Here is a 223,843-nt window from a genome sequence, read left to right on the forward strand (position 1 = left end):
GTTCGATCGCCGCCATGGTGGCTGGCGCGGGGACCGCGAGATCCACGAGGCGGTGTCGGTGGACGGCTCGGTCGCGCTGCTCAAAGGCGACCTGCTGCATCATCCCTACCGCAGCTTCCTGCAGTTGCTGGACAAGAAGCAGAAATACGCGCGGATGATGGCCGAACACGAATTCAGCCGCGGCAAGCGCGCCTCGCTGGGCAAGCTGGTGGTGGCGCCGGCCTGGCGCTTCTTCCGCAGCTATGTGCTCAAGCGCGGCTTCCTGGACGGCTGGCCGGGACTGATCGAGGCCTTCGTCAGCGCCAATTACGTCCGCCAGAAGACCATCATGCTGTGGCTGCTGTGCCACCGGCAGCCGGTATGAACCCGTTCCCGGGCATGACCGGAACGCCCCTCCGTGCACGCTGAACGCGGCGCAACACGCCAGAAAACATCAAGCGATTCCGCCGGTGGCGCCGGCCCGGGCCGTTAAAATGGCGCACCCGCTGCTGTGGAAACACGCGGGCTGTCAGGGCACCGGCTTCCGTACACCGGCACGCTCCCTTGTCTGTTGCATCGCAGGCATCGCATCCAGTGGCCGCCCGTTCCATCGCGCCATTGCCTTGCCGAAGTCGTTCCATGAAGTCCACCCCCGCCCTCGCCGAGGTGACCGTTGTCTGCGTCACCTACAACTCCTCGCCGCTCGTTGAAACCATGGCCGGCACGCTGGAGCGGTTTCCGAATGTGGTCATCATCGACAACGCCAGCCGCGATGACACCGCCACGCGCGTCAGTGAGCAAATTCCGCATGCGCGGCTGATCCGTCGCCGCTCCAATGCCGGCTTCGGCGCGGCCAACAACCAGGCCATGGCGGTGGTCCAGACTCCGTTCGCGCTGCTGCTCAATCCCGACTGCAGCATCGCCCCTGCCGATGTGCAGTGCCTGCTCGATTGCCTGGCGCAGTTCCCGCAGGCCGGACTGGTCGGCCCGCAGAGCTGGCGCGACAACGGCGTACCGCAGATGTGCCACCGCGACGCCTTCTTCCGGCCCGATCCGAAGGAGCGTTTCCGCGTGCCGGAGCAGGTGGTCAGCGCCGAGTGGATCCATGGCTGCTGCCAGCTGGTGCGGACCAGCGCGTTCCGCCAAATCGGCGGCTTCGACGAGATCTTCTTCCTGTACTACGGAAGACGATGATCTGTGCCTGCGCATGGGCCAGGCCGGCTACCAGTGCCTGCTGCAACCGGCGGCACGCGCCTTCCATCAAGGTGGTGCCTCTTCCACGCCCGGCCTGCGCACCGACTTCATCAAGCGCTTCCATTACGCCCGGTCACGGCAGATCGCGATCCGCCGCTATGTCGGTGTCCCGGCAGCACGGCGGCATCTGGCGAAACTGCTGCAGGTCGCATTGCCGGCGATGCTGTTCTACGGCCTGCTGTCACGCCGCCGGCACGCCATCAAATGGGCGGGATGGGGCGCGGCCGCGGTTTCCTCAAGCCTGGCGCTGGATCTGGTTCCCGGCCGGGGCAAGTCCCTGCCGGACAATGCCTGATCAGCAGAAGACCGCTGCCGAGCCTGCCTGCAGTGCGCCAACACAACCCGCCAGCAACGCGTGGACGGCCCTGGTCGAGCCGCGACTTGCACACCCCGATGTCACATCGCTTGCACGTCAGCGCCTGACAGCAAGCGCACAACAGGATCAGCTGCTGCTGGCCGCTTCGGGTGCAACTACCCTTTGCGCACGATCGACCAGGGACAGTCCGGCCAGCACGCCCACCAGTGCGGTGTAGGTGCTGGCGGTGATCTGGTGGGCGAACATCGACTGGGTCATGCCGCAAAAGATGTAGCTGATCACCAGCATCACCCCGGCAGCCGCCGGGCCGCGGAAACCGTTCTCGCCACTGCGCCGGTGCAGGTGGATGAACAGCCACAGCGGCAGCCCGTACACGCACAGCAGCAGCAGCACGCCGGGCACCCCCTGGGTGGCCGCCCATTCGGCAAGATCATTGTGCGCATGCCCCAGATGGCAGCGCGGCTCCGGTGACTCCGCCGCCATCGGCAACCGGCACTCCGGCAGGCGCTGCATCGCCGCGTCGAAATTGCCGATGCCCACGCCGCTCAGCGGGCGCTCCAGAAAAGCATCCCAGGCAATCTGCAGGCGTTCAAGACGGGCCCCCGCCGATGAATCCACATCACCGCGCTCGATACGCTCGACATCACTGCGCAGCTCGTCCAGACGCGTGTGTTCACGCAATTGCGGCACGCTCAACACCAGCGTGGCCGCCACCAGCAGCAGGCCAAACAGTGCCCCTGCCCGGAAGCGGCCGGTCTTCCAGGGCACCGACAGCGCCATCGCCACCAGCAGCACCAGCAGCGCCGGCCATACCCCGCGACTGCCACTGAGCAGGATCACGCCACCGCCCGCCGCCAGCCCCAACCCGATCAGGCCCCAGCGTCCCGGCTGCCGGCAGAACACCAGCAGCGCCATCAGCACCAGCGCGGTGTCGGCCAGCACGATGGCATTGGTGAACCCTTCGGCGCGCCCCAGCCCCCCCAGCACCTGGTAAGCCGCAATGGCGAGCGTGAACAGCAGCCCGGCAAGTGCGCCCCACCACAATGCCTGCATGGATGGCCGCAACGCGCAGACCCACAGCAGCGCCCAGGGCATGACCAGAAAACGGCTGCGGTTGTCCACATCTTCCAGCACCAGCCCGGCCTGCCATATCGACAGCACGCTCAGGCCGATGGCCACCAGTGCCAGCGCCCACAGCAGGGGCAGCGCGGGACCGGCGAGCGCACGGGCGCGCCACAGGTAACCGGCCCCAAGCACCGTGCTGAGCAACAACAGCAGCCCGAATGGCAGCAGGTTGGCCGGGGTACTGATCACCGCTGCCGGCAGCACGAACAGCGCCAGCGTCGCGATCAGCTGCAACAGCTGCCAACGCGGCTGCGTGGACGGGAAAGGCGCAGCGGGGTTGGCGGAAGAAGGCGGAGTCATTTGCGGAATACTGGGGTCTGTACGCTGAACCACCAGCTGCCCGGGAGCCGCTCCGTGGTGTGGACCGCGCATGATAGCCAGCCGCCACCGTGATGGCAGCACCTGCATCACAGTCGGGCGCGGCCTGGTGCCAGCGGCGCGACAGCGGTTGCCCCATGTTCACCCCGGGGCAAACAGCCGCACGGCGGCTGGCTCACGACGATCCGATGCTGTTGCCCCGTGAAGGCGGCACCGGACAGGATCCCGGTCGCCGCTTCAGGCCACAGCGGCCTTCACCAGTCGCGCATAGAAGAAGCCATCGCCCCCCTGCTCGCCGGGCAGCCGCTGGCGGGTGCCGTCCACGTCATGGCCGAAGCTGTCCGGCAACGCCTCGATCCGGGCATCGGAGGTGCGCGCCAGGAACTGCGCCACCTGCTGCTGGTTCTCCTGCCGCAGGATCGAGCAGGTCGAATACAGCAGCACCCCGCCCGGGCGCAGCACCTGCCACAGCGCATCGAGCAGCCGTGCCTGCAATGCCGCCAGCGCGGTGATGTCCTCGGGCCGGCGGTGCAGCAGCACGTCCGGTTGGCGGCGGATGATGCCGGTGGCCGAACACGGCGCGTCCAGCAGCACCGCATCGAACGGCTGCCCGTCCCACCAGCGGGCGGTATCGGCCGCGTCGGCGGCCTGGATCTTCGCGCGGGCGCCGACCCCGGTGCGGGCGAAAGTCTCGCCGATGCGCTGCAGGCGCCGCGCGTCCACATCCAGCGCCAGCAGCTGCAGGCTTGGATCACGTTCGAGCAGATGCGCGGACTTGCCACCGGGCGCGGCGCAGGCATCCAGCAGCCGCGCGCCGGGCGTCGGCTGCAACGCATCGGCCACCTGCTGCGCGGACAGGTCCTGCACCGACACCGCACCCTGCGCGAAGCCGGGCAGGCTGCTCACCGGTACCGCGACCGGCAGCCGCACCGCATCGGCCGACAGCGGCCCGGCCAGCGCCTCGATACCGGCCGTTTCCAGCAATGCCAGGTAGACGTCACGGCTGTGCTGCTGGCGGTTCACACGCAGCCACAGCGGCGCCGGCTGCAGGCTTTCGCTGACGATCGCTTCGGCCTGCTGCGGCCAGTCCTGGCGGACCTTGGCCAGCAGCCACTGCGGCCACGCCTCCTCGGCCCGCGCCTCGGCAAACCCTTCGCGCTGGGCACGGCGCAGCAATGCGTTGACCATCCCGGCCTGGCGCTCGCGGCCCAGCACGCGCGCCGCGTCCACCGTCGCCGACAGCGCCGCATGCGCCGGCAGCTGCAGCACATCCAGTTGCGCGAAACCGGCCATCAGCAACGCGCGCAGATCGGCATCGCGCGGCCCCAGCGGCTTCTGCAGCCACTGCCGCAGCGCCTGGTCGTAGACCGTGCGCCGGCGCAGCGCGGCAAAACAGATCGCCTCCAGCAGCGCGCGGTCGCGGCTGTCATCAAGCTTCGGCAGCGCCGCGCCCAGTTCGGCCTTGAGCGAACGGCCCTTGCCGATCACCGCCGCCAGCACCCGGGCGGCCAGCGCGCGGGTCTGCACCCCGGGCTGCTGCGCCGCGATGGTCTTGCCCCACGGCGAGGAAGTCGCACCCGCCATCGGCTCAGCCCCCGATCCGCAGGTCGCGACGGGCGTTGAGGTAGTCCGCCGCGGTGATCGCCTTGCCGCCTTCGCGCTGCACCACCCGCAGGCGCAGCGCGCCCTGGCCGCAGGCGATGTCGATACCCTCGCGGGCCGCGGCGATCACCGTGCCCGGCGCCTTGCCCTGGTTGTCGGCAAGAGCGACCGCACCGTGGATGCGCACCCGCTCGCCGGCCAGCGTGGCTTCGGTGATCGGCCACGGATTGAATGCGCGCACCGTGCGCGCCAGCGCAACCGCGTCCTGGCTCCAGTCCAGTTTGGCTTCAGCCTTGTCCAGCTTGTGCGCGTAGGTGACGCCTTCGGCCGGTTGCACCTGCGCGATCGGCTTGAGCCCGGCACGCAGCAGGCCCAGGCCATCGGCCAGCACCTGTGCGCCCAGCTGCGCCAGCCGGTCATGCAGCTGGCCGCCGGTATCGGTGTCGCTGATCGGGGTGTGCTGGCGCAGCAGTACCGGGCCGGTATCCAGTCCGGCTTCCATCTGCATCAGGCACACGCCGGTTTCGGTATCGCCCGCCTGGATCGCCCGCTGGATCGGCGCCGCGCCGCGCCAGCGCGGCAGCAGCGAGGCATGCACGTTCCAGCAGCCGTGGGTGGGAATGGCCAGCACCGCCTTGGGCAGGATCAGCCCGTAAGCGACCACGATCATCAGGTCCGGCTGCAGGTCACGCAGCTGCTGCTGGGCCTCGGGCGTTTTCAGGCTTTCCGGCTGGAACACCGGAATGCCGCGGGCGATGGCGTCGAGCTTGACCGGCGAGGGCATCAGCCCGCGGCCGCGGCCGGCCGGGCGATCGGGCTGGGTGTAGACCGCCACCACTTCGTGCTGGCGCGCGGCCGCTCCCAGCGAGGCGACGGCAAACTCCGGCGTACCGGCAAAAACGATTCTCATGGCAATCCAACTCCCGGAAAGAACAACGGCGCCGGATCGCGGCGCCGTGCAGCGCGGGACCCGGCAAGGGCTCCCGCTACCGGCAACCCGGACGCAACCGGGTCACCATTTGACTCAGGCCACGTGCTTGCGCTGCTTGGCCAGCTTCTTGCGCACCATCTCGCGCTTGAGCGGCGAGAGGTAGTCGATGAACAGCTTGCCGTCCAGGTGGTCCATCTCGTGCTGGATGCAGGTGGCCAGCAGGTCATCGACGGCCAGTTCCTGCTGCTTGCCGTCGCGGTCGAGGAAGCGCACCACGATGCTGTCGGCGCGGGTCACATCGGCATAGATGCCGGGCACCGACAGGCAGCCTTCCTGGTAGACGCGGCCGCCTTCGCTGGCGCTGACGATCTGCGGGTTGATGAACACCATCGGCGTGTTCCGCTCCTCGCTGGTGTCGATGACCATGAAGCGCTTGTGCACGTCCACCTGGCTGGCGGCCAGGCCGATGCCCGGCGCCTCGTACATGGTCTGGAACATGTCATCGAGCAGCTGCTGGAACGCCGGGGTGGTCACCTCGGCCGCGTCGACGAGGGCGGCCTTGGTCCGCAGTCGCGGATCGGGGAATTCGAGAATGGGCAGAAGGGCCATGGCGATACCGGTAATCAAATATGCCGCATCAATTCGGCAGGACGTCCCAATTCTACCGCTTGTGCTTGCCTGATGCCCCCGTTTCTGCACTATAGTGCGCCAACCTGTTGGGGAATCAGGCAGATCGCAACCATGTTGAAACAATTCCGTACGGTCGCCGCCATGGCGCTGCTGACCGTCACGACCTACGCCGTCGCGGTGGAAATGAACAACGCGCACCCGGACACCTACGTGGTGAAAAAGGGTGACACGCTGTGGGACATCTCGGCCCGTTTCCTGAAAAAACCGTGGCTGTGGCCGGAAATCTGGCAGGCCAACCCACAGGTCAAGAATCCGCACCTGATCTACCCGGGTGACGTGCTGAGCCTGGCCTACCTGGACCGCGTCACCGCGCAGCCGGGCCCGCGCGAGGAAGCGCCGATCGGGGCGATTCCACTGGCGGACGTCGAGCCGTTCCTGAAGAATCTGTCCGTCGTGGACAGCTTCAAGGAGCTGCCCTACATCGTCGGCCTGGAAGACAACCGCCTGCGTGCCAGCGCCGGCCAGAACGCCTATGTACTGGGCCTGCAGAACGCACAGCCGGGCCAGCGCTACGCGGTGATCCGCCCGACCGTGCGCTTCACCCAGCCCAGGCCTACCGACGATCTGGACGCCCGCGGCGACACCATTCCGGGCAACGGCAACCTGTGGAAGAACTATGTGGTCACCAGTGACCGCAACGAGTTCCTCGGCTACGAAATGGCGCAGGTCAACGTCGGCACGCTCACCCACGTCGCCTCCGGCGATGTTCAGGCCTCAACCCTGAAGCTGGAAGACAGCGGCCGTGAAGTCCGTGCGGGCGACCGCATCGTCCCGGTCCAGGCCAACCCGTACGACCTGCAGTTCATCCCGCATGCTCCGGCCAGTGCCGCGGCACCGGGCCACCTGCGCGTGCTGGCGGTGGCCGACACCCTCACCGCCGGTGGTCCGCGCGATGTCATCGCCATCTCCGGCGGCGCACGCGACGGTATAGACAACGGCACCGTGTTCTCGATCTGGCGCAACGGCAGCCACATCAACGACCGCGTGACCGGCAGCAAGAACACCTCGCGCGCGGACGATGCACTGAAGGCCGGCGGCAGCCGCGTCTCCCTGCCGGACGAATATGCGGCCCATGCGATGGTGTTCCGCACCTTCGACAAGGTCAGCTATGCGCTGGTGATGGAAGGCACCAAGCCGGCCCGCGTCGGTTACGAACTCAAGCACCCGGACGCGCAGTAAGCGGGAAAGTCCTACGCAACAACACGACGGCGCCCGAGGGCGCCGTCGCTGTTTGCGGGCCAGCCTTCCGGGATGAAGCCAGGCCTCTCCCCGCGCACATCACTCCCCGATACCGGCCCCGACCAGGCCCTGCTGGTGCTGGTGATGGCCGGCGGTCCGCGCAAACCCCTGCGTACCCTGCTGCAGCAGTACGGTACGGCCGACGCGGTGCTTGCCGCCGGCCCCGTCGCCTGGCGGGCTGCCGGCTGCACCCCGGCCCAGAGCCAGGCACTTGTCCACCCTGAGCCCGCGCTCCGGGAGCGGGCACTGGCATGGCTGCAGCAGCCCCATCACCACCTGCTGGGGTGGAGCGATCCGGACTACCCGCCGCTGCTGCGCAACAGTCCACGCCCGCCACTGGCCCTGTTCGTCGATGGCGAGCCCACCCTGCTGTGGCAGCCGGCGATCGCCATCGTCGGCAGTCGCGCGCCCAGTGCCGGTGGCCGCGACCACGCCGGTGACTTCTCCCGCGCACTGGCCAGCAGCGGCCTGACCATCGCCAGCGGACTGGCTGCGGGGATCGATGCCGCCGCCCATCGCGCCGCACTGGCGTGTGGTGGCAGCACCTTCGCGGTGATCGGCACCGGCGCCGACATCAGCTATCCGCGCCATCACCGCGACCTGCAACAGCAGGTGGCCGCACACGGCGCCGTGGTCAGCGAATACCTCCCCGGCACCCCGCCGCGGACCGGCCACTTCCCGGCCCGCAACCGGCTGCTGGCGGCCCTGACCCTGGGCACGGTCGTCATCGAGGCGGCCGAGCGCTCCGGAGCGCTGATCACCGCCCGGCTGGCCAGCGAGGCCGGGCGCGAGGTCTTCGCCCTGCCCGGCTCGCTGCACAATCCGATGGCACGCGGCTGCCACCGGCTGATCCGCGACGGCGCCACCCTGGTGACCCGGCCGGCCGACATCCTCGAGGGCGTGAGCAATATGGCCGGAGAACTGGCCGCCGCCTTGCAAAGCCGCCTGCACGCCCCCATTACCGGGGCGCCGGCCGATTCTGCGCCGGCACCCGACCTGCCGGACGGCGACTACCACAGATTGTGGGACGCCCTGGGCTACGACCCCACCGGTATGGATTCATTGATCGAGCGCACTGGATTGACGGCTGCCAGCCTGTCCTCCATGCTGCTGGTCATGGAACTGGAAGGAAAAGTGTCGTCCGCACACGGCCGCTACACTCGCACCTGAAGTTTCTTCACCTCCACAGCGCCATTGGCGCAGGCCGAGGGGCAATGAAAGAGAGCATCCTGGACGTCCTGCTGTACCTGTTTGAACACTATTTCAGTGAGGATGCCGACCTCATCCGGGACCGCGATTCGCTGCAGAACGGCCTGATCCAGGCCGGCTTCAGTCCCACCGAGATCAACAAGGCGTTCGACTGGCTCGACGCGCTGGCTGAACAGCGCCCGGCCGTCGCCCGCCCGCACATCGACGGTCCTGTCCGCGTCTTCCACGGCCCCGAGCTGGACAAGCTCGACATGGACTGCCGTGGCTTCCTGCTGTTCCTGGAACAGCAGCGGATCCTGGATGCCGACCAGCGCGAACTGGTCCTGGACCGTGCCATGGCGCTGGACCAGGACGAACTGGACCTGGAAGACCTGAAGTGGGTGGTACTGATGGTGCTGTTCAACCAGCCGGGGGCCGAGGCGGCCTACGCCTGGATGGAAACGCAGATGTTCATCGACGAGCCCGAACCCCTGCACTGACGCTTCCGGCATGCAGGGACGCACAAGGAAATCCACGTGACCCCATGGTTTTACGCCGCCGGCGACGGCCAGCGGCAGGGCCCGCTGGCAACGGCCGACATCCTCGCGCTTTACCGCGCCGGCCGCATCGATGGCGGCACCCTGATCTGGCGCGAAGGCGCCCCGGGCTGGCAACCACTGCGCGATTACGCCGGCGAGCTGGGCCTGCCGGCGGAGGCCGGCTCCAGCACCCCGCCCCCCACGCCGCCGCTGCCACCCCCGGTACAGCATGTGCATCACTGCAGCACGCCAGCGGACAAGCCCCGCCTGTCCGGTTGCGTCATCGCGATCATCGTCGCGGCGATTGCCGGCGTGATCCTGATCGGCATCCTGGCGATACTTGCCGCCATCGCCCTGCCGGCCTATCAGGAGTACACCCTGCGCTCCAGAACCGGCATGACCTATAGCCAGCTGCAGCCGCTGAAGACCCAGGTCGTCGAATTCGTGCAGCAGCACCAGCGCTGCCCGGTCAATGGTGATGAAGGCTTCAATGCACCGGAAGACTATGCCGGCACGGGCATCGCCAGCCTCCATGTCGGCCGCGTTGACAACGGCCACTGCGGGCTGGAGGCACGCCTTGCGGCTCCGGGCACTCCCCGGCTGGACGGCAAGCACCTCCGGCTCGACTACGATGCCGACACCGGCCACTGGGAATGCAGTTCAGAGGTGGATGACCGCTTCCTGCCGGTAAACTGCCGCGGTTGAAACACTTCATTCATATACACGGGGAACATGATGAGTCAGTGGTACTATGCCGATGCCCAGCGCGAACGGCACGGGCCGGTTGATGCCGACACCTTGCGCGGCAAATTCCGCCAGAACGAACTGGACCTGTCCACGCTGGTCTGGCGTGAAGGCATGCAGCAGTGGCAGGCACTGTCGACGGTGACCGAGGAGCTGCAGCTGGTCGAAAAGGCCAATCCCGGTATCGACCTGCGCGCAGACTACGTCGCCATCGAGAACGGCACCGCCGTTGCCGGTACCGTCACGGCCGAGCCGCATTCACCGTACACCGCACCGGCCAGCACCACGCTGGGCGGTGATGGCGTGATCCATGGCGGTGAAGTGGTCTATGCCGGCTTCTGGAAGCGCGTGGCCGCCTACTGCATCGACAGCCTGATCGTGGGCCTGGTCGGTGGCGTGATCGCCATGGTCATCGGCATGGCGCTGGGGCTGGGCATGGCCGGCATCGGTGGCGATAGCGACGCGATGGGCGCCGGTTTCATCATGATCCAGCTGCTGACCAACCTGCTGTCCATCGCCCTGTCGGCCGCCTACTACGCCGGCTTCCACGCCTCGGCGGGCAAGGCCACGCTGGGCAAGATGGCGGTGGGCATCAAGGTGGTGCGCACCGATGGCGCGCGGATCAGCATCGCCCGTGGCATCGGCCGCTACTTCGCCGCCATGCTCAGCGGCCTGATCCTGTGCATCGGCTTTGTGATGGCCGCCTTCACCGAGCGCAAGCAGGGCCTGCACGACATGCTCTGCGACACCCTGGTGGTCGACAAATGGGCCTTCACCGAGCATCCGGAGTGGCAGCAGCGCGGCCTGGGCACCGTCACCATCGTGATCCTGTCGATTTTCGGCCTGCTGCTGGCGGTCGGTATCTTCGCCATGCTGGCCGTGATCGGCATCGCCGCCAGCCAGTTCAATTGACCCCCGTGCCGCGGCCATGCTTGACAGCGACCGGCCCGGCATGATTCCTCTAATAAGGAAGAAAGCTGAACGCCCGGGCACCTGCCCGGGCGTCAGTCCATCTAGAACGGCCATATCGCTTCACTAACTCCGGCGATTACGCCACCCTAGCGGCCCCACAGGCTCCGCCCTCTCCCGCAAGAACCCAACTGACATGCCCAAGCACCTGCTCATCGTCGAATCGCCGGCCAAGGCCAAGACGATCAATAAATACCTCGGCAAGGATTTCACGGTCCTGGCCTCGTATGGGCATGTGCGCGATCTGGTCCCCAAGGAGGGCGCGGTCGACCCGGACAACGCCTTCGCGATGCGCTACGACCTGATCGAGAAGAACCAGAAGCACGTCGAAGCCATCGCCAAGGCCGCCAAGAGCGCCGACGACATCTTCCTGGCGACCGACCCGGACCGCGAGGGTGAGGCGATCAGCTGGCATATCGCCGAGATCCTGAAAGAACGCGGGCTGGCCGAGGGCAAGCCGATGCAGCGGGTGGTGTTCACCGAGATCACCCCGCGTGCGATCAAGGAGGCGATGACCCAGCCGCGTGCCATCGCCAGCGATCTGGTCGACGCGCAGCAGGCGCGCCGCGCACTGGATTACCTGGTCGGCTTCAACCTGTCGCCGGTGCTGTGGCGCAAGGTCCAGCGCGGCCTGTCCGCCGGCCGCGTGCAGAGCCCGGCGCTGCGCATGATCGTCGAGCGCGAGGAGGAGATCGAAGCCTTCATCGCCCGCGAGTACTGGTCCATCGAGGCCGCCTGCGCGCACCCGTCGCAGCACTTCAACGCCCGCCTGATCAAGCTGGACGGGCAGAAATTCGAGCAGTTCACCGTCACCGACGGCGACACCGCCGAGGCCGCACGGCTGCGCATCCAGCAGGCCGCACAGGGCACGCTGCACGTCACCGACGTGGCCAGCAAGGAGCGCAAGCGCCGCCCGGCCGCACCGTTTACCACCTCCACGCTGCAGCAGGAAGCCTCGCGCAAGCTCGGCTTCACCACCCGCAAGACCATGCAGGTGGCGCAGAAGCTGTATGAAGGCGTGGCCATCGGCGATGAGGGCACGGTCGGCCTGATCTCGTACATGCGTACCGACTCGGTGAGCCTGTCGCAGGACGCGCTGGTCGAAATCCGCGACGTGATCGCCCGCGACTACGGCACCGGCGCGCTGCCGGACAAGCCCAACGTCTACACCACCAAATCCAAGAACGCCCAGGAAGCGCACGAAGCGGTGCGTCCGACCTCGGCGCTGCGCACCCCGGCGCAGGTCGGCAAGTACCTGACCGACGACGAGCGCAAGCTCTACGAGCTGATCTGGAAGCGCGCCATCGCCAGCCAGATGATCCCGGCCACCCTGAACACCGTCAGCGTCGACCTGGCTGCCGGCAGCGAGCACGTGTTCCGCGCCAGCGGCACCACCGTGGTCGTGCCCGGCTTCCTGGCCGTGTACGAGGAAGGCAAGGACAGCAAGAACGCCGAGGACGAGGACGAAGGCCGCAAGCTGCCGGCGATGAAGACCGGCGACCGCATCCCGCTGGACCGCATCAGCGCCGACCAGCACTTCACCCAGCCACCGCCGCGCTTCACCGAAGCGGCGCTGGTCAAGGCGCTGGAGGAATACGGCATCGGCCGTCCGTCGACCTACGCCTCGATCATCCAGACCCTGCTGTTCCGCAAGTACACCGAGATGGAAGGCCGCAGCTTCAAGCCGACCGACGTCGGCCGTGCGGTCAGCAAGTTCCTGTCCAGCCACTTCACCCGCTACGTCGACTACGACTTCACCGCCAAGCTCGAGGATGAGCTGGATGCGGTGTCGCGCGGCGAGGAGGAGTGGGTGCCGCTGATGGAACGCTTCTGGGGCCCGTTCAAGGAACTGGTCAGCGACAAGAGCGAATCGCTGGACCGCACCGACGCCGGCAGCGCGCGCGTGCTGGGTACCGACCCGGCCAGCGGCAAGGAAGTCAGCGCGCGTATCGGCCGCTTCGGGCCGATGGTGCAGATCGGCACCGTCGATGACGAGGACAAGCCCAAGTTCGCCTCGCTGCAGCCGGGCCAGAGCATCTATTCGATCTCTCTGGAAGATGCGCTGAAGCTGTTCGACATGCCGCGCAAGCTCGGCGCCGACGCCAACGGCGAAGAGGTCAGCGTGGGCATCGGCCGCTTCGGCCCGTTCGCCAAGCGCGGCAGCACCTACGCCTCGCTGAAGAAGGAGGACGACCCGTACAAGATCGACCTGGCCCGCGCCATCTTCCTGATCGAGGAAAAGGAAGAGATCGCGCGCAACCGCATCATCAAGGAGTTCGAAGGCTCGGACATCCAGGTGCTCAACGGCCGCTTCGGCCCGTACATCAGCGACGGCAAGCTCAACGGCAAGATCCCCAAGGACCGCGAGCCGGCCTCGCTGACCCTGGCCGAGGTGCAGCAGCTGATGGAAGAAACCGGCAAGCCGGTACGCAAGGGCTTTGGCGCCAAGAAGGCCGCCACCAAGAAGACCGCGGTGAAGAAGGAAGCCGCGCCGAAGAAGGCGGCTGCCAAGAAGGCGCCGGCAAAGAAGGCCGCGACCAAGAAGACCGCGGCGAAAAAGGCCACGGCCAAGAAGGCCGCCACCAAGAAAACCGTCGCCAAGAAGGCGGTGACCAAGGCAGGTACCGACGACGCCCCGCCGTTCTGAGGACGATTACCCCCTGTCATGGCGACAGGCGGATAATCACGACTCCCGCATCAGGCCGCCTCCGGGCGGCCTGTCGCATTGCACTCTCCCAAACGCCCCGCGCACCCGCTGCGGGCAGCAATGGTGCCGTCCATGAAGGAACTTGATCTGCACAACGTCGTCCCGGTCCTGCAGGCCGGTGGCGTGATCGCCTACCCGACCGAAGCGGTCTGGGGCCTGGGTTGCGATCCGGGCAACGAGGCGGCGGTGCTGAAACTGCTGGCGCTGAAACAGCGTCCGGTCGAGAAAGGCATGATCCTGGTCGCCGCCGAACCGGCGCAGCTGGCCGGCTGGGTGGAACTGCAGGCCCTGGCCGAGGAGCGCCGCCAGACGGTGCTGGACAGCTGGCCCGGCGCCAACACCTGGATCGTCCCGGCCGGCGCGCGTGCGCCGCGCTGGATCACCGGGCAGCACAGCGGCATCGCGGTGCGGGTCAGCGCCCATCCGCTGGTGCAGGCGCTGTGCAGGGCCTGGGGCGGCCCGCTGGTGTCGACCAGCGCCAACCTCGCCGGGCAGCCGCCGGCACGCAGTCGCGACCAGTTGGACCCGGCCCTGCTGGCGCAACTCGATGGCCTGCTCGACGGCGCCACTGGCGGTCTGGCTCAGCCCACCCGCATCCGCGTCGCCGCCACCGGGCAGGTGCTGCGCGACTGAGCGGCCATCGGCACAGCCTTGCCGCAATCCGGGTGAGGCCATCTGCGCCCGCGCGCAACGTCAATCCGGCCCCGGTTCCGGCCAGGTAGTCCGCGTGGCACCATGGCGCCATGAGCGTCCGCCCCTTCCTGATCACCTGCCTGAGCCTGCTGCCCGTCGCGCTGTCGGCGACCGAGCCGCCGGCAACGGACAGCGTGCGCATCTACCGCTGCGTCGGGACCAACGGCGCGGTGGCGCTGCAGGATGCGCCCTGCGATGGCGCACGCCAGCAGCAGGTGCTGGACATGCAGCGCCCACAGGATCCACCGCCGCGACCGGCGGCGCCCGTCCAACAGCCACCGGCGGCGGTCATCGAGCGTGAAGTGCGGGTGGTCACCGTGCAGCCGCCACAGCCGATGTACGAATGCGTCACCGCCGAGGGCGAGCGCTATACCAGTGACAGCAACGAGGGCAATCCACGCTGGGTGCCGATCTGGGGCTTCGGCCGCAGGCCGCACGGCGGCCACGGCCCACGACCGCCAGCTCCGGGTCAGCACCCGCATCCTCCGGGAAGTGCGATCGTGCCGATCGGCTCCACGCTGGTGCGTGACAGCTGCCATGCGCTGCCGCAGCAGGAAGTCTGCGCACGCCTGAACGACCGCCGCTGGGAGCTGATCCGCCGCTACAACAGCGCACTGCAGAGCGAGCGCCAGCAGCTGGTACGCGAGCAACGCGGCATCGAAGCGCGGCTGGATCAGGATTGCGGCGGCGCATGAGGCGCTGGCTGCTGACGCTGTTGCTGCTGGCGCCCGGTCCCGAGATCGTGTTCTACCGCTGCACCGATGCCAGCGGCGCGCTCACCGTGCAGAACCTGCCCTGTCCCAAGGGCACGCAGCAGACCCGCAAGGTGATGCAGGCGCCCGCGACACCTCCACCGCCGCCCACTGCACCCCCAGCCGCGCTGCCGCACCTGTTGCCGGCACCCATGCCAGCGGCCGCCACGGATACGCCGCCGATACCGGTACTGCCGGCGAAGGAACCCGTCCCGCTGCCGCCGCTGTTCCAGTGCCGCACCCGTGAGGGCGAGAGCTATCTGGGCGAGACCGGCGAGCCGCCGTCACGCTGCATCGCCATGCGCGTCACCGGGCTGGACGGCAATCCCGGCACCGGGGCCGGTGAGGCCTGCGAGGTGGTACGCGATACCTGCAGCGAGGTGCCACCGGCCCTGCTGTGTGCGAGCTGGCGCCAGCGCGTGCAGGACGCCGAGTCGCAATGGCGCTTCGCTTCCCCGGCCCGTGCCGAAACCTTGCAGCTGGAATTCCAGCGCCTGCGGTCACAGCTGGATGCCAGCGACTGCGACGCTCAGAACCCGTAGCGCAGGAAGCCGCCGTCCACGGCGATGCATTCGCCGGTGATGTAGCTCGCCGCCGGCAGGCACAGGAAGCCGACCGCGGCGGCCACTTCCTCCGGCTCGCCGATACGGCGCATCGGCGTCCGCGCGATCACCTCATCGTAATAGTCCGGATCGGACAGCGGCCCGGAGGTACGCCGGGTGCGGATGTACCACGGCGCCACCGAATTCACGCGGATGCCGTCCTCGGCCCATTCGCAGGCCAGGTTGCGGGTCATCTGCTGCATCGCCGCCTTGGTCATGCCATAGACCACGCCGCTGCGCACATGGGTGATGCCCGAGACACTGCCGACATTGACGATCGCCGAGGAGGCATGCCGCGTGAGCAGCGGATAGGCATAGCGCGACAGCTCGAAGGCCGAGAACAGGTTGCTCTCGAAGATGCCGCGCCATTCGTCCTCGGAATAGTCGTTGGCCGGGCGGGTGATGTTGCCGCCGGCGTTGTTGATGAGCAGGTTCAGGCCGTCGCAATGGTCCTCGACCCAGTCGAGGATGGCGTGGCGGTCCTCGTCGTCGGACACATCGGCCGACAGGCCATGGATCTCGCGCTCGGGGAAGGCATCGGCCAGCTCGTCGCGCACGGTTTCCAGCGCATCGGCATCACGGCCGACGATCAGCAGATCGGCACCGAAGCCCAGCAGCTCCCGCGCAATCGCCAGCCCGATGCCGGCACTGGCGCCGGTGATCAGTGCGGTTTGCCCATCCAGTCGCCAGCGCTGCGGATTCACCCTGCTCTCCTTCGTGTGTTGCCCGGCAGGGCGTCATTGGGATGGCGTTAGGATAACCGCTGTTTCCGACGGAGCCCGCCCATGCGCCTGCATCTGCCGCTGTTGCTGCTGTCACTGGCCACGCTGCCGGGATGTGGCAAACCCGAATTGCCCGATAGCGAACGTCCCCCCGAGCCGCAGGCCACCGCACTGCGTGACGCCATTGCCCAGCCGCTGGAGCAGGCCAAAGCCGCGCAAACCGCAGTGGATGAGGCGGCCAGGGCACAACGGGCGGCAATCGATGCGGCCGCGGAAACCTCCGCCACACCGGCACCGGAATAACGGCGGCGCGCCCCCCGCCGGCCTGCCCCGCAGAGACGACAACGCCGCCCGGAGGCGGCGCTGTCGGTCAGCGGATTGTCCGGCTCAGAAACCGCAGAAGCAGTAGGCCAGCGATTTCACCGGCGCACCGTTGCGATCCTTCATCGCATCCTCGACAAAGCGCAGCTGGGTATCCAGCTCCGGCATCTGACGCGCCAGCAGCATCCGCGCGATGCCCGAATCGGCCAGCATCCACGCCCCGGCACGGCTGCCGGCAAAGCCGCTCATGAACTGTGCGAACGGGGTGGCGGCCTTCTCGATATAGCGCACGCGGAACTTGCCGGCCTCGCCCAGCTTGGCGCGCCCGGCGGCATCGGCCACCGCGGCCTTGAGCCCGCCGAATTCATCGACCAGCCCGCGCTCCTTGGCCTGTGCCCCGCTCCACACGCGGCCCTGCGCGACCGCGTCGACCGCCTCCACGCTCTGGTTGCGCGCCTGCGCGACCTTGCCGGTGAAGTCGGCGTAACCCTTGTTGATCACCGACTGGATCACCTGGCCCACCGCCGGGTCCATCGGCCGGGTGACATCGAACGCGCCGGCGAAACGGGTGGTACCGACGCCATCGGTATGCACGCCGATCTTGTCCAGGCTGCGGGTGAAGTTGGGAATCATGCCGAAGATGCCGATCGAGCCGGTGATGGTGGATTCATCGGCGTAGATACGGTCGGCGTTCATGCTGATCCAGTAACCGCCGGAGGCGGCCAGATCGCCCATCGACACCACCACCGGCTTGCCGGCGGCCTTCAGCGCGTCCACTTCGCGGCGGATCTGCTCGGAGGCGAACACTTCGCCGCCGGGCGAATCCACGCGCAGCACTACCGCCTTCACATCGTCATCGTCGCGCGCGGCACGCAGCAGCGCCGAGGTCGACTCGCCACCGATGCGGCCGGCCGGCAGGTCGCCCCCGGCGATCTCGCCTTCGGCCACCACCACCGCCACCTGCGGGCGCTTGTCGATCGGCGAGCGCTGCGCATCCAGCTGCAGCAGGTAATCGCCCAGTGCGATCTGGCGGTAGCCGCCATCGGCATCGCCGTCGGCGACGCCACGCTCGGCCAGCAGCGCGTCCATTTCCTCACGCGTCTTCAGGCCATCGACCAGCTTCTGCTGCAGCGCGAAGCGGGCCAGGTCGCCCTCGGCGGCGGCAATGCCCTCGGGCAGGGTGTCGATGCCCGCGGCCAGCTGCGCGGCATCGAGCTTGCGCGCAGCGGCGATGTCGGCCAGATAGCGCTGCCACACATCGTTCATCCAGAACAGGTCCGCTTCCTTGGCCTCGGCCGAGGCGGCGTCGAGCACATACGGCTCGGCGGCGGACTTGTACTGGCCGACCTTGAACAGGTGCACGTCCACGCCCAGCTTTTCCTGCAGGCCGGTACGGAAGTACTGGCGATAGCGGCCCAGCCCTTCCAGCAGCAGCCCGCCCATCGGGTCCAGGTAGACCTCGTCGGCCTGCGCCGCCAGCAGATACTGCGACTGGCCCATGCTCTGGCTGAAGGCCAGCACCTGCTTGCCCCCCGCACGCAGCTCCTGCAGCGCACCGGCCACCTCACGCAGCGAGGCGAAACCGGACGGCTGCAGCCGGTCCAGGTCCAGCAGCACGCGCTCGATCTTCTTGTCGTCGCGGGCCGCCTCGATCGCACGGATCAGGTCGCGCAGCTGGATTTCCCCGGCATTGCGCTCACCCAGTGCCTTGGCCAGCGCGCGGCTGACCGGGTCGGTGCTGTACTGCTCCACCAGCCGGCCTTCGGGCGCGATCACCAGCGTGGTGCGCTCATGCAGCACCCTGGTGGAGGAGGCGCCCATGCCCAGCGCCGCCACGAACGCCATCAACAGCAGCAGCAACAGGCCGAAGAACAGCAGGTTGAGGATCAGCCGGCGGGTGAAATTCATCACGTCCCACAAGCCGATGAAGAAGCTGGCGATGGGATTGCGACGCGGGAGAGGCGGGGGATTCATGGACGCTCCGACAGGGGCTTGTTGCGGTGCAGGATACACAGGACCGGCAGCGCCGGCATGGGCTGCAAGTCAGGGGGCCAGCTGGTGCAGCAGGCGCCGGTTGTTGACCCGCAGGCGCCAGCCCAGCAGCACCGCGGCCACGCTCAGGCCCATGATCAGGCCGACCCACATGCCCTGTGGTCCCCAGCCCAGCCCCAGGCCGAGACCGGCGCCCATCGGCATGCCGACGCCCCAGTAGGCGAACATCGCGATGAACATCGGCACGCGGGTGTCCTTCATGCCGCGCAGCGCACCGGCCGAGAGCACTTGGACGCCGTCGGGCAGCTGGAACATCGCCGCATACAGCAGCAGCGTCGAGGCCAGCGCCGCCACCGCCAGATCGTTGGTGTACAGGCCCACCACCGCGTTGTGGCCGAGCAGCAGCACGCTGATCGACAGCAGCTGCGTGACCAGCACGATGGCATAGCCGGCCCAGGTGGCGCGGCGCACGCCCGGCGCATCGTTGCTGCCGACCGCGTGGCCGACCCGCACGGTGGTGGCCTCGGCCACGCCCATCGGGATCATGAAACACAGCTGCGCGACGTTGATCGCGATCTGGTGCGCACTGGCCTCGATCGCACCGAGACGGCCGATCAGCAGTGCGGTGATGATGAACAGCCCGCCCTCCATCAGCACAGTGATGCCGATCGGCAGGCCGGTACGCAGCAGATCCCGGATCGCGCTCCAGCGCGGCAGCTCGAAGCGCTCGAACAACTGCAGATGGGCGAAGCGCCGGGTGGTCCACAGATAGGTGGCAAACGCCAGCGCCTGCACCCACATGGTCACCGACGAAGCGATACCCAGACCTTGCGCCCCCAGTTCCGGGAAGCCGGCCTTGCCGTTGCACATCGCATAACCCAGCGGCCCCAGTACCAGCAGACCACCGAAGCCGATCAGCATCGTCGGCAGGGTCCAGTGCATGCCCTCGGTCAGGTAGCGCATGCAGAAATACAGGGTCAGCGCCGGTACGCCCCAGCGGATGCCATGCAGGAAGCCGGTGGCGCCGGGCACGATCTCCGCGGCGATGCCGAAGGTGGGCAAAAACGCCGGCACCACGCTCAGGAACAGGAACATCAACAGGCTCAGGCCCGCCCCCAGCCACAGCGCCTGGCGGAACAGCGGGCCGATCTCGCGATCACGCCCGGCGCCGTGCAATTGCGATACCGAGGCGGTCAACGAGATCAGCGTGCCGATCGGCACCAGCATCGGCAGCCACAGCAGCGCGGTGCCGATGCTGACCGCGGCGAAGGTGTCGGTGCCGTGGTGACCGGCGATGGTGTTGTCGACGAAGGCGATCAGGCCGGTGGAGATGTGGCCCAGTACAAGCGGCAGCGCGAGCAGGCCGGTGGCGCGCACTTCCTGGCGGAAACGCGGCGTGGCGGTAACGGTGGACATACGGATGGGGGCAGGTGGACTGCGGACGGCGCGGAAAGCGCGCAGATGCCGGGTCACGCAAGCCGCACAGTGTAAAGGCAGCGGCCGGCGAAAAGGAGCGGCGGCGCCCGTTCAGCCACCTGCCGGGGAACCGCCGCGCGGGGCCGTCAGCGGCCTTCGACCTTCTGCCGCAGCCATTGCGCCCGCGCCGGCGCGTCCAGTGCCAGTAATTGCGTGCGCAATTCAGCCTGCTCCTGCGGCGGCGTGCGCTGGACGATCAGGCCCAGCTGCGCCAGCTGGTCGGCATCGAGCTGGTGCAGCAGTGCCAGCAATGGCGTCCGCTGTTCGGCCGGCACGTAACCCAGCAGGGGGTGCAGCTTCGGATACAGCGCGCCGAGCTGCGGACCCAGCCGCCAGCCATCCCGGAACAGGCGGTCCTGCTGCTGGAAACGGCGATACAGCGCGTCGCGCTCGCCTGGTGGCAGGGTGGCCACCCGCGCCGCAGCCTGGCGGACACTCTGGCGCTCGGTCTCCGGCAATGCCTGCCACGCGGCATAGCGGGCGCGCAGATCGTGCTGCCGGGCCAGACCCATCGCCGCCCAGTCGGCCGCCGGATCGCCTGCGTCCGGCAAAGCGGGCAGCAACGGTGCGGGCACGGCCGCCGCCGGCAGCGCCTGCACGATCAGCGCCAACACCAGCAGCAACCGCCACGGCCGCGAACGCTCACTCCTCGGCATCGACGGTTTCCAGACCGCGGGTGGCCGGTTCCGGCCGGCTTGGCTGCAACTGGGATTCGTCCACCGGCAGCGGTCCACCGGCGGCGATCCACGCATGGAAATCGGCATCCCGCGCCACCGCCAGCTCCGGATCTGCCAGCATCGCCGCGTCGGCCGCCGTATCGGCCGCGGCTGTGGCGGTGGCCGGGGTGCTGTCATCGCTCAACGGCTCGACCTGCACCGGCCCGCTGTCGACCAGCACCCCCTCGCGCGGGGCAATACCGGCGACACCGGCGTGCTCGCCACGCCACCACCACAGCGCCACCACGACCAGCAGCAACAACGGCAGCATCAGCAACAGCCAGGTGTGCCAGCGCCAGCGCCTGGCCGCCTTGCGCGCGGCGGCCGAGCGCGGCCTTGCCGCCGGCAGATCGGTGGCGCTGGCGGGCTTGCCCGCAGAAGGCCCCCGGCTGACCGATTCACGCAGCGCTTCCAGTTGCTGGACCCGCGCCGGGCTCAGGTCGCGCACCTGCGCCTGCACCGCCTCGGCCAGCGCGCGCCAAGCGACGGCATCGGGTTGGCCCTGCGCATCGAGCGGACAGGCCCCCGCCAGCGCACCGCGGTAGGCATCGGCCTCGACCCCGAGCACGGCGGCCGCCACCGCCTCATCCAGACCGGCACCGATCCGCAACAGCAGCGCCAGGCGCTCGCCGGCAGCCCGTTGTCCAAGGTGCCCGAGTGCCGGTGGCCACTGTCCAGCCACTGCCGGCGCCAGCAACTGCGGGGTACTGCACAGCAGGCCCCAGAAGCGGGCCGGCCAGTCGACCATCGGCAGATCGGCAGCATGGCTGGCGAAGGCGCGCATCGCCACGGCCACCGCACGCGCGGCCACGTCATCGTCACCGGACTGCAGTTGCGCGACCACCAGCGCACGGCGCTCGACCCCGCGCAGGAATGCGGACAGCGCATTGGCCGCAGCCGGAAAAGGGGGGGCGGGGGCAGCCATCATGTGAACTCCATCATCGGCGACATGATACCCAGCGCCCTTCACCCGCGCGGCTCTTCACGCCGTTTTTACGCGCTCCCGGAGGCCCTTTGCGCAACTTGTGCACAGCGTCAATACGCTTTGAAAGTCAACGCTCATGGTCGGTGCCACGGCGATGCTTCATTTTTGTTTCACGACCAAGACATTGATTTTAAAAGAATATTTGGCGTGGCTATTTTTTGACCAAGTAAAGGGGAAGGCTTGCGCCACTGTCCTGAGCGCGTGGAGCACCCACGTCACCCACAGACTTATCCACAAAATTTGTGGATAAGCCGAAATCCCCAAGTACGGCGTGTGTTTACACGCCATTTATGAAAATCACGACAGCCATTTCACGTAAGTGAAGCCGCGCATGCAGCAGCTAGACTGGTGCCATGTCCGCCTGCCCTACCCTGCGCGTCGCCCTGCCGGTGCCGCTGCCGCAACTGTTCGACTACCTGCCGCCGGACGGCGCTGCGCCACCGGTTCCGGGCGACGTGGGGCGGCGGCTGCGGGTGCCGTTCGGCTCGCGCGAGCTGGTCGGGGTGGTTGAAGGCATCGGCCAGAGTGACGACCCGGCCACGCTGCGGCCGGCACTGGAATGGCTGGACCCGGCGCCGCTGCTGGCCGGCGAGCTGGCCGCCTCGCTGCGCTGGCTGGCGCGCTACACCCACGCCCCGCTCGGCGAGGTAGTCGCCACCGCGCTGCCGGCCCCGCTGCGCCGCGGCGAGCCGCTGGCCGATACCCACGGCTGGGCCTGGCAGCTGACCGCCGCCGGCCATGCCGGCCTGGAAAAACTGCGCCGCAACACCCGGCCGCAACGGCTGGCCGCCTTGCTGCAAGCCGGAGCGATCGACGAAGACCGGCTCGACGGGCAGCTGGAGGACTGGCGCAGCGCGGCGCGGGCGCTGGCCAAGCGCGGCTTCGCCGAGCGGATCGAAGTGCCGGCACTGATCCCGCAGGCCGACACCCGGCCCGGCCCGGTGCCCAATGCCCAGCAGCACGAGGCGATCGAGGCGATCACCGCCGCCGACGGCTTCCAGCCGTTCCTGCTCGATGGCGTCACCGGCAGCGGCAAGACCGAGGTCTACCTGCAGGCGATCGCCGCCTGCCTGGCCCGCGGCAAGCAGGCGCTGGTGCTGGTGCCGGAAATCGGCCTGACCCCGCAGACCCTGCAACGCTTCCGCAGCCGGCTGGGGATCGCCGTGCACGCGTTGCATTCGGGGCTGAACGACAACGAGCGCGCGCGGGTCTGGGCGGCGGCCAGCCGCGGCGAAGCGCGGGTGATCGTCGGCACCCGCTCGGCGGTGTTCACCCCGCTGCCGCAGGCCGGGCTGATCGTAATCGACGAGGAGCACGACGGCAGCTACAAGCAGCAGGACGGCATCCGCTACCACGCCCGCGATTTCGCGCTGGTGCGCGGCAAGGCGCTGGACGTTCCCGTCGTGCTGGGCAGCGCCACGCCGTCGCTGGAGTCGCTGCACAACGCGCGCAGCGGCCGCTACACCCACCTGCGCCTGCAGCAGCGCGCCGGTGATGCCAGGCCGCCGGGCGTGCGCGTGTTCGACGTGCGCAAGCGCCCGCTGCAGGACGGACTTGCGCCGGAGGTGATCGCCGGCATCGGCCAGCACCTGCAGGCCGACAACCAGGTGCTGGTATTCAAGAACCGCCGCGGCTACGCGCCGGTACTGCTGTGCCACGACTGCGGCTGGACCGCGCCGTGCAAGCGCTGCAGCACGCCACTGCACAGCACGCCGATGACCGTGCATGGGGCCGGGCGTCGCCTGCAATGCCACCACTGCGGCGCCCGCGCGCCGGTACCGCTGGCCTGTCCGGACTGCGCCAGCCTGGCGCTGCAACCGCAAGGCATCGGCACCGAGCGGCTGGAGGAACGGCTGCTGCAGCTGTTTCCCGAGCACCCGGTGCTGCGCATCGACCGCAGCACCACCGCGCGCCGCGATGCGCTGGAACAGACCCTGGCTACGCTCGGCGATGCACCCGGGATCCTGGTCGGCACGCAGATCCTGGCCAAGGGCCACGACCTGCCCAAGCTGACCCTGGTGGTGGTGGTGGGCATCGACGAAGGCCTGTTCTCGTCCGACTTCCGCGCCAGCGAGAAGCTGGCCCAGCAGCTGATCCAGGTGGCCGGCCGCGCCGGCCGTGCCGAACGGCCCGGCGAGGTCTGGCTGCAGACCCACCATCCGGACAATGCGCTGCTGCATACGCTGATCAACGGCGGTTACCACGCCTTCGCCGACGCCGAACTGGGCCAGCGCGAGGCCGCCGGCTTTCCGCCGTTCGCGCATCTGGCACTGCTGCGCGCCGAGGCCAAGCAGGTGGAACAGGCCAATGAATTCCTCACCACGGTGAGAGACCTGATTGCAGCCGACAGCGCGGTCGAGCGCTACGGGCCGATGCCGGCGCCGATGCCGCGCCGCGCCGGGTTCCAGCGCACCCAGCTGCTGCTGTCAGCCGGGCAACGGCGACCGTTGCACGGCCTGCTCGATGCGTTGATGGCACAGGTGTACGCGCTGCCGCAGGCGCGCCGGGTGCGCTGGTCGCTGGATGTGGACCCGCTGGACCTGTACTGAGTTCGGCCCGCCGGTGCTCCGGGCAGCGACGGCCGGTCGCCTGCTGTAGCCGGGCCTGCTGCCTCCGGCCACCGCGCAGGAACCCGTGCGGCTGCTTTTCCTGCGCCATCAACTGGCGCACCGGACAACACTCAGGTCAGCGGCGTCATCACCCCCTTGCGGTAGGCAGGGCGCTGCTGCAGCCGCGCATACCAGTCGGCCAGATGGGGCAGCTCCGGGCGCTGGATCGGCATCTCGAACCAGGCATAGGCGAAGGCGCCGAGCGGGATATCACCCATGGCGAATTGCTCCCCTGACAACCACGGCTGCTGCGCCAGCGCCGTATCGGCCACCGCCAGCAGGTCACTACAGCGCACCAGCGCGGCAGCGATACGCGCCTCGTCACGATCGGCCGGCGCGGTACGCACCACGCCCCAGAACAGGTCGCGGAACGCGACCGCGAAGCTCGCGCTGGTCCAGTCCATCCACTGCTCGCTGCGCGCGCGTTCGGCCACGTCTACCGGGTACAGCGTGCCCAGCGCATAGCGCGCGGCCAGATACCGCACGATGGCATTGGATTCCCACAGCGGCAGGCCGTGGTCCTCGATCACCGGCACCAGCCCATTGGGATTGAGCGCGCGGTATTCGGCACTCTGCGTACCGCCAAACGTACCCCCCACCTCGATCGATTCGTATGGCAGGCCGATCTCCTCGGCGCACCACAGCACCTTGCGCACGTTGCTGGAATTGCGCCGGCCCCAGATCTTCAACATCCGCGTGCTCCACTGGCCATCTTCGACAGCAAGGGAGCCTACCTGCCGGCCACTGGCGGCAGTGCGAAGAACCTTTTTGGCCGGCCGGAAAGCGCGGGTACCGCCCTCACCCCACCCAGCCGGTGATGATCAGCAGCGCCAGCACCACCAGCCACAGCAGCAGCATGCGCCAGATCAGGCTCATCGCATCGCGCAGTTCGGGAAAACGCTCGTCCGGCGGCAGCAGTCCCTCCAGACTCACCCGCTCGGCCTCCTCCACCAGCTCGGCGCCCACGCTTGCACGTGCCGCCTCGGCGAGAAAACCACTGGACAGCGACGCGCGGTTGCCACCGGCCCGGCGCCAGGCCGAGAGCACCGTATCGAAATTTCCCGCCAGCGCCATTGCCAAGGTCATCAGCTGCGCGACCGGCCATTCCAGCAGTTTCAACGCGATATCACCGCCGTCACGCGCCGCGCCCGCCAGCACCTCGCGCGTGGCACCCTGCGTGGCCTGCGCCAGCAGCCGGTACAGCACCGCGCCGAGCGGCCCCAGCAGCAGGAACCAGAACAGTGGCGCGAACCAGCGCCGCAGGGCGTTGATGGCGACGGCATCCACCAGCGAGGGCACCTCTTCCGCCAGGCTGCCGCCAGCACGCTGCAGGTGGGCTGCTGCCGCCGTGGCGGCCATCGGGTCATCGGCATCGATCACCGCTTCCACGTCACGATCCAGATCCCGCGGCCCCCAGCACACCACCAGGATGGCGATACCGAAACACAGCGCCGGCAGGCCGAACAGGCGGCCGGACAACATCCATTGCAGCAGCGCCACCAGCAGCACGCACGGCAGCAAGGCCAGCCACAGCCCATGACGGCTGTCCTCGCCACCGCTTCTTGCCTGCACCCATGCCAGCCAGCGCTCGAACCAGCGCCAGTCACGCACGCCGGCCACCAGTGATGGAGCCAGATGCCCCAGCACCAGTGCCGCGATCACCGCCAACAATGTCGTGAACATGTGCGTCCTCCCGTCACACCCGCGGGCATCATCCCACCCCCTGTAAAGCTGCTGGAACTCAACCGCGCTGGCGCCGCAGCCAGTCGATGATCAGACTGCGCGCGATCGATATCCGCGGCGGCATCAGGATGCCCTCGCCATCATCCTCGTGTTCACGCCGCAACGCCGCCTCCACGTCCCCGGCGCTGAACCAGCGCGCGTCTTCCAGCTCGCCATCCACCACCGGCACGTCATCCTCGGCGGTGGCGCAAAAGCCCACCATCAGCGCACCGGGGAACGGCCACGGCTGGGTGCCCAGGTAATGCGCCTGCCGCACCCGTACCCGGCTTTCTTCAAACACCTCGCGTGCCACGGTCTGCTCGAAGGTCTCGCCCGGCTCGACGAAGCCGGCCAGCACCGAATAACGCCGCGGCGCCCAGTTGGGTTGGCGGCCCAGCAGCAGCCGTCCGCGGTTCTCGACGGCGACGATGACCGCCGGATCGACCCGCGGGTAATGTTCGGTGGCGCATTGCCCGCACTGCCCGAGGAAGCCGCCCCGGCGGAACGCCACCGCACCACCGCAGACACCGCAGTAGCGGTTGCGCGAATGCCAGTACGACATGCCGCGCGCATAGCAGAACAGCGCCGCATCGGCCGCCGGCCAGCTCAGCGCCGCCTGGCGCAGATCCACCCGTTGCGGCGCCCGCACCGTCAGTGCGCTGGCCTCGATGACGAACACCGCCTGTCCCGCATCCAGGCCAAGGAAGATCGCCGTGCCCGGGCCACCACCCAGTTCACCACCGGTCAGCGTGAACGGCTGTCCCGCCCCGTCGGCGAACGCGGTTCCATCGGCATCCAGCACCAGCACGCGCGCCTGCGGCCAGTGCGCGGCCAGCGCAGCGGGGTCATCGCGCAGCGCATCGGCACGGTCCAGCGGCGCCGTGGCGAAGGCATAACCGGAAAAATCAGCAGTCGGGTGGATGGACATCGGCCAGAGCCTGCCGGCAAAGCGCCACTATCGCAAGCGGCACCTGCAACCCTGGAAAATCAGACGGTGAAGCTGCTGCCGCAACCGCAGGTGGTGCGCGCGTTGGGATTGCGGATCACGAACTGCGCGCCGGTCAGGCTTTCGCTGTAATCCACTTCCGCGCCCATCAGGTACTGCAGGCTCAGCGGGTCGACCAGCAGGGTGACATCTTCGGTCACCACCGCCAGATCATCCTCGGCCCGGTTCTCGTCGAATTCGAAGCCGTACTGGAAGCCGGAGCAGCCCCCGCCCTGGATGTAGACCCGCAGCGCGAGTGCGGCGTTGCCCTCGTCCTGGATCAGCTCGCGCACCTTCGCCGCCGCTGCGACGGTGAAGTTCAGCGGACGGTCCAGGGACTGGTAATCAGGTGCCGGCTGCGCACCGGGCAGGGAAACAAGCGTGCTCATGCCCACAGCATGGGGACGGGGGGCGGTCGATTCAAGCCTCGGCGGCTTCAGCTTTGCGGGTTTTCGCGGCCTTGCCGGCTTCCGGTGCCGGCAGCGCGGCCACGGCCGGCGGGGTGTGCAGGAGCCGGCCGTTCAACTGCGCACCGGCGCTCATCTCCACCACCTGGTAGTGGACATCGCCGGTCACGCGCGCGCTGGCGGTCAGCTCGATGCGTTCACTGGCGTGCGCGTCGCCATCCAGCCGGCCACTGAGCACCACCACCGAGGCGCGGATCTCGCCTTCGATATGGCCCTGTTCGGCCAGCGTCAGCACCGCGTTGCTGCCTTCCTCGGCAACCACCTTGCCCACGATGCGACCTTCCACATACAGCCCGCCACTGAACACCACATCACCACGGATCACCACCTGCGGCCCGATCAGGGCGTCCACCACCAGGTGGCTGTCACGGTTGGATTTGTTGCCGAACATGCTTACTCCCCTCTGCCGCTACCGGCGAGTTTCCAATCAAAAGTCTGCGTCGCGCCGCCCCCCGGCCCGGACAGGGAGACTCGCACACGTTGCGGGGTGAAATCCCGGGGCAGCATCACGCTCCCGTCCAGTTGCTGGAAATAGCGGAACGAATACTCCTGCCCCGGCACGCCCTTGCGCTGGTGCAGCTCGTCCCAGCCGAGCGTGGTCAGCTTGCCGTCCTTCACCCCTTCCACGGTAAAGCGCATCTGCCCCTGGCTGATCGCGCCGCGATTCAGGTTCTGGGTCAGCACCACGCTGTAATGCCAGCTGCCGGCGGCCTCGGGCGAGAACTCCGCCGAGTGCGCATTCAGGCCCTTGCGCTGGCTGGTGGCTCCCACCAGCCGTTCGTAGAAGGCCACATCCGCGCGCAGCCCCGCGATCTCCTCGTCGCGCTCGGACAGCGAGGCCTGCACTTCGGCATTGGCCGCGCGGCTGATCCTGTCGGAGGCCTCCAGCGTGGCCTGGCGCTGGCGCAACTCTTCGACCTGCGCGCGCTGCTGCTCCAGCTGCTGGTTGCTCTGGCGCAGGCGTTCACGCAGGCCACCGGCCTCGGGCGAGGCGTAGCGGGCCGCCAGCCAGCCGACCAGCAGCAATGACAGCCCCCAGGCCACGGCGAGCACCGCCAGCTGCACCCGGCGCTGGCGCGGATGCTGTGGCGTGCGCGGTGTGATCTGGAAGCGCGAGGTGGGTCGGTTGTTCATGGCAGTACCCGGCACCTGTCCCACGGGAAGATGCGCGTGCTCCGTTTGAAACGACGCGGCAGTGTAAACGACCGTCGCCCGCGCCGTTCTGGCAATCACCGCGGGCATGCCCGATAGTTGCGATCCTGCTCACAGTTCCCCCGGAACCGACGACCGTGACCGACGCCCATATATTCGTCATCGGCATCCTGCTGGCATGGTTGGCCGGCATCCGTGTCTACCTGACCGTGTTCGGTGTCGGCCTGGCCGGGCTGCTGGGCTGGGTGGACCTGCCCCCGGCCCTGCAGGCCACCGAGTCCTGGTGGGTGCTGGGAACGTCCGGCGCGCTGGCCATCGTCGAGTTTTTCGCCGACAAGATCCCCGGCGTGGACTCCATCTGGGATCTGTTGCAGACCCTGGCGCGGGTTCCGGCCGGTGCCTTCCTGGCCGCCGCCACATTGTCACCCGACGGCGAGCTGAGCACCGGTCTGCTCGCCGCCGGCGCCGGTGTCGCATTGGCCAGCCACGGCCTGAAAAGCGGCACCCGCGCCCTGCTCAACACCTCGCCGGAGCCGGCCAGCAACTGGGTCGCCTCCACCGCCGAGGACGGCGTGGTCATTGGCGGACTGGCATTGGCGATGGCCAATCCGTTGCTGGCGCTGGTTTTCGTGATCGGCGCCAGCCTGATCGGCGCGCTGCTGGTATGGCTGGTGTGGCGCATGCTCTGGCGCGGATTGCGCCGCCTGTTCGCCGCCCCATCCCCCTCATCCGGCCCTGTGCCGCCACCGGCAGCCGGCGACCATTCGCTGCTGCCGCCACCTTGACCGCATAATTCACGGTCGAGAGGGAGTATCAATGGCAACCAACGACACCGTGACCTCGTCCACGCGGCCGCTTCGCGCCGAGACCCCGCCGGCCAATTACTGGCAGCGCTGGAGTGTGGGCAATGCCGCCCCGGCTGGCCTTGCGGCCCTCGCAAGCACCTCCGCGCCTGCGCAGACGCCGACCCCGGCTCCGGCCGCAGCGGCAAGTGCCGCGCCGGGAGCTGCGCCGGAGGCTCCGTACCGGGTACTGATCGTCGAGGACGACCGCCCGCAGGCGCTGTTCGCGCAGAGCGTGCTGCACGGTGCCGGCATGCAGGCGATCGTGCAGATGGACGTGGAAGGCGTGCAGCAGGCGATCAGTGAGCACCGGCCCGACCTGGTGCTGATGGACCTGCACATGCCCGGCCTGGATGGCATGCGCCTGACCACGCTGATCCGCCAGAATCCGCAGCAGCAGCTGCTGCCGATCGTGTTCCTGACCGGCGACATGGACCCCGAGCGCCAGTTCGAGGTGCTCGACAGCGGCGCCGATGACTTTTTGACCAAGCCCATCCGCCCGCGCCACCTGGTGGCGGCGGTCTCCAACCGTATCCGCCGTGCACGCCAGCAGGCACAGGGCGCCGGCGGCGATGCACCGGCACTGGTCAATCCGGAAACCGGACTTCCCACCCGCCACAACCTGATGCTGCAGCTGACCGCGGCACTGGAGGGAAACCACGCGGGCGGGGTGATGTTCATCGAGGTCGCCAGCGCGCTGGGATTGCGCGAGCGCTATGGCTACGCCGCCTTCGAGCGGCTGATGGTGCAGGCCGGCCGCCGCCTGGCCGAAGCCGCCCGGCCACATCTGCTGGCACGCCTGAATGACAACAGCTTCCTGCTGCTGGCCCGTGACCTGGACGCAGCCGCGCTGGATGCGCTGGCGCACTCGGTGCGTGGGTCACTGTCGGCACATACGCTGCTGGCCCGCGAGGACGAGCCGATCCACCTGCGCTGCGCCATCGGCCATGCCAGCCTGTCACACGGTTTCAGAGACGCCGGCAGCGCGCTGGAAGCGGTGGAACGCGCCGCCCTGCAGGCGCGCCTGTTGACCGACGGGGTGGCCGCCTACCAGCCCACGGAAGATGCCACCGCGCATGAGCACCTGGCCCTGCTTGATGGCCAGATCGAGCTGGCCTACCAGCCCATCGTCGCCGTGGCCGGCGGTGACACCGCCCAGTACCAGGTGCTGCTGCGCCTGCGCAAGAGCGACGGTACCCTGCTGTCGGCCGGGCAGGTGATTCCCGCCGCCGAAGCCGCCGGACGCATTGCCGACCTCGACCAGCAGGTGCTCGACCACGCCCTCGGCATGCTGCACCTGTACCAGCACGCAACCCCGCCGATGCGGCTGTTCGTATCGCAATCCTTGCGCACACTGGCACGTGACAGCTTTGCCGAGTGGCTGCTGAAGGCCCTGCGCGAACGGCAGATCCCCGGCAACGGCCTGATCGTGGATGTGCGTCTGGACGATGCGCTGGTACATGCGGCCACCCTGCAGCAGTTCTGCCGCAAGCTGATGCCTGCCGGTGTGCAGTTCTGCCTGAGCCGGTTCGAGCCCGGTGATGAAGCCAATGCCCTGCTCACCCAGCTGCCGCTCAGCTATGTGCGCATGGCCGGCCGCTTTGCCCGCAGCGCCGGCGACCAGAAGCTGCGCGACGAGCTGCGCCTGGCCATCGACAGCGCCCGCCAGGCGGGGCTGCAGATCATCGGCCAGCAGATCGAGGATCCACAGGCGGCCGCGGCGATGTGGATGAGTGGCGTGGACTTCATCCAGGGCAACGTTGTGCAGTCGGTGGGAACCGAGCTGGATTTCGACTTCCAGAACGCGGTGCTTTGAGCATGCAGCCGGAAGCACGTACCGGTACAGGCACATACACGGCGCTGGCCGCCGCCGTCCTCGCAGTCGTCGCCGGCGCCTGCATCTGGCTGCTTCCGGCAAGCAGCGCGGCATTGGCCGCCACTGCCGCGGCGGTCGCCGCGGCCTGCTGCGCACTGTTTGCCGCAGGCGCGGCGCGTAACGCGGTGGACACCCTGGCAATTCGCCAGCGCCAATTACGGGAAGGCGAACGCGAGCTCGCGCAGCTGCGGCAGGAGGCGCTGCGCCACACCCGGCTGGAGCAACAGCTGCTGCTGGCCAAGCAGGAAGCAGAGGCCTCGACGCTGGCCAAAAGCGAGTTCCTGGCCACCATGAGTCATGAGATCCGCACCCCGCTCAACGGCATCATCCCGATGCTGGAGCTGGTTGCCCAAGGTCCGCTGGAACCCGAACAGCGGGAGATGCTCGACACCGCCCACGACAGCTCGCGCCAGCTGTTCCGCATCGTCGATGACATCCTTGATTACTCCAAGCTCGAAGCCCAGCGGCTGGAACTGGAGATCACCACCTTCAACCTGCGTGAACTGCTCGATTCGATGCTGCAGCTGATGCAGCGCTCGGCCGAGCACAAGGGGCTGCGCATCAGCCTGGACCTGGACCCGGCCGTGCGTCTTTCCGTGCGTGGCGACCCGGTGCGCCTGCGCCAGGTGTTGAGCAACCTGCTGGTCAACGCCATCAAGTTCACCGAGCACGGCAGCATCCAGATCCACGTCAAACGGCTGGGCGAAACCAATGCCCAGCACCAGCTGCGTTTCGAGGTCCGCGACAGTGGCATCGGCATCGATGCGCAGCAGCAGGAACGGCTGTTCAAGTCCTTCACCCAGGCCGATGCCTCCACCACCCGGCTGTACGGCGGCACCGGGCTGGGGCTTGCGATCTGCAAGCGCATCATCGACCTGATGCACGGGCAGATCGGCGTGATTTCCACGCCCGGCAACGGCGCCACCTTCTGGTTCGAGATCCCGCTGCTGAAGATCATCGGCGACCTGCACCAGAACGCACCGGCACACGATGCGCGGCGTGTCCTGCTGGTCACCCCCGAACCCCGCCTGCGCCAGCGGCTGGAACTGCTGCTGCAAAGCTGGGGCTTTGCAGTGCGCAGCGTGGATACCGTGCAGGAGGCGCTGGAGCGCCTGCGCAATGGCAGCCCGCAACGGGGCGCCTGCGATATCGTCATCGGCGACCTGGAGCCGTTGCGCCACAGCGCACTGGCCCTGCACCGCGCCATCGCCCGCAAGGGACACGGGGACCTGCATCTGGTCTGGCTGTATGGCGAAGCCAGCTTCGCCGAGGAACTGCGCTCGCACGGCACCCTGCTTCCGCGACAAAGCCCCGACGCCGACCTGCGCTCGGCCCTGACTCCCGCAGCACCGGCCGCTCCGGCGTTCGCCGCCGCCGTCGACACGATCACCCACGACGCCCCCGTCAGTGGCTCGATTGCGGGCAGCCGCCTGCTGCTGGTCGAGGACAATCCTGTGAACCTGCTGGTCGCACAGAAGCTGATGTCCGTGCTCGGCTGCCAGGCCGACACCGCGATCAATGGCGAAATCGCCCTGCAGAAGATGCGCGACCACCCTTACGACGCCGTGCTGATGGATTGCCAGATGCCGGTGCTCGACGGCTATAGCGCCACCCGGCACTGGCGCACGCATGAAGCGGCCAACGGCTTGCCGCGCCTGCCCATCATCGCCATGACCGCCAACGCCATGGCCGGTGACCGCCAGCGCTGCCTGGATGCCGGCATGGACGATTACCTGTCAAAGCCCATCTCCCGCCAGGAACTGGCCGCCTGCCTGCAGCGCTGGTGCAGCCCCGCACCGGCGCCAGCAACCCGCACACAGACTCCCGAACCCGCCATTGCGGCAACCGCGATCGTGGTGCCGGAAGAATCCGCCTCGCCCACCCCACCGTCCGCTTCGCTGCCGGTGCTGCAGCGCGATGTACTGGATGAGCTTCGCGAGATCGCCGGCGCGGAAACCGCCACCATCATCGACGTATTCCTTGACGACACTTCGCCGGTGGTGCGCAAGCTGCAAGAGGCGGCACTGGTTCCGGATCTGGACCAGCTGCGCGAACTAGCCCACAGCCTCAAATCCTCCAGTGCGAATGTCGGCGCGATGGCCCTGTCAGCGGCCGCCCGCCGCATCGAACTGGACGCCCGCGCCGGCACCCTGGATCGGCCGGCCGTCATGGTGGCGCTGGTCATCGCCGAGTTCGCCCGCGCACGGCTGGCATTGATCGGCTACCAGTCGGAAATGCGCGAGGCGGCCACCGTGCTGGAACGCTGAGCCGCGCTCAGTCGTCCAGCTTGGTCAGCAGGTAGTTCGGTTCGCCGATACGCTGGATCAGGTCCAGCTGGGTCTCCAGCCAGTCGATGTGCTCCTCTTCGGAATCGAGGATCTTCACGAACAGCTCGCGACTGACGTAATCAGCAATGCTCTCGGCATAGGCCACGGCCTCGCGCAGTACGACCACCGCCTCGTTTTCCAGCGCCAGATCGCACTTGAGGATCTCGACCGGGTTCTCGCCGATACGCAGCTTCCCCAGCGCCTGGAAATTGGGCAGGCCTTCAAGGAACAGGATGCGGTCGGACAAGGCGTCCGCATGCTTCATTTCCTCGATCGACTCTTTGTATTCGTGCTCGGCAAGCTCCTTCAACCCCCAGTTCTTCAGCATCTTGGCGTGCAGAAAGTACTGGTTGATGGCGGTCAACTCGTTGTAGAGGACCTTGTTGAGGAATCCGATGACTTTGGCGTCGCTCTTCATTGCGCTAGCTCCAGCAGATGTTCTGCGAACACTCTAGCGCTTAGTGGGAAATCGCGAAGAAACGCGAATCGTGATCATTGACCACGCCCTAAGCCGGGGGTCGGACGATCAGGCCGCCTGCGCGAGCCCCAGGACCGGCAACGGCAACGACCGCGTGTTTCGTGCCTGTTCCAGCAAGTCGGCCGCCATTCCCAGGCACGACCCGCAATTGGAGCCGCAGCCGGTACGCATGGTCAATTCCGCAACGGTTTCACAGCCGGCGAGTGCGGCTTCGCGGATCTGGTGATCGGTCACCCCGATACAGATGCAGACGTACATGCTGCGTTGACCTCGAGCAGCCGGATTGGCTGATCGAGATTCAACCGCAAACGCGAATGGTTGTCAATTGAGAAAGTGAACCTTCCCTAATCTTCCTGCGCGCGCCGCCGCGGCCACGCGGAATTGCGTCCGTTCCGCTTGCGCGGACGGTCATGGCCGGCATTGCTTCCCGGCAACCAGGCTTCCTGCGCCGCACGCGGCATCGCCTGTATGCCACCCCCGGCCACTCCTTGCGCCAGTGGCGCCAGATGCCGCAAGGCGCGCGCATACACGCCCCGCTTGAACATCACCACATGCTCCACCGGATACCAGAAATCCACCCAGCGCCAGTGGTCGAACTCGGGACTGTCGGTCATGTCCAGCCGCACATGCGCCTCGTCACCCGTCAGCCGCAACAGGAACCAGACCTGCTTCTGGCCGACGCAGATCTGCCGTTCGTTGTGGCGGATCGCCCGGGAGGGCAGCCGGTAACGCAACCAGCCGGGCGTCGCTCCCAGCACTTCGACGTGCTCGGGCAACAGACCGGTTTCTTCCTGCAACTCGCGATACATGGCCTCGATCGGCGTTTCGTCGGTATTCATTCCACCCTGCGGGAACTGCCAGCCATCCCGACGCACACGGCGCGCCCAGAACACCTGTCCATCCTCACGCATCAGCACAATGCCGACGTTCGGTCGATAGCCGTCCGGATCGATCACGATGCGGACTCCTGAAAAATCTACTGCAGTGACTCTGCCATGGTGACCGCCGGGCCACAAGCGCGGAAAAAATCTATTGACATGAACCGGCTACCCGAGAATAATTGCGGGCTCCCTGAGGCTATGTAGCTCAGCCGGTTAGAGCACAGCACTCATAATGCTGGGGTCGGTGGTTCGAGTCCACCCATAGCCACCAAGGGAACGAGAGCTGGAAAGCCCTCAACCTGCAGCCCCGTCGCCAAGCGGTAAGGCACCTGACTCTGACTCAGGCATTCGGAGGTTCGAATCCTTCCGGGGCTGCCAAATTCCAGAAAGCCAGATCTCTGATCTGGCTTTTTTTCATCGCACCGCAGCACGCACGATTGCCCGCACCTTGGCCTTCGATCTGCCGCATGCGATAATCACGCATTCCACAGCCCCGTCGCCAAGCGGTAAGGCACCTGACTCTGACTCAGGCATTCGGAGGTTCGAATCCTTCCGGGGCTGCCAGATACCAAAAGGCCAGATCGAATGATCTGGCCTTTTTCTTTGCCCGGAATCCGCCGAGACTGCGCGGACCGGCAAAACACCTGCCACCAGAACAGCAAAAGCCCGGCCAGGCCGGGCTTTTGCTCCGCAACCAGCCGGGCAACCGGAGTTGCCCGATCCAGCACGCTGGAAATCAGCGCTTGGAGAACTGGGTGGCGCGACGGGCCTTGTGCAGACCGACCTTCTTACGCTCGACTTCACGGGCGTCACGGGTCATGAAGCCGGCCTTGCGCAGCTCGGTCTTCAGGGTTTCGTCGTATTCGACCAGCGCACGGGCGATGCCCAGACGGATCGCACCGGCCTGACCGGTGGTGCCGCCACCGGAGGCGGTGACCAGGATGTCGAAGCTCTCGGTGTTGTTGGTCAGTTCCAGCGGCTGACGCACGATCATGCGCGCGGTTTCACGACCAAAGAACTCGTCCAGCGGACGGCCGTTGACGGTGATGTTGCCGGCACCCTTGCGCAGGAACACACGGGCGGTGGAGGACTTGCGGCGGCCAGTGCCGTAGTTTTGCGTGATAGCCATGATTAGATATCCAGAACTTGCGGCTGCTGGGCGGCGTGCGGGTGCTCGGCGCCGGCGTAGACCTTGAGCTTGCGGTACATCTGGCGACCCAGCGGACCCTTCGGCAGCATGCCCTTGACCGCGGTCTCGAGCACACGCTCCGGGTGACGCTCAAGCGCCTGGCCCAGCGATTCGCTCTTCAGGTTGCCGATATAGCCGGTGAAACGGTGATACATCTTGTCCTGCAGCTTGTTGCCGGTGACGGCAATCTTTTCTGCATTGATGACGACCAGGTAGTCGCCCGTATCAACGTGGGGGGTGTAAACCGGCTTGTGCTTGCCGCGCAGACGGCGGGCCAGTTCGGTAGCCAGACGGCCAAGGGTCTTGCCTTCGGCGTCAACGAGGTACCAGTCGCGCTGGACGGTCTCGTTCTTTGCAGTGAAAGTGCTCATAAAGAACTCTGTTAGGTCGGGCTCATTGCGACGGAAGGCCCGCCGGAACTCTGCCACGCGTTGTGAAGATGAAACACAAGCGCCGAATCATACCCCCCGAGTGGGGCGGGCGCAAGCTCCCGCACCTTGTGGCAACAGGTGGCCTTGGCAGGCCCGGGAGCAGCGGCGAGAATCCCGACACCCCGCCCGCTCCAGACCGCCATGACCACCACCGCCCGCGTACAGACCCCGCTGGACCACCTGCTCACCGAAGCACAACGCGCACTGGACACGGTGTTCGGCAACCCGGCGGCGGCCCGCGCCAACCCTGCCGGGAATACCCCCGAGGTGGTCCTGGAGCCGGCGGAGACGCGCCATGCCGCCGGCCTGATGCGCATCAACCATGTCGGCGAAGTCTGCGCCCAGGGGCTGTACTTCGGCCAAGCTGCGGTTGCCCGCGACCCCGCCACCCGTGAGCACCTGCTTGCCGCGGCGCAGGAGGAAACCGACCACCTGAGCTGGTGCGCCGACCGCCTGCGCGAACTGGGCAGCCGCCCCAGCCTGTTCAACCCGCTGTGGTATGCCGGCAGCTACACCATCGGCACTCTGGCGGGCCTGCGTGGCGACGGCTGGAACCTGGGCTTCGTGGTGGAGACCGAGCGCCAGGTCGAAGCCCACCTCGACGAGCATCTGGAAACCCTGCCGGCAGCCGACCAGCGCAGCCGCGAGATCCTCAAGGTAATGAAGGACGATGAGGCCCGCCACGCCGAGCATGCCGAACATGCCGGCGCCCGCAAACTGCCCTTCCCGATCCCCTCGGCGATGGCACTGGCCTCCAAAGTCATGAAGACCGTGGCCTACCGGATCTGAACCGAAACCGGCAGGACAGGGGCGGTGCCGGACATTGCCGGCGACGCCCCCTTCACGGCATTGCCCGACACCTCGAGCCGCTGTCAGCCGAACAGCTTCAGGCCGATCACACCCGAAACGATCAGGCCGATGCACAGCAGGCGCGGCCAGGAAGCACTGTCGCCAAACAGCACGATGCCCAGCGCCGCGGCGCCCACCGCCCCGATCCCGGTCCATATCGCATAGCCGGTGCCGATCGGAATCGACCGCAACGACTGCGACAGGCACCAGAAGCTCACCCCCATCGCCACCAGCGTGCCCACGCTGGGCCACAGGCGCGTCCAGCCTTCGGTGTACTTCAGGCCGATGGCCCAGACCACTTCGAACAGACCGGCCACCAGCAGATAGATCCAGGCCATCGTGTTTTCTCCCTGATTTCATGCCAAAAAAAACGGCCCGGTGCGTGAGCTCCGGGCCGCCGTCGGCTGTGGTCCCCGGATCATCCCGGGGGGCGGGCCGTCCCGCCTGTCGCGCGCACCGGCAATGCCGGCCCACGCAGTGAGCGCTTACTCGGCCAGGTTGCGGCCGTGGAACAGTTCCTCGATCTCGCGCTTGAGCAGCGTTTCGATCTTCATGCGTTCCTTGAAGGACAGGTTCCTGGCCTTCTCCTCGAACAGGTACTGGTCCAGGTCGAAGTCCTTCAGGTGCATCTTCGTGTGGAAGATGTTTTCCTGGTAGACGTTGACATCGAAGGTCTGGTAACGCGACTTGATGTTCTTGGCCAGGAAGTTCTGGATCGAATTGATCTTGTGATCGATGTAGTGCTTCTTGCCCTTCACGTCACGGGTGAAGCCACGCACGCGGTAATCCATGATCACGATGTCCGATTCCAGACTCTCGATCAGGTAGTTCAACGCCTTCAGCGGCGAGATCACGCCGCAGGTGGCCACATCGATGTCGGCACGGAACGTGGCGATACCTTCCTGCGGATGCGTCTCCGGGTAGGTGTGCACGGTGATGTGCGACTTGTCCATGTGCGCGACCACCGCATCGGAGATCAGTTCCTTGCCGGCCGCCTGCTTGTCGATCACCGGCTCCTCGGAGATGAGGATGGTCACCGACGCGCCCTGCGGGTCGTAGTCCTGGCGTGCGATATTGAGAATGTTCGCACCAATGATTTCGGCAACGTCCGTGAGGATCTGCGTGAGACGATCGGCGTTGTATTCCTCGTCGATGTACTCGATGTAGCGCTGGCGTTCCTCTTCGCTGCGCGCGTAGCAGACGTCATAAATGTTGAAGCTCAAGGCCTTGGTGAGGTTGTTGAACCCTTGCAACCTCAGGCGAGGCAACGGCTTGACCACGGCGGTCGATCCTGTGAATGGTGGGAAAGGGGTCGATTATGGGGCAAAGTTCCCCCCTGTGATACGTGCATCCGGTCATATAGGTTTGCCCGCCATCATGCGCGTCGCTAAGCTTGCCCGGATCGGCGGGTTCACCGCCCCACGAATGTCATCATGAGCCAAGGGAACGTCAAAACCGTGTCTACTGCGCGTCTCGCCTCCAGCCCACTGGCTCTGGACATAGCCACCATCGATCGTTTCCTGGCCCACAGCCACCGCCGCCGCTATCCCACCCGGACCGATGTTTTCCGCCCCGGCGACGCCGCCGGCACCATGTATTACGTCATCAGCGGCTCGGTCAGCATCATTGCCGAGGAAGAGGACGACCGCGAACTGGTGCTGGGCTATTTCGGCGCCGGCGAGTTCGTCGGCGAGATGGGCCTGTTCATCGAGTCGGACAAGCGCGAGGTCATCCTGCGTACCCGCACCCCGTGTGAACTGGCCGAAATCAGCTACGAGCGTCTGCATCAGCTGTTCCTCGGGCCGCTGTCCGCGGATGCGCCCAAGCTGCTGTATGCGATCGGCTCACAGATCTCGCGACGTCTGCTGCACACCAGCCGCAAGGCCAGCCGGCTGGCGTTCCTAGACGTGACCGACCGCATCATCCGCACCCTGCACGACCTGGCCAAGGAGCCGGAGTCGATGAGCCATCCGCAAGGCACGCAGCTGCGGATTTCGCGCCAGGAAATCGCCCGGCTGGTCGGCTGTTCGCGTGAAATGGCCGGCCGGGTACTGAAGAAGCTGCAGGTCGACGGCCTGCTGCATGCGCGCGGCAAGACCGTGGTGCTGTACGGAACCCGCTGAACCGGCTTCAGGCAGACGCTCCGCCCGGCATTGTCGGAAGAGCATCAACGCATAAGCGGGAGCCTGCCACATCCGTGTATGACAGGCTCTTTTCCGGTCACGGCCAAGAGGGGCGGCTTCTGATGGCCGCCCGCATCACCTTGTGACTGTCCGGATTGCGTCCCGGTCAGGGCAGTGGATCACCACCACGGCCCGGGCAACCCCAGTTCAGGATCGGTGTACCGGCCGGCAATACCTTGCCGAAATACGCCACGCGCGAATGCTTCGGATTGACCACCACCGGCGCCCTGGCCGCCTTGAGCAGCGGCAGGTCGGCGGTGCTGTCCGAATAGGCGATGGCGATGTCGCCGTAGCCGCGTTCGCGCAGCATGCGCATTTTTTCCTCGTTGTGGCAGTGCCGGGTGGCGCCCATCGCCCCCAGTCGCGGGCCTACCTCGCTGCCGATCACCGGCACGCCCTGATGGGCGACGAACGTGAGGATGGCGCGGGCCAGCTCCGGCGGTGCGCCGGTGGCGACCACCACCCGGTCACCGGCCCTGCGGTGCGCGGCGAACACGTCCAGCGCATGCGGCAGCAGCTTCTGGCGGATTTCCGCCTCATGCCGGAGCACGTACTGGTCGATGATGCGGTTGAACTCACGCGCCCGGTGCAGGCCGAACGTGGCGATCCACACATAACCGGAAATCCCGAAGCGCCGGGTCGGCAACATCGCCACCAACGGTCCGAAAACCGGGGTGATGAGCAATGCGGCCAGCAGCCGCAACGGATTGCGCTTGATCAGCCAGGCGAACAGGTGGCTGCCCGAATCGCCGTCGTACAGGGTGTGATCGAAGTCGAAGACGACCAGCTGCGCGTCGTCATGGGGAACAGGATAGGAGTCGCTCATGCCGGAAAGAATAGCTGACGCAGGCCCTCACCCGGCTCGTCCACGCGCATGAAAGCCTCACCGACGAGGAACGCATTGATGCCGGCGTCGCGCATGGTCGTCACGTCGGCCGGACCGAGGATGCCGCTTTCGGTGACCAGCAGGCGGTCGCGCGGCACCGCGTCCTTCATCGACAAGGTGGTGTCCAGCGAAACCTCGAACGTGCGCAGGTTGCGGTTGTTGATGCCCACCAGCGGCACCGGCACCTGCAGCGCGCGCTCGAGCTCGTCGATGTCGTGCACTTCCACCAGCACGTCCATGCCCAGCTGCATCGCCAGATCGGACAGCTCGGCCAGCTGGCGATCATCCAGCGCGGCGACGATCAGCAGGACGCAATCGGCACCCAGCACGCGGGCCTCGACCACCTGGTATGGATCGATCACGAAGTCCTTGCGCAGCACCGGCAACGTGCAGGCCTCGCGTGCCTGCTGCAGGTAGGCGTCGGCACCCTGGAAGAAATCCACGTCGGTCAGCACCGACAGGCAGCTGGCACCGCCAAACTCGTAACTCACGGCGATGTCGGCCGGATGGAACTCGGCGCGGATCACGCCCTTGGACGGACTGGCCTTCTTGATCTCGGCGATCACCGCAGGGTCGCCATTGGCGATGGCCGCCTGCAGCGCATTGGCAAAGCCGCGCACCGGCGGCGCATCGGCCACGCGCGCTTTCAACTCGGCCAACGGCATGCGGGCACTGCGCTCGGCCACCTCCTGCGATTTGCGGGCGAGGATGGTGTTGAGGATGTCACTCATGGATCGGCTTCCTGGAAGACGGGTGTTGCGGATACGGAAAATCGGAAAACTCAGGACTTGCCGGCCAGCATACGGCTGGCGGCGACGTACTGCTGCATGCGCGCACGGGCACTGCCATCGGCGATCACCGCGCGTGCGCGCGCCAGGCCATCGGCGATGCTGTCGGCCACGCCGGCCACATACAGCGCGGCGCCGGCATTGAGCGCGACGATGTCGTTGGCCGGGCCGGGCACGTTGTCCAGCACGCCACGCAGCATGGCGATGGACTCTTCCGGATTGGCGACCTTGAGATTGCGGCTGGCGGACATGGCGATGCCGAAGTCTTCCGGATGGATTTCATACTCGCGCACCTTGCCGTCACGCAGCTCGCCAACCAGCGTGCCGGCGCCCAGCGAGATCTCGTCCATGTTGTCGCGACCCCACACCACCAGCGCCCGTTCTGCGCCCAGCTCGCCGAGCACACGCGCCTGGATGCCGACCAGATCCGGATGGAACACGCCCATCAGGATATTGGTGGCACCGACCGGGTTGGTCAGCGGACCGAGGATGTTGAAAATGGTGCGCACGCCCATCTCCCGGCGTACCGGCGCCACGACCTTCATCGCCGGGTGGTGCATCGGCGCGAACATGAAGCCGATGCCGGTCTGCTCGATCGCAACAGCCACCTGCTCCGGGGTGAGCTCGATCACCGCCCCCAGCGCCTCCACCGCATCGGCGCTGCCGGATTTGGACGACACGCTGCGGTTGCCATGCTTGGCCACCTTGGCGCCGGCCGCGGCCACCACGAACATCGAGCAGGTAGAGATGTTGAAGGTATGCGAGCCATCGCCACCGGTCCCGACGATATCGACCAGATGGGTCTTGTCGGACACCTGTACCGGCAACGCGAACTCGCGCATCACCGTGGCCGCGCCGGCGATCTCGCCCACGGTTTCCTTCTTGACGCGCAGGCCGGTGAGGATCGCCGCGGTCATGGTCGGCGAGATTTCCCCGCGCATGATCTGCCGCATCAGCTCGACCATTTCGTCGAAGAAGATTTCCCGATGCTCGATGGTGCGTTGCAGGGCTTCCTGCGCGGTGATGGTCATGAAAACTCCAGTGTCAGGAAATAACGATGTAGTCGCTGTGGCAGCGGATGCCGGTGTGGGGGCCGGGGATCAGCTGCACATGCAGGCCACCGATCGGGCCGACAGGCAGGCAGCTGTCCACGTCCAGCAAGGCGTCACGGTGCGGCTTGACCCACTGCGCTTCGGCCTGCGCCAGTGCCTTGTGTTTGGCTTCCACCGCGTCGGCGGCGATCACCAGCAGATAGCGGTGCGCTTCACCGAACTCGCCGTCCACGTAACCACCGAGGTTGACGAAGAACAGCGTCGGCGCATCGGCAGCGGGCGCATCCTGCGACAGGCGTACCTGCCAGTCCTCGACGCCGTCGACCGTCATCCACGAATCCAGGTGCAACCCGCCCGGCTCGCCGAACCATTGCTGGCGCAGCTGCGCGTAGGTCTGCCCGATCTCCGGCGCGACCGCGAACACCACGTCATGCACTTCGGTATTGGCACGCGCATGACGGCCACCGAGCATCACCACGAACAGCCGCAGGTCCGCATCACTCACGATGCCGGCCCCACGGCTACCGTCAGGCAACAGCGACTGGACTGCTGGAGATGACGCAAGGCGATCAGCACGTACGATCCAGGAAGTTCTTCAACAATGCGTGACCGTGCTGGGTGAGGATCGACTCGGGATGGAACTGCACGCCTTCCACCGGATATTCACGGTGCCGCAGGCCCATGATCTCCTCCATCGAACCATCCGGATTCTCGGTCCAGGCGGTGATCTCCAGTTCGGCCGGCAAGCTGTCCTTGTCCACCACCAGCGAGTGGTAACGGGTGGCCTCATAGCCGTCCGGCAGACCGGCGAACACGCCCTTGCCTTCATGCCGGATGGCCGAAGTCTTGCCGTGCATGATGTTGCCGGCGCGGATCACGTTCCCGCCATACACCTGGCCGATGCTCTGGTGGCCCAGACACACGCCGAACAGGGGAATGCTCGGCCCCAACTGGCGGATCACCTCCAGCGATACACCGGCTTCGTTGGGCGTCTTCGGTCCGGGAGAAACCACGATGTGCGAGGGTTGCAACGCGGCGATCTGCTCGACGCTGATCGCGTCATTGCGCACCACCTTCACCTCGGCACCCAGCATCTGCAGGTATTGCACAAGGTTGAAGGTGAAGCTGTCGTAGTTGTCGATCATCAACAGCATGGGAATTCCTGCCTGTAGGTCGGTAACGGACGCGGGATCAAAGCCCCTTCGCCGCCTGCGCCACCGCGCGGAACAGCGCGCGGCCCTTGTTCATGGTTTCCTGCCACTCGGCGTCCGGATCGGAGTCATGGACCACGCCGCCGCCGGCCTGCACGTACAGGTGGCCGTCCTGGATCACCGCGGTGCGGATGGCGATGGCGGTATCGGCATCGCCGTGCCAGCCGATGTAGCCGACCGCACCGGAGTACACGTTGCGCTTGACCGGCTCCAGCTCGCGGATGATTTCCAATGCACGGATCTTCGGTGAACCGCTGACCGTGCCGGCCGGAAAGGTCGCCCGCAGCACGTCGCTGTAGCTCAGGCCCGCCTTCAGCGTGCCGGTCACTTCGCTGACGATATGCATGACGTGGCTGTAGCGTTCGATCACGAACTGCTCGCCCACCTGCACGGTGCCCGGCTCGGCAATGCGGCCGACGTCGTTGCGGCCCAGATCGATCAGCATCACGTGCTCGGCACGTTCCTTCGGATCGGCCAGCAGCTCGGCTTCCAACGCCTTGTCCAGCTCCGGCGTGGCGCCGCGTGGGCGGGTACCGGCGATCGGCCGCACAGTGACCACGCCATCGCGCAGCCGCGCGAGGATCTCCGGCGACGAACCCACCACCTGAGTGCCACCCACGTCGATGAAATACATGTATGGCGACGGATTCAACGCACGCAGCGCGCGGTAGACGTCGATCGGCCGCGCGCGGAACGGCACGCGCAAGCGCTGGCTCGGCACCACCTGGAAGATGTCGCCGGCAAGCACGTATTCCTGGGCCTTGCGCACCACCGCGTGATATTCCTCGCGGGTGAAGGAGGACTGGAAATCCTGCTCGTCGATGGCATCGGACACCTGCGGCTGCGGGTAACCGGCACCGCCCTGGCGCAGGCGATGGGCCAGCTCATCAAGACGACGGTTTGCCCGCGCCCAGGCCTGCGGCTGTGACGGGTCGGCGTGCACGATCAGGTACAGGCGACCCTTGAGGTTGTCGAACACCGCCAGCTCTTCGGACAGCATCAGCAGGATGTCCGGCGTACCGAGTTCATCAGGCTTGTCGCCCGCACCCAGATGCGGTTCGATGTACTGGATGCACTCGAAGCCGAACCAGCCGACCAGGCCGCCGGTGAAACCCGGCAGGCCGTCCAGCTGCGGCACCGAATACTGCTTGCGCAGCACTTCCACTTCGGCCAGCGGATCGGCAACCTCGCGGCGCTCCACCACTTCGCCCAGTTCGCTCACTTCCAGCGTATGGCCGCGGAAGCTGTAGATGCGGCGTGCGGGCATGCCGATGATCGAATAACGACCGAAGCGCTCACCGCCCTCGACCGATTCGAACAGATAGGTATACGGACCGTCGGCGAGCTTCAGGTAGACCGAAAGCGGCGTGTCCAGGTCGGACAGCACTTCACGGACGACGGGGACGAAATTGTGCGGGGGTGCGCTATGGCCTTCAGTGGCCAGCTGCTGGAACTGCTCTTGCGTGATCAAGACGGCTTTCCTTCCGGGAATCGACGGTGGCGGTACGGACGACGGCAACGGGCCACCATCGCCACCAGCGGCGAGCGGAAGAAAGGTAACGCTTGGTCGTCAGAATGGGCACCGCGCAACTCTACCGCAAGATCGTGCCGCGGTGTGCATCTGCAACAGGCGCAAATGCTTGCAGTGGCAACGATCCAGCCATCAAACAACGGGGTTCCGGCAGGCACCTGCGCATACAACCGGCCTGCCCTTGAGAGTGAGGAACCGGAGTACCGGCCTCATGTCCTTCTCAAGCAGATAACGCGGCCCGTTGCGTCAGCGCATACCGGTGATTGTCACGCCGCTGTCATTGTCGATCCGGAGAATGGAAGTCCATAGCAGGGACGATGGATGGAGGCAGGATCAGCCTCCGATGGATTCCCCGGCCGCAGTGGCGACACTGCGGCTTTTTTGTCTTCTTGCGCATGTGCCGCAGCCTCATTGATATGAGCTTCGCGGCTTACACCGCTCCTGCGAAATCGTGGCACCACAAACGCCTCTGCCGGGCATGGCTCGGCACTACGCTAGCGGCCTTCAGCAAACTTGCGCAGAGCATCGCCCTGCAGCCGGTACACCGTCCACTCGTCCTGCGCCACGGCGCCGGCCGCCTTGTAGAACTCGATGGCCGGCGTATTCCAGTCCAGCACCGACCACTCGAATCGCCCGCAGCCCTGCGCCACCGCCAGCCTGGCGATGTGCTGCAGCAGCGCCTTGCCGGCACCGCTGCCGCGCTGCTCGGGGCTGATGTACAGGTCTTCCAGATAGATGCCGTTGCGGCCCAGCCACGTGGAGTAGTTGTAGAAGTACACCGCGTAGCCGATCGCCTGCCCGTCGCGTTCGCACACCAGCGCCTGCGCCTTGGCATCGGCACCGAACAGGCTGGCACGGATGCCGGCCTCATCGGTCTGCACCGAGGATTCGGCCTTCTCGTAGATCGCCAGTTCGCGGATGAAATGCAGGATCAGCCCCGCATCCTCGGCCGTTGCGGGACGGATGTGGACGTCGGCCATAGCTCAGCTTCGCGCCGTGGCGACGTTCGTACGCATTTTGGCAATCACGTCGGCATAGTCCGGCGCATTGAAGATGGCCGAGCCGGCGACAAACGCGTCGGCGCCAGCAGCGGCGATCGCACCGATGTTGTCGGCCTTGACGCCACCATCCACTTCCAGGGTGATCGGCTTGCCGAGCTTGTCGATCATCGCCCGCACCGCGCGCAGCTTGTCCAGCGTGGACGGGATGAACGCCTGGCCGCCGAAGCCGGGGTTGACCGACATCAGCAGCACCAGGTCCAGGTCCTCCAGCACCCAGTCCAGCACTTCCACCGACGTACCCGGATTCAGTACCAGTCCGGCCTTGCAGCCGTGCGACTTGATCAGCTGGATGGTGCGATGCACGTGGCGGCTGGCTTCCGGGTGGAAGCTGATGATGCTGGCGCCGGCCTCGGCGAAGTCCGGGACGATACGGTCTACCGGCTCGACCATCAGGTGCACGTCGATCGGCGCGGTCACGCCGTGCTTGCGCAGCGCCTGGCAGACCATCGGGCCAATGGTGAGGTTGGGCACGTAATGGTTGTCCATCACGTCGAAATGGACCCAGTCGGCGCCAGCGGCCAGCACGTTGTCGACCTCCTCGCCGAGCTTGGCGAAATTGGCCGACAGGATGGAGGGGGCGATGATGCAGTTGGACATGGTGGAAGAGCCTTGTAGAACGGGTTCACGTTCCGTCGCGAGCGACGGTCTGCGCGCCGTGGCGTAGCGGAGCAAGCGCAGCGTATGTGGAATACGTGAGCATTGCGAGCAACGCACGCGGGGCGTGGGGCGAGCGCAGCAGGAAGGTGGGCACGCTCTCAGCGCTTGCGCAGGGCTTTGATGCGGTCGTAGGCGGCATTGATCTGCCGGGCCTTTTTTTCGGCCTGTTCGCGCAGCTCGGGCGCGGCGCCGGCCACCTTGTCGGGGTGGTACTGGGACATCAGCCGGCGGTAGGCCAGGTCGATCTCGGCGTCGGTGGCCTCGCGGGTGACGCCCAGCTCGCGGTACGGCAGGTCCCTGCCCAGCCGGAACCAGTCGCTGTCGAAGGCGTGCCCCAGCAGCAGGCCGATGACCGCGCCAAACAGGGGGTTGGGCCTGAACAGCAGGGCCCCGGCGATGAAACCGAGCAGTTTTCCGTACCAGCGCATGGACGAGGGTATGGCCTGTGGATGGATTGGAGCCGCATTTTATGCCACAGCGGGCCAATCCGGCTTTACACTAGGCCGCCCGCCGTCCAGCCGCGGGCCCAGCGGGTCCTCCAGATCCGGGTCCTCCACGCCGGCGGCATCATTGCCAAGCCCCAGGAGTGCCCGTGCCGACCACGCTGCTGCAATCCGATCTTCCCGGCCTGCCCTTGCGCCATCGCGGCAAGGTGCGTGATGTATTCGATATCCCGCGCGAACGCCTGCCTGCCGATACGCCTGCGGGCGAGTACCTGCTGATCGTGGCCACCGATCGCCTGTCGGCATTCGACGTGGTGCTGCCCGACCCGATCCCGGGCAAGGGCGAGATGCTGTGCCAGGTGTCCAATTTCTGGTTCAAGCAGACCGAACACCTGATGCCCAACCACCTGACCGGCATCGATGTGGCCAGCGTGCTGCCCGAGGGCGTCGATCCGGCGCTGTACGCCAAGCGTGCGGTGGTGACCAAAAAGCTCAAGCCGGTGCCGGTGGAAGCGATCGCCCGCGGCTATGTGATCGGCAGCGGCTGGAAGGACTACCAGCGCACCGGCAAGGTCAGCGGCATCGCCCTGCCCGACGGCCTGCAGCAGGCCGAGAAGCTGCCCGAGCCGATCTTCACCCCGTCCACCAAGGCGGCTGTCGGCGACCATGACGAGAACATCGATTTCGACGCAATGGTCAAGGCAGTGGGCGCGGACCTGGCCGAGAAGGTGCGCGATGCCACCTTGCGTATCTACAAGTTCGCCGCCGGTTATGCGGCCGAGCGCGGCATCCTGCTGGCGGACACCAAGTTCGAGTTCGGCACCGACGCCGACGGCCGCCTGTACATCATGGACGAGATGCTCACGCCCGATTCCTCGCGCTACTGGCCGGCCGACGAGTACCAGGTCGGCATCAGCCCGCCGAGCTACGACAAGCAGTTCGTGCGCGACTATCTGGAGACGCTGGACTGGGACAAGACCGCCCCGGGCCCGGCGCTGCCAGCCTCGGTGATCGAACACACCCGCGCCAAGTACGCCGAAGCGCTGCAGCGGCTGGCCGGCATCCACATCGACTGACCCCGCCCCTACGGCTGCGCACCGTGCGCAGCCGTAGGGAAGCCGCGCTATGCTCGGCCCACCACAGGTGGGAGAGACCATGGACACGCGCATCGCACGCCCGGTAGACCGGTACTTCGCCAGCTATTCCGGCGATCACGTCAACCACACCAACCAGGCCATCCACGTGGTCGCGGTTCCCGCCATCTTGTGGTCGGTGATCGCCCTGCTGTGGTGCATCCCGCCGCTGTTGACCTGGTTCCAGCACGGCATCTGGGCCGCCCTGGCGATGTTCGCCACCTGGGTCTGGTACAACCGCCTGTCACGCCCGCTGGGCATCGGCATGCTGATCATCTTCTTCGTGTTCGGCTGCATCTGCCGGCTGCTGGAAGACCGTCTGGGAATCACGATGCTGCTGTACATCGCCATCGGCGTGTTCGTGGTGGCGTGGATTGCGCAGTTCATCGGCCACAAGATCGAAGGCCGCCGTCCCAGCTTCCTCACCGACCTGACCTACCTGCTGATCGGCCCGATCTGGGTGCTGGCCAAGCTGTTCCGGCAATTCGGCTGGCGCTACTAACGCCCGTACGCGGCATACCGGACGGTAGCGACGCCGGCAAGGAGCCGCCGCAATCGCCGCGCACGGCAGCCGGCTACAGCCCGACCATTTCCCGGGTCGGCAGGAACGGCCGCGGCGCATAGCCGAAGTCGCGCTGCGCCGGGCCGGTGTCGAACACCAGCGGTTCGCGCATGCGTGCCAGTGCGGCCCGGTTGATGTTCTGCAGCCGTCCGCTGGTATGCGCCACGCGCAATGCCAGCGTGAACAGCGGCGTCGGTACCCGCCACAACCGGGGGCGCGTCGCCAGCGAGGCCAGCACCCGTCGCACCATTTCGCTGTAGCCGAGGATTTCCCCGCCACCCAGCGCATAGGCGCGCCCGGCGGTTTCCGGAAATTCGACCACGCGCAGTGCCGCATCGCCCAGATCCTGCACATGCACCGGCTGGCGCAGGCCGGTGGCGCAGGTGGGCAGGAGGAAGAAACCGGTACGGGTGGCCAGTGCCGCGATCGCGCTCAGGGTCTTGTCGCGCCCTGCCCCATACACCAGGGTAGGCCGCAGCACGGTGACGGCGACGCCACGTCCGGCGGCAGTGGCGAACAGCAGCTGCTCGGCCTCGCGCAGGCGCCGGGCGACATCGCGCTCGGCCGGGTCGCTGGAATCGCGCTTGACCTCCACACTGGTGGAACCGAAAGCGACCACGCGCGGCGCGTGCATGGTCGAAGCCGCATACCAGCGCGCGAAGTGATCGAGCGGGCCGCAGCAGAACACCGCGTCGAAATCATCGGCCCCCTGCCAGGCACCGGAAAGATCCCCCTGCACCCAGCACAGTCCCGGCCCGGGAAGTTGCGGCTGGCGTGACACCGCCGTCACCGTCCAGCCAGCGGCGCGCAGGTTCGCCAGCAGGCACACGCCGATCTGGCCGCTGGCGCCGAATACCAGCGCCTTGCGGGAAACGGCGGACATGTCCAGATCATTTTCCATGTGCCAAGGATAGGCGAACGCGGCGGATTTCCCGCACCGGCCCCTCCCGTCGCAGATGCAGAACCAGCGTTTCCCGCGACTGTCCACACAGGCACAACGCGGTGTACCGGCATGCCGCCCCACTGAAATAGAACGGCTTGTTCATAAAACGCGACGAGCGGTAAAAACGCGCCTGCTAGACTTGAAAGCCATCCGCTTCACCCACCTCCCCTGCATGCCGCCAGTCCTGTTGCTGCTCCTTGCGTTGCCCTTCCTGCTGGCCGCCGTCATCGCCCTGTCCGGTCGTCTGTCGCGCGTTGCCGCCGCCGGGCTTGCAGGTGCCGCGCCGCTGCTGGGACTGGCCCTGCTCGGCAGCCTGACGCCGGCGGTGCTGGACGGCGAAGTGGTCCGCAGCAGCTGGCAATGGCTGCCGCAGATCGGGCTGGACATCACCCTGCGCCTGGACGGCCTGGCGTGGATGTTCACCGGGCTGGTGCTGGGCATCGGTGCACTGGTGGTGCTGTATGCGCATTACTACCTGTCACCGCAGGACAGCACGCGGCGTTTCTACAGCTACCTGCTGCTGTTCATGGGCGCGATGCTGGGCATGGTGCTGTCCGGCAACCTGTTGCTGCTGATGGTGTTCTGGGAACTGACCAGCATCAGCTCGTTCCTGCTGATCGGCTTCTGGTCGCACCGCAGGGAGGCGCGCGAAGGCGCGCGCATGGCGCTGATCATCACCGGTGCCGGCGGCCTGACGCTGCTCGGCGGCGTGCTGCTGATCGGCCGCATCGTCGGCAGTTTCGACCTGGACGTGGTGCTGGCTTCGGGCGAGCTGATCCGCAGCAGTGCGCTGTATCCGTGGGCGCTGCTGCTGGTGCTGGCCGGCATCTTCACCAAGAGCGCGCAGTTCCCGTTCCAGTTCTGGCTGCCGCATGCGATGGCGGCACCGACGCCGGTGTCGGCCTATCTGCACTCGGCGACGATGGTGAAGGCCGGCGTGTTCCTGCTGGCGCGGCTGCACCCGGCACTGGCCGGCACCGAGCTGTTCTTCTACGTGGTCAGCGGCATCGGCGCGATCACCCTGCTTATCGGCGCCTGGAATGCGATCTTCCAGCACGACCTCAAGGGCCTACTGGCCTATTCGACGATCTCGCACCTGGGCCTGATCACCCTGCTGTTCGGCCTGTCCACACCGATGGCGGTGGTGGCCGGCGTGTTCCACATCCTCAACCACGCCACCTTCAAGGCCTCGCTGTTCATGGCCGCCGGCATCATCGACCACGAGACCGGCACCCGCGACATGCGCCGCCTCGGCGGCCTGCGCAAGCTGATGCCGGTCACCAGCGCGCTGGCGATCGTCGCCTCGCTGGCGATGGCCGGCATTCCGCTGCTCAACGGCTTCCTGTCCAAGGAAATGCTGTTCGCCGAGGCGCTGGCCACCGAAGGCCCGGACTGGATGCGCAACGCGGTCAGCCTGGCCGCGCTGCTGGCCGGCGTGCTGGGCGTGGCCTACAGCCTGCGCTTCGTCCATGACACCTTCTTCGGCAAGGGACCGCTGGACATCGACGTGGTGCCGCATGAGCCGCCGCGTTGGATGAAGGTGCCGGTGGCGGTGCTGGTGGTCATCTGTCTGGCGGTGGGCATCGTACCGGCGCTGACCGTGGCCACGACCTTGCGGGCCGGCGCGCAGGCGATCCTCGGCCCGGCGTTGCCGGACTACAGCCTGGCGGTGTGGCACGGCTTCAATCTGCCACTGGCGATGAGCGCGATCGGCGTCGCCGGCGGCATCGCCCTGTATGTCGGCCTGCGCCGCTTCACCGATCTGTATGCCGCACGCAACCGGCCGGTGGGCAAGCAGCTGTTCCAGCGCAATCTGGAAGTGCTGTCCGGGCTGGCCCACCGCTTCACTGCCGCGCTGGCCAACGGCAGCCTGCAGCGCATGCTGCTGGCGCTGGTGCTGGTGGCGATGCTCGTGGTGGCCGCGCCCTATGTCGCCGATCCGGCCATGCCCGTGTGGCCGGCCCCGCAACCGCTGCCACTGCTGGGCTGGACCCTGTGGCTGGTGATGCTGGCCTGCGCGTTCGCGGCGCTGTTCCTGTTCCAGCAGCGCCTGCTGGCGGTGATCGTGATGGGCGGCACCGGGTTGATGGTGGCGCTGACCTTCGTGTTCCTGTCGGCACCGGATCTGGCACTGACCCAGCTGATGGTGGAGATGGTGACGCTGGCACTGATGCTGCTGGCGATGAATTACCTGCCGGCGCGCTCGCTTCCCGAACCCTCGCGCTGGCGCAAGCGCCGCGATGCGCTGATCGCCATCATCGCCGGTACCGGCATCACCGCACTGGCCTATTCGCTGATGACGCTGCCGCCCAACACCATGGCCGGCGAACTGCTGCTGCGCTCGCTGCCGGAAGCCTACGGCCACAACGTGGTCAACGTGATCCTGGTCGACTTCCGTGGTTTCGACACCTTCGGCGAGATCACCGTGTTCGGCATCGCCGCACTGGTGGTGCATGCGCTGCTGCGGCGCTCACGGATGGCGCCGGAGCAGATCATGCCCGGCCCGCCGATCAAGTTGCCGGTGCCGGCCGACCTGGCGCAGATCATGTTCCCGCTGACCATGACGGTGTCGATCTTCCTGTTCCTGCGTGGCCACAACGCGCCGGGCGGCGGCTTCATCGCCGGGCTGGTGCTGGCGGTGCCGCTGCTGATCCAGTACGTGATCCAGGGCACGGTGTCGGTGGAGTCGCGCTTCGGCTTCGACTACATCCGCTGCATCGGCCTGGGCCTGCTGATCGCCGTGCTCAGCGGCATGGCCTCGATGCTGTTCGGCGTACCGTTCCTGACCAGTGGCCACGTGGAATGGCAGCTGCCGCTGATCGGCGAAGTGCCGCTGGCCAGTGCGATCGGTTTTGATACCGGCGTTTATCTGGTGGTGTTCGGCGGGGTGATGCTGATCCTGTCGATGATGGGCACCATCAAGCCCTCGCGCACCCGCAACGCCCGCAACGGCGAGATCGATATCCACCGCCGTTCGGCCCGCACCGGGGAGATGCACTGATGGAACTGGCCCTTGCAAGCGCGATCGGTGTACTCACCGGCATCGGCATCTACCTGCTGCTGCGCGCGCGCAGTTTCGACGTGATCCTCGGCATGACCTTCCTGTCCTACGCCACCAACCTGCTGATCTTCAGCGCCGGACGGCCGGTGACCGGCAAGGCGCCGGTGCTCAAGGACGGCGTGGCCACAAGCCTGGCGCACTACACCGACCCGTTGCCGCAGGCACTGGTGCTGACCGCGATCGTCATCGCCTTCGCGATGACCGCGGTGAGCATCGTGCTGGCCATGCGCAGCCGCAGCGACAACCACAGCGACCACGTCGATGCGCATGAGACCGGGCCTGGCGCCGGCCAGCTGGACCAGCCGGGAGGCGGCGCATGAACCATCTGGTGGTCCTGCCGGTCCTGATACCGCTGCTCGGCGCGGCGTTGTCATTGTTCATCGAGCACCGCCGTTACGGGCCGAAGGTGCAGCGCAGCGTGGCGTGGCTGAGCATGGCCGCACTGGCGGTGGTGGTGGCGCTGCTGTTCGCGCAGACCAGTCAGGGCCGGATCTCGGCCTACCTGCTGGGCGACTGGCCGGCGCGGCTGGGCATCGCGCTGGTCGCCGACGGGCTGGCCGGCTGGATGCTGCTCACCACCTTGCTGTTGGCCATCGCCTGCCTGCTGTACGCCTGCACCGGATGGGACCGGCGCGCACCGCACTTCCATGCGCTGTTCCAGTTCCAGCTGATGGGCCTGAACGGTGCGTTCCTGACCGGCGACATCTTCAACCTGTTCGTGTTCTTCGAGGTGCTGCTGATCGCCTCCTACGGCCTGCTGCTGTCTGGCGGACGCGGGCTGCGCATGCGCATCGGCCTGCATTACGTGGTGTTCAACGTCACCGCCTCGACCCTGTTCCTGATCGCGCTGGGCATGCTCTACGCGGTGCTGGGATCGTTGAACATGGCCGAGATAAGCCAGCGCATCGTCGAACTGCCGCCTTCGCACCTGAAGCTGGCCAAGGCCGCGCTGGGCCTGCTGCTGGTGGTGTTCTGCTCCAAGGCGGCGCTGCTGCCGCTGTACCTGTGGCTGCCCGAAGCCTATGCACGCGCGCCGGCGGCAGTGGCGGCGTTGTTCGTCATCATGACCAAGGTCGGCCTGTATGCGGTGCTGCGGGTCAGCAGCCTGTGGTTCGACGCCGATGCCGGGGCGATGAGCGGCTATGGCAGTGACTGGCTGCTGTGGGCGGGCATCGCCACCTTGCTGGTGGCCGCGCTGGGTGCGCTGGCGGCGACCCGCCTGAGCGTGCTGGTCGCCTACCTGGTGGTGGTGTCGGCGGCGACGCTGTTCATCGCCTTCGCGCTGGGCAACGCCGGCACGATCTCCGCCGGCCTGTACTACCTGCCGCACAGCACCTTCACCGCCGCCGCACTGTTCCTGGTGGCCGACCTGATCCGCCGCCGCCGGCGCCGCGGCGGCCAGCACCACGATGGCGAACAGACCGTGCTGCCGGGCAAGACCGGCACCAGCCTGCTGTTCCTGGTCGCCGCAGTCGCCATTGCCGGCCTGCCGCCGCTGGCCGGTTTCCTGGCCAAGGCCGCACTGCTGTCGGCGGTTCCCGATGCACATACCGGCGTGGTGTGGGCGGCGGTGCTGGGCAGCAGCCTGCTGGTGATCATCGGATTGACCCGCACCGGCATCCGCCTGTTCTGGCACGTGCCCGGTGACGATGATGCGGTGCCGGAACCGGAGTCATCCGAGGCGCCGCCGCGTCCGTTCGAAACCGCCGCCGCCTCGCTGCTGCTGGCCTATGTGGTGGCGATGGCCATCTTCGCCGCGCCGCTGATGCGGCAGACCGATGCCATCGCCGCGCAGCTGCTGGCACCGGCGCAATACCTGGATGATGTACGCGGCACCACGCCGCAGGTGAGGCAGCCATGAGTCCACGCCGCCCGTTGTTGCGCCGGCTGTTCCCGGCGCCGGTCCTGTCGATCACCGTCCTCGCCTTCTGGATGGTGATGTCCTTCACTTTCGATCTCGGCCAGTTGCTGCTGGGCATGCTGCTGGGGCTGGTGATTCCACTGTTCGCGGCACGGCTGGACCGCGAGTTCGCCCGTATCGGCAGCCTGCGCCCGGTGCCGCGACTGGCCTGCGTGATCCTGTGGGACATCCTGGTCTGCAACCTGCGCGTGGCCGCCCAGGTGCTGGGGCCGGAACACAAGGTGAAGCCCGGCTTCATCTGGCTGCCGCTGGATATCGGCAACATCCACGGCATCGCCGCGCTGACCAGCTTCATCACCCTGACCCCGGGCACGGTCTCGGCGGCACTGTCCGCCGACCGCCGCCACCTGCTGGTGCACGTGCTGCACCTTGAGGATGCGCAGGCCCTGATCCACGAGATCAAGAGCCGCTACGAGGCCCCATTGATGGAGATCTTCCCGTGAACGGTTACCAGATTTTCGAGCTCACCCTGGTGACGTGCATGCACGTGGTCGGGCTGGCGATGCTGCTGGCGCTGTGGCGGCTGCTGCGTGGCCCGACCGTGCCCGACCGCATCCTCGCGCTGGACACGCTCTCGGTCACCGCCATCGCCGAGCTGATGCTGTTCGGCATCTATCTGGATTCGGCCATCTACTTCGAGGCCGCGCTGGTGATCGCCATGCTCGGTTTCTGCAGCACCGTGGTGCTGAGCAAGTTCGTGCTGCGCCGGGATATCGTCGAATGATCACCTTCCTGCAGATCGCACTGTCGGCGCTGCTGCTGTTCGGCAGTTTCTTCATCCTCATAGGGGCACTGGGGCTGGTGCGTTTCTCCGACTTTTTCAAGCGCCTGCACGCGCCGACCAAGGCCAGCACGCTGGGCGTGGGCTGCGTGCTGGCATGCTCGGTCACCTATCACATCTTCCTCGGCGAGGACCCGCAGCCGCGCGAGCTGCTGATCACCGTGTTCCTGTTCATCACCGCGCCGATCAGCGCCCACCTGATGGCCAAGGCGGCGCTGTCGCTGATGATGGAAAGCCGCCCGGAACCGCCGGCCGGCGGGAACGCCGAGGCCGACGCCAACACGCCGCCGCGCTGAGGCGGCGGCGCTTATGCGGTACGGACCCGGCCGGTGTCAGCGCAGCTGGATCTGCGCCGCGTCGCTGACCCGGACATGGGTCTGGTAGTAGTACTTGCCACTGGGCTGGCCCTGGGCGTCGGTGAAGTCGATGCGCACCATGCGCGCGGTACCCCGCACCAGGATCGGCTTGTCCTTCAGCACCGTTTCCGGATCGGCCTGCAGCTGCCCGGCCAGCGCCAGCCTCGCCTGCGGATCCAGCGCGACGCTGAGATTGCGCGGATCACGGTAGTCCGGCTGCGACCCCAGGAACAGCCGGCCGTTGTCCTCACCGGTCCTGCGCACGTTCAGTGCGAACACGCCATCCACACCGCGGCCGGGGCCGGCGGCGGCCGCCAGCTGCACCGCCATCGCCGCGTCGATCCAGGACGACGGCTGCCTGGGCAGCATCCCGCATCCGGCCAGTGCCACGCCCAGCACCGCACCGCCCACCCACTTGCGCATCCCCATTCCCTTCCCCTGTCAGTCAGTACAGCAGCGCCAGTTCCAGCCCCACCCAGGCCAGGAACGCCATAAACAGCACCGCGCCCTCGCCACGGCTGATCCTCAGGTCACCGCGCAGCATCGGGTACAGCATCAGCACGAACACGATCGCCGCCGGCAGTTCCAGCCTCACGAACGAGGCCGGCAGCGGCATCGGCCGCAGCGCCGCCATGCCACCCACCACCACCAGCAGGTTGAACAGGCTCGAGCCGATGACGTGGCCGACCACCATGTCGCCCTGCCCGCGCCGCGCGGCGGCGATGGCCGCGGCCACTTCCGGCAGCGCGGTGCCGATGGCGACCGGCAACAGGCCGGCCAGCAGCGGCGACATGCTCCAGCCGGCACCGATCAGCGGCGCGGCCTGCACCACCCAGCGCGCGCCGTAGTAAAGCACCACCGCGGCGATCAGCAGGCGGACCACGTTCAACCACAACATCGTGCGGGTGGTCGCGTAGTCGGCGATATTCTGCTGCAGCTCGACCGGTTCGCGGCGCGCGCGTGACAACAGCAACCCCAGCACGGCGACAAAGCCCAGCAGCAGCACAACGCCCTCGAAGCGGCTGATCACGCCATCCAGACCGAACACGATCAGCGCCAGCGTGGCCACCGCCAGCAGCACCAACAACGGCGACAGCAGCCGGGTGCGCACCAGCAGCGGGAACGCCAGTGCCGCCAGGCCCAGGGTCAGGCCGACGTTGACGATGTTGCTGCCCACCGCGTTGCCCAGTGCGAGGTCCTGCGCGCCGACCACGAACGCGCGGGCATTGACCACCAGCTCCGGCAGCGAGGTGCCGAACGCCACCAGCAGCAGGCCGGCGACAAACGGCGAAGCGCCGAAACGCTGCGCCAGCCCGGAGGCCGCCTTGACGATGGAGTCGCCGCCCAGTGCCAACAGCACCAGTCCCAGTACGAACCACACGATGGCTTCAAACATTGCGCGTCTCTCCCGGTAGTGATGACGGTGGTTCCGGGCCGCGCCAGCTCCCGCACCGCAAACGGCAGCAGGGTATCAGCCGCAGCCTTCCACGTAATCCACCTGCGGCGGCAGACCCACCCGCCACGCGCTGGCCTTTCCATCGGCGTCCAGCTCGATCACCAGCACGCCGGCGCCGCCTTCGGCAGCGGGGACGCGCAGGACCTTGCCACCGGCCACGTACTTGTGTGGCTGCGGAGCGTCGGCATGCGGGTACAACGCCTGCAGCTGCGCCAGCTCCATACCGACCGTGCCGCCGCCCGGTGCCGGGGCAGCACTGCTGCGCAGGTCATAGCGCACGAAACGGTTGCCCTCGATCATGAAGAACGGCCGCGCATCGCCCTCTCCCGCGGGACTGAGGTAATAGCAGCCGCCATCGGCCACCACATCGCCCTGCAACTCGCCCGGCCACAGCGTGCGCAACTGTTCCGCGCCGATGCCCAGTTGCAGCGGACCGTAGCCCTTCAAGCTGGCGTCGCCGCTCGCCACCTTCGCGGGAGTTGCCGCGGAGGAAGGAGTGGGTTCGGCCGCACGCGGTGGAGTGTCGGGCGCCGGCGGGCGCTCACAGCCACCCAGCAGGCCGGCAAGGATCAGCAACAACAGGGCGATATGGTTCATGCGGCGACTCCGGGCAGGTCGAGGCCGAGTCTAGCCAGCACGGTGCAGCCTGCAGGTGAGTACGCCGCTGTAATGCGTCTTTCACGGGCCGCTGGCAGGCTCATCCCCTTCCGCGTCGAGCCCCACCCCCGATGCAACCGTGCAAGACCGAGCTCGCCCGGGCCGCGCTGCAAGCCCATCGTGCGCCGCTGGATCTGCGCCAGCGGCGCGCACTGATCCTGTGCGACGGCAAGCGCTCGCTGGCCGAGCTGGCGGTGCTGCTGGCAGCGATACACCGATGCTGATCGCCCAGCTGCAGCGCGACGGCTACCTGCACGGCGGCGTCGAAGTACCGGCAACGCCGCCCTCCACCGCGACCCTGCCTGTCAGCGGACGCCGCCGCTCGCTGGTCGCCGCACGCCTGTATGTGCTGGACATCCTCGCCCTGCAACGCCATCCCACTGCCCTGCAGTTGCACCAGGGGTTGCTGGCGACACGCAGCGAGGACGACACCGTGGAAGCGCTGCAGCGGGTGCTCAACCACCTGCCGGCACTGACCTCCGCCGGTTATGCACGGCGGGTACGCGAACGCTTGCAGGAAATACTGCCCGGCCCCCACCTGGCGGCGGTGCTGGAAACCCGGACGCCGCCGGACCGGGAGCGGATTACCCCTGCGGTGGGATGAAATTGCCGCGCAGGCCGCTCCAGCAGGCCTGGTAGCCACGCTGGCGATGCGCTGCCGCCACCGCCTGCTCGCTCGGGCAGATCACCCCGCGCGTCTCGAACATGAAGGCCATGGTGTCGCCGATCACATCCGGCTTGGACAGGTCGGCATGGCTGGCCTTGTCGAAGGTGGCCGCATCCGGGCCGTGGCCGGTCATGCAGTTGTGCAACGAGGCGCCACCGGGCACGAAGCCCTCTGCCTTGGCGTCATACGCGCCGTGGATCAGGCCCATGAACTCGCTGGCGATGTTGCGGTGGAACCACGGCGGACGGAAGGTGTCCTGCGCCACCAGCCAGCGCGGCGGGAAGATCACGAAGTCCAGGTTGCTGGTGCCCGGGGTATCGCTGGCCGAGTGCAGCACCAGGAAGATCGACGGGTCCGGATGGTCGTAGCTGATCGAACCGATGGTGTTGAAATGGCGCAGGTCATAGCGGTACGGCGCGTAGTTGCCGTGCCAGCCGACCACATCCAGCGGCGAATGGCCGATGTCCGCGCGCCACAGCCGGCCCTGGAACTTGGCCACCAGTTCGAAATCGCCTTCGACGTTCTCGTAGGCGGCGACCGGGGTCTCGAAATCGCGCGGGTTGGCCAGGCCGTTGCTGCCGATCGGTCCCAGGTCGGGCAGCTTGAGCAGGGCACCGTAGTTCTCGCAGACATAGCCGCGCGCCTGCCCGTCCGGCAGCTCGACGGCAAAACGCACGCCGCGCGGGATCACCGCGATCTGCTGCGGTTCGATCTCGATCAGGCCCAGCTCGGTGCGCAGCCGCAGCCGGCCGAGCTGCGGCACGATCAGCATCTCGGCATCGGCGTTGTAGAAGTAACGCCCGCGCATGTCGGTGTTGGCCGCATACATATGGATGCCGGCACCGCTGTGCGCCGCAGGGCCGCCATTGCCACCCATCGTGTAGAGGCCTTCGATGAAATCGGTGGGTGTGGTGGGCAGCGGCTGTGGGTCCCAGCGCAGCTGGTTGGGCGACACCGCGGCATGGCTGAACTCGCCATGCAGGCGCGGCTGCGTGAACGGGGTGAACTCGCCGTGCATCGCCGCCGGGCGGATCCGGTACAGCCAGCTGCGGCGATTGGCCCCGCGCGGCGCGGTAAAGGCAGTGCCGGTCAGCTGCTCGGCATACAGCCCGTGCGCCACCTGCTGCGGCGAATTGCGCCCCACCGGCAAGGTGCCGGGCACGGCCTCGGTGGCGAATTCGTTGCCGAAACCGGATTGATAACCACTGCTGACCATCACTGACCTGCCTGTATCCGTTGTGCCGGGCCCCTCCGCGCGGGAGGGGCTCAATGGTAGTGCGCTTACAGCACGCCGCGCTTGATCTGGTCGCGCTCGATGCTCTCGAACAGCGCCTGGAAATTGCCTTCGCCGAAGCCCTCGTTGCCCTTGCGCTGGATGATCTCGAAGAAGATCGGACCGATCGCGTTCTGGGTGAAGATCTGCAGCAGCTTGCGCTGCTTGGTCTCCGGGTCGGCGTCGATCAGGATCTTGTTCCTGCGCAGGCGTTCCACGTCCTCGCCGTTGTCGGGAATGCGCAGGTCGACCACGTCGAAATAAGTGTCCGGCGTATCCAGGAACTCGACGCCATGCGCGCGCATCGCCTCCACCGTCTCATAGATGTTGTCGGTGAAGCAGGCGATGTGCTGGATGCCTTCGCCTTTGTACGCGTCCAGGTATTCGTTGATCTGGCTCTTCGGGTCGGAGGACTCGTTGAGCGGGATGCGCACGATGCCGTCCGGCGCGGTCATCGCCTTGGACACCAGCCCGGTCTTGGCACCCTTGATGTCGAAGTAGCGGATCTCGCGGAAGTTGAACAGCCGCTCGTAGTAGTCCGACCACTGCTGCATGTTGCCCAGGTACAGGTTGTGGGTCAGGTGGTCGATGAAGGTCAGGCCGAAGCCGGCCGGGTTCTGCTCGGCACCGGCAATCGGCTCGTAGTCGGCGTCGTAGATGCTGCCGGCCGCGCCATAGCGGTCGACCAGATACAGCATGCAGTCGCCAATGCCCTTGATCACCGGCGCCGGCACCGCGCGGGTTTCCGGCAGCAGGCCCACCTCTTCGGCACCGTTGCTGCGTGCGGCCGAGAGCACCTCGGCGGCCGGCTTGCCGAAGCGGATCGCGAAGCCGCAGGCGCAGGGGCCGTGCTTGGCGGCGAAGTCGGCGGCAAAGGAGTCCGGCTCCTCGTTCACAAGGAAGTTGACGCCGCCTTGACGGTAGACGGTAATAGCACGCTGCCGATGGCGGAGTACGGCAGTGAATCCCATGTTCTTGAAGTAGTCGTGCAGCCGGTCGGCCTGTCCGGCCGGGGCGGCGAATTCGACGAACTCGAAACCATCGATGCCCATCGGGTTTTCGAAGGTGGTGACCTGCATGCCCGGATTGGGCGCGTGGGTGGCGGGGGTATTCATGGTCAGCTCCGGAAGGCAGAACGGTCGTCGACCAGCGGCGGCGCAACTGGATCCTGCGCCCGACGCGGGTTGTAATCCCACGTTATAGTTTCATATGTAACCACCAGCAAGGTGCACTGCAACATGAGCTCTTCCGATTACAGCAAGTCCACCAGCATCCGGGCCTCGCACGTCCTGCTGGACCTTGAGCAGTTCCTGCCCTATCGCATCAGCGTGTTGTCCAACCGCGTCAGCGCCAACATCGCCCGGCTGTACGGCGACCGCTACGGCCTGGCCATTCCCGAATGGCGGGTGATCACCATCCTGGCGCTGTATCCGGGCAGCTCGGCCTCCGAGGTGTCCGACCGTACGGCGATGGACAAGGTGGCCGTCAGCCGCGCCGTCGGGCGACTGCTGGAGCGCGGCTTCATCAAGCGCGAAACGCATGGCGATGACCGCCGGCGCTCGGTGCTGGCGCTTTCCGCTGCCGGCTTCGAGGTCTACGAGAGCATCGCGCCGCTGGTGATCGAGATGGACCGGCGCCTGATGTCGGTGCTCACCGAAGAAGAAGAACTGGTGCTGGAACGCCTGATCACGCGCCTGGCCGACGCCGGCCTGCCGCGCATGAACGAGGGTTGATCGCCCGCCGCGATCAGCTCAGGTGCTTGCGCCTGGCGTAGATCCACGGCGCTGCCAGTGCGGCAATGGCCCCGCCGGCGAATCCGAGTGCTGCGGCCACCGCGGCCACCTCGATCTGTCCCGGCAACGCCAGCGCCGCAATCAGCAGCAGTGCCGCCGGCAGGCCGATGAAGGACGCCAGGAAAAAGCGCCAACGCGGCACCCAGGTGTGCAGCTGCATCAGACTGGCGCTGGCCCAGGCCTCGCCGGCCTTGCCACGCCTGATCTTGTCCACCAGCTTGACCAGATCGACCTCGACCACGTCACGCCCGCCACGCAACTGCGCCAGCTCAGCGCCAACTTCGAGCGGATCAGGCCATTGCGCAGGCCATGACTGTGGCGCGGCGACGCCATAAGCGGTCAACAGCGGCAATGTCAGCGAAGCGGCGGTCAACACCCGCAGCCGCTGGTTGTCTCGTACGCACCAGACCTGGCTGACCCCGTCCACCGTGACCTGGTACAGCGCCAGCTGGCTGGCCTCCGGATAGGGCAGCGTCGTCACCCGTGCCGCCATCGTGGCCACACCCATCGCCCGCAGGAAACCCACCCGGCTGCGTCCCTGGTGCGCCCAGGCCAGCCCCAGCGGCGCCAGCAGCATCACCTCGGCCGGGTCGCTGCCGCCGGCACTGGCCCGCTCATCGGCGGCCAGGTACACCGCCAGCGATTTCGGCTCGTTCACCTCGTTCCTGCCCCAGCGGTGTGACTGGCCGAGCAGGAACTTCAGCGGCACCTGCGCCGGCACCGTGTCGCCGCGCACCGCATCAGAGGCAAACGGCACCACCGAGGCGACGAACGCCCGCAACTCGTTGCCCGGCACCGCATTCCAGGCCGCCGGCAGCAGTCCGGCCAGCAGCCCGTCACGCACCAGCGCGTCGATGCCGTCCTTCTGTTCGACCAGCCGCGCCACCGCCGACTGCAGCATGATGTTGGACGGCGGAGCGAGCAGCGGCAGCCGCGAGGCCGGGGCCACCACCTCTTCCCTCGGCGGACTTTCGTCCAGCAGCGCCTCCACCGTGGGCAGCACGGTGCCGGCCGGGTCCGGCAGCGGCTCCCCGGCGGCGGAAGAGGACGTGTTGGCAAGGGGCTGCATGACGGGCACGGCAGATACCGGAAGCAGACGGGATTGAACCGTTAACGGCCGGGTGCCGGAAAAATGAAACCGGCCGGCACCGGCCCGCCGTGGACGCACCGGCCAGAGCGCGCCCGGCACACCCCGGAACTGGCCGGACGGATTGCCCGGGCTGCCGCACAAAAAACAACGGCGCCCCCGGGCGCCGTCGCGGTTGCTTCATCCGGCCGGCACAGCGGGCGGCGCCCAGTGCTTGAGAAAACCGTCAAACCTGCCGTGGTCGTAGCCCAGCCCCTTCTCCAGCCCGGCTGCGGGCTGGGAATGCAGCAGCCGGCCTTCGGCGTCCAGCACGAACAAGTGCGGATGCTGCTGGACCGGCGGCAATTGCGCCAGCAGGGCGGCACTGCCGGCCTCGCTGCCGGCATCGACTTTCACCCACACATAATGGGCGTCACGGAAGCGGCGGAGTTGCGAATCCCCTTCCATGAAGCGGTCCAGCAGCGGGCAGCGCGCGCAGTCCTCGCCACCCACCTCCAGCACGATCCGCTTGCCGCCGCGCTGGGCCTCGACCTTGGCCATTTCCAGATCGGCGGCCGCATCGCGCGCCGGATCGAAGCGTGCATTGAGTGCCGCCAGCGCGGCGACATCGGCCGCGGCGGCGGTGTTGCCGGAGGTCACCGGCTGGCTGATGTCAGCCACCGGTGCCTTCTGCTCAGAGGTGTCCAGCGGCTGCACCGCGACCGGCGCGGTGGCCGGCGGCGGATTGCAGCCGGCCAGGGTCGCGGCCAGCAGCAGGGGAGCCCATGCGGGCAGCCGCATCATCACAGGAGCCTTACTTCACGCCGTGCATCAGCTTCTGGATCAGCGGTGCGATCAGGAACAGCAGCACGCCGGCGCCGATCAGCACCCAGAAACCGAAGGTGTAGCCGGCCTGCGCCGAGGCCACGGTCATGCCGCCTTCGCCGCTGACGCTGCTGGCGAAGATGCCCGACAGGTTGTTGCCGATCGCGGTGGACAGGAACCAGCCGCCCATGCCGAAGCCGATCAGGCGCACCGGTGCCAGCTTGGTCACCATCGACAGGCCGATCGGCGACAGGCACAGCTCGCCCACCGACTGGATCACGTAGACCATGAACAGCGTCCAGAACGGGATCTTCAGGCTCTGCGGGTCCACCAGGCTGGACAGCGAGAACATCAGCAGCAGGAACGCCAGGCCGTTGAAGATGATGCCCAGGCCGAACTTGCGCGGGATCGACGGATTGGCCTTGCCCATCTTGACCCACAGCCAGGCGATGACCGGGGCCAGGGTGATGATGGCCAGCGAGTTGACCGACTGGAACCAGCCCACCGGGAACGTCCAGCCGCCGAAATCGCGCTGGACGATGTTCTGCGCCAGGAAATTGAAGGAGCTGCCGGCCTGTTCGAAGAACACCCAGAACAGCACGTTGAAGGCGAAGATGATCAGCATCGCGATCGCCTTGTCGCGTGCCACCGCACCGTTGGCGAAGCCTTCGCGCAGGATCAGCACGCACAGGCCCACGAACAGGATGGTCAGCAGCACCTGCAGGGTGTTGGCATCGATGGTCAGCAGGAAGTAGATCGCCGGGATCGCCACCAGCACGCCCAGCAGCACCAGCAGCAAGCGCCCGAAGCCTTCGCCGCCTTCGATGGGACGGCCGATGCCCTTGAGCTGCGCGCGGCCAAACCAGAACCACACCAGGCTGATCAGCATGCCCACGCCCGAGGCGATGAACACCGCCTTGTAGGCCGGCATCTGCGAGGAGCCGCCGAACATGTTCTCGGCCAGCCAGCCGGTCAGGATCGGCGCGATCAGCGCACCGGCGTTGATGCCCATGTAGAACAGGGTGAAGCCGGAATCGCGGCGTTCGTCACCGGTGGCATACAGCTGGCCGACCATGGTCGAGATGTTCGGCTTGAACAGGCCATTGCCGGCCACGATCGTGGCCAGGCCGATCTTGAACACCGTCTCGTTGGGGACGATGACCATGAACAGGCCGGCCGCCATCACCACCGCGCCGAGCAGGATCGAACGCTGGTAGCCGATCACCCGGTCGGCGACATAACCGCCGAACAGCGCCGCCGCATAGACCAGCGCCAGGTAGGCGCCGTACAGCTTGCTGGCCGCACCTTCACCAGAGGCATCACCGTCGAAGAACTGGGCGACGATGTACAGCGCCAGCGCCCAGCGCATGCCATAGAACGCGAAGCGTTCCCAGAACTCGGTCATGAACAGCATCCACAGCGGACGCGGATGGCCGAGGGTGGTCTTGAACTCCGGCACGGGCGCCGGGGTTGATGCGGAATTCGGCGCGGCAGCGCTCATGCGGTGTCCCCTGAACAGGTCGTTGGGTAAGAGATCGGCCGGAACCGGCACGACGGGCGAGGATCACAGAAGCGTCGCCACCACGTCAAATCCGCGGGGGCGAAGGCACACAGTGGTCATTGGCTGACGCCTGCGCGGAAAAACCTGCCGGCCGGGCCAAAGGAGACGGGATCACTGGGGCCGGCAGGTAACGCCCACGGACTATCCGGGCCCCGGCAAGCCGGCCCCGGCCGCAGCTCAGGCATCGGCGCGGATGCTGGTGCGTACTTCGAACAGTTCCGGGAAGAAGGTCAGCTCCAGCGCCTGCTTGAGGAAACCCACGCCACTGGAGCCGCCGGTGCCGCGCTTGAAGCCGATCACCCGCATCACCGTACGCATGTGGCGGAAGCGCCACAGCTGGAACTGGCTTTCCAGGTCCACCAGGTCCTCGCACAGCGCATATTCGCGCCAGTAGCGGTCGGTGTCCTGGTAGATGCGCTCGAACACACCGCGCAGCGACGGGTCGCTGACATGCGGCAGGGTCCAGTCACGCGCGCGGTAAGTGTCGGGGATGGCATGGCCGAAGCGTGCCAGATAGCGCAGGAATTCTTCATACAGGCTCGGCGCATCCAGCACCTGCTGCAGCTGTGCCTGCCCGGCCGGATCATGCGCAAACACCGCCAGCATGTCGGCGTTCTTGTTGCCGAGCAGGAATTCGATGGAGCGGTACTGCAGCGACTGGAAGCCGGAGGACGGCCCCAGCACATCGCGGAAACCCATGTACTCGGACGGGGTCAGCGTCTCCAGCACCGACCACTGCTCGGTCAGCTGGCGCAGCACCTGCTTGGCCCGCGCCAGCACCTTGCGGCACTGCCAGACCTCGTCGCGCTGCATGTGCACCATCGCCGCACGCAGTTCGTGCGCCAGCAGCTTCAGCCACAGCTCCGAGGTCTGGTGCTGGATGATGAACAGCATCTCGTCATGGTGCGGCGGGTTGGACAGCGGCTGCTGGGCCGACAGCAGCTGGTCCAGACGCAGGTAGCCGCCGTAGGTGAGCCGGCCCTGCAGGTCGGTGTGGATGCCAGCTTCCAGTTCACGCTGGTTCTTTTCTACGGTCATCGGCCTTGCCCTGTACGCGGGGGCGCAAGCGTAACGCAGCGCGACAACCTTGCGCAGTTGCCAGGCAACGGAAAAGAAACACCCGCACCCGCCTGCGGCGCGACAATACCGGCGGCAGGGAATATGACTGAATACGTTGGCTTTGCTGATGGCAGTCGTGGCACGGGGCGGTTTGTACGGTCTTTCGTGTTGCGCCGCAGGACGGCTTTTCCGCCCCGAGTCCTTACCATGTGAATTCCTATCATTTGAAACCATCTGTTCAAGGTGTTGATGCGATGACGGTTTCCGCCCAGTTCCAAATCGAATACCTGCAGTACCTGGATGCCGACGGCAACCTGGTCCGCGACGACCTGCCCGCCTCGCTGCGCGATCCGCGCACGCTGCTGCCGCTGTTCAAGCAGATGCTGGCCACGCGGGTGTTCGACACCAAGGCCGTGGCGCTGCAGCGCACCGGCAAGCTCGGCACCTTCGCCTCCTGCCTCGGCCATGAAGCCGCGCACGTCGGCATCGGCGCGGCGATGAAGCCCGGCGACGTGTTCGCGCCCAGCTACCGCGAGTACGGCGCGATGTTCATGCGCGGCGTGCGCCCGCGCGACGTGCTGATGTACTGGGGCGGTGACGAACGCGGCAGCGACTATGACCGCAGCAGCGACGCCGCCCGCGACTTCCCGATCTGCGTGCCGATCTCCACCCAGTGCCTGCATGCGGCCGGCAGCGCGCTGTCGTTCAAGCTGCAGGGCAAGCCGCAGGTGGCGGTGACCGTGTGCGGTGACGGCGGCAGCTCCAAGACCGACTTCTACGCCGCGGTGAACTCGGCCGGCGCCTACCAGCTGCCGCTGATCCTGTGCGTGGTCAACAACGGCTGGGCGATCTCGGTGCCGCGTTCGGCCCAGACCGGTGCCGAAACGCTGGCCCAGAAGGGCCTGGCCGGCGGCCTGTTCTGCCTGCAGGTGGATGGCAACGACCTGCTTGCGGTGCTGGCGGCGATGGAACAGGCACGCGCACGCGCGCTGTCCGGCAAGGGCGGCACGGTGCTGGAACTGCTGACCTACCGCCTGTCCGACCACACCACCGCCGACGACGCGCGCCGCTACCGCGACGATGCCGAAGTGAAGGCGGCATGGCTGAAGGAACCGCTGATCCGCCTGCGCAAGTACCTCACCGCGCAGGGCCTGTGGAGCGAGGAGGAGGAAAAGAGCTGGATCGCCGAATGCGGCACGCGCGTGGACGTGGAGGTCAACGCCTACCTCAACTGCCCGGTGCAGCCGGTGGAAGCGATGTTCGACTACCTGTATGCCGACCCGCCGCCGGACCTGCTGGCCCAGCGTGCGGCCGCCATCGCCCTGGAGCAGCGCAATGGATGACATCAAGCACAACATGACTGTCACCCCGGCCAGCCACGATCACGGTGTCGCCTACAACGCGGCCAGCAACAGCGGAGAAGTCCCGATGACCGCCACCCCGATCACCCTCATCGAAGCCGTCACCCAGGCACTGGCCTGGGAAATGCAGCACGACCCCTCGGTGCTGGTGCTGGGCGAGGACGTGGGCGTCAACGGCGGCGTGTTCCGCGCCACCGCCGGCCTGCAGCAGCGCTTCGGCGCGCAGCGCGTGCTCGACACCCCGCTGGATGAAACCACCATCGCCGGCCTCACCGTCGGCCTGGCCGCACAGGGCATGAAACCGGTGGCCGAAGCGCAGTTCGACGGCTTCGTCTACCCGATGGTGGACCACATCGTCTGCCACGCCGCGCGCCTGCGTAACCGCACCCGTGGCCGCCTGCACTGCCCGATGGTGCTGCGCGTGCCGTGGGGCGGCGGCATCCGCGCGCCGGAACACCACAGCGAAGCCAACGAGGCGATCTTCACCAACGTGCCGGGCCTGCGTGTGGTGCTGCCGTCCAGCCCGCAGCGTGCCTACGGGCTGCTGCTGGCGGCGATCCGCGAGCCGGATCCGGTGATCTACATGGAGCCCAAGCGCATCTACCGCCAGTACAAGGAAGTGGTCGTCGATGACGGCGAGGCGCTGCCGCTGGACGTGTGCTTCGTGCTGCGCGACGGCACCGACGTGACCCTGGTGGCGTGGGGCGCACAGGTCAAGGAAGCGCTGGAAGCGGCCGACACGCTGGCCGGCGAAGGCATCAGCGCCGAAGTGATCGACGTGGCCACGCTGCGTCCGCTGGATTTCGCCACCATCGCCGAATCGGTGGCCCGCACCGGCCGCTGCGTGATCGTGCAGGAAGCGCCGAAGACCGCCGGTTTCGGCGCCGAGATCGCCGCGCGGCTGGCCGAGGAGTCGATGTACGACCTGCTGGCACCGGTGGAGCGCGTCACCGGCTATGACACCCACATCCCGCTGTTCCGGCTGGAAATGAAGTACCTGCCGAGCGTGGAGCGGATCGTGGCCGCGGCCCGGCGCGCGGTGGCGGCGGGCTGAGATGAAGGCGCGCCTGCTCAACGCCTATCGCAGCCAGTACCCGGTGCCATTGCGCTTCCACGCCGGTGAGATCGTCCAGCTGGGCGTACTCGACGAGGAATGGCCGGACTTCGCCTGGGTGAAAACCGGCGAGGGCCGTGCCGGCTGGGCACCGGTGGCATGGCTGCGACCGCTGGGCGACGGCCGCGCCGAGGCGCTGCGCGATTACAGCGCGCAGGAGCTGGACGTGGACAGCGGCGAGAGGGTGCAACTGCATCACGAACACGGGGGCTGGTGGTGGGCCGAACGCGCCAATGGCGCGCGGGGCTGGCTACCGGCACGCGACCTGGAACTACTGGAAGAAAATCCCTGAAATGAGCCAGACCAAGAACTTCAACCTGCCCGACCTGGGCGAAGGCCTGCCGGACGCGACCATCGTGGAGTGGTTCGTCAAGGAAGGCGACGTGATCACGCTGGACGAGCCGCTGGTGTCGATGGAGACCGCCAAGGCCGTGGTCGAGGTGCCCTCGCCCTTCTCCGGCAAGGTGCTGCAGCTGGCCGGTGCGCCGGGGGACATCGTCATCACCGGGCACATGCTGGCGCAGTTCGAGATCGACCCGGACCTGCCGCAGCGCGCCGAAGGCCAGGACACCGGCCATCACCATGGCGCACCTGCGCCGGCCGCTCCGGCACCGGCTCCCGTCCCGGCAGCCAGCGCTGCAGCCGAACGTGCCGATGAAGGCACGGTGGTCGGCGCGATGGTCAGCTCCAATGCCGTACATGCCGAACAGGCCGTGGCCGTGGGCGGCGTCAAGGCGATGCCGGCGGTGCGCGCGGTCGCCCGCAAGCTGGGCGTGGACCTGACCCGCGTGCGCGCCACCGGTGCCGATGGCGCGGTGACGATGAATGACGTGAAGCAGGCTGCCGAAGCCGGCACCGCGAAGATCGGCAGCGCGCCGGCAGCCGCACCGCAAGCGGTCCAGGCCGCTGCCGCACCCGCACCCGCCGCACGCGTCGACGCCAGCCGCACCCCGCTGTCGGCCGCCGGCAAGCCGATGCGTACCGCGCCGCCGGGCGTGGTCGCCAAGGGCCAGCCGGAGCCGCTCAAGGGCGTGCGCCGCAACATGGCCCGGGTGATGGCCGATGCACACAGCAAGGTCGTGCCGACCACGCTCAGCGACGACGCCGACATCCATGCCTGGGCCCCGGGCAACGACATGACCTCGCGGCTGGTGCGCGCGATCGTGGTCGCCTGCCAGACGGTGCCGGCGATGAACGCCTGGTTCGACGGCGACAACCTCACCCGCACCCTGCATGCGCAGGTCGACATCGGCATCGCCGTGGACACCGACGACGGTCTGTTCGTGCCGGCCCTGCGCAATGCCGACATGCTCGACGCCCGTGGCGTGCGCGAGGGCATCAACCGCCTGCGCCAGCAGGTGGAAGACCGCTCGATCGCCCCCTCGGAACTGAGCGGCTACACCATCTCGCTGAGCAACTTCGGCATGTTCGCCGGCCGCTATGCGACGCCGGTGGTGGTGCCGCCATGCGTGGCGATCGTTGCCGCCGGCCGCGCCCGCTTCCAGCTCACCCCGGTGATGGGTGGCGTGGAAACCCACAAGGTCATCCCGCTGTCGGTCACCTTCGACCACCGCGCCTGCACCGGCGGCGAAGCCGCACGCTTCCTGCGCGCGCTGATCGACGACCTAGCGCTGGCCCACTGATCCGTTTTCCGCAGCAACCTTTCAGCCCGCAGCAATGCGGGCTGTTTTTTTTTGCGCGGCGGCAATAACAGCAGCGCTGCCGTTCCGCGTCTGCCGCTCATCGCGCATGCCGCACAATGGCCCTCCCCGCCGAGGAACCCGCCATGTCCGAGCTGCCGCCCCTGCCCGAGTTGCCACGCGGTCGCTACCGCCACTACAAGGGCCAGCCCTACCAGCTGGTGGACCTGTGCCGGCACAGCGAGACCCTGGAAGTGCTGGTGCTTTACCGCCAGCTCTATGGCGATGGCGCGCTATGGGTGCGGCCGTATGCGATGTTCGTGGAAGCCGTCATCGTCGACGGTGAGCCGGTGCCGCGCTTTGCACCGGAGCCGGACCCGCGCTGATACCAGCCCTGTCGATACCTTTGCATGGAGCCGTCGATGCGGCGTCCCCGGATATGGATTGGCCTGACGGCCGCCTGCTGGCTGTTCACCGTCTGGGTGATGCTGGCCTGGCTGCGCCCGGATTACCGCCCGCGCAGCGATAATCACCTGTCCTTCCATAGGCGAGCACCGTCATGACCCTTCCCCTGCACGGCCAACGGGTGCTGATTGCCGGCGGCAGCCGTGGCATCGGTCTGGCCATCGCCACCACGTTCGCCCGTGCCGGCGCGCAGCTGTCGCTGTGTGCCCGTGGTGCCGATGGACTGCAGCATGCGCGACAGATGCTGGAGCACGCGGGTGCAGCGGTGCATGTGCAAGCCTGCGACCTCGCCGATCCGGCACAGATCGAAGCGTGGGTGGACGCGGCGGCGGCAGCGCTGGGCGGCATCGACATCGTCGTCAACAACGCCTCCGGGTATGGCAACGGCAATGACGACGCCAGCTGGCAGGCCGGTTTCGATGTCGACCTGATGGCCGCCGTGCGCACCAACCGCCTGGTGCTGCCGTACCTGCGCCAGAGCGCGCAGCCGGCGATCCTCAACATCAGCTCGATCAATGCCTCGGTACCGACCCCGCGTGCGGCCGCGTACTCCACCGCCAAGGCCGCGCTGAACTACTACACGGTGTCACTGGCCACGGAGCTGGCGCGCGAGCGCATCCGCGTCAACGCGCTCGCACCGGGGTCGATCGAGTTCCCCGGCGGCCTGTGGGACCGCCGGCGCAGCGGGGAGCCGGCGCTGTACGAACAGATCCGCGCGAAGATTCCGTTCGGCGGATTCGGCGATGCCGAGGACGTGGCCAGCGCCGCGCTGTTCCTGTGCTCACCGGCCGCGCGCTGGATCACCGGGCAGGTGCTGGCGGTGGACGGCGGACAGTCACTGCCGGCCTGAGCGGCGGGTGCAGCGAGGCGACTCAGGCCAGTTGCGCCGGACCGATCACCCGCTCACCCGGCTGCGGCGCCAAGGCCGCCTCGACCAGCGCCCGGGCAATACGATCGGCCGGGTTGATCCGCCATGCCCGGGGCAGGACCGGCCCCAGCACGCCGAGCACGCGGCCGGCGATGTGTTCCCCCGGTCGCCGCTCGGCCCGCTCGCCGCCGATCAGACCCGGCCGCACCAGCGTCAACGCGTCGAAGCCCAGCGCGCGCAGGTTGTACTCCAGCTCGCCCTTGATGCGGTTGTAGAAAACCGGCGAGCGCGGATTGGCGCCCACCGCCGAGTTCAGCGCAAACACCTTGCAGCCGTGCCGCTTCACCGTCTGCGCGATCAACAGCGGATAGCCGTGGTCGATCTGCCGGAACACCTCGCGCGAACCGGCCTGCTTCATCGTCGAACCCAGCGCGCAGATCGCCGCATCCACCTGCCACCAGTCGGCCTCCAGCGGCAGTTCGGAAAAATCCCGCACGGGATTGAGAAGGCGCGGGTCGACCTGCGCCAGTGGCCGCCGGGTAGGCGCGACCACGCTGCTGCAGCGCGGATCATCCAGCAGCTGCCGCAACACCTGCGCCCCGACCAGACCGCTTGCACCGGCCAGCAATACCCGCATTTCCTGTCTCCCGTGAACGGCTGCCGTTCAAGCCGGCCACCACCATGCCGATAATGGGGACTGGATACCACTCCCGCAGCACCTGCGCACCTGTTCCCGTCCGGACTCCAGCAATGGCTGACAGCACCGATCCCTCACCCTCCCGCAGCGCCGGGTTGGGACGCATCCTGTCACGCCGGCAGGGCAACGCCGATGCCGCCGCAACCGGCAGCAGCACCCGGCAACCACCGGCGTCCAACGGCATGGCACTGCTGCAGCGCCTGTTCGCCGGCGCGCACGAACCCGAAGCGCTGCTGCACGCCTTCGCCCAGGGCATGTGTACGTTGCCCGGCGAGCTGGGCGACATGGGCCAGCGCCTGCACAGCGCCCAGGCCGAGCGCGACTGGGAACGCTACGGACGCCTGCTGCGGCAGCTGATCGACAAGTACATCCGCACCGTCGAACTGGACACACCGGCCGCAGGCGATGGCGATGCCGCGCGCCTGCGCGACCTGTTGCGCGACACCCTCGAGGTGGTGCTGGCCAACCTGCTGCTGCAGGCACCGGAACTGCGGCAGCAGGCCGACCGCGTCGGTCTGGAACTACGCAACTGGCAGCCGGGACAGTCGCTGGCACCCGTGGAGCAGCCGTTGCGCGAACTGTGCCACCAGGCCGGTGTGCGCAACGACGGCCTGCAGGAGCAGCACGACCTGCTGCTGAACCTGTTCGACCTGCTGCTGGAGAACATTACCGAGCTGCTCGATGGCGACAGCTGGCTGCAGGGCCAGATCAAAACGGTACGCCAGCTGCTGTCCGGCCCGCTGGACCACACCTCGCTGGAACAGACCCGCAGCGAGCTGCGCGAAGTGATCTATCGGCAAAGCCTGCTGAAGGAAGGCATCGACGCCTCCAAGAGCGCGATGAAGGAGCTGATGGTCGATTTCATCCAGCAGATGGACGACATCGCCAGTGATGCCGGCGACTACCACGACCGCCTGGCCGGCTATGCGGTGTCGGTGCGCCAGATCCGCAACATCGCCGATCTCAACCAGCTGCTGCAGGACGTGCTGCAGGACACCGCACGCGTGCAGGGCCAGGCGCTGCGTGCGCGCGACCATCTCGCCAACGCCCGCGCCGAAGCCCGCGCCGCCGAACAGCGCGTGCTGCAACTGGAACGCGAGCTGGAGGATGCCGGCAGCCAGCTGCGCAGCGATCCGTTGACCGGCGCGCTCAACCGCCGCGGGCTGGACGAGGTGCTGGGCGCTGCACTGCAGGCAGACACCGGGCCGCTCAGCGTGGCCCTGCTGGACCTGGACCACTTCGGCACGCTCAACGCGGCCCACGGCCATGCCGGTGGCGACCAGGCGCTGCGCCACATGGTCGCGGTGCTCCAGCAGCGGCTCCGCGGCGGCGATCACCTCGCCCGTTTCGGCGGTGACGAATTCGTGCTGGTACTGCCCGGCTGCGGACGCGGCGAGGCCTTGGAAAACGTGCGCCAGCTGCAGGCCAGCCTCGCGCAGCGACCGTTCCTGTACGAAGGCGAGCGCGTGCAGGTCCGTTTCAGCGCCGGCGTGGCCACCGCGTTGCCGGGAGAAACCGCCGAAGCCCTGCTGCAACGCGCCGATCGTGCGCTGTATGCGGCCAAGCAGGCGGGCCGCAACCAGGTGATGCCGGCCGACTGATCGCCAACGGCATGTCTTGGGCATCTGGGCCGTCTTGTGATATTTCCCGCGCTGGTGCGAATCACCTGTGCATGGACATTCCCTTGACCAACCGTGATGCCACTGCCGGACTGCAGCAACGCTTCGCGCATTTGCTCGCCCGGCATCGCGTTAGCACGATGGGCATTGAAACGCTTGCACGGCACGCATTGGCTGCGGCGCCTGCTGGGCAGCTTGTCCGGCCACAATCCTTGGTACGCGCACAGCAGCAGTTGCGGGAGCTGGAACAGGCCTCGCCCCGGCAACAGGTCCTTCCACGGAGAGATTCACGCCTAACCCGGGCAACCGCTTGCGTGCCCGGGCCAGCTCCACACTCAGTGCGCCGGCTTGCTGCCGCGCAATTTCTGGAACCCCATCACCCCGACCAGCACGGTGATGCCGATGGCGATGCCCACCACCACGCTGCCCAGTGCGTTGGCCAGCCACTCAAGATTGGCCGGGGCCAGGCCCACGATGAAGTGGTGCAGTGCCGGGATCGCGTGGATGAGGATGCCGCCGCCGACCAGGAACATCGCCGCGGTGCCGGCGATGGACAGGCCACGCATCAGCCACGGCGTCGCATGCAGCAGGCCGCGACCGAAGGCGGCCAGCGCGCGGCCCTTGTCCAGCAGCCAGACCCCGAGGTCGTCGAGCTTGACGATGCCGGCCACCAGCCCGTAGACGAACACCGTCATCGCCACGGCGATCACGATCAACGTGGCCACCTGCTGTCCGAACGGTGCGCTGGACACCACGCCCAGCGACAGCACGATGATCTCGGCCGAGAGGATGAAATCGGTGCGCACCGCGCCCTTGATCTTGGTCTTTTCCCACGCCACCACGTCGGTGCTGTCATCGGCCAACGCGCGGCTCAGTTCGGCCTTGTGCGTGGCCTCTTCGTCCTTGCCCTGCAGGAACTTGTGCGCCAGTTTCTCCACGCCCTCAAAGCACAGGAAAGCCCCGCCGAGCATCATCAGCGGCGTCACCAGCCAAGGCAGCCAGGCGCTGATCGCCAGTGCCGCCGGCACCAGGATCGCCTTGTTGACCATCGAGCCCTTGGCGACCGCCCACACCACCGGCAGTTCACGGCTGGCGCTGACGCCGGTCACCTGCTGCGCGTTGAGCGCCAGATCATCTCCAAGCACGCCGGCGGTCTTTTTGGCCGCAACCTTGGTCAGGATGGAAACATCGTCGAGCAGGGTGGCGATGTCGTCGAGCAGGGTAAACAGGCTGGCTCCAGCCATGGGCACACCGGGTTCGAGGAAGGGGGGCCAATTTTCCACCATCGGCCGCGCTTGATGTGAGCCGGCATTCACTTGCCGCCCACCGGCTGCTGGTAACACTGGCGCTGCATGATTGCGGAGGCATCTTCTTGCACGAGCCAGCCACTGACCCACCGGCAACCCCCATCGGCGGCATGAACCGGCGCCAGCAGATCGTGCGCCTGCTGCTGCGCTACCGGAACTCGGGCGTGTTCTCGGGGATCCAGTTCGACGGCGAGCTGCCGCGCCTGGAACGCGTCGCCACCAATGACAACCCCACCCAGTTCGTCGCCGACCTGGAAGCGCTGGGCATCACCTTCGTCAAGCTTGGCCAGGTGCTGTCCACGCGGCCGGACATGATTCCGCCCGAGTATGTGGCGGCGCTGGAACGCATGCAGGAGAACGTCGCACCGATCGCGGTGGCGCAGATTCGCGCCGTCATCGAAGAGGATCTCGGGGTTCCGGTGAACAAGCTGTTCGCGTGGTTCGACCCCGAACCGCTGGGCTGCGGCTCGATCGCCCAAGTGCACCGTGCCGGCCTGCACGATGGCCGCGAGGTGGCGGTGAAGGTGCAGAAACCCGATGTCGCCGCGCAGCTGCGCTCGGACCTGGCGGTGCTGCGCAGCTTCGCCAGTGCCGCCGACCACCTCACCCGGGTCGGCCGCAAGGTGCGCTTTTCCGACTGGCTCGGCGAGTTCGCCAAAAGCCTGCGCATGGAACTGGATTTCGAGACCGAAGCCAGCAACCTCGCCCGCTTCGGCCAGCATCTGGCGCCCTATCCCGAGCTGACCGTGCCGCAGCCGCTGTGGGATCTGTGCGGCCGCCGGGTGCTGACCATGGAGCTGGTGGACGGCGTACGGGTGGACGCCATTCCGCCGGTGCGCCGCACCGAGCAGTCGATGCAGCCGCTGGCCGAGGCGCTGGTGCGCGGCTATCTGGACCAGATCTTCGTGCATGGCGAAATCCATGCCGACCCGCACCCCGGCAACCTCCGCGTCACGCCACAGGGGCAACTGGCGATCTTCGACCTGGGCATGATCGCGCACGTGCCGCCGCGGCTGCGGGAACGACTGCTGAAGCTGCTGTTCGCCGCGGTCGATGGCCGGGGCGAGGAAGTCGCTGACGAGATCATCAGCATCAGCACCCGGCTGGAGGACTACGACGAGGAGCGCTACCTGCGCGAGACCGGGCAGATGATCGCCCGCTACGCCGCCAGCGGCACCATGTCCGAAGGCCACGTGGTGCTGGAAGTGGTGCGCATCGCCACCGCCAGCAACCTGCGCACGCCGCCGGAGCTGAGCCTGCTGGGCAAGGCGCTGCTGAACCTGGAAGGTGTGTGCCAGGCACTGGCGCCGACGCTGGACACCCGCCGCGTGCTGGAGAAACAGCTGCAGCACGTGATGCGTGCACGCCTGAAAAAATCGCTGTCGGCCGCCAACCTCGCCAGCGAGACGATGGAGCTGCAACGGCTGCTGCGCAACGGGCCACGGCGCCTGTCCGACTTCCTCAGCGTGGTCGCGGAAAACCGCCTGCAGATGAAAGTCACCGGCCTGGAAGAGTCGCGGCTGATGGAGAACATCCAGAAGGTCGCCAACCGCATCGCCGCGGCGCTGATCACCGCCGCACTGCTGTTGTCCTCGGCCCTGCTGATGCGCGTTCCCAGTCGCTGGACACTGCTGGGCTACCCCACCTTCGCAATCCTGCTGTTCGTGGTGGGCGTGGTGATCGGCCTTGGACTGATCCTCAGCTCGCTGCTGTTCGACCGGCGCACCCGCGCCCGCGCACACGAGGAAAGAGGCCACCGCTGAGTACTGCGGCTGCCGGCCAGATAAACATTCCAGTCAGGTTGGTGCAGGCACCATCCGCCCATCCTGCCGTCACACGCCTGACATAGTGTGGTGGCAAGGAGCCTGCGGCCGCGGCCGTTGTCCTCTTCCCCAACCAAGTGACCGCATGCATTGGATCATCTGGCTGTATCTGGCGGCGTTGGCCGTGTTGCTGCTGCTTTCCCCGACGTTGCTGCGGCTCAAGGCCGCCCTGCTGTCCCTGCTGCTGCTCTCCCTGAGCAGCTGGTGGCTGATCGACCGGCTCAGCGGCGATGGCATCAACTCGGCCACGCTCTATCACCTGCGCAGCGATATGGAAGGTGCGGGTATCGCCGATTTCGGCAGCTATATCGCCGGCTTCCTCGCGCTGGTATTGCTGTCACTGTCACCGCTGCTGCTGATGCGGATCCGGCGGTTCCATCTGGGCAAGGGCGGCCACGCCGTCTTCGCCGGTTTCTGTGCGCTGCTGGTCACGGCGTTGGCCGGCAGCCCGCTGTATGCGGATGCACGACGCATCTACCAGCAGCTGCAGCCGGTGGACTACAGCGCAATCGCACCCGAATACGTGGTGCCGACCCGTCCTCTGGCACGCAAACCCAACATCGTCTGGATCTACGGTGAAAGCCTGGAGCGCACCTATCTGGACGAAAGCGTGTTCCCCGGGCTGATGCCCAATCTGCAGCAGCTTGCCGGACAGGCCCTGGACGTGCGCAATCTGGCCTCGGCCGACGGCAGCGGCTGGACTATCGCCGGACTGGTGTCCTCGATGTGCGGCGTGCCGCTGACCACCGCCCAAGGCGATGAGAACAGCATGGGCCGCATGGCCAGCTTCCTGCCCGAAGCGTTCTGCCTGGGCGATTACCTGAAGCAGCAGGGCTACCGCAACCACTATCTGGGCGGTGCCAATGGCCAGTTCGCGGCCAAGGCCGATTTCCTCGCCTCGCACGGCTTCGACACGGTGCATGATCTGGCCTGGTTCCAGCAGCAGGACATCGCCAGAAAGCATTTCTCCAACTGGGGCGTGCACGACGATGTGTTGCTGGACCACGCGTTTGACCGTTTCATCGAGCTGTCGCGCGCCGGCCAGCCGTTCATGCTGACCACGCTGACGATGGACACCCACCACCCGGCCGGCCACCTGCCGGTGGCCTGCAAACGCACCCGCTATCCCAGCCCCTACGGCGATATTGGCCTGCTGAAGGCGCTCAAGTGCAGCGACCGTCTGATCGCGCAGCTGGTGCAGCGGATCCGCGACAGCGAGTTCGGCGACAACACGCTGGTGGTGGTGGCCTCCGATCATCTGGCCATGCCCAACCACCTGAGCCATGTGCTGGAAAAGCAGCAGCGCGAGAACCTGCTGCTGTTCCTCGGCAACGGCATCACGCCGCGACAGTTGCAGGCCGAGGCCGGCACCACGCTGGACTCCGGCGCGACGCTGCTGCAGCTGATCGATCCGACCATCGATGCGATCGGTTTCGGTCGTTCGCTGGTCGCGCCGCAGCGCCCGCCCAGCGCCAGTGTCGCCGCGCTGCACGGGGATGGCGGCAGCTATGCCCGCTACCGTGCCTTCGCCCGGTCGTTGTGGCTGGGCGAGCAGACGCGGATGCTGCGGCTGGAGGACGGACATGTGCGGGTCGGCGTGCAACAGGTGCAGCCGCCGGTGCTGCTGGAGTACGACCAGAAGTGGGAACTGAAGTCGGTCTCCCTGGAAAACACCTCGCGCAAGTTCGAGGAAGCCGATCCCAGCCACCGGCTGGCCTACATCGACCGCTGCACCGCGTTCGAAGACGGCTCCGCCGCCGGCGACTGGTGCGCGCTGCTGGTCGACAGCGACCAGGGCATGCGCCTGTACCGCGACGGTCAGCTGCGCCGCGGCATCGCCGTCGATGCGCCGCTGCAGACGTTCCACGGACCGCGGCCGAGCGTGCGCCAGTCCCGCATGATCAGCCGCCAGCCGCGCGCCACCCGTCCCGGCCAGTACACGCTGGAGCTGTACGCCGCGCAGCATCCACCGCGTGGCTTCTGGATCGAGGCGGTGTCATCGCAGCGCCAGGTGGTGGTGGCCCAGCAGTGGGTGCAGGCCGACCATGACGGCCGCATCCGCATGCCGCTGGGCGTGGAGCACGCCATCGACGACCTCGAAATCCGCGCCTGGCTCAGTCATGCAGAGACGCTGGCGGTCGACGACTACGCCCTGCTGTGACCGCCGCCGGATTCCCGCGCACCTGATACCGGCAATGGGCGCAGGACGATCCTGCGCCCGCTGCCCCACGCCGGGAACACTGGTTCAGGCGTCCTGCGGATCATGCAGCACGCGGATTTCGGTCGGCGTGACCAGCCGGATATCGTGCGCGGCCACCTGCTGCAACAGCTCGAACAGCAGCTCGCTGCGCGTCCCATACACGTTCCGCGAGGTCGGCACGTAGGCGAAGCTGTTGATCGCCACCAGACCGCCACTGATCGAGTCGATGAAGACCGACGGCGCCGGCTGCTCCAGCACGGTCGGGTTGGCCGCATAGATGTCCAGCAGCAAACCGCGCAGCATTGCCACATCCGTGCCCAGCGGCACCGAGAACTGCAACTGGATGCGGCCCAGCGCATCGGCCGTGGTCATGTTGCGGATGGTCTTGGTGATCAGTTCGGAGTTGGGCACGATCAGGGTGGAGCGGTCGCCCACCTGGATCTCGGTCGAACGCACCGAGATGCGGCGGATATCGCCCTCAAGGTCACCGATCTTCACCCAGTCGCCGATCTTCACCGGGCGCTCGGCCAGCAGGATCAGGCCGGAGACGAAGTTCTGGGTGATCGCCTGCAGGCCGAAGCCGATACCCACCGACAACGCGCTGGCCAGCAGCGCCAGTTTCTCGAAGCCGATGCCCAGCGTGGCCAGCGACCACAGCACCGCCAGCACGATGCCCAGGTAATAGGCGACCGTGCTGATCGAATTGCGCGCGCCGGCGTCCAGGCCGGTTTTGGGCAGCCAGGTGTCCACCAGCCAGCGCTGCACCACGCGCATCACCGCCAGACCGAGCAGCAGCACCACCAGCGCCCAGAACACCGTCGAGGGTCGCAGCAGATGGCCACCGACCGTCACTCCCGACAGCAGCGTTTCCATGCCGCCATACAACGCGCTGGCATTGCCGAAGGGCGCCACCAGCGCGGAGATCCCGGCCAGTACCAGCAGCACCCGCAGCGCCGCCGACAGCAGCACGCCGCCCTGTTCCAGCCGCGCCGCCGGCATGCCGGTGGACAGCCGTAGCAGGCGGCCGAAGGTGCTGTGCGGCGCCAGCAGCCACAGCGCCAGATCATCGGCGAACTTCAGCAACAGCGTGGTCGCCAGCACCACGGCGGTCACCCACAGCATCTGCTGCGCGATGAACAGCGCGAGGTTGAGGTAGCCCAGCAGACTGGCGACCAGCGCCGCCAGTACCGTCAGGTAGCCGCCCAGCCGGGCCAGCACCAGCCAGCCGCTGCGCGGTGCGCGCCCGGGCGGCTTGCCGGACGCACCCTCCTGCCGCTCGATCCGCGCGGCCGCCACCGCCCGCCGCCGGTGCAGTCCGGCCAGTGTGGTCAGCACGCCCATGATCAGTGCAACCCAGGTCAGCGCGATCAGCCCGTCGAGCATCACCGTGACCACATCCGAGGTCCGTGCGGCGCGGTTGATGTCCCGCAGCAGCAGACTGGCCCAGGTCAGCAGCGCGGCCCCCCAGGCGAACTGCTGCAGGCGTGCCGCGGCCGGGTCGTCGATGTCCAGCAGGCGCCACGAAGGGCGCCGGGGCAACAGCTGGCTGGAGGCCACCGCGGCGATGAAGGCGGCCACGAAACTGGCGAGGATGAACACTCCGGCCACCGCTTCCAGCCGCGGCGGAATCGCATCGACCGCATGCAGCCCGCCCACCAGCACCATCGCCGCGACACCCGGCAACAGGGTGCCGACCAGCAACAGCCACACCGCCAGTCCGGTGCGTCGCAGGCGTCCGGCCGGCGCGTGCGGGGAGGCGGCGTAGCGCCGTCCCAGACGCCGCAGCCACAGCCGCAGCGGCAACACCAGCAGCAGCGCTACCGCCAGGCCGGCCAGCGGGATGCCCCACCCATGTCGCTCGACCGCCCCCAGCAGGCCGGTACGGGCCTGCCGGTACAGCGAGCGCAGCCGCGCCAGATCATCGGGCAGATGTGTGGCGAACTGCTGCCACAGCGCCGGCGACAGCGGCGAGGCGACCTTTCGCCCCAGTTGCTGGCCGAACTGCCGCGCCCGCCGCTTCTCGATGCTCTCGCCCAGCTGGCGGGCATCCTCGGCCAGCAGCTTGCCGCGCTTGATCTCCGCATCGATGCGGCCACGCTCGCGCTCCAGCCGCTGCCGCAACTGGATGATGGCCGCATCCTCACCGGCTTCCTCCGCCGGCCCCAGCTGGGCGAGACGCGCATCGAACTGGTCCAGCTCGGGCTGCAGCGCCAGCACGGCGGCGTCGGCCAGCTGCTGCGCACGTTGCGCGCGTTCGGACAGCGTCTTCAGCGTTTCCTGTGCATCGGCGTCGTCCAGCGCCTGCTGCACCGATGCGAACAGCTGCGCGGCCTGTTCGATCCGCTCCGGTGCGGCGACCCCGTCCCCATTACTGCCGGGCGTGGCCATCGCGGTGCCGGCAGACAGCACCGTTGCGACCAGAAGGACACGGAAAAAAACTGCACGCAGGGACGGGAGAAAAGAGTTGACGGGCAAGAGCGAATACCGGAATCGCGCGGATCACCGCACCAGCGCCGACTATAGAACAGCGCCCCGCCGGATCACGCGACGCCGCGTCGACTTTCAGTACTTCAGGTCCAGCTCGGTGATCTTGTGGCGGTTGAGTGCGTAGATTTCCTGGAACTCCTCCTCGGTCAGCTCATCGGGCGCATAGACCGCGACCGGGTCCCAGACATGGTCGGTGGGCAGCGGCTGCCGCGGACCGGCCCGCAGCGACAGACTCTGTCCCTGGTAGTCGACCAGTGCCGGCAGCTGCTCCCAACGCTCGCGCGCATAGCGGCTCTGTCCCTGGAGGAGAATCACGGCGTACATGGCAGTCATCCCGTCGGGTGTCGCACCCAGCTTACGCCTGCCTGCACCCGCCCGCATCGGGAGCCGCCCGCGCACAATCCGTTCACCGCCGCCGGTCTATAGCGTTGCTGGCCATCCATGACATGAAGGATCTCCCGACCATGAGCGATCATTCCCCGCTGCCCACGGTGGCGTCGCTGGACCTGCAGCGCTACCTGGGTACCTGGTATGAAATCGACCGCCTGCCGATGCGCCACGAACCGGAGGACGCGACCGACATCAGCGCGCACTATTCGCTCGATGACGACGGCAGTGTGCGCGTGCGCAACCGCTGCATCCACAAGGGCGAACTGCAGGAGGCCATCGGCCGGGCCACACCGGCGGACACATCCAACAGCCGGCTGGAAGTCAGCTTCCTGCCCGAGGGGCTGCGCTGGATTCCCTTCACCAAGGGCGACTACTGGGTAATCGCGCTGGACCCGGACTACAGCGCCGCGATGGTCGGCAGCCCGGATCGCAAGTACCTGTGGCTGCTGTCGCGGCAGCCGGAGATGGATGCCACCATCCGCGACCACTACATCGCCCGCGCGCGGCAGCTGGGTTTCGATGTCGACCAGCTGATCCATACCCCGCATACCGGCCATCCCACGGCCTGATGCCGGCAGCGCGGCCCTATCGGAACGGATACGACGATGGATCTTAAAAGCGGCTACCCGTTCTGGGCCATCCGCAATGGCTTGATGCACGCCTACCCGCAGGTGCGGCAGGCAGTGCGTTGCGATGTGCTGGTGGTCGGCGGCGGCATCAGCGGCGCACTCATCGCCGACGAGCTGAGCCGGCATGGCCATGACGTGGCGGTGGTGGAGCAACGTGATATCGGCTGGGGCTCCACCGCCGCCAGTACCGCGTTGCTGCAGTACGAGATCGATACACCGCTGCAGCACCTGGCCAGGCGCTACGGCGAGGAACAGGCGGTACTGGCCTACCAGGCCTGCGCCGATGCCATTCCCGCACTGCAGAAAGTGGCCGCGCGGCTGCGTGGCACCGATTTCGAAAAACACCGCAGCCTTTACTACGCCAGCCGGCGACGCGATATGGCAGCGCTGATGGACGAGTTCGAACTGCGCCGCCGACATGGCCTGGCGGTGCACTGGCTGGATGCGGGACGGATCCAGGAGCAGTACGGTTTTTCCGCACCGGGCGCGATCCTCAGTGACCTGGCCGCGAGTGTGGACCCGTACCGCATGACTTACCGGTTGCTGGCCGCACTCCAGCGCCGCGGCGGACAGGTGTTCGACCGTACCTGCATCGCCTCGCTGGAGCCCTCCGCACGGCAGGTGCGGGCGCGTACCGGGCACGGCATCACCATCACCTGCAAGCATCTGGTGATGGCGACCGGCTACGCCAGCCAGGCGTGGCTGCGGCAGCGCGTGGCACGCAACCGCAGCAGCTATGCCTTCGTCACCGACCCGCTGCCGGCGGCGACGCTGGGAGAGTTGCAGGCGACCATGCTGTGGGAAACCGCGCGGCCCTACCTGTACCTGCGCAGCACCGCCGATCATCGCCTGCTGGCCGGTGGCGAAGACGATGCGGTGGATATCCCGGCCCGGCGTGACGCGCGCGTCGATCGCAAGGCCCGCAAGCTGGCGGACAAGGTCGGCGCCCTGTTCCCGCACCTGCCGCTGGTCCCGGCCTTCGCCTGGGCCGGCACGTTCGCCGAAACCAGCGACGGGCTGCCGTTCTTCGGCGCGCACCCGCAGTGGGGGCCACGGGTGCAGTTCGCGATGGCGTATGGCGGCAATGGCATCACCTATTCGATGATCGGCGCGGGCCTGATCCGTGCGGCCATCGAGCGGCGCAGGCACCGGCTGGCGAAGCTGTTTTCCTTCCAGCGCCTGGCGTGAGCGGCTCCGGGTCAGGGCGACGACAGGCATGGTTCAAGTCGTATCTGCTAGTTTCCAGACAGCCGTACCACCTCGGTACGGCGCCCGGAGCGTTACCGCCATGATCCGACCTTCCCTCATCGTTGCCCTGTTGCTGGTACCTGCTGCCGCCCTCGCGCAGAACGGCGCGGTGACGCCCGGTGCGCTGGATCTGAGCATTCCGCAGGCGCCGATGCGCTATCTGGACGATCCAGCCTACCAGTCCGATGCGCCGGGCACCTTCTATGGCGACCACAGCGGCCGCGGCCTGCGCAAGGACATCGGCAAAAGTCCGGTCGTCGACGAGAAGCTGCAGGTACATGGCGCGGTCAGCGCCGGCATCGGCTATTCCAAGGCCTACGGCAACAGCAACTGGCAGACCGTGGACCTGAACCTGGGCAAGAACATCACCAACGACGAGGGCAAGACCCGCCGCGTGGATCTGAATATCCACATGAGCAAGGGCGAAGGCGTCGGTCCCTACGGCTACGGCCCGGGGCCGTGGTACGGCTGGTAAGCCTCACACACGCAGCTCAGCTGCTGCAGCGCATCCACACGCAGTCGATCGCATCCAGCGCGATGTGCAGCAGCAGGCCGATGCCGAACAGGCGCGTGCGCCGCGGCACTACCATGCCCGCATATACGGCGATGGCCGGCGCGGTGTGCAGCGGATGGAAGCCGACACTGCAGCGATCCGGCGCATAGATGGGATCGGCCAGCAGGTGGTCGATATCGATCACCCAGCCCAGCAGCAGCAACAGCCATGCCTTGCCGAACTGTGGCCGCCAGAACAGCCAGGCCAGCAGCGCCGGCACCGCCGCGTGCAGGCACAGGTGCACGATCGCGCGCAGGCTCACCGCTTTCTCCGTATCCGGGAGGTGCCCGGGGCAGCGATCACGGCAGGTAGAAACATGCGGAAAATCCAGCGGGACCGGCGACAATTGTAGGCCGGCGCCGGTACGGTGCGGCGTTACACTAGGCGCCGCTGGCAGTTCCGCCACGCAGCTTAGGGAGTGGCAATGATCAACAACGACATACTGCGCAGCATCCGCTACATGCTCGACCTGAGCGACAGCAAGGTGGTGGATACCGTCCACCTGGCCGATCCCGGTTTCAATATCGATCCGGCACAGGTGCATGATTTCCTGCGCAAGGACGACGAGCCGCTGTTTGAAACCTGCCCCGATGCGGTACTGGCGCGCTTCCTCGACGGCCTGATCGTGCAGCGCCGCGGGCGCGACGACTCGCAGCCGGCACGCCCGCCGGAAAAGCGCATCACCAACAACATCGTGCTGAAAAAACTGCGCGTGGCCTTCGAACTGAAGGACGTGGACATGCACGCGATCTTCGCCGGCACCGGTTTCCCGGTGTCCAAGCCAGAGCTGTCGGCGCTGTTCCGCCAACCCGAGCACAAGAACTACCGCGAGTGCGGCGACCAGCTGCTGCGCAACTTCCTCAAGGGCCTGACCCAGCGCGTGCGTGGCGCCAGCTGAGCCCACGGCACACCACCGGCAGTCGGCGCAGCACTCCATGAAAAAGCCCGGCATTGCCGGGCTTTTCCTGTCTGGAGGCGGTTCAGCCGGTTACCAGCTGAAGCGCGGACCCACCGACCATTCCTTGTTGCCGTCGCGGTCCATCTTCAGGTCGCCGTTGATGCCCCAGTTCTGGTTCAACTTCACCTGGCCGCCAAGACGGCCGTAGAGCTGGCCTTCCGGGTTGATGCCGTGCTTCTTGCTGTAGTCCTCGTAGCCGGCCATCGCATAGACCTCGGCATGCGCACCGAACGCGGTACGGATACCGGCCTCGGCGCTGTAACCGTTGAAGTCCAGACCGTGCTTCGGGTCGTACTTGTTGTAGGCCACGCGGCCGACGAAGTCGGTGCTGTTGCCGATTTCGCGGTTGTAGCCGAGGCCGACGCGCCACTGGTCGGTCTTGGCATCGGTGATGTCGGCCTTCTGCTGGTTGTATTCACCGAAGGCGTGGAAGTGTGGAATGAATTCATAGGAGCCCTTCACGCCCCAGCCATCGGCCTTGCCGGCATCTGCATCGGTCTTGACGTAGTCGGCCTGCGCATAGTTGTAGGACAGGCCTTCGGCAGCGGAAGCGGCAAACGGAGCGGCGGCAAGCAGCGCCAAAGCAATCAGCGAATTCTTCATGGGTACAACCTCTGGATTACAGACTGGATGGCGCTGCAGCCAGGCGGCTGCCTGCGTCCGGTTGTAATTTTTCCGTTAGCCGCCCCAACCCATCCTGAAATCAGCACATTCACAGAACGGGGTTTTTAGGCCTTTATTCAGGCGTTTTCTGGCACGCGCGGCGCGTGTAACGCAATCTTCGATCGGTGCGCCTGACTCCGTGTGGCGCGCTAGCTGCGTTTGCGCTTGCCGGAGCTGGCGCTACCGAAGGTCGCCGGTGCCGCCACACCCTGCAGCGGTATTCCCGTTTCAAGGTCACGCAGGATCGGGCAATCCGGCCGGGCATCCCCCGCACAGCAATCCACCAGCGCCTGTACCGTGCGCAGCATCTCCTGCATCTGCGCGATACGCTCGCGCAGCACCTGGATGTGCTCGCTGGCCATGCGTTTGACGTCGGCACTGTGCCGCGAGCGATCCTGCCATAGCGCCAGCAGTTCGCCGATGCGCTCCACACTGAAGCCCATGTCGCGCGAGCGCTTGATGAAGCCCAGCGTGTGGATGTCACGCGGGCTGTAGAGACGGTAGCCAGCAGCGGTGCGTGCCACCGGCCCGATCAGGCCGCTGTCCTCGTAGTAGCGGATCATCTTGGCCGAGATGCCGGTGGCCTTCGCCGCCTGGCCGATGTTCATGCCCTCTTCCATCATCGTCTCCGATCAGCCCTGCGGCGGCTGGAAGCGTTTCAGACGCAGCGCGTTGCCCAGCACGAACACCGAGGACAGCGCCATCGCGCCGGCGGCGAACACCGGCGACAGCAGCACGCCCCACAGCGGATACAGCACGCCGGCGGCCACCGGAATCAGCGCGGTGTTGTAGGCGAATGCCCAGAACAGGTTCTGGCCGATATTGCCCATCGTCGCCTTGCTCAGCGCGATCGCGTTGGGCACGCCCTGCAGGCTGCCGGACATCAGCACCACGTCGGCCGCCTCGATCGCCACGTCGGTGCCGGTACCGATCGCCATGCCGACATCGGCCGCGGCCAGCGCCGGCGCATCGTTGATGCCGTCACCGACATAGGCCAGACGGCCATGCGTGGCCTTGAGCCGCTGCACCGCCTCGACCTTACCCTCGGGCAGCACTTCGGCCACCACCTCATCGATGCCGAGCTGGCGGGCGATGGCCTCGCCGGTGCGACGGTTGTCGCCGGTGATCATCACCACCTTCAGCCCCAGCGCGTGCAACGCGGCGATGGCCGAACGGGTGTCGTGCTTGATCGGGTCGGACACGGCGATGATCGCCGCCAGCGCGCCATCGACGGCCGCATACAGCGGGGTCTTGCCCTCCTCGCCCAGCTGCCGCGCAGCCTCGGCGAACAGCGCCACGTCCAGGCCGAGCCTGTGCATGAAGCGGTCCGCACCGACTTCCACGCGCACGCCATCAACTTGCGCGCGCACGCCGAAACCGGTGACCGATTCGAACGCGCTGATCGGCGGCAGCGCCAGTCCGTCCTGCTGCGCGGCGCTGACGATGGCACGGGCGATAGGATGCTCGGAGCGGTCTTCCACCGCCGCCACCTTGGCCAGCACATCGGCGCGCTTGAAGCCTTCGGCCAGCTGCAGGTCGGTCAGCAGCGGGCGGCCTTCCGTCAGCGTGCCGGTCTTGTCCACCGCCACCACCTGCGCCTGCTTGAGCAGCTGCAGCGCCTCGCCCTTGCGGAACAGCACGCCCAGCTCGGCGCCACGCCCGGTGCCGACCATGATCGAGGTCGGCGTGGCCAGACCCATCGCACACGGACAGGCGATGATCAGCACCGCCACCGCGTTGACCAAGCCGAAGCTCAGCGCCGGCTCCGGGCCGAACAGCAGCCACACCGCGAAGGTCAGCGCCGCCAGCGCCATCACCGCCGGCACGAACCACAGCGTGACCCGGTCCACCAGCGTCTGGATCGGCAGCTTGGCGCTCTGCGCCTGTTCGACCAGGCGGATGATCTGCGCCAGCACCGTGGCCCCACCCACCGCGGTGGCGCGCACGCCCAGCGTGCCGGTCTGGTTCACCGTGCCGCCGATCACGCGGCTGCCCGGCGCCTTCTGCACCGGCACCGGCTCGCCGCTGATCATCGATTCATCGACATAGCTGCCGCCGTCGATCACTTCGCCATCCACCGCGATGCGCTCGCCCGGACGCACGTCGATCACATCGCCATTGCCGATCTGTTCGAGCGGCAGCTCGACCACGCCGCCGTCGCGGCGCACGCGTGCAGTCCTGGCCTGCAGCTTGAGCAGGCGCTTGATCGCCTCGGAGGTGCGGCCCTTGGCCTTTGCCTCGAGCATGCGGCCGAGCAGGATCAGCGTCACGATCACCGCGGCGGCCTCGTAGTACACGTTGACCGTGCCGGCCGGCAGCAGACCCGGCGCGAACGTGGCCACCAGCGAGAAGCCGTAGGCGGCCAGCGTGCCCACCGCGACCAGCGAATTCATGTCCGGCGCGGCACGCAGCAGTGCCGGGATGCCCTTGAGGTAGAAGCGACGGCCGGGGAACACCAGCACCAGCGTGGTCAGCGCGCACTGCAGCAGCCAGCTGTTGTGCGTACCCAGCGTGGCGGCGATGAAATGATGGAAGGCCGGCAGCAGGTGCCCGCCCATTTCCAGTGCGAACACCGGCAGGGTCAGCGCCGCGGCCAGCCACAGGTCGCGCCTGAGCACGCGCAGCTCCTCGGCGTGACGCTGCGCCTGCGCATCCTCGCTGCTGCCGGCCGGATCCAGCACGCGGGCGCTGTAGCCGGCCTTGGTGACCGCTGCCAGCAATGCCTCGGCCGCCACCTCGCCCTGCACCTGCGCGCGCTCGGTGGCCAGATTGACGCTGGCCGAGCGCACACCCGGAACCGCATTCAACACGCGCTCCACCCGGCCCACACACGAAGCGCAGGTCATGCCCTCGATCACCAGTTCCAGCGGAGCCGACTCCGTCACCTCGAAGCCCGCCTTGCGTACCGCCTGCACCAGTGACCCGCGCGGCACGCTGCCGTCGGTCTGCACGCGGGCGCGTTCGGTGGCCAGATTGACGCTGGCCAAGCGCACGCCGGGCACCGCGTTCAACACGCGCTCCACCCGGCCCACGCACGAGGCGCAGGTCATGCCTTCGATCAACAGTTCTTCGGACTGCTGTGCCGGGTGCGCAGTACCCGGACTGGCCATACTCATCATCGGCTCATCTCCACCTGCCTGCTGTCGAGCGCATCTTGAAGCTTCCCACGATGGCAGGGTCAAGCACTTCGCAGCGCTTGACCTTGCCACCATGGCAAGCTCCATTCTCGCCCCTTTCCACGGAGATCCCCGATGAAACTGCATATCGACAGCATGACCTGCGGCGGCTGCGCGCGCAGTGTGACCGCCACCATCAAGGACGTGGACCCGGCCGCCACGGTCGAGATCGATGTTCCGGCCAAACGCGTGCAGATCCAGTCCAGCCAGCCGGTGGAACGCTTCCTCACGGCGCTGGAAGAAGCCGGCTTCCCGCCACAGCTGCAGGCGTGACCGGCCCGGCGAAGGGCGGCGACAGCCGCCCTCGCTATAGATCAGCGTGGCACGCGTTGCCACACCTCGCGCTCGCCCCGGCGCTCGCCCTCCCGGCGCTCCAGCGTCCACACATCGCCGTGCAGCGTGTAGCGCAATTCATAGCGGCCGCCGGCAGGAACCGGAGCTGCATTCTGCGCAGCCGATCTTCCTGCATCCGTGCCGGGAACACCGGCAACTGTCGCCACCCGGTCACGCCGCGGCGGGGCGCTATCATGGCGACCAATCCTGAAACGGCAGCGGCAACGTGCAGACCATCCTGACCCCGGTATCGATCGGCGAACTGATCGACAAGATCACCATTCTCGAAATCAAGGCCGAGCGCATCGCCGATGCCGCCAAGCTGGCCAATGTGCGCACCGAGCTGGAGGGGCTGTGGCCGTTGTGGCTGCAGCAGCAGGAGGCGCGCCCGGCATTGGCGCCGCTCAAGGACCAGCTCAAGGCGATCAACGAGCGCATGTGGGACATCCAGGACCAGCTTCGCGAGAAGGAAGCGGCACAGGATTTCGGTGCGGAATTCATCACCCTGGCGCGCGGCGTCTACGCCACCAACGGCGAGCGCATCACGGTGAAGAACGAGATCAACCGCGTCGCCGGTTCGGCGCTGGTGGAAGAGAAGCAGTACCAGGGCGAATGATCCGGCAACGCCGGAAGAAGAAAAGGCCAGCGTCGGACGCTGGCCTTTTGCGTTGCATCACTGGCGAAGGCACTCAGAACGCGAGCTGCGCCCACACGCCCACTTCATTGCTTTCCATCGCCTTCTTCGCCGAGCGCTGCTCCACCCGCTTGCCGACCGCGGCCAGGCGCAGGTGCCTGTTCGGCTTCCACTCCACGCCCAGCTGGTGATAGCGCTCGCGCGTGGTCGGATCGATATCCAGGCTCATGCGGGTTTCGTCATAGCGGGCGAACACGCCGTACTGCGGGGTGAACTGGTAGCTGCTCCATGCCGACCAGCCGCGCTGGTCGGCACTGCCGGGCTTGGTGATGCGGGTCCAGTCCTCGGCGCGGAAATACTGCGCGCCGGCGCGGCCACGTTCGCCCACCCAGCTGGCCATCGCGTTCCAGCGCTGCGCGGTATGCACGTGCGGCTTGCTGCCGGCATCCTGCGCGCGCGTGCCGCGATAACCGCCTGCGGGCAGCTCCACGCCCTTGACCGGCGTCCAGCCCACCCGCGCCTCCACATCGGCACGGTTGCCCAGCCGCGGCTTCTGGAAGCCGCCACCGGTGACCACCGAGGCGTTGTAGACGAAATCACCATTGCGGTACTGGCCGTGCACACCGTAGTCGACCGGCGCGCCCATCTTGGTGCGGGCGATCAGGCCCGGATCGACATAGCGGTAGCCTTCACGTGCCGACTCCTGTGCGATCCACGGCGTCGGCGCGTTGCCCAGCCGCAGCCAGCTGCCCTTGCCGAAGCTGCGCTGCAGGTAGGCATGGCGCACCCACACATCGGTCGGATCGCTGTTGCGGTTCCACTGCACGTCGGTGGTGATCTGCGCCGACCAGCGCTCGTTGAAGCGGTGATCGAGCGTCACGAAGGTGCGCTTGAGATCGATCGCCAGCCCCTCGTCGGCCGTGTCCACGCCGGAACGGTCCAGCTGGCTGGCATTGAGGAAGATCTGGGTGGACAACCGGGTATCCGGGCCCGCGTCCTGCGCCAGCGCGGCCAGCGGCGCGCAACCGGCCGCCACGGCCAGGGCGAGGATGCCGCGGGAAACAATCTGCATTACCTGTACTCCTATGTGCCTACGGCTCTATCAGTAACGTGCGTCTTTGGGTTTCTTGTCGTGCAGCCAGTCGTTGGCCTTGCCGGCGAAATCGGGGCGCGGCTGCTTGATGAAGTACTCGGCCACGTCGACCGCGTCTTGGTCCGGCAGCAGCGTCTGCCCGTAGGGCGGCTCGTAGGTGACCGCCAGCGGCATGTTGTGCTTGACGAAGGCCGCGGCCTTGTACAGCCGGGCCATGCCGGCGCCGATGTTGAAGGAGTCATCGCCCCACAGCGGCGGGAAGATGTAGTCGCCGAACTGGTCCTTCATGCCTTCGCCGTTGTTGCCGTGGCAGGACGCGCACTGCGCGCGTAGATCTGCTCGCCGCGCACCGGATCGGGTACCAGCGACGTATCGATCGGCCCTTCGGTGCGGCCGGCAACCTTGGAGCCCTTGGGCATGCCGTCGCCGAGCCAGTGCATGTAGGCGAGCATGCCTTGCATTTCCGGCGAATCCACCGGCAGCTTCTTGCCGTTCATCGAACGCATGAAGCAGCCGTTGATGCGCTCGGTCAGGTCGATCTCCTTGCCCGGACGCGGCATGTAGCGCGGGTAGTTGCCACCGGTGTTGAGGTAATGGTTGCGCAGCGGCTCGCGGCCGTTGGCCATGTGGCAGGAGTTGCAGTTCAGGCCGTTGCCGACGTTGTCCGGCAGCAGCCGCGCGGTTTCATTGAGCAGCCGCCGCCCCAGCATCACCTGTTCGGCGTTGGGCAGCCCGGCGATCTCGTCGGCGCTGGGCGGCAGGTGATGGCCCAGCAGCTTGCCCTCCTTGTCCAGCACGTCCATCGGCACCGGTGCGGGTGCATCCAGATCCGGGTGCGTATAGGCATGCCAGCCCCAGGCACCGCCCACGCCGGCCAGCAGCAGCGCGGCACCGGCAATCATCCACGACTTGTTCATTGCGCAGCCTCCGCGGGAACGTAGTGCACGGGTTTGTGTTCGACCACCCGCCGCATGCGGGCGATGTCGTTGGCCGTCACCTCGCTGGCGTGGTTGCCCCAGCTGTTGCGGATGAAGGTCAGGATGTCGGCCAGTTCGCGATTGGGAATGTGGGCGAAGCCGGGCATGGTGAAGGCCATGCGGTCATGCACCGTATCCGGTGTGCGGCCACCGGCCAGGGTCACCTGGATCAGCGAGCTGGGATCATCGGAGAACACGATCGAGTTGCCGGCCAGCGCCGGGTAGACGCGCGGTGCGCCCTTGCCGTCGGCACGGTGACAGGCCTGGCAGTGCTCCGAGTAGCCCAGTGCGCCGGGCTGGCTGTAATCGCCGGCACGCAGCTGCGCGGTGGTGGTATCGGCACGCGGCGTCCACTGCGCCGCGCGGCCGTCGCGGGCCGGCAGCTGCTTGAGGTAATGCGCCATCGCCTGCAGATCCTCGGCGCTCATGTATTGCGTGCTGTGCTGGACCACATCGGCCATGCCGCCGAAGGCCGCGGTGCGGTCGTTGCGGCCGGTGCGCAGGAACTGGACGATCTCGTCCTCGCTCCACGTCGACAGGCCGATGTCCTCATTGCGCAGGCTCTTGGCATACCAGCCTTCCAGCACCGAGCCGGACAGGAACTGGCGGCCGCCATCATCGGCCAGCGCCTTCTCCTGGAACGCCAGCCCACGCGGGGTATGGCAGGCGCCGCAATGGGCGAAGCCTTCCACCAGATAGGCGCCGCGCTGCGCGCTGGCATCCAGCGCCGGATCAACCTGGTGCTGGCGCGGACGGGCGAACATCAGCTGCCAGTACGACAACGGCCAACGCATGCTCGCCGGCCACGGAATCGTGGTGGCCGGGTTGCCCTGCTCCACCGGTGCCACCGCCGACATGAAGTAGGCGTACAGCGCCTTGATCTCCTCATCGGAGCTGATCATGTAGGACACATACGGCATCGCCGGGTACAGCGGCTGGCCATCGGCACGGATGCCGCGGCGCACCGCCCGTTCGAAATCGGCGTAGTCGTAGCCGCCGATACCGGTCTTCCCGTCCGGGGTGATATTGGTCGAATAGATCGTGCCCATCGGCGTCTGCATGCCCAGACCACCGGCAAACGCCTTGCCGCCGGGGGCGGTATGACAAGCCGCACAGTCGGCCACGCGCGAGAGATATTCGCCACGCTTGATCAGCGCCGGATCGTGGATATCGACCTAGGCGTCCTGCCGCGAGGCGAACCACAAAGGCGTGGAGCGGGCGATGCCATAGGCGGCAGCCGTACCGGCAACCACCACCAACACCAGTTTTGTGAGCTTTTTCATGCGACCTGCCTTGCCGGGAGCGTGCGCATTGTCCCAAGGCCGTCGATGAACAGGGTTGATCCGGATCAATTGCGGTTACCGGCGAAACGCCCATGCAACGCGCAAACGCTGGCGTACAGGGGCTTTGCGCGATATCGGGCGGTTCGTGATGAACGCCAAGCCGCCAATTCCGGCAAAGCCCCCGTTCATGTCCCTGACCGGCATCCGCAGCGTCACCGGCAACAAAAAAGCCAGGCGATGCCTGGCCTTGCGAGGTGACGGGTGTCGGCGCTCAGCCGCTGCGGGCCGGGGTAACCACGTCCATCGGCATGGTCTTGATCGACAGGCACTGCGGGCAGACCCGCTCAAGCACCCTGATCACCGGCTCGTACACCGCGTTGCATTTCATGCACTGGACCCATCCAGTCGTATCGGCTTCCATAAGCCTCCCTGTTACGTAATTGCTCCAGCAGCAAGAGATGGGGGCAGCATGCGGAATTTCAAGCCCAGCACGGGCGGCAGCGTTTGCCGTGGCGGGCTACAGGTTGCCGAACAGATACAGCAGCACCAGAAGGGCCATCACACCGGCCATCACCGCGAAGAAGATTTTCCATGCGCTGTACGGCCGTTCACCGGCGATCTCGCCGGTATAGCCGTTGCCCAGTATCTGGTAGCTGCGCGAACCGAAGGTGTAGCTGACCAGCCACACCGGCACCAGGATGTGTTTGAACGTGCGAGCACTGTAATCGGCACGCACCTGCAGATTGCGCTGGATGTCGCCGGGCACCTGTTCGGCGCACAGTGCGCGCGTCTGCGCCTGCATCTGCGCCTCGCCCTGCTGCGCAGCCTGGCGCAGGTCGACCTGGTAGCGCTCCACTGTCCAGCCGCGCACGAACTCCGGCGAATACGGCGTCAGGTCGCTGCGGGTGGGGAAGCTGCCGATCTTCTGCAGCAGTTCCGGATGCACGCCGACCGTGCCGGGCACCAGCTCATCGTCGAAGAAGTGCTGCAGCGAACCGGCGGCCGGCTCCCAGCGGATGCGTCGCTCCTGCCGGCTCTGCGTGTTGCCCTGCGCATCGCGGTACTGCACGGTCACGTAGTAGTAATAGCCGGCCTCGGCGGTCCAGCGTGCGGCCACCTGGGCATCGAAGGTCCAGTACGGCAGGTACATGCCCTTGAGCGTGTCGGTCAGCGCCGCGGTTTTCAGCCGGTTCGGCGCGAACCAGCGGTTGCCGTACCACTTTCGGATCGCATCGCGCACCTGGCCATCGCTGATGCGGAACGGCAACAGGCTTTGCGGAGTGATGGCATCGCCCAGCGCCTCGTGGGCGATGATCGACGGCGAACCGCAGAACTCGCAGCGGTCGGCGACCTTGCCGTCGACAAACACCGAGATCGCATGGCAACTCTGGCACTGCACCTCGCGCGGCTGCGCGCCGTAACCACGCTGCGTCGCCGGGGTGCCGGCCATGCTCTGCAGCAGGCCGAGTACACCGCCCGGCGATGCATCGGCACCCGGCAATGGTGGTGGCGAGGCAGCTTGCTGTTCCTGCATCTTCGCCAGGGCTTCCAGCAGGTCCAGTTCGACCACGCCGGCACTGCCGTCACCGGCGCCCGGCACCGCGCCGGACAACGGCACAATGGTGCCACAGTACGGACAGGCCAGCGCCTGCTTGGCCGCACTCCATTGCAGATCCCCGCCACATTCCGGGCAGGGATGCTTGCCGACGGTGACCTTGCCCATCAGCCGTGCAGGAACGCTTCAAGTGCGGAACGGGCGATGCGGGTGGCGTTGCCGATCTTGCGCGCCTTCAGGTCACCGGCGGCGATGGCGGCCATCACGTCCTCCACCGAGACCGACAGCGCCTGCGCCGCCTGCTCCGGGGTGAGCACGTCCAGTGCCGGGGCGGCATCGGCCACCGGCAACGGCGGCGGCGCAGCGGCCGGCGCCGCCGGAGCGTTGCTCTGCATGCCGCGCATCATTTCCTGGGCGATGCCGAAGCCGACCGCCATCTGCGCCGGCACCGCGGCGGCGGCCGCGCCTTCGCCGCCCTCGCCCATGCCATGGCCCATCTGGTATTTGACGTAGTCGTTGAGGTTGCCGATCACGCCAATGCTGGAGCGCTTGTCGATGGCCTGCTCCACCTCCGGCGGCACCGACACGTTCTCCAGCACGAAGCTGGTGATCTCGATGCCGTACTTGCCACTCATCGCCGGGTTGATGATCGGCAGCAGCGCCTGGCCCAGTTCGGAGTAGCGCATGGCCACATCCAGTGCCGGCACGCCCGCCTTGGCCAGCGCCTCGGTGAACACGCTGACGATGCGCGAACGCATGGTGTCGGCGAACTCGTCCAGGCGGAAATTCTGGTCAGTGCCGGCCACTTCCTTGAGGAACTTCGGCGGATCGACGATGCGGAAATCGTAGGTGCCGAACGCGCGCAGGCGCACCACGCCGAAATCGGGGTCGCGCATCATCACCGGATTGGACGTGCCCCACTTGTTGCCGGTGAACAGGCGCGTGTTGAGGTAGTAGACATCGCACTTGAACGGCGATTCGAAGCCGTACTTCCAGCCCAGGATGGTCGACAGCACCGGGATGTTCCGGGTGCTGAGGGTGTGCTTGCCGGGCCCGAACAGGTCGGCGTACTGGCCGGCGGCGACGAACTGCACCATCTGCGATTCGCGCACGATCAGCTGCGCGCCGTTCTTGATCTGGCGGTCGTCATCCGGCCAGCGGTAGGACAAGGTGTCACGCGAGTCATCGGTCCACTTGATGATCTCGATCAGTTCCTTCTTGATGAACCCCAGAATGCTCATGTCGCCTCCCGAATCGTCAGGAAGCCGATTCTACGGCGTAATCACACTCCCCAGCGTGCGTCGCCGGCGCGCATTCAACCGCGCAGTATCGCTACCAGCTTTTCGATATTGCGGCGGTTCTTGCCCCAGTCCAGGCATTGGGTCGGCAATATGCAGGCACTGCGCAGGACCGCGTAGCCCGGCGCCAGCGCGATATCCAGGGTTTCGCCGAACGAATACAGGTTCATGCCGATCCGGCAGATCACGGTATCGCCCTGGCGCTGGATGTTCTGCCAGCCGACCTTGCGCAGCGCCGCCTCGACGGCTTCGACGCTATGCGCCCCCGGCAGGATCTGCTCATGGAACGCGGGAAACGAGAACGTCATCGGGGACTCCTTCCACTTGGATGACTATTCCATATACCCAGCAAAGCCCCCGCTGGCAAATCTGCTTGCCGCTGCAAGCATCGCCCTCAGGCCAGATCCAGACGCGGCACCTCGTACCACGCCGCCTGCGGAAACTGCCGCGCCACATGCGCGCGGATGAACTCGCGGCTGTCGGCGGTGATCAGCTCGTCGCTGCCGTCATCGCGGCTGTTCCAGGCCACGCCCTGCAGGGTGATGCCGCGTGCGGCCAGCGCCTCCAGCGACAGCAGGGTGTGGTTGATGCTGCCCAGCCGCCCGGAGGTGACCAGCAGTACCGGCCAGCCCCGTTGCGCGACGTAGTCGATGGTCAGCAGCGTATCGGTCAACGGCACCATCAGCCCGCCGGCCCCTTCCACCAGCACCGTGTCATAGCCTTGCCGCAGGCGTGCGGTGGCCGCCTCGATCGCAGCGAAATCCAGCGTCCGCTGTTCCAGTCGCGCCGACAGGTGCGGCGAGGCCGGGTAGGCATACAGCACCGGCATCGTGCTGCCGTCCCGATCCTCCTCGAACAGGCCGGTGCCCATGATCCGCCGGTGCATGAGGATGTCATCGGACGCACCGATGCAGCCGGTCTGCACCAGCTTCTGGGTGATCACCCGCTCGCCGCGCTCCAGCCATTGCCGCGCCAGCCAGCCGGTGACCACGGTCTTGCCGATATCGGTATCGATGCCGCTGACGAAAACCACCTGGCCGCTCATGCGCGCATATCCTCTTCCTGCAGGCTGGCCACCAGCGCCACCATGCCATCGCACAGCTGTTGCAGCTGCGCCGGTTCAATCACATACGGCGGCATCACATACACCAGCCGGCCGAACGGGCGGATCCAGATGCCCGCCTCCAGCATGCGCTGCTGGATCCGCTCCAGTCGCAGCGGCGCCTTCAACTCGATCACGCCGATCGCGCCGAGCACCCGCACCTCGGCCACCTGCGGCAGCGCGCGCGCCGGGGCCAGTCCTTCGTGCAGGCCGCGTTCGATCATCGCAACCGTGCCCTGCCAGTCCTGCGCCAGCAGCAGCCGGATCGAAGCCGCCGCCACCGCGCAGGCCAGCGGATTGGCCATGAAGGTCGGTCCGTGCATGAACACCCCCGGCTCACCGCTGGCGATGCCGTCGGCCACCGCGCGCGTGCACAGCGTCGCGGCCAGGGTCATGTAGCCGCCGGTCAGCGCCTTGCCGATGCACAGGATGTCCGGACTGATACCGGCGTGCTCGCAGGCGAACAGCCGTCCGCTGCGGCCGAAGCCGGTGGCGATCTCGTCGCAGATCAGCAGCACCTCATGCACGTCGCACAGGCGCCGCAGTTCGCGCAGATACTGCGGGTGATAGAAACGCATGCCACCGGCACCCTGCACCACCGGTTCGATGATGAAGGCGGCCAGCTCGTCGCCACGTTCTGCGAACAGCTGCTCCAGCGCCGCGGTATCGGCCGGGTCCCACGGGCCATCAAACGCGGTGCGTGGCGCCGGCACGAAACAGCGCACCGGCAGCGCGCTGCCGAACAGGCCATGCATGCCGGTCACCGGATCGCACACCGACATCGCGTTCCAGGTATCGCCGTGATAACCGGAACGGGTGGTGGCGATATTGTTCTTGCCGGGCCTGCCGCGCGCGGCCTGGTACTGCACCGCCATCTTCAGTGCCACTTCCACCGACACCGAACCGGAGTCGGCGTAGAAGATCGCCTCCAGCCCGGCCGGCACGATCTCCAGCAGCGCCTTGCCCAGCGCGATGGCCGGCTCATGGGTGAGCCCGCCGAACATCACGTGCGACATGCGCCCGAGCTGGTCGATCACCGCCTGGTTCAACACCGGGTGGTTGTAGCCGTGCACCGCGCACCACCACGAGGCCATGCCGTCGATCAGCTGCGTGCCATCGTCCAGCTGCAGCAGCACGCCGTCGGCGCGCGCCACCTTGAGCACCGGCACCGGCCCACCCAGCGCACTGTACGGATGCCACAGGTGCTCACGGTCGAATTGATCCATTCCCATCATCACAACCACGCCGCACGGGAGGCGGCTTGCAGGGTGCGTACCTTAGCGCCTGCCTGTGGCCATGCGCATCCATCCCCTCAGGCCGGGCCCGGCGGCCGCATCCGGAGGGACCTCCAGCCTACGGCCGATCACCACCGGCTCGGCCACGTTTGCAGCGGCCGGCCGCCATGACAAACGCCACTGTCGAACGCGTCCGGGCACGGTGCACACTACGCGCCGACGTTGATTGCACCGGAGAACACACAATGCGCCTGTCGGCATCCCGCACCGTACTCGCCCTGGCCCTGGGACTCGCCCTGGCCGGCTGCAGCCCCACCCCGCAGACGCCGGCAGCCGCTACCGCCGAACAGGTGCAGGCCGAATCGCAGCGCCTGAATGCCTGGTTCGATGCGCAATATGCCGAGTGGATGCGGTTCTCGCCGCTGATGCTCAGCTTCCAGGGCAGCAAGGAACTCAACGACACGCTCGATGACGTTTCCGATGCCGGTGCCGACGCGCGCATTGCCTGGCTGGAGAAGTCGGTCAAGGCGATGGAAAGCCAGTTCGACTTCGACCGCCTCGACGCTGAGACCCGGACCTCGTGGGAACTGTGGAAGCGCCAGTACGAGAACGAGCGCGACGGCAAGGCGTTCCGCCTGAACCAGTACGCGTTCGACCAGATGAACGGCATGCAGTCGACCCTGCCGATGCTGCTGATGAACTTCCACACCGTGGACAGCGAGGCCGATTACCTGGCCTACATCGCCCGTTTGAATGAAGTGCCGCGCTTCTTCGGCCAGCTGCTCGAGCATGCCCGCAAGGCCGAAGCCGCCGGCATCCTGCCACCGCGTTTCGCGCTGGAAGCGGTGGCCCAGCAATCGCGCGCGCTGGTGACCGGCGCCCCGTACAGCGCCGGTGCCGACAGCGCGCTGTGGGGCGACCTGCAGCGCAAGGCCGATGCACTGGTCGCCGCCGGCACCGTGACCCAGGCCCGTGCCGACGAGCTCAAGGTCCAGGCCCGCACCGCGCTGGTGGACAGCGTGCAGCCGGCCTACGCTCAGATCATTGCCTGGGCCGATGCCGCCGCCCCCAAGGCGCTGGTCAACCCGGCCGGCGTCGGCACCACCCAGGCCGACCACAACGGCGCGGAGTACTACCGCCACCAGCTGCGCCAGAACACCACCACCGACCTGAGCGCCGAACAGATCCACGAGATCGGCCTGGCCGACGTGGCCCGGATCCGCGGCGAGATGGAAGCGATCCAGCAGCAGCTGGGCGTGGAAGGTGACCTGCCGGCGTTCTTCAAGCACGTCAGCAACAACCCGGCGCTGAAGTACGCCAACACCGACGCGGGCCGCGCCAGGTACATGGCCGACACCAATGCGGCCATCGACAACATCCGCAAGGTGCTGCCGGAGTACTTCGGCCTGCTGCCCAAGGCACCGCTGGAAGTGCGTCGCGTTGAAGCCTTCCGCGAGCAGCCCGGTGCGGCCCAGCATTACTACCCGGGCACCGCCGACGGTTCGCGTCCGGGCATCTACTACATGCACATGTCCGACATGGGCGCGATGCCGAAGACCGAGCTGGAAGTGATTGCCTACCATGAAGCATTGCCGGGCCATCACATGCAGCTGTCCATTGCCCAGGAGCTGAGTGGCCTGCCCAAGTTCCGCACCCAGCTGGTGCTCAGTGCCTATGCCGAAGGCTGGGGCTTGTACACCGAGCGTCTGGCCAAGGAAATGCCGGGCACCTACCAGGATCCGTATTCGGATTACGGCCGCCTGACCTCGGAAATGTGGCGGGCGATCCGCCTGGTGGCGGATACCGGCCTGCATGCCAAGGGCTGGACCGAGTCGCAGGCGGTGGACTATTTCGCCGCCAACAGCTCGATCCCGCGCTCGGCGATGGAGTCGGAAGTGCGCCGTTACCTGATCATGCCGGGCCAGGCCACCTCCTACAAAATCGGCATGAACAAGCTGCTGGAGCTGCGCGCCAAGGCCGAAGGCGAGCTGGGTGACAAATTCGACATCCGCGGCTTCCACGACACCGTGCTCGGTGGCGGCGCCCTGCCGCTGGATCTGCTGGAACAGCGCGTTGACCGCTGGATCGATGCGCGCAAGGCGGCCTGAACCGGCACTGCCGGTGTGAGGCATGACAGACGGCGCCGGGCAACCGGCGCCGTTTTTTGTTGGCCCGCGCCGGGCTCGAAGCTCGGTGTCCCGAGCAGAAGCAAAAAGCTTTCGTGCCCCTTCGGTGCCCGAGCTACTTTTCTTTGCTTGTGCAAAGAAAAGCTAGCCAAAAGAAACACACCCGGACGCATGCCCGCGCTACGCGCGGGTCCGCCACTGACAGGCGCATTTTTCGACGGCACATCCATGTACCGGCGAAAAACGACGTGCTCCTGCGCGTCGCCCTTCGGGTATCCGCGCCCGTCATTAGCCATGCTCTACGGGAGGGAACGTCAAAGGCAGCCGAAAAGCAAAAGGCGGAAGGCGGAAGGCGGAAGGCGGAAGGCGGAAGGCGGAAGGCGGAAGGCGGAAGGCGGAAGGCGGATCAGGCTCGCACCCTTAAGGATGCTCTGAACAATTCCTCGGCGACAATAGCGCAAGGTTCGACGGATGACGACGATGCAGCTGAGCTTCGGGGACGCGGAACACACGGGCAAGCGGAAGAAGACGCGGCGCGAGATCTTCCTGGCGGAGATGGAGCAGGTTGTGCCGTGGAACGTATTGCTGGCGCTGATCGCACCGCACTACCCGAAGATGGGCCAGCGCGGCCGGCAGCCGTATCCCTTGGCGACGATGCTGCGCATCCACTTTCTGCAGCAGTGGTACGCGCTGAGCGACCCGGGCATGGAAGAGGCGCTGTACGAGATGCCGGTGATGCGCCGCTTTGCCCGCCTGAGCGGGCTGGACAACGTCCCGGACGAGACGACGATCCTAAACTTCCGCCGGCTGCTGGAGACGCATGATCTGGCGCCGCAGATCCTGGAGCGCGTGAACGCGCACCTGGCGCGCAAGGGCCAGAGCTTGAAGGCCGGCACGATCGTCGATGCGACGATCATTGCGGCACCGAGCTCTACCAAAAACAGGGACGGCAAGCGCGACCCGGAGATGCACCAGACGAAGAAGGGCAACCAGTGGCACTTCGGGATGAAGGCGCACATTGGCGTGGACGAGGAATCGGGCCTGGTGCACCACGTGGAGTGCACGGCGGCGAACGTCAATGACGTGACACAGGTGCACAAGCTGCTACACGGCAAGGAAGATACGATCTGCGGCGACAGCGGCTACACCGGCGCGGACAAACGCGAGGAGCTGCAAGGCGTGGAGGCTGCGTTCTGGATCGCGGAGAAGCCCTCGAAGTTGCGAGCGCTGAAGAACAAGCGCGAGCGCAAGTACGCCGAGCGCTGGGAGCACTTCAAGGCCAGCCTGCGGGCGAAGGTTGAGCACCCGTTCCGGGTGGTGAAGCGGCAGTTCGGCTACACCAAGGTGCGCTATCGCGGCTTGGCGAAGAACACGGCGCAGGTGCTGACGCTGTTTGCGCTGTCGAACCTGTGGATGGCACGGCGACGTCTGTTGCTGCCGACGGGGTAAATCCGTCTGTTGGACGGGGAAACCCGTCGAAAAGCCTCAGAAACGGCGCAAAATCGATCATATCGAGGTCGACTTGGCGCCTTGACGCTGAAATCCAAGTATCAGAGCGCTTTGATCAGACCTTCCCTAAGGTATCCATAGGACGCCGACCAACCCGCGAATCACCAACGAGTTCCGCTGTTGCTGTTGCTGTTGCTGTTGCTGTTGCTGCTTAGACTCAACTTCCAAGTGCAACGCCCCCATATCGGGCCGTTGCCATGTCCAGAACCTATCAACACCTGAGCCCTGAAGAACGGGCCGGATCCTCCACTCTGAGTCGAATGACCTCCGCCTCAGCGGCGACCAGCTTTTTCTTAACCGCATCGAGCTCGGCTTTCGTCGCGACTAGTGTCACCTATGGCGCGTGGGCCGTCGTGTGGTGTTCGGCTCATGCGCCCTCCCTGATGAAGTTTTCGGCTTCGTCGGCCGTGTCGAAAGGGACACCATCTGGATAGCTCCGACCGTAGGGCCGTGCCATCCATCGGCCATCTGACAGGGGCGACACTTCGCCAAGAAAGTTGCCGTCCGTCTCAACGAGGAACACCTGAGGCCGGTCGGCCCGCTGTGCGCGCAGCTCGCGCAAGGCATTCATGGCGCATTCAAATGCTGTTTCTCGGTCGCCATTTTTGCTAAGATTGGTCATGGTCATTTGCCTGTTTTGGTGATGGTCAGCGGCCCTTTCGAGTTCGCCACTCCGGGGCCGCACCCCGGCCCGACACTGTTAGCGCGGTGTCGGGCCTTTCTTTTTCACATCGGCCCCGTCGCCTCGCGCCAGTTGGACGAATCCACGATGATTTCCGGCGCAAGGTGCGCCACGTCGGCCAGCGTCGAAAGCGCCTTCTCGAACGTGCGGAAACGCACCGGGCGGCCCTCGTAGGTGACGGCATGCAGCGCCCTACCCTGGCGCGCGTACAGCGTGAAACCGGCCTCGTCGTCGGGATAGAGCACGGCTTGCACCAGCTCCCGGCCGGGCGTGTCGCACGCCGCGCTGAAACGGTCGAACGTCCAAGGCCGCCCCTTCCTGGGCTTCGGCTCCAACTGGTCAAAGAAGGCATCCACGAAAGCGCCGAGCTGGTCTTGCGGGATACCTGCGTTTTCAAAGTCCTGGTGTTGCTGGTTCATCTTCGCCACTCCTAAAAATCCGGCGTTAGCGCGCCGGGGTTGGTATTGGTGACAAGTAGATCTCGCCGGCGAGATCCGCTTGTCACCACGTCACGGCATTTGCTGCGCCGCGTGTTTCACTCGCAAAATTTCCACGGTGCCGGCGTCGTCCAGCACGCGATAGAACACGATGTAATTCGGATGGGCGACCAGCTCGCGCACGAAGGCGGGCAAGCCCGGCCGGCCAGTGCGGCCCATCTTCGGATGCTGCGCAAGCGGCAAGGTCTTGTCGCGCAGTTCCTGGCCGAACGTCTCCGCTCTGGTCGGGTTGTCCTGGGCGATGTAGTCGATGATGTTGTCTAGATCGGCCTCGGCCATCGGACGCCATACGATGCGGTAAGGGGTTTTTGCCTTCGCCATAGATCAATCGCCGTCCGTCTCGGCCTGCTTATCGACAAGCGCCTGAACGGCCGCGAACAGGTCATCAGCCTTGCCGCCGTAGCTCTCGAAATCGTCCAGCAAGGCGGCGAAGTCGTCCCGCTGGAACTGCTTTTCTTCGGCCTCGGCCTCGCGTGCGTCCTGCTCGTCCAGGTCGATAGCGTTCATGGCGTGCGCTCGATGCAGCCACGCATCGGCGTATTCGCGTTCATCGCTGCCGTTGCTGCCGTAGCCGTCTGCACGCGGGCACGCGACGAAGTTCTGAATGCCGGCCAGATCGCCCGCGAAGCTGCGTAGCAGCTCCTGGGGCGTCATCTGCACGCGCCGGCACTCGCGCACGAACTCCGGCGGCACGCGCAGCGTGACGGCCACGGTTTCATCGGGCACGAAGCGGCCGGCCTCGCCGGGGATGATGCCGACAGGGGCGCGGAAGCCATGCGGCCGGGCATCGCAACGCCAGCCGACAACCTCCAGGGCGCGGCCGTCGTCACTGGTGGCCCGGTCGCTGCTGTCCAGCTCGGGCACTCGGCGCAAGCTCTGGTCGATGTAGTCGCGGAAGTAGCACGCGCCGGTCGGCAGCTCCCGGCCGAAGGGCTGCGCCGGCACGATGTAGCCGAACTTCCCGACGTTGCGGCGGCTGTATTCCTGACTCCACGGCCCGCCGCCGATCAGTTCGCGGGTGGTGCCGGCGTGCTCGATGGTCAGCAGCTCATGGCCGCCTTCGGCCTGCTGCACGTCGATCAGCCGGACGTTATGCACGGTGACAGAAGCGCCGGGCTGTGCGAGCGCGGCGAAGGCATCGAAGCTCATGCGCGCTTCGCTCCTGCCGCCTTGTGGCGTGCAATGCGGGCATCCATCCGCGCCATGACTTCATCGTGCGGGATGCTCGGCCGGGGATCGTCGATAGCTTCCTGAATCTCGGCGGCCAGCCATTCCGTATAGGCGGCGGCTTGGTGCGCCTTGCGCATCGCGTCGGCCCGGCCACGGTTGCCGGCGGTTTCCTCTTTCTCGGCCGGGTTCCACTCGCTGGCGTCGAACTGGCCGATGGTGATGCCTACGTCGCGCAGGACGTTCAAGGCTGCAATGGGATTGCCGAAACGGCGCGGCTCGTTGCTGCGGGCCTTCGCCAGCAAGGCGGCGGCTCCGCTGCGCGTGGCGATCTGCACAAGGAACGCCCCGCCCTGCCCTTTCAGGGTCACGCCCTCGACGCCGCCGGCATCGCTCGCGGCGCGAAGCTGTTCAATGGTCATGCTTTGCATGATTCACTCCTTATAGGGTGATAAAGATAACAGGGTTGATTGTGCATGTTTTCTAGGAAACGTGCAAGCCCTTGTTAGTCGGAAAACGGTCGTTTTGTGGATTTCGTGGCGGTGCCCTGCCCTGCCGCGCTTTTGGCCCTGTTCGCTGTCCATAATGGCGTCTATAAAACAAAATCTATAAACTGGCGCTTTCATCGGATAAATGGACGAAAACATGAAGATCGGCTATGCGCGGGTATCGACCGACGATCAGCGAATGGACTTGCAGCGGGACGCCCTGACGGCCGCCGGCTGCGAGAAGGTATTCACGGACACGGCCAGCGGCGCGAAAGCGGCCCGGCCAGGACTGGCCGAAGCCCTCGCCTTCGCCCGCAAGGGTGATGTGCTGGTCGTGTGGCGGCTCGACCGCCTGGGGCGCTCGCTGCCCGAGCTGGTCAAGGTCGTGGGCGAGCTGGAAGCCGCCGGGGTCGGCTTTGAGAGCGTCACGGAACGGATTGAAACCAGCTCGGCCGCCGGCCGTCTGGTGTTCCATGTGTTCGCGGCCCTGGCTGAATTTGAGCGGCGCTTGATCGTGGAACGCACGCACGCCGGGCTTGAAGCGGCCAGGGCGCGAGGGCGCAAGGGTGGCCGCCCTGCCCTGCCGCCGGAAAAGGTCGCGGCGATACAGGCAATGGCGACCGGCAATCGGTCGGTGTCGGAGATATGCAAGGCGCTCAAGATCGGGCGCAGCACGCTTTACAAGTACGCGCCAGGGATGAAGGCCGCGCCGACCGTTGGTGACAAAACGAGCTGACCAGGTGCGCGGGCCTGTCGCCAGTGAGCCAGGTAGGCCATGCCTCATTTTTGGATACACAAACGTGTATCCATGCGATACTGTCATCCTATGTCAAGCAAAGACGCTGGCCTCCGTATCCGTGTTGAGGCGATCCACAATCAGGTGAGAAAGATATACTCAGGCGCATGCAAACAGTGGTGGCACGCAATATTTGCGTCACCCCAACCCAACCAAAGGAGAAGTCTACATGGGTAAGCTAAACGATAAAGTTGTCGTGGTGACGGGCTCGGTCTCTGCGATCCCGGGTTATGATTCCATTGGATCGGCAACCGTTCGCGAAGCTCTGGCAGAAGGGGCTGCGGGAGTCGTCATCTCCGATATCAACGACGAACTGGGCGAAGCCTTCGCGAAAAGCCTGAACGAACAATACGGCACCGGACGGGCTCTCTATGTCCATACAGATGTAAGAGATCCGAAGGATGTCGAAAAGCTGTTCGCTATCACCGAAAAGACCTATGGCCGCGTCGATGCTGTTATGGCCAATGCCGGGGTGGCAACGGCCGAGGACTTCGACAAGGATCCGGAAGCCGTCCTGAAATCCCGTAAGTTCATTCAAAGCATTAATGAGGACGGAGTTTTCCACACCGCCCTCTACGGTTCGCGTCTGATGATCAAGCACGGGACGAAAGGCTCCATCGTGCTGGTATCCAGTATTCACGGTGTCGTTGGTCGCCCAAAGGTCGTGAACCCGGACACGGGCGATGTGCTAATCGATCGCTTCAACTTGATTCAATACACAATGGGCAAGCATGGCGTCGTCGGCCTGTCGAAGGCCTTGGCTCTTCAACTGGCGGAATATGGCATTCGCGTTAATACGGTGAACCCGGGCTATATCATGACCCCCTTGTTTCAGGCTGCGGTCAATGCCGATAAGGGCGAGTTGGCAAAAGAGAAGACGCTGGCAACGGATGCTTTCGACTTCACCCAACTGGCGGCACTGCACCCGCTCTGCAACGACCCGGTAGAACAGGCCGATATCGTTCCACGGGGCAAGTTTGGTGGTCGCATGGGCGTTCCTGTCGAAATTGCCAAGCCCGCAGTCTTCCTGATGTCGGACGAATCTTCCTTTGTTACAGGCCAGAAGCTTGTAATTGACGGGGGGTATACGGCAGGCTGAGATCGCCTTGTGGGAGGCTCCCACACTGGCTCGCTGCATCGCCGGGGTCGAAGTCGCCTTCGCCCGGGTGCGCGCGATCGCTTGTGGCAAGCTCGGCCCCGACAGCCAGCAGCGTGGAGAGGCCAGCCGCCCGCATCAGATCCCACCAATGGTAATCGACGCCATCCTCAAGACCCGCATAACCGCTGGCATCCGCGCCCGGCAGGCGCTCAAGAACGATCGACCGACCACCGGGGAGGATCAGCCGGTTCCAGACCAGCAGAACCCGGCGCTGGCCGAAGGTCACATCGTCATCATATTGCCCGATGATGCGGGTGCCTTGCGGGATCAGAAGCAGCGACCCGGTCGGGCTGTCATAGACGTTTTCCGTGACCTGCGCGGTGATCTGGCCGGGAAGGTCAGAGCGGATGCCGGTGATCAGGGCGGCCGGGATGACGGCCCCGGCCTGAAGGATATAGGGCAAGAGGCGTTCAACAACGTCACCTTGCCGGATGAAAACGTCTATAAAACCGCCATTGAGGCCGCCCTCGGCTGACAACTCGGCCAGTTTCAGGACGCGGACGGCTCCGACGTCTCCCCGTCCTCCGGCCACGCGATAACAACGCGCTCGGGCTTGTCAGGGAGCGGCGGCAATAGGTGCTCGTCGCGCGGCATCAGTAGATACATGCCGCCATCGTCGGCAGGCCGCGCCCGGTACGGGTCGGGGCGTTCATCCGGCGGGCTGTTATGAGTAGGTGATTTTTCGCTCATTTACTCAATTCCTCAACGGCCGTAACCGTAGCCGGTTTCAGCTTCATAGTTGCCCTGATGGTCGCGGCTCACTTCCACGTCGTCGCCCACGTCCATTTCCGCGCCCTCGATCTGCGGAACCATCACGCGGTCGCCGTCGGCCTCGATGACGAAGGCCCGGCCCTCGTCGTCGCGCTCGATCTGCTGCACCACTTCACCCGCAAACGATTCATCGCGGGCCAAGATTCGCGCCTCGTACTCGGCGGCCAGCTCCGGGCTAACGCCGGCATGGCTCAATTCCTCGGCGTGCTGCTGCTCCTGGGCGTGCTCGACGGCGGAATGCAGGCGCTCGCGCTCCCTGCTGATGCCCTGCCCTTCCGTCGCGGCCAGCTCGGCGCGCAGCTCGGCATTCTCGGCCCGCTCGGCCGCGTACAGCCCGGCATAGTCCGGGCGTTGAATTCGCAGCGCACGAAGCGCCGGTCATCGGCACTTTCCCAGAGTCCGGTCTCGAAGTTCTCGATCAGGTCAGTGCCGTCCACTGGTTACCTCCCTGCTGCCAGACCATCAATGCCTGACGCGCTCTCTGCGCCCTCGCCCTCTTCGTGTAGATCTCAAGGCTTCTGGGGCTCTCCCAGCCGCCCCAGTGCACGAGGTCCTCGATCTTGGCCTCTCGCGTCTCCTTGCTGGCCTCGCCGGTCACACCCTCATAAGCGCGGTTGAAAAAGGCATGTCGTGCCAGATGCCAATTGAAGTCGACGCCGGCGCCCTCTTTGATCGCCCTGGCCACGTCGTCGGCCGCGCGTAGCGACAGCGGCGCACCGCTCTCAGCTGTGATCAAAAAGTCATGCGACAGCAGGAATTTTTTCTTCCGACGACCGTTGACCTGAACCATCGTGTATCGGTAAGTCGACACGTAGTCGGTGACCAATCTGGGGAAGACGGTGTGATCGAACAGCAAGCCCAGATCACGAGAGAGGGTCTTGGGGCGAGGCGGATTGGATCGAGGATCGACATAGCTGTCGCCCCGCTCTTCGATCCGCACAATCTTGAAGTAGGGCGCTGCGCGCGCGGGGCAATCGGAGAGGCGCATCGACAGAATTTCGCTCTTGCGCATACCGAACTCGATGGCCATTCGCCACATCAGGTAGTCCCGCCAAGCGATCGATTCGCCGACGGCTTTTGATCGAGTCTCTGGCCTCAGAAACCGCTCAATCGCGGCAACCTCCTGGTCCGTCAGGTCGGGGGCAACCGAGCGCGTCCGCACCTTGATCAATACTTCTTTCCACGCACTTTTCTGAGCTGCCAGCAGCATTTCGATTTCGATGGCACGCCGCGCCTGGTTGCCGCTTGGCAGACTGGCGAATTGTTTGATGAACCAACGGCAGATGACTGAGGCGGAGCGAAATATGCCGTTGATCGATGGTCGCTTGCCGAGCGGAACCACACCGCTGGCTTGGGCGAGCGGTTTACGCAGCCATGCCGCGAAGGCCCGGACCTGAGGCGCTGTTAGGCCTTGCCCCGTCAATAGCTCTCGATCGAGATCGATCTTCGCGGCCTCAGCCCATGCATACAGGGAAGCGAAGGTAGCCAACTCCTTGACCCTGGTGTTGTGTGAATCTGTCTTCAGCGCCAGGTGCGCTTCGTAGAGCGACGCAGCCGGCTTTGGCAAATGCGTCCCGCGTTCGGACAGCACGTGCCTGACGCCAGCGCCAGGAACTACGACCACGCTTACCTGAAACAGCGATGCGGGGGCCTTCGACTCGCTTATTTGATTACTTTTTGCTGCTAATCGAGCGGCGTTTGACAAGGCATTAACCTTATAAAATTAACCACTTACGAATTAATCCACAATGTAACCAGCAAGCTACCACACCTTACATAAATTTGCCCACACAACCTGATTGGCTGATCGAAAGCGCAAGAACAAAAAAACCCCAAGGAACAAAGCCTTGGGGTTCTGGTCAGATAACTTCGGCAGCTATCTATGTATACACTTCAGACCACTAGTTGCACTTGCTATACCCACAATTCAAGCAAGTCTGGCAGCCATCCATCACCACCAGCGCCTTGGTGCTGCACTTGTGGCACATGGTGGCCGCGGCCGGGAAACTGCCGTTGTCGGCACTGGCTTCCTCGCCCGCTTCAACCTCGGTAACCGCAACGGTTACGGCTTCAGCGTTTTTTTTTGCGTGCTCCTCGAACTGCTTGCGCTTCTCGGCGATCAGCGCGCGCTGGTGCGTGCTCATTTCCGGATCGTGCAGCAGGCCGATCGACTTCATGTGCTCTTCGACGATGTAGCCCAGCTCGGCCACCAGCGACGGCATGTACACGCCACCGGCCTTGAAGTAGCCGCCCTTCGGGTCGAACACGGCCTTCATCTCATCGACGATGAAGGTGACATCGCCGCCCTTGCGGAACACCGCCGACATGATGCGGGTGAGCGCCACGATCCACTGGAAATGCTCCATCGACTTGGAGTTGATGAAGATCTCGAACGGCCGGCGCAGTTCATGCGCGGTGTCCTGGTTGAGTACGATGTCGTTGATGGTCACGTAGAAGGCGTGCTCCACCAGCGGTGACTTGATCTTGTAGGTGCTGCCGATCAGCACGTCCGGGCGCTCGATGCGCTCGTGCATGTGCACGATGTTGTCGGCCGGGGCTGCATTCGCGGTCGCTGCGACAGTGGCGCTGGCCGCCGCCTCCCGGGCCTTGTCATCCGGAGTGATGACGGAATAACCCTTGATTTTCTTGTCGATCTTGACGGCCATGGTGCGTGTCCTGGATATGCGTTGTGGTGCGGGTGTACGGGGCAACCCCGTCCCGGTCGGGACGGGGCGCGTTGCGACTTACTTGCGAGCGGCCTTCTTGGCCGCCTTCGTTACGGTGGCGGTCTTGCGGGCGACGGTCTTGCGGGCGGCAGCCGCCTGCTTGACGACCTTGCCCTCGGCTTTCTTCACTGCCTTCCTGGCGACAGCCACCTTTTTCACCGCTTTCTTTTCAACGGCTTTGACCGTTTTCTTGACCGCGGCAGCTTTCTTGACGGCCTTCTTCTCGACCTTTTTCACCGCTTTCTTGGCGGCAGTGGCCTTCTTGACGACGGCCCTGGCGACCTTCTTCCCGGTAGCCTTCACCGACTTCTTGGCCGCGACGACTTTCCTGGCCGCCTTTTTCTCGACCTTCTTCACCGCCGTTTTGACCGCGGCGGTCTTCTTGGCAACCGCCTTGGCGACCTTCTTCTCGGTAGCCTTCACCGCTTTTTTGGCCGAGGCGGTTTTGGTGGCGGCCTGCTTCTCGACCTTGGCGATGGCCTTGCGGGTGGCGGCGCGCTTGCCGGCGCCCTTCTTCTTCAGGTCCTCGGCTTCGGCGGCGGCGTTGGCCTTGGCGGTCTGCAGCTTCTGGCGCATCGAAGAAACGGTTTTCTTCACTTCCTTCTTGGCGGCGGCGGCCTTTTTGGCGACGGCCTTCTCGGCCTTGGCCACCACCTTCTTCACCTTGGCGACCTGCTTGCGTGCACCGGCCTCGGCCTTGCGCGCGCGCGTCTTGACCGCGACGACGGCGTCGCTGGCGGTAACGGCCAGGGTATCGCCCAGGTGGGCGGCGGTTTCTTGCACATTCTCGACAACCTGGGAAACGGTCGCCGTCACACCATTGCCATTGCTCATAAAGCCCTCCTCAGGGCGTCGGGTCTGTCACGTTGGCGATGCTATATCGAAGCCGATGGAGCGTGGAACAAACGCACAACAACCCGGTGGCGGCGACCACCGTCACCGCCGCCCCGCCGGGTGGGCGGGAGCGGCAGGCAGGGCAATCAGAACTTGCCGTAATACCCTTCCTTCAAGGCGTCGAACAGGTTGGCGGCGGTGTGCATCTCGCCGTCGTATTCGATCTGCTCGTTGCCCTTGACCTCCACCGTGGAGCCGTCTTCCAGCTCGAAACGGTAGGTGGTGTTTTCCAGGTCCGCTTCCTTGACCAGCACGCCCTGGAAGGCTGCGGGGTTGAAGCGGAAGGTGGTGCAGCCCTTCAGGCCCTGCTCGTGGGCGTAGCGGTAGATGTCCTTGAAGTCCTCGTACGGATAGTCGGTCGGGACGTTGGCGGTCTTGGAGATCGAGCTGTCCACCCACTTCTGCGCGGCGGCCTGCACGTCCACGTGCTCCTTGGGCGAGATGTCGTCGGCGCTGATGAAGTAGTCCGGCAGCTGCGCGGCGGCGTCTTCGGCAAACGGCATGGCCTTGGCGTTGACCAGCGCGCGGTAGGCCAGCAGCTCGAAGGAGAACACGTCCACCTTTTCCTTGGACTTCTTGCCTTCGCGGATCACGTTGCGGCTGTAGTGGTGCGCGAACGACGGCTCGATGCCGTTGGAGGCGTTGTTGGCCAGGCTCAGCGAGATGGTGCCGGTCGGCGCGATCGAGCTGTGGTGGGTGAAGCGCGCACCGGTTTGCGCCAGTTCATCGACCAGTTCCGGAGCGACCGTGGCGATGCGCTGCATGTAGCGGCTGTAGCGGGCGTGCAGCACCTTGCCGGCGATCTTCTGGCCGACCTTCCAGCCGTCCTTCTTCATTTCCGGACGCTGGCGCAGCATCGCCGCGGTGACGTCGAACTGCTCGTCCATGATCGGTGCGGCGCCCTTCTCGCGGGCCAGCTCCAGACCGGTTTCCCAGCCGGCCACGGCCATGTCGCGGGCGATGGCTTCGGTGAACTCGCACGACTCGGTGCTGCCGTACTTCATCTTGAGCATGGTCATGGTGCTGCCCAGGCCGAGGAAGCCCATGCCGTGGCGGCGCTTGCGCATGATCTCGTTGCGCTGCTGTTCCAGCGGCAGGCCGTTGACCTCGACCACGTTGTCGAGCATGCGGGTGAACACGCGCACCACTTCCTTGTATTCCTCCCAGTCGAAGGCGGCCTTGTCGGTGAACGGGTCGTGCACGAACTTGGTCAGGTTGACCGAGCCCAGCAGGCAGGCGCCGTACGGCGGCAGCGGCTGCTCACCACACGGGTTGGTGGCGCGGATGTTCTCGCACCACCAGTTGTTGTTCATCTCGTTGACGCGGTCGATCAGGATGAAACCCGGCTCGGCGTAGTCGTAGGTGGAGACCATGATCATGTCCCACAGGTGACGGGCACGAATGTGGCCGTAGACCTTGCAGGCGACCAGGCCGTCGTCGCGGACGATGTAGTTCTCGTGGGTCGGCCAGTCGCGCCAGACCACGTCACCGGCCTTGGCCAGGTCGATATCACCGTGTTCCTTGGTGTTGAACGGGAACACCAGCGGCCAGTCGGCGTCGGTCTTGACCGCGTCCATGAAGCCGTCGGTGATCAGCAGCGACAGGTTGAACTGGCGCAGGCGGCCGTCCTCGCGCTTGGCGCGGATGAAATCCTTCACGTCCGGATGCGACACATCGAAGGTGCCCATCTGCGCGCCACGACGGCCACCGGCGCTGGACACGGTGAAGCACATCTTGTCGTAGATATCCATGAAGGACATCGGCCCGGAGGTGTAGGCGCCGGCGCCGGCGACGAACGCGCCGCGCGGACGCAGCGTGGAGAACTCGTAGCCGATGCCGCAGCCGGCCTTCAGCGTCAGGCCCGCTTCGTGGACCTTCTCCAGGATGCCGTCCATCGAGTCGGTGATGGTGCCCGACACCGTGCAGTTGATGGTGCTGGTGGCCGGCTTGTGTTCCTGCGCGCCGGCATTGGAGGTGATGCGCCCGGCTGGAATGGCGCCGCGGCGCAGCGCCCAGACGAAACGCTCGTACCAGTAGGCACGCTTCTCGTCGGTCGCTTCGGCATCGGCCAGGGCACGGGCCACGCGCTGGTAGGTGCCGTCGATATCGGCATCCAGCGCCTCACCGGCCTTGGTGGTGAGGCGGTACTTCTTTTCCCAGATGTCCTGCGAGGCAGGCTGCAGGGGGATCAGGTCCGATTTGGTTTGATTGCTGACCACTTCAAGACGCACCGTGCTCATGATGATGGAAATTCTCCTGGAGCGCCCTGGGGCGCGGTTGAACTGTTCCCCGGCGGGCCGGGCGGCAACGACGACGATGCGCAGGCGCGTGTTTACGCGTCTGCGGACGGGATGAGGGGGATCCGGAAAACACCGGCTTTCTGCATCACTTTCGCGGTCATTGCACGCCTTCCATTGGGGTGCCGACACCCCGAGCACTAACCCTACTGCTTGGGGACGATTTTCACACCAACCCAATATCTTGTGGCTGATGGCGGGCTCAAGCTTACCCACCGGCCGGGTGATGTCAAACGAAAAATCTGCCCTTTCCCTCTTGCAATCGGCGAAGCGCTTGCCGGCCTTGGGATTGCGGCAGTGCAGAAGATTTCATTGTTGATTTAGCTGCTGCCGGCCACACTCCTGTTCAGCGAATTCCGCCCCACCCGATGCGCCGACCCGGCGCCTGTGCACGGAGCTACCGGCTTATGCGACCGATCCCCACGCTGTTGACCCTGGCCCTGGCCGCCGCGTTTGGCGGCTTCACCGCCATGGCCCTGGATGCCCACCTGGACAACCGCGCCAGCGCCGCGCCGGTGGTGGCCAGCGCCGTTCCTGCCGTGGCCGCATTGCCGGCCACCGTGGCCGGACAGCCACTGCCGTCGCTGGCACCGATGCTGGAAAAAGCGATGCCGGCGGTGGTCAGCGTCAACACCAAACAGGTGGTGCGGGTGCGCAACCCGTTCTTCGATGATCCGTTCTTCCGTCGCCTGTTCCCGCAGGTGCCGCAGGAGCGCATCAACGAGTCGCTGGGTTCGGGCGTGATCATCGATGCGGCCAAGGGCTATGTACTGACCAACCACCACGTCATCGAGAACGCCGACGACGTGCAGGTGACGCTGGCCGACGGGCGCACGGTGAAGGCCGAGTTCCTCGGCTCGGACCGCGACACCGACATCGCGCTGATCCGCATCCCGGCGGAAAACCTGACCGCCCTGCCGCTGGGCAACAGCGACCAGCTGCGGGTGGGTGATTTCGTGGTGGCGATCGGCAACCCGTTCGGCTTCAGCCAGACGGTGACCAGCGGCATCGTCTCGGCGGTGGGGCGCAGCGGCATCCGCGGACTGGGCTACCAGAACTTCATCCAGACCGATGCCTCGATCAACCCGGGCAACTCCGGCGGCGCGCTGGTCAACCTGGCCGGGCAGCTGGTCGGCATCAACACCGCCAGCTTCAACCCGCAGGGCAGCATGGCCGGCAACATCGGCCTGGGCCTGGCGATTCCCTCCAACCTCACCCGCGATGTGGTCGAGCAGCTGATCACCAAGGGCGTGGTGGTCCGCGGCACACTGGGCGTGGAAACCCAGAACCTGACCGCGCAGATCGCGCAGGGGCTGGGCCTGGAGGAGGCGCGCGGCGCGCTGGTCACCCGCGTGCTGGCCGGCTCCGGCGCCGCCGCGGCCGGATTGAAGGCAGGCGATGTGGTCACCGCGATCAACGGCCAGCGCGTGGACACCGCACAGGCGCTGCACAACTACGAGGGCCTGCAGGCGGTGGGACGCACGGTCGAGCTGGACGTGCGCCGCGAGGGCAAGCCGCTGCAGCTCAAGGTCACGCTGAAGGAGCAGCCGCGCGCGGTGAGCGGTGACACGCTGGATCCGCGCCTGTCCGGTGCCACCTTTGTCGACCTTCCCGAATCCCTGCGCCAGTCCGGCCTCAAGGGCGTGCTGGTCAGCGAGGTGGAACGCGGCAGCCGTGCGGCGCAATCGCAACTGGCCAGTGGCGATGTGATCCTGGCCTCGAGCAGTGGCGAGTTCAGCGATCTGGCCAGCTGGCGTGCCAGCTTCCAGCCGCGGCCACAGCAGCTGGTGCTGAGCATCCTGCGCGGCAACGGCCGTGGGCAGCTGTTGATGCGATGATGGAGCCCGGCCGTAACGCGCTTTACACCCCACGGCTGGTATTTCTGGAAGCCCGTTTGCAACCGCGCGCCGCGTGACGGCGCTCCCGCTGAAACATGGAGATCACGATGAGCCCCACCAATACCGAGAACATGAAAGAACACCTGGGCGAGGCCGGATCGCACCTGAAGTCCGCCGCCTCCGCCGCCGGTTCGGCGGTCAAGGGCGCCGCCGGTGCCGCCACCGACGAGCTGCGTCTGGGCAAGGCCAACCTGAAGGCCGAGCTGTCCGACAGCGCGTTGTCCGGGCTGGCCGCCGCCGAACTCGGCGGTGCCGCCGCCAAGGAGCAGATGGACGCGCTGATGGACAAAGGCAAGGATCTGGTCGACAGCGCCGCCGAGCTGATCCGCGAGCGTCCGCTGGCTTCGTTCGGCGTCGCCTTCGCCGCCGGCTGGATCATCGCCAAGCTCGCCCGCAGCAACGACTGACCGGCGTGAGCGAAAGCGAAACCGCGACAGCCCCCGGGCCGGAGCCTGACAACAGCGACGGTCAGGCCGCCCCGGCTCCCGGCCTGGAGGAAAGCATCCGCCAGATCGGCAGTGCCGGCCGCGACACGCTGGATGCCGCCGGCCACACCGTGCGCTCGTTGCGGCGGCTGGTATCGGCCGACTTCGCGCTGGCGCGCAGCGCGTTCGGCCGGGCGCTGGCGTGGGGCGGCGTCGCCATCGTGTTCGGCGCTTCGGCGTGGCTGCTGCTGGCCGCCACGCTGGTGGCCCTATTGCAATACATCGGCCTGTCACTGTTCACCTCGCTGCTGGTTCCCACCCTCGCCAGCCTGGCGATGGCTGGTTATGCGGTCTGGCGGGTGTCGTACTTCTTCCACCACACCGGCATGCACGCCACCCGCCGGCAGCTGTCGCGGCTGGGACTGTTCGACGAGCCGGCCACGGACGATGCCGATGCCGAGGTGGAGCTTCCGGGGGACGGCACACCATGAATTTCGATGATCTGCAGCGCCGCGTGCGCCGCGCCGAAGCACTGGCCCGGATCCGCAGCGAGCAGACCCTGCAGCACTGGAGCACGCTGGAGCGTGTCTGGCGCAGTGCGTGGACGCCCGGGCGCATCCTCCTGGCCGGCCTGGCCGGTGGCTTCGTGGCCGGGAAGCTGGAGCCGAACGGCGCCTTCAGTGGTGCCCGCTGGCTGCAGATGATCGGCTCGGTATCCGGACTGGTGGCCTCGGCACAGGCCTCGGTGGCCTCCTTTGCCGCCGCCGCGGCGGGCATGGCGGCGCAGCAGGCCAGTGAAGCGGCCGACGAAGCCGGACAGGCCAGCGACACCCCGCCATCGCCCGGCACCGCCAGTGCCGCAGCACCCCATCCGATGCCACCGCGCGCAGCCGAAGCCGCCACCGAAGTATCGGAAGACTGAACCCGCCGCCCTGCCGTCCCATCTCCGGGAGCATCGTCCGCATGTCCGAGTCGTTGCCCGAAGCCGACACCCCTGCCGACACCGCCCTCCCCGCGCCACGCCCGCGCGCGCCCACCGCGCTGGTGGTGCTGGCCACGCTGGCCGTCGGCTACACCCTGTGGGCCGCGCAGAGCGTGATCCTGCCTGTGCTGCTGGCGATGTTCTTCGCGCTGGTCGGCAATCCGATCATCCGCGGGCTGCAGAAGCTGCGCGTCCCGCGCTTCCTGGCCGCCATGCTGGTGCTGCTGGGCGGGCTGGCCGGCAGTGGCGCGCTGGCGGTGCAACTGGCCGGGCCGGCCAGCGACTGGGTGCAACAGGCGCCCCAGCAGCTGCGGCAGATCTCGCGCCAGGTGCAGGCGCTGGTCAAGCCGGTGCAGCAGGCCAACCAGGCGGCCGAAAGTTTCGCCCGTGCCGCCGGGGGCGAAGGCAACCGCAGGGTGGAGGTGGTCCGCACCCAGCTCGATGACCCGTACAAGGTGCTGGTGCGCACGCCCAAGCTGGCCGCCTCGGCACTGGCGGTGGTGCTGCTGACGCTGTTCTTCATGATCTACGGGCAGAACCTGCAACGGCATGTGCTGGCGCTGCTGCCCAACCGCCAGCAGAAGCGGTTCACCGCCGAGATCCTGCGTTCGATCGAACACGAGATCTCGCGCTATGTGCTGACCATCAGCGTGATCAACGTGCTGGTGGGGCTGGCACTGGCCGGTGCGCTGGTGCTGCTGGGCATCGACCTGCCCGACGCCTTGCTGTGGGGCACGGTGGCGGCGCTGCTGAACTTCGCACCGTACGTGGGTGCGCTGATCGGCATCGCGCTGATGCTGCTGGTGGGCTTTGTCGAATTCCGCGATCCGCTCACCGCAACGCTGCCGGCGTTGTGCTACCTGGCCCTGCACACGCTGGAGGGCCAACTGGTGACGCCGGTGGTACTCGGCCGCAGCATGGCGATCTCGCCGTTGATGCTGATCCTGGCGCTGATGCTGTTCGGCTGGCTGTGGGGCATGGTCGGCCTGCTGCTGGCGGTGCCGCTGCTGGTCTGCGTGAAGCTGGTGCTGACCCGGCTGGACGGCATGCAGGGCTGGGCAAGGCTGCTGGAATAGTGCGTCGCAGGCCCGCGGCGGTGGCTTGGCGTAAAATGGCGCGGTGAATTTCCCTGTCCTTGCCATCACCCTCGACCTGGACGACACACTGTGGCCGTTCGCGCCCATCGGCGCGCGCATCGACCAGGTGCTGCACGACTGGATGTGCGTCCACAGCCCCGCCACCGCGGCGATGTACCCGGTGGAGGCGATGCGCGAACTGCGCGTGCGCACCTTCGATGACAACCCGCACCTGCACTATGACCTGAGTGCGCTGCGGCGCCTGACCCTGACCGAAGCCCTGCACAACAGCGGCGCCAGCATGGCGTTGCTGGAGCCCGCCTACGAAGCGTTCTACGCCGCGCGCAACCAGGTCGAGTTCTATCCCGACGCACTGGCCGCGCTGCGCCGCATCGCCGCGCGGGTGCCGGTGGCCGCGGTCAGCAACGGCAACGCCGACCTGCAGCGCATCGGCATCGGCGAGCTGTTCGCCTTCCAGCTGGGCTCGCGCGAGTACGGTGCCGCCAAGCCGGACCCGGGTATCTTCCACGCCGCCTGCGACCGCCTCGGCGTTGCGCCGGCACAGGTGCTGCACGTCGGCGATCACGTTGAAATGGACGTGGCCGGGGCGATGCGCGCGGGCCTGCGTGGCTGCTGGATCAACCGCGAATCACACACATGGACCCATGAAGAGCTGCAGCCGGACCTGCAGTTCGACACCCTGACCGGGCTGGCCGACTGGCTGGATGGCAACGCATCCGCACCCCGCTGAACCGGCCGCCCCACCACTTGCAGTAGAGGTATCGCATGTCCCTTCCGAACGGCTTCACCACCGATTCCACCTACGCCCTGCCGCTGCATGTGCTGGACCGTGACGGCTTTGCCACGTGGAACGCGCAGCAGCCGGCCGCCGTGCAGGCTTGGCTGAAGAGCCAGCAGTTCAGCGCCGCCCCCGGCAGCGTGGCGCTGCTGCCCGGTGACAGCGGCCTGGCCGGGGCGGTGCTGGGCGTCGGCGACCGCGCCGATGCCTACGCCTATGCGCACGCCCCGTTCGCACTGCCGGCCGGCAGCGTCTGGAAGGTGGCCGGCGAACTGGATGAAACCAGCGCCACCAACCTGCAGTTGGGCTGGGGTCTGGGCAGCTACCGCTTCGCCCGCTATCGCAAGCCGGCGCGCGTGCCGGCGCAATTGCTGGCCTCGCCGTCCAGCGAAGTGGCCGATGTCATCGCCGCCTGCCTGCGCGTGCGCGACTGGGTCAACACGCCCACCGAGGACATGGGCCCGCAGCAGCTGGAAGATGCCGCACGCGCGCTGGTGAACGCCCACGGCGGCGAACTGGAAGTGATCGCCGGCGATGAACTGCTGGAACAGAACTTCCCGACCATCCACGCGGTGGGCCGCGCCTCGCACCGTGCACCGCGACTGATCGCACTGCGCTGGGGCAAGGCCGATGCCCTGCATCTGGCGCTGGTCGGCAAGGGCGTGTGCTTCGACACCGGCGGGCTGGACCTGAAGCCGGCCGATGGCATGCGCAACATGAAGAAGGACATGGGCGGCGCCGCCCACGCGTTGGCGCTGGCCGGGCTGGTGATGGCGCAGCAGCTGCCGGTGCGTCTGACCCTACTGATCGCCGCGGTCGAGAACGCGGTCGGCCCGGATGCGTTCCGTCCCGGCGAAGTCATCACCACCCGCAAGGGCATCACCGTGGAGATCGACAACACCGACGCCGAGGGCCGGCTGGTGCTGTGCGATGCGCTGGCCTACGCCAGTGAACAGCAGCCCGAGACGATCATCGATTTCGCCACGCTCACCGGCGCCGCCCGCGTCGCCCTCGGCCCGGACCTGCCGGCGCTGTTCGCCAACAACGACACCCTGGCCCAGCAGTGGCTGGACGCCGGTGACGCCACCCGCGACCCGGTCTGGCGCATGCCGCTGTGGCGCCCGTACCTGCGCTACCTCAACAGCGGCATCGCCGACATGGCCAACGCCGGCTCGCGCATGGCCGGCAGCGTCACTGCCGCGCTGTACCTGGAGCGCTTCATCGGCGAAGGCCAGACGTGGGCGCACCTGGACGTGTATGCGTGGAACGACAGCGACCGCCCGGGCCGTCCGGCCGGTGGCGAAGCACTGGCGCTGCGATCGGCCTGGGCGATGCTCAAGGCCCGCTACGGCGGCTGAGCCGGGACTTCCGGGCCGCGCGCAAGTCGCTCGGGCGGCGCAGCCGGTCGATGGGGGCATAGCGCTGCACGCGGCGCCCTCTAGGACCGGGGCATCTGCCCCACTGGCCGTGACGCCCAAGTTCTGCCACGGTGGTCATACCTGCCGTTCTACAACCTCGACGGGAGTGGCCATGCCCCTGTTCCATTACACCCGCGCCGGCGGGCATCCGCGCGGCATCCGTGGACATTCCCCGCTGCCTTGGCTGGCGCTGATCGCGCTGATCCTGGCGCTGGTCGCGTTCGCCTTCGCCTGGCTGGCCGGCTGGATCGGCCGCGACCGGCTCACCGCGCAGACCTTCACCGACACCATCGAAGCCACCGGCGGCAAGCATCCGGGCTTCCGCCGTGCGCATAGCAAAGGCGTATGCGTGTCCGGCTGGTTCGAGCCCTCCACACAGGCGGCAACACTGTCGCGGGCGCGTGTATTCGAGCAGGCCCGCGTGCCGGTGCTGGGGCGGCTGTCGATCGGCGGCGGCAATCCGCATGGCGCCGACAACAGCGCGCGGGTGCGCAGCATCGGCCTGCAGTTGCGCAGCGATGACGGCCAGCAGTGGCGCATGGCGATGAACAGCTTTCCGTTCCTGGCGGTGCCTACACCAGAGGCGTTCCACGAACAGACCCGCGCGCAGGTTCCCGATCCGGCCACCGGCAAACCGGACCCGGCCAGGCTGGCGGCGATCCAGGACAAGTACCCCAGCGCCCGCGCCTTCGCGCAATGGGCCAAGAGCGCGCCGTGGACCGACAGCTGGACCAGCACCGAATTCAACAGCGTCAACAGCTTCTGGTTCACCAACGCGCAGGGGCAACGCCGGGCGGTACGCTGGCGCTGGCAGCCGCAGGCCACGCCGCGCGAACTGGACGCCGCCGCGCGTGAGAAGGCTGGCGTGGATTTCCTTACCACCGATCTGCAGCAACGCCTGACCGCCGGCCCGGTGCGCTGGAACCTGCTGGTGACGCTGGCCGGGCCGCAGGACGTCATCACCGATCCGTCCATTCCGTGGCCGGCCGAACGCGAGCAGGTCCTGGCCGGCGTGCTCAGCCTCGAGCAGATGCAATCGGAGGCGCAGGGCCGCTGCAATGACCTGAACTTCGATCCGCTGATCCTGCCCGAGGGCATCGACGGCAGTGACGATCCGATCCTGGCCGCACGTTCGGCGGTGTATTCGCAATCGTTCAACCGCCGCGAACGCGAACGCGCAGCTGGTGCCAGCACTGACGACACGGGAGATCGCCCATGAGTGCTTCCAGCGGACACTTCAACCTGCTCGCGCGCGTGCTGCACTGGAGCATGGCGGCAATGATCGTGGCGATGCTGTTCATCGGCGTGACCATGGTCGCCTCGATCCATCTGCGACCGCTGCTGATCGACCTGCACCGGCCGCTGGGCATCGCCATCGGGCTACTGGCCCTGCTGCGCCTGTACAACCGTCTGACCCACCGGCCGCCGCCGCTGCCCGCCGACCTGCCGGCGCTGCAGAAAGCCGCCGCCCTCGCCTCGCACTGGCTGCTGTATGCATTGATGCTGGCGATGCCACTGGTCGGCTGGGCGATGCTCTCGGCCGGCGGTTATCCCATCGTGCTGTGGGCCGGCGTGCAGCTGCCGGCGATCGTGCCGCACACGCCGGCGCTGTATGCGACGCTGCGCAGCGCGCACAGCCTGCTGGCCTACCTGCTGCTGGCCACCGTGCTGCTGCACGTGGGCGCGGCGCTGTACCACGCCTGGGTACGCCGCGACGGGGTGTTCCAGGCGATGGCACGCGGCGGCAGGCGCTGACTCACAGCCACCCTTTCTGTCGTGCCAGCCGGTAGGCCTCGATGCGGTTGGCCACGCCCAGCTTGCCGATGCATTCGGACAGGTAGTTGCGCACGGTGCCGTGCGACAGGCCGAGCTGTTGGGCGATCTCGTTGGCCGAGCGGCCGTCGCCGGCCAGACGCAACACCTGGCGTTCGCGGTCGTTGAGCGGATCGGCTTCGGACCATGCCTCCGTCGCCAGTTGCGGATCGATCGCGCGGCCACCGCGCTGCACCTGGCGCAAGGCCTCGGCCAGTTTTTCCGCCGGTGCATCCTTCAGCAGATAGCCCTGCACCCCGGCATCGAGTGCGCGGCGCAGGAAGCCGCTGCGGGCGAACGTGGTGACGATCACCACCTTCACCGGCAACCGGTGACGCTGCACGCGCTGGGCCAGCTCCAGCCCGGTCAGACCCGGCATCTCGATGTCGGTGACCAGCACGTCGGGCTTCAAGCGCTGCAACTCGCGCCATGCCGCCTCGCCATCGGGTGCAGTACCGACCACGTCAAGGTCGGACTCCAAGTTGAGCAGCGCCGACAGCGCGCCACGCACCATTGCCTGGTCCTCGGCTAGCAGGATGCGGATCATGCGCGGACCTCGTGTGAACCGGTCACGTCGTGCGATTCCGGTGTCGGTAACGGCTCAGGCAACGGCGTTGTCGCGGCGGTGATGGGCACGCGCACCTTCAGACGCGTGCCCTGCCCGCGCGGCGAATGGATCTCCAGCGTGCCACCCAGTGCCGCCACGCGTTCGCGCATGCCGGCCAGGCCATTGCCGTTGGCCGCCACGCCACCGCGGCCATCGTCGACGATCTCCATCACCACAGCCTCGGCATCGCCCTGAAGGGTGATCAGCGCTTCATTGGCCTGGGCATGGCGGGCGATATTGGTGGCCGCCTCGCGCAGCACCATCGACAGCCCGGCCTCGATCCACGTCGGCATCGGCGGTGGTGGCGCGTAGCGCAGGTGCACGCAGGAGGATTCGAGCAGCAGATGCGCCGAGGCCAGTTCGGCAGCCAGGTCGGCGGCGCGGAAACCGGTGACCGCACTGCGCACCTGCGCCAGCGCGTCCCGGGCGATCTGCTCGGCTTCGGACAGTTCGCGTCTGGAGCGCTCCGGATCGCGTTCGAACAGCTTGCGCGACAGCTCCATCTTCAGCGTGATCAGCGACAACGTATGCCCGAGCAGGTCATGCAGATCGCGACCGATACGCTCGCGCTCGGCGGTGGCGGCCAGCCGCCGCACTTCCTCATGCGACAGCCGCAGCGCGGCATCCTTCTCGCTGCTGGCACGCTCCACGTTGACGATGATGCCGATGATGACCGCCAGCACCGGCACCCAGGCGATGGTCTGCCACGGGTAGCCGATCCACGAGGCCAGCGCCACGAACACCACGTTCAACAACAGCACTTCGATCAGGTACTGGCCGGTACCGATGGGGCGGTTCGCCCGCAACATCACGCAGCCGAAAATGAAATAGCTCAGGCCGGACGGATACACCCGCAGCAGCACCAGGGACAGCACGACCATCGCCAGCGCGCACAAGGGCGCACTGCGCCGCGGCGCCAGCAGGGCCATCGCATACAGCAGCAGGAACAGCGGGTACGACCACAAGGTGATCAGGATCCAGCGCAGGTCGTAGCCGCCACTGAAGACCGGGGTAATGAACACCCACACCGTCCAGAACAGATGCACGGCATCGATCCACGGCCATTTGCCGAGCTTGATGTTGTCGGCGACCACCGAATCCGGGGCCGGCTTCAACCATTCAGGGCGCTGCAGTGCCATCGGCCAAGGTCCTGTTGTCGTGGGGCAATGATGCCATCAGCCATGCCGGCGCAGACGCCAGCCGGCCAGCGTGGTGACCGCCACGGTGAACACCGCCAGCCACACCACGTGCGGCCATGCACTGCCCGTATCGAAGCCGACCGCCGACTGGGCGAGCATGTTCAGGTGATGGCTGGGCCATACCGGGGCCAACGTGCGCAGCACCGGTGGCAGCATCGACAGCGGGAACCACAGCCCCGACAGCAGGGCCATCGGCAGGTACAGCAGGTTGACCAGCGCCGGGGCGGCATCGCCCTTGACCAGCGTGCCGATCAGCAGGCCCAGCGCGCAGAACGGCAACGCGCCCAGCACACCGCTCACGCCCAGGCGCAGCATCTGTACGGGCGACAACTGCACACCGGCGGCCAGCACCGCCAGCGCCTGCAACAGCCCCACGATCACCAGCGCCATCAGCATCGCCATGGCCATCTTGCCGAGCAGGTAGGCCGCCGGCGGCATCGGCAGTGCGCGTTTGAGCGTGAGCAGACCGTTGCCGCGCTCCATCGCCAGCGACACGCCGAAACCGAACAGGCCCGGCGCCATCACCCCGAACGTGGAGTACGTACCGAGCAGGAAGCGTGGCCCGTCAGCGGAGTTGCCCAGGCCCAGCACCACGGCGAACATCAGGTAGAACACGGCCGGAAACAGCAGCGACGGCAGCACGAAGCCGGGGTTGCGCAGGTAACGCAGGCATTCGGCGCGTGCCTCCTGCAGATACGCACCCAGCACGCGCCGGGCGGACATTGCGGTGTCGGCAGCTGCGCTGGCCGGAATCGGGGAAGACAGGGTATCCATCAGGCAGCCTCTGCGCGGGTGTCGGTGAGATCGCGGAAAGCCTCTTCCAGACCGGCCGGTTTGACCTCCAGTGCGGACAGGTCCGGGTCGGCGGCGAGCAGACGGCGCACCACCGCCTCGACCTGGTCGCAGGCCAACTGCAGATGGTCGCCGTCACGCCGTGCCTGGCGCACGCCCGGCCAGCGGCCGACCTGCACCGCATCCAATCGCGACCGGCAGCGCACCGCGCGGATCAGCACGCGGGCACGCAGTGCGTCCACGCTGCCATCGCTGACCACCCGGCCGCGCAGCATCACGCAGATGCGATCGGCCAGCTGCTCGGCCTCTTCCAGATAGTGCGTGGTCAGCACCACCGCCGTCCCCTCACCCACCAGCGCGCGCACCGTGACCCACAGCCGCTGGCGCGCGGGCAGGTCGAGACCGACGCTGGGTTCATCCAGAAACAGCAGCCGCGGGCGACCGCACAGGGCGATGGCGAATTGCACCCGCCGCTGCTGGCCGCCGGAGAGCTTGCCGTAGCGGCGGCCCAGCAGGTCCTCGATACCGGCCAGCGCGGCGCTCTCGGCCAGCGGACGCGGTGCCGGGTAGTAGCTGGCCGCAAGCCGCAGCAATTCCTGCACGGTGAGCGTTTCCGGCAGCTGCGCATCCTGCAGCATCACCCCGATGCCATGGCGTGCCGCCAGCTGTTGCGGGTCCTGGCCGAACAGCCGTACCTGGCCGGCATCGGCACGCAGCAGGCCCAGCAACAGGCCGATCGCGGTGGTCTTGCCGGCCCCGTTGGGACCCAGCAGTGCCAGCACCTGGCCAGCCTGCAGTTCCAGATCCATGCCATCGAGCGCCCGCACGTTGCCGTAGCGTTTGTATACGCCATGCAGGCTGGCCAATACCTCCTTGCCCTGCGCCATCACACTCATCTCCGGGTGGAATGGCGTCATCCTCGGCGTGGTGCCGGCGTAATGGCAGTCATGGCGGTCAGGCAAAGCAGGTGACAGCCGTCACCTGTGTCGCCGCTGCCGGCCGCCTATGCTCTGCCCCAGTCCTGACCTGGTCATCGCACCGGTTTGGGTTACCTTCCGTCACATTCCACTGACCGCGCCGTCCTTTCCCACATGAATGCATCCGCTGAACTGCTGAAGGAACTCCGCATCGACCGTTCGGCTACGCCGCCACCGCGCGGGCCGGCGTCCTCGCGGCGCTGGTTGTGGGTGGTCATCGGCCTGCTGCTGGTGCTGCTGGCGGCCCTTGCCATCGGCATGTTCACCAGCGGCAAACCGGCCGCGACGGTCGAGACCGCGACGGTCGTGCCCATGGCGCAGGCCGGCGCCGGCAGCACCGCGGTGCTGGATGCCAGTGGCTACGTGGTCGCCCGGCGCATGGCCACGGTGTCGGCCAAGATCACCGGCAAGGTGCGCGAGGTGATGATCGAGGAAGGCATGCGCGTGGAGGAAGGCCAGGTGATGGCCACGCTCGATCCGATCGACGCCAACGCCCAGCGCCGCCTCAACGCCGCGCAGCTGGAGGCGGCACGCAGCCAGATCGGCGGTCTGCAGGCGCAGCTGCGCCAGGCCGACGCCGAAGCCTCGCGCCTGCAATCACTGGTCGGCCAGCAGCTGGTCTCGCGCTCGCAGTACGACCAGGCCGTGGCCGCACGCGACAGCCTGCGCGCGCAGCTGCAGACCGCCCGCTACAACGCCAAGGTGGCGCAGGATGCGCTGGCCATCGCCGATCTGGGCGTGGACAACAACATCGTGCGTGCACCGTTCTCCGGCGTGGTCACCGCCAAGGCGGCGCAGCCGGGCGAGATCGTCTCGCCGTTGTCGGCCGGCGGCGGCTTCACCCGTACCGGCATCGGCACCATCGTCGACATGGATTCGCTGGAAGTGGAAGTGGAAGTCGGCGAGGCCTTCATCGGCCGCGTGCAACCGAAAATGCCGGTGGAGACGGTGCTCAACGCCTATCCGGACTGGAAGATTCCCGGCGAGGTGATCGCCATCGTGCCCACCGCCGATCGCGGCAAGGCGACGGTGAAGGTGCGGGTCGGGCTGGGTGTCAAAGATGACCGCATCGTGCCGGAGATGGGCGTGCGGGTGAGCTTCCTGGAGAAGGCCGCTCCGGCCGGCACCGACGTCCCGAAGGGCGTGCGCATTCCGGCAGCCGCCATCGTGCAGCGCGACGGCAAACCGGTGGCGTTCGTGCTGCAGTCCGATGACACCGTGCAGCTGCAGGTGCTGCAGCCCGGCCAGACGTTCAACAAGGACAGGCAGGTGCTGTCGGGCCTGAGTGCCGGGCAGACGGTGGTGGTGAATCCCCCGGATAGCTTGAAGGATGGCGACAAGGTGGCACTGACCGGCGCCGCGGACAAGTAAGCCGCTTGGTGCCGGCTGTGTGATGCCTGCTGGCGTTGGGCGAATCGTGCAGCAGGCAGTCGCTCCGAATTTTGATTCTGCTGTTGTTGCTGTTGCTGTTGCTGTTGCTGTTGCTGTTGCTGTTGCTGTTGCTGTTGCTGTTGCTGTTGCTGTTGCTGTTGCTGTTGCTGTTGCTGTTGCTGTTGCTGTTGCTGTTGCTGTTGCTGTTGCCCGTGATTTTGCTTTTGACTCCTCCTGCCGTAGAGCGGGCCGAGCACCGGAGTGTGCCGAGGGGAAAGAGGCGCACGTGTCTGAGCGAAGCGAGTTGTGCGCCGTCCCCTCGGCACGCGAGGAGCGCAGGGGACCGGCGGGCGCAGCCCGACGGATCGCGTCCGGCCGTGTTTCTCTTGGTTACCTTCTCTTTGCACGAGCAAAGAGAAGTAACTCGCTCCCGAAGGGAAGCGAAAGCCCTGCTGCTGCTTCTGCCGCTGCTTGGCTTTCAGCTTTGGAAAACGCTTTTCAGCTTTGGAAAAAAGCAACAGCCAAGGCATGAAGCAAAGCTTTCACTCCTGCTGCGCAGGAGCGAGCGCACCTTTCTTTACTCGTGCAAAGAAAGGTGGCCCAAAGAAGCGTTTTTCCAACAGCCGAATGGCTGGTCAAGCACGGCCGGACGCGAGCCGATGCGATGAAACCGCATCGGTCCCCTGTGCTCCTCGCGGATCGGGGCGGCGCGGAACTCGCTTCGCTCAGACACCCGCGCCTTCATCCCCCGATCCGCTGCGGTGCTCGGCCCGCTCTACGGCGAGACAGTTCAACGGCATCAAGCAGAAGCAAAAGCAAAAGCAAAAAGTAAGAACACGAACAACGGCAACGGCAACGGCAACGGCAACGGCAACGGCAACGGCAACGGCAACGGCAGGTTCCGCCCTTTTCCCATGCCAGGCACAGGCAAGAGAAGAAACAAAACGCAGTCCAACTCCGTATCCACCGCAGAGGACCATCCATGAGCACCCTCGTTTCCTTGCGCAACATCACCAAGACCTACCAGCGTGGCCCGGAGAAAGTGCAGGTGCTGCATGGCATCGACCTGGACATCGAGCGTGGCGATTTCGTCGCGCTGATGGGCCCGTCCGGTTCCGGCAAGACCACCCTGCTCAACCTGATCGGCGGGCTGGATGTGCCCAGTGGCGGTGAGATCAACATCGAAGACCAGCGCATCGACCAGCTCAGCGCCGGCCAGCTGTCCACCTGGCGCAGCCACCACGTCGGCTTCGTGTTCCAGTTCTACAACCTGATGCCGATGCTGACCGCGCAGAAGAATGTGGAGCTGCCGCTGCTGCTGACCAGCCTCACCGCCGCCGATCGCAAACGCCGCGCGCAGATCGCACTGACCCTGGTCGGCCTGGCCGACCGTCGCGACCATCGCCCCAACGAGCTGTCCGGCGGCCAGCAGCAGCGCGTGGCGATTGCCCGAGCCATCGTCTCCGATCCCACCTTCCTGATCTGCGACGAGCCCACCGGTGACCTCGACCGCCAGAGCGCCGAAGAAGTGCTGGGCCTGCTGCAACTGCTCAACCGCGAACACGGCAAGACCATCATCATGGTCACCCACGATCCCAAGGCGGCCGAATACGCCACCCACACCGTGCATCTGGACAAGGGCGAGCTGGTCGACGCCCCGCTGCACGAAGGAGCGCGGCAATGAAGAAACAACACGACCGGTGTTTTTCACGGCGAAGCCGCCCGCACGGTGGTGCGCAGGGCGGTGCGCCATGAAATATTTCTCATTGATATGGGCACAGCTGTTCCGCAGCCGCACGCGGACCCTGTTCACCCTGCTGTCCATCGTCACCGCGTTCCTGCTGTTCGGCATGCTCGATTCGGTGCGCGTGGCCTTCGCCAGCGGCGGCAGCAGCGTGGCCGGGGCCAACCGGCTGATCGTCGGCTCGCGGCTGTCCATCACCCAGACCATTCCGATCCGGCTGGAATCGCAGATCCGCCAGGTGGAGGGTGTCAGCGATGTCACCTACGCGATGTGGTTCGGTGGCATCTACCAGGACCCGAAGAACTTCTTTCCCAACTTCTCGGTGGCGCCGAACTATTTCGACCTGATGACCGAGTTCGAGATTCCCCAAGAGCAGGTCGAGGCGTTCCGCAATACCCGCACCGGCGCCATCGTCGGTGAATCGCTGGCCACCCAGTTCGGCTGGAAGATCGGCGACACCATCCCGCTGCAGGCCACGATCTTTCCACGCGGCGGCAGCAACGACTGGCCGTTGCAACTGGTTGGCATATTCAAGTCAAAAAACACCGCCACCGCCGACAACGAGGAACGCCAGCTGATGATGAACTGGAAGTACTTCGACGAATCCAACGACTACATCAAGAACCAGGTCAGCTGGTACACGGTGCGACTGGACAATCCCGACCACGCCTCGCGCGTGGCGCAGGCGATCGATGCGCTCTCGGCCAACTCCGACCACGAGACCAGGACCCAGACCGAATCGGCGTTCCAGCAGGCCTTCATCAAGCAGTTCGCCGACATCGGCCTGATCGTCACCTCGATCATGGGCGCGGTGTTCTTCACCCTGCTGCTGCTCACCGGCAACACCATGGCGCAGGCGGTGCGCGAGCGCGTGCCGGAGCTGGCCACACTGAAGACGCTGGGCTTCACCGACGGCACCATGCTGATGCTGGTGATGGTCGAATCGGTGCTGCTGGTCGGGCTGGGCGGAGCCATCGGCCTGGGCCTGGCGGCAGCGGCATTGCCGGTGATGGCACCGAAGACCATGGGCCTGCTGCCACCGAGCGTGCCGCTGCAGACCTGGGGGATGGGACTGGGGTTGATCGTGGCGATCGGGCTGGTGGTCGGCGTGTTGCCGGCACTGCGCGCCAAGCGCCTGAAGATCGTCGACGCACTGGCCGGGCGCTGAGGAGAACGACATGAAGAAGTTTCTTGCAAACGCGCTGGTGATCGTGCTGCTGGCCGTTGTGCTGGGCGCATGGATCGCATTGCCGTGGATCGGCGTGGCCGTCGTGGTGGTGATCATCGCGCTGTGGCTGCTGCTCACCCGCAGCGGCCGGCTGGCGCTGGCGGCCACCCGCATCGGTCTGGCCAGCTTGCCGCAACGCTGGGGCGCCTCCTCGGTGATCGTGATCGGCATCGCCGGCGTGGTCGGCGTGCTGGTGGCGATGCTGGCGATGGGCCAGGGCTTCCAGGCCACGCTGGAAAGCACCGGCGATGACCACACCGCCATCGTGCTGCGCGGCGGCTCGCAGGCCGAGACCAATTCGGTCATCACCCGCGACCAGGTGCCACTGCTGGAAACCCTGCCCGGGGTGGCGCGTGGCGACAATGGCCGGCCGCTGCTGTCGGCCGAAGTCTCGCAGGTGGTCAACCTCACCTCGCGCAGCGATGGCACCGACGTGAACGCGCAGTTCCGTGGCGTCGGCGAGCAGGCCTGGGCGGTGCATGACAAGGTGCGGGTTGTCGAAGGCCGCAGGTTCGGCACCGGCGTGCGCGAGATCGTCGCCGGCCGCGGCGCGCAGAAGCAGTTCCAGAACCTGGATGTGGGCAGCACCCTCATGCTCGGCAACCAGGCCTGGACGGTGGTGGGCATCTTCGAATCCGGCGATGCGCACGAGTCCGAGCTGTGGACCGATGCACAGACCCTGGCCAGCACCTACAACCGCAGCGCGTGGCAGTCGATCAGTGTGCGCACCGAGGGCAAGGCAGGCTTCGCGGCCTTCAAGGCCGCCGTCGAGGCCGATCCACGCCTGAAACTGGATGTGGAAACCACCGCCGAGTACTACCGCAAGCAGGGCGGCAGCTTGAACGGCCTGCTCAAGGTGCTGGGCACGGTGATCGGCGCGATCATGGCGGTGGGCGCGGTGTTCGGTGCACTCAACACCATGTACGCGGCGGTGGCCACACGCGCGCGCGAAATCGCCACGCTGCGCGCGATTGGTTTCCGCGGGATGCCCGTGGTCACGGCGGTGATGCTGGAGACCATGCTGCTGGCCTTGCTCGGTGGACTGCTCGGCGGGCTGGTCACCTGGCTGGCGTTCAACAACTTCACCGTGTCCACGCTGGGCCAGAACTTCAGCCAGGTGGTGTTCGAGTTCAAGGTGTCACCGCCGCTGTTGTGGAGCGGGTTGAAGTGGGCGCTGGGCATCGGCCTGGTCGGTGGCCTCTTCCCCGCCCTGCGTGCGGCGCGGCTGCCGATCACCACCGCACTGCGCGAGACCTGATGCAGGCGGTGGTGATGACAGCGTCACCACCGCTTCCTTACCCGTTGCAGTTCAACGCGCTGTCGGCACCGCCACAAGGCATGCCTGCAGCCACATCCGCCCATGCCTGTCTGCGCCTCAACGCGCAGATGGGACGAAGCATGGCAGCACTTTGCTGCGATCTGAACACCGCCAGTCCTAGCCGGATGGAAATTTCTTGAAAGGTTAGAATCCGCGTCCCCCACGTGTTGACGCAGTACCTACAGCGCCTTCCGAAGCCGCTTTTTTGTTTGATTGTCCAGGAGTTCCTATGTACCTCAGCACTACCCCGCTGCGCAATGCGATCCTCCTCGCATTGGTCGCCAGCTGCAGCACCCCCGCTTTCGCACAGTCCACCGATGACGGCACCACCACGCTGGACCGCATCGAGATCACCGGTTCGCGCATCCGCCAGGCCAGCGTTGAGACCGCCCAGCCGGTCATCGCGCTGACCCGCGCCGAGATCGAGAAGAAGGGCTACGTCAACGTCGCCGACATCCTGCAGGATGTCACCGCTGCCGGCGCGCCGTCGCTGAGCCGCGCCTCGGCGCTGTCCTCCGGCCGCGATTACGGCGGCATGTTCGTCAGCCTGCGCAACCTCGGCCCCGAGCGCACCCTGGTGCTGATCGACGGCCGCCGCATGGGCGTCAGCGCCGGCGGCTATTCCGATGTCGGCTCGATTCCTTCGGCCATTGTCGAGCGCGTGGAAGTGCTGACCGACGGTGCCTCGGCGCTGTATGGCTCCGACGCCATCGCCGGCGTGGTCAACGTCATCACCCGCAAGAACTTCGATGGCGGCGACGCCAGCGCCTATGTCGGCCAGTACGGTGAAGGCGACGGCCAGAAACGGGCCTACAGTGCCACCTTCGGCAAGACCTTCGAGCGCGGCTGGTTCAGCATCGGCGCCGAAAGCACCCAGGAAGATCCGGTGCTGGGCGGCGCGCGCGAATTCACCGCCTATCCGAACGGTCCGTACCATCCCAACGATGGCCTCAGCGGCACCACCGAATGGGGCTCGGTCACTGTCGATGGCAAGGTGCTCAGTGTAGGCCCCGGCGGCGACCCGTCGAAACTTGAAAACTTCAAGCCGCGTGATCCGGCCACCTACTCCAACACCAAGAGCAGCATGACGTTGCTGTCGGCACTGGAGCGCAAGTCGGCCTTCGCCAATGGCGGCTTCGACATCACCGACAACCTGCGCATCGTTGCCGACGTGCTGTACAGCGAGCGCGAGTCGCTCAAGCAGCTGGCCGGCTATCCGTACTCGGTGTCCCAGGCGCAGGCCAACAGCGGTGCGCGCGCGGCTCTGTCCAAGGACAGCGCGTTCAACCTGTGGGGCAAGGACGTGCTGTTCTCGCACCGCACCGAGGAATTCCCGCGCGCGACCAACAACAGCCTGACCACCAAGCGCGCCAGCCTTGGTCTGGAAGGCAGCTTCGAGACCGGCTCGCGCTACTGGGACTGGAACGTCGGCTACATGTTCAACCGCAACGAGGGCGAACGCCGCACGCTGCAGAGCATGTACCAGCCGCACGTCAACAATGCGGTCGGCGCCTCCTTCATCGACGCCAATGGCGTGGCCCGCTGCGGCACCGTCGACAACGTGATCGAAGGCTGCGTGCCGTGGAATCCACTGGCGCCGATGGGCAGCAACAGCCCCGGCTCGCTCAGCGGCGACCCTGCGGTGCGCGACTACCTGTTCAAGAGCTTCGTCGACGATATCCGCAGCACCACCAAGGTGTTCAGCGCCAACATCTCCGGCTCGCTGTTCTCGCTGCCGGCCGGTGACGTGCTGGCGGCAATGGGCGTGGAGCACCGCAGCGAAGAAGCCAGCTACACCCCGGACCTGATGGTGCAGAACGGCCAGATCGCCGGCACCAGCGGCCAGCCGACCGCCGGCGACTACAAGCTGGACGAGGTCTACCTGGAACTGCAGGTGCCGCTGCTGGCCGACCTGCCGCTGGTACGCGAGCTGTCGCTGGATGTGGCCGGCCGCTATTCGGACTACGACAACTTCGGCGGCACCACCAACGGCAAGTTCGGCCTGAAGTGGAAGCCGGTCGACGAGCTGCTGGTGCGCGCCACCTACGGCACCGGTTTCCGTGCGCCGACCGTGGACGATCTGTACGGCGGCACCGTCACCACCCGTGACCGCATCACCGATCCATGCGACCGCTCCTTCGGCGCGGCATCACGCAACGCGGAGGTGGCCGCACGCTGCACCGCCGCCGGCATGGGTGACGGCTTCCGCCAGAAGACCGCCGACGGCGAAGTGGCCAGCACCTCCGGCGCACAGGCGGTGACCGACTTCACCTCCGGCTCCAACCCGGAGCTGAAGCCGGAAACCGCCAAGACCTGGACCGTGGGCCTGGTCTACAGCCCGGACTTCGTCAGCGGCCTGGACCTGAGCCTGGACTGGTGGAAGATCCGCATCGACGACGTGATCGTCGGCGAGTCGGCCACCGACATCCTCAACCAGTGCTACGTGCAGGGCATCGATTCGGCCTGCGAACGCTTCAAGCGTTACACCTCCGGCGCCAACAAGGGCCAGGTCAGCAGCATGAACCGGTCGTTGAACAACGCCGGCTACCAGGAAACCGCCGGCTACGACGTGGGCATCCGCTACCGTCTGCCGGAACTGGCGCTGGGCCAGCTCGCGCTGCGCTGGAACACCACCTACGTGGACTACCTGTCGCGCAAGAGCGACAACGTCGACACCACCCCGGTGGAGCAGTACACCGGCTGGGGCGGCAATTTCCGCGTGCGTTCCAACCTGACGCTGGACTGGCAGAAGGGCAACCTCGGCGCCAGCTGGACCACCCGCTACTACTCGGGCATGAAGGAGAAGTGCTCCTACGACCTGGACGGTGGCCCGGAGTGCAACCTGGCCGGTTTCCAGTCGCCCTACACCGATCTGCAGCCGAGCCGGCAGGTGGGCTCCAGCACCTTCCACGACCTGCAGGTGCGTTACGCGGCACCGTGGAACGGCACCGTCTCGCTGGGCGTCAACAACGTCTTCAAGCACGAAGGTCCGGTCATGTACAGCCAGCCGAACAGCAGCTTCACCTACTACGGCGGCTTCGACATCGGCCGTTTCATCTACATGAAGTACCAGCAGCGCTTCTGATCCATCACGCTGTGCGTTGAGCAGGCGGCGTCCTTCGGGGCGCCGTCTTTTTTGCCCGGGATCTCAGTTGACCGCTGCATTCCTGGCGCGGGCGGTCGCACGCCAGCCGGCCAGCGCGAACACCACCAGCCCGGCCCAGATGAAGGCGAAGCCGACCAGCCTGGCCATGCCGAACGGCTCACGGAACACCAGCACGCCGCACAGGAACTGCAGGGTCGGGCCGATGTACTGCAGCAGCCCGACCACGCTCAGCGGGATGCGCCGCACGCCGTAGGTGAAGGCGATCAACGGCACCGCGCTGACCGCGCCGGAGGCAACCAGCAGCGCCAGCGTGCCCCAGCCCCAGCCGCCGGTGAAACCACCGCCATGCCCGGCTTCGGCCCACAGCACCCAGGCCAGTGCCGGCACGAACAGGAACAGGCTTTCCATGCCGATGCCGGCCACCGGCTCGACCGGGGTCAGCTTGCGCAGCAGGCCATACAGCGCGAACGAGATCGACAGGCCGATGGCGATCCACGGCACCCGTCCCCCCTGCCAGGTCAGCCAGGCCACGCCCACTGCCGCCAGCCCCACCGCCAGCCACTGCAGCTTGCCCAGCCGCTCCCCCAGCACCAGCACACCCAGCAGCACGCTCAGCAGCGGATTGATGAAGTAGCCCAGGCTGGTTTCCACCACATGCCCGGCGTTCACCGCCCAGATGTACAGGCTCCAGTTGAAACCGATCACCGCGCTGGCCAGGCCGAGCAGCCAGAAGGTGCGCGGCACCGCGCGGATCCGCCGCACCCAGTCCAGCCGCTCGCGTACGAACAGCAGCACGAACAGCAGTACCGCGCTCCACACGATGCGGTGGGCGATGATCTGGTCCGACGGCACCTGCTTGAGCAGATGCCAGTACAGCGGGAACAGGCCCCAGATGACGAAGGCCAGCGTGGTGGCCCACAGGCCGTTGCGATAGTCGTTGCCGCTCATGTGCGGCGCACCCGGGCCAGGGTGATGACCACGACGCCGGCCAGGATCACCGCCATCGCGCCGATATCGGCGGCACTGAAACGTTCATGCGCGATCCACGCGCCCAGCGCCACCGCGATCACCGGGTTGACGTAGGCATAGCTGCTGGCCAGCACCGGACGCACGTTCTGCAGCAGCCACACATAGGCGGTGAAACCGATGATCGAGCCGAACACGGTCAGATAGCCCACCGACAGCACGCCCTGCAGATTCGGCAGCGTGTCCATGCGCTCGCCACGCAACAGCCCGCCAGCGACCAGGATCACGCCACCGCACAGCATCTGCGCGGCGGCGGTCATGAACGGCGAAGGCAGATCACGGCCGCGCGACCAGATCGAGCCGGCGGCCCAGCCCAGGGGCGCGATCAGCAGGAACACCAGTCCGGCCGGTGTCGCCGTCAGGCTGCTGCCGGCGTTGAGCCACAGCACGCCGGCAAAGCCGATGCCGATGCCCAGCCACTCCCCGCGCGTCGGCCGTTCGCCACGGAAGGCCGAGAACAGCGCCATCCACAGCGGCACCGAGGCCACCGCGACGGCCGCCAGCCCGGAGGAAACATCGCGCTCGGCCATCACCACCATGCCGTTGCCGAGGAACAGCAGGCAGAAGCCCATCACCCCCAGCGTCGGCCATTGCGCGCGGGTCGGGGCGGCCACTCCGCGCCAGCGCAACAGCGCATAGAGCAGCCCACCGGCGATGACGAAACGCGTGCCGGAGATCACCGACAGCGGCGGCAGGCCGCTTTCCAGCGCCAGATGGATGCCGAGATAGGTCGAGCCCCAGACCACATAGACCAGCAACAGGGCGACGACGACAAGACCGCCACGCGGGACGGTCTGTGCGGAAACGGGAACGGACATGGCAGGTGCCGACAGAGGGTCGGGCTATTTTAGGGTACGCACGGCATGGCCACTGCCACCGCCATCGCAACACCCGGTTGCAGCAGCCGCGCTGTCCCGGTCAGCGCCGGGCCGCGTCACTGGCCTTGCGAGTGGCCTCGAACTCGGCGCCCTGCTCCCAGCCCGGCCAGTGACGGCTGTTGGCCAGTTCCAGGCCGAGGTCGTAGACCAGCAACGTGTCGGCGGCCAATCCACGCGCATCCCATTGCGGGCTCCATGCATCACAGGCCTGGTGGTAGCAGTTGGCGAAATAGGCGTCGCGCAGCGCACGCCCGGCGGCGATACCACCGTCCAGCTTGTCCAGTCCGGCGCCAAAGGTGATCGCCGGCACGCCCTTGCGGGCGAAGGCGAAGTGGTCGGCCCGGTAGAAGAAGCCCGCTTCCAGATCCGCATCCGGCGACCAGCGGCGGCCACGCGCGCGCGCGACACGGTCCACATCACCTTCCAGCGACACCCGGCCCTTGCCCCAGGTGGCGATGTCGGCCGTTTCACCCTCCGGGCTGAACATCTCGATATTCAATACCGCTGCCGTGGTTTCTAGCGGTGCCAGCGGATGCGCGGCGTAGTAGCTGGCACCGAGCAGGCCTTTTTCCTCGGCTGTCAACGCGATGAAGTACAGCGTGCGCTGCGGCTGCGGACCGGCGGCGAACACCCGCCCCAGCTCCAGCACCGCCGCCACGCCGGTGGCGTTGTCGATCGCACCGTGGCGCACCGTGGCACCGTTGGCGTCGGGCTGGCCGATGCCGAATGCATCCCAGTGCGCGGAGAAGATCACCGACTCCTGCGGATGGGTGGCGCCCTCCAGCCTGGCCACCACATTGCGGCTCACCACCGCCTCGCGCTTGAGCTTGAACTGCGCCGACAGCCGCGCATCCTCCAGCGCCACCGGAACGAAATCGGCCCGCATCGCCTTGCGTTTCTCGGCCTCGAAATCCAGCCCGGCGGCGGCGAACAGCTGCTCGGCCAGCGTCCGCTGCATCCAGCCACGCAGCGGCGTGTGCTGGGCCAGCGCGTCGGCCGGGCTGCGCTCGATGTCGAACAGTGGCGAGGTGCCCGATGCCTTCACCGTCGCCCACGGATACGCCGCCGGCGCGGTCTCGTGCACGATGAGCACCCCTTCCGCGCCACGGCGCGCGGCTTCCTCGAACTTGTAGGTCCAGCGCCCGTAATAGGTCACCGCGCGGCCATCGAACGCGCCCGGTGCATCGGCCTCGAAGTCGGCATCGTTGACCAGCACCACCGCGATCTTGCCGCGCAGGTCCACGCCCTTGTAGTCGTCCCAGTGCCGTTCCGGCGCGGTGATGCCATAGCCGACAAACACCAGCGGCGCATCGCGCACGTCCACCGCCGCCTGCGGGCGCAGGCTCTGCAGGGTCATGTCCTGGCCATTGACCAGCGCGCGCCGGGTTGCACCCAGCTGCAGGCTGGCACTCACCGCGCCCTCCACCTGCACCCGCACCAGCGGCACGTTCTGCACCCAGCCGCCATTCTCGCCACCGGGTTGCAGACCGGCACTGCGGAACTGTTCGACCAGGTAATCGACCGTACGCTGCTCGCCGGTGCTGGCCGGTGCGCGGCCTTCGAACTCGTCCGAGGCGAGGATGCGCACATGCCGCGACAGCGCCTCCGCATCGATGCCGCCGCCGGGCAGATCGTTGGCCGCCTGCGCGATGCCACCGACAAACAGGCAGGATGAAAGCAACAGGATGCGCATCGGGTTCACGGCGGTTACCAGCAAGCGGACAGACCTGCGGATTTTAAGGCGAAAGCGTGTGCGGAAGTGCGAAAAACGCGGTCATCACGGCTGTCCCGGACAGTGCCGCAAACACCGCGACCGCTTCAGCGCCTGTCGCGGTCCAGCCAGCACGCCAGCCCCTGCGCGTTGAGTTCGATATCCATCGCCAGCACGCGCAGCACCTGCGCTTCGTCCAGTGCATTGCCCTGCAGGCGCAGACGCGCCACATACAGCGCGCCCAGTGCAGCGACCAGCACGTCATGGCGGTCCGGCAGGCCATCGCAGCGGCGGGCGATCGCCACCATCGCATCGATCTGCGCATGCAGTTCGGCGGCCAGCCGCGCGGGATTTTCGACGCGGCCGTAATGGGTCAGGTACATCGCCACCGGTGCGCGCGCCATCAGCCGCTCGATCGAGGCATGCAGTGCCTCCGGCTCGAACTGCACCGGCGATGAAGTCGGAATGATGAACGGACCGGCATCGCTGTCCAGCTCGCGGTAGGACAGGCCGAAGGTGTCGCCGGTGAACCAGCTGCGGCTGGCCGCATCCCAGATGCAATGGTGATGCCGCGCATGGCCGGGCGTGTCCACGCACAGCAGCTCCCGCCCGGCCAACGACACGCGATGACCATCCTCGGCCACCACCACGCGCGCGGCCGCCACCGGCAGGATCTGCCCATAGCTGCGCGCGATCTCGGCTTCGCCATAGACGGCGGTGGCACCGGCGACCAGCCGTGCCGGATCGATCATGTGCGCCGCTCCGCGCGGGTGCACCACCAGCCTGGCATTGGGCAATTCCCGCATCAATGCGCCAGCGCCGCCGGCATGGTCCAGATGCACATGGGTGAGGATCAGCCAGTCGATATCGGCAGGCTGCAGGCCGGCCTGCGCCACCGCCGCCAATAGTCGGGGCACGGAATGGGAAGTGCCGCAGTCGACGAACGCCCCGCGTCCGTTGTGCACGATCAGATAGGCCGCATCGAAGTGGTCGCGCTGGAACGCGGTGTCGATGGTGTGGATACCAAGGTCGACGAACATCGTGCCGCTCCGGGAGGGTGGGCCTTCGATGCTGCCAGCGGCAGCCGGCCGCTTCCACTGCACCTTGGTCGCAACCGCGGTGTCAGCGCGAGAGCACCCGCGGGCGCAGCAGCAATGCCAGCACCATCACCGCCAGGAAGCCGCCATAGGCGTAGAGCACCGCCATGATCTGCTTCCACAGGCCATGCGCCATTTCGGCCGCGCCCACCCGGTAGCCCCACAGCATGAAACCGGTGCTGACCAGCAGCGCCAACACCAGCATGGACGCATCGAACAGCGTGCGGGCGCGATGCCGCGGCTGCCGCGGGAACCACCAGTACAGCGCACCCATCACGCAGAACCACGGCAGGAACAGCAACAACGACAACCAGGCCATCGACGTGTCCCTCCCCGTGGGATGCAGGTGGATCAATCCTTGGCGGCGGCCTCGCGCAGTGCCTGCAACGCGGCCAGCACCGGCTCCACTTCGCCTTCGATCCTGAACAGCTCGCTCTGCAGCGCATCGCCCTGCTCGGCCTGCTTGAGCACCGCGATCAGCTGCCCGGCATCACGTGGCGAGTCGAAGCCCACGCTCTGGATCAGCAGCTGGCCTTCGCCATCGAGCAGCTTGAAATAGAAGCGGCCATCCTTCTCGCGATACTGCTTGAACAGCGGCAGCGCGGCCTTGGCGGCGACCACCGGCTTGGCCGTATCACCGGCGGCGGACAAATCGCGCAGACCCACCGCCTCGCGCACCGCCTTGAGCAGCGGAATGGCGAACTGCTGGCGCAGCTGTTCAGCACGGCGTCGCAGCAGCGCTTCGATCTTCTGCGGCTCGGCCATCAGGGCGTTGTAGCGCTCGCGCATTTCCGACAGTTCGCTGTCGACCCGCTCGAACACCTGCTGCTTGGCATCGCCCCAGCCGATGCCGTCGGCAAACGCCTGGGCGAAAGCGGCAGTCTGCGCCGGCGTGGCGAACGCCTGGTAGATCTGGAACAGCGCCGAGCCTTCGGTGTCCTTGGGCTCGCCGGGCGCACGCGAGTCGGTGACGATGGAGAAGATCAGCTTCTTCAGCTCCGGCGGCGGCGCGAACAGCGGGATCACGTTGTCGTAGCTCTTGCTCATCTTGCGGCCGTCCAGGCCCGGCAAGGTCGCCACGTTCTCGTCGATCACCGCCTCGGGCAGCACAAAGTAGTCGTGGCCATAGAGATGGTTGAAACGCTGGCCGAAATCGCGCGCCATCTCGATGTGCTGGATCTGGTCGCGACCGACCGGTACCGTGTTGGCGTTGAAGATCAGGATATCGGCGGCCATCAGCACCGGATACATGAACAGTCCGGCACTGATGCCGGCATCGTCGTCCTGGGCGTCTTCGCGGTTCTTGTCCACCGCCGCCTTGTAGGCATGCGCGCGGTTGAGGATGCCCTTGCCGGCCACGCAGGTCAGGTACCAGGTGAGCTCGGTGATTTCCGGGATATCGCTCTGCCGGTAGAACCACACCTTGTCCGGATCCAAGCCTGCCGCCAGCCAGGTGGCGGCGATCTCCAGCGTGGAACGCTGCACGCGCAACGGATCCTGGGTGTTGATCAGGCTGTGCAGGTCGGCGAGGAAGAAGAAGCTTTCGGTATCACCGGCGCGACTGGCCGCGATGGCCGGGCGGATCGCGCCCAGATAGTTGCCGATGTGCGGGGTGCCGGAGGGCTTGATGCCGGTGAGGACGCGGGTAGTCATGTACGCAAGGGTGACGGACGGATTAACCGCGCCAGTGTAACCGGCATGCGCCGGCCCCGCCCGCCATGCCCGGCATCGCGATGGCCGGCATCCGCACGGCACCGGTCACCGGCGATGCCGCAGGTGCCGTAGCTGTATGTGCCGTAGCTGCTGGCGTCCGCTCCAAAGCACTGGGCCGCATCGCTGCGGCCCAGTGCTGTTCACGCGCCGGCAGCTGCTGGCTCAGTGGTAATCGGGATAGTCCCTGTGCAGCGTCTTCTGGAAATCACGCACCTCGCTTTCCGCGCGATCCTTGGCCCAGCCATAACGCTCCTGCAGACGTCCGGACAGATATTCGGCATTGCCCTCGGCCACCTTGAAGTCGTCATCGGTCAGATCACCCCACTTGGCCTGTGCCTTGCCCTTCAGCTGGCTCCACTTGCCGGAAATGATGTCTTTGTTCATCGGTGTTCTCCATTCGGGGGAAACGCGGTGTGTCCGCGTGGGTCCAGCATCGGTCTGCACGTGTTGCCACCCTGTCCAGAATCCGTTGAGCGATGTTGACGTTCTTGAATGCCGCTTCATGTTCGGCAACAGCGCATGAAAAAGGCCGGCAATGCCGGCCTTGTTGCGACCCGTTGTAAAGGCCCTACCGGGTGGCGGCATCCTCCACCTTCTCACCGGCCTTCTGCACGTCCTTGCCGGCGCCGGCAACGGTGTTGCAACCGGCAAGCACGGCCATCGAGAGCAATGACACCAGCATCAAGCAGGACAGACGCTTCATGTTTTTCTCCTGTGGTGGAACGCGAAAGGAATGGCCCCTCGGGCCGGGGGATCATCAGCAGCGGCCGTCCTTGCAGTCCTGGGCCTTGTCTTCAACTTTCTCACCGGCCTTCTGCATGTCCTTGCCGGCACCGGCGACCGTGTTGCAGCCGCTGAGCATTCCAATCGAGAACATACCCACCAGGGCGACCATCAACATACGTTTCATCAGACTTCTCCTTTCCGAGCTTCCCTCGGCATCCGCAGGCCCCGGAGGCGCCGCGACCTGCGTGCCGCGCGTGAAGAGGAATCTGGCGGCTGTTCCGTGCAGCCGGTGTGAAGCCCGGGACCGTGTGTTCAGTGACGTGGCGAGACCGTCAATTCCGCATCAGTGTGGATTTTCCAAACAGGCTTTCCACCAGATCCACCGCCAGCTCGGCGGTGCGGTTCTGGTGATCGAGCAGTGGATTGAGTTCGACAATGTCCAGTGACCCCAGCCGCCCGGTGTCGGCGATCATCTCCATCACCAGCTGCGCCTCGCGGTAATTCACTCCGCCCGGCACCGTGGTGCCCACACCGGGGGCGATGCTCGGATCAAGAAAGTCCACATCGAAGCTGACATGCAGGTGGGTATCGACATCCACGCCTTCCAGTGCCGCCTGCATGGTGTGCTTCATGCCGGCCTCGTCGATATAGCGCATGTCGTAGACATCGACGTTGTGGCTGCGGATCAGCCGCTTCTCTTCCGGATCCACCGAGCGGATGCCGATCTGGTGCACCTGCTGCGGCGAGATGGCCGGCATGTCGCCTCCCAGCCGGGTCAGCGCGTCCGGGCCCAGCCCGCACAGGCACGCCACCGGCATGCCGTGGATGTTGCCGGAAGGCGTGACCTGGGACGTGTTGAAATCCGAATGCGCATCCAGCCACAGGATCCGCAGTCTCCTGCCCTGCTGACGGCACCAGCGTGCCACCGCGGTGATCGAGCCGATGCCCAGGCAATGGTCGCCACCGAGCATGATCGGCAGACGCCCATCCTCCAGCTCGGTCAAGGTCGCGTCCATCAACGTGCGGTTCCACGCCACCACTTCGTCCAGATGCCGGTAACCGTGCACCGGCCCGGTCCATGGATTGACCGGCCCCTGCAGGTTGCCGACATCGCGCACCTCGACCCCGCGCGCCACCAGCGCCTCGGGCAGACCCGCGATACGCAGCGCCTCCGGCCCCAGTCGCGCACCACGATGCCCCGCGCCCACATCCGTTGGCACCCCGATCAATGAAACGGGACGAAAACCGGCCATGACCCACCTCCGTTGCAAATGAAATCAGTCTAGCCAGCGCGCGGGCGAACAACTCGCGGCAGCGCAGCAGGTGACAGGCAAGAAGGGGGAAGTGGTGCCGCTTGTCCGAATCGAACGGACGACCTACTGTTTACAAGACAGTTGCTCTACCAACTGAGCTAAAGCGGCATGTTGTTTCCGCGGCCGTTGCGGCAGCGCGGGCAGTGTACGCGAACTGTGGCGCGGAACCACCGGCGCGACGTGGCCGGCGGGGTGCCATTCTAGCGCAGCCGTGCGCAATCCAGCGACTGCTGTTGCGTGGCTCCAGCCTGCCTCATTGCCGCCGCACCGGTGCCAGCCGCCAGGGTGGCGTCGATCCACCAGCGCGCCGGTGTTTCATTGCCGCTGGGCACCAGCGTGGCGGCAAAGCCGGCAGCGGCCAGTGATGCCAGACGGCGCTCGGCGCCTTCCCGGTTGCGGTACTGGCCCAGGGCAATCGCGTTGGCGTCGTCTCCCTGGGCAATGATGAAGTAGTCGCTGAAGCCCGCCTCGACGATGCGCTTGACCGTAGCCTGCGCGTCCTCGCGGCTGACCGCGGCCGGGATCAGCACGCGATATCCCGATGCCGCCTTGCCCGGCACTTCATGCAGACGCGGTCGTTCGGCCATCCCCGCCAGCCGTGCCAGTGCCGCCTTCGCCTCGGCTTCGGCAGCAAACGGCCCCAGGCGCAGGCACTCCTGCACCACCGCCGGTGGGGGTGCGGGTGCCGGAACCGGTGTCGCGCTGGGGACGATAACGGCTGCCGGCGAAGCTGCCGGCACATCAACCGCAACCGCCGGATCGGTTTCAGGCGCTTTTGCAGGCATTGCCATCGCCGTATCGGCCGGCCGCGCCACGGTGCCGCTCGCCTGCGGGTGCGGCAGCAGTTCCAGCGTGGCCACGCCGGGCTCGGCGCGTGCCGGTACGGGTGCGGCAGCCGGCTTCGGCGCCAGCCACCACAGTGCGACCCCCACGTTGAGGATGGCCAGGACAACGATCAGGAAGCGGATCACCATGGGCTGATCCTAGCGTTCCTGACGGGGCTGGTGCACGGCCCAGTACGCCAGCCCTTCCAGCACCAGCGCCGGCCGATGTCCGGCGGCAGGCAACAGCGGCAGCAGTGGCGCGGCACCGCCCCCATGCAGCAGCAGGCGTGGCACGGTGCCCAGCAACGCGCCGGCCAGTCGCTGGCTGCGCTCCACCAGCGCCACCGCGGCGCCATCACATCCGGAAGCCAGCGCATCGGCGGTGTCACAGGCGAACTCGGCGTAGTCGCCGCCACTGGCGGGCAACTGCACCGCGCGGGCGTGCAGGGCTTCGCGCATCACCGTGGGCGAAGCGCCGATACGGCCGCCGCGATGCAGGCCGTCGGCATCCAGCAAGTCGATGGTCAGCGCCGTTCCCACGCCGACCACCAGCACCGGCGGCTGCAGGCGCACGGCGGCCAGCAACGCCAGGAAACGGTCCACGCCCAGTTTTTCCGGCTGCGCATAGGCAATGCGCAGGCCGCCACACTCGGCCTGCGTGCGCGCGATCCGCACCTGCGTGAAGCGCTCGTGCAGCAGCGCCATCACCTCGGCGGTCAGACCGGCGGCGGCCACGCTGGCCACCCAGGCGGTATCGCCGTGTGGCAGGGCCGCGCGGGCACTGGCGGTCATCGCCTCGGCACCATGGGGCCATGCCTGCACGTCGCCGGGCGAGCCTTCCCGCAGCGGCGCAAATTTGAATCGCGAATTCCCCAGATCGAACAACCATTCGCTCATGCCGCTCTCACACTGACTTCGCCGGCATGGAAACAGACCTCGCTTCCATCGATATCCACCCGCAATGCCCCATCCTCGGCCAGACCACAGGCCACGCCCTCATGCAGCACGCCGGCCTCCTCCACCCGTACCATGCGCCCTGCGAGCATATCCATGCCGGCATAGCGCGCGAGGAACGGTGCCAGCCCCTGCTGCTCGAACAGCTCCAGCGCCGGCAGCAGCGCCGACAGCAGCGCCGCCACCACTGCGTTGCGTGAAACCGGGGCACCGGCCAAGCGGTCCAGGTCGGTCCAGGGCTGGCCGATATCGGCGGCGACCGCTGCGGGCATGTGCACATTCAGCCCCAGCCCGATCACCGCCCGCGCCGGCCCGGCAAACTCGCCGCCGCCTTCCACCAGCAACCCGCCCAGCTTGCGGCCGTCCACCATCACGTCATTGGGCCACTTCAGGCTGGCCCCTCCGAAACCGCAGGCATGCAGCGCCTCCACCACCGCCACGCCCATTGCCAGGCTCAGGCCGCCCATCCGCGACAAGCCGCCGGGGAACGCGCGCGACAGGGACAGGTAGACATGCGCGGCCAATGGCGATGCCCAGTGCCGCCCGCGCCGGCCACGGCCACCGGTCTGGCGCTCGGCCAGCAGCACGTCCACGCCGCGCAGCGGCGCATTGCGCTGCAGCAACTCACTGTTGGTCGAGGCCACGCTCCAGCTCACGTCCAGATGGCCCAGCAGCGCCGCCGCCTCCGCCGTCATCGCCGCGCGGATCGCGCTGGTCGACAGCAGTTCCAGCGGCCCTTCCAGCCGGTAACCCTCGCCGGCCCGGCCGGCGATCGCCACACCCGCCGCGCGCAGGCCCTGGATCCGCTTCCATACCGCCGCCCGGGTCTGCCCCAGCTCCCTGGCCAGGGCATCGCCGGACAGGGGGCCGGTGCCCAGCTTGGCCAGCAGTTCGCGGTCGTCCACGGCACACATTCCTCCAAACAATTGGCGAAATTATGCGGGATGGCCGTCAGGGCGCCCAGCACAGCCGCAATTCAGGGAAAAAAGCAGGCTAGAATCGGGAGTCTGCCCGCTCCGGATGTTGACGATGCGCCACCTCGCACATTGCCTGATCCTGTTGTTGGTGCCGCTTTCAGCGCAGGCTGCCGAGGCGCTCAACGGCATCGATGACAATGGCTGCACCTATGCCCCCAGCGAGGTGGAACGGGTAGCGGCGCCAGCGGCATCGGTGAACCTGGGCAACAGCGCGCCGGTTTCGGCCAGCAAGCGTGCCCTGCCCGCCACCGGCGGAGGCAGTGACGAGGAAATCCTTCCGCGCCCGCGCGCCCCGCGATGGCACCGGTTGCTGCCCGGGATGTTCCGCTGATCCCTGTTTCCTGGCGCTGGTGGCAGCGCTCCCCCGCACCGGTTGATGAAGCCCTGTGGCGCTCGGTCTGCGCGCAGTGCCCGTGGCTGCAGCCGCTTGCCCCGGAGCGTGACCGGCGTCTGCGCGGACTGGTCGCGCTGTTCCTGCAACACAAGACGATCATCCCGGTCGCGGGTCTGGAACTGGATGCGTCCCAGCGCCTGCTGCTGGCGGCACTGTGCTGCCTGCCGCTGATCGAGTTCGGCGCCGAGGGCCTGCATGGCTGGTCCGAGCTGGTGGTCTACCCGGACGCCTTCCGCGTGCGCCGCAGCCATGTGGATGCGGCCGGCATCCTGCACGAATGGGACGACGAGCTGATCGGCGAAGCCTGGGACAGCGGCCCGCTGATCCTGTCGTGGGCCGATGTGCAGGCTGATCTTGCCGATCCGCAGGCCGGCTTCTGCGTGGCCGTGCACGAGATGGCACACAAAATCGACGTGCTCGATGGCGCGATGGACGGCACCCCGCCCCTGCCGCGGACCTGGCAGAAACAGTGGGCACGGGATTTCCAGCAGTGCTATGAGCGCTTCTGCGAGCAGGTGGATGCCGGTGCGGACACCGCCCTGGACCCGTATGCCGCCGAGGCGCCGGAAGAATTCTTCGCCGTGGTCAGCGAATACCACTTCTCCGCACCGCAGCTGCTGCAGCAGGAGATGCCGGCAGTGGCCGCGCATCTGCACCGCTTCTACGGGCCGTCACCGTTCGCCACATAAGCTGTGCGCGAGGCATCGGCCGGATGTCACGCGGCTAGCCGATATGGCCGAGCAGCTCACGCAGGTCGTCCACCACCGCCTCCGCAGCGGCGGCATCCAGATCCAGATCGCGCGGATAGCCGTAGCGCACCAGCACGATGGGCATGCCGGCGTTGTTGGCCGCCTGCAGGTCGGTCGCCGAGTCGCCGACCATCAGGCACTGGTCCACCGCCTGTCCCAGCAAAGCGGCGCTATGCCGCAGCGGCTCGGCGGCAGGCTTGCGCTGCGGCAGCGAATCACCGCCGACGATATGCGCGAAAAATCCGGCGATACCCAGGTGTTGCAGCAGCGGTGGCACCAGCGCCGACGGCTTGTTGGTGCAGATCGCCATCGGCATACCGCGTGATTGCAGCGCCTGCAGCGTATCCATCACGCCGTCATACAGCCGGGGGCTGCGCAGCAGGCAGGCGTGATAGTGCTGCATGAAGGCCGGCATCACCGCGGCGGCGACCTGTCCGCTGCCACTGTGCCGCAATGCGGTGGCGACCAGGTTGCCCACGCCGTCCCCGATCCAGCCGCGCACCGTGGCCTCGGCCACGCGCGGCAGTGCCAGTCCATCCAGGGTGCGGTTCACCGCTTCGGCGATATCGCCCGCGCTGTCCACCAGCGTGCCATCCAGATCGAAAACCACCGCCGTCGTTGCCACCCGTCCTGCCTCCATCCATGTAAACGCCCGATTGTAGCGAGGCGCTGGGGCGCGGGGCCCTCACTCCCGGTGCTGCGGGCGGAACAGATCGCCCTGCCGCACCACCTCCTCGCGGTCGCGGAACCCGGACAGGCCCACGCCCACCAGCCGGTACAGTGTGTCGGCCGGCAACTGCACGCGCCGGCACAAGGCCAGCGCGATATCGCGCAGTTCTTCCACCGAGGCCGGCGGCGTATCCGGGGTAAAGCTGCGGGTGAGGATGCGGAACTGCGCGGTCTTGAGCTTGAGCACCACGGTATGGCCGATGCGCTCGGTGCGTCCGGTCGCACGCCAGGTGCGTTCGGCCAGCTGGGTGATCAGCTCATCGAAACCGCCCAGCGGCAGATCCTCGGCGAAGGTGTCCTCGGAGGAAATCGACTGCACCGGCTGGTTCGGCTCCACCGGGCGCTCGTCGATGCCGCGCGCGCGCCGGTACAGGCTGGCCCCGAAGCTGCCGAACAGGGCCTGCAGCTGTTCCAGCGGCAAGCCGCGCAGGTCGCCGACGGTGGCAATCCCCAACGCCGCCAGCCGGCCCTGCATCACCTTGCCCACGCCCGGCACACGCTGCACCGGCAGCGGTGTCAGGAACTGCTCCACCTTCGCCGGCGGCACCACAAACTGGCCATCGGGCTTGCGCCAGTCCGAGGCGACCTTGGCCAGGAACTTGTTCGGCGCGATGCCGGCCGAGGCGGTCAGCCCGGTGGTTTCGCGGATCTGTGTGCGGATGCGGCGGGCGATCTCGGTGGCGATGCCGCCACAGCTCGGCGAGGCGGTCACATCCAGATAGGCCTCGTCCAGCGACAGCGGCTCCACCAGTGGTGTGTGCTGCAGGAAGATCGCGCGGATCTGCCGCGACACCGCCTTGTAGCGGGAAAAATCCGGCGGCACGAAGATCGCGTCCGGGCACAGCCGCTCGGCGCGCAGTGCGGGCATCGCCGAACGGATACCGAATTTCCGTGCCTCATAGGACGCTGCGCAGACCACCGAACGGGCGCCCTTCCATGCCACCACCACCGGCTTTCCGCGCAAACCGGGGTCATCGCGCTGCTCCACCGACGCGTAGAAGGCGTCCATGTCGACATGGATGATCTTGCGGGGCTGGCTCAAGGAAACAGTCCGGAACGGTCGTCAACATGATAGCTCCTGTCGCCAAATGCACACTTGTCCTCACAATTGTGCAATCTTGAACGCCACGCAAAAGCGTTCGAACGGCCGCCAATTGCGTCGAACATACGCAACCGTCAAGTTAAAACATTTGATTGAATGCCGATTGCTGACGCATGCTCGGCGGCTCGCTCCTGGCTTTGGACTACCACCGGATGACCCGTCTGCATTCGTTCTCCCGCGACCAGCTGCTGGCCAGCGCGCGCGGTGAACTCTTCGGCCCCAACAAGGGCCGCCTGCCCAACGATCCGATGCTGATGTTCGACCGCATCACCGACATCCGCGAGGACGGCGGCGCCCACGGCAAGGGCCTGATCCGCGCCGAGCTGGATATCACCCCGGACCTGTGGTTCTTCGGCTGCCACTTCATTGGCGACCCGGTGATGCCCGGCTGCCTGGGCTTGGATGCGATGTGGCAGCTGACCGGCTTCTACCTGACCTGGCTGGGCGCCGAAGGCCGCGGCCGTGCGCTGGGCTGCGGCGAGGTCAAATTCACCGGCCAGGTGCTGCCCAGCGCCAAGCTGGTGCAGTACGAGATCGATGTCTCGCGGGTGATCAACCGCAAGCTGGTGATGGCCCAGACCGACGCCCGCATGCTGGTCGACGGCCGCGAGATCTACACCGCCAAGGACCTGCGCGTGGGTCTGTTCACCTCGACGGAGAGCTTCTGATGCGGCGTGTCGTCATCACCGGCATGGGCATCACGTCCTGCCTCGGCAACGATCTGGACACCGTTTCCAGTGCCCTGCGCGAAGGCCGCCCGGGCATCGTCGCCCTGCCCGACCACGCTGAAGCCGGCCTGCGCAGCCAGGTCGGTGGCCGCGTCGACATCGACCTGGACACGCAGGTGGACCGCAAACTCAAGCGTTTCATGAGCGATGCCGCCGCCTACAGCTACGTCGCCATGCGCGATGCCATCGCCGATGCCGGCCTGGAGCAGAACCAGGTCAGCAATGTGCGCACCGGGCTGATCGCCGGCTCCGGTGGCGGCTCCAGCGAATGGCAGGTGGAAGCGGCCGATCTGCTGCGCAACCGTGGCGTGCGCAAGGTCGGCCCGTACATGGTGCCGCGGACGATGTGCTCGACGGTGTCGGCCAACCTCGCCACCGCGTTCAGCATCAAGGGCCTGAGCTACTCGCTGTCGGCCGCCTGCGCCACCTCGGCGCACTGCATCGGCGCGGCCGCGGACCTGATCCGCCACGGCGCACAGGATGTGGTGTTCGCCGGCGGCGGCGAGGACCTGCACTGGTCGATGAGCGTGATGTTCGATGCGATGGGCGCGCTGTCCACCAGCTTCAACGACAGCCCGGCCAGCGCCTCGCGTCCGTATGACGCCGGCCGCGACGGCTTCGTCATCGCCGGCGGCGCCGGCATGCTGGTGCTGGAGGACTACGATCACGCGGTGGCCCGCGGCGCACGCATCTACGCCGAGCTGGTCGGTTACGGCGTGACCTCCGATGGCGCCGACATGGTCGCCCCGTCCGGCGAAGGCGCGGTGCGCTGCATGAAGATGGCGATGGAAGGCATCGACCGTCCGATCGACTACCTCAACACCCACGGCACCTCCACGCCGCTGGGCGATGTGACCGAGCTGGGCGCGGTGCGCGAGGTGTTCGGCGATGCAGTACCGCCGCTGTCCTCGACCAAGGCGCTGTCGGGCCACTCGCTGGGCGCGGCCAGCGTGCACGAGGCGATCTACTGCCTGCTGATGATGCGCGACGGCTTCATGGCCGGCTCGGCCAATATCGAAACGCTGGACGAGCGCGCCGCAGGCTTCCCGATCCTGCGCCAGACGCAGGACGCCCGGCTGGATACGGTGATGTCCAACAGCTTCGGCTTCGGCGGCACCAACGCCACGCTGGTGTTCGGCCGGGTGTGATGCCACGCCGGCACTGAGGCAATGGAAAACAGCCGCGAAAGCGGCTGTTTTCTTTGGCAGACCCGGCGGCTGCACGGCGCCTCAGCCGCCCGGCTGCGCGGTCTCGATCACCACGCCCATCTCCTTGCCGGCCTCGGCCAGGCGCACGCGCTTGCCATCACGGGTGGCGACCAGATAGTTGGCCGCGACCCAGCCACTGTGGCCACCGGCGCGCACATTGCACCACTGCAGGTCGTCCAGGCAGCGCTGCACTTCCACAGTGGTGCCCACCGGCAGCAGCGCCAGCCGCTCGGCACGCGGATCAGGCGCGCTGCGCAGGTTCAGGCCATTGCTGACCTGCGCGGCCGGCTCGTTGATGCGCGGCTGGAACCACATCACCACGCCAACGATCGCGGCGGCGACCGCGATGCGCAGCAAGGTGGCGGGAATGCCTGCCAGCGGGCCGGACCGGTTGTTCATGGTGGGCATGGACGGAGACGGGAAGCGGCAGTGTGCCAGCCGGCAGGTGGACGCAGCCAGAACAGCTTCCACCCAGTCCGGCAGCGGCGACAGCACCGGCATGCTCCCGTCATGACGCCGCACCGGTATTGGCGGCGCCATGTCCGTGGCGGCTGAAGCACGGCGTCCGTGCCGTGGGATGCAGGCTCAGGCCACCATGCCGCTGTGGCGCAGCAACGCGTCGATCTGCGGATCACGGCCACGGAACGCACGGAAATTCTCCGCCGCACTGCGGCTGCCACCGCGCGACAGCACCTCGGCACGGAAGCGAGCGCCGGTTTCGGCCAGCTGGTCCGGGGCCTCCTCGAACGCGGCATAGGCGTCGGCGCTGAGCACTTCGGCCCACTTGTAGCTGTAGTAACCGGCCGCATAGCCCCCGGCGAAGATGTGGCTGAACTGGTGCGGGAAGCGGTTCCATGCCGGCGGCAGGTTCACCGCCACCTCGTCACGCACGCGCTCCAGCAACTGCAGCACGTTTTCCTGCTGCGGCTGGTACTGGCTGTGCAGCAGCATGTCGAACAGGCCGAACTCCAGCTGGCGCACGGTGAACATGCCGCTCTGGTAGTTCTTCGCCGCCAGCATCCGCTCGAACAGCGGCCGCGGCAGCGCGGCACCGGTGACCGCATGCGCGCTCATTCCCTCCACCTGCGGCCACTCCCAGCAGAAGTTCTCCATGAACTGGCTGGGCAGCTCCACCGCATCCCACTCCACGCCATTGATGCCCGCCACCGCCAGCTCACCGACACGGGTGAGCAGCTGGTGCAGGCCGTGACCCATCTCGTGGAACAGGGTGATGACCTCATCGTGGCTGAAGGTGGCGGGCTGGCCGTCACCGCCGCGGCCGAAGTTGCACACCAGGTACACCAGTGGCGTCTGCACGCCAGCGGCGGTGACGCGGCGGTTGCGGCAATCGTCCATCCACGCGCCACCGCGCTTGCCCTCACGCGCGTACAGGTCCATGTAGAACTGGCCGACCAGCGCCCCATCGGCATCCACCAGCCGGTAGAAACGCACGTCCTCATGCCACACCGGCGCGGTGTCCTGCTGCACGGTCAGGCCGTACAGGCGTTCGATCACGCCGAACAGGCCGGCCAGCACCTTCGGCTCGGTGAAGTACTGCTTCACTTCCTGCTCGGAGTAGCGGTAACGAGCCTGTTTTAGCTTCTCGCTGGCGTATGCGAGATCCCATGCCTGCAAATCCTCCAGCCCCAGTTCGTCGCGGGCGAAGGTTTCCAGTTCGGCACGGTCGCGCTGCGCATACGGTTTGGCGCGGCCGGCCAGGTCACGCAGGAAGCCAAGCACCTGCGGCGCATCGGCGGCCATCTTGGTGGCGATGGAGTATTCGCCGTAGTTGGCGAAACCGAGCAGCGATGCCATCTGGCTGCGTACGGCAAGAATGCGGTCGATGTTGCCGCTGTTGTCCAGCGCCGCTTCGCCGAATTCGGATGCGCGTACGGCGTGGGCGCGATACAGCTGCTCGCGCAGCGCGCGGTTGTCGGCATAGGTCTGCACCGGCAGGTAGCACGGCATCTGCAGGGTCAGTTTCCAGCCATCACGGCCGTCTTTCTGTGCGGCGGCGCGGGCACTGGCGATGACATCGGCCGGCAGTCCGGCCAGTTCGCCTTCATCGTCCACGTACAGTGCGAACGCGTCGGTGGCATCGAGCACGTTCTGCGAGAACTTGGCCTGTAGTCCGGACAGCTCTTCCTGCAACTGCGCGAAACGGGCCTTGCCGGCTTCATCCAGTTCGGCACCACCCAGGCGGAAATCACGCAGCGCGTTTTCCAGCACCTTGCGGCGCGCGTCGTCATAGCCGGCCGCCTCCGGCGCGACAGCCAGCGCCTTGTACTGCGCATACAGCGCCGGGTTCTGCGCCACCGCGCTGCCGAAACGGCTGATCTTCGGCAGGTTGGCGTTGTAGGCCTCGCGCAGCTCCGGCGTGTTGACCACCGCCTGCAGATGGGACACCTGGCCCCAGGCGCGGTACAGGCGCTCGCTGGCGTCATCCAGCGGCGTCACGAACGTATCCCAGCGCACCGGCGCAACGGTTTCGGCGGCTTTTACCGCGGCTTCGGCCTGAGCCAGCAGCGTGTCGATGGCCGGCGTCACATGCTCCGGGCGGATCGCGTCAAAACGCGGCAGGCCGGAAAAGTCGAGCAGGGGATTGGTGTTCATGCGTGTCCTGGAAAAAACGGTGCCGGCACGGCCGGCTTCATGAGCGATATGGCGACGCTTCCAGCCACGCACAAGGCAACGCCAGCACGTCCTGCCCGGCAACCGCGGCGGCGATGGCGGCATCGGCGTTGACCACATCGATGCCCTGCTGCACGTACCAGTCCGGATTGTAGTAACTGTGTGCGTAGCGCTCGCCGGCATCGCACAGGATGGTGACGATGGAGCCGCCGCGGCCGGCATCACGCATCAGCCGGGCGACATGCAGCACGCCGACGAAGTTGGTGCCGGTGGAGCCACCGACGCGGCGCCCCAGCGTGGCGCTGACATGGCGCATCGCCGCCAGGCTCAGCGCATCGGGCACCTTCACCATCGCATCGACGCTGGTCGGAATGAAGCTGCGCTCCACCCGCGGGCGGCCGATGCCTTCCACGCGCGAGCCGCCTTCGCAGGTCATGTCGCGCCAGTCGGCGCCTTGCAGGGCCGCGCAGTAGCCGTCGTAGAAGATCGACACTTCCGGATCGGCGCACAGGATCAGCGTGTCGTGGCGGCGATAGCTGGCATAGCGCCCCAGGGTGGCGGCGGTGCCGCCGGTGCCGGGGCTGCAGACGATCCACTCGGGCACAGGATGCGGCTCTTCGGCCATCTGCTTGAAGATCGACTCGGCGATGTTGTTGTTGGCGCGCCAGTCGGTGGCGCGCTCGGCATAGGTGAACTGGTCCATGAAGTGGCCGCCGGTTTCACGGGCCAGCGCCTGCGAGGCGTGGTTCAGCTCGCAGGCGCGTTCGACCAGGTGGCAGCGGCCGCCGTGGAACTCGATCGCGGCGATCTTCTCCGGCGAGGTGCTGGCCGGGATCACCGCGATGAACGGCAGCCCGAGCAGGCGCGCGAAATAGGCCTCCGACACCGCGGTGGAGCCACTGGAGGCCTCGATCACCGGGCAGCCTTCACGCAGCCAGCCGTTGGCCAACGCGTACAGGAACAGCGAGCGCGCCAGCCGGTGCTTGAGGCTGCCGGTGGGATGGCTGGACTCGTCCTTCAGATACACATCGATGCCGGGGAAGCCCGGCAGGTCGATCGGGATGAGGTGGGTATCGGCCGAACGGTTGTAATCGGCCTCGATCTTGCGGATGGCCGACGCCACCCATGCGCGCTGGGACATGGATCGCCACTTGGTCAGAGGAATGTCCTGATTCTACCGGCTGCACCAAACAGCGGGCGGAGGTGGCAGCCGTCAACCCTGCGGGCGTCTGCAACGTCGCGCCGTTCAGTCCGTTGCGGGTCGGGGGGTGGTAAGGTTCAGGCCTGTCTCCGGACCCGACCCGTGCTGCGCATCCTGCTGCCCCTGCTGCTGTGCCTGTCCCTGATCGCCACCGCGGTCGGTTCGGTCTGGTCTGCAACAGCGATGGCCGTGCCGATGCAGACCATGGCCCAGGAAATCGGTGACGACACGCATGACTGCTGCCATCAGGACCTCAGCATGCAATGCGATGCGGACGGTAGCGGGCAGGATCCTGCCTCCTGTGGCGACGGCAACCACTGCGATTGCAAGCAACACTGCAACATGTTGCCGGCCATGACGATGACCCGCCTGGGTACGCTGCGCCACAGCCTGCAGCCGGTTCCATCGGTGCCCTACCGCCATGGCGTGGCACCGGGCCAGCTCAACCGGCCTCCCATCGCCTGATCTCCCGTGGCGCCATGTGCGCTGCATGCAGACCCGTGCCATGGCCGCGCCATGGTGCTTCCCCGATCTGTTCAAGCCATGCCGTGGCGCAGCGTATCGCCCGTGCATGGCCGGGAGTTTCCAATGTCATCCGATTTCCTTTCCGACCCGCGCTCGACGCTGTCGCGGCGCCGCTTCGTCCAGGGCCTGGCGCTGGGCGGGGTTGTCGCCGGTGCCGGCCTGGGACGCATTCCCACCGCGCTGGCGTCAACTGCGGCCATGGCCGTGCCGGGTACCGAGCTGCGCGGCACCGATCTGAGCCTTGCCATCGGCCGTTCGGCCGTCAATTTCACTGGCCGCACGCGCGGTGCGATCACCGTCAACGGCTCGTTGCCGGCGCCGATCCTGCGCCTGCGCGAGGGCGACACGGTCAATCTGCGCGTGGCCAACACGCTCACCGATGAGATCACCTCCATCCACTGGCACGGCATCCTGCTGCCGGCCAACATGGACGGCGTGCCGGGCCTGAGCTTCAACGGCATCGCGCCGGGCGAGGCTTACCAGTACCGCTTCCAGCTCAACCAGTCCGGCACCTACTGGTACCACAGCCATTCGCTGTTCCAGGAGCAGGCCGGCCTGTACGGCCCGTTGATCATCGATCCGCTGGCACCGCCGCCGTACCACTTCGACCGCGAGCACGTGGTCATGCTCTCGGACTGGACCGACATGGACGTCACTGCGCTGCACCGGCGCATGAAGAAGATGGCCATGCACGACAACACCTACCAGCGCACGGTCGGTGACTTCCTGCGCGATGCGCGCAGGGACGGCCTGCGCGAGACGCTGAGCGACCGTGGCATGTGGGGCCGGATGCGGATGACGCCCTCGGACATCTCCGACATCAACGCCCACACCTACACCTACCTGATGAACGGCACCGCGCCGGCCGGCAACTGGACCGGGCTGTTCCGCAGTGGCGAGAAGGTGCTGCTGCGCTTCATCAACGGCGCCTCGATGACCTACTTCGATGTGCGCATTCCCGGCCTGAAGATGACGGTGGTGGCCGCTGACGGCCAGTACATCCACCCGGTCAGCATCGACGAGTTCCGCATCGCGCCGGCCGAGACGTTCGACGTGATCGTCGAGCCCACCGGCCAGGACGCGTTCACCGTGTTCGCGCAGGACATGGGCCGCACCGGCTACGCCTGCGGCACGCTGGCCGTGCGCCGCGGCCTGCAGGCGCCGATCCCGCAGCTGGATCCGCGTCCGCTGCTGACCATGGGCGACATGGGCCATGACATGGGCGGTCACGCCGGCATGGAAGGGGGCTGCGGCGCCAATATGGGCATGAAGGGTATGGAAGGCGGCTGCGGTGCGCACATGGGCCACGGCGGGGGTGGCAAGGCACCGAAGCATCCGGCCAGCGAGGCCGGCAATCCGCTGGTGGACATGCAGACCGCGGCCAGCGAACCGAAGCTGGACGATCCGGGCATCGGCCTGCGCGACAACGGCCGCACCGTGCTGACCTACGGCGCGATGCACTCGCTGTTCGAGGACCCCGATGGCCGCGAACCCGGCCGCGAGATCGAGCTGCACCTGACCGGGCACATGGAAAAATTCGCCTGGAACTTCGACGGCATCCCGTTCGGCGGCGCCGAGCCGATCAGGCTGAACTACGGCGAGCGCATGCGCATCGTGCTGGTCAACGACACGATGATGCAGCACCCGATCCACCTGCACGGCGTGTGGAGCGACCTGGAGAACGCCGACGGCCAGTTCCAGCTGCGCAAGCACACCATCGACATGCCGCCGGGCACCCGCCGCAGCTACCGTGTGCGTGCCGACGCGCTCGGCCGCTGGGCCTTCCACTGCCACCTGCTGTACCACATGGAAACGGGGATGATGCGCGAAGTGAGGATCGAGGCATGAAGACGCTTTCCCGTTCCCTGCTATTCCTCGCCTTGGTCGCCACCGGCACCGCCTTCGCCCAGGATCCACATGCCGGCCACGGTACTGCGGCCAAGCCATCGGCGGACCCGCATGTCGGCCATGCCAAGCCCAAGGCCGACGCGCACGATGCCCATGCCGGTCACCCCGTACCGGCGGCGAAGAACGACCCGCATGCCGGCCATGACATGGCGGCCATGGATCACAGCACCCACGGTGCCGATCCGCATGCCGGACACCCCGCGCCGGCGGCGAAGGACGATCCGCATGCCGGGCACACGATGCCAGCGGCGAAAACCGATCCCCATGCCGGTCACGACATGGGCGCGATGGACCACAGTGCGCATGGCCCGGACTCGCATGCCGGCCACCGCACACCCGACCTCCCCGCCAGCGCCACACCACGCGAACCGATCCCGGTGCCGACCGCCGAGGACTTCGCTGCCGCGTTCCCGACCCTGGCGCCGCACGCGATGGAGCACGCGCCGGCCTTCAACAGCCTGGTGGTGTTCGACCATCTGGAAGCCTGGGACAACGCGCATGGCAGCGGCCAGACCTGGGGCATCGACTCGTGGTTTGGCGGTGACATCCACCGGCTGTGGCTGCGCAGTGAAGGTGAGCGCAGCGAGAGCCGCGTGCAGGACTGGTCGGCCGATGCGCTGTACGGCCGTGCGATCTCGCCGTGGTGGGACTTCGTGGCCGGCGTGCGTCACGACAACGGTCGCGACAGTCCGGACCTGACCCGCGCGGCGGTCGGCTTCCAGGGCATGGCGCCCTACAAGTTCGAGGTATCGGCGATGGCCTACCTCGGCGGCACGCGCAAGGCCGAGCTGGCCGTCGAGATCGAGTACGACGTGCTGCTGACCAACCGGCTGATCCTGCAGCCGGTGGTCGAGGCCAACCTGGTCGCCGATGACGATCCGCAGCGCGGCGTGGGCAAGGGCCTGAGCAGCGTGGAGGCGGGCCTGCGCCTGCGCTACGAGATCACCCGACGCTTCGCGCCGTATGTGGGCTTTGTCCACGAACGCGTGTACGGCAACACCGCCGACCTGCACCGCGATGCCGGAGCAGCCGTCAGCGAGTCGCGCTGGGTTGCCGGCGTGCGCCTCTGGTTCTGATCTGCCGGGACGGGCGCTGCACGGCGTCCGTCCCACCGGCCGAACCGGCCACTACGCCATGACCGCACTGCAGTGGCGGTGCGACGACACCAAGGAATCAAATTGCATGAACTTCAACGCAAACACCTCACGACTCCTGCTGCTGGCCGGCAGCGTGCTGCTGACCAGTGCCTGCAGTGCGGCCTCCCCGGCTCCGGCCGCACAGACGGCGGCCAGCGCCGCTCCGGCCCCCGCACAGGACGCGGCTCCGGCCAGCAAACGCCTGCCGCTGGTGAAGGTGCACAAGGACCCCGACTGCGGTTGCTGCACCGGCTGGGCCCAACACATGCAGGCGGCCGGATTTCCGGTGGAGATCCACGATACCGGCGACATGCTCACGGTGAAGCAGCGCTTGGGCATCGGCGAAGGCATGTACTCCTGCCACACCTCCGAGATCGACGGCTATGTGGTGGAAGGCCACGTGCCGGTTGCCGACATCCACAAGCTGTTGGCCGAGCGGCCCAAGGCGCGCGGACTGGTGCTGCCGGGCATGCCGGTCGGCTCGCCGGGCATGGAATCGCCGGATGGTTACCGCCAGCCGTTCACCGTGGGCCTGCTGGCTGAAGACGGCAGCATCACGCCGTTCTCGCAGCATCCCTGAAACGGGCGATGACGGCGGCGGTTACGGCCGCCGTCATCCGGCGGCCTGGCGGCGCACGTAAAATGACGCTCTGTGCCGCGTGCATTCCCCCATCAAGGAGCCCCCATGAGCCTTCAATCCCTGCGTGATCAGCCCGGCGTCGCCGCCACCGCCCCCGCGCAAACCCATGGCTTCGTCTTCAACCACACCATGCTGCGCGTGAAGGACATCCGCGCCTCGCTGGACTTCTACACCCGCGTGCTGGGCTTCTCGCTGATCGACCGGCGTGATTTCCCGGATGCCCAGTTCAGCCTGTACTTCCTGGCCTATGTGCCGGCCGGCACCGCCATTCCCGAAGACGATGCGCAGCGTCGGCTGTGGATGGCCGGTATTCCCGGCGTGCTGGAGCTGACCCACAACCACGGCACCGAGAACCAGGACGGCCCGGTCTACCACGACGGCAACAGCGAGCCGCGCGGCTTCGGCCATATCTGCGTGTCGGTGCCCGAACTGGAAGCGGCATGTGCGCGGTTTGAAGAACTGGGCGTGCCATTCCAGAAGCGCCTGAGCGATGGCCGCATGAAGAGCCTGGCCTTCATCAAGGACCCGGACGGCTACTGGGTGGAGATCATCTCCAACACCGTGCGCGCCTGAGCCGGACCGGAGCCGTACAGGCAAACGCCGGCAATGCCGGCGTTTTTGCTGCCACAGACCACCCGCGACTTTGCCTGCCGGACGTGCCGGATCACGGCAGCCGCGGCGTCAGGCGCTCCTGTTCCAGCTTCAGCGGCCTCCGTTGCAGCCCTGCAGCGAGTTCCGTCCAGCCCGCACGACAGGCCCAGTCACACATCGATGCCAGCAGCGCCGGTGGCGGCACCTCGCCTGCGGCGATGACTTCAGCGGGCAATTCATCCGGGGCCATCATCCACGGGTGCAACACGCGGGACCGCATCCCGGCCTGCTCGGCCAGCTTGGCGGCGATACGGAAACCGCCAAGGTCGATATCGCCCCAGTGGTACAGCGCGGCTGTGGCCGGCAGTCCATCCAGCAGGCGCGCATAGGCGTTGCGCCACGCCGGTGACGGCATGCCGCCGGTATAGAGCAGCAGCACCGGTGCATCACCGCGCAGCGCCGCCGCTTCATGGAAGCTGGCCAGATTCTCGATGCTCAGCAAGGCACGCACCGCGGTGGAAATGCCGGACACCGCATCCACCGGAAAACCCAGCCAGCGCGCGGGCAGGATGTGGAAGCTGCCGTCATCAAGCGCCACCTTTCCCTGTCCGGCCAGCAACAGCGGCTGTGGTTCCCGGCGCAGTCCCAGCGCCGACCACACCTGTTCGTCCTCAAGGCCGCTGACGGCAAGTTCGCCGCTCACCAGCAAGTCCAGCCATGGCGTCAGCGCTTCCAGCCGCTTGCTGTCGGCAAACAGGCTGGCGCTGGCCTTGCGCAGGATGCGCTCGCCACGGGCATCGGCCAGCAGCGCCTGCACTGCCCGTGCGGCATCGGCGAGATCGGCGGCCGCTGCCGGACCACAGCCCCGCACCTTGCGGCCCGCACGCCAGGCAGCCAGTACCTGCGCAATGACCGGGAAACGCGGCGCAGTGGCCGCTTCGTCGGAATTGCTGCGGGAACGGAGTGGATCGCTGCCGGGGATTGCCACAGAAGCGTCGTCGCGACTCACGTCGCTCCTGCAACACCAGGGCGCCAGCAGGGCTTCGGCGCGGGCCACACCCTGTGCGTGCAGTTCCAGGCCCAGCTCGCGCGCCAACGCGGCGATGTCGTGCACGGCAAGCCGCACCAGGCGCTCACCGTCATCACGGTGACGATCACGCTCGACACGGATTGCGCCGGCGCGCTCGGCCACGGCGATATGACCGTGGAAGACATCGAAATCTTCCGCCCCGCGCAGAGCCAGATACTCGGCACCATCGCGCTTGCCGGTCATCGACAGGCTCGCCGCCCGTGGATCGCCAGACAGCAGCGCCGCCTCGGCGCGCCGCAGCAGCCGTAGCAACACCCGCCGGGCCGGCGTGTCATCCGCGCGGCCCGGTAAGGCGGTCATGTCGTGGCCTGCTCGCGTTCGATGCGTGCGGTCTCGGCTGCCAGCAGCTCCGGGTGCAGGTCGAACTGGTCCGACAGCAGCAGGCTGCGCGCGGCCTCGGTGACCTCGATGCGCTCGGCCTGCAACAGGTCGCCGTCGCGGAACAGCTCGATGTAGCTGTCCAGCACACCGGAGAGCGTACCCTGCGCGGTGTCGGGCGCGGCCAGCATCAGCTGCAGGCCCAGCGAGCGCAGGTAGCCGGTGATCGCGCGCGCGTTCTGCGCGTCGATCTTGTCGCCGAATTCGTCCAGCAGGATCAGTCCCAGCCCGCCCGGGTGCGCCTCGCTCTTGCCGTAGGCCGCGGCCAGCGCGGCACCGGCGATCACGTACAGCGGCGCACGGTGCTCGCCACCGGAGCCGGAACGCATGCGCTCGCTCAGGTTGCCGATGACGCGATCCTCCTGGCGGATCTGCACTTCGAAACGGAAGAAGCGGCGGTAGTCGTCCAGCGGCGAGTTGGCCACATGGGCGGCGGCCTTGTCCTCGACCAGCGCGCGGAACGCCTCCGGCACCTGCCCGGCGCTTTCAAACAGCGTGTCCTCGCCGCCGATGTCGGCCGCCCGCTGGATGAAACGGTGCAGCTCGCGGAACTCCGGCAGCACCTCATAATAGAACTGGTAACGCTCGTTGTTGGAGAACGCCGGGCTGCCGCGCAAGGTGCGGTTGAGCGTGGCGATCTGGGTCTTGAGCCGGGTGAAGTTGTCGTACAGCGTCGATGCCACGCCGGTGCGGAAGGTATCCACGGCGGTGGTATAGGCCTGCTGCGCCTCGGCCTCGTACTGCACCAGCTCGGTGTCGCGCAGCTGGGTCAGTTCGCGTTGCAGCAAGGTGCGCGCCGGCCGCCACGCATCGGCGGCGAAATCCAGCTCGATGCCATGGTCGCGCGCGTATTGCGCCAGCTCGCCCCAGGCCATCGGCACCAGCTTTCCAAGCTGGGCGTCACTGTCCCGGGCGCGTTCCTCGCAACGCTGTGCGCGTTCTTCCAGCGACGGATATTTTTCGTCCAGTTCCTCGCGCTGGCGTTCGACCCGGTTCGGATCGACATCCGGGTCGGCGAAGGCTTCCACCGCGCGGCGCGCGACCAGCTCCTCCTGCTGGCGCAGGCCGTCGAGCAAGCCGCGAGTGCGTTCCAGATTGGACGCGGCAACCGCTTCCTGGCCGACCAGCGCGTCGGCACGCTGTTCACAGGCGGCCAGCTGCGCCTTCAGTGCGTGCAACTGTTCGGACAACCGCAGCAGGTCCGGATCCAGCGCGCTGCGACGGCTCTCCTGCGCGCTGCGATAGCGCTCGGCCACCTGGCGGTGCTCCAGCACGCGTTCGTGCAGCGCCTGCGCCACCGCATCGGCATCGGCCAGCCGCGCCAGACCACGCTGGCAGTCATCGGCTCGCCGCAGCTGCGGTTCGATCTGTCGCAGCAGTTGCTCGGCACGCTCGATTTCCTCGTGCAGTACCCGTACCCGGGCCCGGTTGTCCGACGCGCCGATGCGCAGGTCTCCGGCGGCCGGCAGCCGCAGGCGCTCGATGCTGCCGCCACGCGAGAGCAGGCCGTCACGGGTCAGGCCCTGGCGGCTGCGCACCAGTTCGGCTTCGGTCTCCACGCAGCGCAGCTCACCCAGCTGCCGGCGCAGGAACGCCAGTGCATCGGCGTTGACGCCTTCCAGCAGCGCCGCGACGCTACCGGCAGCCGGCGTATCGGCACCGCGCGACTGCCGCGCCTGGCTGGACAGCGCCAGCTTGACGCCATACACCGCACGCCCGCCGGTCAGCCCGCGGTACAGCTTGACCGCACGCTCCTCGTCCTGATCGGGGATCAACAGCGCCTCGACATTGCTGCGCAGGTAGCCCTCGATGGCGTGCTGCCAGCTGCCATCGGTGACCCGTACCAGATCACAGACCGGGCGTGCATCGATGCCGGCATCGCGCAGGTAGCTCATCAGCCGCACGGTGTCCGGATTCAGCTCGGCCTGGCCGGCCGCCAGCCGCTTCTGGTTCTGCCGCGCGGTTTCCAGCGCGTCGCGGGCCTTGTCGTGGGTGGCGTGCAGCTGCCGTGCATGCTGGTCGAGGCGTTCGCGCAAGGGCGCGGTCGTGCGCAGCGCCTGCCGCGAGCGCGCGAACAGGTCTTCCGGTGTCCACGGCAGCACCGCTTCGGCATCCAGTGCGGTCAGCTCGGCATGCCAGCCCTCCCATTCGGCGCGCGCCGCTGCCAGCACCCCGGCATCGATGCCCTCCAGCTCCAGCGTGCCGAGCTGGCGCAGCTGCTCACCGATGAAGGCGAGCTCGCGCGCGAGGTCCTTCTTCAGCTGCACGAGGCGGTCGCGGTCGCGGCCGGCCAGTTCGTCCAGTTGCGCCTGCTCGCCATAGCCGGCGCTGCCCTGCAGGCGCGTATTGGCACGCGCCTGTTCCTCGCGCAGGGTGTCGCGCTCGACGCGGGTATCGGCCAGCTGGCGGCGGGTGTCGGTCAACGTGTTTTCCGCATCCGCCAGTGCGCCTTCGGCCTGGTCGAGCTGCTCGCTGTACAGGTCGCGCGCGTACTCGGCAGCCAGCGCACGCGCGGACGCGGCACGGGTGGCCTGCGCGGCGATCTTCTCGTACTGGCGCTCCACGCCTTCGGCGGCGTCGATGCGCTGCTTGACCTGCTCGATCTTCTCCTTGATCAGCCGGAAGCTGTCCAGCAGCGCGCGGAAGCGGGCGATATCGGTGGGCCGGTCCTCGGCCACCAGCGTGCGCACGAACAGGTCCACGTCCTCCACCCGCTGCAGGTTCAGCGCATTGAGGAAGGCCTTGCGGTAGGCGTTGAGGTCCGGCGTCACCGACGGACCGGCGCGCAGCCGCAACAGCAGGTCGCGCACGAAGCGCTCGGCGTTGGGATGCAGCTGCGGGGTTTCGCCCACGTCCTTGCAGCGGCGGGTGATGTGCTCGCGGAAGGTGGTCCACGCCAGCGGCAGTTCCTTGCCGTTGATCCGTTCGATATGTTCGTCCAGTTCCAGCGCCACGCCCGGCAGCAGGTACAGGCCGTGGGTGCGGTGCTCGGGCTCATCGACCGAGGCGCCAAGCGCGATGCCGGCGGTCAAGGGTTCACCGGTCAGCGTGTTGCGGAATACCAGCGAGATATAGGTCGTCGCGGTACGGCGCTTGCGGCCTTCCTCGCCACTGCGGAACACGCCCAGGCAGTAGTCGCGGATGGTGCGCGCGCGATGGCTGCCGCCGGCCTGCGCGTTGAAGCGGATGCGGCTGCGGTCGCCGCCCAGCAGCACGATCTGCAGCGCATCGAGCAGCGCACTCTTGCCGGCGCCATTGGGCGCGATGATGGCGCTGGTGCGGTCCAGTTGCAGGCTCTGCGCCTCGAACAGGAAGAACTGGACCAGATGGACACGTTCAAGCTGCTGCATCGTCGTCCTCCGCGTCGATATCGTCCGCGTCATCGCGGTTGTGCTGGTCCAGGCGCTGCAGCCACTGCTCGCCGACGATCTCGACGATGGCCGGGCGCACGCGCAGGTGGAACGGCTGCGGATCGTCGCTTTCCGAGTCCACCAGCCGGCACACGCCCCAGCGCTTGAGCGTGCGCGCCAAAGCACGCAGCGCACCGACGTCGGGCATCGAGCGGCCGGTCAACGCCTGCCAGCTTTCCTGCAGTTCGGGCAGTTCCACCACCACTTCGCCATGGTCCTCGATCAGTCCCTGGCGCATGGCTTCGTCGTAACGCTGGCGCAGCACCAGCAGCGCGAGGGTTTCCTCCAGTGTCACCGGCGCGCCTTCTCCGTGGGCCGGCAGCGCCACCAGGTAGCGGTAATGCGCGTTGCGCTCCAGGCGGATGCCCAGCGGCTCCAGCGCGGCAACGAAATCGGCGTAGTGGTCTTCGACCAGGTGGTAGGCCACGCGCGAGCGCGCGTCGGCGGCATATAGCACCTGTTCGGTCGCCAGCCGGTAGGCGGCACGTTCGAAATCCTGCACGGCGTAGGTGCCGTTGGACATCTGGCTGAGGGTGTTCCAGCTGCGTTTCATGCGGTTTCCGGGTGTGGTGCGCCGACCCGCACGATGCGGAAGCGCGGGCCGCGCAGGTAATCGTTGGGGGTGCCATCGCCCACCTCGAGCAGCTCCACACGGAAGCCGCGCAGCAACCGTCCAAGCGGGTCCTCGCGACGCAGGCCGCCGATGCGGTTGCCGCGCAGGGCGAGCGTGAGCAGGGTCTGGTAGGCGCGCAGGTCCTCGATGCTGGCGATGGCCAGCTGCGCCGATTCGATCGTCGCACCGTGCTGCAGGTGGCGCCCGACATAGCGCGCCATGTCCTCGACATTGACCAGCCGTGCGCGTTTCATCCGCCGCAGCAGCGACAGTCTCGCCAGCTGCTCGGGCGTGGGCGGCGTGGTGGCGTTGGCGCTGCGCGGGATCGGCGCCGGCTTGCGGTGCGGTGGGCGCAGCCGCGTTTCGTCCATCAACGGGCCGGGCGCCACCGGCAGCCGCAGCGCATCTTCCGGCGCCGACAGCGCGCCGCGACAGGCGCGGCGCAGCAGCACGTCGAGTTTGTCGGGGGCGCGCAGGCGGTAATCGAGGAAGGCCAGCGCACGGCGGTTGGCCTGGCGGATGTCCTCGTCCAGACGGGTCAGGTATTCGTCGATGCGCTCCAGTTCGCGCAGGCGGTTGAGGCTGCGCGACAGACGCTGTTGCGCGCGCGCCTCATCACCACCGGTGACATGCTCGCGGTACCAGCCCAGCAGCGCCTCGCGCGGAGCACCGGCATCGAGCTGCTGCACCATCGCCAGGATCGAGCTGCGGCGCGCCATCGGGTGGTCGGCGCGGTGCAGCTCGGCGTAGTCGCCTATGAACAGCTGGCCGACATAGCGCTCGAACCACTGCCGCGCGAACTGCGCGGTGGTCTCGGCCTTGCTCAGCTCCGGCATCAGGTCGCGTACCTGCAGGCTCATTGACGCCAGCGACACCAGCAGCCGGCGCGCCTGGTCGGCAGCCTCGTCGAGGATGCCGCCGTCGATCCGGCCATCGGCCACCTTCTGCAGCTGCGACTCGATCGAGCCCATCTTGGCGCGGACGAAAGTCGGCCCCTGCTCGCTGAATTCGACCAGCGCCGACAGCAGCTCGGCCACCATGCGCGGCATGGTCACCATCTCGCGCGCACCGATGCGCTCCTGGCGCAGCCAGCCGGCGGCGCGGAAGCGGTCGTGGATGGCACTGGCGCGCACGTTCAACGGCGCATCCGGCGCCTGCCCGTCCTCGTCCTCCCACGGATCATCGGCAAGCAGGTAGCGCTCCAGCGCGGCGGTGATCTCGCGCCGCTGGAAGCCATGGCTGGGCGGCACCGGTGCATCCGGGCCGAAGAATTCATCGAACAGCCGGCACAGCAGCGACCAGTAGTTCTGCCGGTTGGGCGAGGCCAGCGGACCGAAGATGCCGGCAGGCACGACCGCGAATAGAGGGGGGATGGTCGCGTGGGTTGTCGAGGTCAAAACGTCGGGGTCCTGCAGCTTCCTGCCATGCGCCGCCGATTGTGGCATATCACCGCCGGCGTGGAACTTCCCCGCCAGCGGCCAGCTGCGCATACTCCATGCCCGGTGCCCGAAGGCCCGGTCGATGAACACTCCCTTCAATTCCTACACGCTGTTTTTGCAACAGCAGGCCAAGGCGTTGCGGCGTATTGCCCGTGCCACCTGCGGCGAGCATTCCCCCGACGATGTGGCACAGGAGGCCTGGCTGCTGGCTGGCCCACTGTCTGAACGCCATGGCTTTCCGCTCGACTTTCTTGACTCCGGCTTCCAGGACCTGCTGCTGCGCCACCTGTATCAGGCGCTGGTGCGCTACACCGAAGTACATGTCCGTCATGGCGTGCGGCTGGATCACGCCGTTGGCGACAACATGGAAGACAACGCGACACATCCACTGATGAACCGTCTGGCCAGCGACGATGGCCGCGCCCCCTTGGCCCATCTGCTCATCGGCGAGGAACAAAGCAACCTGCCCGATGTCGATGCACCGCATCCCTCACTGGCCGGCGCCTGGCGGGTGCTCCTTCAGGACTGCGGCCAACACATGCCAAGCGTCGCCAGGCGGCTGCTGATTTCCGATTCATGGGCCTACCGTTGTTGCGCCAGGGCACGTGATCTCGCCCGCTCGCAGCATCCCATCGCCCTTGCACCCGCGGAGGCGGGGCAACTGGGCCCATGGCGGAAACAGCGTGCATGGCGTACGCCAAGGCAACTGGAATTCGACTTCGACAGCCCGCTGCTGATATTGCACTGAAGGCACGGATGCTCCCACCACACCGGAAAACCGTACACTTCCGGCACCGGCTCTGCCTCACCGGGAAAGCCCGGGATATTCCCCGCCCACAAAAAAAGGCGCAGCGTTGCGGCTGCGCCCATGGCTTGCACCTGTCGGGAGAGAGGGCGACAGGGGAAGCCCTGCTACTTCACCTCGAATTCCTGCGGCATGCCGGCCGGCTGGCCGTCCAGCGTCACCTCCGCGCGGTACTTGCCGGCGGGCCAGGGGCTGGCCTTGCTGAACTCGATGTTGGTGGTTTCCGCACCACTGGTGTTGAGCATGGCCGTCTGCTCACCGGCCACCTGCCCGTCCTGGTAGACAAGCTTGGCGGCGAGATTGGCATTGCTGGCCGTGCCATCGGTCTTCACCGACACGAGGATCTTGTCGTTGCCGGCCAGGGTCGCCACCGGCGCGACGGACTTGTCCGCCGCCGCCGTGTTGCCGACCGTCACCGAGGTGACGCTGAGTGCCGGCATCGCCGGTGCCGGTTCGTTCATCGGTGCCGGTGCGGGCGCCGGGGTGCTGGTCGCGGCCGGTGCCGCGGGTTCTTCCGGCTTCTTGCAGCCGGCCAAAGCGAGCGTGCCGGCCAAGGCGATCATCAGGACACTGCTGGTGGAAATCTTCTTCATGGAATGCTCCGGAGTGGAAAGGAAGAGTGGCATTGGCCCGGCTCTATTCCTGGCGGGGTGGAATCTTCAGCGTCTGTCCCGGGAATATCTTGTCCGGGTCCTCCAGCACATCCCGGTTGGCCTGGAATATCCGCGTCCATGCATTGGCATCGCCCAACAGGTTCTTTGCGATCCGGGAAAGGCTGTCGCCCTTCTGCACGGTATAGGTCTGTCCCCCCACCACCTGCGCGGTGGAGTCGATCGTTGCGCTGACATCGGAAAAATCCGCCTTCGGCACCACCTCGGCGGTACTGTCCACGCGGGAAGCCACGTCGGAAAAATCAGCCTTCTTGTCGTTGCTCATTCGAGTCGTTCCTCCTCGGGTGAGACAACCATTGCATCCTGCGCGTTAAGGATTCATCGCGCCGGTGTAAAACCGGTGTATGGCGGTACCGCGGTCATGCCATTACTGCCGGGAATCGCGGATGACGCGAGTGTCGGCAACCAGGTCAGCGGTGGCGCGACGCGGATTGATATCCAGGCCCCCACGGCGGGTGTAACGGGCTTCCACCTCCAGCGAGGAGGGCGCGCAGCGCTGCATCAACTCCAGGAAAATGCGCTCGACGCACTGCTCGTGGAATTCGGCATGGTCGCGGTAGCTCACCAGGTAGCGCAGCAATCCCTCGCGGTCGATGCGCGGGCCGTGGTAGCGGATGCTGACGCTGGCCCAGTCCGGCTGGCCGGTGACCGGGCAATTGGATTTGAGCAGGGCCGAGGTCAACGACTCGCTGGTGATGTCATCGGCGGCAGACAGGAACGCCGCCTGCGGCGGACCGTAGCAGTCGATGTCCACATCCAGGTGGTCGATGCTCTGGCCGGGTGCCTCGGCGACCGGCGGCAGACCGAAGTCCACCCGCACATCGGCACCGGCACAGACCGACAGATCGGTGGTGATGCGTTCACGCACGGCCTCGGCGCGGTTGAAGCGGGTGCCGTTGAGTGAATTCAGGTACAGCTTGAGCGACTTGGATTCGATCAGGTTCGGCGAGGTGGCCGGCACCCACAGCGTGGCGGTCGCCACGCAGGGTTTGCCGCGTGCATCCAGCCAGCCCAGCTCGTACACGTGCCAGCGGTCTTCGCCAGCGAACGGCAGGGTCGCAGCGTGCAGGCCGATCTGGCCCCGCGCGGTCGCACGCGGGATCGGAAACAGCAGGCCGGCGTCGTAGCGGGTGGGGTAATCGACCTCGCGGCCCAGACTGGATTTTTCAGGGGTATTCATGCGCCGATTGTAGTGCGCAGCGCTTGACCGGCCGCTTTATGGCCATCACCGCGCTGCGCCCCACCCGCATGGAACGCGGCAGCGGAAACCTGAAGCCGCCGCCCCACCGGCAATGACGTTACGTCGCCGGTCAGCGCGCGCCGTGGAGGTAGTCCAGCGACACCTGAAGCAGCGCCCGCAGACCGACATCCAGCGCCTTTTCATCCAGCAGGAACTTCGGCGAATGGTTGCTCGGCGCGGTGGCCGGGTCGATGCCGGCGCCGGTGGAGCCGACGAAGAAGAACATCGACGGCACCTGCTGGGCATACAGCGAGAAGTCCTCCGAGCCCATCTGCAGCGGCGGCTCGTAGACGTTGTCCTTGCCCACCACCGCCTGCAGGCTGGGCAGCATGCGCGCGGTCAGCGCCGGATCGTTGACCGTGGCCGGGTTGCCGTCCTTCTCGTAGATGTCGGTCACGGCGGTGGCGCCGTGGGCAGCAGCGGTGTGTTCGGCGACAGTGCGCAGGTCGGCGAAGATCTGCTGGCGCATGTCCGCATCGAAAGTGCGGATGGTGCCGACCATCTCCACCGAGTCGGGAATGATGTTGTAGCGGATGCCGCCCTTGATCGCGCCGAAGGTCAGTACCGCCGGTTGTTTGGACAGGTTGGCGCGGCGGCTGACGACGGTCTGCGCGGTGCCGACCAGATCCGAGGCGGCAACGATCGGGTCGATCCCGTTCCAGGGGGCCGAGCCGTGGGTCTGGCGACCGTTGACGGTGATCGAGAAGCGGTCGGAGGCGGCCATCAGCGGGCCGCCGCGCACGGCGATTTTGCCGGCCTGGACGGTGGAGAACACATGCAGGCCGAATACCGCCTCCGGCTTGAAGTCCTTGAACAACCCTTCCTTGAGCATCAGGTCGGCCCCACCCTGCTCCGGCGGCGGCGCGCCTTCCTCGGCCGGCTGGAAGATCAGCATCACCTCGCCGGGCAGCGTGTCGCGCATCGCCACCAGCGCATCGGCCACACCGAGCAGGGTGGCGGTATGGGCATCATGGCCGCAGGCATGCATCACCCCGACCTGCTCGCCGCGGTATTCGGCGGTAGCAGTGGAGGCGAACGGCAGGCCGGTCTGTTCGGTCACCGGCAGCGCGTCCATGTCCGCACGCAGGGCGATTTTCGGCCCGGGCAGGCCACCCTTGATGATCGCCACCACGCCGTGCACCGCCACACCGGTCCGGGGCTGCAGGCCCATCGCACGCAGGCGTTCGGCGACCTTGGCGGCGGTACGCACTTCGCGGTTGGACAGCTCCGGATGCTGGTGGAAATCACGACGCCAGTCGACCACCTGCTGTTGCAGGCGCGTGGCGGCGGCGGCCACTTCCGGACGCTGGGCGTCCTGGGCCTGCGCCAGCAGCGGCGACAGGGCGCACAGCAGTGCGGACACCAGTACGGTCTTGCGGCCCATCGACACTTCCCCTTGCACACGCCTCGAAGACCGGAATGTAGGGCAAAACTTTCTTCCGCACGAGGTCAACCATCCCCGCACTGGAACGTTCACCGGCATACGCAGGTCTGTATGCGTGGCCCATCGGTCATGGCTGCAGTCGCCAGTGCGGGCGTTATCCTCTCCGGCTACGCCGCTGTTCCCCCCAATCCGGTTCCCTCAGGAGTTTTCGCATGTCGCGTTTCTGGAAGATCGTGCTGCTGGTCATTGCAGTGCTGCTGGTGGCCGGTATCGGCTACCGGATGATGGGGGGAGGCAAGCAGTCCGGCACTGGGCAGGCAACCGGCATGCGCGGCGGTGGTCGCGACAGCGCGCCGGTGCCGGTCACCGCGGTGACCGCCGAGCGCAAGGACGTGCCGGTCTATGTGACCGCGCAGGGCACGGTGAGCGCCTACAACACCGTCACCGTCAGCCCGCAGGTCGGCGGCCAGCTGCTCAGCGTCAACTTCCGCGAGGGCCAGCCGGTGAAGAAGGGCGAGCTGCTGGCGCAGATCGACCCGCGTACCTTCCAGGCCCAGTACGACCAGGCCCTGGCCAGCAAACGCCAGAACCAGGCGCTGCTGGCGACCGCACAGTCCAACTACGAACGCTCCAATTCGCCTGAATACCGCGCATTTGTCGCCCAGACCGACCTGACCACGCTGCGCAACCAGGTGGCGCAATACCAGGCCGCGGTAGCCGCTTCGCAGGCCAGCGCCGAGCAGGCCAAGGTGCAGTTGGACTACGCCCGCATCACCTCGCCGATCGATGGTGTCACCGGTATCCGTGCGGTCGATCCGGGCAATGTGGTCAGCGCCGGCAGCAGCATCGTCACCGTGACCCAGTTGCAGCCGGCCTACGTGCTGTTCAACCTGCCCGAACGGCAGCTGGACGCGGTACGCAGCGCGCAGGCCACCAGCCCGCTGTCCACCGCCACGCTCGACCGCGAAGGCGGCAACGTGACCAACGCCGACGGCAGGCTGCAGGTGGTGGACAACCAGATCAGCAGCAACAGTGGCACTTTCCGTCTGCGCGCCGAATTCCCCAACGCGGACAAGAGCCTGTGGCCCGGCCAGTTCGTCAACGTGCGCCTGCAGCTGGGCGAGCTGCCCGGCGCGGTGGTGGTGCCGGCCGAAGCGGTGCAGCGCAGCAGCAGCGGCGACTTCGTCTACCTGATCCAGTCCGACACCACCGTCACCCTGCGCGAGGTCGAGCAGGGCGGGCAGGTCGACGACAGCCATGTGGTGATCAGCAAGGGCCTGCAGCCGGGTGACAAGGTGGTGACCGAAGGCCAGTTCCGCTTGAAGGAAGGCAGCAAGGTCAACGCGCTGGCACCGGGCCAGGCGCCGCCGGCGCCGAGCGAGGAGCAACTCAAGGCCGCCAGCCAGAAGGGCAACCGCGGCGGACGCGGTGGTCCACCACGCTGATGCGCTGACACGCCCCGCTGCTCCGCCTTCCCTCTTCGCACCAGGAATCACCCGTGGGCTTCTCGACTATCTTCATCCGCCGCCCGATCGCCACCTCGTTGCTGATGGTCGGGTTGATGCTGCTGGGCATCCTCGGCTACCAGCGCCTGCCGGTCGCCGCCCTGCCCGAGATCGAGGCCCCCAGCCTGGTGGTCACCACGCAGTACCCCGGCGCCAGCGCACAGACCATGGCCTCGCTGGTGACCACGCCGCTGGAGCGGCAGCTGGGGCAGATCTCCGGGCTGGACATGATGACCTCCGACTCCTCGGCCGGTCTGTCCAGCATCGTGCTGCAGTTCTCGATGGAGCGCGACATCGACACCGCCGCGCAGGACGTGCAGGCGGCGATCCGCCAGGCCACCCTGCCCGGCTCGCTGCCGTACCAGCCGGTCTACAACCGGGTGAACCCGGCCGACGCGCCGATCCTGACCCTGAAACTGGCTTCGGACACGCGGCCGCTGCGCGAGGTCAACGACCTGGCCGACTCGATCCTGGCCCAGCGCCTGTCACAGATCGACGGCGTCGGACTGGTGTCGATCGCCGGCAACGTGCGCCCGGCGGTGCGCATCCAGGCCAACCCGGCGCAGCTGAGCAACATGGGCATGACCCTGGAAGACCTGCGCAGCGCGCTGACCCAGGCCAACGTCAACGCGCCCAAGGGCTCGCTCAACGGCAAGACGCAGAGCTACACGCTGTCCACCAACGACCAGCTCAGCGACGCGGCCGACTACAACGACATCATCATCCGCTACCAGAACGGCGCGCCGGTGCGGCTGCGCGACGTCGCCAGCGTGATCGACGGGGTGGAGAACGACCAGATCGCCGCCTGGGCCGACGGCCAGCCGGCAGTGCTGCTGGAAGTGCGCCGCCAGCCCGGCGCCAACATCGTCAAGACGGTGGAGAACATCCGCACCATCCTGCCCAGCCTGCAGGGCATGCTGCCGGCGGACGTGAACCTGGACGTGTTCTCCGACCGCACCGTGACCATCCGCGCCTCGGTGCACGACGTGCAGTTCACCCTGATCCTGACCATCTGTCTGGTGGTGGTGGTGATCTTCGTGTTCCTGCGGCGGTTGTGGGCCACGGTGATCCCGTCGGTGGCGGTGCCACTGTCGCTGCTGGGCACGTTCGGGGTGATGGCCTTCACCGGCATGTCGCTGGACAACCTGTCACTGATGGCGCTGACCGTGGCCACCGGCTTCGTGGTCGACGATGCGATCGTGATGATCGAGAACATCGTGCGCTACATCGAGCAGGGCAAGGACGGCCCGGAAGCGGCCGAGGTCGGCGCGAAGGAGATCGGCTTCACCGTGCTGTCGCTGACGGTGTCGCTGGTGGCAGTGTTCCTGCCGCTGATCCTGATGCCGGGCGTCACCGGCCGCCTGTTCCACGAGTTCGCGTGGGTACTGACGATTGCGGTGTCGATCTCGATGCTGATCTCGCTGACGCTCACCCCGATGATGTGCGCCTACCTGCTCAAGCCCGACCAGTTGCCCGAAGGCGATGACGCGCACGAGCGCGCGGCGGCACAGGGCAAGGTCACCGCATGGTCGCGCCTGGTGCACCTGTACGAGCGCACCCTGGACTGGGTGCTGCGCCACCAGCCGCTGACCCTGGGCATCGCACTGGCCTCGGTGGCACTGACAGTGCTGCTGTACATCGCCATCCCCAAGGGTCTGCTGCCCGACCAGGACACCGGCATGATCACCGGTGTGGTGATCGCCGACCAGAACGTGGCCTTCGAGCAGATGCAGCAGCGCACCCAGGCGGTGGCCGCCGCCCTGCACCAGGACGAAGCGGTGACCGGCGTGGCCGCCTACATCGGCGCCGGCACCATGAATCCCACGCTCAACCAGGGCCAGCTGAGCATCGTGCTCAAGGACCGCGGCGACCGTGCCGGGCTGGACGTGATCCTGCCGCGGTTGCAGGCCGCCGCCGCGCACATCCCCGGCGTGGCGCTGTACCTGAAGCCGGTGCAGGACGTCACGCTGGACACACGCGTGGCCGCCACCGCCTACCAGTTCTCGCTGTCGGACATGGACAGCACCGAGCTGGCCGAACAGACCGCACGTGTCACCGACGCGCTGCGCCGCCTGCCGGAACTGGCCGATGTGGACAACAACCTGGCCAACCACGGCCGCGCCCTGCATGTGCAAGTGGACCGCGACAAGGCCGCGCGCTACGGCGTACCGATGCAGACCATCGACGACACCCTGTACGACGCCTACGGCCAGCGCCAGATCTCCACCATCTTCACCCAGCTCAACCAGTACCGCGTGGTGCTGGAAGTGGCGCCGGAGTTCCGCACCAGCGACGCGCTGATGAACCAGCTGGCGATCGGCAGCAACGGCAGCGGCGCGCTGACCGGCAGCAACGCCACCACACTGGGCCAGGTCAGCTCCAGCAACTCCTCCACCGCCACCGGCATCGGCAACAGCAACACCGGCATCGCACTGGGGGGCGGCGGCAGCATTCCGCTGTCGGCCATCGCCACCGCCACGCCGGGCACCGCGCCGCTGATCGTCAGCCACCAGCAGCAGCTGCCTTCGGCCACCGTGTCGTTCAACCTGGCGCCGGGCTACTCGCTGTCCGAAGGCGTGACGGCGATCAACAAGGCCGTGGCCGCGCTGGAACTGCCACCACAGATGCAGGCGCAGTTCATCGGCACCGCCGCCGAGTTCTCCAGCAGCCAGACCGATGTGGTGCTGTTGCTGCTGGCCGCCATCGCGGTGATCTACATCGTGCTGGGCGTGCTGTATGAAAGCTGGATCCACCCGCTGACCATCATCTCCACACTGCCGCCGGCCGGGGTCGGTGCGCTGCTGGCGCTGTACCTGTGCGGGATGAGCCTGTCGGTGGACGGCATCGTCGGCATCGTGCTGCTGATCGGCATCGTCAAGAAGAACGCGATCATGATGATCGACTTCGCGCTGGACGCGCAGCGTGCCGGCGCCAATGCCTATGACGCGATCCGCCGCGCCTGCCTGCTGCGTTTCCGCCCGATCATGATGACCACCGCCGCGGCCATGCTCGGCGCGCTGCCGCTGGCGCTGGGCACCGGCATCGGTTCGGAACTGCGGCGCCCGCTGGGCGTGGCCATCGTCGGCGGCCTGCTGCTGTCGCAGCTGGTCACGCTGTACACCACGCCGGTGATCTACCTGTATTTCGAACGCCTGTCCGAATGGGCGGCGCGACGCCGCGAGCAACGCGCCGCCGCCCGCCTGCAGACGGCCCGGTAAGCGCCGATGAACATCTCCGCGCCCTTCATCAAACGCCCGATCGGCATCAGCCTGCTGGCGATCGGTCTGTTCTTCGCCGGGCTGGTCTGCTATCTGCGGCTGGGCGTGGCGGCGCTGCCGAACCTGACCATTCCGGTGATCTTCGTGCAGGCCTCCAACACCGGCGCCGATGCCGACACCATGGCCGCCACGGTGACCGCACCGCTGGAGCGGCACCTGGGCCAGGTGCCGGGCATCGACACCATGCGCTCGTCCAGCAGTGACGGCCGCAGCATGGTGTTCCTGATGTTCAACACCAGCCGCGACATCGACGCCGCCGCGCAGGACGTGCAGGCGGCGATCAACGCGGCGATGGCAGACCTGCCGGCCGGCATCAACACGCCGACCTACCAGAAGGCCAACCCGAACGACGATCCGGTGATCGCGCTGGCGCTGACCTCCGAGACGCAGTCGGTGGCCCAGCTGTACAACCTGGCCGACTCGCTGCTGGCGCAGCGGCTGCGGCAGCTGCCCGGCGTGTCGCAGGTGGACATCGCCGGCGCCTCCACACCGGCCGTGCGCGTGGACCTCAACCTGCGCGCGATGAACGCGCTGGGGCTGAGCCCGGACGACCTGCGCAATGCGATGCGCGCGGCCAACGTCGCCTCGCCGCTGGGCTTCCTCAGCGATGGCAGCAGCCAGACCGCGATCGTGCTCAACGACCAAGTGCGCAAGGCCGCCGATTTCGCCAACGTCGCCCTCGCCACCCATGACGGCGCGGTGGTGCGGCTGAAGGATGTGGCCACCGTCTACGATGGCCAGCAGGACGCCTACCAGGCCGCCTGGGTCAACGGCAAACGCGGTGTGTTGATGTATGTGTACCTGCGCAGCGGCGACAACCTGGTCGCCACCGTGGACCGGGTCAAGGCGGCGATCCCATCACTGTCCGGCTATCTGGATGCCGGCACCACCCTGACCCCGTACTTCGACCGCACCCCGACCATCCGCGCCTCGCTGGACGAAGTGCAGATCACCCTGATGATCAGCCTGGCGATGGTGGTGCTGACCATGGCGCTGTTCCTGCGCCGGCTGGCGCCGACGCTGATCGCCGCCATCACCGTGCCGCTGTCGCTGGCCGGCGCGGCGCTGCTGATGAGCACGCTGGGCTTCACCCTCAACAACCTGACCCTGCTGGCGCTGGTGATCGCGATTGGTTTTGTCGTCGACGATGCGATCGTGGTGATCGAGAACATCATGCGCCACCTCGATGACGGCGTGCCGCGCATGCAGGCGGCGATGGCCGGCGCGCGCGAGATCGGCTTCACCATCGTCTCGATCACCGCTTCGCTGATCGCGGTATTCCTGCCGATCATCTTCGCCCAGGGCATGCTCGGCGCGTTCTTCCGCGAGTTCACCCTGACCCTGGTGGCGGCGATCCTGGTATCGGCGCTGGTGTCGCTGACGCTGACCCCGGCACTGTGTGCGCGTTTCCTGCAGCCGCATTCGGTGCCGGTCACACCGTCGCGCATCGGTCCGCTGCTCGATCGCGTGCACGCCGGCATGTTGCGCTTCTACACCGTGGCGCTGGATTTCGCACTGCGCCATGCGCTGCTGCTGGCGCTGACACCGCTGCTGCTGATCGCAGCCACCTTCTTTCTCGCCGGCAAGGTCGGCAAGGGCTCCTTCCCCGAGCAGGACACCGGCCTGATCTGGGGCCGCGCCAGTTCCGCGGCCACCGTCTCGTTCAACGAAATGAGCGAGCGCCAGCGCCGCCTGAGCGACATGCTGCTGGCCGATCCGGCGGTGAAGATCGTCGGCGCACGACTGGGCTCCAGCCGCCAGGGCAGCAGCGCGCAGTTCAATATCGAGCTGTATACGGAGAAGGAAGGCCGGCGCGAGCCGACCAATGCGGTGGTCGCCCGGCTCAGCGCCAAGGCCGCGCAGTTCCCGGATCTGGACGTGCGCCTGCGCGCGATCCAGGACCTGCCCTCTGGCGGCGGGGGTGGCGGCTCGCAGGGCGCGCAGAACCGGGTGACGCTGCAGGGCAACGATGCCGCGCAGCTGGCCGAATGGCTGCCGAAGCTGGTGGAGGTGCTCAGGCAGAATCCCAAGCTGCGCGATGTCGGCTCGGATGTGGACAAGGGCGGGCTGATGCAGAAGATCGTCATCGACCGCGACAAGGCCTCGCGGCTCGGGGTCAGCATCGGCGCCATCGACGGTGCGCTGTACGGCGCGTTCGGCCAGCGCCAGATCTCCACAATCTACGCCGACCTGAACCAGTACGGGGTGGTGGTCAACGCACTGCCCGGCCAGACCGCCAGCCCGGCGGCGATCGAGGACCTGTACGTGGCCTCAAAGAGCGGGCAGATGATCCCGCTGACCGCGCTGGCCCACCAGGAACCGGGGCTGGCCCCGTCGCAGGTCACCCACCAGAACCAGTACACGGTGATGGACCTGAGCTACAACCTGGCTCCCGGGGTGAGCAGCGGCGAAGGCGATGCCATCGTCAAGGCGGCGATCGACGGCCTGCGCATGCCCGGCGACATCCGCCAGGCCGCACGCGGCGGTTTCGGCCAGGCCACCGATCCGGGCGCGATGCTGATGCTGATCATCGCCGCCATCATCACGGTCTACATCGTGCTGGGCATGCTCTACGAGAACCTGGTGCACCCGGTGACAATCCTGTCGACGCTGCCGGCGGCGGGCATGGGCGCACTGCTGGCACTGTGGCTCACCAACACCGATCTTTCGGTGATCTCGATGATCGCGCTGGTGCTGCTGATCGGCATCGTCAAGAAGAACGCGATCATGATGATCGACTTCGCGCTGGTGGCGCAGCGCGAGCACGGCATGTCACCGGCCGAGGCGGTGCGCGAGGCCAGCATCGTGCGCTTCCGCCCGATCATGATGACCACGATGGTGGCGATCCTGGCGGCACTGCCGCTGGCAATCGGCATCGGCGAGGGCTCGGAGCTGCGCCGGCCGCTGGGCATCGCGATGATCGGCGGCCTGCTGATCTCGCAGAGTCTGACGCTGCTGAGCACGCCGGCGCTGTACGTGATCTTCTCGTGCCTGCAGCAGCACTGGCGCAGCTGGCGGGCACGGCGCAGGGAACGCAAGCAGCTGCGGCGGGCGGCACAGGCCTGATCGCAGGTCTTGTGTACGGGGATGCCCGGCTGGGGCATCCCCGCTCGCAAGCGGCAGTGCTGTTATCCCGACGGTTCGTTACCCTGAGTAGCGAGACCCAGGTTGCTGCCTTCTTCGGCGGCATTGGTTGCGGTTGCGGTTGCGGTTGCGGTTGCGGTTGCGGTTGCGGTTGCTTCCAGTTTTTGACTTCTCGCGCCGTAAAGCGAGCCGAGCACCGCAGCGGATCGGGGGAAATGGCGCGGGTGTCTGAGCGCAGCGAGTTCCGCGCCGCCCCGATTCGCGAGGAGCACAGGGGACCGATGCGGTTTCATCGCATCGGCTCGCGTCCGGCCGTGCTTTCTTTGGGCCACCTTTCTTTGCACAAGCAAAGAAAGGTGTGCTCGCTCCTGCGCAGCAGGAGTGAAAGCTCTGCCTCATGTATTGACTGTTGTTTCTTCCCGGGACTGAAAACCAAGCCGTGATATAGGCGGAAGCAAAGGCTTTTGCCTGCTTCCAGGCGCAAGAGCTAGTGCTTTCGCCCTTTCAGGGCGAGCTACTTTTCTTTGCCCGTGCAAAGAAAAGCTAGCCAAAAGAAACACGGCCGGACGCGCGCCGTCGGGCTATGCCCGCCGGTCCCCTGCGCTCCTCGCGTGCCGGAGGGGCGGCGCACAACTCGCTGCGCTCAGACACGTGCGCCTCTTCGCCCCCGTCTCGCTGCGGTGCTCGGCACGCTCTACGGCAGGAGAAGTCAAAAGCGAGAAGCAGCCGCAACAGCAACATGGAGTTCCCAGGATTTAGTGGACACCTGACCGAGGGTGGCGATGCGCTGCCTCGAACTCGTCAGGACTGACCCCGCCTAGATGGCTGTGGCGGCGTGTTGGATTGTAAAACCCATCGATGTAGTCGGATATGTCCGAGGTCGCCACGTCACGATTCACATAGATGCGCTTCTTGATCCGTTCCTTTTTCAAACTGCTGAAGAAGGACTCAGCGACCGCGTTATCCCAGCAGTTGGCACGTCTGCTCATGCTTGGCTCAAGGTGATTGTCTTTGCAGAAACGCCGCCATGCATCACTTCCGTACTGCGAGCCTTGATCCGAGTGGATAAGGGTTTTGCGAGGACGTCGGCTGCGCACGGCTTTCATCACGGCATCCAGAACAAGTTCTCGATGAATCGTTGGTCTGACAGCCCAACCAACAACCCTGCGTGAGAAAAGATCCAAAACAACCGCCAGGTACAGCCAACCCTGCCACGTGCGGATGTAGGTGATATCCGTCACCCATGCCTCGTTCGGGCGCGATACGCTGAACTGACGCTGGAGCAAATTAGGGATCAAGACATGAGGTTTTGGAGCGGGGATGTGCCGTATGCGATAGCCATGCAGCGCGTGCAACCCGTTCACCCGCATCAAGCGAGCAACCCGATGTTTGCTGCATGCCTCCCCGTGCTCCCTCAGGTCGAGAAACACCCTGGGAGCGCCATAAATTCCGTGGCTGGCGGTAAACGACGCACGTATCAAGCGAAGCAACCGCGCGTCTTCTTGCGCTCGATCGGAAATCGGATGTTCACGCCATGCGTAGTAGCCGGCTCGAGCAACCCCAAGCAGACGACACATCATCTGGATACTGAACTCGTCCCGATGCGCATCGATGAATTTGTAGGCTTGCCGGGTCTTGCTGGTGATCTTGCCTGCAGACATGACTGTCTCCCAATGCTACCCCCAACAGAGGCTAGCTCTGTCTAGGAAATCCTGGGAACTCCAACAATAAAACCAGAGCCGGGATGACAGCCAGCACTATTACCGGCTCTATGCCGGCCTGCCCAGTGCTCGAAACGCCTCGACTGATTACACCGTCAGCTGTGCCAGCGACTCCGCCTGCAGCCGCTCGTAGATCGCGAACTCGTCGCTGACCGCCACACCCAAGGCACGCTCGAAGGCCTCCCGGTTGGCGTGCGCGGCATAGGCCCGCTGCTCCTCGCCACCGAGGTTGGACTGGAAGATGCCCGCGGCGCTGACCGGCAGGAAATCCTCGTAGATGATCGGCTCGGCGGTTGCCAGCCCGCGTTCGATCAGCACCTCGGCCGGCAACGCACGCTCGCCCGCCGGCGCGGCGCGACCGGCATCGGTGAGCGTATAGCGGTAGTATCCCAGCCCCTCGCGGCGCAGGGTGTCGTGGTCATCCGGGAAAGCCGCAAACGCCGCCTGCAGGCGCTGCATGTAGTCACCCCCGGTACTGCCACCGGCACCGCTTTCGCGCGCCTGGGCCAGCAGCGTGTCATACAGCGCGCGACCCTTCGGCGTTAGTGCCAGCCCACGCTGCTCGATCTCGCCGAAGCGCGCGGTATGGGTGCCGGCTTCGTTGTCGGCACCGGACGGGAAATGCACCATTTCCTCCAGCGCCTTGAAGCTGGTCTGCCGCAACAGGATCGGGCACTGCCGGCGCGGCGGGCCTTCGATCACCGCCTTGGCGGCGATGCCCTGTGCCTGCATCGCCCGCTGCGCGGCGTCGATATCCAGCGTGCGCGGCGTCAGGTGGTTGATATGCGGACCGCGGAAGCTGACCACGTCGGCCACCAGCCGGTGGGCGTCGTGCAATGCGTGGTAGGTCTGCAGCGATACGGTGGCGTCGTTGTGCCAGCGGAACGTCTCCAGCGCCTCGACCACGAAGCGCCAGGCATCGCCTTCACCCAGCCCGCCTTCGCGTTCGCACTGCTCGACCAGCTGCAGCACGCCCGGGGTGAAGATGTTGCGACGGGAAAGAATCCCGCCGGCCTGCACGCGCAGGTTCTCGTCCTCGATCAGTTCCAGCCGCAGCAGCGAGGTGAACACCCGGAACGGATTGCGCGTGAGCGAGGCATCCTCGATCGGACGGAACGCGGTCGAATGCACCGGCACGCCGGCCACCGACAAATCGTAATAACCGACCGGCTGCATGCCCATCACCGCGAACAGGCGCCGCAGCGTGGCCAGCTCCTGCGCGGTGCCGACGCGGATCGCGCCATGCCGCTCCACCTCCAGGCGCTCGCGCTCGCCGCTGCGCCGCATCTGCTCGGCCAGCCCGGGCTGTGCGGCCAGCACTTCGGCATTCACCTGCCCCACCAGTTCCACCAGCGTGCCGTACAGCGGCACTTCGGTGCGGTACATGTGCGACATCGCCTGCGAGAACAGACTGCGGATATGGTCGGGGGAAACGAAAGCGTGGGCGGTCATGGGCAGGCGCGAAAACGTGGAGTCCGGAAGCGGCCATTTTCGCCCGGAAGCGGGTCAAAGCCCACCTCGCCACCGGCAAGGCGGCTGCGCTCAGTCGCTCTCGGCCGCGGTGATGGCCGCCGCATCGCGCCGCGCCCGATCGCCCAGCTGCCGCTTCAGCAGGGGATCCAGTGTGATGGGGCGGTCCCAGTGGTCGAAGCTGGCGACGATGGCATGCCGCAACGCGCGCCACTGCAGGTTCTCCGGCGGCTGGTGGCTTTCCAGCACTTCTTCCCAGCTGGCGCCAGGCAGCCCGGTGCGTGCCCGTACCCACGGACGGCATCCCTCGCCGCTGATGTGCCCCCAGACACAGGCGAAATAGATATCGCCGGCAGGCCAGCCGTGATCGTTCAACAGGGCTTTGACATACAGTGGATGGGCACCGGCATAGCGCACCAGCTCATCGGTGAACGCATCCGGATAGCGCGCTGCGTAGGTATTGATATCGGCCAGCTGCCGGTCCACCCAGGCATCACCGGTACCGGCGGCGTACACCGCCTGCGCCGCGGCTGTTTCCGCCTCTGACGGTACCTGCGCCACCAGCGTCACCGGCAGCAACGCCACGCACAACAGCAATGCGCGCACCGCATGAGGATGCCGCCGCTTCCGCTGTGGATGCCCGATGATGGCGCGCATGCTCAGGCGCCCCGTTCCGCGCCGGCCTGCGCGGCGATCGCACGCACCGCATCGGGCCACTGGTGCGCGGTATCGGCGTGATGCAGGCGCGGCGCATCGGCCGACACCCCGTGTTCGGCCTCGTGCGCCCAGGTCACCGCATACGGCGTGTGCACGCCCCAGCCGCCCAGGCCCAGCACCGGCTCGATATCCGAGCGCAGCGAGTTGCCGATCATCACAAAGCGCCCGGCCGGCAACTTGAACTCGGCCAGCACCCGCGCATAGGTGGCCGGGTCCTTTTCCGAGACGATCTCGATGCGCGGGAACAGATCCAGCAGCCCGGAACGTTCGATCTTCTGCTCCTGGTGGAACAGGTCGCCCTTGGTGATCAGCACCACCGGGTAGTCGGCGGCAATCGCGGCCACCGCCTCGCGCACGCCGTCGATGACCTCGACCGGATGCTGCAGTGTCTGCCGGCCGATCTCGATGATCTGGCGCAGATGCGCCGCCGCTATCCGCTCGCCGGTCAGCTCGATGGCCGCCTCCAGCATCGACAGGGTCATGCCCTTGGCGCCGTAACCGAACACGGCCAGATTGCGGCGCTCGACCTTCAGCAGGTGCCGGGCGGTGCCGGCATCGTGCAGGTCGATGTAATGGCCGAGGATGGCCTCGAAGTCCTGTTCGGCGGCACGGTAGTAGTCCTCGCTCTTCCAGAGCGTGTCGTCGCCATCGAAACCGACCAGGCCGATGCCGGAAGTGTCTGCGTTATTCATGCGCAAAGCATAGCAATCCGCTCGCGGGCACAGAAAAGGGCGGCCTTCCAGCCGCCCTTTCCCCGGCAATGCCGCAGGGTCTTACTTCTGCTGTGTGGCCGCGTAGCTGCGGTATTCCTCCGCGGTCAGCTTGCCATCCTTGTCGGCGTCCGCCTGGTCGAACACCTGCGCCAGTCCGGCATGGGCCTGGGCCTCGCTGCTGCTGATACTGCCGTCACCATCGGTGTCGACGCTGGCCCAGGTCTGGCCGCCACCGGCCGCAGCCGCCGCCTGGTTGGCATGGGCCGATGCGTCCGCCGCCGCATCCTGTGCCTGCGCGGCCTGCTGCTGTGCCTGTTGCGCCTGTACCTGCGCCGCGGCGGCCTGCTCTTCGGCCACGCTCTGCGCCATCGCCGGCAGCGCCAGCGCGGAACCCACAACAGCGATCAGGGCAAACAACGGGGTGCGATTACGAAGGGTCATCAGGTATTTCCTCGTCTGGAAAGCGCGGCAACTCCGCGGGACCTATCCTGACAAGGCCTGTCTGAATCGTCTTTCCACCCCGGATCGCATCGGGACGTGGTTTTAACCTTTGCATCGACCGCAACGGCTACCGCCCCGGTTAGCCAGCGGTGAAGCGGACGTAATGCAACGATTCAAGCGTTCCATCCATCGCTCTTATTCCGCTGCTTCCAGACTTCAGGCGGCATCACTGTCGTCGGCGGGCTGCTTCCGGGAGATGAACCACCACCAACCCAGCCCCACGCCACTCACCGCCCCCAGCATCTCGAGCACCACGCGCGTGCCCAGCTGGTCGGGGTCGTGGATGCTGGCCAATGCCAGCCGGGCGTACAGCGGCGACTCCAGCCGCACCATGCCCAGGTAGAACAGCTTCCAGCTGTCGATGCCGGCGGCGATGACGACTGCCACCAGACAGGCCCAGCCGATGGCATGGCCATGCGACAGACCGGTGCGCCGGCATACCTGCCACCACACGCTGAACACCACGAAGCCGACCGCCAGCGCGATCAGCGCCGCTTCCAGCGAGCCCAGCAGACCGTAATGCAGCACCAGATTCATCGCGACTCGATCACCAAAGGGGGCCGCGCAGTGTAGCCGCGTGCGGGTGGAGCGGTGCCCGCTGCCGCCGTGCCACGCGCCCCAACCGCTGCCGGCCGGTCAGCGCAGCGGGAAATCGTAGGCGGTGTCCGGCGTCGGCTCGGGCTTGAAGGTGAAATGCCACCACTCCATCGCATAGTTGGCAAAGCCTTCGGCCTGCATCGCATCCAGCAGCAGTTGCCGGTTGCGCCGCTGTTCGGCACTGATCGCCGGGTTGGCGGTATGCGCCAGTGGATCGAAATAATCAAAAGGAGTGCCCATGTCCAGCGCGCGGCAGCGGCCGTCGCGGCAGTCGAGCACGCCCAGGTCGACCGTGGCGCCGCGGCTGTGACCGGAGGTTTCGGCGATATAGCCGTCCAGCAGCCGGCGCTTGTCCACATTCGGGTAGTAGCGCGCTTTCTCCTGCTGGTCGTCCAGGTCATGTGCCCAGGCCACGAACGCGGTCACCGAGCTGGCCGGCCGGAAACAGTCGAACACCTGCAGGCGGTAGCCCCGCGCGCGCAGGCTGCGTTGCACCCGGGCCAGCGCGTGCGCCACCGGTTGCAGCAGATAGCAGCGTGGCGCGTCATAGCCGGGCACCACCCGCCCGGTGAAGTTGTCGCTGCCGGCATAGCGGATGTCCAGCGCGATATCCGGCACCAGCGTGGTGATGTCACGCATGCCGGCCTGTTCCGGAGTACGGGCGGGCGACAGCGCCGGCGCCGCCTGCACGGTGGCGCCGAGCAGCAGCAGCGACAGAGCGCTCCAACGGAACCGGTTCATCACTCTGTCTCCCGATTCAGTGGCGGTCATCGGTATCGCCCGCCTTGATATCCGTGGCACCGCTGCGCTGACGCAGGTAACCGTTCAACCCGGTGTCACGCAGTTGCTGTACGGCGCCGGCCCAGTCCAGTGGCCGGCCGCTGTCCAGGCGCTCCAGCACGGCGACAATCGCCAGCTCGACCTCCGGCAACTGTGCCGCCTGCGGCAGCCGCGTGCGCTGTTCGATCGCCTCGTACAGAACCCGGTTGGCCTCGGCATAGTCCAGCGGCGCGGTGTTGCCGTGCTGTGCGCGCCAGTGTTCGCCAGCGAGCACGGCATTGACGTGCGACTGGACCAGATAGGTTGCGCGGCCGATCAGCTTGAGGTTGCCCGGCTGCACCGCGGTCATGGTGTTGCCGACGGTGCGACCAAGCCGCGCCATCACTGCGGTCGAATGCGCGTTGAGCAGCATCTTCAGTGCGAGGGTGCGGTCCAGGCCGAGCGGGTCGGGACGATCGGGCAGGTCCACTGCGATGCGGGGTGCGCTGTCGCCCAGGTCCTCCAGAACCTGGGTGCTTGCGCCGTGGCCTACGGTGACGCTGAGCCGGCCCGTACCGGCGTTGGCCAGGCTCTGCCACCACTGCCGTGCCAGGTCATCCACCGGCTCGCCGGCATAGCGCAGCAGCACGCCCAGATCGCCCGCCTGCGGCGGTAGACGCTCGCGGTTGGCCGGTGACCAGGAGAGGTCGTACAGCGCCTGCTGTTCGGCGCCGGCGCGCTCCAGGCTGCGCAGCGCGGTGGTACGCAAGCCGGGATCGTCGACCTTCTGCTCGAACTGCACCCGGTACTGCGCCGCATCCAGCCCGTGGAACGGGCGCTGCAGCAGCGCATCCCACGCGGCCTGCGGCGTCGCCACCGGCGCCCACACGCGGATCCACGACGCCGGCGGCGCGGTGTCGGTGCGATCCAGCGGCGCCAGCCGGAAGGTCGGCGCGCGCTCGGTCACGTCCACGAACACCGGCATCAGCGTCTCGCCGGCCAGATAGGTGGCATGGCGGCCATCGGCATAGGTCTGCGCCTCGCGCACGGTCCACTGCGCCAGCTGCGGTGCGCTGGCGGCGACGCTGCGCTGCAGCTGTGCGAAGTCACGCAAGCGGCGCTCGATGCTGTCGTTCGCATCCAGTCCCAGCCGCCGTGCATCGGCCGCCGGCAGATGCGGTAGCAGCAGCGCGCGCAGCACGTCCTCCAGCACCAGTCCCAGCGCGTACAGGCTGGTGGTGGTGGCCTGCATGCGGGTGGAACCGGTGATCGCCTGCGGACCGGTCGGCAGCGCGATCTTGTGGATACGCGCATCGTCGAGCACGCGCCGGCTGCGCTCGAACGGACGCAGCACCGCGTCGGGGTTGTTGTAGACGAACCAGACGCGGTCGCCGCCGTCACCGCGCGGGTCGGCGGCAGCGAGTGCGGTGCCGATCACCGCCGAGGTCTCGCCACCTTCGGTCACCGCGAACACCACGTCGTCGGCGCCGATGCCGTCATCGCGCATCTGCAGCGCGCCGATCAGCGGCAGGTCCTCGAAGCCTTCCAGCGAACTGATCAGCGCGCGGTCACCACCGGTGATCTGGCCACGCACGCGCTCGCCCAGCTGCGCGGGCAGCTTGGCGGCGATGTCTGGCCACACCGGGTCGGCCTGCAGGCGTTTCCAGAACGGGCGCCACAGGCCGCTTTCCAGCGTCTCGGCCAGCCGGCCGGTCGAGCCGGTGCCGTAGAAATAGATGCGATGGCCGCCCTGCAGCGCGCGTTGCACCGCAGCCGAGGCCGCCTGCAGCGATGCCATACGTTGCGGGTCGTCGGCCAGCGCGGTGAAAGCGCGGGCCACGTCCTCATCGACCGCGAACAGCTGCGCCAGCGCCTGCGCCGGATCGGCCGCTGCCACGTCGCTCAGGTTCCAGGTCTTCGGATGGCGCTGCTCGGTCAGCAACGTGTGCAGCTGGAACTGGGTGCGCTGCTGCACGAACTCGGTCGACGCCGGCGACGGCGGCAGGCCCAGCCGCTCGGCGGCGGCCAGCGGCGAGATCGCCAGCAGGCTCAGGGCGAACGTCATGACGATGCGTCCGGTACGGGGGAACGGTGCGGGGCGGCGGCAGAGCATGTGGCCGCCTTATTCCGGGACGGCCGGCGCGACCGGATCACGCGGCGCCAACGCATGCAGGATGCGCAGATCCTCGGCATCCAGTTCGGTGCCGCCCTGGCCACGGTAGTGGTTGCGGAACGCGCGCACGGTGGCGACGCGATCCTCCAGTGGGTAGCCGATCAGGCGCAGCGCGGTCCATGGATCGAAGCCGGCCGGCGCCGGGCCGCTGCTGGCGTCGGGCCACAGGCCGAAGCCGGCGTCGGCCAGCCGCTGCCACGGAAACAGCGGGCCCGGATCGGGTTTGCGCGTGGGCGCCATGTCCTGGTGGCCGATGATCTGGTGGCGCGGTATACCCAGCCGCGTGCACAGGTCCTCCAGCAGCACCAGCAGGCTCTGGATCTGCGCCTCGGCGAACGGCGTCTGGCCATCGTTGTCCAGCTCGATGCCGATCGAGGCGGAATTGACTTCGCTGATCGTGCCCCAGCTGCCGGCACCGGCATGCCAGGCGCGGCGTTCGTCGCTCACCAGCTGGTAGCGCTGGCCGTCGGCACCGATCAGGTAGTGCGCGCTGACCCGGCCACCGCTGTTGCTGCCGCGCAGCGTGTCCAGGCTCTGCTGCACCGAATCCTGCTGGGTGAAGTGGATGACGATCAGGCCGGGGCGGCGCAGGTCCTGGTTGGGCGACGGCACCCACGTTGCCAGCGGATTGCGCGGCGGCGTATGCCCGCAGGCGGTGAGCAGGGCGGCAGCGAGCAGCAACGGCGGCAGGCGGGAAATCGAAATATTCATGGGCGATGAGATTGGCTTGAATCCGATCCAAGCGTGGATCAGGCCCCTCTCCCACCGGGAGAGGGGTTGGGGGTGAGGGTACGGACGAAACCCCCACCTTGCCCGGCTGCGCGGCGCGGCGCCCCGCCCGTGCCCTCATCCGCCTTGTCCATCCCCCGTAGGGAGCCGGGCAAGGCGGAACTGCCGCTGCCACATCACTGGAAGCGGTACTCCAGCAGCATGTTGAACGAGCGCCCGCGCGGGTCGGCCACGCGCGCTTCCCAGCCGGCGCCATCGCCGTCGTCCAGGTAGCGCACGGTGAACGGCGGATCGGTGTTGAGCAGGTTGCGGATGCCGAAGGTCGCCTTCAGGTTCTCCATGCCGGTCCAGCTGACGCTGTAGTTGTAGGTGATGTAGGCATCGACCTTCGAGTCCCAGTCCGGCGGGGTGTAACCGTTGACGATGCCACCCGGCTTCCAGTCCTTGTAGCCGCCACGGTAGACCTGGGTCAGCGTGTGCGCCCAATCGCCTCGGGCCCAGCCAAGGCCGAGGGTGTGCTTCCACTTGATCGGCAGGTTGTAGTAACGCTCGTACTCGCCGACCAGGTTGTCGCTGTAGGGCAGGCTGTCGAAGGTCTTGGTCTTGAAGGTGTCCAGGTAGTTGCCGTTGAGGTGGACGTTCCAGGCGCCGCCGGCCAGCTCGCCACGCAGGTTGGCATCCAGCTCGATGCCGCTGGTCAGGGTACCGCCGGTGTTGATGTAGCGCTGGTCGATGGCGACGATGGTGCCGCTGCTGTCACGTATGAAATTGGAGGCGTACAGCGGATAGTTGGCGGTCATCGTCGACAGGTTGAAGCCGCTGCGGATGGTGTTGAGCCGCTCGATCTCCCACCAGTCGACGCTGACGTTGAAGTTGCCGGTCGGCGCCAGCACGAAGCCGATGCTGCGCTGCTTGGCCTCCTCAGGTTTCAGGTTGGGATTGCCGCCAGTGATGATGTCCGGGCGGATCTGCACGTTGCAGGCGGCCACGTCCGGGTTGTACTGGCCCTTCGGACAGCTCGCCGGGTCCGCCAGATCCAGCCCGGTGTACTGGGTTTCGGTGATGCCGCGGAACAGCTTGGCGAAATCGGGCACCTTGAAGCCGGTGCTGTAGGAGCCGCGGAACACCAGCCAGTCGATCGGCTGCCACTTGAACGAGTACTTCGGGTTGGTGGTGCCGCCGAAGCCGTCGTAACGGTCATGGCGCACCGCCAGGTTGAGCTCCAGGCTGTCGACCACCGGCAGGTTGAACTCGGCGAACGCGGCTTTGACGTTGCGCTGCTTGGGCGTCATGTAGTTGGCCGCATCGCTGGGCGCGCCGAACACGAAGGCGTTGCCCGCGCTCCATTCCGATGGACCGCTGAACTCGTATTCCTCGCGACGCACGTCCACGCCCACCGCCGCCTGCACTTCGTCCTCGCCCCACAGCCTGAAACCGAGGCCGCCACTGAAGCTGGCGTCGAAGGTGGTGGTGCTGGAGCTGCCCTTGTACAGCAGCAGGCCACTGGCATCGGCCGCGGCCATGGCGTCATGCGCGGCCTTGGACTGCTCCTGGCCGGGCATCAGGAACGGATTGAGCAGGCCGCTCTTCAGCGCCGCCTTCAACTGCGGCGTGTAGTAGTAGCCACCGGCCAGCACCGACTGCGCGCGGCTCTCGGCGCGCGACAGGCCGACGTTGTAATCCCAGCTGCCGAGGGTGCCGGTCAGGCCGAACAGCACGCGATAGGCCTTGGTCTCGGTTTCCAGCTGGCGTGGACCGCAGATCTCGCAGCGCCAGCGGTAGGTGATCGGGCTGCCGTAGGCCAGGTTGGCCTGGGGCCCGAAGAAATCCTGCACCTGCCCATAGATCGCATCGTAGGTCGCCTGGGTATCGGCATTCAGCTCATAGGCGTCGAGCTGGGTGGCGCTGGCGTTGATGCTGGTGGTGATCTGCTGGGCTTCAAACTGGCGCTTGGAGGTGACCTTGGAGCCCATGAATTCGGTGTAGAACTCGTGGCGGTCACCCAGCTTGAAGGTGGCGCGGCCGATGCCCTGCACCGTCTCCACCGGCTGCTGGATGGTGCGCGCGCGGCCGTAGTCCCACGCGCAGCCGTAGCTGGCACCGGGGCTGGCCCAGATCTTGTCGCCGTAGTCGCCCATCATGTCGCCGCCGTTCTCGCAGCCGGCACCGCCGGGCAGCCGCAGCGGGTTGATGGTGGTCTTGGTCAGGCCGCTCAGCGGGTCCTTCAGGCCGCCACCGATCATGCTGCCGGTACCGCTGACGATGTTGGCGAACGGCGTGCCGCGGGTATCCGGCGACAGCCCGCGATCGGGCTGGAAGCTGTTGGCGAAGTCGCGCTGGTTGCCGCGCAGGATCCTGTTTTCCTTGACGTTGAGTGCGGCCCAGACGTTCCAGCGGTCGGTGTCCAGGTCGCCCCAGCCACCCAGCAGGCTGGCGTGGTAGATATTGCCACCGCCTTCCTCGGTCACGTCGGCACCGGCGGTGAGGGTGATGCCCTGGTAGTTGCTGCGGGTGATGAAGTTGATCACCCCACCGATGGCGTCGGTGCCGTACACCGCCGAGGCACCGTCACGCAGCACTTCCACGCGTTCGATCGCCGCGAACGGAATCGAGTTCAGGTCCACCACCTGGCCGGCCAGGCCATGCGCGGCGACGCGGCGGCCATTGAGCAGCACCAGCGTTGCATCGGCACCCTGGCCACGCAGGTTGGCGCCCGAGACACCGTTGTTGCCGCGCGTTCCGGGCGGTGCGATACCGCTGTTGGCGGCCAGGCTGTCCGGCCCGCTGCTGGCGATGTTCAGCTGCTGCAGCAACTGCTCGGCCGAGGTGATGCCCATCGCCTCGATTTCGGCCTTCTGGATGATGGTGACCGGCAGCGCGGCTTCGACATCGGTGCGCTGGATGCGCGAACCGGTGACCGAGACCCGGTCCAGGGTGCGCGCCTCAGGGGATTTATCGGTGTTGGATGATTGGCCGAAGGCGACCAGTGGACTGCTGCCCAGCGCCAGCAACAGGGCGGCGCTGAGATGGTGAAGGCGTGGCGGGTAGGACCTGACAGACATGCGCTCTCTCTCCGAAGGGGCATAACAGGAATGCTGCCGGAGCGATGACGGCACAGTTCCGCCGTCGCGCGGGCGCCGTACGCAAGCCATCCATCGCTCCACCATCAAACGGCGGAAACCACCCGCCAAGGCAATCCGGATGCGCGCCACCTGCGCGGGGCCGCACCTCTCCTTCCATGGCTGTACTGCACCGGGCCGCCTCCCTGTCTGGCGACCTGCACCACACCGGGCCCGGCATCGGGGCCCGTTCAATATTCAAACCCTGAAGCGCTGCCCACCCGTCACTGCCGCCTTCGCGACCGTGCACCGGAGTCTGGCGGGCACCTGCCGATCTTTCCCGTTCAGATCGGATTCACACCTGTTTAACACGGCCGGAAAGTGCCGGTCAATAAACTATTCCTGCCGTTGCGCCGGCCCGGAAGCAACTATTTTCCGTGCGCCACAGCACACTTTCCCGGCCTGAGCGCAGGCCGCGCGACCCCTTCGGTGGAAATACCGCACCCGCCCTCAGGGACAGGCGCCGATCCGCTCGAACTCCAGGTCCTGATAGTCATAGCTGAAGTCGATATCCGGATCGATCGCGCGCAGGTGCAGGCGTCGCTGCGCACCGTTGCCGGCCAGCTGCAGCCAGGCCTCGGCGTCTTCGCCCAGCTCCTGCCACTGCACCCACGGCCGGCGACCGGACAGCATCACCTGCCCGCGCAGCGCCGGCGACTTCTCCGCGGCAAAGGTGATGCCGCCGTCGGCCGGGCACAGTGTGATCCGGCCGAACCATGGATCGGCCCAGATGCCGGTGTAGGCGGCCAGTTCCCGCGCATCGGCCGCATGGACCGGTTCCAGCTCCGGCCGCACATGGCCGGCGGAACGGCGCTGCGCCGTTTCCCGCTCCAGCAGGGCGGCGTAATGCAGCACGTCGTGACCGGCGGCCGGTGCGGTCTGGTGCTTGAGCAGCGCCTGCATCAGCGCGGTGCGTGCAGCCTCGCCTTCACCGTTGATCAGGATGACCACGCCGCTGCGCCGGTCCGGCAGCAGCGCCAGCGAGGAATACATGCCCGACAGCGTGCCGGTGTGCGCCACCTTCCACTGCCCGTCCATGTCCGACAGCCGCCAGCCGTAGCCGTAGGCGAGGAAGTGCGTGTTGTCCCAGTCGCGCAGGCGCTGGCTGATCGGCATCGGCATGTGCGCGGTCCACAGCGCGCGGCGCTGAGTGGCGTCGAGCCAGTCCGGCGCCTGTGCCGGGTCCAGCAGTGCCTGCATCCAGCGCAGCATGTCGTTGACGCTGCAACGCACGCCGCCGGCCGCCATCGACGGGAAATCGGTTTCCCGCGCGCCGTCGCGTCCGCCGACCACATTGCGCCCGTCCTGCCGGTAATGCGGCTGGGCGATATCCCCCACTGCCGCCGGCGACCATTCGCCGACCTGGCAACGCTCCATGCCCAGTGGCACGAAGATCTCCTGCCGCACCAGCTCCGAATAGCTCTTGCCGCCAGCCACCGCCGCCACTTCACCGGCGACCACGTACAGCAGGTTGTCGTAGGCGTAGTCACTGCGGAAGCTGCCGACCGGCTTGAGGTGCGCCAGCCCGGCGATGATGTCCTGCCTACTGAAGTGGTTGGGTTCGGGCCACAGCATCAGGTCGCCCGCGCCCAGCCCCAGGCCGCTGTTGTGGATCAGCAGGTCACGCACCTGCATGTTGCGCGTCACCCACGGGTCGTACATGCGGAAGGACGGCAGGTAGCGGGTCACCGGATCGTCCCAGCGCAGCCGTCCGGCCTGGACCAGCCGCGCCAGCACCGCCGCGGTCATCGCCTTGGTGTTGGAGGCGATCTTGAACAGCGAATCGGCGCCGACCGGCTGCCCTTCGCCGGCCGCCAGTTCGCCGCGGGTGGCCACATGCACGACCTCACCATCCTCGATCACCCCCACCGCGATACCCGGCAGCCGGTAATGATCGAACGCCTGCTGGACCATGCGGTCGTGGAAGCCGGCCTCCGGCGCCGGCGCAGCGGCGGCGGCGGCGGCGGGCAGAGCAGTGGACAGCAGGGCGAGACAGAGCAGCAACGGTTTCATCGGTATTTCCCAGATTGGATCAACGTGCCACGACAGGACATCACCCTGCCGGGGCAGCAGTGCCGGGCGCACCGCTTCACACGGACACGCCGGCGGGGTTCAGTGCGCGGTTCCCAGCAGCGGCCGCGTCAACGCATACAGGATGCGCAGGTCTTCGGCGTCGAACTCGGCACCCTGGCGGTCAATGCCACGGAAGCGGTGACGGAAGGCCTGCAGCGCATGGCCGCGGTTGTCCAGCGGATAGCCGAGCGCCGCCATGGCCAGCCAGCCATCGAACTGCGCGGGCGGATCACCGGCATCGGCAGCAGGCCAGATGCCGAAACCGGCGTCGTACAGCCGCTTCCACGGGAACAGCGGGCCCGGATCGACCTTGCGCCCCGGAGCCAGGTCGGAATGGCCGACCACTTGCTGGCGCGGAATGCCGAGGCGCCGGGTCACATCCTCCAGCAGCACGATCAGCTGCTCGATCTGCACCTCCGGATAGGGCGAGCGGCCGTCGTTGTCGATCTCGATACCGATCGAGGTGGAGTTGAGATCGGTGAGCGTGCCCCAGCGGCCACCACCGGCATGCCAGGCACGCTTGCGCTCGTCCACCAGCTGGTACAGCGTGCCGTCCTTGCCCAGCAGGTAGTGGGCACTGACCGGGCCGTTGCTGTTGGCGGTCTGCAAGGTGCGCAGGCTGTCCTCGGCGGTCTGCCCGGCGGTGTAATGCAGCACCACCGCCACCGGCCGGCGCGTATCGAAGTTGGGCGAGCGCTCCCACTGCGCCAGCGGGTTGCGGTGCGCGCAGGCGCTCAACAGCAGCAACGAGAGCAGGGAAGCGAGAAACGGAACAGTACGAAATGCCCGCGTTCTGCCCGTGATCCCAGCGCTATCCGTTACCCGTTGCGTTTCCATTTCTTGCTTCCTCATGGCCGCCTCCAGTCATTGGCCGGCTGCTCGCCCGCCAGCAGCTCCTCCAGGCTCTGGCGCCGGCGCACTACCGCGTAATGCTCGCCATCGACCAGCACCTCGGCCGGCAACGGGCGCGAGTTGTAGGTCGAGCCCATCGATGCGGCGTAGGCGCCGGCGCCAAGGATGGCCATCAGCTCGCCCGCCTCGCAGCGCGGCAGCGTACGCCCGGTGGCAAAGGTGTCGCCGGTTTCGCAGACCGGTCCCACCACGTCATAGGTCACCGCGTCACCGCCGGCATCCCCGATGCGCACGATGTCGTGCCAGGCGTCGTACAGGCTGGGCCGCAGCAGATCGTTCATCGCCGCGTCCAGCACCAGAAAATCACGGGCCTCGCCACGCTTCTCCAGCAATACGCGGGTCAGCAGGATGCCGGCCTCGGCCACCAGCCAGCGGCCCGGTTCGACCAGGATGCGGCCACCGAAACCGGCCAGCGCCTGCGCGATCGCCGCGGCGTACTCGCGTGCGTCCGGCGCCTGTTCGCCCTCGCGGTAACGCACGCCCAGGCCGCCACCGACATCGATGCTGGCGATGGCATGGCCGGCCGCTTCCAGCTCCTTCCAGAACGCGGCCATGCGCGCCAGCGCCTCGCGTACCGGCTCCAGGCTGAGCAGCTGCGAGCCGATATGCATGTGCAGTCCATCCAGGCGGACGTTGGGCCACTGCGCCTTGGCGTCGAACCAGCTGCGCGCCTCGGCGATCGACACGCCGAATTTGTTTTCCGCCTTGCCGGTGGAAATCTTGGCGTGGGTCTGCGCATCCACGTCCGGATTGATCCGCACCGCGGCGACCGCCTGCCCGCCACGCGCGGCGGCGATGCGCTGGATCGCGTCCAGCTCGGCGCGTGATTCGATGTTGAAACGGCCGATGCCGACCTCCAGGGCCAGCGCGATCTCCGCATCGGACTTGCCCACGCCGGAGAACACGATGTCGGCGGCGGCCATGCCGGCACGCAAGGCCCGCTGCAGCTCGCCGCCGGAGACGATGTCCGCGCCCGCGCCTTCCTCGGCCAGCAGCCGCAGCACCGCGCCGTTGCCGTTGGCCTTCACCGCATAGCGGATACCCGCATCCAGTCCGGCCAGGGCGTTGCGCAGCGTCCTTACCCGCTCGCGCAGGGCCGGCGCCGCATACACATACAGCGGCGTGCCTTCGCGTGCCGCCAGCGCGGACAGATCCACCTGGCCGAACGTGGCCGGCAGCACCGCACCCGTAGTACGTGGGGTTTCCTGTTCCAAAACGTTGCTCCAAAAAGATGGCGGCCCCCTTACAAGGGCCGCCAGCAAGTGAAAATCAGAACCGCGGCGGCATCAACGATGCGCCCGACCGGATCAGAAGTTCCAGGTCACCACCAGCTGGGTGTAGCGCGGCGACTGCCAGCGCGTACCGGTGCCGAAGGTGTCACGCATGACGCCCGGCGAGGCCTCGTAGCGCTGGTGCACGTTGATGACGGTCTGGTTGTTGAACAGGTTGTAGACCGACAGGCGTGCGGTCAGGTCCACGCTCTCCACCGGCAGACGCCAGGTGACGTTGGCGCCCATGTTCCAGGTCCACGGCAGGCGACCGAAGGCACCGCGCGCGGTCGGCTCGAGCACCCGCTCGTCCCAGCCCTTGTCGCAGTTGGCAACGCACAGCCAACCCGAACCACCACCGGAACCTTCGGTGGCGAAGTTGCCGGCCGCCAGGCTGTCATCCGGCCACAACACGCCGAACGCGGTGATCGGACCACCGGACTGCACCTGCAGGGTCGAGCCCACCGACCACTGGTCGTTGATCTGGTAGCCGGCACGGAACTTGAACTGGTGGCGGAAGTCGTTGAACAGCACGCCGTAACGCTCGTTCACCGCCGGATGGTCGTAGTACTGGACCATGCCGGTGGAACCGAAGTTGGTATCGGAGTTGGTCGGACCTTCCAGGTTGCCCTCGCTCTTGGACCACAGGTAGGACGCGTTGAACATCCACTTGTCATCCCACGCGCGGTCGATCTGGAACTCGACGGCCTTGTAGGTGCGCTTGGGCTTCTTGTAGCCCACCACCTCGCCGCTGCCACCCTTGATGTAGCCGTCCTTCGAGGTGTCGATGGTGATCCAGCCGTCGGTGGCACAGCCAATGGACTTGTCACCCCAGATGGTCACGTCGCCGCCACCATTGCCGACCACCCACAGGCTCTTGCCGACCGGGCCACACGGCGTGTGGTTGATGCGGATGTCGTCGATGGCACGGTCCATCTTGCGGTAGGTGGCGTTGACGCCCCACGACCAGGCCTGGTTGATCATCGACTGGAAGCCGAGGATCACTTCGTCCTGGTACACCGCGTCGATGTCCCTGGACACGCTCTGGCGCAGGTCGCCCGAACCGGTGTTCATGCTGGTGTCGGTCGGCCCGATCTGGCCACCGAAGATCGGCTCCATGTAGGTGCTGCCGGTGATCGGATTGACCTTCTCGGTCCAGCCATTGAGGGCGAAGTAGCTGTATTCGTCGGTGAGGCCACCGGCGAAGCTGACGTTGATGTTGTTGGACACCGGCAGGTAGTAGCGGCCGACGTTGCCGAACAGCTTGGTGCTGCCATCACCCATCATGTCCCAGGAGAAGCCGGCACGCGGGGCGATGAGGTTGTCCTGCTTGATGAAGGAAGAACCGTCGGCGACCTTGTTGTTGAAGCTGTCCGAGCGCACGCCCAGGGTCAGCAGCAGGTTCGGGGTCACGCTCCACTGGTCCTCGATGTAGAACGCATTGGCCACCGTCTCGAACTTGCCGCCGGAGAGGTTGCGACGCCCCATCAGCATCTGCGTCACGTCCGCCGGAATATAGACGCCGGCGCCACCGAACACTTCCGAGCCCGGCTTGGGCACATAGGCGGTGTACATGGTGCCGCTGCCGGAGTAGCGCGAGAGCTGCTCGGTCTTCAGCTCTTCGCGGTCGGCGCCGAAGCGGATCAGGTGGTTGCCCAGCGACCATTCGAAGTCCAGGCGGGCGGCATCACGGGTGTTGGTCATATCGACCACACTGCGGCTCGGCGAGCAGCCCAGGGTCTTGTTCGGCATCGAATCAAGAATGCTGGAATAGGTGCTGTTGCTGGTGATGAAGTCGCAGGTGTCCGCGCCACCCGGCAGGCTGTTGGCCTTGCGTTCGTTGCGGCCGATCATCGCCTTGGCGGTGAAGTTCTGCCCGAAATAGCCGGTATAGGTGCCCGACCAGTTGGTGCCGCCACCTTCGCTGGTATTGGTGCCGGTGCGGTCACCGATGGTGGCGGTGTCCCAGTTGTACTTGTAGGACTGGCTGTTGCTCTCGCTGTCGTCGGAGAACGCCAGCAGCTCCAGGATGTGGTTGTCGGTGATGTTCCAGTCCAGCTTGGTGCCCCAGAACCCGTCATCGGTACGGCCATTGCCCCAGCCGCTGGTGCCGTTGCTGTACTTGGAACGGGAATTGCGGTCCTCGTACATCGCGAACATGAACAACCGGTCCTTCACGATCGGGCCGGAACCCCAGACGTTGGTCTTGGTGAAGGAGGACGAGTCACGGCTGGCGAAGTGGCCGGCGGTGGTGCTGCCCGGGTGGTAATGGTCGCGGCCGGCGGACTGCCACGCGCTCGGCTCGAAGGTCACCTGCATGCCGCCTTCGAACTCGTTGGAGCCGGAGCGGGTCACGGCGTTGATCACGCCACCGGTGGAGCGGCCGAACTCGACCGAGTAACCGCCGGTCTTGACCTGGAATTCCTTGAAGAAGGCGAACGGCGGAGCCGAATAGCCCTGGCGGTCATAGATGTCGGTGACATTCAGGCCGTTGACGAAGATCGCGTTCTCGGCCACCGACGAGCCACCGAAGCTGATGCCGCCAAAGCCGGAGTTGCCCGAGACCACGCCCGGGGCCAGCAGCGCCACCGAGCTCATCGACTGCTCCACCGGCATGCGTGCCAGCTCTTCGCGGTTGATGTTGAACGAGGATTCGGTGGAGTACACGTCCACGCGGTTGATGATCTGCGACCCCCGCACCTGCACCGAATCCAGCGTCACCGCGCCGCTGTCGCCGCCGAGGTTGACGGTGGTGGTACCACCCAGCGACACGTTGACCGACAGCGGCTCGCCCTCGGTCTCGCCGTCACGCTTGACCTGCAGGCTGTAGTCGCCCACCGGCAGCTGGTTCAGGCGGTAGGCGCCATCGGCACCCACGGTGATGGTACGGGTCAGCCCGGTACCCTTGTTGATGATGGTGATCTGGTCGCCGGTACTGGCACGGCCGGCAATCGCACCGGTCGCACTTTGCGCCATTGCGCCTTGCGCCATCACGCCCAGGCAGGTGCCCAGTGCGACCGACAGCGCCGCTTTTTTCAACATTTTGGTATTCATATCCCCTGCCCTCTCCAGCAGATTTTCAAAGTAGAACCACGAACAACTGTTTATTCCCCCGGTGGCGGCGATGCCTGCCACACGAAGCCGGAATCCCACGGATCGAAACAGTGGCTGCCTGCCTGCGAACCGGAGGCTTGCAGGCGGCCACGCCACTTCTCCACCCTCGACGGGTGGGCATAGTTATTGTTGAATCCGGTACGACGGGGGCCGCGTCCGCCGGTATGGAGGCAGGCAATGCCGCCGGCCCGCAAGCCGGCACAGCGATGTTCCTGTCCATCGGCTTCCGGTCGCCCTGCGCCGGATCCAGCACCCCGTCCCCTTGCGGCCTGCTGCCCGCGCACAGCAACGCATTGCCAAGCCAGCGACCGGCTGCAGCAAACGGAACAGGAGTTGTGCGGGTCGCTGGAGCCACGGCAACACTTCTCTCGTGCAGGGTGGTAACGGTTGTGTAACATGCGCCCGGCACCCGGTCAATAATTTATTCTTGCTTTCGCAGACGAAAGGAATAAGTATTCCAAGGCACCACTGTTTAGGGGGAGTCCCAATGATCGCCATCCCGACGCTGCCGCAGCGCCGACGCCTTGCCCCGCTGTCCCGGGCCCTGATCCTCGCCACGGCACTGTGTGCGGGGCCGGCGTTCGCGCTGTCACCGACGCCGGTGCAGATGGCGCCCGCCTATGCCGGCATCATCGGCCTGGAGGAGGCGCTGCTCACCCCGCAGCCATGGATCGCGCAGCTGCCCGATGCCGACACCCTGATCCTCGACCGCGCCGACATCACCGCGCAGAACCTGCGCATGCGCCAGCTCGACGCCTCGATCATCGACCTCCACAAACTGCCGGCAACCCTGCCGCGCACCCTGGTCCGCGAGCACATCGACGCGATCTCCAACGCACCGACCCGCACCCTGTACGACGTGCAGGGCCGACAGGTCAGTGCCGCGCAGCTGCAGGCCATCACCGCCAACCTCGGTCTGGAAGCGATCCCGGCCAGCCGCCCGATCCAGTACGGACTGGTCGTGCACCGCGCCGCGCTGCGTACCTTCCCCACCGACCTGCGTGTGTTCAGCAGCAAGGGCGATACCGACATCGACCGCTTCCAGGAATCGGCGCTGTTCCCCGGTGACGCGGTGGCGGTGCTGCATGAAAGCGCCGACGGCAAGTGGGTGTTCGTCGCCAGCGAGCGCTACGCCGCGTGGATGGAAAAGCGCTTCGTCGGCACCGGCAGCGCCGACCAGGTGTTCGGCTATGGCAAGGAAGGCCCGTACCGGGTGATCACCGGTGCCACCGCCACCACCGCCTACACCCCGGAAGAGCCGCGGGTTTCCAACCTGCAGCTGGAAATGGGCGTGCGCGTGCCGGTGCTGGCCGACTGGCCGGTAATGGACACCGTCAACGGCCAGCAGGCCCATGCCGCCCATGTAATCCAGTTGCCGGTGCGCAACGACGACGGCAGCCTTGCGCTGGTGCCGGCGCTGCTGCCGCGCTCGCAGGAAACCTCCGACGACTACCTGCCGCTGACCCGCGCCAACCTGATCACCCAGGCGTTCAAGTTCCTCGGCGAGCGCTACGGCTGGGGTCATTCCTACAACACCCGCGACTGCAGCGGCTTCGTCTCGGAGATCTACCGCAGCTTCGGCGTGCTGCTGCCGCGCAACACCAGCGCGCAGGCGATCAGCCCGGCGCTGGACCGCCTGCCGTTCACCGACAAGGACGACACGGCCACGCGCGAAGCCGCCATCGCCGACCTGCAGGTGGGCGATCTGGTCTACATCCCCGGCCACGTGATGATGATGCTGGGCACCGCCAACGGCATGACGTGGATGATCCACGACACCTCCGGTGGCAGCTGGTTCGACGCCGACGGCAAACGCATCCACGCCCAGCTCAACGGCGTCTCGGTGACACCGCTGGAGCCGATGATGGCCAGCGACACCGCCAGCTACATCGACCGCATGACCAACATCCAGCGCATCCGTCCGCAAGCCACCAAATGAAGATCACCGACATCGAACTGGGCATGCTACGTGTGCCCCTGAAAACCCCGTTCAAGACCGCCCTGCGCACCGTGGATACGGTCGAGGACATCGTGGTGCTGGTACGCACCGACAGCGGCCACACCGGCTACGGCGAGGCGCCGGCCACCGCGGTGATCACCGGCGACACCCACGGCTCGATCATCGAGGCCATCAACACCTTCATCAAGCCGCGCCTGATCGGCCAGGACATCAGCAACCTCAACCGCATCTGCGCGCTGATCGAATCCTCGATGGAGCGCAACACCAGCGCCAAGGCGGCGGTGGAGATCGCCATCTACGACCTGTGGGCGCAGCTGCACGGCGCACCGCTGTACCAGATGCTGGGCGGTGGCGATCCGGTGATCACCACCGACATCACCATCAGCGTGGACTACATCGACAAGATGGTGGCCGATTCGCTGTCGGCACTGGAGCGCGGCTTCGAATCGCTGAAGATCAAGGTCGGCAAGGACATCGGCCTGGACATCGAGCGGGTCAAGGCGATCCATGCCGCGGTCGAAGGCCGTGCGCTGCTGCGGCTGGACGCCAACCAGGGCTGGACCGCCAAGCAGGCGGTGTATGCGATGAACGCGCTGGAGAACGCCGGCGTGGTGCTGGAGCTGCTCGAACAGCCGGTCAAGGCCAATGACCTCGCCGGCATGAAGTACGTCACCGAGCGCGTCAACACGCCGGTGATGGCCGATGAAAGCGTGTTCAGCCCGCACCAGGTGTTCGAGCTGATCCAGCACAGCGCCGCCGACATCATCAACATCAAGCTGATGAAGACCGGCGGCATTTCCAACGCCATCAAGATCGCCGACATCGCCGCGCTGTACGGCGTGCCGTGCATGATCGGCTGCATGCTGGAATCGAGCATCAGCGTGGCCGCGGCGGTGCATCTGGCGGCGGCCAAGTCCGGCGCGATCAGCAAGGTGGACCTGGACGGCCCGTCGCTGGGCCAGTTCAACCCGGTCGAGGGCGGCGTGATCTTCAACGAATCGGAGATCACCATCACCGACGCCCCGGGCCTCGGCATCGTCGAGGTACGCGGGCTGGAAATGATCAAGCGGTGATCCCGATGGCGGCGGCAACGGCACTCTCCCCGGCTGCCGCCGCCATCGGCACACACGCCGCCGACCTTGTCGCAGCACCCGCCATGCCGGGTGCTGTTCTGTTTCCGGAGGTGGCGGCCGCTGATACAGATGATTCCAGCACTGGGCTTTTGCCCTCTTCCCACCGTAGAGCGGGCCGAGCACCGCAGCGGATCGGGGGAAGAAGGCGCGGGTGTCTGAGCGCAGCGAGTTCCGCGCCGCCCCGAGCCGCGAGGAGCGCAGGAGGTCGATGCGGGTTCATCGCATCGGCCCGCGTCCCGGTGGCGTGTTCTTTGGTTACTTTCTTGCACGCGCAAGAAAGTGACTCGGTCCTCGCGCAGCAGGAGCGAAAGCCTTTGCCTCTGCTCCTGCCGATCTGCAGGGACAAACATCAGATCAGGAACAAGAGCTTTCACCCCCCTCCGGGGAGCGAGCTGCTTTTCTTTGCCCGTGCAAAGAAAAGTCAGCCAAAAGAAACACGGCCGGACGCGACCCGCTCTACGGCGGGAACATCCAGAGCGACAGCCTCGGGCAACAGCAACAGCGAAGCCCCTTTCGCCTGCGCCGCAATAACACAGACAGGAAACAAAGCCTTACCGCTGCCGCAAAATCTCCCTAGAGTCACCCCATCGCAACCGACCTGCCGTCCATGCCACCTCTGGTAAAAATCCGCTCCGAACGCGAACAGATGTCGGCCATCGAACGCCGCATCGCCGACTTCATCCTCGACAACGCCCACCTGCTGCGCGATTACTCCTCGCAGCAGCTGGCCAACGCGCTGGATATCAGCCAGTCCAGCGTGGTCAAGTTCAGCCAGAAACTGGGCTTCAAGGGCTATCCGGACCTGAAGTACTCGGTCGGTGCCGCCGTTGCCCTGGCCGGCAACGGTGAAAGCACGCAATGGCCGCCGGAGGAACAACCCGGCGGTTACCTGCTCGCCGCCGAAACCCTGCGCCGGGCCAAGGTCGCCGCCGAGGAGGAGACCCTGACCGCCAACCCGCAGGCCGAGGTGGAGGCGGTGGTGGGCCTGATCGACACCGCGCCCAAGGTGTTCGTCTACGGACTCGGCGATGACGGCCTGTACGCCCGCGAATTCGCGATGCGGCTGTCGCTGCTGGGCATCCTCACCGTGCAGCACGCCGATCCGATCCTGATGACCGCCAACCTGTCGGCCGCGCGGGCCGGCGATGTGCTGCTGGTGTTCTCCGAATTCGGCAAGCTGCCGCAACTGTGGCAGCTCTCGCGCCAGTTCCAGGAGGTCGGCGGCAAGGTCGTGTCGATCACCCGCCACACCGCCAATCCGCTGCGCGCGCATGCCGATGCGGCGCTGGCGATCTGCGCGCAGGATCCGCAACCACCCATCGCGCAACTGCTGTACCGTTGCTCGCTGCAGTACCTGCTGGATTTCGTGTTCGTGCTGCTGTGCCAGGCCAATCCGGACCGGCAGCGCCAGCTGGCCGTGAACCAGGAACGCATCCACCAGCTGATCGACAACTGATCACAGGAGCCGCCACATGACCCGCACCCGCCCATGCTGTCCCGGCTGACCGGCCTGTTGGCGTGGCGGGCTACCGCCTGCACCTGTGGCGACCCGCCGTTGAGCATTCGCGTGCCTGCGGGCATCTTGTCCCCTCCCTGACCAGGTCACCCGTTGATGACAGCCAGCCCTCCTGCCAGACGCTCCCGAATCTCCGCCCCGGTCAAGGTCCTGATCGCGCTGCTACTGGCCACGGTCGTCGGCCTTTCACTTACCCGCTACGACCAGGCACTGGCCTTGGAGATCGCCGCCTTCGCGCGTCCCATCGGCCGGCTCTGGCTCAATGCATTGCAGATGACGGTGGTGCCGCTGGTCACCGCGCTGGTGATCGTCGGCGTCAACACCGCCAGCAATGCCGCCGCCTCCGGACGCACCGCGCGCAACGCGATCATCGTGTTCCTGGTGCTGCTGGTGGCCGCCGCCGGTTTCTCGGCACTGGTCACCCCGGCGCTGCTGGAACTGGTGCCGCGTGATGCGGCCACCATCCAGACGTTCCGCGATGCACTGAGCTCACCGGCAGTGACCACCACCCCGCCCAGCGCCGCGCAGTGGATCGGCGCGCTGATCCCGAGCAATGCACTGGCTGCCGCCGCCTCGGCGTCGATGCTGCCGCTGGTGGTGTTCGCGATGTTCTTCGGTTTCGCGCTGAGCCGGCAGGAGGACAGCCGCCGCGAGCGCCTGCTGGACATCATCCGCATCGTCGCCGACACCATGATCACCATCGTGCGCTGGGTGCTGTGGGCGGCGCCGGTGGGCGTGTTCGCGCTGGTGCTGGTGGTCTGCGCCGAGGTCGGCATGAGCATCCTCGGCATCCTCGGCTGGTACATCGTGCTGATGTGCGTGGTCTACATCCTGATCACCCTGCTGCTGTACGGGGTCGCCCGCCTCGCCGCCGGCGAGCCGCTGCGTCGCTTCGCCAGTGCGCTGCTGCCGGTGCAGGCGATCGCCGGCAGCACGCAGTCGTCGCTGGCCTCGCTGCCGGTGATGATCGACAGCGCGCGCAATCGGCTGGGCTATCCGGCGGCGCTGACCTCGCTGGTGCTGCCGATGGCGGTATCGCTGTTCCGCATCACCAGCCCGGCGCAGTACATCGCCGTGGCCAGCTTCATCGCGTGGCTGTATGGCATCGATATTTCCGCCTCGCAGTACGCGGTGACGGTGCTGCTGGCGGCGGCGATCAGCATGGGCTCCACCGGCCTGCCCGGCCAGGCCAACTTCATGACCAACAACCTGCCGATCACCCAGAGCCTGGGCCTGCCGGTGGAGCCGCTGGGCGTGCTGCTGGCGGTGGACACCATTCCCGATGTGTTCTGCACCATCGGCAACGCCACCGGCGGGGTGACCGCCACCGGTATCGTCGCCCGGCATACGCCGACGCAGGCCGAACCGGAGCCGCCCCCGCCCGGCTGAGTCCACCCTCTGGGTCCGGCGCCATCTTCCGTGCTGCGGTGGCGCCGACAGCAGCGCGAGCCGGCACCGGCTCCACTACAGCGCCCGGACGTGGGCGCCGGTCGCTACGGTATAGGACCCATCGCCACGTTCCCCTGGGCCAGCACCGGCACCCGCCGCCGCCATGCTGTAATAGCGCGGCTGGACATACGTTTCCCACTCTGGAGATCCCCATGCCCCGTTCCGTGCTGCTGGCCATGACCCTGGCCCTCACTCCGGCCCTGCTCACCACCGCCTGTGCCGCCGCACCCGATCCGGCGGCCGACGCCGCGCGCTCGCCGGCACAGTGGCCGTTCACCGCCACCGCCAGCGGCCAGTTCAACGAGCCTTGGGCGATGGCCTTCCTGCCCGATGGCAGCCTGCTGGTCACCGAGAAGGCCGGCACGCTGGTGCGCTTCGATCCGGCAACCGGCAAGCGCGGCGAGATCCGCGGCGTGCCGGCCGTGGCCTATGGCGGCCAAGGCGGTTTCGGTGACGTGATCGTGCATCCGCAGTTCGCCAGCAACGGACTGGTCTATTACAGCTACGCCGAAGACGGTGACGATGACACCCGTGGTGCCGCGGTGGCGCGCGCGAAGCTGGAGCTCGACGCCGATGGCGGCGGGCAGCTGGCCGATGCACAGGTGATCTGGCGGCAGACGCCGAAGGTGACCGGGCGCGGCCATTACGGCCACCGCCTGGCATTCGGTCCGGACGGCAAGCTGTGGATCACCTCCAGCGACCGGCAGAAGTTCGATCCGGCCCAGGACATGGGCGGCAATCTGGGCAAGATCATCCGCCTCAACGACGATGGCAGCGTGCCGGCCGACAACCCGTTCGCCGCGCAGGGCTCACCCGCCGACCAGGTCTGGTCGCTGGGCCACCGCAACGCGCTGGGCATCGCCTTCGATGCCGACGGCCGGCTGTGGGAACACGAGATGGGACCGAAGGGTGGCGACGAGCTGAACCTGATCCAGCGCGGCGGCAACTACGGCTACCCCATCGTCTCCGATGGCGACCATTACGACGGCCGCGATATTCCCGACCACGCCACCCGTCCGGACTTCATCGCCCCGGTGGTGACCTGGCGGCAGGTGATCTCGCCGGCCGGCTTCATCATCTACAACGGCGCGCTGTTCCCGCAGTGGCAGGGCAGCGGTTTCATCGGCGGCCTCTCCTCCAAGGCACTGGTGCGGGTGGCCTTCGACGGCGACACCGCCCACGAGGCCGAACGCTTCGACATGGGCCAGCGCATCCGCGAGGTGGAACAGGGCCCGGACGGCGCGATCTGGCTGCTGGAAGACCAGAAGGATGGCCAGGGCGGCCGCCTGCTGAAGCTCACGCCGAAGGCCGGCTGATCCCCCCGCGCGCCGCCGTCAGCCACTGGCAGCGGCGCTGCAGCGCAGGTTGCCGCCTCAGCGCGGCGCCAGCAGTTCGAAGCCCACCGCTTCGCCGCTTGCCGACGAGGCGCACACCCACACATCGAACCATCCCGGCTCGGCACGGCACTGGCCATCGGCGCCGGTGAACGCCAGTTGCCGGCGATCCAGACGGAAGGCCACCTGCCGCGACTCACCCGGCGCCAGCGCGACCTTGGTGAACGCCTTCAGCTCGCGCACCGGGCGCACCCGGCTCGCGACCCGGTCGTGCACATACAGCTGCACCACCTCCTCGCCGGCCACCGCGCCGGTATTGGTGAGCGTCACGGTGATTTCCAGCTCGCCATCCCACTCCAGCTGCGTCGTGTCCAGCTGCGGCGGACCATAGGCGAAGGTGGTGTACGTCAGGCCATGGCCGAACGCGTACAGCGGGGCGTTGCTGATTTCACGCCAGCGCGCCTTGAATTCGGACATGCCCGGCAGCTCCGGCCGGCCGGTACGCGGATGGTTGTAGAAATACGGCTGCTGCCCGGAGTGTTGCGGGAAACTCACCGGCAGCCGCGCTGAAGGGCTGTAGTCGCCACACAGCACATCGGCCAGCGCATGCCCGGTCTGCGTGCCCAGGTACCAGCCCACGACAATGGCCTGCGCGTCACGCACCGCACCGTGCAAGGCCAGCGCGCGGCCGTTGCGCAGCACCACCACCAGTGGTTTGCCGGTCAGCGCCACCGCTTCGGCCAGCGCCTGCTGCGCCGCCGGCAGGGTGATCTCCACCCGCGATTGCGCCTCACCGCTGTAGCGCTGCGGTTCGCCCAGGGCCAGCACCACCACATCGGCGCGCCGGGCCGCGGCAACGGCCTGCTCGATCCCCCCGTCCAGCGGCGCTTCCAGCGCACAGCCGGCCACGACGTCCAGCAACGCCGGATCAGCCAGTCGCGTCCGCAGCCCCACGTCCAGCGGCACATAGCGCGACTGGTCACCGAACAGCGTCCAGCAGCCTTCGATGTTGTCGCAGTCCTGCGCGAACGGGCCGATCAGCGCGATCTTCTGCCCGGCCTTGCGCAGCGGCAGCACGGCCTCCTCGTTCTTCAGCAGCACCACCGAGCGCCGCGCCGCCTCGCGTGCCAGCGCATCGTGGGCGGCAATGTGGGAGTGATCGCGTTCGCGCGCCGGATCCAGCGAACGGTACGGATCATCGAACAGGCCGATAGCCTCCTTCAGTTGCAGCATCCGCCGCACCGAGTCGTCCAGCAGCGCCATCGGCACCTGCCCACTTTCGACCAGCGCCGGCAGGTGCTCGGCGTAGAAGCCGCTCTGCATGCTCAGGTCGAGCCCGGCCAGGAACGCCTTGGCGGTGGCATCGCGGGCATCAGCGGCATAGCCGTGCGCCACCAGCTCCATGTCGGCGGTGTAATCGGACACCACAACACCCTGAAAGCCCCACTGCCCGCGCAGCAGGTCGGTCAGCAACCAGCGGTTGGCACTGGCCGGCACGCCGTTGATGTCGTTGAACGCGCTCATCACCGCCAGCGCGCCGGCATCGAGAGCGGCCTTGAACGGCGGCAGGTGCACATCGCGCAGCGTCTGCGGTGAGATATCCACCTGCGCGTATTCCATGCCCCCGGCCACCGCGCCGTAGGCGGCGAAATGCTTGGGCGTGGCCAGCAGCGCGTCGGCCGCCTGCAGGTCATCGCCCTGGAAGCCGCGCACCCGGGCGGCGGCAAACGCGCAGCCCAGCACTACATCCTCGCCGGCACCTTCGGCCCCGCGGCCCCAGCGCTGGTCGCGGGCGATATCCACCGCCGGCGCGTAGGTCCAGTGGATACCTGCCGCCGTGGCTTCAACCGCCGTGGCGCGGGCGGTGCGCCGGGCCAGCTCCGGCTCGAAACTGGCCGCCTCGCCGAGCGGAATCGGGAACACCGTGCGCATGCCGTGGATGACGTCGGCGGCCAGGATCACCGGAATGCCGAGCCGGCTTTCCTCCACCGCGACCTGCTGGATACGCCGCCCGGCCTCGGCACCGACACCGTTGAACAGCGAGCCGACGCGGCCGGCGCGCACCTGCTCGAGCACCTGCTCGGCGTTGCGCACATTGGCCTCCGGGTTCACGTCCGGTGCGAACGGGCGGACCATGTCGGCGAACACGCCCAACTGGCCCACCTTCTCTTCGACCGTCATCCGGGCAAGCAGCGATTCGATGCGGTCCGAAGCCACCGGCAATCCTCTATGGGCGCGTGCAAAGCGCCGATTCTAGCGGCGCCGGTGTCAAGGGACCGGCGCGGCCATCATTTCCGCAGTGCCCGGCCAGCCCCGGCATACAGTCCAGCAGCGCCGGACCGTTACGCGTCGGCGGCTTCCTGCGCACGCTGCAGGCCCATGAACATCGCATCGGAAGACTGCTGGAACACCCGCAGCCCGAACTCGGGCAGGATCGCCAGCAGATGGTCGAAGATGTCCGACTGCGTCGCCTCGTAATCCCCCCAGGCGGTGGACGCGGTGAAGCAGTAGATTTCCAGCGGCAGGCCATGTTCGGTCGGTGCCATCTGCCGCACCAGCAGGGTCATGTCCTGGTGGATCTGCGGATGGTTGCGCAGGTAGCGCTCTACATAGACACGGAAGGTGCCCAGGTTGGTCAGCCGGCGGGAATTCACCGGCTCCGGATACCGCTCCGCTACCTTGGCATTCCACTGCCCCAGCTCTTCGCGCTTGCCGGCCAGATAATCGTGCAGCAGCGCGAACTGGTAGATGCGCGGACGCAGGCCATCGTCCAGGAAACGCACGCTGTGCTGGTCAAGATAGATCGAGCGCTTGATCCGCCGCCCGCCGGCTTCCTGCATGCCGCGCCAGTTCTTGAACGACTCGGTGACCAGCTTCTTGGTCGGAATGCTGGTGACGGTCTTGTCCCAGTTCTGCACGGTGACGGTGTGCAGGGCGATATCGATCACATCGCCATCGGCATTCTGGCTGGGCATCTCGATCCAGTCGCCGATGCGCACGCGGCCATCGCCACTGATCTGCACGCTGGCCACCAGCGACAGGATGGTGTCCTGGAAGATCAGCATGAATACCGCCGTGGCCGCCCCCAGGCCGGTGATCACATGCAGCAGCTTGACCCCGAACAGGGTCGCCACGATCGACAGCCCCGCCAGCACGAACACGGCGATCTTGGCCACCTGCAGGTAGCCTTTGATCGGCTTGTTGCGCGCATCCGGACGCCGCTCGTAGAACTGGTTGAACACATCCAGCGCATGCGACACCGCCAGCGCGATGGTCAGCACGGTCCACGCATGGCACAGCGCCTGCAGTCCCTTGACCAGCCCCGGCGGCAACTCCGGCACGATCGCCAGACCGGCGGCGATCACCACCGATGGCACGATATTGGCCAGACGCGCGATCACCCGCAGCGGCTGCTTGCCGTTGCGATCGGGCCTGGAAATGCGTTCGATCACCTTGCGCAGGCCGCGCAGCAGGATGCGCTTGGTGATGAAGTTGGCCAGCCACGCCACCAGCAGCAGCGCCGCCAGTACCACCGCCGGATACGCCATCGGGTACGGCGCCAGCATGTTTTCCAGCTGGTCCAGCCAACGGATTCCGATTACCGCCATCAGGTTGCCTCTCTTTCCATTTTTTCAGAACCACGCCTGCCGCCGGGCGGCGCTCCTTGCCGAAGCGCCGCGCCAGGAAGGGACGTGGGAACTACAGATACCGCACCGCCACTACCGCCGGCGGGCGCCTCAAGCGGTCCCGGCCGTGCGTTCGATCACCACTCCCACCGCACGCGCGCCCCGCACCGCGCCCGGCTTGCTCAGCTTCAGCCGCAGCCACTGCACACCGAACTCATCCAGCACGATCTGCGCACAGCGTTCGGCCAGGGTTTCTACCAGCCCGAACTCCGAGGCACGCACAAATTCCATCAGCCGCTTGCTCACCGCCTTGTAGTTCAAGGTGTCGGCGATGTCGTCGGTGGCGGCGGGGCGGCGGTTGTCAAAGCCCATTTCCAGATCGAACACCAGGGTCTGGCGAATGCGCCGCTCCCAGTCGTAGATGCCGATCAGGGCGTCGATCTCGAGCCCTTCGATGAATACCTTGTCCATTGCATACGTCGCAGTAAATGAAGCGACATGGTAACGGCCCGTCGCTGAGCCTGCCGTGGCCACCACGGAGGCGCCGTTACTGGCAGGACGGGCGCCGACAAAATTCCCTGCCGCCACGGCTGCCGGTGTGATCCCGGCGTGGGCGATGTGCGGACGCGCTCAGCCGCCGGCGTGCAACGGTGGCAGCGTGGCCATGTCCCAGCGCGGGGTGACCTTGATTTCCGCCGACGTGTGCTGGCCGGCCTGCAGCCGCAGCGCGCCGGCGAAGGCGATCATCGCGCCGTTGTCGGTGCACAGCTCCGGGCGCGGGAAACACACCCGGCCGCCACGGCGCTGTGCCGCGTCCTGCAGCCTGGCGCGCAGGCGTTTGTTGGCGCCGACCCCGCCAGCCACCACCAGCACGTCGCAGCCGGCCGCCTCCAGCGCGCGTTCGCACTTGATCGCCAGCGTATCGACCACCGCATCCTCGAACCCGCGGGCGATGTCGGCGCGGGTCTGCTCGCTCTGGTCGCTGTCGCGCCAGGCCAGCAGCACCTGGGTCTTCAGGCCGGAGAAACTGAAATCCAGCCCCGGGCGGTCGGTCATCGGCCGGGCGAACCTGTAGCGTCCCGGCGTGCCGATCTCGGCCAGTCGGGCCAGCTGCGGACCACCCGGATATGGCAGACCCATCAGCTTGGCGGTCTTGTCGAAGGCCTCGCCGGCGGCATCGTCCAGGGTTTCACCCAGCAACCGGTACCGGCCGATCGCCTCCACCGCGATCAGCTGGGTGTGCCCGCCGGACACCAGCAGCGCCACGAACGGCGGCGCCGGCGGATCGTCCTCCATCAGCGGTGCCAGCAGATGGCCTTCCATGTGGTGCACGCCGATGGCCGGCACAGCCAGCCCCCAGGCCAGCGAACGCGCCACCCCGGCGCCGACCAGCAGCGCGCCAACCAGCCCCGGACCGGCGGTATAGGCCACGCCGTCGATCTCGGAAATGGCGATACCGGCCTCGTCCAGGGTCTGCCGGATCAACGGCAGGGTCTTGCGCACATGGTCACGACTGGCCAGCTCGGGCACCACGCCGCCGTATTCGGCATGCAGGGCGATCTGGCTGTAGACCGCATGGGCGCGCAGCGCCGCCGCCCCGGACAGGCCGGTGTCATACACCGCCACGCCGGTCTCATCGCAGGATGATTCGATACCGAGTACTTTCATGCCACTATTGTGAACCCGTGCAGGCGGCTTGGCGATGCGCCGGAAGTGCCGCACCACGCCATTCCAGCGGCCGCCACCGCAGTGCAACGCACGGGTCGTGATGCTTCTGGCCATCGACCCCTTGCGCGCCTCATCAAAGCCGATATAATACGCGGCTCGCCGGGCGTGACCCGGTTTCATTGTGTCCCGGAGATTCCATGCCCAGCGTAAAAGTCCGCGAGAACGAGCCCTTCGAGTTTGCTCTTCGCCGCTTCAAGCGCACTTGCGAAAAGGCCGGCGTGCTGGCCGAAACCCGCAAGCGCGAGTTCTACGAAAAGCCGACCCAGGAACGCAAGCGCAAGGCCGCTGCTGCCGTGAAGCGCCAGCTGCGTCGTTCCTCGCGTGACGTCACCAAGCGTCAGCGCCTGTACTGATCGGACGCAACTCCTGAACGGAGGGCACCGTCCTTCCGTACTGGAGCGAGAGCCGGCACGCATCCGCGTCGCCGGCTTTTTGCGTTTCCGCCATACCGTGTCCGGCGTCCCGACCGTAATTCCGATCCCGCAATCGAGGTGATCCATGAGCATGAAGCAACAGCTGACCGACGACATGAAGGCCGCCATGAAGGGCGGCGACAAGCACTCCCTGGGCGTGATCCGCCTGATCAACGCCGCCATCAAGCAGCGTGAAGTGGACGAGCGCATCGAACTGGACGACGCGGCGGTGATCGCGGTGCTGGACAAAATGGTCAAGCAGCGCCGGGACTCGGTGACCCAGTACGAGGCCGCCAACCGTGAAGACCTCGCGGTGATCGAACGCGACGAGATCACGGTGATCGAACGCTACCTGCCGGCCAAAATGGGCGAGGCCGAGATCCAGGCGGAAATCACCGCCGCCATCGCCCAGACCGGCGCCAGCAGCGCGGCCGACATGGGCAAGCTGATGGGCGTGCTCAAGCCCAGGCTGGCGGGCAAGGCCGATATGGGCCTGGTCTCCAAGCTGATCAAGCAGACGCTGGCCAGCTGAGGCCACGGCCCGCGCCACCCCGGCAAACGACAAGGCCCGCCACTGTGCGGGCCTCGTCGTTTCCGCACCCGGCCACCTGGCTGGTGCAACGCCAGCGGATGCACCGGCGGGCAACGCCGCCCACAACCTTCACCACTGCACGCCCGGAGCAAGCCGGGCACACCCGTGCATGGATGCGCCCGCTTCATCCGCACCAACGCCCGGCTTTGCTAGAACAGCCCCCTGATGCCGCGCGAGAGATCCGATGCCAGCCAGCCGCCTGCTGCCCACCTTCACCTCGCGAATGGAACAGCTGCAGCGAAGCCTGCCGGCCGCCCTGATCCGCCGCTTCGCCGACGCCGATGTGATGACCCAGGCCGCCTCGCTGGCCTTCTACACCCTGCTGTCGCTGGCACCGCTGCTGGTGCTGCTGCTGTGGCTGACCGCCTCGCTGTATCCGCCGGCGCAGCAGGCGCTGGTCGACCAGATCGGCGCACTGGCCGGGGCCAGCGTGGCCGACGTCGCGACCACGGTCATCGCCAATGCCAGTGCCCGGCCCGATCTGGGCTCGCTGGCCGGGGTGTGGGGTCTGGTATTGCTGTTTGTCGGCGCCACGGTGGTGTTCGCCCAGCTGCAGAGTGCGCTCAACCTGATCTTCCGTACCGACTCCAGCCGTTTCGACGGGATCCTCGGCTGGCTGAAGAAACGGGTGTTCTCGGCCGGCGTGGTGCTGGCACTGGGTTTCCTGCTGATTGTTTCGATGGTCGCCACCACTGCCGTACAGGTGGTGTTCGCGCACCTGCCTTCGGTGCTGCCGGCCGTGGCCTATCTGAGTACGCTGGTGCTGTACGCACTGGGATTCGCCTTCCTCTACCACTACCTGCCCGACCGCCCCGTGCGCTGGCGCCAGTCTTTCCTGGGCGGCGCCATCACCGCGGCACTGTTCGCGCTCGGCCGCTATGCCATCGGCCTGTATCTGGCCAATGCCGCGCCCGGCAGTGCCTATGGCTCGATGGGCACGCTGGTGATCATGCTGATTTGGATCTACTACGCCAGCGTGGTGTTCTTCAGTGGCGCACTGATCACCGCGGTGATCGACGAGCGCTCGCGCGCCCGGCGGGCGCCGTCACCGGTTCCTGCCGCTTCCGACGCGGGCTAGTACACTTGAACCACCTTTTTGCCATGTACCGCTCCAACGGCGGTGCGTTCTGTTGCCACATGGCCCGACTTTCCGACGCAGTGTCCAATTCCCCACGCACAGCCCCCCCCGGCAGTGGCGCGGCTTGCCGTGCGGCGCTGGACGCTGGCACCCGGCCACGGATCCGGAGCTGAGATGGCCAGGATCCCGGACGCCTTCATCGATGACCTGCTGGCCCGCTCCGATATCGTCGAAGTGGTCGGCTCACGGGTGCCGCTCAAGCGCCAGGGCAAGGAATACGCGGCGCGCTGCCCGTTCCATGACGAACGCTCGGCCAGCTTCACGGTCTCGCCGACCAAGCAGTTCTACCACTGCTTCGGCTGTGGCGCGCACGGCACCGCGATCAGTTTCCTGATGAACTACGACCGCCTCGAGTTCCTCGACGCGGTCGACGAACTGGCCAAGCAGGCCGGCATGGAAGTGCCGCGCGACAGCCAGCCGCGCAGCCAGCAGCAACAGGACGACAGCCGCGACCAGTACTCGGCACTGGATGCGGCCAGCCGCTTCTTCCAGAAACAGCTGGAGGGCAGCGACAAGGCCCGCGCCTACCTGGATGGCCGCGGCGTCGATGCCGACACCCGTGCACGCTTCTCCATCGGCTACGCGCCGGACGGCTACAGCGCATTGAAGGATGCGCTGGGTAAGGACGAGCGCCGCATGACCCTGCTCGACCGGGTCGGGCTGTTCTCCAAGAACGACCGTGGCCACGTCTATGACAAGTTCCGCGACCGGGTGATGTTCCCGATCTTCGACCGCCGTGGCCGGGTGATCGCCTTCGGTGGCCGCGTGTTCGAGAAGGACGACGGCCCCAAGTACCTCAACTCGCCGGAGACCGCGCTGTTCCACAAGGGCCGCGAACTGTACGGCCTGTGGCAGGTGCGCCAGGCCAACCAGAAGATCGAGCGGCTGATCGTGGTCGAGGGCTACATGGACGTGGTCAGCCTGTTCCAGTTCGGCGTCACCCAGGCGGTGGCGACACTGGGCACGGCGACCACCCCGGAGCACGCCGAGCTGCTGTTCCGCAATGCGCCGGATGTGTATTTCTGTTTCGATGGCGACGCCGCCGGTCGCCGTGCCGGCTGGCGCGCACTGGAGTCGGTGCTGCCGCGGATGAAGGACGGACGGCAGGCGTTCTTCCTGTTCCTGCCTGACGGCGAGGACCCAGACAGCATCGTCCGCAAGGAGGGCGCCGATGGCTTCGACACGCGCCTGCAGCAGGCCACACCGCTGTCGCAGTTCTTCTTCGACGAACTGACCCGCGAGATCAATCTCGGCACGCTCGACGGCAAGGCGCGGCTGGCCGAACGTGCGCGGCCGATGCTGGCGCAGATTCCCGATGGCGCCTTCGGCGACCTGATGAAACAGGAGCTGGCGCGGCTGACCGGTATCGGCACCCGCAGCGCCACACCGGCCGCAACACGCCCGCCCGTGCGCAGCACCGTGCCGGTGCAGAAGCGCAGCCTGGTGCGTGCGGCCATCGCCATCCTGCTGCAACAGCCCTCACTGGCGATCAATCTGGAAGGTCACCACGCCATCGGCGGCCTGCGCCTGCCCGGTATCGAACTGTTGCTGGAACTGCTGGATCTGGTCGAACAGCGTCCGGACATCAGCACCGGCGCGCTGCTGGAGCATTTCAACGACCGCGAGGAACAGGCCTCGCTGCACAGGCTTGCCGCGCTGGCCTTGCCCGGCGACGAGACCAGCTGGGCCGAGGAGTTGCAGGACGCCATCAATCAGCTGGAAAAACAACGCCTGCTCCAACGCCTTGAAGAACTGCAGTCGCGACCGTTCTCCCAGCTGGATGCTGCCGACAGGTTTGAACTGCGCGAACTGCTTAACGCCCGCGCACCCCTGAGGATCTGAGGTGAGACCATGCTTCGTAAATACACGCTCTTATTCGCTTCGCTATTTGCCATGACCGCCACGGCCGCCGAAGCCCCGCTGCACCAGCCACGCCCGGGCCTCTACACCGCCGGTCAGCCCAGCGCCCAGCAACTGCGCCAAGCTGCCACCAACGGCGTCACCACCATCATCGACCTGCGCCGCCCCGATGAGCAGCGCGGCTATGACGAAGCGGCTGCGGCCGAACAGCTGGGCCTGCGCTACGTGCGTCTGCCCATCGGCGGCGCCGCCGACATCACCGAGGCCAACGCCCGTACGCTGGACCGCATCCTCAAGCAGGACAGCGGCAAGACCCTGCTGCATTGCGCTTCCGGCAACCGCGTCGGCGCACTGCTGGCACTGGCGCGCGCGCGCGTGGATGGCGCCTCCACCGGGCAGGCGCTGCAGCTGGGGCGTGACGCCGGCCTGACCTCGCTGGAGCCGCTGGTACGCGCCGCGCTGGAGCAGGCCCAGCCCTGATCCCGGCCTCTCCCATTCCCGCCTGAAGAAACCCGTGCCGATGATCCGCTGGTGGTCGCGCCTGCGACCGGACAACTTCACCCTCGCCCTGCTGGCCACCGTCGCCCTGGCCACGCTGTTGCCGCTGACCGGCACCGCCGCCGCTGGACTGGACCGTTTCACCGATCTGGCCATCGCCGCGCTGTTCTTCCTGCACGGCGCACGCCTGCCGCGCGAGTCGATCATCGCCGGCCTGCTGCACTGGCGCCTGCACCTGACCATCCTCGCCTGCACCTTCGTGCTGTTCCCGCTGTTCGGGCTCGTGCTCAAGCCACTGGCCGGCTGGGCGCTGACACCGGAGCTGTATATCGGCGTGCTGTTCCTGTGCGCGCTGCCGTCCACGGTGCAGTCCTCGATCGCCTTCACCTCGATCGCCGGCGGCAACATTTCCGCCGCCGTCTGCGCGGCGGCGCTGTCGAGCATCCTCGGCGTGTTCCTGACCCCACTGCTGATGACCCTGCTGGCCGGCTCGCAAGGGGCGATGGCCAACCCGCTGCATGCGGTCGGCGCGATCATGCTGCAACTGCTGGTGCCGTTCGTTGCCGGCCACCTGTTGCGATCGTGGATCGCCCGCTGGGTGGAGCGGCAGCGTGCGCTGCTGCGCTACACCGACCAGGGCACGATCCTGCTGGTGGTCTATGCCGCCTTCGGCGAATCGGTCACCGGAGGGCTGTGGAGCAAAACGCCGGGCAGCGCGCTGCTGGCCACCGTGCTGGTGTCGGTGCTGCTACTGGCCATCGCCATGCCCGGCATCACTTGGCTGGCGCGGCGGCTGGGCTTCAGCCGCCAGGACGAGATCCCGATCGTGTTCTGCGGCTCGAAGAAGAGCCTGGCCACCGGCGTACCGATTGCCAAGGTGCTGTTTGCCGGCGGCAGCCTCGGCGCGATCGTGTTGCCGATCATGATCTACCACCAGCTCCAGCTGATCGTCTGCGCGGTGATCGCGCAGCGCTATGCCAGGCAAAACGCGCAGTAGCAGCGGGCAAGCGGCCGGGGACGACGTACGCGCACTCCCGCGGCCTCATTTCAGCAGCCGTCCCACGCTCAGCTCCGGCATCCACACCCACAGATCGTACTGACGGTCGGGTTCGGTACTCACGCGCAGCTCCCGGCCGGGTCTATCGCGCAGCGGCAACGAGCTGCAGGAATCCGGCAGACACGCCCAGATGCTGCCTTTGCGCGCATCCAGCCGCACGCTGTACAGATCCAGATCGGCCAACATCGCCGCCATAGGCTGCAGCTGCATTTCCGGCGGCGCGTCTGCGGGGCGCTGGCGCATGGCATGCACATTGCCCGTGAGCACCAGCAACCGCGCGTTGCCCGGCAGGCGCAGATAGGCCTGCCGGAGAATGGCCGCCATGGCGTCATCGCGGGTCTGATTGCCGCGCGTGCTGACCACCAGGTCATAGCCGATCACCTGCACCGCACGGCCCTGCGCCCGGAGCGCGCGCACCGCCTCGATCAGCTCCAGCATGTCGTGGCTGCGCCGACCGTCGTGGCGCTCGCCGATTACACTCCAGTAACGGCTCGCACGCAGGGCGGTCATCGCCTCGGCACCACCTTCGGAGGCGAGATAGGCCGCCAATGCAGCGTCCTCGCTGTGCGGCAGCTCCAGCGCCAGCACCACCGGGGTGCCATCGCGGCTGTAGTCATCGACCAGTTGCCGTACCAGCAATGGCGTCTCGCACGTGCCGTGATATTCGCCCAGCACCAGCAGCCGATGCTCGCCGGCGTGCTGGCGTATCTGCATGGCGGTTTCATCGGCGCGCGCCGTCGTCACCAGCGCCGCGGTCAACAGCAGCGCGGTCATCGTGCGTGTCCACCTTTGCATCCGTGCCTGCCTCGTTCCAAGAAGGAGTTGAAGAAGCGATGGCGGTTGCGCCAGCCGGATTCAAGGCATGGCCAAGCCGCAATGGCCAAGCCGCATGTGCCCCCCGACCGATCCGGACGTGCCCGTTCAGTGGTCAGAAGCCGCCCAACGCTACGCAGCGGATCAGGCCAGGATCACAGCCACGGCAGCAACCAGTGGTCGACCAGCAGGAAGGCGAACAGCGCCATCAGGTACACCACCGAGTAGCCGAACATCTTCATGTTGAACATCTCGTCCGGCGGATCCTGCATCTTCCACGCATACCAGAGGAACACGCCGTTGAGCACGAGCGCGCCGCCCAGGTAGAACATGCCGCTCATGCCGATGGCCACCGGCAGCAGCGTCACCACCGCCAGCACCACCGAATACACCAGGATCTGCTTGCGCGTATGCGGCACGCCGTGGGTGACCGGCAACATCGGCACGTCGGCCTTGGCGTAGTCGACGCGGCGGAAGATCGCCAGCGCCCAGAAGTGCGGCGGCGTCCAGATGAAGATGATCAGCACCAGCAGCGAGGCGTGCGCCCAGTCGGAGCTGCCCTGCATGCCGGTGATAGCCGCCCAGCCCAGCAGCGGCGGCGTCGCCCCGGCCAGGCCGCCGATGACGATGTTCTGCGAGGTCGCCCGCTTCAGGTAGACGGTGTAGATGACCGCATAGCCGATCAGCGAGGCGAAGGTCAGCACCGCGGTGATCATGTTCACCCACAGCACCAGAATTGTCATCGACAGCGCGGTCAGCGCGGCAGCGAATACCAGCACCTGCCGCGGCGAGACCTTGCCCACCACCAGCGGGCGCCATGAGGTGCGGGCCATCTGCGCGTCGATGCGGGCGTCCAGCAGTTGGTTGATCGCCGCCGCCGCCGCCGCCGACAGCCAGATGCCGATGAAGCCCAACGCCCCGGATACCGTCTGCTCGGCCGTCGGCCACGTCGGCACCGCCAGACACATGCCCACCAGCGCGGTGAACACGATCAGTGCCACCACCTTGGGCTTGGTCAGATCCCAGTAATCACGCCAGGTCGTCTTCATGCCATCACTCCGGGGCGCGCAGGCGCGCCAGCAAGGTGACCAGCACGAACAGCAACGCCACCGCACCGCCGCTGTGCATCACCGCCACCACCAGCGGCAGCGACAGTTTGACGTTGAGGATGCCCAAGGTGATCTGCAGCACCAGCAACGCACCCAGCGCCGTCGCCCAGCCACGCATGCCCGGCAGCCTGAACAGCCGCACCGACAGCACCAGCAGGTACAGCGCCACGACCACCGCCATCATCCGGTGCGCCATCTGGATGGCGATCCGCGAGGCACCGTCGAGCACGCCGCCTTCGTAATCCACGCCGATGCCGCGCCACAGGGTGAAGCCTTCGCTGTAGTTCTGCTGCGGCCACCACTGGCTCACGCAGCGCGGGAAGTTGTCCAGCGAGGCACTGCCACCGCCACAGGCCAACGCCGCGTAGTTGGCGCTGACCCAGCCGCCCAGCGCGATCTGCATCACCACCAGCGCCACCGCCGCACGCAGCCACCAGCGCAGCCGCGGTGCCTCGGCCAGGGTGATCGGCAGGTGCGTAGCCTTCCACGCCATCCACACCAGCATGCCGAACATCAGCATGCCGCCCAGCAGATGCCCCATCACCACGATCGGCTTGAGCAGCCAGGTCACCGTCCACATGCCCAGCAAGGCCTGGAACACCACCACCGCCAGGGTCAGCACCGCCGCACGCGCCAGATCGATGTTGGACCAGCGCAACGCCGCCAGCAGGAGGATTGCCTCGCCACCGATCGCCAGGATGCTGGAGGCGACATGCTCGCCACGCATATACAAAGGGATCGCCAGCGCCACCAGCACCGAGGCGGTGACGATCTGGGCGATGCCACGCTTGCGCCGGCGCGCGGCCAACAGCGCCAGCGCCAGTACTTCCACGCCCAGCAGGCCGGCGAGGAAGCGGTGCACCTGCTCGCGCCAGGCCTTGTGGCTCTCCAGCGGGCGGATTTCACTGGCCACGTGCTGGGCGGCCTCCACCTGCGTCTGCGGCCAGGTCACGCGGCCATAGCAGGTCGGCCAGTCGGGGCAACTCAGGCCGGCATCGGACAGGCGCACGAACGAACCGAACAGGATCGTGCTCGCCGTCATGATCAGCGCGAACCACGCCAGGCGATGGAAATTGCGGTACAGCGCCGGACGCGCGGAAGAATTCATCAAGCGGAACTCACATCAGTTTCAACAGCTTGGACAGATCGGCGCGCAATCCGCCCGGCTCAAAGCCCGGCGCATAGCGGAACACCACAAAGCCATTGGGATCAACTACATACACCGGGATACCGGCCGGGTCATCCACCCCCGGCAATTGGGCCCGGAACGCGGGCTGGGATTGCAGCACCTTCAGTGCCGGGGTGGCGGCCACCTGCTCCGGTGGCGTGCCCAGCCACAATATTTCGACATTATCGGCGTTATGGCCGAACAACTGCCACACCTTGTCCAGTTGCTGCGACAAAGTGACGCATTCCGGCGCGCACGCCGTCGCCGGTGCCAGCAGGATGCGCCAGTGCCGCGCGCCCGGGTTCCAGTCATAGCTCTGCCCGTCCGCCAGGAACAGGCGTTCACTGCGAAGATCCAGCGCCGGTTGCAGCAGCTCGCCGTGATGGCGGTTGATCTGCGGCATCCATCCGGAGAAGCGCAGGATGCCGGCCAGCGCCATCGAACCGAAGAACATCGCGAAAATGAGCAGCAATACCCGGCGGCCACGGTTGCGTGCGACGTGCTGCTCGGGCGTGAGTGTATTCATGCGTTGCATCTTCCCATGGGAGAACATTCAGTGCCGTCGCCGCCGCCAATGCAGCACCACCGCGATCAGCAGCACCGCCAGCGCCATCGCGAACCATTGCACCGCGTAGCCGAGATGGCGCGAAGGCGTCAGGGTATTGGGCAGCAGATCCAGGTCGCGCACATAGCCCAGTGGCAGTGCCGGATCCAGGCGCAGCACGCGGGAGGCAAGGCCGGGCGCCTCCAGCCCCAGTTGCGCACTGATGGCAGCCAGATCGATACGGGTGGCCAACCAGGTCTGGGGCTGCTGCGTCGCGGCCAGCGCCGGCCCGAGCACCAGCCCCGCCGACGGTGCCGGCGCCCACAGCCCCTGCAGTTCGGCCATGCCCTGTTGCGCGGTGACCGGCGGCAGCACGCGATCGGCGGAAACCGGCAACCAGCCCAGATCCACCAGCACCGTCAGCCCGTCGTGCGCGCGTGCGGCCTGGTACACCTTGATGCCCGCCCGGCCGTCACGCAGCTGGTTGTCCAGCAGCACGGTTCCCGGCAGGAACCGCAGCCGCTCACGCACCCAGTGCAGTTCCTGTGGCGAGGCCGCGGCATGGGACAGGCTGACCGCGGCTCCCCCGTCAACAGGCGATTGCGCCAGCAGCGCCTGTTTCTCGTGCATGCGCTGCAGCTGCCACCCTCCCAGCACGCAGAACAGCGCCGCCACCACCACCGCCAGCGTCCAGCCGAACACCTTCGTGTGCTGTCGCGTCATGACAAGCCGTCGCCGAGCAGGTGATATAGCACTGCCTTCCCACTCATCGAGCCACGCATGAATGATTCGCTGAAGACCCTGCTGGTAGTCGCATTCTTGATCGTCATCGTCTGGAATCTGGGAGCGGGCCTGTATTACCTGATGATCGACCGCGGCCAGACCAAGCGCACGGTCAACGCATTGACCCGGCGCATCGCGCTGTCTGTGGTGTTGATCCTGCTGGTGGCCGTGGGCATCTATTCCGGCTGGATCAAGCCCCACGGCGTGGGTGGCTGAAGCAGGAAGGTAAATGGGGCCCGATGCCGCATCCACCGCCCGCGTGACTACGCCGGCATCGTGTCCGCCGCGCTTACAGCACGTAGACGAACAGGAACAGCATCAGCCACACCACATCGACAAAGTGCCAGTACCATGCCGCCGCCTCGAAACCGAAGTGGTTGTCGCGGGTGAAGTGGCCCTTGGCCGAACGCAGCCACATCACGATCAGCATGATCGTCCCCAGCGCCACGTGTACGCCGTGGAAGCCGGTCAACATGAAGAAGGTCGAGCCATAGATGCCCGACCCCATGGTCAGGTTCAATTCGCGGTAGGCGTGGATGTATTCCTCCGCCTGGAAGAACAGGAACAGGCAGCCCAGCAGTACCGTCGCTCCCAGCCAGATCAGCAACTGCCTGCGGTTGCCGGCCTTGAGCGCATGGTGGGCGATGGTCAGGGTCACCCCGGAGGTCAACAGGATCAGGGTGTTGACCAGCGGCAGACCCCAGGCCGGTATGGTCTGGAAGGCTCCTCCGACCGCTCCCGGGCCGTTGGTCGGCCATGCCGCGGAATAGCCCTCCCACAGCAGCTCGTTGGTCATCACCCCGTGGCCCTCGCCGCCCAGCCACGGCAAGCCCATGTTGCGGGTGTAGAACAGGGCGCCGAAGAACGCACCGAAGAACATCACTTCCGAGAAGATGAACCAGATCATCCCCATCCGGAACGAACCATCGACCTGGTGGTTGTAGTGGCCACCGACCGATTCGCGGATGACATCCCCGAACCAGAGGAACAGGGTGAATACCAGCATCGCCAGCCCGATGAAAAACGTCCATTGGCCCCAGCTGGTGTCGTTGAGCCAGCTGGCCACTCCCACCATCAGCACCAGCATGGCGACCGAGCCGACAAAGGGCCAACGGCTCTGGCTCGGCACGAAATAGACATTGGCATCAGGCGTGTTGTGGGCCATGGTTCGCTTCCGGGTCCGTGATCTGGTCAGGGAGCTGCATGCGCAGCGGTTCCGGCCACAGCCGGAACCAGTTGCTCAGTCAGCGCGTCATTCTTGTAGAACGTATAGGACAGGGTGATGGTCTTGATGTCGGCGGGCAGGTCCGGATCGACGATGAAGCGCACCGGCATGTCACGCATCTCCCCGGCCTGCAGGGTCTGGGCGGTGAAGCAGAAGCACTCGGCCTTGGTGAAGTAGCCCGACGCACGCGCCGGCGCCACCGACGGCACCGCGCTGCCCACCAGCGTGCGGTCGCTGTCGTTGCGGGCGAAATACATCGCCTCGTTCAACTCGCCGGGCACCACATCCATGGTCAGCAGCTCGGGATGGAACGCCCACGGCAGTTTCGAATTGACCCCGCCGTCGAACTCCACCCGCACCGTACGCGTGCCGTCCCCCGCCCGCGTGGTCGCCATCTGGCTGGCGCCGCGTTCAAGGCGCACGCCAAAGACCTTCTCGCAGGCGATGCGGTACAGCGGCACCAGCGAGAACGTCAGCACGAACACCGCCAGCGCCACCGCGATCAGGCGGCCCAGGCCGGCACTGTGCTTGGAGGCGGGAGCGGTCAATGTGCGAGCACTCCGGACAGGATGAAGCCGACGTAGATCGCCACCGCCACCAGCCCCATCACCAGCGCGGTGCGCCGTGAGCGACGGCGGCGCAGCATCAGCTCATCCGGTGCCAGCTTGCGGGTTTCCATCGTCGGCTGCTCCTCAGTGGGTGACATCGTCGTGGGCCAGGTCACCCGGCTTGATCACCGGCGGCACCGTGAAGGTGTGCGCGGGCGCCGGCGAGGGTACGGTCCATTCCAGTCCCTTGGCGGCCTCCCAGGCCCGTGCATCGGCACGCCTGCCGCTGCGCAGCGAACTGAGCAGGATGGTCGCCATCAGGAACGGGGTGACGAACATGCCGAACGCGCCGATGGAGCTGATAAGGTTCCAGTCGGCAAACACCGGGTTGTAGTCGGGAATGCGGCGCGGCATGCCGGCCAGGCCGAGGAAGTGCTGCGGAAAGAACAGCAGGTTGACGAACACCATCGTCCACCAGAAATGGAACTTGCCCCAGAACTCGTTGTACATGCGCCCGGTCCACTTCGGCCACCAGTAATAGACCGCCGCGATCAGCGCCAGCACCGAGCCGGTCACCAGCACGTAGTGGAAATGCGCCACCACGAAATAGGTGTCGTGGTACTGGAAGTCGGCCGGCACGATGGCCAGCATCAGCCCGG

At 66.9% G+C, this 223,843-nt stretch carries 213 protein-coding genes, 4 tRNA genes and 3 pseudogenes (2 of these 220 running past the window's edge); 93 read left to right on the forward strand and 127 right to left on the reverse strand.

The genetic code is table 11. From position 1 onward, the window contains the following. The 3 genes from ACSBPQ_RS12990 to ACSBPQ_RS13000 all read left to right on the forward strand — a co-directional run. On the forward strand, positions 1 to 364 hold the 3' end of the coding sequence (locus ACSBPQ_RS12990; protein ID WP_442682527.1) for a glycosyltransferase family 2 protein. The gene continues 425 nt to the left of window position 1, outside the view; only the last 364 of its 789 coding nucleotides appear in the window; its start codon lies beyond the left edge, outside the window; its stop codon occupies positions 362 to 364. Positions 365 to 618: 254 nt separating this feature from the next. Next, complete coding sequence (locus ACSBPQ_RS12995; RefSeq protein ID WP_442682528.1) at positions 619 to 1,173, forward strand: glycosyltransferase; 555 nt, start codon at positions 619 to 621, stop codon at positions 1,171 to 1,173. A 13-nt stretch (positions 1,174 to 1,186) separates the two neighbouring features. Then, positions 1,187 to 1,528 carry a glycosyltransferase family 2 protein gene (locus ACSBPQ_RS13000; RefSeq protein ID WP_442682529.1) on the forward strand — a complete coding sequence of 114 codons (342 nt, stop codon included), beginning with the start codon at positions 1,187 to 1,189 and terminating at the stop codon, positions 1,526 to 1,528. A gap of 147 nt (positions 1,529 to 1,675) precedes the next feature. Here ACSBPQ_RS13000 and ACSBPQ_RS13005 read toward each other — a convergent pair whose 3' ends face one another. The 4 genes from ACSBPQ_RS13005 to def form a co-directional block, all read right to left on the reverse strand. Continuing rightward, positions 1,676 to 2,974 carry an O-antigen ligase family protein gene (locus ACSBPQ_RS13005; protein ID WP_442682530.1) on the reverse strand — a complete coding sequence of 433 codons (1,299 nt, stop codon included), beginning with the start codon at positions 2,972 to 2,974 and terminating at the stop codon, positions 1,676 to 1,678. Between the two features lie 255 nt (positions 2,975 to 3,229). Next, positions 3,230 to 4,576, reverse strand: a complete 1,347-nt coding sequence (gene rsmB / locus ACSBPQ_RS13010; RefSeq protein WP_442682531.1) for a 16S rRNA (cytosine(967)-C(5))-methyltransferase RsmB — start codon at positions 4,574 to 4,576, stop codon at positions 3,230 to 3,232. Between the two features lie 4 nt (positions 4,577 to 4,580). Further along, positions 4,581 to 5,504, reverse strand: coding sequence for a methionyl-tRNA formyltransferase (fmt, locus tag ACSBPQ_RS13015; RefSeq protein ID WP_442682532.1), 924 nt, complete (start codon positions 5,502 to 5,504; stop codon positions 4,581 to 4,583). A gap of 114 nt (positions 5,505 to 5,618) precedes the next feature. After that, on the reverse strand, positions 5,619 to 6,134 hold the full coding sequence (def, locus tag ACSBPQ_RS13020) for a peptide deformylase (protein WP_442682533.1): 516 nt from the start codon (positions 6,132 to 6,134) through the stop codon (positions 5,619 to 5,621). 132 nt (positions 6,135 to 6,266) lie between these two features. On the opposite strand from def, the gene ACSBPQ_RS13025 reads away from it, so the two are divergent. The 9 genes from ACSBPQ_RS13025 to ACSBPQ_RS13065 all read left to right on the forward strand — a co-directional run bounded on the left by ACSBPQ_RS13025 (position 6,267) and on the right by ACSBPQ_RS13065 (position 15,588). Then, positions 6,267 to 7,394 carry a LysM peptidoglycan-binding domain-containing protein gene (locus tag ACSBPQ_RS13025; protein ID WP_442682534.1) on the forward strand — a complete coding sequence of 376 codons (1,128 nt, stop codon included), beginning with the start codon at positions 6,267 to 6,269 and terminating at the stop codon, positions 7,392 to 7,394. Between the two features lie 72 nt (positions 7,395 to 7,466). Then, a complete protein-coding gene (gene dprA / locus ACSBPQ_RS13030; RefSeq protein ID WP_442682535.1) occupies positions 7,467 to 8,624 on the forward strand; it encodes a DNA-processing protein DprA in 1,158 nt (385 codons plus the stop codon). A gap of 44 nt (positions 8,625 to 8,668) precedes the next feature. Further along, positions 8,669 to 9,142, forward strand: a complete 474-nt coding sequence (locus ACSBPQ_RS13035) for a DUF494 family protein (RefSeq protein WP_442682536.1) — start codon at positions 8,669 to 8,671, stop codon at positions 9,140 to 9,142. Between the two features lie 36 nt (positions 9,143 to 9,178). Further along, the gene (locus tag ACSBPQ_RS13040) at positions 9,179 to 9,886 is read left to right on the forward strand and encodes a pilin (protein ID WP_442682537.1); all 708 of its coding nucleotides are present in this window, start codon (positions 9,179 to 9,181) and stop codon (positions 9,884 to 9,886) included. A gap of 30 nt (positions 9,887 to 9,916) precedes the next feature. Then, positions 9,917 to 10,837, forward strand: coding sequence for an RDD family protein (locus ACSBPQ_RS13045; protein WP_442682538.1), 921 nt, complete (start codon positions 9,917 to 9,919; stop codon positions 10,835 to 10,837). Between the two features lie 193 nt (positions 10,838 to 11,030). Further along, entirely contained in the window at positions 11,031 to 13,541 is a 2,511-nt protein-coding gene (locus tag ACSBPQ_RS13050) for a DNA topoisomerase I (protein WP_442682539.1), read from the forward strand. Positions 13,542 to 13,673: 132 nt separating this feature from the next. After that, positions 13,674 to 14,234, forward strand: a complete 561-nt coding sequence (locus tag ACSBPQ_RS13055; RefSeq protein WP_442682540.1) for a Sua5/YciO/YrdC/YwlC family protein — start codon at positions 13,674 to 13,676, stop codon at positions 14,232 to 14,234. Positions 14,235 to 14,344: 110 nt separating this feature from the next. Continuing rightward, the gene (locus tag ACSBPQ_RS13060; RefSeq protein ID WP_442682541.1) at positions 14,345 to 14,989 is read left to right on the forward strand and encodes a DUF4124 domain-containing protein; all 645 of its coding nucleotides are present in this window, start codon (positions 14,345 to 14,347) and stop codon (positions 14,987 to 14,989) included. Further along, positions 14,986 to 15,588 carry a DUF4124 domain-containing protein gene (locus ACSBPQ_RS13065; RefSeq protein WP_442682542.1) on the forward strand — a complete coding sequence of 201 codons (603 nt, stop codon included), beginning with the start codon at positions 14,986 to 14,988 and terminating at the stop codon, positions 15,586 to 15,588. The genes ACSBPQ_RS13060 and ACSBPQ_RS13065 overlap by 4 nt, the downstream gene beginning before the upstream one ends. On the opposite strand, the gene ACSBPQ_RS13070 is transcribed toward ACSBPQ_RS13065, so the two are convergent. After that, positions 15,576 to 16,352 carry an SDR family oxidoreductase gene (locus tag ACSBPQ_RS13070; protein ID WP_442682543.1) on the reverse strand — a complete coding sequence of 259 codons (777 nt, stop codon included), beginning with the start codon at positions 16,350 to 16,352 and terminating at the stop codon, positions 15,576 to 15,578. The genes ACSBPQ_RS13065 and ACSBPQ_RS13070 overlap by 13 nt on opposite strands. Before the next feature lie 81 nt (positions 16,353 to 16,433). Between ACSBPQ_RS13070 and ACSBPQ_RS13075 the strand changes: the two genes are divergently transcribed. Then, positions 16,434 to 16,673, forward strand: coding sequence for a hypothetical protein (locus ACSBPQ_RS13075; RefSeq protein WP_442682544.1), 240 nt, complete (start codon positions 16,434 to 16,436; stop codon positions 16,671 to 16,673). Positions 16,674 to 16,757: 84 nt separating this feature from the next. On the opposite strand, the gene sppA is transcribed toward ACSBPQ_RS13075, so the two are convergent. The 4 genes from sppA to ACSBPQ_RS13095 all read right to left on the reverse strand — a co-directional run bounded on the left by sppA (position 16,758) and on the right by ACSBPQ_RS13095 (position 21,803). Then, positions 16,758 to 18,665 (reverse strand): signal peptide peptidase SppA, encoded by a 1,908-nt coding sequence (sppA, locus tag ACSBPQ_RS13080; RefSeq protein ID WP_442682545.1) that lies wholly within the window; start codon positions 18,663 to 18,665, stop codon positions 16,758 to 16,760. A gap of 69 nt (positions 18,666 to 18,734) precedes the next feature. Then, on the reverse strand, positions 18,735 to 20,099 hold the full coding sequence (locus tag ACSBPQ_RS13085) for an MATE family efflux transporter (RefSeq protein WP_442682546.1): 1,365 nt from the start codon (positions 20,097 to 20,099) through the stop codon (positions 18,735 to 18,737). Positions 20,100 to 20,245: 146 nt separating this feature from the next. After that, a complete protein-coding gene (locus ACSBPQ_RS13090; protein ID WP_442682547.1) occupies positions 20,246 to 20,815 on the reverse strand; it encodes a DUF3106 domain-containing protein in 570 nt (189 codons plus the stop codon). Then, complete coding sequence (locus tag ACSBPQ_RS13095; RefSeq protein ID WP_442682548.1) at positions 20,802 to 21,803, reverse strand: hypothetical protein; 1,002 nt, start codon at positions 21,801 to 21,803, stop codon at positions 20,802 to 20,804. The genes ACSBPQ_RS13090 and ACSBPQ_RS13095 overlap by 14 nt, the downstream gene beginning before the upstream one ends. 410 nt (positions 21,804 to 22,213) lie before the next feature. Here ACSBPQ_RS13095 and ACSBPQ_RS13100 point away from each other — a divergent pair, with 410 nt between their 5' ends. After that, on the forward strand, positions 22,214 to 24,409 hold the full coding sequence (locus ACSBPQ_RS13100) for a primosomal protein N' (protein ID WP_442682549.1): 2,196 nt from the start codon (positions 22,214 to 22,216) through the stop codon (positions 24,407 to 24,409). A 131-nt stretch (positions 24,410 to 24,540) separates the two neighbouring features. Here ACSBPQ_RS13100 and ACSBPQ_RS13105 read toward each other — a convergent pair whose 3' ends face one another. The 6 genes from ACSBPQ_RS13105 to ACSBPQ_RS13130 form a co-directional block, all read right to left on the reverse strand. Continuing rightward, complete coding sequence (locus ACSBPQ_RS13105; protein ID WP_442682550.1) at positions 24,541 to 25,161, reverse strand: glutathione S-transferase family protein; 621 nt, start codon at positions 25,159 to 25,161, stop codon at positions 24,541 to 24,543. A gap of 106 nt (positions 25,162 to 25,267) precedes the next feature. Further along, positions 25,268 to 26,152, reverse strand: a complete 885-nt coding sequence (gene ampE / locus ACSBPQ_RS13110; protein WP_442682551.1) for a regulatory signaling modulator protein AmpE — start codon at positions 26,150 to 26,152, stop codon at positions 25,268 to 25,270. A 58-nt stretch (positions 26,153 to 26,210) separates the two neighbouring features. Further along, positions 26,211 to 27,119, reverse strand: a complete 909-nt coding sequence (nudC, locus tag ACSBPQ_RS13115) for an NAD(+) diphosphatase (RefSeq protein WP_442682552.1) — start codon at positions 27,117 to 27,119, stop codon at positions 26,211 to 26,213. A 59-nt stretch (positions 27,120 to 27,178) separates the two neighbouring features. Further along, positions 27,179 to 27,565 carry an iron-sulfur cluster insertion protein ErpA gene (gene erpA, locus ACSBPQ_RS13120; protein ID WP_442682553.1) on the reverse strand — a complete coding sequence of 129 codons (387 nt, stop codon included), beginning with the start codon at positions 27,563 to 27,565 and terminating at the stop codon, positions 27,179 to 27,181. Positions 27,566 to 27,596: 31 nt separating this feature from the next. Continuing rightward, entirely contained in the window at positions 27,597 to 28,034 is a 438-nt protein-coding gene (locus ACSBPQ_RS13125) for a bactofilin family protein (RefSeq protein WP_442682554.1), read from the reverse strand. 2 nt (positions 28,035 to 28,036) lie between these two features. Beyond that, complete coding sequence (locus ACSBPQ_RS13130; RefSeq protein ID WP_442682555.1) at positions 28,037 to 28,777, reverse strand: DUF6776 family protein; 741 nt, start codon at positions 28,775 to 28,777, stop codon at positions 28,037 to 28,039. Positions 28,778 to 28,932: 155 nt separating this feature from the next. On the opposite strand from ACSBPQ_RS13130, the gene ACSBPQ_RS13135 reads away from it, so the two are divergent. Genes ACSBPQ_RS13135 through ACSBPQ_RS13145 form a run of 3 tightly spaced genes read left to right on the forward strand, consistent with a single transcriptional unit; the run spans position 28,933 to position 33,780 of the window. Continuing rightward, complete coding sequence (locus tag ACSBPQ_RS13135) at positions 28,933 to 29,580, forward strand: DUF4126 domain-containing protein (protein ID WP_442682556.1); 648 nt, start codon at positions 28,933 to 28,935, stop codon at positions 29,578 to 29,580. 7 nt (positions 29,581 to 29,587) lie between these two features. Beyond that, positions 29,588 to 31,453 (forward strand): EAL domain-containing protein, encoded by a 1,866-nt coding sequence (locus ACSBPQ_RS13140; RefSeq protein ID WP_442684591.1) that lies wholly within the window; start codon positions 29,588 to 29,590, stop codon positions 31,451 to 31,453. A 2-nt stretch (positions 31,454 to 31,455) separates the two neighbouring features. Continuing rightward, positions 31,456 to 33,780, forward strand: coding sequence for an ATP-binding protein (locus ACSBPQ_RS13145; RefSeq protein WP_442682557.1), 2,325 nt, complete (start codon positions 31,456 to 31,458; stop codon positions 33,778 to 33,780). Positions 33,781 to 33,787: 7 nt separating this feature from the next. On the opposite strand, the gene bfr is transcribed toward ACSBPQ_RS13145, so the two are convergent. The 3 genes from bfr to ACSBPQ_RS13160 form a co-directional block, all read right to left on the reverse strand. Further along, on the reverse strand, positions 33,788 to 34,258 hold the full coding sequence (gene bfr / locus ACSBPQ_RS13150; protein ID WP_442682558.1) for a bacterioferritin: 471 nt from the start codon (positions 34,256 to 34,258) through the stop codon (positions 33,788 to 33,790). A 108-nt stretch (positions 34,259 to 34,366) separates the two neighbouring features. Continuing rightward, positions 34,367 to 34,576, reverse strand: coding sequence for a (2Fe-2S)-binding protein (locus ACSBPQ_RS13155; protein ID WP_442682559.1), 210 nt, complete (start codon positions 34,574 to 34,576; stop codon positions 34,367 to 34,369). Positions 34,577 to 34,662: 86 nt separating this feature from the next. Continuing rightward, entirely contained in the window at positions 34,663 to 35,274 is a 612-nt protein-coding gene (locus ACSBPQ_RS13160) for an RNA pyrophosphohydrolase (RefSeq protein ID WP_442682560.1), read from the reverse strand. A 119-nt stretch (positions 35,275 to 35,393) separates the two neighbouring features. Here ACSBPQ_RS13160 and ACSBPQ_RS13165 point away from each other — a divergent pair. The 3 genes from ACSBPQ_RS13165 to ACSBPQ_RS13175 all read left to right on the forward strand — a co-directional run bounded on the left by ACSBPQ_RS13165 (position 35,394) and on the right by ACSBPQ_RS13175 (position 35,763). Then, positions 35,394 to 35,470 (forward strand) — tRNA-Met (locus tag ACSBPQ_RS13165). A 32-nt stretch (positions 35,471 to 35,502) separates the two neighbouring features. After that, positions 35,503 to 35,577, forward strand: a tRNA-Gln gene (locus ACSBPQ_RS13170). Positions 35,578 to 35,688: 111 nt separating this feature from the next. Beyond that, positions 35,689 to 35,763, forward strand: a tRNA-Gln gene (locus ACSBPQ_RS13175). A 172-nt stretch (positions 35,764 to 35,935) separates the two neighbouring features. Here ACSBPQ_RS13175 and rpsI read toward each other — a convergent pair. After that, positions 35,936 to 36,328, reverse strand: a complete 393-nt coding sequence (gene rpsI / locus ACSBPQ_RS13180) for a 30S ribosomal protein S9 (protein WP_442682561.1) — start codon at positions 36,326 to 36,328, stop codon at positions 35,936 to 35,938. 2 nt (positions 36,329 to 36,330) lie between these two features. Further along, positions 36,331 to 36,759: a 50S ribosomal protein L13 gene (gene rplM / locus ACSBPQ_RS13185; protein WP_442682562.1), complete on the reverse strand. Its 429-nt coding sequence runs from the start codon at positions 36,757 to 36,759 to the stop codon at positions 36,331 to 36,333. Between the two features lie 201 nt (positions 36,760 to 36,960). Between rplM and coq7 the strand changes: the two genes are divergently transcribed. Beyond that, complete coding sequence (coq7, locus tag ACSBPQ_RS13190) at positions 36,961 to 37,608, forward strand: 2-polyprenyl-3-methyl-6-methoxy-1,4-benzoquinone monooxygenase (protein WP_442682563.1); 648 nt, start codon at positions 36,961 to 36,963, stop codon at positions 37,606 to 37,608. An 83-nt stretch (positions 37,609 to 37,691) separates the two neighbouring features. Here coq7 and sugE read toward each other — a convergent pair whose 3' ends face one another. Next, the gene (gene sugE, locus ACSBPQ_RS13195) at positions 37,692 to 38,006 is read right to left on the reverse strand and encodes a quaternary ammonium compound efflux SMR transporter SugE (protein ID WP_442682564.1); all 315 of its coding nucleotides are present in this window, start codon (positions 38,004 to 38,006) and stop codon (positions 37,692 to 37,694) included. 147 nt (positions 38,007 to 38,153) lie between these two features. Next, positions 38,154 to 38,948 carry an adenosylmethionine decarboxylase gene (speD, locus tag ACSBPQ_RS13200; RefSeq protein ID WP_442682565.1) on the reverse strand — a complete coding sequence of 265 codons (795 nt, stop codon included), beginning with the start codon at positions 38,946 to 38,948 and terminating at the stop codon, positions 38,154 to 38,156. 153 nt (positions 38,949 to 39,101) lie between these two features. Between speD and crp the strand changes: the two genes are divergently transcribed. After that, on the forward strand, positions 39,102 to 39,791 hold the full coding sequence (gene crp / locus ACSBPQ_RS13205) for a cAMP-activated global transcriptional regulator CRP (RefSeq protein WP_442682566.1): 690 nt from the start codon (positions 39,102 to 39,104) through the stop codon (positions 39,789 to 39,791). Between the two features lie 166 nt (positions 39,792 to 39,957). Here crp and ACSBPQ_RS13210 read toward each other — a convergent pair whose 3' ends face one another. From ACSBPQ_RS13210 to ACSBPQ_RS13250, 9 genes are all read right to left on the reverse strand, one after another. Then, entirely contained in the window at positions 39,958 to 40,677 is a 720-nt protein-coding gene (locus ACSBPQ_RS13210; protein ID WP_442682567.1) for a haloacid dehalogenase-like hydrolase, read from the reverse strand. Next, positions 40,674 to 41,468 carry an indole-3-glycerol phosphate synthase TrpC gene (gene trpC, locus ACSBPQ_RS13215; RefSeq protein WP_442682568.1) on the reverse strand — a complete coding sequence of 265 codons (795 nt, stop codon included), beginning with the start codon at positions 41,466 to 41,468 and terminating at the stop codon, positions 40,674 to 40,676. The genes ACSBPQ_RS13210 and trpC overlap by 4 nt, the downstream gene beginning before the upstream one ends. A gap of 50 nt (positions 41,469 to 41,518) precedes the next feature. Then, on the reverse strand, positions 41,519 to 42,556 hold the full coding sequence (trpD, locus tag ACSBPQ_RS13220; protein WP_442682569.1) for an anthranilate phosphoribosyltransferase: 1,038 nt from the start codon (positions 42,554 to 42,556) through the stop codon (positions 41,519 to 41,521). 13 nt (positions 42,557 to 42,569) lie between these two features. Continuing rightward, positions 42,570 to 43,112, reverse strand: a complete 543-nt coding sequence (locus tag ACSBPQ_RS13225; RefSeq protein ID WP_442682570.1) for a DUF1543 domain-containing protein — start codon at positions 43,110 to 43,112, stop codon at positions 42,570 to 42,572. 34 nt (positions 43,113 to 43,146) lie between these two features. Then, complete coding sequence (locus ACSBPQ_RS13230; protein WP_442682571.1) at positions 43,147 to 43,731, reverse strand: anthranilate synthase component II; 585 nt, start codon at positions 43,729 to 43,731, stop codon at positions 43,147 to 43,149. Positions 43,732 to 43,768: 37 nt separating this feature from the next. Further along, positions 43,769 to 45,259: an anthranilate synthase component I gene (trpE, locus tag ACSBPQ_RS13235; protein WP_442682572.1), complete on the reverse strand. Its 1,491-nt coding sequence runs from the start codon at positions 45,257 to 45,259 to the stop codon at positions 43,769 to 43,771. Between the two features lie 554 nt (positions 45,260 to 45,813). Next, on the reverse strand, positions 45,814 to 46,299 hold the full coding sequence (locus ACSBPQ_RS13240; protein WP_442682573.1) for a GNAT family N-acetyltransferase: 486 nt from the start codon (positions 46,297 to 46,299) through the stop codon (positions 45,814 to 45,816). A 3-nt stretch (positions 46,300 to 46,302) separates the two neighbouring features. Beyond that, positions 46,303 to 46,977, reverse strand: a complete 675-nt coding sequence (gene rpe, locus ACSBPQ_RS13245; RefSeq protein ID WP_442682574.1) for a ribulose-phosphate 3-epimerase — start codon at positions 46,975 to 46,977, stop codon at positions 46,303 to 46,305. 158 nt (positions 46,978 to 47,135) lie between these two features. After that, positions 47,136 to 47,465: a J domain-containing protein gene (locus ACSBPQ_RS13250; protein ID WP_442682575.1), complete on the reverse strand. Its 330-nt coding sequence runs from the start codon at positions 47,463 to 47,465 to the stop codon at positions 47,136 to 47,138. 164 nt (positions 47,466 to 47,629) lie between these two features. Between ACSBPQ_RS13250 and ACSBPQ_RS13255 the strand changes: the two genes are divergently transcribed. Together ACSBPQ_RS13255 and ACSBPQ_RS13260 are read left to right on the forward strand one after the other, a co-directional pair. Then, complete coding sequence (locus tag ACSBPQ_RS13255) at positions 47,630 to 48,556, forward strand: phosphoribosylaminoimidazolesuccinocarboxamide synthase (RefSeq protein ID WP_442682576.1); 927 nt, start codon at positions 47,630 to 47,632, stop codon at positions 48,554 to 48,556. A 79-nt stretch (positions 48,557 to 48,635) separates the two neighbouring features. Beyond that, complete coding sequence (locus ACSBPQ_RS13260; protein WP_442682577.1) at positions 48,636 to 49,115, forward strand: Mpo1 family 2-hydroxy fatty acid dioxygenase; 480 nt, start codon at positions 48,636 to 48,638, stop codon at positions 49,113 to 49,115. A 73-nt stretch (positions 49,116 to 49,188) separates the two neighbouring features. On the opposite strand, the gene ACSBPQ_RS13265 is transcribed toward ACSBPQ_RS13260, so the two are convergent. Beyond that, positions 49,189 to 50,058, reverse strand: a complete 870-nt coding sequence (locus ACSBPQ_RS13265) for an SDR family oxidoreductase (RefSeq protein ID WP_442682578.1) — start codon at positions 50,056 to 50,058, stop codon at positions 49,189 to 49,191. Between the two features lie 232 nt (positions 50,059 to 50,290). Between ACSBPQ_RS13265 and ACSBPQ_RS13270 the strand changes: the two genes are divergently transcribed. The 6 genes from ACSBPQ_RS13270 to ACSBPQ_RS13295 are packed head-to-tail and all read left to right on the forward strand — an operon-like array spanning position 50,291 to position 56,177. Further along, complete coding sequence (locus ACSBPQ_RS13270; RefSeq protein ID WP_442682579.1) at positions 50,291 to 53,119, forward strand: monovalent cation/H+ antiporter subunit A; 2,829 nt, start codon at positions 50,291 to 50,293, stop codon at positions 53,117 to 53,119. Beyond that, a complete protein-coding gene (locus ACSBPQ_RS13275; RefSeq protein WP_442682580.1) occupies positions 53,119 to 53,499 on the forward strand; it encodes a Na+/H+ antiporter subunit C in 381 nt (126 codons plus the stop codon). Before ACSBPQ_RS13270 ends, ACSBPQ_RS13275 begins: the two co-directional genes overlap by 1 nt. Next, positions 53,496 to 55,040, forward strand: a complete 1,545-nt coding sequence (locus ACSBPQ_RS13280; protein WP_442682581.1) for a monovalent cation/H+ antiporter subunit D — start codon at positions 53,496 to 53,498, stop codon at positions 55,038 to 55,040. Before ACSBPQ_RS13275 ends, ACSBPQ_RS13280 begins: the two co-directional genes overlap by 4 nt. After that, the gene (locus ACSBPQ_RS13285; protein WP_442682582.1) at positions 55,037 to 55,543 is read left to right on the forward strand and encodes a Na+/H+ antiporter subunit E; all 507 of its coding nucleotides are present in this window, start codon (positions 55,037 to 55,039) and stop codon (positions 55,541 to 55,543) included. Before ACSBPQ_RS13280 ends, ACSBPQ_RS13285 begins: the two co-directional genes overlap by 4 nt. A gap of 38 nt (positions 55,544 to 55,581) precedes the next feature. Further along, complete coding sequence (locus ACSBPQ_RS13290; protein WP_442684592.1) at positions 55,582 to 55,824, forward strand: K+/H+ antiporter subunit F; 243 nt, start codon at positions 55,582 to 55,584, stop codon at positions 55,822 to 55,824. Beyond that, positions 55,821 to 56,177, forward strand: coding sequence for a Na+/H+ antiporter subunit G (locus tag ACSBPQ_RS13295; RefSeq protein WP_442682583.1), 357 nt, complete (start codon positions 55,821 to 55,823; stop codon positions 56,175 to 56,177). The genes ACSBPQ_RS13290 and ACSBPQ_RS13295 overlap by 4 nt, the downstream gene beginning before the upstream one ends. Positions 56,178 to 56,213: 36 nt before the next feature. Here the strand turns inward: ACSBPQ_RS13295 and ACSBPQ_RS13300 are convergent, their stop codons facing one another. From ACSBPQ_RS13300 to ACSBPQ_RS13310, 3 genes are all read right to left on the reverse strand, one after another. Continuing rightward, positions 56,214 to 56,660 (reverse strand): hypothetical protein, encoded by a 447-nt coding sequence (locus tag ACSBPQ_RS13300; protein ID WP_442682584.1) that lies wholly within the window; start codon positions 56,658 to 56,660, stop codon positions 56,214 to 56,216. Positions 56,661 to 56,682: 22 nt separating this feature from the next. After that, positions 56,683 to 57,633: a calcium/sodium antiporter gene (locus ACSBPQ_RS13305; protein ID WP_442682585.1), complete on the reverse strand. Its 951-nt coding sequence runs from the start codon at positions 57,631 to 57,633 to the stop codon at positions 56,683 to 56,685. A gap of 75 nt (positions 57,634 to 57,708) precedes the next feature. Next, positions 57,709 to 58,290: a lectin gene (locus ACSBPQ_RS13310; RefSeq protein WP_442682586.1), complete on the reverse strand. Its 582-nt coding sequence runs from the start codon at positions 58,288 to 58,290 to the stop codon at positions 57,709 to 57,711. Between the two features lie 131 nt (positions 58,291 to 58,421). On the opposite strand from ACSBPQ_RS13310, the gene ACSBPQ_RS13315 reads away from it, so the two are divergent. Continuing rightward, positions 58,422 to 58,574, forward strand: coding sequence for a hypothetical protein (locus ACSBPQ_RS13315; protein ID WP_442682587.1), 153 nt, complete (start codon positions 58,422 to 58,424; stop codon positions 58,572 to 58,574). Then, positions 58,568 to 58,954 carry a hypothetical protein gene (locus ACSBPQ_RS13320; RefSeq protein ID WP_442682588.1) on the forward strand — a complete coding sequence of 129 codons (387 nt, stop codon included), beginning with the start codon at positions 58,568 to 58,570 and terminating at the stop codon, positions 58,952 to 58,954. Before ACSBPQ_RS13315 ends, ACSBPQ_RS13320 begins: the two co-directional genes overlap by 7 nt. On the opposite strand, the gene hmgA is transcribed toward ACSBPQ_RS13320, so the two are convergent. Then, positions 58,935 to 60,233: a homogentisate 1,2-dioxygenase gene (gene hmgA / locus ACSBPQ_RS13325; RefSeq protein WP_442682589.1), complete on the reverse strand. Its 1,299-nt coding sequence runs from the start codon at positions 60,231 to 60,233 to the stop codon at positions 58,935 to 58,937. The two genes, ACSBPQ_RS13320 and hmgA, sit on opposite strands and share 20 nt — an antisense overlap. Positions 60,234 to 60,298: 65 nt before the next feature. After that, positions 60,299 to 61,405, reverse strand: a complete 1,107-nt coding sequence (gene hppD / locus ACSBPQ_RS13330; protein WP_442682590.1) for a 4-hydroxyphenylpyruvate dioxygenase — start codon at positions 61,403 to 61,405, stop codon at positions 60,299 to 60,301. 123 nt (positions 61,406 to 61,528) lie between these two features. Between hppD and ACSBPQ_RS13335 the strand changes: the two genes are divergently transcribed. Beyond that, the gene (locus tag ACSBPQ_RS13335; RefSeq protein WP_442682591.1) at positions 61,529 to 62,023 is read left to right on the forward strand and encodes a MarR family winged helix-turn-helix transcriptional regulator; all 495 of its coding nucleotides are present in this window, start codon (positions 61,529 to 61,531) and stop codon (positions 62,021 to 62,023) included. Positions 62,024 to 62,036: 13 nt separating this feature from the next. Here ACSBPQ_RS13335 and ACSBPQ_RS13340 read toward each other — a convergent pair whose 3' ends face one another. From ACSBPQ_RS13340 to ACSBPQ_RS13355, 4 genes are all read right to left on the reverse strand, one after another. Further along, a complete protein-coding gene (locus tag ACSBPQ_RS13340) occupies positions 62,037 to 63,152 on the reverse strand; it encodes a hypothetical protein (protein WP_442682592.1) in 1,116 nt (371 codons plus the stop codon). Between the two features lie 198 nt (positions 63,153 to 63,350). Further along, a complete protein-coding gene (locus ACSBPQ_RS13345) occupies positions 63,351 to 63,950 on the reverse strand; it encodes a disulfide bond formation protein DsbD (protein WP_442684593.1) in 600 nt (199 codons plus the stop codon). Between the two features lie 13 nt (positions 63,951 to 63,963). Further along, on the reverse strand, positions 63,964 to 65,475 hold the full coding sequence (locus ACSBPQ_RS13350; RefSeq protein WP_442682593.1) for a peptide MFS transporter: 1,512 nt from the start codon (positions 65,473 to 65,475) through the stop codon (positions 63,964 to 63,966). A gap of 237 nt (positions 65,476 to 65,712) precedes the next feature. Further along, positions 65,713 to 66,573 carry a tryptophan 2,3-dioxygenase gene (locus ACSBPQ_RS13355; RefSeq protein ID WP_442682594.1) on the reverse strand — a complete coding sequence of 287 codons (861 nt, stop codon included), beginning with the start codon at positions 66,571 to 66,573 and terminating at the stop codon, positions 65,713 to 65,715. 275 nt (positions 66,574 to 66,848) lie between these two features. Here ACSBPQ_RS13355 and pdhA point away from each other — a divergent pair, with 275 nt between their 5' ends. The 6 genes from pdhA to ACSBPQ_RS13385 all read left to right on the forward strand — a co-directional run bounded on the left by pdhA (position 66,849) and on the right by ACSBPQ_RS13385 (position 72,024). Further along, complete coding sequence (gene pdhA, locus ACSBPQ_RS13360) at positions 66,849 to 67,937, forward strand: pyruvate dehydrogenase (acetyl-transferring) E1 component subunit alpha (protein ID WP_442682595.1); 1,089 nt, start codon at positions 66,849 to 66,851, stop codon at positions 67,935 to 67,937. Then, entirely contained in the window at positions 67,930 to 69,009 is a 1,080-nt protein-coding gene (locus ACSBPQ_RS13365) for an alpha-ketoacid dehydrogenase subunit beta (RefSeq protein WP_442682596.1), read from the forward strand. Before pdhA ends, ACSBPQ_RS13365 begins: the two co-directional genes overlap by 8 nt. Position 69,010: 1 nt before the next feature. Continuing rightward, a complete protein-coding gene (locus ACSBPQ_RS13370; protein ID WP_442682597.1) occupies positions 69,011 to 69,361 on the forward strand; it encodes an SH3 domain-containing protein in 351 nt (116 codons plus the stop codon). A 1-nt stretch (position 69,362) separates the two neighbouring features. Next, on the forward strand, positions 69,363 to 70,712 hold the full coding sequence (locus ACSBPQ_RS13375) for a dihydrolipoamide acetyltransferase family protein (RefSeq protein ID WP_442682598.1): 1,350 nt from the start codon (positions 69,363 to 69,365) through the stop codon (positions 70,710 to 70,712). Between the two features lie 143 nt (positions 70,713 to 70,855). Then, positions 70,856 to 71,095, forward strand: a complete 240-nt coding sequence (locus tag ACSBPQ_RS13380; RefSeq protein ID WP_442682599.1) for a DUF1653 domain-containing protein — start codon at positions 70,856 to 70,858, stop codon at positions 71,093 to 71,095. Positions 71,096 to 71,268: 173 nt separating this feature from the next. Then, positions 71,269 to 72,024 carry an SDR family NAD(P)-dependent oxidoreductase gene (locus tag ACSBPQ_RS13385; protein WP_442682600.1) on the forward strand — a complete coding sequence of 252 codons (756 nt, stop codon included), beginning with the start codon at positions 71,269 to 71,271 and terminating at the stop codon, positions 72,022 to 72,024. Between the two features lie 22 nt (positions 72,025 to 72,046). Here the strand turns inward: ACSBPQ_RS13385 and ACSBPQ_RS13390 are convergent, their stop codons facing one another. Then, entirely contained in the window at positions 72,047 to 72,679 is a 633-nt protein-coding gene (locus ACSBPQ_RS13390) for an NAD-dependent dehydratase (RefSeq protein WP_442682601.1), read from the reverse strand. A gap of 113 nt (positions 72,680 to 72,792) precedes the next feature. On the opposite strand from ACSBPQ_RS13390, the gene ACSBPQ_RS13395 reads away from it, so the two are divergent. Further along, positions 72,793 to 74,340 (forward strand): GGDEF domain-containing protein, encoded by a 1,548-nt coding sequence (locus ACSBPQ_RS13395; RefSeq protein WP_442682602.1) that lies wholly within the window; start codon positions 72,793 to 72,795, stop codon positions 74,338 to 74,340. 353 nt (positions 74,341 to 74,693) lie between these two features. Here ACSBPQ_RS13395 and ACSBPQ_RS13400 read toward each other — a convergent pair whose 3' ends face one another. Further along, positions 74,694 to 75,602 (reverse strand): DUF808 domain-containing protein, encoded by a 909-nt coding sequence (locus tag ACSBPQ_RS13400; RefSeq protein ID WP_442682603.1) that lies wholly within the window; start codon positions 75,600 to 75,602, stop codon positions 74,694 to 74,696. A 173-nt stretch (positions 75,603 to 75,775) separates the two neighbouring features. On the opposite strand from ACSBPQ_RS13400, the gene ACSBPQ_RS13405 reads away from it, so the two are divergent. Beyond that, positions 75,776 to 77,428, forward strand: coding sequence for an ABC1 kinase family protein (locus ACSBPQ_RS13405; RefSeq protein WP_442682604.1), 1,653 nt, complete (start codon positions 75,776 to 75,778; stop codon positions 77,426 to 77,428). A 145-nt stretch (positions 77,429 to 77,573) separates the two neighbouring features. Further along, positions 77,574 to 79,649, forward strand: coding sequence for a phosphoglycerol transferase I (locus ACSBPQ_RS13410; protein ID WP_442682605.1), 2,076 nt, complete (start codon positions 77,574 to 77,576; stop codon positions 79,647 to 79,649). A gap of 84 nt (positions 79,650 to 79,733) precedes the next feature. On the opposite strand, the gene ACSBPQ_RS13415 is transcribed toward ACSBPQ_RS13410, so the two are convergent. Then, on the reverse strand, positions 79,734 to 82,076 hold the full coding sequence (locus ACSBPQ_RS13415) for a DUF3772 domain-containing protein (protein WP_442684594.1): 2,343 nt from the start codon (positions 82,074 to 82,076) through the stop codon (positions 79,734 to 79,736). Positions 82,077 to 82,250: 174 nt separating this feature from the next. After that, positions 82,251 to 82,499 carry a hypothetical protein gene (locus ACSBPQ_RS13420; RefSeq protein ID WP_442682606.1) on the reverse strand — a complete coding sequence of 83 codons (249 nt, stop codon included), beginning with the start codon at positions 82,497 to 82,499 and terminating at the stop codon, positions 82,251 to 82,253. A 140-nt stretch (positions 82,500 to 82,639) separates the two neighbouring features. Between ACSBPQ_RS13420 and ACSBPQ_RS13425 the strand changes: the two genes are divergently transcribed. The 3 genes from ACSBPQ_RS13425 (at position 82,640) to ACSBPQ_RS13435 (ending at position 84,917) form a co-directional block, all read left to right on the forward strand. Next, the gene (locus ACSBPQ_RS13425) at positions 82,640 to 83,134 is read left to right on the forward strand and encodes a lipocalin family protein (RefSeq protein WP_442682607.1); all 495 of its coding nucleotides are present in this window, start codon (positions 82,640 to 82,642) and stop codon (positions 83,132 to 83,134) included. 36 nt (positions 83,135 to 83,170) lie between these two features. Further along, the gene (locus ACSBPQ_RS13430) at positions 83,171 to 84,382 is read left to right on the forward strand and encodes an NAD(P)/FAD-dependent oxidoreductase (RefSeq protein WP_442682608.1); all 1,212 of its coding nucleotides are present in this window, start codon (positions 83,171 to 83,173) and stop codon (positions 84,380 to 84,382) included. 100 nt (positions 84,383 to 84,482) lie between these two features. Further along, complete coding sequence (locus tag ACSBPQ_RS13435) at positions 84,483 to 84,917, forward strand: hypothetical protein (protein WP_442682609.1); 435 nt, start codon at positions 84,483 to 84,485, stop codon at positions 84,915 to 84,917. Positions 84,918 to 84,933: 16 nt separating this feature from the next. Here ACSBPQ_RS13435 and ACSBPQ_RS13440 read toward each other — a convergent pair whose 3' ends face one another. Further along, positions 84,934 to 85,257, reverse strand: a complete 324-nt coding sequence (locus tag ACSBPQ_RS13440; protein ID WP_442682610.1) for a DUF6122 family protein — start codon at positions 85,255 to 85,257, stop codon at positions 84,934 to 84,936. Between the two features lie 162 nt (positions 85,258 to 85,419). Between ACSBPQ_RS13440 and ACSBPQ_RS13445 the strand changes: the two genes are divergently transcribed. Continuing rightward, positions 85,420 to 85,893 carry a DUF1456 family protein gene (locus ACSBPQ_RS13445; protein WP_442682611.1) on the forward strand — a complete coding sequence of 158 codons (474 nt, stop codon included), beginning with the start codon at positions 85,420 to 85,422 and terminating at the stop codon, positions 85,891 to 85,893. Between the two features lie 90 nt (positions 85,894 to 85,983). Here the strand turns inward: ACSBPQ_RS13445 and ACSBPQ_RS13450 are convergent, their stop codons facing one another. The 3 genes from ACSBPQ_RS13450 to ACSBPQ_RS13460 form a co-directional block, all read right to left on the reverse strand. Then, the gene (locus ACSBPQ_RS13450) at positions 85,984 to 86,556 is read right to left on the reverse strand and encodes an OmpO family porin (RefSeq protein ID WP_442682612.1); all 573 of its coding nucleotides are present in this window, start codon (positions 86,554 to 86,556) and stop codon (positions 85,984 to 85,986) included. 209 nt (positions 86,557 to 86,765) lie between these two features. Next, on the reverse strand, positions 86,766 to 87,224 hold the full coding sequence (gene cueR / locus ACSBPQ_RS13455; RefSeq protein ID WP_442682613.1) for a Cu(I)-responsive transcriptional regulator: 459 nt from the start codon (positions 87,222 to 87,224) through the stop codon (positions 86,766 to 86,768). 24 nt (positions 87,225 to 87,248) lie between these two features. After that, complete coding sequence (locus ACSBPQ_RS13460) at positions 87,249 to 89,726, reverse strand: heavy metal translocating P-type ATPase (protein ID WP_442684595.1); 2,478 nt, start codon at positions 89,724 to 89,726, stop codon at positions 87,249 to 87,251. Between the two features lie 141 nt (positions 89,727 to 89,867). Between ACSBPQ_RS13460 and ACSBPQ_RS13465 the strand changes: the two genes are divergently transcribed. Beyond that, on the forward strand, positions 89,868 to 90,065 hold the full coding sequence (locus ACSBPQ_RS13465) for a heavy-metal-associated domain-containing protein (RefSeq protein ID WP_442682614.1): 198 nt from the start codon (positions 89,868 to 89,870) through the stop codon (positions 90,063 to 90,065). Positions 90,066 to 90,351: 286 nt separating this feature from the next. Next, the gene (locus tag ACSBPQ_RS13470) at positions 90,352 to 90,741 is read left to right on the forward strand and encodes a DUF6165 family protein (protein WP_442682615.1); all 390 of its coding nucleotides are present in this window, start codon (positions 90,352 to 90,354) and stop codon (positions 90,739 to 90,741) included. Between the two features lie 73 nt (positions 90,742 to 90,814). On the opposite strand, the gene ACSBPQ_RS13475 is transcribed toward ACSBPQ_RS13470, so the two are convergent. The 9 genes and pseudogenes from ACSBPQ_RS13475 to bioA all read right to left on the reverse strand — a co-directional run bounded on the left by ACSBPQ_RS13475 (position 90,815) and on the right by bioA (position 99,293). Continuing rightward, entirely contained in the window at positions 90,815 to 91,831 is a 1,017-nt protein-coding gene (locus ACSBPQ_RS13475; protein ID WP_442682616.1) for a hypothetical protein, read from the reverse strand. A gap of 30 nt (positions 91,832 to 91,861) precedes the next feature. Continuing rightward, a complete protein-coding gene (locus ACSBPQ_RS13480) occupies positions 91,862 to 92,140 on the reverse strand; it encodes a c-type cytochrome (protein WP_442682617.1) in 279 nt (92 codons plus the stop codon). Next, positions 92,137 to 92,769: a c-type cytochrome gene (locus tag ACSBPQ_RS13485; protein ID WP_442682618.1), complete on the reverse strand. Its 633-nt coding sequence runs from the start codon at positions 92,767 to 92,769 to the stop codon at positions 92,137 to 92,139. Before ACSBPQ_RS13485 ends, ACSBPQ_RS13480 begins: the two co-directional genes overlap by 4 nt. Next, positions 92,766 to 94,112 (reverse strand): annotated as a pseudogene (locus tag ACSBPQ_RS13490) (c-type cytochrome). Before ACSBPQ_RS13490 ends, ACSBPQ_RS13485 begins: the two are co-directional and overlap by 4 nt. 517 nt (positions 94,113 to 94,629) lie before the next feature. Beyond that, positions 94,630 to 95,835: a hypothetical protein gene (locus ACSBPQ_RS13495; protein ID WP_442682619.1), complete on the reverse strand. Its 1,206-nt coding sequence runs from the start codon at positions 95,833 to 95,835 to the stop codon at positions 94,630 to 94,632. After that, a complete protein-coding gene (locus ACSBPQ_RS13500) occupies positions 95,835 to 96,908 on the reverse strand; it encodes an SPFH domain-containing protein (RefSeq protein ID WP_442682620.1) in 1,074 nt (357 codons plus the stop codon). The genes ACSBPQ_RS13495 and ACSBPQ_RS13500 overlap by 1 nt, the downstream gene beginning before the upstream one ends. 74 nt (positions 96,909 to 96,982) lie before the next feature. Beyond that, entirely contained in the window at positions 96,983 to 97,273 is a 291-nt protein-coding gene (locus ACSBPQ_RS13505; RefSeq protein WP_442682621.1) for a hypothetical protein, read from the reverse strand. An 86-nt stretch (positions 97,274 to 97,359) separates the two neighbouring features. After that, entirely contained in the window at positions 97,360 to 98,010 is a 651-nt protein-coding gene (gene bioD, locus ACSBPQ_RS13510) for a dethiobiotin synthase (protein WP_442682622.1), read from the reverse strand. Next, positions 98,007 to 99,293 carry an adenosylmethionine--8-amino-7-oxononanoate transaminase gene (bioA, locus tag ACSBPQ_RS13515; protein WP_442682623.1) on the reverse strand — a complete coding sequence of 429 codons (1,287 nt, stop codon included), beginning with the start codon at positions 99,291 to 99,293 and terminating at the stop codon, positions 98,007 to 98,009. Before bioA ends, bioD begins: the two co-directional genes overlap by 4 nt. Positions 99,294 to 99,547: 254 nt before the next feature. Here bioA and ACSBPQ_RS13520 point away from each other — a divergent pair, with 254 nt between their 5' ends. Continuing rightward, the gene (locus ACSBPQ_RS13520; protein WP_442682624.1) at positions 99,548 to 101,410 is read left to right on the forward strand and encodes a DUF885 domain-containing protein; all 1,863 of its coding nucleotides are present in this window, start codon (positions 99,548 to 99,550) and stop codon (positions 101,408 to 101,410) included. 498 nt (positions 101,411 to 101,908) lie between these two features. Beyond that, positions 101,909 to 102,877: an IS5 family transposase gene (locus ACSBPQ_RS13525; protein ID WP_119163206.1), complete on the forward strand. Its 969-nt coding sequence runs from the start codon at positions 101,909 to 101,911 to the stop codon at positions 102,875 to 102,877. Between the two features lie 427 nt (positions 102,878 to 103,304). Here ACSBPQ_RS13525 and ACSBPQ_RS13530 read toward each other — a convergent pair whose 3' ends face one another. The 5 genes from ACSBPQ_RS13530 to relB form a co-directional block, all read right to left on the reverse strand. Further along, a complete protein-coding gene (locus ACSBPQ_RS13530) occupies positions 103,305 to 103,559 on the reverse strand; it encodes a hypothetical protein (RefSeq protein WP_442682625.1) in 255 nt (84 codons plus the stop codon). Between the two features lie 104 nt (positions 103,560 to 103,663). After that, a complete protein-coding gene (locus ACSBPQ_RS13535) occupies positions 103,664 to 104,038 on the reverse strand; it encodes a hypothetical protein (protein WP_256497098.1) in 375 nt (124 codons plus the stop codon). A 90-nt stretch (positions 104,039 to 104,128) separates the two neighbouring features. Further along, entirely contained in the window at positions 104,129 to 104,437 is a 309-nt protein-coding gene (locus ACSBPQ_RS13540) for a type II toxin-antitoxin system RelE/ParE family toxin (RefSeq protein ID WP_256497099.1), read from the reverse strand. A 3-nt stretch (positions 104,438 to 104,440) separates the two neighbouring features. Further along, positions 104,441 to 105,265 carry a hypothetical protein gene (locus ACSBPQ_RS13545; protein ID WP_256497100.1) on the reverse strand — a complete coding sequence of 275 codons (825 nt, stop codon included), beginning with the start codon at positions 105,263 to 105,265 and terminating at the stop codon, positions 104,441 to 104,443. Beyond that, positions 105,262 to 105,705 carry a type II toxin-antitoxin system RelB family antitoxin gene (gene relB, locus ACSBPQ_RS13550; protein WP_256497103.1) on the reverse strand — a complete coding sequence of 148 codons (444 nt, stop codon included), beginning with the start codon at positions 105,703 to 105,705 and terminating at the stop codon, positions 105,262 to 105,264. The genes ACSBPQ_RS13545 and relB overlap by 4 nt, the downstream gene beginning before the upstream one ends. A gap of 223 nt (positions 105,706 to 105,928) precedes the next feature. Between relB and ACSBPQ_RS13555 the strand changes: the two genes are divergently transcribed. After that, positions 105,929 to 106,507 (forward strand): recombinase family protein, encoded by a 579-nt coding sequence (locus tag ACSBPQ_RS13555; protein WP_442682626.1) that lies wholly within the window; start codon positions 105,929 to 105,931, stop codon positions 106,505 to 106,507. 229 nt (positions 106,508 to 106,736) lie between these two features. Then, positions 106,737 to 107,666 (forward strand): SDR family NAD(P)-dependent oxidoreductase, encoded by a 930-nt coding sequence (locus ACSBPQ_RS13560; RefSeq protein ID WP_439271169.1) that lies wholly within the window; start codon positions 106,737 to 106,739, stop codon positions 107,664 to 107,666. On the opposite strand, the gene ACSBPQ_RS13565 is transcribed toward ACSBPQ_RS13560, so the two are convergent. The 6 genes and pseudogenes from ACSBPQ_RS13565 to ACSBPQ_RS13590 all read right to left on the reverse strand — a co-directional run bounded on the left by ACSBPQ_RS13565 (position 107,620) and on the right by ACSBPQ_RS13590 (position 114,357). Next, positions 107,620 to 108,204 (reverse strand): TrbI/VirB10 family protein, encoded by a 585-nt coding sequence (locus ACSBPQ_RS13565; protein ID WP_442682627.1) that lies wholly within the window; start codon positions 108,202 to 108,204, stop codon positions 107,620 to 107,622. The two genes, ACSBPQ_RS13560 and ACSBPQ_RS13565, sit on opposite strands and share 47 nt — an antisense overlap. Positions 108,205 to 108,428: 224 nt before the next feature. Then, a complete protein-coding gene (locus ACSBPQ_RS13570) occupies positions 108,429 to 108,638 on the reverse strand; it encodes a hypothetical protein (protein WP_442682628.1) in 210 nt (69 codons plus the stop codon). A gap of 277 nt (positions 108,639 to 108,915) precedes the next feature. After that, positions 108,916 to 110,088 carry a hypothetical protein gene (locus ACSBPQ_RS13575; protein WP_442682629.1) on the reverse strand — a complete coding sequence of 391 codons (1,173 nt, stop codon included), beginning with the start codon at positions 110,086 to 110,088 and terminating at the stop codon, positions 108,916 to 108,918. A 310-nt stretch (positions 110,089 to 110,398) separates the two neighbouring features. After that, positions 110,399 to 111,163, reverse strand: a complete 765-nt coding sequence (locus tag ACSBPQ_RS13580) for a TSCPD domain-containing protein (protein ID WP_442682630.1) — start codon at positions 111,161 to 111,163, stop codon at positions 110,399 to 110,401. Between the two features lie 264 nt (positions 111,164 to 111,427). Further along, a pseudogene (locus ACSBPQ_RS13585) lies at positions 111,428 to 112,057 on the reverse strand (histone); the annotation flags it as partial. A 146-nt stretch (positions 112,058 to 112,203) separates the two neighbouring features. Next, positions 112,204 to 114,357, reverse strand: coding sequence for an adenosylcobalamin-dependent ribonucleoside-diphosphate reductase (locus tag ACSBPQ_RS13590; RefSeq protein ID WP_442682631.1), 2,154 nt, complete (start codon positions 114,355 to 114,357; stop codon positions 112,204 to 112,206). 464 nt (positions 114,358 to 114,821) lie between these two features. Here ACSBPQ_RS13590 and ACSBPQ_RS13595 point away from each other — a divergent pair, with 464 nt between their 5' ends. The 9 genes from ACSBPQ_RS13595 to ACSBPQ_RS13635 all read left to right on the forward strand — a co-directional run bounded on the left by ACSBPQ_RS13595 (position 114,822) and on the right by ACSBPQ_RS13635 (position 122,767). After that, entirely contained in the window at positions 114,822 to 116,252 is a 1,431-nt protein-coding gene (locus ACSBPQ_RS13595) for a Do family serine endopeptidase (protein WP_442682632.1), read from the forward strand. 107 nt (positions 116,253 to 116,359) lie between these two features. Next, positions 116,360 to 116,719: a hypothetical protein gene (locus ACSBPQ_RS13600; RefSeq protein ID WP_442682633.1), complete on the forward strand. Its 360-nt coding sequence runs from the start codon at positions 116,360 to 116,362 to the stop codon at positions 116,717 to 116,719. 5 nt (positions 116,720 to 116,724) lie between these two features. Further along, complete coding sequence (locus tag ACSBPQ_RS13605) at positions 116,725 to 117,228, forward strand: phage holin family protein (RefSeq protein WP_442682634.1); 504 nt, start codon at positions 116,725 to 116,727, stop codon at positions 117,226 to 117,228. Continuing rightward, the gene (locus ACSBPQ_RS13610) at positions 117,225 to 117,659 is read left to right on the forward strand and encodes a protein sip-5 (protein WP_442682635.1); all 435 of its coding nucleotides are present in this window, start codon (positions 117,225 to 117,227) and stop codon (positions 117,657 to 117,659) included. Before ACSBPQ_RS13605 ends, ACSBPQ_RS13610 begins: the two co-directional genes overlap by 4 nt. A 41-nt stretch (positions 117,660 to 117,700) precedes the next feature. After that, complete coding sequence (locus ACSBPQ_RS13615; RefSeq protein WP_442682636.1) at positions 117,701 to 118,795, forward strand: AI-2E family transporter; 1,095 nt, start codon at positions 117,701 to 117,703, stop codon at positions 118,793 to 118,795. A gap of 43 nt (positions 118,796 to 118,838) precedes the next feature. Continuing rightward, complete coding sequence (locus ACSBPQ_RS13620) at positions 118,839 to 119,546, forward strand: HAD family hydrolase (protein WP_442682637.1); 708 nt, start codon at positions 118,839 to 118,841, stop codon at positions 119,544 to 119,546. Between the two features lie 35 nt (positions 119,547 to 119,581). Then, positions 119,582 to 120,952 (forward strand): leucyl aminopeptidase family protein, encoded by a 1,371-nt coding sequence (locus tag ACSBPQ_RS13625; RefSeq protein ID WP_442682638.1) that lies wholly within the window; start codon positions 119,582 to 119,584, stop codon positions 120,950 to 120,952. A 172-nt stretch (positions 120,953 to 121,124) separates the two neighbouring features. Further along, positions 121,125 to 122,231: a catalase family peroxidase gene (locus tag ACSBPQ_RS13630; RefSeq protein ID WP_442682639.1), complete on the forward strand. Its 1,107-nt coding sequence runs from the start codon at positions 121,125 to 121,127 to the stop codon at positions 122,229 to 122,231. Next, the gene (locus ACSBPQ_RS13635) at positions 122,228 to 122,767 is read left to right on the forward strand and encodes a cytochrome b (RefSeq protein WP_442682640.1); all 540 of its coding nucleotides are present in this window, start codon (positions 122,228 to 122,230) and stop codon (positions 122,765 to 122,767) included. The genes ACSBPQ_RS13630 and ACSBPQ_RS13635 overlap by 4 nt, the downstream gene beginning before the upstream one ends. Before the next feature lies 1 nt (position 122,768). On the opposite strand, the gene ACSBPQ_RS13640 is transcribed toward ACSBPQ_RS13635, so the two are convergent. From ACSBPQ_RS13640 to ACSBPQ_RS13655, 4 genes are read right to left on the reverse strand one after another with little or no spacing between them, the layout of a single operon-like run. After that, positions 122,769 to 123,371 (reverse strand): response regulator transcription factor, encoded by a 603-nt coding sequence (locus ACSBPQ_RS13640; protein ID WP_442682641.1) that lies wholly within the window; start codon positions 123,369 to 123,371, stop codon positions 122,769 to 122,771. Next, positions 123,368 to 124,570: a sensor histidine kinase gene (locus tag ACSBPQ_RS13645; RefSeq protein ID WP_442682642.1), complete on the reverse strand. Its 1,203-nt coding sequence runs from the start codon at positions 124,568 to 124,570 to the stop codon at positions 123,368 to 123,370. Before ACSBPQ_RS13645 ends, ACSBPQ_RS13640 begins: the two co-directional genes overlap by 4 nt. 36 nt (positions 124,571 to 124,606) lie before the next feature. After that, the gene (locus ACSBPQ_RS13650; RefSeq protein WP_442682643.1) at positions 124,607 to 125,404 is read right to left on the reverse strand and encodes an ABC transporter permease; all 798 of its coding nucleotides are present in this window, start codon (positions 125,402 to 125,404) and stop codon (positions 124,607 to 124,609) included. After that, complete coding sequence (locus tag ACSBPQ_RS13655) at positions 125,404 to 126,309, reverse strand: ABC transporter ATP-binding protein (RefSeq protein ID WP_442684596.1); 906 nt, start codon at positions 126,307 to 126,309, stop codon at positions 125,404 to 125,406. The genes ACSBPQ_RS13650 and ACSBPQ_RS13655 overlap by 1 nt, the downstream gene beginning before the upstream one ends. Before the next feature lie 204 nt (positions 126,310 to 126,513). On the opposite strand from ACSBPQ_RS13655, the gene ACSBPQ_RS13660 reads away from it, so the two are divergent. From ACSBPQ_RS13660 to ACSBPQ_RS13690, 7 genes are all read left to right on the forward strand, one after another. Continuing rightward, positions 126,514 to 127,770, forward strand: coding sequence for an efflux RND transporter periplasmic adaptor subunit (locus ACSBPQ_RS13660; RefSeq protein ID WP_442682644.1), 1,257 nt, complete (start codon positions 126,514 to 126,516; stop codon positions 127,768 to 127,770). A gap of 71 nt (positions 127,771 to 127,841) precedes the next feature. Then, positions 127,842 to 128,438, forward strand: a complete 597-nt coding sequence (locus tag ACSBPQ_RS13665; protein WP_442682645.1) for a hypothetical protein — start codon at positions 127,842 to 127,844, stop codon at positions 128,436 to 128,438. 93 nt (positions 128,439 to 128,531) lie between these two features. Further along, entirely contained in the window at positions 128,532 to 128,756 is a 225-nt protein-coding gene (locus tag ACSBPQ_RS13670) for a hypothetical protein (protein ID WP_442682646.1), read from the forward strand. Then, a complete protein-coding gene (locus ACSBPQ_RS13675; protein ID WP_442682647.1) occupies positions 128,753 to 129,454 on the forward strand; it encodes an ABC transporter ATP-binding protein in 702 nt (233 codons plus the stop codon). The genes ACSBPQ_RS13670 and ACSBPQ_RS13675 overlap by 4 nt, the downstream gene beginning before the upstream one ends. Positions 129,455 to 129,521: 67 nt before the next feature. After that, positions 129,522 to 130,682: an ABC transporter permease gene (locus ACSBPQ_RS13680; protein WP_442682648.1), complete on the forward strand. Its 1,161-nt coding sequence runs from the start codon at positions 129,522 to 129,524 to the stop codon at positions 130,680 to 130,682. 10 nt (positions 130,683 to 130,692) lie between these two features. Beyond that, positions 130,693 to 132,000, forward strand: a complete 1,308-nt coding sequence (locus ACSBPQ_RS13685) for an ABC transporter permease (RefSeq protein ID WP_442682649.1) — start codon at positions 130,693 to 130,695, stop codon at positions 131,998 to 132,000. A 289-nt stretch (positions 132,001 to 132,289) separates the two neighbouring features. Beyond that, a complete protein-coding gene (locus tag ACSBPQ_RS13690; RefSeq protein ID WP_442682650.1) occupies positions 132,290 to 135,145 on the forward strand; it encodes a TonB-dependent receptor in 2,856 nt (951 codons plus the stop codon). Between the two features lie 63 nt (positions 135,146 to 135,208). Here ACSBPQ_RS13690 and rarD read toward each other — a convergent pair whose 3' ends face one another. The 14 genes from rarD to birA all read right to left on the reverse strand — a co-directional run bounded on the left by rarD (position 135,209) and on the right by birA (position 146,313). Then, positions 135,209 to 136,114 carry an EamA family transporter RarD gene (gene rarD / locus ACSBPQ_RS13695; RefSeq protein WP_442682651.1) on the reverse strand — a complete coding sequence of 302 codons (906 nt, stop codon included), beginning with the start codon at positions 136,112 to 136,114 and terminating at the stop codon, positions 135,209 to 135,211. After that, a complete protein-coding gene (gene yedA, locus ACSBPQ_RS13700; RefSeq protein WP_442682652.1) occupies positions 136,111 to 137,010 on the reverse strand; it encodes a drug/metabolite exporter YedA in 900 nt (299 codons plus the stop codon). The genes rarD and yedA overlap by 4 nt, the downstream gene beginning before the upstream one ends. 100 nt (positions 137,011 to 137,110) lie before the next feature. Next, a complete protein-coding gene (locus tag ACSBPQ_RS13705; RefSeq protein WP_442684597.1) occupies positions 137,111 to 138,763 on the reverse strand; it encodes a M28 family metallopeptidase in 1,653 nt (550 codons plus the stop codon). A gap of 125 nt (positions 138,764 to 138,888) precedes the next feature. Next, positions 138,889 to 139,821, reverse strand: coding sequence for an MBL fold metallo-hydrolase (locus tag ACSBPQ_RS13710; protein ID WP_442682653.1), 933 nt, complete (start codon positions 139,819 to 139,821; stop codon positions 138,889 to 138,891). Positions 139,822 to 139,903: 82 nt separating this feature from the next. After that, positions 139,904 to 140,197 carry a hypothetical protein gene (locus ACSBPQ_RS13715; RefSeq protein ID WP_442682654.1) on the reverse strand — a complete coding sequence of 98 codons (294 nt, stop codon included), beginning with the start codon at positions 140,195 to 140,197 and terminating at the stop codon, positions 139,904 to 139,906. A 32-nt stretch (positions 140,198 to 140,229) separates the two neighbouring features. Further along, positions 140,230 to 141,531, reverse strand: coding sequence for a tryptophan--tRNA ligase (locus tag ACSBPQ_RS13720; protein ID WP_442682655.1), 1,302 nt, complete (start codon positions 141,529 to 141,531; stop codon positions 140,230 to 140,232). 222 nt (positions 141,532 to 141,753) lie between these two features. Beyond that, the gene (locus ACSBPQ_RS13725; RefSeq protein WP_442682656.1) at positions 141,754 to 141,975 is read right to left on the reverse strand and encodes a CsbD family protein; all 222 of its coding nucleotides are present in this window, start codon (positions 141,973 to 141,975) and stop codon (positions 141,754 to 141,756) included. Positions 141,976 to 142,159: 184 nt separating this feature from the next. Beyond that, positions 142,160 to 142,294 (reverse strand): entericidin A/B family lipoprotein, encoded by a 135-nt coding sequence (locus ACSBPQ_RS13730; RefSeq protein WP_442682657.1) that lies wholly within the window; start codon positions 142,292 to 142,294, stop codon positions 142,160 to 142,162. Between the two features lie 54 nt (positions 142,295 to 142,348). Further along, positions 142,349 to 142,492, reverse strand: coding sequence for an entericidin A/B family lipoprotein (locus ACSBPQ_RS13735; protein ID WP_442684598.1), 144 nt, complete (start codon positions 142,490 to 142,492; stop codon positions 142,349 to 142,351). A gap of 157 nt (positions 142,493 to 142,649) precedes the next feature. Continuing rightward, positions 142,650 to 143,570 carry an arginase gene (rocF, locus tag ACSBPQ_RS13740; RefSeq protein WP_442682658.1) on the reverse strand — a complete coding sequence of 307 codons (921 nt, stop codon included), beginning with the start codon at positions 143,568 to 143,570 and terminating at the stop codon, positions 142,650 to 142,652. A gap of 92 nt (positions 143,571 to 143,662) precedes the next feature. Beyond that, positions 143,663 to 143,738, reverse strand: a tRNA-Thr gene (locus ACSBPQ_RS13745). A gap of 92 nt (positions 143,739 to 143,830) precedes the next feature. After that, the gene (locus ACSBPQ_RS13750) at positions 143,831 to 144,604 is read right to left on the reverse strand and encodes an SPOR domain-containing protein (RefSeq protein ID WP_442682659.1); all 774 of its coding nucleotides are present in this window, start codon (positions 144,602 to 144,604) and stop codon (positions 143,831 to 143,833) included. Between the two features lie 9 nt (positions 144,605 to 144,613). After that, complete coding sequence (locus tag ACSBPQ_RS13755; protein ID WP_442682660.1) at positions 144,614 to 145,351, reverse strand: type III pantothenate kinase; 738 nt, start codon at positions 145,349 to 145,351, stop codon at positions 144,614 to 144,616. After that, positions 145,348 to 146,313, reverse strand: a complete 966-nt coding sequence (birA, locus tag ACSBPQ_RS13760; RefSeq protein ID WP_442682661.1) for a bifunctional biotin--[acetyl-CoA-carboxylase] ligase/biotin operon repressor BirA — start codon at positions 146,311 to 146,313, stop codon at positions 145,348 to 145,350. The genes ACSBPQ_RS13755 and birA overlap by 4 nt, the downstream gene beginning before the upstream one ends. Positions 146,314 to 146,437: 124 nt before the next feature. Between birA and ACSBPQ_RS13765 the strand changes: the two genes are divergently transcribed. Beyond that, positions 146,438 to 146,716 carry a hypothetical protein gene (locus ACSBPQ_RS13765; RefSeq protein WP_442682662.1) on the forward strand — a complete coding sequence of 93 codons (279 nt, stop codon included), beginning with the start codon at positions 146,438 to 146,440 and terminating at the stop codon, positions 146,714 to 146,716. Beyond that, complete coding sequence (locus tag ACSBPQ_RS13770) at positions 146,683 to 147,468, forward strand: zinc-dependent peptidase (protein WP_442682663.1); 786 nt, start codon at positions 146,683 to 146,685, stop codon at positions 147,466 to 147,468. The genes ACSBPQ_RS13765 and ACSBPQ_RS13770 overlap by 34 nt, the downstream gene beginning before the upstream one ends. A gap of 34 nt (positions 147,469 to 147,502) precedes the next feature. On the opposite strand, the gene gph is transcribed toward ACSBPQ_RS13770, so the two are convergent. Together gph and dinB are read right to left on the reverse strand one after the other, a co-directional pair. Next, positions 147,503 to 148,153 carry a phosphoglycolate phosphatase gene (gph, locus tag ACSBPQ_RS13775; protein WP_442682664.1) on the reverse strand — a complete coding sequence of 217 codons (651 nt, stop codon included), beginning with the start codon at positions 148,151 to 148,153 and terminating at the stop codon, positions 147,503 to 147,505. Positions 148,154 to 148,213: 60 nt separating this feature from the next. Continuing rightward, on the reverse strand, positions 148,214 to 149,299 hold the full coding sequence (dinB, locus tag ACSBPQ_RS13780) for a DNA polymerase IV (protein ID WP_442682665.1): 1,086 nt from the start codon (positions 149,297 to 149,299) through the stop codon (positions 148,214 to 148,216). Positions 149,300 to 149,511: 212 nt separating this feature from the next. Between dinB and fabA the strand changes: the two genes are divergently transcribed. Both fabA and fabB read left to right on the forward strand, forming a co-directional pair. Beyond that, positions 149,512 to 150,027, forward strand: a complete 516-nt coding sequence (gene fabA, locus ACSBPQ_RS13785) for a 3-hydroxyacyl-[acyl-carrier-protein] dehydratase FabA (protein WP_232147075.1) — start codon at positions 149,512 to 149,514, stop codon at positions 150,025 to 150,027. Further along, positions 150,027 to 151,235 (forward strand): beta-ketoacyl-ACP synthase I, encoded by a 1,209-nt coding sequence (gene fabB, locus ACSBPQ_RS13790; protein WP_442682666.1) that lies wholly within the window; start codon positions 150,027 to 150,029, stop codon positions 151,233 to 151,235. The genes fabA and fabB overlap by 1 nt, the downstream gene beginning before the upstream one ends. An 81-nt stretch (positions 151,236 to 151,316) precedes the next feature. On the opposite strand, the gene ACSBPQ_RS13795 is transcribed toward fabB, so the two are convergent. From ACSBPQ_RS13795 to ACSBPQ_RS13805, 3 genes are all read right to left on the reverse strand, one after another. Continuing rightward, entirely contained in the window at positions 151,317 to 151,796 is a 480-nt protein-coding gene (locus tag ACSBPQ_RS13795; RefSeq protein ID WP_442682667.1) for an SH3 domain-containing protein, read from the reverse strand. 84 nt (positions 151,797 to 151,880) lie between these two features. After that, positions 151,881 to 153,908: a M3 family metallopeptidase gene (locus tag ACSBPQ_RS13800; protein ID WP_442682668.1), complete on the reverse strand. Its 2,028-nt coding sequence runs from the start codon at positions 153,906 to 153,908 to the stop codon at positions 151,881 to 151,883. A 37-nt stretch (positions 153,909 to 153,945) separates the two neighbouring features. Then, on the reverse strand, positions 153,946 to 155,067 hold the full coding sequence (locus ACSBPQ_RS13805; protein WP_442682669.1) for a PLP-dependent cysteine synthase family protein: 1,122 nt from the start codon (positions 155,065 to 155,067) through the stop codon (positions 153,946 to 153,948). Positions 155,068 to 155,229: 162 nt separating this feature from the next. On the opposite strand from ACSBPQ_RS13805, the gene ACSBPQ_RS13810 reads away from it, so the two are divergent. The 5 genes from ACSBPQ_RS13810 to gloA all read left to right on the forward strand — a co-directional run bounded on the left by ACSBPQ_RS13810 (position 155,230) and on the right by gloA (position 159,909). Next, a complete protein-coding gene (locus tag ACSBPQ_RS13810; protein ID WP_442682670.1) occupies positions 155,230 to 155,592 on the forward strand; it encodes a CopL family metal-binding regulatory protein in 363 nt (120 codons plus the stop codon). Positions 155,593 to 155,715: 123 nt separating this feature from the next. After that, positions 155,716 to 157,500, forward strand: coding sequence for a copper resistance system multicopper oxidase (locus tag ACSBPQ_RS13815; RefSeq protein WP_442682671.1), 1,785 nt, complete (start codon positions 155,716 to 155,718; stop codon positions 157,498 to 157,500). Beyond that, positions 157,497 to 158,636, forward strand: a complete 1,140-nt coding sequence (locus ACSBPQ_RS13820; RefSeq protein WP_442682672.1) for a copper resistance protein B — start codon at positions 157,497 to 157,499, stop codon at positions 158,634 to 158,636. Before ACSBPQ_RS13815 ends, ACSBPQ_RS13820 begins: the two co-directional genes overlap by 4 nt. 106 nt (positions 158,637 to 158,742) lie before the next feature. After that, positions 158,743 to 159,276: a DUF411 domain-containing protein gene (locus tag ACSBPQ_RS13825; protein WP_442682673.1), complete on the forward strand. Its 534-nt coding sequence runs from the start codon at positions 158,743 to 158,745 to the stop codon at positions 159,274 to 159,276. Positions 159,277 to 159,381: 105 nt separating this feature from the next. Further along, positions 159,382 to 159,909 (forward strand): lactoylglutathione lyase, encoded by a 528-nt coding sequence (gene gloA, locus ACSBPQ_RS13830; protein ID WP_442682674.1) that lies wholly within the window; start codon positions 159,382 to 159,384, stop codon positions 159,907 to 159,909. Positions 159,910 to 160,000: 91 nt separating this feature from the next. Here the strand turns inward: gloA and ACSBPQ_RS13835 are convergent, their stop codons facing one another. Genes ACSBPQ_RS13835 through ACSBPQ_RS13850 form a run of 4 tightly spaced genes read right to left on the reverse strand, consistent with a single transcriptional unit; the run spans position 160,001 to position 166,815 of the window. After that, entirely contained in the window at positions 160,001 to 161,317 is a 1,317-nt protein-coding gene (locus ACSBPQ_RS13835; RefSeq protein WP_442682675.1) for a Wadjet anti-phage system protein JetD domain-containing protein, read from the reverse strand. Next, positions 161,314 to 164,745 carry an SbcC/MukB-like Walker B domain-containing protein gene (locus ACSBPQ_RS13840; RefSeq protein WP_442682676.1) on the reverse strand — a complete coding sequence of 1,144 codons (3,432 nt, stop codon included), beginning with the start codon at positions 164,743 to 164,745 and terminating at the stop codon, positions 161,314 to 161,316. The genes ACSBPQ_RS13835 and ACSBPQ_RS13840 overlap by 4 nt, the downstream gene beginning before the upstream one ends. Continuing rightward, on the reverse strand, positions 164,732 to 165,358 hold the full coding sequence (locus ACSBPQ_RS13845) for a DUF4194 domain-containing protein (protein WP_442682677.1): 627 nt from the start codon (positions 165,356 to 165,358) through the stop codon (positions 164,732 to 164,734). The genes ACSBPQ_RS13840 and ACSBPQ_RS13845 overlap by 14 nt, the downstream gene beginning before the upstream one ends. After that, a complete protein-coding gene (locus ACSBPQ_RS13850) occupies positions 165,355 to 166,815 on the reverse strand; it encodes a Wadjet anti-phage system protein JetA family protein (protein WP_442682678.1) in 1,461 nt (486 codons plus the stop codon). The genes ACSBPQ_RS13845 and ACSBPQ_RS13850 overlap by 4 nt, the downstream gene beginning before the upstream one ends. A 124-nt stretch (positions 166,816 to 166,939) precedes the next feature. Between ACSBPQ_RS13850 and ACSBPQ_RS13855 the strand changes: the two genes are divergently transcribed. Then, a complete protein-coding gene (locus tag ACSBPQ_RS13855; protein WP_442682679.1) occupies positions 166,940 to 167,605 on the forward strand; it encodes a hypothetical protein in 666 nt (221 codons plus the stop codon). Positions 167,606 to 167,769: 164 nt separating this feature from the next. Here the strand turns inward: ACSBPQ_RS13855 and ACSBPQ_RS13860 are convergent, their stop codons facing one another. The 4 genes from ACSBPQ_RS13860 to ACSBPQ_RS13875 all read right to left on the reverse strand — a co-directional run bounded on the left by ACSBPQ_RS13860 (position 167,770) and on the right by ACSBPQ_RS13875 (position 170,957). After that, the gene (locus ACSBPQ_RS13860) at positions 167,770 to 168,255 is read right to left on the reverse strand and encodes a hypothetical protein (RefSeq protein WP_442682680.1); all 486 of its coding nucleotides are present in this window, start codon (positions 168,253 to 168,255) and stop codon (positions 167,770 to 167,772) included. A gap of 43 nt (positions 168,256 to 168,298) precedes the next feature. Beyond that, positions 168,299 to 168,598 (reverse strand): LysM peptidoglycan-binding domain-containing protein, encoded by a 300-nt coding sequence (locus ACSBPQ_RS13865; RefSeq protein ID WP_442682681.1) that lies wholly within the window; start codon positions 168,596 to 168,598, stop codon positions 168,299 to 168,301. Positions 168,599 to 168,700: 102 nt separating this feature from the next. After that, on the reverse strand, positions 168,701 to 169,513 hold the full coding sequence (gene queF, locus ACSBPQ_RS13870) for an NADPH-dependent 7-cyano-7-deazaguanine reductase QueF (protein ID WP_442682682.1): 813 nt from the start codon (positions 169,511 to 169,513) through the stop codon (positions 168,701 to 168,703). Between the two features lie 130 nt (positions 169,514 to 169,643). Continuing rightward, positions 169,644 to 170,957 (reverse strand): amidohydrolase, encoded by a 1,314-nt coding sequence (locus ACSBPQ_RS13875; RefSeq protein ID WP_442682683.1) that lies wholly within the window; start codon positions 170,955 to 170,957, stop codon positions 169,644 to 169,646. Between the two features lie 212 nt (positions 170,958 to 171,169). On the opposite strand from ACSBPQ_RS13875, the gene ACSBPQ_RS13880 reads away from it, so the two are divergent. From ACSBPQ_RS13880 to ACSBPQ_RS13890, 3 genes are read left to right on the forward strand one after another with little or no spacing between them, the layout of a single operon-like run. Next, positions 171,170 to 172,402: an efflux RND transporter periplasmic adaptor subunit gene (locus ACSBPQ_RS13880; RefSeq protein ID WP_442682684.1), complete on the forward strand. Its 1,233-nt coding sequence runs from the start codon at positions 171,170 to 171,172 to the stop codon at positions 172,400 to 172,402. Positions 172,403 to 172,455: 53 nt separating this feature from the next. Beyond that, the gene (locus ACSBPQ_RS13885) at positions 172,456 to 175,680 is read left to right on the forward strand and encodes an efflux RND transporter permease subunit (RefSeq protein ID WP_442682685.1); all 3,225 of its coding nucleotides are present in this window, start codon (positions 172,456 to 172,458) and stop codon (positions 175,678 to 175,680) included. A gap of 6 nt (positions 175,681 to 175,686) precedes the next feature. Continuing rightward, positions 175,687 to 178,806, forward strand: a complete 3,120-nt coding sequence (locus tag ACSBPQ_RS13890) for an efflux RND transporter permease subunit (RefSeq protein WP_442682686.1) — start codon at positions 175,687 to 175,689, stop codon at positions 178,804 to 178,806. Between the two features lie 773 nt (positions 178,807 to 179,579). Here the strand turns inward: ACSBPQ_RS13890 and ACSBPQ_RS13895 are convergent. The 14 genes and pseudogenes from ACSBPQ_RS13895 to ACSBPQ_RS13960 all read right to left on the reverse strand — a co-directional run. Next, a pseudogene (locus tag ACSBPQ_RS13895) lies at positions 179,580 to 180,455 on the reverse strand (IS3 family transposase); the annotation flags it as partial. Between the two features lie 177 nt (positions 180,456 to 180,632). Beyond that, entirely contained in the window at positions 180,633 to 181,997 is a 1,365-nt protein-coding gene (hglS, locus tag ACSBPQ_RS13900) for a 2-oxoadipate dioxygenase/decarboxylase HglS (protein ID WP_442682687.1), read from the reverse strand. A gap of 90 nt (positions 181,998 to 182,087) precedes the next feature. Further along, on the reverse strand, positions 182,088 to 182,672 hold the full coding sequence (locus ACSBPQ_RS13905) for a hypothetical protein (protein ID WP_442682688.1): 585 nt from the start codon (positions 182,670 to 182,672) through the stop codon (positions 182,088 to 182,090). Positions 182,673 to 182,674: 2 nt separating this feature from the next. Continuing rightward, positions 182,675 to 183,424, reverse strand: a complete 750-nt coding sequence (locus tag ACSBPQ_RS13910; protein WP_442682689.1) for an HAD family hydrolase — start codon at positions 183,422 to 183,424, stop codon at positions 182,675 to 182,677. Between the two features lie 81 nt (positions 183,425 to 183,505). Next, positions 183,506 to 183,886 carry an EF-hand domain-containing protein gene (locus ACSBPQ_RS13915; protein WP_442682690.1) on the reverse strand — a complete coding sequence of 127 codons (381 nt, stop codon included), beginning with the start codon at positions 183,884 to 183,886 and terminating at the stop codon, positions 183,506 to 183,508. 216 nt (positions 183,887 to 184,102) lie between these two features. Beyond that, the gene (locus ACSBPQ_RS13920) at positions 184,103 to 184,483 is read right to left on the reverse strand and encodes a hypothetical protein (RefSeq protein WP_442682691.1); all 381 of its coding nucleotides are present in this window, start codon (positions 184,481 to 184,483) and stop codon (positions 184,103 to 184,105) included. Positions 184,484 to 184,582: 99 nt separating this feature from the next. Next, on the reverse strand, positions 184,583 to 185,284 hold the full coding sequence (locus ACSBPQ_RS13925) for a M15 family metallopeptidase (protein ID WP_442682692.1): 702 nt from the start codon (positions 185,282 to 185,284) through the stop codon (positions 184,583 to 184,585). A 16-nt stretch (positions 185,285 to 185,300) separates the two neighbouring features. Next, positions 185,301 to 187,367, reverse strand: a complete 2,067-nt coding sequence (locus tag ACSBPQ_RS13930; RefSeq protein ID WP_442682693.1) for a hypothetical protein — start codon at positions 187,365 to 187,367, stop codon at positions 185,301 to 185,303. A gap of 57 nt (positions 187,368 to 187,424) precedes the next feature. Next, positions 187,425 to 188,186, reverse strand: a complete 762-nt coding sequence (locus tag ACSBPQ_RS13935) for an N-acetylmuramoyl-L-alanine amidase (RefSeq protein WP_442682694.1) — start codon at positions 188,184 to 188,186, stop codon at positions 187,425 to 187,427. Positions 188,187 to 188,380: 194 nt separating this feature from the next. Then, a complete protein-coding gene (locus ACSBPQ_RS13940; protein WP_442682695.1) occupies positions 188,381 to 191,266 on the reverse strand; it encodes a TonB-dependent receptor domain-containing protein in 2,886 nt (961 codons plus the stop codon). Positions 191,267 to 191,773: 507 nt separating this feature from the next. Beyond that, positions 191,774 to 193,336 carry a serine hydrolase gene (locus ACSBPQ_RS13945; protein ID WP_442682696.1) on the reverse strand — a complete coding sequence of 521 codons (1,563 nt, stop codon included), beginning with the start codon at positions 193,334 to 193,336 and terminating at the stop codon, positions 191,774 to 191,776. Between the two features lie 99 nt (positions 193,337 to 193,435). Further along, positions 193,436 to 194,134 carry an N-acetylmuramoyl-L-alanine amidase gene (locus ACSBPQ_RS13950; RefSeq protein WP_442682697.1) on the reverse strand — a complete coding sequence of 233 codons (699 nt, stop codon included), beginning with the start codon at positions 194,132 to 194,134 and terminating at the stop codon, positions 193,436 to 193,438. 110 nt (positions 194,135 to 194,244) lie between these two features. Then, positions 194,245 to 195,522 carry a diaminopimelate decarboxylase gene (gene lysA / locus ACSBPQ_RS13955; protein ID WP_442682698.1) on the reverse strand — a complete coding sequence of 426 codons (1,278 nt, stop codon included), beginning with the start codon at positions 195,520 to 195,522 and terminating at the stop codon, positions 194,245 to 194,247. A 93-nt stretch (positions 195,523 to 195,615) separates the two neighbouring features. Further along, a complete protein-coding gene (locus ACSBPQ_RS13960; protein ID WP_442682699.1) occupies positions 195,616 to 198,630 on the reverse strand; it encodes a TonB-dependent receptor in 3,015 nt (1,004 codons plus the stop codon). Between the two features lie 547 nt (positions 198,631 to 199,177). Between ACSBPQ_RS13960 and ACSBPQ_RS13965 the strand changes: the two genes are divergently transcribed. The 5 genes from ACSBPQ_RS13965 (at position 199,178) to ACSBPQ_RS13985 (ending at position 206,064) form a co-directional block, all read left to right on the forward strand. Continuing rightward, entirely contained in the window at positions 199,178 to 200,629 is a 1,452-nt protein-coding gene (locus ACSBPQ_RS13965; protein ID WP_442682700.1) for a C40 family peptidase, read from the forward strand. Further along, on the forward strand, positions 200,626 to 201,723 hold the full coding sequence (locus tag ACSBPQ_RS13970; protein ID WP_442682701.1) for a dipeptide epimerase: 1,098 nt from the start codon (positions 200,626 to 200,628) through the stop codon (positions 201,721 to 201,723). Before ACSBPQ_RS13965 ends, ACSBPQ_RS13970 begins: the two co-directional genes overlap by 4 nt. Before the next feature lie 667 nt (positions 201,724 to 202,390). Then, the gene (locus tag ACSBPQ_RS13975) at positions 202,391 to 203,239 is read left to right on the forward strand and encodes a MurR/RpiR family transcriptional regulator (RefSeq protein ID WP_442682702.1); all 849 of its coding nucleotides are present in this window, start codon (positions 202,391 to 202,393) and stop codon (positions 203,237 to 203,239) included. Positions 203,240 to 203,395: 156 nt separating this feature from the next. Then, positions 203,396 to 204,688, forward strand: a complete 1,293-nt coding sequence (locus tag ACSBPQ_RS13980; protein ID WP_442682703.1) for a dicarboxylate/amino acid:cation symporter — start codon at positions 203,396 to 203,398, stop codon at positions 204,686 to 204,688. 212 nt (positions 204,689 to 204,900) lie between these two features. Next, entirely contained in the window at positions 204,901 to 206,064 is a 1,164-nt protein-coding gene (locus ACSBPQ_RS13985; RefSeq protein ID WP_442682704.1) for a PQQ-dependent sugar dehydrogenase, read from the forward strand. A 57-nt stretch (positions 206,065 to 206,121) separates the two neighbouring features. Here ACSBPQ_RS13985 and ACSBPQ_RS13990 read toward each other — a convergent pair whose 3' ends face one another. From ACSBPQ_RS13990 to tsaD, 4 genes are all read right to left on the reverse strand, one after another. Beyond that, complete coding sequence (locus tag ACSBPQ_RS13990) at positions 206,122 to 208,299, reverse strand: glycoside hydrolase family 3 N-terminal domain-containing protein (RefSeq protein ID WP_442682705.1); 2,178 nt, start codon at positions 208,297 to 208,299, stop codon at positions 206,122 to 206,124. A 125-nt stretch (positions 208,300 to 208,424) separates the two neighbouring features. Continuing rightward, the gene (locus tag ACSBPQ_RS13995) at positions 208,425 to 209,690 is read right to left on the reverse strand and encodes a mechanosensitive ion channel family protein (protein WP_442682706.1); all 1,266 of its coding nucleotides are present in this window, start codon (positions 209,688 to 209,690) and stop codon (positions 208,425 to 208,427) included. A gap of 129 nt (positions 209,691 to 209,819) precedes the next feature. Continuing rightward, positions 209,820 to 210,179: a dihydroneopterin aldolase gene (gene folB, locus ACSBPQ_RS14000; protein ID WP_442682707.1), complete on the reverse strand. Its 360-nt coding sequence runs from the start codon at positions 210,177 to 210,179 to the stop codon at positions 209,820 to 209,822. A 159-nt stretch (positions 210,180 to 210,338) separates the two neighbouring features. Next, positions 210,339 to 211,376 carry a tRNA (adenosine(37)-N6)-threonylcarbamoyltransferase complex transferase subunit TsaD gene (tsaD, locus tag ACSBPQ_RS14005; RefSeq protein ID WP_442684599.1) on the reverse strand — a complete coding sequence of 346 codons (1,038 nt, stop codon included), beginning with the start codon at positions 211,374 to 211,376 and terminating at the stop codon, positions 210,339 to 210,341. A 197-nt stretch (positions 211,377 to 211,573) separates the two neighbouring features. Between tsaD and rpsU the strand changes: the two genes are divergently transcribed. From rpsU to ACSBPQ_RS14035, 6 genes are all read left to right on the forward strand, one after another. After that, a complete protein-coding gene (gene rpsU, locus ACSBPQ_RS14010) occupies positions 211,574 to 211,789 on the forward strand; it encodes a 30S ribosomal protein S21 (protein WP_002808376.1) in 216 nt (71 codons plus the stop codon). A gap of 145 nt (positions 211,790 to 211,934) precedes the next feature. Next, positions 211,935 to 212,381, forward strand: a complete 447-nt coding sequence (locus tag ACSBPQ_RS14015) for a GatB/YqeY domain-containing protein (protein ID WP_442682708.1) — start codon at positions 211,935 to 211,937, stop codon at positions 212,379 to 212,381. A 244-nt stretch (positions 212,382 to 212,625) separates the two neighbouring features. Further along, a complete protein-coding gene (locus ACSBPQ_RS14020; protein WP_442682709.1) occupies positions 212,626 to 213,519 on the forward strand; it encodes a YihY/virulence factor BrkB family protein in 894 nt (297 codons plus the stop codon). Between the two features lie 174 nt (positions 213,520 to 213,693). Beyond that, entirely contained in the window at positions 213,694 to 215,421 is a 1,728-nt protein-coding gene (gene dnaG / locus ACSBPQ_RS14025) for a DNA primase (RefSeq protein ID WP_442682710.1), read from the forward strand. 51 nt (positions 215,422 to 215,472) lie between these two features. After that, positions 215,473 to 215,919, forward strand: a complete 447-nt coding sequence (locus tag ACSBPQ_RS14030; RefSeq protein ID WP_442682711.1) for a fused DSP-PTPase phosphatase/NAD kinase-like protein — start codon at positions 215,473 to 215,475, stop codon at positions 215,917 to 215,919. 40 nt (positions 215,920 to 215,959) lie between these two features. Continuing rightward, the gene (locus tag ACSBPQ_RS14035; protein WP_442684600.1) at positions 215,960 to 216,934 is read left to right on the forward strand and encodes a bile acid:sodium symporter family protein; all 975 of its coding nucleotides are present in this window, start codon (positions 215,960 to 215,962) and stop codon (positions 216,932 to 216,934) included. A gap of 45 nt (positions 216,935 to 216,979) precedes the next feature. On the opposite strand, the gene ACSBPQ_RS14040 is transcribed toward ACSBPQ_RS14035, so the two are convergent. The 5 genes from ACSBPQ_RS14040 to ACSBPQ_RS14060 all read right to left on the reverse strand — a co-directional run bounded on the left by ACSBPQ_RS14040 (position 216,980) and on the right by ACSBPQ_RS14060 (position 221,351). Further along, positions 216,980 to 217,768, reverse strand: a complete 789-nt coding sequence (locus tag ACSBPQ_RS14040) for a calcium-binding protein (protein WP_442682712.1) — start codon at positions 217,766 to 217,768, stop codon at positions 216,980 to 216,982. Between the two features lie 194 nt (positions 217,769 to 217,962). After that, a complete protein-coding gene (cyoE, locus tag ACSBPQ_RS14045) occupies positions 217,963 to 218,856 on the reverse strand; it encodes a heme o synthase (protein ID WP_442682713.1) in 894 nt (297 codons plus the stop codon). 4 nt (positions 218,857 to 218,860) lie between these two features. Then, positions 218,861 to 220,024, reverse strand: a complete 1,164-nt coding sequence (locus ACSBPQ_RS14050) for a COX15/CtaA family protein (protein ID WP_442682714.1) — start codon at positions 220,022 to 220,024, stop codon at positions 218,861 to 218,863. A 10-nt stretch (positions 220,025 to 220,034) separates the two neighbouring features. Then, positions 220,035 to 220,610 (reverse strand): hypothetical protein, encoded by a 576-nt coding sequence (locus ACSBPQ_RS14055; RefSeq protein ID WP_442682715.1) that lies wholly within the window; start codon positions 220,608 to 220,610, stop codon positions 220,035 to 220,037. A 27-nt stretch (positions 220,611 to 220,637) separates the two neighbouring features. Continuing rightward, entirely contained in the window at positions 220,638 to 221,351 is a 714-nt protein-coding gene (locus ACSBPQ_RS14060) for an SURF1 family protein (protein WP_442682716.1), read from the reverse strand. 57 nt (positions 221,352 to 221,408) lie between these two features. Between ACSBPQ_RS14060 and ACSBPQ_RS14065 the strand changes: the two genes are divergently transcribed. Beyond that, complete coding sequence (locus ACSBPQ_RS14065; protein WP_442682717.1) at positions 221,409 to 221,627, forward strand: twin transmembrane helix small protein; 219 nt, start codon at positions 221,409 to 221,411, stop codon at positions 221,625 to 221,627. A gap of 73 nt (positions 221,628 to 221,700) precedes the next feature. On the opposite strand, the gene ACSBPQ_RS14070 is transcribed toward ACSBPQ_RS14065, so the two are convergent. The 4 genes in view from ACSBPQ_RS14070 to ctaD are tightly spaced (at most 26 nt apart) and all read right to left on the reverse strand, a layout consistent with a single transcriptional unit that may run on beyond the window. Continuing rightward, positions 221,701 to 222,576, reverse strand: coding sequence for a cytochrome c oxidase subunit 3 (locus ACSBPQ_RS14070; RefSeq protein ID WP_442682718.1), 876 nt, complete (start codon positions 222,574 to 222,576; stop codon positions 221,701 to 221,703). A 26-nt stretch (positions 222,577 to 222,602) separates the two neighbouring features. Then, positions 222,603 to 223,184, reverse strand: a complete 582-nt coding sequence (locus ACSBPQ_RS14075; protein ID WP_442682719.1) for a cytochrome c oxidase assembly protein — start codon at positions 223,182 to 223,184, stop codon at positions 222,603 to 222,605. Continuing rightward, entirely contained in the window at positions 223,181 to 223,342 is a 162-nt protein-coding gene (locus ACSBPQ_RS14080) for a hypothetical protein (protein WP_442682720.1), read from the reverse strand. Before ACSBPQ_RS14080 ends, ACSBPQ_RS14075 begins: the two co-directional genes overlap by 4 nt. Further along, positions 223,329 to 223,843 carry the end of a cytochrome c oxidase subunit I gene (ctaD, locus tag ACSBPQ_RS14085; protein ID WP_442682721.1) on the reverse strand. Its footprint extends 1,096 nt past the window's final position, so only the last 515 of its 1,611 coding nucleotides appear in the window; its start codon lies off the right edge, out of view; its stop codon occupies positions 223,329 to 223,331. The genes ACSBPQ_RS14080 and ctaD overlap by 14 nt, the downstream gene beginning before the upstream one ends.

Origin of the sequence: Stenotrophomonas sp. JC08, assembly GCF_052180205.1 — a bacterium.
Lineage (GTDB): Bacteria > Pseudomonadota > Gammaproteobacteria > Xanthomonadales > Xanthomonadaceae > Stenotrophomonas.

Excerpts from the sequence above, each read along its gene's own strand:
- hppD (WP_442682590.1), bottom strand. The coding sequence starts at position 61,405 with ATGAATACCCCCGCCACCCACGCGCCCAATCCGGGCATGCAGGTCACC.
- ACSBPQ_RS13930 (WP_442682693.1), bottom strand. The coding sequence starts at position 187,367 with ATGACGTTCGCCCTGAGCCTGCTGGCGATCTCGCCGCTGGCCGCCGCC.
- ACSBPQ_RS13335 (WP_442682591.1), top strand. The coding sequence starts at position 61,529 with ATGAGCTCTTCCGATTACAGCAAGTCCACCAGCATCCGGGCCTCGCAC.
- ACSBPQ_RS14015 (WP_442682708.1), top strand. The coding sequence starts at position 211,935 with ATGAGCATGAAGCAACAGCTGACCGACGACATGAAGGCCGCCATGAAG.
- ACSBPQ_RS13260 (WP_442682577.1), top strand. The coding sequence starts at position 48,636 with ATGGACACGCGCATCGCACGCCCGGTAGACCGGTACTTCGCCAGCTAT.
- ACSBPQ_RS13865 (WP_442682681.1), bottom strand. The coding sequence starts at position 168,598 with ATGAGCAACGACAAGAAGGCTGATTTTTCCGACGTGGCTTCCCGCGTG.
- ACSBPQ_RS13495 (WP_442682619.1), bottom strand. The coding sequence starts at position 95,835 with ATGGGCAAGGTCACCGTCGGCAAGCATCCCTGCCCGGAATGTGGCGGG.
- ACSBPQ_RS13035 (WP_442682536.1), top strand. The coding sequence starts at position 8,669 with ATGAAAGAGAGCATCCTGGACGTCCTGCTGTACCTGTTTGAACACTAT.
- ACSBPQ_RS13065 (WP_442682542.1), top strand. The coding sequence starts at position 14,986 with ATGAGGCGCTGGCTGCTGACGCTGTTGCTGCTGGCGCCCGGTCCCGAG.
- trpD (WP_442682569.1), bottom strand. The coding sequence starts at position 42,556 with ATGACCATCACCGCGCAGGAAGCCCTGCAACGCACCATCGAGCATCGG.
- ACSBPQ_RS13635 (WP_442682640.1), top strand. The coding sequence starts at position 122,228 with ATGAGTGCTTCCAGCGGACACTTCAACCTGCTCGCGCGCGTGCTGCAC.
- ACSBPQ_RS13935 (WP_442682694.1), bottom strand. The coding sequence starts at position 188,186 with ATGAATATTTCGATTTCCCGCCTGCCGCCGTTGCTGCTCGCTGCCGCC.
- ACSBPQ_RS13270 (WP_442682579.1), top strand. The coding sequence starts at position 50,291 with ATGCCGCCAGTCCTGTTGCTGCTCCTTGCGTTGCCCTTCCTGCTGGCC.
- ACSBPQ_RS14050 (WP_442682714.1), bottom strand. The coding sequence starts at position 220,024 with ATGAATTCTTCCGCGCGTCCGGCGCTGTACCGCAATTTCCATCGCCTG.
- ACSBPQ_RS13210 (WP_442682567.1), bottom strand. The coding sequence starts at position 40,677 with ATGAGCGACTCCTATCCTGTTCCCCATGACGACGCGCAGCTGGTCGTC.
- ACSBPQ_RS13975 (WP_442682702.1), top strand. The coding sequence starts at position 202,391 with ATGCCACCTCTGGTAAAAATCCGCTCCGAACGCGAACAGATGTCGGCC.
- ACSBPQ_RS14055 (WP_442682715.1), bottom strand. The coding sequence starts at position 220,610 with ATGAATACACTCACGCCCGAGCAGCACGTCGCACGCAACCGTGGCCGC.
- ACSBPQ_RS13410 (WP_442682605.1), top strand. The coding sequence starts at position 77,574 with ATGCATTGGATCATCTGGCTGTATCTGGCGGCGTTGGCCGTGTTGCTG.
- ACSBPQ_RS14060 (WP_442682716.1), bottom strand. The coding sequence starts at position 221,351 with ATGACGCGACAGCACACGAAGGTGTTCGGCTGGACGCTGGCGGTGGTG.
- ACSBPQ_RS13650 (WP_442682643.1), bottom strand. The coding sequence starts at position 125,404 with ATGGATACCCTGTCTTCCCCGATTCCGGCCAGCGCAGCTGCCGACACC.
- ACSBPQ_RS13820 (WP_442682672.1), top strand. The coding sequence starts at position 157,497 with ATGAAGACGCTTTCCCGTTCCCTGCTATTCCTCGCCTTGGTCGCCACC.
- ACSBPQ_RS13520 (WP_442682624.1), top strand. The coding sequence starts at position 99,548 with ATGCGCCTGTCGGCATCCCGCACCGTACTCGCCCTGGCCCTGGGACTC.
- ACSBPQ_RS13420 (WP_442682606.1), bottom strand. The coding sequence starts at position 82,499 with ATGTACGCCGTGATTCTCCTCCAGGGACAGAGCCGCTATGCGCGCGAG.
- ACSBPQ_RS13125 (WP_442682554.1), bottom strand. The coding sequence starts at position 28,034 with ATGTTCGGCAACAAATCCAACCGTGACAGCCACCTGGTGGTGGACGCC.
- ACSBPQ_RS14065 (WP_442682717.1), top strand. The coding sequence starts at position 221,409 with ATGAATGATTCGCTGAAGACCCTGCTGGTAGTCGCATTCTTGATCGTC.
- ACSBPQ_RS13540 (WP_256497099.1), bottom strand. The coding sequence starts at position 104,437 with ATGGCGAAGGCAAAAACCCCTTACCGCATCGTATGGCGTCCGATGGCC.
- ACSBPQ_RS13130 (WP_442682555.1), bottom strand. The coding sequence starts at position 28,777 with ATGAACAACCGACCCACCTCGCGCTTCCAGATCACACCGCGCACGCCA.
- ACSBPQ_RS13690 (WP_442682650.1), top strand. The coding sequence starts at position 132,290 with ATGTACCTCAGCACTACCCCGCTGCGCAATGCGATCCTCCTCGCATTG.
- ACSBPQ_RS13060 (WP_442682541.1), top strand. The coding sequence starts at position 14,345 with ATGAGCGTCCGCCCCTTCCTGATCACCTGCCTGAGCCTGCTGCCCGTC.
- ACSBPQ_RS13250 (WP_442682575.1), bottom strand. The coding sequence starts at position 47,465 with ATGCGCTGGTACGGAAAACTGCTCGGTTTCATCGCCGGGGCCCTGCTG.
- ACSBPQ_RS13910 (WP_442682689.1), bottom strand. The coding sequence starts at position 183,424 with ATGAATAACGCAGACACTTCCGGCATCGGCCTGGTCGGTTTCGATGGC.
- ACSBPQ_RS13945 (WP_442682696.1), bottom strand. The coding sequence starts at position 193,336 with ATGAAACCGTTGCTGCTCTGTCTCGCCCTGCTGTCCACTGCTCTGCCC.
- ACSBPQ_RS13425 (WP_442682607.1), top strand. The coding sequence starts at position 82,640 with ATGAGCGATCATTCCCCGCTGCCCACGGTGGCGTCGCTGGACCTGCAG.
- dprA (WP_442682535.1), top strand. The coding sequence starts at position 7,467 with ATGAAGCCAGGCCTCTCCCCGCGCACATCACTCCCCGATACCGGCCCC.
- cyoE (WP_442682713.1), bottom strand. The coding sequence starts at position 218,856 with ATGAAGACGACCTGGCGTGATTACTGGGATCTGACCAAGCCCAAGGTG.
- ACSBPQ_RS13375 (WP_442682598.1), top strand. The coding sequence starts at position 69,363 with ATGAGCCAGACCAAGAACTTCAACCTGCCCGACCTGGGCGAAGGCCTG.
- fabA (WP_232147075.1), top strand. The coding sequence starts at position 149,512 with ATGACCCGTCTGCATTCGTTCTCCCGCGACCAGCTGCTGGCCAGCGCG.
- yedA (WP_442682652.1), bottom strand. The coding sequence starts at position 137,010 with ATGTCCGTTCCCGTTTCCGCACAGACCGTCCCGCGTGGCGGTCTTGTC.
- ACSBPQ_RS13770 (WP_442682663.1), top strand. The coding sequence starts at position 146,683 with ATGGCACCGGTTGCTGCCCGGGATGTTCCGCTGATCCCTGTTTCCTGG.
- ACSBPQ_RS13765 (WP_442682662.1), top strand. The coding sequence starts at position 146,438 with ATGCGCCACCTCGCACATTGCCTGATCCTGTTGTTGGTGCCGCTTTCA.
- ACSBPQ_RS13480 (WP_442682617.1), bottom strand. The coding sequence starts at position 92,140 with ATGAAGGACCAGTTCGGCGACTACATCTTCCCGCCGCTGTGGGGCGAT.
- ACSBPQ_RS13750 (WP_442682659.1), bottom strand. The coding sequence starts at position 144,604 with ATGGTGATCCGCTTCCTGATCGTTGTCCTGGCCATCCTCAACGTGGGG.
- ACSBPQ_RS13680 (WP_442682648.1), top strand. The coding sequence starts at position 129,522 with ATGAAATATTTCTCATTGATATGGGCACAGCTGTTCCGCAGCCGCACG.
- ACSBPQ_RS12995 (WP_442682528.1), top strand. The coding sequence starts at position 619 with ATGAAGTCCACCCCCGCCCTCGCCGAGGTGACCGTTGTCTGCGTCACC.
- ACSBPQ_RS13095 (WP_442682548.1), bottom strand. The coding sequence starts at position 21,803 with ATGATGGCTGCCCCCGCCCCCCCTTTTCCGGCTGCGGCCAATGCGCTG.
- ACSBPQ_RS13280 (WP_442682581.1), top strand. The coding sequence starts at position 53,496 with ATGAACCATCTGGTGGTCCTGCCGGTCCTGATACCGCTGCTCGGCGCG.
- ACSBPQ_RS13655 (WP_442684596.1), bottom strand. The coding sequence starts at position 126,309 with ATGGCGCAGGGCAAGGAGGTATTGGCCAGCCTGCATGGCGTATACAAA.
- ACSBPQ_RS13290 (WP_442684592.1), top strand. The coding sequence starts at position 55,582 with ATGCACGTGGTCGGGCTGGCGATGCTGCTGGCGCTGTGGCGGCTGCTG.
- ACSBPQ_RS13430 (WP_442682608.1), top strand. The coding sequence starts at position 83,171 with ATGGATCTTAAAAGCGGCTACCCGTTCTGGGCCATCCGCAATGGCTTG.
- ACSBPQ_RS14030 (WP_442682711.1), top strand. The coding sequence starts at position 215,473 with ATGACCGCCACGGCCGCCGAAGCCCCGCTGCACCAGCCACGCCCGGGC.
- dnaG (WP_442682710.1), top strand. The coding sequence starts at position 213,694 with ATGGCCAGGATCCCGGACGCCTTCATCGATGACCTGCTGGCCCGCTCC.
- crp (WP_442682566.1), top strand. The coding sequence starts at position 39,102 with ATGAGCCAAGGGAACGTCAAAACCGTGTCTACTGCGCGTCTCGCCTCC.
- ACSBPQ_RS13675 (WP_442682647.1), top strand. The coding sequence starts at position 128,753 with ATGAGCACCCTCGTTTCCTTGCGCAACATCACCAAGACCTACCAGCGT.
- bioD (WP_442682622.1), bottom strand. The coding sequence starts at position 98,010 with ATGAGCGGCCAGGTGGTTTTCGTCAGCGGCATCGATACCGATATCGGC.
- ACSBPQ_RS13100 (WP_442682549.1), top strand. The coding sequence starts at position 22,214 with ATGTCCGCCTGCCCTACCCTGCGCGTCGCCCTGCCGGTGCCGCTGCCG.
- ACSBPQ_RS13305 (WP_442682585.1), bottom strand. The coding sequence starts at position 57,633 with ATGTTTGAAGCCATCGTGTGGTTCGTACTGGGACTGGTGCTGTTGGCA.
- ACSBPQ_RS13320 (WP_442682588.1), top strand. The coding sequence starts at position 58,568 with ATGCTGATCGCCCAGCTGCAGCGCGACGGCTACCTGCACGGCGGCGTC.
- sppA (WP_442682545.1), bottom strand. The coding sequence starts at position 18,665 with ATGAATCCCCCGCCTCTCCCGCGTCGCAATCCCATCGCCAGCTTCTTC.
- ACSBPQ_RS13880 (WP_442682684.1), top strand. The coding sequence starts at position 171,170 with ATGTCGCGTTTCTGGAAGATCGTGCTGCTGGTCATTGCAGTGCTGCTG.
- queF (WP_442682682.1), bottom strand. The coding sequence starts at position 169,513 with ATGAATACCCCTGAAAAATCCAGTCTGGGCCGCGAGGTCGATTACCCC.
- ACSBPQ_RS13555 (WP_442682626.1), top strand. The coding sequence starts at position 105,929 with ATGAAGATCGGCTATGCGCGGGTATCGACCGACGATCAGCGAATGGAC.
- ACSBPQ_RS13860 (WP_442682680.1), bottom strand. The coding sequence starts at position 168,255 with ATGAAGAAGATTTCCACCAGCAGTGTCCTGATGATCGCCTTGGCCGGC.
- ACSBPQ_RS13855 (WP_442682679.1), top strand. The coding sequence starts at position 166,940 with ATGAACACTCCCTTCAATTCCTACACGCTGTTTTTGCAACAGCAGGCC.
- ACSBPQ_RS13560 (WP_439271169.1), top strand. The coding sequence starts at position 106,737 with ATGGGTAAGCTAAACGATAAAGTTGTCGTGGTGACGGGCTCGGTCTCT.
- ACSBPQ_RS13465 (WP_442682614.1), top strand. The coding sequence starts at position 89,868 with ATGAAACTGCATATCGACAGCATGACCTGCGGCGGCTGCGCGCGCAGT.
- ACSBPQ_RS13460 (WP_442684595.1), bottom strand. The coding sequence starts at position 89,726 with ATGGCCAGTCCGGGTACTGCGCACCCGGCACAGCAGTCCGAAGAACTG.
- ACSBPQ_RS13985 (WP_442682704.1), top strand. The coding sequence starts at position 204,901 with ATGCCCCGTTCCGTGCTGCTGGCCATGACCCTGGCCCTCACTCCGGCC.
- ACSBPQ_RS13340 (WP_442682592.1), bottom strand. The coding sequence starts at position 63,152 with ATGCAGCCCCTTGCCAACACGTCCTCTTCCGCCGCCGGGGAGCCGCTG.
- ACSBPQ_RS13610 (WP_442682635.1), top strand. The coding sequence starts at position 117,225 with ATGAATTTCGATGATCTGCAGCGCCGCGTGCGCCGCGCCGAAGCACTG.
- ACSBPQ_RS13890 (WP_442682686.1), top strand. The coding sequence starts at position 175,687 with ATGAACATCTCCGCGCCCTTCATCAAACGCCCGATCGGCATCAGCCTG.
- ACSBPQ_RS13980 (WP_442682703.1), top strand. The coding sequence starts at position 203,396 with ATGACAGCCAGCCCTCCTGCCAGACGCTCCCGAATCTCCGCCCCGGTC.
- ACSBPQ_RS13625 (WP_442682638.1), top strand. The coding sequence starts at position 119,582 with ATGTCCCTTCCGAACGGCTTCACCACCGATTCCACCTACGCCCTGCCG.
- ACSBPQ_RS13525 (WP_119163206.1), top strand. The coding sequence starts at position 101,909 with ATGCAGCTGAGCTTCGGGGACGCGGAACACACGGGCAAGCGGAAGAAG.
- ACSBPQ_RS13685 (WP_442682649.1), top strand. The coding sequence starts at position 130,693 with ATGAAGAAGTTTCTTGCAAACGCGCTGGTGATCGTGCTGCTGGCCGTT.
- ACSBPQ_RS13000 (WP_442682529.1), top strand. The coding sequence starts at position 1,187 with ATGGGCCAGGCCGGCTACCAGTGCCTGCTGCAACCGGCGGCACGCGCC.
- ACSBPQ_RS13720 (WP_442682655.1), bottom strand. The coding sequence starts at position 141,531 with ATGACTACCCGCGTCCTCACCGGCATCAAGCCCTCCGGCACCCCGCAC.
- ACSBPQ_RS13145 (WP_442682557.1), top strand. The coding sequence starts at position 31,456 with ATGCAGCCGGAAGCACGTACCGGTACAGGCACATACACGGCGCTGGCC.
- ACSBPQ_RS13380 (WP_442682599.1), top strand. The coding sequence starts at position 70,856 with ATGTCCGAGCTGCCGCCCCTGCCCGAGTTGCCACGCGGTCGCTACCGC.
- ACSBPQ_RS14080 (WP_442682720.1), bottom strand. The coding sequence starts at position 223,342 with ATGTCACCCACTGAGGAGCAGCCGACGATGGAAACCCGCAAGCTGGCA.
- ACSBPQ_RS14040 (WP_442682712.1), bottom strand. The coding sequence starts at position 217,768 with ATGACCGCGCTGCTGTTGACCGCGGCGCTGGTGACGACGGCGCGCGCC.
- ACSBPQ_RS13230 (WP_442682571.1), bottom strand. The coding sequence starts at position 43,731 with ATGCTGTTGATGATCGACAACTACGACAGCTTCACCTTCAACCTTGTG.
- ACSBPQ_RS13050 (WP_442682539.1), top strand. The coding sequence starts at position 11,031 with ATGCCCAAGCACCTGCTCATCGTCGAATCGCCGGCCAAGGCCAAGACG.
- ACSBPQ_RS13025 (WP_442682534.1), top strand. The coding sequence starts at position 6,267 with ATGTTGAAACAATTCCGTACGGTCGCCGCCATGGCGCTGCTGACCGTC.
- ACSBPQ_RS13970 (WP_442682701.1), top strand. The coding sequence starts at position 200,626 with ATGAAGATCACCGACATCGAACTGGGCATGCTACGTGTGCCCCTGAAA.
- ACSBPQ_RS13370 (WP_442682597.1), top strand. The coding sequence starts at position 69,011 with ATGAAGGCGCGCCTGCTCAACGCCTATCGCAGCCAGTACCCGGTGCCA.
- ACSBPQ_RS13085 (WP_442682546.1), bottom strand. The coding sequence starts at position 20,099 with ATGTCCACCGTTACCGCCACGCCGCGTTTCCGCCAGGAAGTGCGCGCC.
- ACSBPQ_RS13485 (WP_442682618.1), bottom strand. The coding sequence starts at position 92,769 with ATGAACAAGTCGTGGATGATTGCCGGTGCCGCGCTGCTGCTGGCCGGC.
- coq7 (WP_442682563.1), top strand. The coding sequence starts at position 36,961 with ATGACCACCACCGCCCGCGTACAGACCCCGCTGGACCACCTGCTCACC.
- ACSBPQ_RS13755 (WP_442682660.1), bottom strand. The coding sequence starts at position 145,351 with ATGAGCGAATGGTTGTTCGATCTGGGGAATTCGCGATTCAAATTTGCG.
- ACSBPQ_RS13925 (WP_442682692.1), bottom strand. The coding sequence starts at position 185,284 with ATGAACCGGTTCCGTTGGAGCGCTCTGTCGCTGCTGCTGCTCGGCGCC.
- folB (WP_442682707.1), bottom strand. The coding sequence starts at position 210,179 with ATGGACAAGGTATTCATCGAAGGGCTCGAGATCGACGCCCTGATCGGC.
- ACSBPQ_RS13365 (WP_442682596.1), top strand. The coding sequence starts at position 67,930 with ATGGATGACATCAAGCACAACATGACTGTCACCCCGGCCAGCCACGAT.
- bfr (WP_442682558.1), bottom strand. The coding sequence starts at position 34,258 with ATGAAGAGCGACGCCAAAGTCATCGGATTCCTCAACAAGGTCCTCTAC.
- ACSBPQ_RS13275 (WP_442682580.1), top strand. The coding sequence starts at position 53,119 with ATGGAACTGGCCCTTGCAAGCGCGATCGGTGTACTCACCGGCATCGGC.
- rpsU (WP_002808376.1), top strand. The coding sequence starts at position 211,574 with ATGCCCAGCGTAAAAGTCCGCGAGAACGAGCCCTTCGAGTTTGCTCTT.
- ACSBPQ_RS13315 (WP_442682587.1), top strand. The coding sequence starts at position 58,422 with ATGCAACCGTGCAAGACCGAGCTCGCCCGGGCCGCGCTGCAAGCCCAT.
- ACSBPQ_RS13055 (WP_442682540.1), top strand. The coding sequence starts at position 13,674 with ATGAAGGAACTTGATCTGCACAACGTCGTCCCGGTCCTGCAGGCCGGT.
- ACSBPQ_RS13090 (WP_442682547.1), bottom strand. The coding sequence starts at position 20,815 with ATGCCGAGGAGTGAGCGTTCGCGGCCGTGGCGGTTGCTGCTGGTGTTG.
- ACSBPQ_RS14070 (WP_442682718.1), bottom strand. The coding sequence starts at position 222,576 with ATGGCCCACAACACGCCTGATGCCAATGTCTATTTCGTGCCGAGCCAG.
- ACSBPQ_RS13155 (WP_442682559.1), bottom strand. The coding sequence starts at position 34,576 with ATGTACGTCTGCATCTGTATCGGGGTGACCGATCACCAGATCCGCGAA.
- sugE (WP_442682564.1), bottom strand. The coding sequence starts at position 38,006 with ATGGCCTGGATCTATCTGCTGGTGGCCGGTCTGTTCGAAGTGGTCTGG.
- ACSBPQ_RS13105 (WP_442682550.1), bottom strand. The coding sequence starts at position 25,161 with ATGTTGAAGATCTGGGGCCGGCGCAATTCCAGCAACGTGCGCAAGGTG.
- hmgA (WP_442682589.1), bottom strand. The coding sequence starts at position 60,233 with ATGGTCAGCAGTGGTTATCAATCCGGTTTCGGCAACGAATTCGCCACC.
- ACSBPQ_RS14035 (WP_442684600.1), top strand. The coding sequence starts at position 215,960 with ATGATCCGCTGGTGGTCGCGCCTGCGACCGGACAACTTCACCCTCGCC.
- ACSBPQ_RS13960 (WP_442682699.1), bottom strand. The coding sequence starts at position 198,630 with ATGAATACCAAAATGTTGAAAAAAGCGGCGCTGTCGGTCGCACTGGGC.
- rarD (WP_442682651.1), bottom strand. The coding sequence starts at position 136,114 with ATGAGCGGCAACGACTATCGCAACGGCCTGTGGGCCACCACGCTGGCC.
- erpA (WP_442682553.1), bottom strand. The coding sequence starts at position 27,565 with ATGAGCACGCTTGTTTCCCTGCCCGGTGCGCAGCCGGCACCTGATTAC.
- ACSBPQ_RS13445 (WP_442682611.1), top strand. The coding sequence starts at position 85,420 with ATGATCAACAACGACATACTGCGCAGCATCCGCTACATGCTCGACCTG.
- ACSBPQ_RS13545 (WP_256497100.1), bottom strand. The coding sequence starts at position 105,265 with ATGAGCTTCGATGCCTTCGCCGCGCTCGCACAGCCCGGCGCTTCTGTC.
- ACSBPQ_RS13580 (WP_442682630.1), bottom strand. The coding sequence starts at position 111,163 with ATGGCCGTCAAGATCGACAAGAAAATCAAGGGTTATTCCGTCATCACT.
- ACSBPQ_RS13715 (WP_442682654.1), bottom strand. The coding sequence starts at position 140,197 with ATGGCCTGGTTGTCGTTGTTGCTGTTCCTGCCGTGGTTCTGCGTGATG.
- ampE (WP_442682551.1), bottom strand. The coding sequence starts at position 26,152 with ATGTTCACGACATTGTTGGCGGTGATCGCGGCACTGGTGCTGGGGCAT.
- ACSBPQ_RS13395 (WP_442682602.1), top strand. The coding sequence starts at position 72,793 with ATGGCTGACAGCACCGATCCCTCACCCTCCCGCAGCGCCGGGTTGGGA.
- ACSBPQ_RS13875 (WP_442682683.1), bottom strand. The coding sequence starts at position 170,957 with ATGGGCCGCAAGACCGTACTGGTGTCCGCACTGCTGTGCGCCCTGTCG.
- ACSBPQ_RS13940 (WP_442682695.1), bottom strand. The coding sequence starts at position 191,266 with ATGTCTGTCAGGTCCTACCCGCCACGCCTTCACCATCTCAGCGCCGCC.
- ACSBPQ_RS13285 (WP_442682582.1), top strand. The coding sequence starts at position 55,037 with ATGAGTCCACGCCGCCCGTTGTTGCGCCGGCTGTTCCCGGCGCCGGTC.
- ACSBPQ_RS13735 (WP_442684598.1), bottom strand. The coding sequence starts at position 142,492 with ATGTTGATGGTCGCCCTGGTGGGTATGTTCTCGATTGGAATGCTCAGC.
- def (WP_442682533.1), bottom strand. The coding sequence starts at position 6,134 with ATGGCCCTTCTGCCCATTCTCGAATTCCCCGATCCGCGACTGCGGACC.
- fmt (WP_442682532.1), bottom strand. The coding sequence starts at position 5,504 with ATGAGAATCGTTTTTGCCGGTACGCCGGAGTTTGCCGTCGCCTCGCTG.
- ACSBPQ_RS13475 (WP_442682616.1), bottom strand. The coding sequence starts at position 91,831 with ATGCAGATTGTTTCCCGCGGCATCCTCGCCCTGGCCGTGGCGGCCGGT.
- ACSBPQ_RS13795 (WP_442682667.1), bottom strand. The coding sequence starts at position 151,796 with ATGCCGGTGCTGTCGCCGCTGCCGGACTGGGTGGAAGCTGTTCTGGCT.
- ACSBPQ_RS13075 (WP_442682544.1), top strand. The coding sequence starts at position 16,434 with ATGCGCCTGCATCTGCCGCTGTTGCTGCTGTCACTGGCCACGCTGCCG.
- ACSBPQ_RS13800 (WP_442682668.1), bottom strand. The coding sequence starts at position 153,908 with ATGAACACCAATCCCCTGCTCGACTTTTCCGGCCTGCCGCGTTTTGAC.
- bioA (WP_442682623.1), bottom strand. The coding sequence starts at position 99,293 with ATGGATCAATTCGACCGTGAGCACCTGTGGCATCCGTACAGTGCGCTG.
- ACSBPQ_RS13535 (WP_256497098.1), bottom strand. The coding sequence starts at position 104,038 with ATGAACCAGCAACACCAGGACTTTGAAAACGCAGGTATCCCGCAAGAC.
- ACSBPQ_RS13350 (WP_442682593.1), bottom strand. The coding sequence starts at position 65,475 with ATGAGCGCTGCCGCGCCGAATTCCGCATCAACCCCGGCGCCCGTGCCG.
- tsaD (WP_442684599.1), bottom strand. The coding sequence starts at position 211,376 with ATGAAAGTACTCGGTATCGAATCATCCTGCGATGAGACCGGCGTGGCG.
- rplM (WP_442682562.1), bottom strand. The coding sequence starts at position 36,759 with ATGAGCACTTTCACTGCAAAGAACGAGACCGTCCAGCGCGACTGGTAC.
- ACSBPQ_RS13355 (WP_442682594.1), bottom strand. The coding sequence starts at position 66,573 with ATGACCGTAGAAAAGAACCAGCGTGAACTGGAAGCTGGCATCCACACC.
- ACSBPQ_RS13385 (WP_442682600.1), top strand. The coding sequence starts at position 71,269 with ATGACCCTTCCCCTGCACGGCCAACGGGTGCTGATTGCCGGCGGCAGC.
- ACSBPQ_RS13405 (WP_442682604.1), top strand. The coding sequence starts at position 75,776 with ATGAACCGGCGCCAGCAGATCGTGCGCCTGCTGCTGCGCTACCGGAAC.
- gloA (WP_442682674.1), top strand. The coding sequence starts at position 159,382 with ATGAGCCTTCAATCCCTGCGTGATCAGCCCGGCGTCGCCGCCACCGCC.
- ACSBPQ_RS13845 (WP_442682677.1), bottom strand. The coding sequence starts at position 165,358 with ATGAAACGCAGCTGGAACACCCTCAGCCAGATGTCCAACGGCACCTAC.
- ACSBPQ_RS13640 (WP_442682641.1), bottom strand. The coding sequence starts at position 123,371 with ATGATCCGCATCCTGCTAGCCGAGGACCAGGCAATGGTGCGTGGCGCG.
- pdhA (WP_442682595.1), top strand. The coding sequence starts at position 66,849 with ATGACGGTTTCCGCCCAGTTCCAAATCGAATACCTGCAGTACCTGGAT.
- fabB (WP_442682666.1), top strand. The coding sequence starts at position 150,027 with ATGCGGCGTGTCGTCATCACCGGCATGGGCATCACGTCCTGCCTCGGC.
- ACSBPQ_RS13590 (WP_442682631.1), bottom strand. The coding sequence starts at position 114,357 with ATGAGCACGGTGCGTCTTGAAGTGGTCAGCAATCAAACCAAATCGGAC.
- ACSBPQ_RS13965 (WP_442682700.1), top strand. The coding sequence starts at position 199,178 with ATGATCGCCATCCCGACGCTGCCGCAGCGCCGACGCCTTGCCCCGCTG.
- relB (WP_256497103.1), bottom strand. The coding sequence starts at position 105,705 with ATGACCATTGAACAGCTTCGCGCCGCGAGCGATGCCGGCGGCGTCGAG.
- rpe (WP_442682574.1), bottom strand. The coding sequence starts at position 46,977 with ATGTCCAACTGCATCATCGCCCCCTCCATCCTGTCGGCCAATTTCGCC.
- ACSBPQ_RS13345 (WP_442684593.1), bottom strand. The coding sequence starts at position 63,950 with ATGCGGCTGCCCGCATGGGCTCCCCTGCTGCTGGCCGCGACCCTGGCC.
- ACSBPQ_RS13710 (WP_442682653.1), bottom strand. The coding sequence starts at position 139,821 with ATGTTCGTCGACCTTGGTATCCACACCATCGACACCGCGTTCCAGCGC.
- ACSBPQ_RS13310 (WP_442682586.1), bottom strand. The coding sequence starts at position 58,290 with ATGAACCATATCGCCCTGTTGTTGCTGATCCTTGCCGGCCTGCTGGGT.
- ACSBPQ_RS13815 (WP_442682671.1), top strand. The coding sequence starts at position 155,716 with ATGTCATCCGATTTCCTTTCCGACCCGCGCTCGACGCTGTCGCGGCGC.
- ACSBPQ_RS13595 (WP_442682632.1), top strand. The coding sequence starts at position 114,822 with ATGCGACCGATCCCCACGCTGTTGACCCTGGCCCTGGCCGCCGCGTTT.
- cueR (WP_442682613.1), bottom strand. The coding sequence starts at position 87,224 with ATGAACATCGGCCAGGCGGCGAAGGCCACCGGCATCTCGGCCAAGATG.
- ACSBPQ_RS13505 (WP_442682621.1), bottom strand. The coding sequence starts at position 97,273 with ATGACGTTCTCGTTTCCCGCGTTCCATGAGCAGATCCTGCCGGGGGCG.
- ACSBPQ_RS13630 (WP_442682639.1), top strand. The coding sequence starts at position 121,125 with ATGCCCCTGTTCCATTACACCCGCGCCGGCGGGCATCCGCGCGGCATC.
- ACSBPQ_RS13835 (WP_442682675.1), bottom strand. The coding sequence starts at position 161,317 with ATGACCGCCTTACCGGGCCGCGCGGATGACACGCCGGCCCGGCGGGTG.
- ACSBPQ_RS14020 (WP_442682709.1), top strand. The coding sequence starts at position 212,626 with ATGCCAGCCAGCCGCCTGCTGCCCACCTTCACCTCGCGAATGGAACAG.
- ACSBPQ_RS13295 (WP_442682583.1), top strand. The coding sequence starts at position 55,821 with ATGATCACCTTCCTGCAGATCGCACTGTCGGCGCTGCTGCTGTTCGGC.
- hglS (WP_442682687.1), bottom strand. The coding sequence starts at position 181,997 with ATGACCGCCCACGCTTTCGTTTCCCCCGACCATATCCGCAGTCTGTTC.
- ACSBPQ_RS13915 (WP_442682690.1), bottom strand. The coding sequence starts at position 183,886 with ATGACCCTTCGTAATCGCACCCCGTTGTTTGCCCTGATCGCTGTTGTG.
- ACSBPQ_RS13645 (WP_442682642.1), bottom strand. The coding sequence starts at position 124,570 with ATGGCACTGCAGCGCCCTGAATGGTTGAAGCCGGCCCCGGATTCGGTG.
- ACSBPQ_RS13005 (WP_442682530.1), bottom strand. The coding sequence starts at position 2,974 with ATGACTCCGCCTTCTTCCGCCAACCCCGCTGCGCCTTTCCCGTCCACG.
- ACSBPQ_RS13450 (WP_442682612.1), bottom strand. The coding sequence starts at position 86,556 with ATGAAGAATTCGCTGATTGCTTTGGCGCTGCTTGCCGCCGCTCCGTTT.
- ACSBPQ_RS13660 (WP_442682644.1), top strand. The coding sequence starts at position 126,514 with ATGAATGCATCCGCTGAACTGCTGAAGGAACTCCGCATCGACCGTTCG.
- ACSBPQ_RS13500 (WP_442682620.1), bottom strand. The coding sequence starts at position 96,908 with ATGAGCATTCTGGGGTTCATCAAGAAGGAACTGATCGAGATCATCAAG.
- ACSBPQ_RS13390 (WP_442682601.1), bottom strand. The coding sequence starts at position 72,679 with ATGCGGGTATTGCTGGCCGGTGCAAGCGGTCTGGTCGGGGCGCAGGTG.
- ACSBPQ_RS13600 (WP_442682633.1), top strand. The coding sequence starts at position 116,360 with ATGAGCCCCACCAATACCGAGAACATGAAAGAACACCTGGGCGAGGCC.
- ACSBPQ_RS13300 (WP_442682584.1), bottom strand. The coding sequence starts at position 56,660 with ATGCGCAAGTGGGTGGGCGGTGCGGTGCTGGGCGTGGCACTGGCCGGA.
- ACSBPQ_RS13045 (WP_442682538.1), top strand. The coding sequence starts at position 9,917 with ATGAGTCAGTGGTACTATGCCGATGCCCAGCGCGAACGGCACGGGCCG.
- ACSBPQ_RS13725 (WP_442682656.1), bottom strand. The coding sequence starts at position 141,975 with ATGAACAAAGACATCATTTCCGGCAAGTGGAGCCAGCTGAAGGGCAAG.
- ACSBPQ_RS13265 (WP_442682578.1), bottom strand. The coding sequence starts at position 50,058 with ATGTCCGCCGTTTCCCGCAAGGCGCTGGTATTCGGCGCCAGCGGCCAG.
- rpsI (WP_442682561.1), bottom strand. The coding sequence starts at position 36,328 with ATGGCTATCACGCAAAACTACGGCACTGGCCGCCGCAAGTCCTCCACC.
- ACSBPQ_RS13920 (WP_442682691.1), bottom strand. The coding sequence starts at position 184,483 with ATGAATCTGGTGCTGCATTACGGTCTGCTGGGCTCGCTGGAAGCGGCG.
- ACSBPQ_RS13825 (WP_442682673.1), top strand. The coding sequence starts at position 158,743 with ATGAACTTCAACGCAAACACCTCACGACTCCTGCTGCTGGCCGGCAGC.
- ACSBPQ_RS13415 (WP_442684594.1), bottom strand. The coding sequence starts at position 82,076 with ATGGCCACGCCCGGCAGTAATGGGGACGGGGTCGCCGCACCGGAGCGG.
- rocF (WP_442682658.1), bottom strand. The coding sequence starts at position 143,570 with ATGGCCGGTTTTCGTCCCGTTTCATTGATCGGGGTGCCAACGGATGTG.
- ACSBPQ_RS13435 (WP_442682609.1), top strand. The coding sequence starts at position 84,483 with ATGATCCGACCTTCCCTCATCGTTGCCCTGTTGCTGGTACCTGCTGCC.
- ACSBPQ_RS13400 (WP_442682603.1), bottom strand. The coding sequence starts at position 75,602 with ATGGCTGGAGCCAGCCTGTTTACCCTGCTCGACGACATCGCCACCCTG.
- ACSBPQ_RS13995 (WP_442682706.1), bottom strand. The coding sequence starts at position 209,690 with ATGGCGGTAATCGGAATCCGTTGGCTGGACCAGCTGGAAAACATGCTG.
- ACSBPQ_RS13905 (WP_442682688.1), bottom strand. The coding sequence starts at position 182,672 with ATGCGCGCCATCATCGGGCATCCACAGCGGAAGCGGCGGCATCCTCAT.
- ACSBPQ_RS13805 (WP_442682669.1), bottom strand. The coding sequence starts at position 155,067 with ATGTCCCAGCGCGCATGGGTGGCGTCGGCCATCCGCAAGATCGAGGCC.
- ACSBPQ_RS13615 (WP_442682636.1), top strand. The coding sequence starts at position 117,701 with ATGTCCGAGTCGTTGCCCGAAGCCGACACCCCTGCCGACACCGCCCTC.
- nudC (WP_442682552.1), bottom strand. The coding sequence starts at position 27,119 with ATGTCCATCCACCCGACTGCTGATTTTTCCGGTTATGCCTTCGCCACG.
- trpC (WP_442682568.1), bottom strand. The coding sequence starts at position 41,468 with ATGAGTGACATCCTCAACACCATCCTCGCCCGCAAATCGCAGGAGGTG.
- ACSBPQ_RS13730 (WP_442682657.1), bottom strand. The coding sequence starts at position 142,294 with ATGAAGCGTCTGTCCTGCTTGATGCTGGTGTCATTGCTCTCGATGGCC.
- ACSBPQ_RS13840 (WP_442682676.1), bottom strand. The coding sequence starts at position 164,745 with ATGCAGCAGCTTGAACGTGTCCATCTGGTCCAGTTCTTCCTGTTCGAG.
- ACSBPQ_RS13240 (WP_442682573.1), bottom strand. The coding sequence starts at position 46,299 with ATGGCCGACGTCCACATCCGTCCCGCAACGGCCGAGGATGCGGGGCTG.
- rsmB (WP_442682531.1), bottom strand. The coding sequence starts at position 4,576 with ATGGCGGGTGCGACTTCCTCGCCGTGGGGCAAGACCATCGCGGCGCAG.
- ACSBPQ_RS13705 (WP_442684597.1), bottom strand. The coding sequence starts at position 138,763 with ATGCGCATCCTGTTGCTTTCATCCTGCCTGTTTGTCGGTGGCATCGCG.
- ACSBPQ_RS13530 (WP_442682625.1), bottom strand. The coding sequence starts at position 103,559 with ATGACCAATCTTAGCAAAAATGGCGACCGAGAAACAGCATTTGAATGC.